Origin of the sequence: Shimia sp. (genome assembly GCF_049116215.1) — a bacterium.
Taxonomy (GTDB): Bacteria; Pseudomonadota; Alphaproteobacteria; order Rhodobacterales; family Rhodobacteraceae; genus Shimia.
In genome coordinates this window covers 370,877-591,698 of record NZ_JAGDZB010000002.1, presented here as the reverse complement: position 1 = coordinate 591,698, position 220,822 = coordinate 370,877, and the positions used below count along the sequence as shown (strand labels likewise).

Sequence of the window (220,822 nt, the reverse complement as noted above, 5' to 3'; positions counted from 1 at the left end):
CCAGCACAATCAGGTCGCCGTGGGCGATGTTGACTAGCCGCATCACACCAAAGATCAGCGAGAGACCTGCGGCGAAGAGGGCGTAAAGGCCGCCAAGCAGGGTGCCCTGCACAATTGCGTTCAGCAAATCCATGTTATTCGATCCCGAAATAGGCGCGGGATATTTCCTCGCGCGAAACTTGGTCTGAGCCGCCTTCGAGTGAGACGCGGCCCTCTTGCAGGCAGTAGACGCGGGAGGACACAGACAATGCCTTTGTGATGTCCTGTTCCACGATGATGGCGCTCATGCCCTCGCCGATGATGCCGGGCAGGGCGGTGTAGATGTCCTTGATGATCACCGGCGCGAGGCCGAGGCTGATCTCGTCAAACAGGATCAGATCCGGGTTGGACATGAGTGCGCGACCGATGGCGACCATCTGTTGCTGACCACCGGACAGCGACGTGGATTGTTGGTCCTTACGCTCATCCAAAATGGGGAAGAGTTTGTAGACGGCATCCAGGTTCCATGGCCCCTTGCGACCCACCTGCGCGCCGATCATCAAGTTCTCTTTGACGGAGAGCGACGGGAACAGCTGGCGACCCTCAGGCACCATGGCAATGCCGCGCATGGCAATTTCATCCGCTCGCAGCCCACCGATGTCCGCACCCTCGTGGGAGATCTGACCGGGGCCGTTTTTGAGAAGACCAGTGATGGAGCGCATAAGCGTGGTTTTACCAGCGCCGTTGGCGCCGATGATGGCCAGCACTTCGCCTGCGTCCATATGCATGTCGACGCCGTAGAGAGCTTGAAAGTCGCCGTAGTGGGCATCAAGCCCGTTCATGGAAAGAATGGCATCAGGCATCGGCTTCGATCCCCAGATAGATTTCTTTGACTTGCGGGCTGTCCATGATCGCCTGTGGTTCGCCATCGGCAATCAGTTTACCGAAGTCGACCACGATCAGCCGGTCCACGACGGAGAGCAGCGCATGCACGACATGCTCAATCCAGATGATGGTGGTGCCGCCGGCGTGGATGTCTTTGATGGTTTTGATGAGTGAATGGCATTCCGCCTCGGTCAGGCCGCCAGCAATTTCATCGAGCAGCAGGAGTTCAGGTTGGGTGCAAAGCGCGCGAGTCAACTCCAGACGTTTGCGCTCCAGCAGGGTCAGGCTGTCTGCGAGCACGTTGGCTTTGCCCATCAATTCGGTTTGCTCCAGAACATCCACGCAGAGTTTTTCAGCGGCTTGGCCATGCAGGCCAGCGGATTGCGTGGCGGCGATCATCGCGTTTTCAAACACAGTCATTCTGGAGAACGGCTGTGGCACCTGAAAGCTGCGCGCGATGCCTGCATGACTTCGGCGTGCGGCGCTCCAGCCGGTGATGTCTTTACCCGCGAACTCGATGCGCCCTGCGTTCGGCTTGAGCGTGCCGGTGATCAGATTGAACATCGAGGTTTTGCCCGCACCGTTGGGACCGAGAACCCCTAGCGCCTCGCCTCGCTGCACCTCATAGCTCTGGTTGTCGGCCACAGTCACCGCGCCAAACGCTTTCTTGAGGTTCTGCAATTTCAAGATCGTTGTCATCCGGTCCTCTTTCATGATTGAGGAGCGCGGCGCCGGTAAAAAGGCGCCGCGCGGGAGATTAGCTGAGCAGTTTCAGGTCGGATGTGAGGGCGATTTCCGGCGCGGCGGAATTGGCCACAACTTCCAGCTCAAAACTGTCGCCGGTTTTCTGCCATTGGCCTGCAACCAGCGGCGTTTTGGTGACGTTGTTGATCGGGCCTTTGGACCAATCGACCGGCCCCACAATTGTGTTCAGGCTTGTGCCAGCAATGGCTGCGGTAATGGCCTCTGGATCTTCCAGATCCTCAGCGCGTTTCACCACATCCGCGACCACCTCAAATAAAGCGTGTTTGAAGCCAATCGGTTGCGTCCACGCACGTCCGCTTGCGGTAGTATAACCCGTCGCCAAATCCTTGGCTGAAGCACCGGTCAAAGATGAGGCAAATGGGTGGTTTGGGGACCACCAGACTTCGGAGCTCAGACCGTCGCCCCGATCACCAAGACTTTCAATGACGGATGGGAACAATAGCGCTTTGCCGATGGTTACAATCTTTGGATTGAAACCTTGCTGCGCGGCTTGCGACCAGAAGGTTGCAAAATCAGGTGCGATCATATTGCCCGTGACAATTTCACAGCCGGCTTCCTTGAAAGCGGCGATGTAGTTGGAGAAATCATCCGACAAAGGCTGAAACCGGCCCGGGTCAATCAGGTCATAGCCTGCAGCGGCCAACGGTGTCGGCAGGCCAAGTTCCGGATGGCCCCATGCATTGCCGTCTGCGTCGTTTGGAAACAGGCCACCGACTTTTTTGGCGACACCAGACTGCCCCCACATATCAAGGAAAGCCCCGATGACGTCTTCAAGACCCCAAAAGAAGTGGTAAGTGGAGGCGAAACCTTCACCCGGAACGCCGTTACGACCAAAGAAGTACGGCTGCCATGGGCAGTCGGTGGTGATACACGGCACCTCGTTGATCTCGGCCTGATCGGCGACCGGATTCACGGTGTCGGGCGTGGAGGCGGCGACAATAATGTCGACCTCATCGCGCAGGATCAGGTCGGCTGCGACCTCGGCGGCGCGGTTTGGGTTAGATTGGCTGTCTTTAGAGATGATCTCCACGTTCCAGCTTTTGCCGTTGTTCTCAAGGCCAGAGGACAGCGCCGCCTCAATACCTTTGAGCACAAAATCATCAGCTTCGGCAAAGCCCGCCAAAGGCCCAGTTCGCGGGCTGACATGGCCCACTTTGAGCGTCGGCGTGGCTGCATAGGCGCGTGACGATTTCAGGATAGCGGGCGTGGCGAATGCCGCCGTGGCCCCGGCCAGAAACGCGCGGCGCGTCGGTGTTTTGAAAGTCTTGGTCATTGTAGTCCTCCCTTATCCCCAGCCTCCCCGCCAGGGTTCTGTTTTAGTTTTCCAGAATGGTCTCAAGTTTGGTCAAATGGTTGGCGACACGAGCCCGCACCGCGTTGGCTTCGTCCTCGGTCCAAGTACGGAAGCCCCGGCCGGACTTCATGCCCAGATTGCCGCGCGAAACGAGATCTTGTAGGTAGGGCGACGGTCCCCGGCGCGCCTCAAGGTCAAAGAGCACGTTTTCGTGGATGTCGAGCGTGAGGTCGGTGCCCACAAGGTCGGCGTTCTCCAGTGGTCCCAGCACGGCCAAGCGACGCCCAAAACTGGATTTGATCACCGTGTCGACAGCCTCTGCGTCACAGATACCGTTCTCCACAAGGCTCACGGCCTCGCGCCATAGGGCGTGTTGTAGACGATTTCCAATAAAGCCCGGTACGTCTTTGGCGACCATGACCGGGGTTTTGCCCGCGTGCGCCAAAAGGCCGAACACCGATTGCGCCACGTCGTCGTCGGTCCACTCGGTTTTGACCACTTCAACCAATGGGATCATGTGGGGAGGGTTCCACCAATGCGTACCAACCGCGCGGTTTTTCAGCCGCAGCTCGGACATGATCTGGGTGATTGGCATCACGGAAGTGTTGGAAGCCAGAATGCAGTGATCAGGCGCATGTTTTTCGACGTCGGCAAAGATCGCCTGTTTGAGGGCCATTTTCTCGGGCGCCGCCTCAAAAACCACGTCAGCAGTTTTGACAGCACCGGCGTTGCAGCCAAACACTTCGATACGTTTTAGCGACTGGCAGATGTCTTGGTCGGAAACACCCATGGCCTGCATGCTGTGCGCGATGCGTTTGCGTACGGATTGGCGGGCGTCTTCGATTGGATCGGTGATCGCCACAGTGTGCCCTGCACGCGCCATGGTCAGTGCGATGCCGTGTCCCATCAATCCCGCGCCAATGACGGCGATATGTTTTTGGTTCGCCATCGCTCAGCCCGCCGTATATCCGCCGTCGGCATAAAGAATATGCCCGGTGTAAAAGTCGGATGCTTTGGACGCGAGGAACAGCAGTGGACCTGCAAGATCTTCAGGTTCGCCCAAGCGACCCTTTGGCACGCGGGTCAAAAAGCCGTTGCGCACCTTGGTGGCTTCTTCGTTGTCTTCAAACATCCACGCTGTCAGCGGAGAGCGAAAAACAGTTGGCGCAATCGCGTTAACGGTGATGCCCGTCGGGCCAAGTTCACAGCCCAGCGATTTGGTGATGCCGTCAACCGCCGCCTTGGAGGCGCAATAGGCGGTATAGCCAGCAGGGTGACCAAGCAGGCCGCGCGCCGAAGATACCAAGACGATCTTGCCGCCTGTGCCTTGGGCCGTCATTTGCGCGGCTGCTGCGCGGGCGAGAAGCCAGCTTTGCGTGACATTGGCGTCCATAACATTAGTGAAGGTCTCCGGTGACAATTCATTGATCGGCGCAACCTTGTTCATACCGGAGGCAACGACCAGAATATCGAGCTGGCCAAAGTTGGACACCGCCTCTTGAATCAACGCCTCACACGCGCCTTCGTTACTGGGCCGGGTGTTCACGGCAACCACTGAGGCGCCCATGTCGCGACATTCCCTAGCGATGTCATCCAATGCAGACTGATTGCCTGCGGCGAGTACAAGATTGCAGCCGGCACCGGCCAGAATGCGTGCGGCGACCATGCCGAAGGCGCCAGAGGCGCCGGTGATCAAGGCGACCTGACCGGTTACCTCAAACATCGAAAGGGGATTGCTCATCGCGTTCATCAGTTTATCTCCGTCTTTGCTTCGGGCGGATAAGGGATCACCACGAGCATCTTGCAGACGTCATTGCGGCGGTTTTCGATGGTGCGCACTTCGTTAGGGGCGATGGTGCAGCTGTCATATTGGCTCAGCACAGTTTCTTGGCCGTCTACGATGACAGTCATTTCGCCTTCGAGCACAACATAGACTTTCTCAAACGGGGTGAAGTCCGGGCCAGCGCCACCGCCGGGAAGGAACTGGCTAAAACCAATCCATTGATTTTTGGGGCCACCTTCTTCGAAGCCCTGTAGACGCAGGCCATGGCAGCCATAGTGGTTGGGTGCCTCATAGGGTTGGGCGTCCCGAAAGCGTTTGAGATGCATGGTTTTACTCCGTTGCGAAAGGAGGCCACCACCGCAGCGGCGGCCAGTTTGCTTGGATAGATTTAGAAGTCTTCGCCCGGCTCGATGCGGTACTGCTGACCCTTGTCGATCATCGCCACGAGACGAATGATGCAGCCGTCGCCTCGGTCCCAGTTCCAAGGGAAGAAGGCGAAGGTGCAGCGCTTGCCGGTAATGGCGTCGAGATCGCCGCCGACATTCTCGATGCCGAGAATGCCTTTGGAGAAGAGCGCCTGGTGGACGGGTTCCCACTCCGGGAAGTCGTCTTTCCAATCACGGCCGCCAGACCATTCTTTGTACTCTTCCTCGAGATGCGGCAGGATCGGGCCATTACGCTGCGGACCGATGGCCGTGGCCAGAGGATGGTCGTTGGCCTGTGTGTCGTGGCCGACAACTTTCACACCTTTCTCGATCATCCATTCTGCGGCAGAGGGAACGAGGCCGGGGCAATAGGCAAAGTAGTCGCCATCTTCATACTGTTTGTGCCAACCGGTATTGATGATCAAAACGTCGCCTTTACGGATCGCATGGCCGCAGGCCTTTTCCAGATCCTCTCCGGTGATCGGTTCCCATTTCTTTTTCGGGATGGACACCACCAGTCCCGAGCCGAAGAAGTGCGGCAGGGGCACTTCGTCAATGAATGGTGTGCCCTGCACCACATGCGCCGGGGCGTCGATGTGCGTGGTGACGTGCATGGTTGTGGTGATCGTCTGGCTCAGCACACCGGACTTCGCCATGTAGTGCTTCCGATCGATCTGCACGTCTTTGAAATAGGGCCAGTTTGGGCACTGGAACCCGTAGCGGTGGCTGAGATTGTAGAACTCCAGCCCCATGTCGTTGTCTGTGTTTGCCTGAAACTCGATACCGCGAATTTCTACCATTGGGCACACCTCCTCTGTTCGCCGAATCCGGCGTTTTTGCTGTCCAAAATGTCCGGGTGGCTCCTCCCACCTGTCTCGCATAGTGATGCATATGCACCGCAATGCGGTCAACCAAAAAAATCACAATGCGGTTGACATGAACCGCATTGCGGTACAGTAATGAGCGAGAGATCGCCGACAGCGATGCAAATAGATTTGGCACTGAGGGAATTTCAAGTGGCTGAAGTTGAAGATAAAAATTCGAGATCCGGCATTCAGGTCATTGCCCGCGCAGCAGCCATTTTGCGCGTTCTGAAAAAAACACAAACTGGTTTGAGCCTCGGCCAAATCGCAGAGCAAGTGGGCTTGCCCCGCTCAACGGTACAGAGAATCGCAAGTGCGCTGGTCGAGGAAAACCTCGTGATCAGCGCACCTCAAGGGCGCGGGCTTATACTGGGGCCTGAGTTTTCCTCGCTTGCAAGCAGCGCGCAATACAACATTGTAGAGCATTGTCGTCTTTTGTTGACGGAACTGACGCAAAAGACCGGTGAAACCACGGACCTTGCGGTGATGCGTGGGATTGGCATGGTGTTTCTGGATCAGGTTCCCGGGACCCATCGTTTGACAACCGTGTCTCAAGTGGGAGAAGTCTTTCCGCTGACGACCACGGCAAATGGAAAGGCGTGTTTGGCAGCCTTACCCAATGATGAAGCTTTGAAGTTGGCCCGGAATGAATGGGATCGAAACGGTGTGACCGTGGAGGTCTCACGTTTCTTGTCGGAGTTGGATGGCGTGCGCGAAACCGGGTTGGCATACGACCTGGATGAGCATTCTGGAGGGGTGTCCGCGATAGGTTTCGCGTTTCGGGACTGGGTCGGCGATTTGCACGCTATTTCCGTGCCGGTGCCGTCTTCCAGATTTGAGATGCAAAAAGATCCTATTGAGCGTGCGCTGCGAGAGACGGCTGACCATATCCAAGCAACATTCGACTAGCGGGGCGGCTCGCTACTGCCCGCCGCCCTTCCTCTGTAACGCTGTCTAGGTTGAAAAACGGTCGCGTAGCAGGTTCTTTTGCACTTTGCCCATGGTGTTGCGCGGCAGTTCAGGAAGCAATTCATAGCGCCGTGGATGTTTGAAGCGTGCGAGCTTTTTGGCGACGGTGTCGGCAAAGACACTCTCGGGAACCTCAGCGCCACTTTCCAAAACGACTGCGGCCACAACCGACTCTCCAAAGTCAGCGTGGGGCACGCCAAACGCGGCAGTTTCCTGAACGCCCTCTATGTCGTTGAGTACGGCCTCGATCTCTTTGGGGTAGATATTGTAACCGCCTGAGATAATAAGATCTTTTTGACGCCCGACGATATGCACGTAGCCGTCAGTATCGACCAAACCCAGATCACCGGTGATGAAGAACCCGTCTTCGCGCAGCTCTTCGGCGGTCTTCTCCGGCATTCTCCAATAGCCGGCAAAAACATTGGGCCCGCTAACTTCGATCATGCCCACTTCGCCGCCCAGCACAGTCTCGGTGCTGTTCGGCGCGGTTATGCGGATGTCTGTGCCGGGCAAGGGGAAGCCAACGGTGCCGGCGCGGCGTTCACCACTATAAGGGTTAGACGTGTTCATATTGGTTTCTGTCATGCCGTAGCGCTCCAGAATGCGATGGCCTGTGCGCTGTTCAAACTCAATGTGTGTTTCAGCAAGCAGGGGGGCAGAGCCGGACGTGAATAGGCGCATGTTGGTGCAGGCCTGCTTGGTAAACCGCGGGTCAGACAGCAGGCGGGTATAGAAGGTAGGCACCCCCATCATCAAGGTGGCTTCTGGCAGGTTTGAAAGGACGGTGTCCACGTCAAATTTTTGCATCAGCCGCACCTGAGCGCCTGCGATCATCGCCGTATTCATCGCCACAAAGAGGCCGTGGGTGTGGAAGATTGGCAAGGCGTGGATCAGGCGATCTTGATTGGCGATCTGCCAAAGGTCGGTCAATACCTCTGCATTGGACAAGATGTTGCCATGGGTGAGCATGGCGCCTTTGCTGCGTCCTGTTGTGCCTGAGGTGTAGAGCAGGGCCGCCAAGTCTTCCGGTCCGCGCGGCACGGTTTGGAAGGTGTCAGGCGCGTTGGCAATTTGTTCTGTCAGGCTGCCCCGGTCATTAGCGTCCAGGGTCAAGATGCGCGCGCCGCAGGTTTCGGCCACTGTCGAGAGCGCGTCCACTGATGCGGTTTCGCAAACGATCACAGATGGAGTGGCGTCGCCAATGAAATACTGCATCTCATCTGCGGTGTAGGCGGTGTTGAGGGGAAGGTAGACGCCGCCCGCCTGAAGGGTCGCGCCATAAAGTGCCAGGGTTTGTGCGAGTTTGGGCGCTTGAACCACAACCCGATCCCCCGGCTTCAAACCCGCAGCAACCAGAACGTTTGCTGTTTTGGCCACCAGCGTCACAAATTCAGCGTAAGTGAGGATCGCCCCGTCGTCGGTTTCGAGGAAAGGTGCGGGATTGGCAGAGTGCCCCCTCAGCAGGGCGTCAAAAAGGATGTTGGTCATTTTGAAGTCTCGGTTTTTTGAGTGTTCAGCCGTTGCGCCATGGAGCGGGCTTTTTGTTGCAAGGCGCGCGATGCGGAGATGGTGTGATTGAGGGCGAAGCTTTCGTGGTTCCGCTCTGTCTGGCTAAGGTCATAGAGGTAGTTCACCATGACCCCGCCGGATTGTGCTTTGCCTTTCTCGGTGGTGTCTGCTTCCACGTGTACCGCGTGGATCAACGCACCATTGCCAAGGTGAAAGCGGGCGACGGGATCATAGGGGAAGCCGTCCTTGCGTTTGGCGTTGAGCAGGTAGTGGGCTGCCAAATCAGCGTCGACTGGCAATGCGTCCAGCGATTGCTGAGCTTGCCATTTGCGCAGCAGAGGGATCGGAGACAAGGTCACAAAGGTTGTGAGGTGAGGGAGCTGAGTGCTGAGTTCTGAGGCCACTTGTTTGATCAGCAGATTGCCAAAGCTGATGCCTGCGAGCCCCTGTTGGCAATTGGAAATGGAGTAGAAAACAGCGGTCCGCGCGGCATCGATGTGTAGCGTCTCACGGTCTTCTGCCAGCACGTTTTGGATCGAGCCGGGAATGTCTTTGGTCAGCGCGACTTCGACAAAAATCAGGGGGTCCTCCGGCATGGCCGGGTGAAAAAACGCGAAGCAGCGCCGGTCTTCCGGATGTAGACGGCGACGCAAATCGTCCCAATCCTTGATTTCATGCACGGCCTCATAGGCCACAATTTTCTCAAGGATGTTGGCTGGCGTGGACCAAGTGATTTGCCGTAAAACCAGAAAACCTCGGTTGAACCAGCTGGTTAGCAAGTGCACCAGGTCCAGGTCCGTGCGCTTCAGGTTCGGGTCGTCTCTTACATAGTCTAATAAGTCGACGCGCATTTGCACCAATGCGGCGGTCGCGCCTTCGGCCTGATTGAGACGGCGAAACAGTTCTTGGCGGCGAGGTTCCGCGGCTTTCACCAAGGCGGCAAAATTTTTCGGAGTGGGGCCCTCATCATACTGTGCGGCGAGTTCTTTGATTTGCGCTGGGTCCACGTCCCAAGCGTCATTCAGGTGGGTGAAGAAGGCGTGTTTGCCCGCCTTGTCCATGATTTGATACCGCGCCAGTAGGGCTGCTGCGATACGGCGGCCTGAGACCTGTCCCTCGGTGGACAGCAGGGCTTCGCAGAGTTCCGCAATGGAACGGTCGTCCAGATCGTTGCTGCTTTTGCGGAGGTCGAGCAGCCCAGCGAGAAAGTCCGAAACGCTTGTTGGTTTGGCCACGGGGCTACCTCAGCGTCACAGACTTTGTGGATAGGCCAACGGACAGCGACAGGCTGCCTTCATTGATGAGCCAGCGCCGGATCGTGTAGGTGCGTGCGCCGGTTTTGTGCATGGGGTCGCCATCGGCCATGGCACGCGCTTCGTCCAGCGACTCAGCGCGGTAAACGATCATGCCGGTGCCTTCCATGAGGTCTCCGCTGAGATCGGAAAGCGGGCCTGCGAAGGCCAGGTTACCCGCGATTTCCATGTCCCGTTGATAGGCTAGATGATCAGGCAAAACGTCCGGAACCGGCGGGCCGTCGGCGGAAGGTGTTGATTCAACGACAAATAATTCCAGTGCGAGCGCCCCTCGCTCGCGGGCGTGTGCTTTGTACTCTTCCCATTTTGGCATGTTTTGCCCTTTCTAACAAAAATATCGATATTTATTGACACTAACATAAATAATCGGCAATGGTGGAAAAAAGCTAGGGGAAAACGATGAGATTCATTGTTGGTAAAACGGCCGGCGCGGCTGGCGTATTTGCGGTTCAAGGCGACGCAGCCAAAAAGCTTCCGGGTGTGGATGGCGACTTGATGCAGTTGATTGAAGACGGGGGCACAGCGCCAGCCTTTGATGCAATCGATGTAGCACCAGTGTCGGTAGATACGATTGAGCCGGCGTTGCCTATCGCTGAGCCTGGCAAGATCATCTGCCTTGGGCTCAACTATGTCGATCACATCAAAGAAGGTGGGTATGACGTCCCGGAGTATCCGGCGCTGTTCATGCGTGGCCGCAATTCCATCATACCAGCCGGGGCGCCGATGGTGCGTCCGTCCTGTTCCGAGAAGCTCGACTATGAGGTGGAACTGATGCTGATTGTTGGCAAGGGTGGGCGGCATATTCGTGAAGAAGATGCGCTCAACCATGTGTTTGGCTACACGTTGTTCAATGATGGGTCTGTACGGGATTATCAGCGCAAAACCCATCAGTGGACGCCGGGCAAAAACTTTGATGACACGGGTGCAATTGGACCGGTGGTTGTGACACCGGATGAGTTGCCGGAAGGCGCGGTGGGTCTGAAGATCGAGAGCCGTGTCGGTGATGAGATCCTACAGAGCGCGACCACTTCTGACATGATGTGGTCCGTGGCCAGGACCATCGCGACCATTTCTGAATACACCACGCTGGAGCCAGGTGATTACATCGCGATGGGCACTCCGCCAGGTGTTGGGCACGCCAAGACGCCGCCACGCTGGTTGCGGCCCGGGGAAACAGTAGAGGTTGAAATTGAAGGCATTGGTATTTGCGCCAATCCGATTGTGGATGAAGCTGACGTGGTGGCGAGGGCCGCTCAATGACCGCTCTTATTGGGGATGACTTGGAGCGCGCGCGGGCGGAGGCCCAGGCCTCTGTCCGCGCCCTTAGAGGTCGAAAATCAGAACTGGATGGCGACAGTATTGATGTGATCCTTGCCGATGCCCGATCTCATTATGCCTGGCAAAACAAGCTGGTGCCGGACGCGCTACTGCATCGTCTCTATGAGATCACGGCAGCTGGCCCAACCAGCATGAATACCTGCCCGGCGCGTTTTGTGTTTGTCAAAAGCCAAGAAGGCAAGGAGCGGCTTGCCAAGTCGTTAAAGGACAAAAACATCGACAAGATGATGGCTGCGCCGGTGACAGCGATCATCGCCCATGATCTGGAATTCTGGCGTCATCTGCCATTCCTGTTTCCACACGAAGATCGCCGTCCACATTTTGAAGGTAAGCCCGAGCACAGTGAAACCACAGCGTTTCGCAATGGCACGTTACAAGGTGCCTACTTCATGATCGCCGCACGGGCGCTTGGACTGGACGTTGGCGCCATGAGCGGGTTTTCAAATGCGGTTGTGGATGAAGAGTTTTTTGCGGGAACCACACTGCGGTCAAATTTTCTGTGTAACCTTGGATATGCGGACGAAGCCGCGCTGTTCCAGAAGCTGCCGCGGTTTCCTTTCGAACAAGCCTGCAACTACGCGTGAGGATTTAACACTATGGCCATTCGTCAAAAAACTGTTGTGACGATCAAGATGTCTGGTTTTGCCAGCAGTCATAGCCATTGCGTGGTGCATACACGCGACCTGTCGCTCACCATTGACGAGCCGGCGGAGCGGGGTGGGACCAATCTTGGGTTTTCGCCAACCGAAACAGCCTATGCTGCCTTGGTAGGTTGCACCAACACCATCGGGCACAAATGTGCGGCCAAGTTGGGTGTCGACGTTGGGCATCTCGAATTCGAGATGGAAATCGATTTCGACCGACGGGGTGTGTTGTTGCAGGAAGAGATCGAGGTGCCGTTCAAAGCCATCCGTCTGGACGTGACGTCAGACGGAGCTGCCAGCGTGGAGGAGTTGGCGCAGGTGGCGGCGGAAACTGAGAAATACTGTGCCGTTTCAAAGATGTACAAAAATTCAGGCACAGATGTGGAGGTCAATTGGATCAAGAAATGACCTCGTAAATTTGAACCATCTAGGGAGGAGACGATGGGAATGATGAACAAAGGACTGGCGCTGGGCGCATTGATGGCCGGATTGGCCGCGGCCCCGGCATTTGCACAGGAAACCATCAAAGCGGTTGTGATCGACGGGTATCCGGCGCGCGCGCTTTGGGTCAAGGAATTCACCAATTTCTTCATCCCGGAGGTCGACAAGAAGTTGGCCAAAACCGGCAACTACCAGATGGATTGGCAAGAGAGCTATGGCGGCTCGATTGTGAAGCCTAAAGGTGTGTTGGAAGGGGTCAAGCTTGGTCTTGGTGACATTGGCATTGTGACCACCATCTTCCACAGCTCGAAACTGCCCTCTCAGGCGATTTCTGCGGTGACACCTTTTGTGGCGGCGGATGCGCGTGCGGTGGCCAAGGCGGTGGATGAGATCGCCAAAGAGTATCCGACCATGCAGAACGAGTTTGCCAAGCAAAATCAAGTTTACTTGGCGACTGGCGTGGTTCTCGACACCTATCAGGTGTTCTCCAAGGAGCCGGTGAATTCGGTGAGTGACATGGAGGGTGCCAAGGTTGCCGGCGCCGGTATGAACCTGCGCTATCTGGAGGGTATTGAGGGGGCCGCTGGCGTTCGTGGGGGGCTTACCGACTTTTACAACATGCTCGACACGGGGCTGGTGGATAAAGCCATGCTGTGGCCAGAAGCGGCCAAGACCTTCAAGATCGCGGAAGTGGCCCCTTACATGCTGCGGGCGGATCTGGGGGCGGTGAACTCCAAAACCATCACAGTGAACAAAAACTACTGGGAAGGTTTGCCGGATGAAGTCAAAACTGCCTTGGAAGAGGTCGCGGTGATGTATCGGGATCACGTGGCGGGCATTGCCATGGATCGTGCTGCAGAAAGCCGGGATGCTTACGCAGCGGCAGGCGGTACTATTGTTGACGTGACCACCGAAGACCGCGCCAAATGGGCGGCAGCGATGCCAAACATTGCGGCGGAGTGGGCCAAGACATTGGACGACAAGGGGGAGCCAGGCAGCGAGATGCTCAGCGCTTACCTCGGCAAGCTCGAAGCCGCTGGCTACACCGGCGTGCGCAACTGGGCCGAGTGATCGGCTGATCCAAAATACTGAAAGGGCCTGACTGTGACGACCTCTGTTTTTGGCAAGACACTCCGGGCCCTTTCCGGAATTGCCAGCACCACCGCAATTGGCGCCAATGCTGTTGGTACGCTGGTGGTGCTGGGCCTTGTCCTGATCGTGAACTTTGATGTGGTGGCGCGGGGTGTGTTCAACGCGCCGTTCCGTGGGGCTTATGAAGTGGTGCAATTTGCCATGGTGCTGATTGTGTTCCTTCAGCTACCGGATGTGGTACGGGTGAACCGCCTGACGCGATCTGACGGCTTTCTTGTGGTGATCGGCCATCGGTTTCCGCGTTTTGCCAATATGCTGCGCCACGTCATCGACACGATCAGCGCGATCTTCATGACCTTGGTGGCGATCACCATCTGGCCCGAGTTCCTGGAGATGTTGGACACACGTGACTATTTTGGCGTGCCGGGCATTTTCACGGCACCGTGGTGGCCGATCAAGCTCACCATTTTTGCCAGCGCGACCCTTTGTGCGCTGCTCTTTGCCTTCAAAGTTCTTTCCCCTGCTGAAAAACCAGAGCTGATCCGCGCTCCCGAACATGAGGACAAAGAATGAGTCCGCTAGAAATTGGCATGGCCTCTGTCGTTGCCATTGTCGTCCTGATTTACCTTGGAATGTATATCCCGATTGCGCTGGGCGTGGTGTCTTTTGTCTCTATCTGGCTGATGCGCGACAATTTCGACCTGGCTATGAACCTGCTTAAGATCGCGGTTGGTGACAGTGTGATGGAATACACGTTTGCCACGGTGCCGCTGTTTACCTTCATGGGGCTTGTGGTGTCCAAAGCCGGGCTCGGCGCGGACGTTTACGACGTCATGAGCACAGGCTTCCGGCGGGTCAAAGGCGGCATTGGCATGGCCACGGTTGGGGCAAATGCTGTGTTTGCCGCCGTGACCGGCAGCTCTATTGCCTCCGCTTCCGTGTTCTCCAAAGTGTCTGTGCCGCAGATGCTCAAGTACGACTACAACCCGCGCTTTGCAGTTGGGGTGGTCGCCGGATCTTCTGTTTTGGGTATGATCATTCCGCCGTCGGCAATGCTGATCATCTATTCCTTCGTGGCTGAGCAATCGGTTGGCGAGATGTTCCTAGCCGGTGTGGTGCCGGGCCTCATGTTGGCGGTGGCCTATGTAGGCGCGATTTTCTTCATGGGGCGGTTCTTTCCGAACTTTGTTGGCGGACGTCCGGCAGAAGATTTTGAGGCGATGCCCTGGGGTGAGATTGCCTCAAAGACATTGCCAACAGTGGGGCTGATCATTGTTGTGCTGGGCGGGATTTACACCGGGTGGCTTACGCCTGTGGAGGCCGGAGCAACCGGAGCGCTTGTGGCGCTGCTGATTGCGGTTGTGCGTCGCCGTATGACCGCCAAAGGGTTCTGGGAGGCGCTGCTAGAGACCGGGCACATCACCGCTTCGATCCTCTTCCTGATCACAGCCGCGTCGATCTATAGCCGTATGCTCGGTCTTGCGGGCTTGCCAAACGAGTTGGGCGATATGCTCGCCAACAGTCAGGCCAGCTTTTTCACTGTCATGCTGTTGTATGTCTTGCTCATGTTGTTTCTCGGCACGCTTCTGGACACGGCATCGATCATTTTGATTGTGGTGCCGCTGTTCCTGCCGCTGGTCGAGCCCATGGGCCTGAGCCTTGTGTGGTTTGGCATCATCACCGTGGTGGGCGCCGAAATCGGCCTGCTGACACCACCGCTTGGTATCTCCTGCTTTGTGATCAAAGCCACGCTGAACGACGACCGCATCTCCCTCAAAGACGTGTTCCTTGGCGCGCTGCCTTTTGCGGGCGTGATGCTGATCGTTCTTATCCTGCTGATCCGCTATCCGGCGCTCAGCCTCGCCATTCTGAACTAGGAGGCGCCCATGCGCTCTGTCACCAAAGACAACATCACCGACGTTTTCACATCCTATTTTGGCGATGACACGGACCCGCGAGTCAAAGAAGTGCTTTCAGGTTTAGCACGTCACATCCATGATTTTGCTCGTGAGGTGAACTTGACCCACGACGAGTGGCGGGTAGGGATCGACTTTCTGACGCGGGCAGGGGAGATCACCAGCCCTGAGCGACAGGAGTTTGTGTTGCTGTCCGATGTCATGGGCCTGTCCTCGCTGGTGGACATGTTGCACTCCACACCGGAGGCCACCAGTTCCTCCGTGCTTGGCCCGTTCCATGTGTCCAATCCGCCGCCGCTTGCAGTTGGGGGGGATATGAAACGGGACTATGAAGGCGAGACCGTGCTTGTTGAGGGAATCGTGCGCGATACGGAGGGTAATGCGATTCCGGGTGCCCAGATTGACATCTGGCAGACTGCACCCAACGGGATGTATTCCAGTCAAGACCCGGAGCAGGATATCCATTCGTTCCATGGATTGATGACTGCTGATGAAAATGGACGCTATGCTTTCACCACGGTGCGACCTGTGGAGTACACCGTGCCCTCAGATGGGCCGGTTGGCGATATTCTCAATGCGGCGGGGCGGCATCCTTGGCGTCCGTCGCACTTGCATTACATCGTAACCGCCGAGGGGTTCCGCTCTCTGGTGACCGAGGTGTTTCCGGACGATGATCCGTATCTGGATCAGGACACGGTGTTTGGCGTGCGCGGGGATTTGGTCATGACCTATGTCCCGCAGCCTGCGGGCAGCTTCCCAGATGGATTTGAGCTGTCCGGCAAGGTCGATGGGCCTTACGCGCGGGTCGATTTTGATCTGGTATTGGCAAAAGCATGAGTGGTGTTGGCCTGTCCTTATGGGCAGGCCAACTGCCTACTCTGGGGTGTCAAACTGCGCCGTTAGGAAGTCGCCGGTTTGCCGATAATGTGAAATCAAGCGTTCCACCGCTAGATCGGCGTTGCGTTCGACTGTTGCTGCCAAAATGTCTGCGTGTTCATTGCTGACGTCCCGCTTTTGATAACCCGATGCGCGGCCCGCGAGGTAGCGGTAGCGCACATTCAGATCATACAGTTGATTGCAGAACCTGAGCAAAATTGGGGAGTCACAGGCGGATAGCAGTGCCATGTGAAAGGCTTTGTGGCGCTCCTCAAAGGCTTCCACGTCATCCCGGTCTTGCCGCACCATACGGTGGTGGGCAAGCACAAGGCTTTCCTCCCAGGTTTGATTGCCGTATGTGATGCCGCGCCGCAGGGCCATCTCTTCGAGGTGGCAGCGCAACATGAGGATCTCTTCGAAATTGCCGCGGCTTGCCGAGGCTGTCCGAAACCCGCGCTGGTCTAGGCGTTCAACCAGTTGATCACTGACCAAAAGGCTCAGTGCTTCGCGGACTGGAGAGGCTCCGGTGTCCAGCGTCTTTCGCAGCGTGTCGATTTTGAGTTTCTCGCCAGGGGACAGCTCCCCAACGACGATCATTCGACGCAACGCCGCATAAGCTTGCTGCGTGGCGGACCCGGTTTCGCCGGTCGGCCTGACTGGCGGTGTTTCGACTGGATTAAACATAAGTTCAAAATATCGAAATTATGAGTTTTTGCAATGAAAAATCGCAAATTCACAGTGCTGTCTTCGCCTTGAGAGGGGGGGAATCCCATCGCGGGCTTCCGAACAATCAATGCTGTCTAAACCAACTTCTGCCTTAAGGGAATGGTGCGCGGGGCGTGTTCGTCAATGGCTCGCTTGAGGAGTGTAGTAACTTTTCGGGCGTTAAGTTTCAGATTTCTTTGACCGGCATTTTGCATTAGCTTTGGAAGCGAACGCGCCAATTGGCGCCAGAAGGACAGGCAATGAGTGAGCCCAAAATCAAAAACATGGAAGATTTCGCGGCGATTAGTGGGATCTCCCGGCCAACCATCTCGAAGTACTTCAACGATCCGGAGAGCGTGCGGAAAACCACGCGTGCGCGCATCGAAGCGGCGTTGGAGCAATACAATTATCGACCCAACATTTACGCGATCAACCAAAACCGGCGACAGACAAAAAACATCGGCCTGGTGGTACCCAATCTGACCGACCCGTTTTTTGCCGGCATTGCACGGACAATTGAAGGCATGATTTTAAAGGTGGGATTTAATCCGCTGTTGCTGAGTTCTCATGCCGGGACAGAGCAGGAAATCGCTAACCTGGACAGTTTGCGCGCGATCAAGCCTGCAGGGGTGCTTCTGGCCCCATTGGGACGCGCGTCTGACACGGCACGAGTGGCCGAGTTCGCCGAAGAAGTTCCGACGGTTCTTTTTGATGCCAATCTAGACGGGATCGGGGAGGCTTTCTTTGGTTCGGACAACGATCAGAGTATTGAATTGATTGTCGAATACTTATGTCGGACTGGGGAACCTCCGGTGTTTTTTGAGTTGAAAACCCCCATCAACCCCAACGCTTACAAGCGGCGAATAGCCTATATCGCGGCGATGGAGCGTTTGGATCAAGAGCCACATTTAATCCAGGCAGATGGCGAGGGCTGGGACTTTGAAGAGATTGGATTTCGGGAAGGCAAACGGCTGATCACAAAGCGTCTTTTGCCGACCAACACCGTGCTTTGTTCCAATGACCGTTTGGCCATCGGCTTTCTGTCGGCGGCCTATGAAAATGGTCTGCGTGTTGGGCTGGGGGCGGGCAGTGCACTGCGCGTAGCGGGACACGACAACCATCCATTTTCGCAATACACCTGCCCGTCTTTGACCACGGTTTCTCAGGATTACGATTCCATTGGGGCGCGGAGTGTGGAGACGCTTTTGGGGCTTATTGAGTCGGGGCAGCGTGCAAAAACACGGGATGTTACGTTGTTTGAGGGGCGATTGATTATGCGCGGTTCTGCGTAAGGTGTTGATTTTACATACGTAACTTTAAAAATTTACGCGCGTAAAATTTTAAATTGACGCAGTGCGATCTTTAGCGCTACGCTGTGAATGCAACATCCAGAGACAGGGAGGATCGGATGTCCTATAGAAACGCGCTTGGTGCGGTTAGTGCCATGACCTTGATGGCCGGTGCAGCTGCTGCTGACACCAGCCTGACAATTGCGATCGTGAACAACGGTCACATGATCAACATGCAAAAGGTTGCTGAAGCCTACACAGCAGAGACCGGAGTGGAACTGAATTGGGTTTCGCTGGAGGAAGGTGTTCTGCGGGAGCAAGTGACCTCTGATACGGCCACCGGTGGCGGTCAGTATGACATCATCAACATTGGCATGCAGGAAGCCCCTATCTGGGGTGCAGCAGGCTGGATTGAGCCGCTCAAGTTCGGCGCGACATATGATGAAGGGGACATCTTGCCAGCGATCCGTGCGGGTCTGAGCCACGAGGGCCAGATGTATGCGGCGCCGTTCTATGGCGAGAGCTCCATGGTAATGTATCGCAAAGACCTCACAGACGCCGCGGGTGTTAAAATTGCCGACAACGACAGTTGGGATAATGTGAAAGCCGCAGCTGCCGCAATCCACAACCCAGATGATGGTGTTTACGGCGCATGCCTGCGCGGAAAACCCGGCTGGGGCGACAACATGGCCTTTATCACGACAGTGGTGAACTCCTTTGGCGGCGCTTGGTTTGACAAAGACTACCGCCCAACCATCGACAGCGACGAGTGGCGCGCTGCAATCAACTTCTACGTTGATCTGCTTGGAAATTACGGCCCTCCAGGCTCAGAAGGCAACTCGTTCAACGAAATTCTAGCTCTCTACAACGAAGGCAAATGCGGGATGTGGATCGACGCCACCATTGCGGCGTCCTTCCTGGAAGTAGACGGCGTTGCTTACGCGCAATCGCCAAATGCGGGTAACCCGGTTGGCGCCAACTGGCTCTGGGCATGGGCTATGGCCATCCCGGCAGGCTCTCCAAATGCGGAAGCTGCGGGCGACTTCATTGAGTGGGCGACCTCGAAAGAGTATGTGCAAGCAGTAGGCAACCACCCAGAGTTTGGTTGGGGTTCAGTTCCGACAGGACAGCGTGCTTCGACTTATGCGCTGCCAGAGTTCCAGGCTGCGGCAGGCTTTGCCAAAGCTGAGATGATGGCGATTGAAAGCGCCGCGCCACAGGCGACGGATCTGAAGCCATACGTGGGCGTCCAATTCGCTGCAATTCCTGAGTTCCCGGAAGTGGGCTCTGCTGTGGCGCAAGAAATGGCGGCTGCATTGTCCGGTGCCAAGTCAGTGGATGAAGCTCTTGCCGCATCTCAGGCAGCAGCCGATGCGATCATGAAAGAGGCAGGCTACTACTAAGCCTCTTCTCCCCGGGAGGGTCACGGTCCCCAGCGTGGCCCTCTTTTTAGTTAGTCGCTGACTTGCTCATTCAACGCAGCGACACGTACCCTTCACCCAATTGCAACCTATGAACAACGCGCTGAACGAATTTGTCGTTTTGCGAGGAGGAAAGCCTCATGTCTAAGAGAACGCTTCCTAGGCTCCTTCAAACACCAGCGGTCTTATTGCTTTTGGTTTGGATGCTGGTCCCGCTTGGAATGACCCTTTATTTTTCCTTCATTCGCTATGTGCTTAACAGCCTACGGCGACCTGAATGGACCAGCCCCAGTTTGAGCAACTGGCGGGGTTTGGGGAACTACGAATTTGTCCTCAAGTCCAAAGACTTTTTGCTCGCGATCCAAAACAGCCTCGTCATTGTTTGCAGCATCCTTTTTTTGACCGTGATCCTCGGTGTGCTGATCGCCGTGTTGATCAACCGTGCCTTTCCGGGCCGTGGGATCGTTCGCGTGCTGCTGATTTCACCTTTCTTTGTCATGCCTGCCGTAAACGCCGTTCTGTGGATCAACATGATCCTCGATCCTGTGCTTGGTCTACAGGGCATCGCGGTGGGCAGCATCAACGACATGGTTGAGGGGCTGCGCGATGCGCCGCTTGTGGGCTGGTTTTTCTCACTTTGGCCGGAACTCACACCGATCTCTTTCCGCGCCACTCAAACTTCCGCCCTTGCGGTCATCATTATGGTGACATGGCAGTGGACACCTTTTGCGGTGCTGATTTTTATGACCTCGCTGCAATCTGAAGACCAGCAACAGAAAGAGGCCGCCGTGCTGGACGGAGCAGGGCCATGGTCACAATTCCGCTTTCTCACCTTGCCGCACTTGGGACGCCCAATAGCCATCGTTGTGATGATCCAGGCGATTTTCCACCTGTCGCTTTACGCCGAGATCGAAATCGTCAGCCGCGGCAACGGCAACAAAAACCTGCCGTACCTGATCGGCGAATTTGCCAACAATAACATCGGAGCTGCCAGCGCTACCGGCATCTTCGCAGTCATCCTTGCCAACATCGTCGCAATTTTCCTGCTGCGCATGATTGGCAGGACCTTGATGGAGTAACCGACCATGGCGATCGTTGCACAAAGCTCGAAACTTTCGAATGTCCTCTGGCCAGTGCTGGCCTGGATCGTGGGCCTACTGTTCTTCTTTCCAATCTTCTGGATGGTGCTGACCAGCTTCAAAACAGATGCTGATGCAGTGAAACCAGAGTATCTGCTCTGGTTCACGCCGACGCTCGAAAACTATCTCAATATGACCGAAAACTACGACTACTGGCGCTTTGCGCGCAACTCGGTCATTACCTCGGTCTTCGCCACTATCTTCACGCTTGTGGTGGGTATTCCGGCGGCCTACGCCATGGCGTTCAACCCGACCAAACGTACCAAAGATGTGCTGATGTGGATGTTGTCGACCAAGATGCTGCCCGCTGCCGCAGTGCTGTACCCGATGACGTTTTTGACCAAGAGCCTTGGTTTGTTTGACACCCACTTTATGATCATTTTTGTGCTCAGCCTGATCAACCTGCCGATCGTGGTCTGGATGCTCTTCACCTACTTCAAAGAGATCCCCAAGGACATCATAGAAGCTGGCAAAATGGACGGCGTCGATACGCTTGGGGAGATCAAGGAAATCCTGATCCCGCTGGCTTGGGGTGGCATCGCCTCAACCGCTCTGCTGTGTTTCATCTTCTGCTGGAACGAGGCGTATTGGACGGTGCGTCTGACCACCACCGACGCTGCCACGCTCTCCAAACTCATCGAAGGCAACCGCGCACCCGAAGGCCTATTCTTTGGCCGCCTGTCGGCTGTCTCCACCGCCGCTGTCGGCCCCATCGTGGTGCTTGGCTGGTTCTGTCAAAAACAATTGGTCCAAGGCCTGACCTTTGGCGCCGTGAAGTAAGGAAACATCATGGGACGCATTCAACTTGAAAACGTGACCAAGTCGTTTGGCGATGTGGAAGTTATTCCACCGTTGAACCTGACCATTGAAGACGGTGAGTTCGCGGTTTTCGTAGGGCCGTCAGGCTGCGGTAAATCCACATTGCTCAGGCTGATTGCCGGGCTAGAGGAAACAACCTCCGGCAACGTCGTCATTGACGGAGAAGACATGACAGAGGTGCCGCCCTCCAAGCGTGGGTTGGCAATGGTTTTTCAGTCCTATGCGCTTTATCCGCATATGACGGTGCGCAAGAACATTGCCTTTCCAATGCGCATGGCCGGTGTTGGTGAGAACGAGCAGGAAAAGCGCATAGCCGCGGCGGCCAAGGCGTTGAACCTCACAGATTATCTGGACCGCAAGCCAGGGCAGCTCTCCGGTGGACAGCGACAGAGGGTCGCCATCGGTCGTGCCATTGTGCGCGATCCCTCGGCCTTCCTTTTTGATGAGCCGTTGTCGAATCTGGATGCTGCCTTGCGCGTGGGGATGCGTCTTGAGATCAGCGAGATGCATAACCGGATGCAAACCACGATGATCTATGTGACCCACGATCAGGTCGAAGCCATGACCATGGCTGACAAGATTGTGGTGCTGCAGGCCGGCGTCATCGAACAAGTTGGCTCTCCGCTGGAGCTTTATCACAAACCACGAAACAAGTTTGTGGCCGGCTTTATTGGATCCCCCAAGATGAATTTCATCGTCGGTGAGGAGGCTGCCAAACACGGCGCGCATACCATTGGTATTCGCCCTGAACACACCGAGGTCAGCACGACCGAAGGTATGTGGAAAGGGGTGGTTGGCGTGGCGGAACATCTTGGATCCGACACTTTTATCCACGTGCATGACACGGGGCTCGCAGAGACGTTCACGGTGCGCATCACCGGCGACATTGCTGTGCGCCATGGCGACACCGTTTATTTGACGCCGCAGGCTGATCAGATCCACAAATTTGACACAGACGGACTCCGCATCGCGTGAGGCCGCCCTATGCCCTTTAACCCAGCCGCAAAGAAAGAAGAGCTGATGGGATATCCCGCGAGGAGATCGGAAACGATGAAACTCAGCAACGCGACACTTCAGGACATGCCGGACGGTGTTCTTGTGCCGACTTACGATCGCGCGGCGCTCGCCCCGGGGATCGTGCATATTGGCGTCGGCAACTTCCACCGCGCGCATCAGGCGTGGTATTTGCACCGCCTTATGCAACAAGGCAAAGCGCTGGATTGGGCCATCATCGGCGCAGGAGTGCGGGATTATGACAGCGGGCAACGCGATAAGCTGGCGGCTCAGGATTACCTCACAACCCTGATCGAACTGGACCCGGCTGGCACCTCTGCAGAGGTGGTTGGCGCAATGGTGGATTATGTGCCGATCGAGGAGGGCAATCGGGCCTTGATCCGCCAACTTTCCGACCCGCAAATCCGGATTGTATCCCTGACCGTGACTGAAGGGGGCTATTTCCTCGACCCAGCCGACAAACGGTTCTCGCCCACGCACCTCGACATTCAGCATGACGCGGTCCACGGTGACACCCCTCGCACCGCTTTTGGCGTCATTGTCGCAGCGTTGAAGGCGCGGCGGGCCGCGGCCATTGGTCCTTTCACTTGCATGAGCTGTGACAACTTGCCAGGCAATGGGCGCATTCTCAAAGAGGTTGTGATCGGCCTAGCCAAGCTAAGTGACTCTGATCTGGCACAATGGATTGCAGAGACTGTTAGTTTTCCGAATTCCATGGTGGATTGTATCGTACCCGCCACCGGACCTGGAGAAGTGGCCATGGTGCAAAGCATTGGCGTTGACGATGCAGCGCCCGTGACACATGAGAACTTTCGTCAATGGGTGATCGAAGATGATTTTTGCGCGGGTCGCCCGCCCCTGGAGGAGGTTGGCGTAACGGTTTCAGATCGTGTGCACGACTATGAGGCGATGAAACTGCAGTTACTTAACGGCGGTCATCAGGTGATTGCGGCTCCAGCCGAAGTATTGGGGCTTCACACAATCGCAGACGCGATGCGCGCACCTATGATCAAGGCGCTGCTTCGAAAAGTGGCGCTTGAAGAAGTTCTGCCCCATATCACGCCCGTGCCAGAGATCACACCAGAAGCCTATGTGGATCTTATCGACGCGCGCTTCTCCAATCCCGCGATGGTCGACACCGTCAGACGGGTGGCGTTTGATGGATCCAGTCGTCACTCAGGGGCCGTTCTGCCGATCATTCGAACTGCGTTGGCCGCTCGGACGCCTACCGATGGTCTGGCCCTGTCTCAGGCGTTGTGGGCGCGCATGTGTTTGGGCGTGCGGGAAGATGGCAGCAAAATCGAGGCCAATGACCCGGATTGGGCGCGTCTCTCTAAGGCTGCCATTGCCGCCAAGCAGACGCCGCAAGCATGGTTGGAGCAACGGCATATTTACGGCGACATCGCCGACCATTCAGGATTCTCAGCGGCATTTTCGCGGTTTCTTGCGCAGCTTTATTGCGACGGTGTTGACGCCACCATTGCGGGCTACGTTGCCAGTTGAGATCATGCGCCCTCATTACTCAAAGTAGGATTTGAGCGTGGGGCGTTGATCATGGTTGCTTAGTAAGAAGCTTCCTTGAATTGGCTTTACCGGAAAAATCAGCCTATTGCGCAAAAGGTAAACCGCCTGAAGACTGAGGGCCCGGAATTGGTTGATCTGACCAAAAGGGCAGCAAGGTGCGATCGCATGAACCAAGGTCGGCGCCATGGTCGATGAGCCCAGCCAAATTGTTAGACCTTTAGAAACAAAGGGGGCTGGACACACATTCAGAACCGGCCTTATAGCTAATTTGGTAGAAGATTTTTTATTCACCAAATTTGCCTCTTCCACCATCGATAAATCCAAGATGGATGATGCATTGCTCATTCAAAGCAAAGGTTGGCAGATTTGGGACACTTTTCGAAATCCATCTGCACCACTGCAACTCGGCAATTTACTGAACTTGACCGGCATCTTTGGGCCGTTCCTGACGCTCGACACCGTCTGACTTCAGCGCTTAAGGGTCCAAATAGGGCAATTTGATAAGAGAGGGTTTCTGGCTCATCGTAACCACCAAGGAGCAGAGATGAGACGGAAATCCGAAGCGGATTTAATGAAGGCTGAATTGCAGGAGTGATCAACGAGCGGCGGCGAGGTAGAGCTGCGTGAGACTGGGGAAGCCCGCCATCAACCGGCTCCGGCAATGTGTCGCTCCTTGTTGTCGTTACAATTGCACCCAATCGGCTGGTGGTTTGCCTTTGCCCGGATGCACCTCTCCACACGACGGACAGGTGCGATTTTCGATGCTGTTGTGAAACCGGTCGTAGATTTTTGGCAGGGCGGTCACGATGCCTTCTGGGCCGTCCAGGGCCACTTCTTCCCGATGCACCAGCCCTTCGCAGTTGAAGCAGAACCATTCAAAGCCTTCTTTCATACCGAGCTGTCGTGGGGCTTCAACCACAATGCCAATCGAACCTTCTTGCGGCCGTTGCGGGGCGTGGCGCACATGTGGGGGGAGCATAAAGACTTCGCCTTCGCGCACCGGCACATCATAGATTTTGCCGCCATCCGCAATCTTGAGCATCATGTCGCCCTTTTGCTGGAAAAACCACTCCTCCACCGGATCGTCATGGAAATCGACGCGGGTGTTGGGGCCGCCCACCACCATCACAATCATGTCGCCTTCTTTGTGCAAAAGCTGATTGCCAACCGGCGGGCGCAGTTTGTCCGCATTTTCCGCAACCCATTTTTTGAAGTTGAACGGTTTCAAGGTTGGATGTGTGGCCATGTGACCCTCCCTAAATGTCCGCGCGATGCCTGCGCCGCGCGCGTGTTGGCATCAGGCTAAGGGATTTTGCGGCAAGGAAATATGAAATTTGGGGAAAGTGGCTATCCGCTTTTGGAATATGCCTCAGGGCGCGAGCAGTAAGGCGGTGCCAATCATCGCCAGCACCATGGCGAGCAACAACCGTGCAAGCGCCACGTTTTCTTGAGTAGGGCGCCACCGCATCAGCACAGCGGCAAACAACACATCCATGGCGCCCAGCACGGCCACGGCGGCCACCGTGGTGTGTTTGAGCGCAAAGAACTGCAGTATCTGCCCGGCACTGAGCGCAAAGGCGGTGATCCAATGCGCCGCTGTCCGGTCGACCGTGATGTGATGCCAGCCGGACAAACGGCCTTGCCGCAACACTGTTCCAGAAGCGACCCAGACAGCGGCCACCGACGCGCCGATGGCGGTGCCCAATGCTGCGTCTGGCAGATACAACAATCCAAGGCCGCGCAGGGTATAGGCCATTGCATAGGCAAAGGCGGACAATGCCCCAAGCACCACCCAGCCACCCAACGGCGTTTTATTGGGGGTGAGATAGAATAGCACCCCTGCAAGGACAAACGCGCCGCCGACCAAAACCTGTGGGCCGGGCGTTTGTCCGAGCACAACAAAGGCACAGGGCAGGGCAAAGACCGGCACCAACCGACGCAACAGTCCTGCGTTGACTGCCCCCGCGTCCTCGGTCACGCGATACATGGTCTGACGGCCCAACACATTGGCGCAGAGCCCGGCGCAGGCAAAAATCAGCAGCGCCATTCCACCCGCGCCAGACACGAGCACGTCGCGAGAGGCGTCTGCGGTGAATAGCCAAAGCCCCCAAGAACAGACTGCCGTCACCACAATGGACAGAAAAACGCCGTTGTCGCCTCGCGCCTGTGGTTTCGCTTGGATAATGGACATCCCGGCCACGCCGTAGGCGGCAGCCGCAAGCAGGGCCAGCGCTTCGCCTATCATCGCCGGATCAGAGCTGTAGCCCGCAATCTTCAAAAGCGGCACTGGTGGCGGCTTTTTCGGCTTCGGTTAGGTCCAGCATCGGGTGACGCACCCGACCGCCGACCTGTCCCAGCAACTCTTGCCAGTATTTGCCGTGGGCGGTGGGTTTGCCAGCGGGTTTGCTATTGCGGATCGCTGCTCGTACTGGCTCAAGGCTGTCGCGCACCCGGCGGGCCTGATCGAACTTTCCGGCAAAGGCCAGCTCGGTGTATTCGTGCATCCGGCGGTCATTTTTGGTTTGCAGCTGGTAGGGAGGGGACGAGCAAAGGTACAGCTGCCAGCCCAGCTCTTCGATGTTGGCAAGCCAGTCGTCTTCCTGCGAGGTTGAAACCAGAATTTTGTCGCCTACCATCTTGGTCAACCGGGCATACATCTCGCGCGGCACCGAATATTTGATCGCCATGATGTTGGGCAGGTCCGCAATCCGGGCGCAGGTTTCCGGTGTCATCAGGTAACCGCTGTCCGGATGGCTCCACATGGCGATGCCAATGTCGAGCCGGTCACAGAGGCACTTGTAATAGTTATACAAAACCTCGTCGCGGTCTTGGCAAAAGCTCAGCATCGGGGCATGGACAACCACATAGTCCGCACCGCAGTCCTGGGCGTGTTGGCCAAGTTCCAGAACGGTCTGCACGCTCTGATCAGAGATCGACATAATGGTGCCAGCCTTGTCGCCACATTCTTCCACCGCAATCGTCATGTTGCGCTTGCGCTCATCCAGCGACATAGACCAGAACTCACCCTGCTTCCCGGCAATGAACAGCCCCTGAATGCCAAGATCATCGATCCAGTGGCGGATGTTGCGGCGCAAACCGGCTTCGTTCAGCTCCAATGTCTCGTCAAACGGATTGAGCGCAGCCGCCCAAATGCCGCGCATGGTTTCACGGGAATAGGCTTTGGCTTCATGTTTGGCGTATTTCATGGCGACACTCCGATCCGGCAGAGAGGGGGAGCCGGTTTCTTGGCTCTTTGCAGACCTGATAGGCCACGGATGCGGCCCCGCACTAGCCGCATCTCGAGAAACTGGTTATCCAAAATTTTGATAACAGAGAGCGCTCTCTTCCACTATATTGATGGGGTACTTGGAGAGACACATGAAAATCGGCATCATCGGGGAAGGCGCAATCGCTCGCTACGTGGCAGAGGCTTTGCAGCAACGCGGCTGGGGACCCCATGCGGTTCTGGCGCGGACGGCACAGGCCAAGGATACGTCGCTAACGGATGTTGTACGCGTCACATCGGTGCCGGAGTTGCCTGCCGAGATTGTTTTGGTGTTGGACTGCGGCGGTCACGCGGCATTGACACAGCACGGGTCCGCGCTTCTGGCGAGGGGCACCGATGTGATCACCCTGTCCTTGGGGGCGTTGGCTGATGCCACTTTGGAAGAAACACTCACGCAGGCCGCGCAATCCGGCGGCGCGCAGCTGCATCTGGCCAGTGGTGCTATCGGCGCCTTGGACAGTTTGCGGGCCGCCAAGGTCGGGGGGCTAAAAGAGGTCACCTACATTGGCCGAAAGCCGCCACTTGGATGGCAAGGCTCACCGGCGGGGGCCCAACTGGATCTTGGCAGCCTGTCCGCGCCCACCGTGCACTTTGAGGGCACCGCACGTCAGGCGGCGCTGTCGTATCCCAAAAACGCCAATGTTGCGGCTGCCGTGGCGTTGGCGGGCACAGGCTTTGACGAGACACGCGTCAAACTGGTGGCGGACCCGATGATCACGGCCAACATTCACGAGGTGCAAGCCGCAGGGGCCTTTGGGCAGTTCTCGTTCCGCATCGAAGGCAGCACCTTGCCCGACAATCCCCGCAGTTCGGCTCTGGCCGCGATGAGCATGGTCGCCACTGCCGAGCGCCTTCTTTCTCCTATGTCGATGTGAGGACCTGCCATGGCCGCCCGTCACACCCGGATTGTAGAGCGTGCTTTGACCCGCCTGAAGCTGCGGCAATTGCGACTGTTGGTCGCCGTTGGTCAGCATGGCAGCATTCAAAGCGCCGCGCGGGATCTGAGCATCTCGCAACCGGCTGCCACCAAGATGATCCAGGATCTGGAGCTCGATTTTGAGGTGAAGCTGTTTGAGCGCACCAATCGGGGCGTGGTGCCCACGGTGTTTGGCGACTCCCTCATTCGGCATGGCAAGCTGATCTTTGCGCAGGTTTCGAATGCGGCGCAGGAACTGGACGACTTGAACGAGGGCAATGCCGGTCGGGTGGTCGTTGGCACCTTATTGGCAGCGTCACCGTCTCTGCTGCCGCTGGCGGTGGAGCAGTTGTTAAAAGACCGTCCCAAAGTGGCGATCAAGATTGTCGAAGGCACCAATGAAGTCCTGATGCCGGCGCTGCTGTCCGGCGAAATCGACATGGTGGTGGGGCGGTTGCCAGACCATCGGCACCGTCAGCACACCAGTCAGGAGAAGTTCTTTGACGAACGGATTGTGGCTGTGGTGGGCACCCAGCATCCGCTGGCGGCGCGGGCCAACGTCAGCTTTGACCAACTTAAGCCCTATGGCTGGATCCTGCCGCCCATCGAAACCACCCTGCGTCGGCAATGTGACCAGTTTTTTGTGCGCCAAGATCAATACGCACCAGAGACGGCCATTGAATCCGTGTCTTATCTGGCCAACCGGTCTTTGCTGCGATCTCACAACTTTATTGGGTTGATGCCGGCCCATGTGGCCGCGCTCGACATTCAGAATGGTCTGCTGGCAGCGCTGGATTGGGTGGCCCCGTTTGGGGCAGGGCCGGTTGGGGTGTCTTATCGCGGCAGCCAAAGCCTGTCTCCGGCCAGTGCGGCCTTTCTGGAGGCGCTGCGCGGCGCCGCAGAGGAGATGCATGGGCGCATTGAGGCGCTCTGATATTCGTCATTGTTATAGCTGGATTTGCTCAATTCTGTTGCGGCAAGGCGCTGGGCGCAGGACTTATGGGGGCAAGTCAAGGACGACAGCGAGGGCGGCATGCACACCTATCCAGACCTGCAACTTTTCATCAACGGACAGTGGCGCGACAGCACAAAGACCCTTCCAGTTGTGAACCCCGCGACAGAAGCGGTGCTGGGCCAGTTGCCCTGTGCCAGCTATGCCGACCTGGAAGACGCCTTGCGGGCGGCCAAGGCAGGGTTTGAGGTCTGGCGCAAGACATCGCCCCGCGCGCGGGCGGACCTGATCGTGAGGGCCGCTGCCATCATGCGGGACCGTCAGGAAGAGATTGCGCAGAGCATCACAGCCGAACACGGCAAGCCCTTGTTACAAGCCCGGCTGGAAGTCATCCGCGGCGCCGAGTTTTTTGAATGGGACGCTGGCGAAGCCATGCGCACCTATGGCCGGGTGATCCCCTCCGCCGCGGGAGGCAAAATTTCGGTGCATCACAGCCCCATTGGGGTGGTCGCGGCGTTTTCGCCTTGGAACTTCCCGATGAGTCAACCCGCCCGCAAAATTGCCGGAGCGCTGGCCTCCGGCTGTTCCGTCATTCTCAAAGCTGCCGAAGAAACTCCCGCCGGGGCGATCCACATCGTGCGGGCGTTTGAGGAGGCCGGACTGCCTCCGGGCGTGCTGAACCTTGTGTTTGGTGTGCCCTCCGAGATTTCCGAGTACCTGATCCCGCAGCCCTCCGTGCGCCTTGTTGCCCTCACCGGCTCCACACAGGTCGGGCGGCATTTGACCGGTCTCGCCGCGCAGAGTGACACGCGGGTTCTGATGGAGCTGGGCGGCCATGCGCCGGTGATCGTTTGTGAAGACACCGACGTGGAACAGGCCGCAATCAGCGGTGCGGTGCGGAAAATGCGCAACGCCGGGCAGGTCTGTACCTCACCCACGCGGTTTTTCATCCACGAGAGCATTTTTGACCACTTTGTAGACACCTTTGTGGCCCGCGCCGCCGCCACGATTGTGGGCAACGGGATCACCGACGGTGTGGAAATGGGTCCAACCGCAAACAAACGGCGCATCCCCGTACTGAGCGCTTTGGTCGAAGACGCCGTGGCCCAGGGCGCAAAATTGCGCACAGGCGGCGGACAGCACGGCGACACCGGCTATTTCTTCCATCCCACGGTGCTCACAGATGTGCCAAGTTCCGCCCGGATCATGCAGGAAGAGCCGTTTGGCCCGATTGCGGTGCTCAATCCGGTCGGCAACCTGGATGAAGCAATTGCACAGGCCAATGCGGTGCCATACGGGCTCGCGGGCTATGCCTTTACCAACCGCGCCGACTACATTGATCGTCTGATCGACGAGATCGAAGTGGGCAACTTCTCAATCAACACGCTGGAGGCGTCCCTGCCTGAAACCCCGTTTGGGGGCGTGAAGTCCAGCGGCTACGGCCGCGAAGGCGGCATCGAAGGGCTGGAGAGTTATCTGACTGTGAAAAACGTCTGGCACTCCGCTGTCATCGCTTGAGCCTACAACCTCCCTACGCACTCTTTCGCCCAAATGAGCAAGCAACACCATGACTGACTTCTCCAAAACCCGCGCCATGTTCGACATCCCCGAAGGCATGATCTACCTCAACGGCAACTCGCTTGGTCCGATGCCGAAAGCGGCACCGGAGCGCATGCAGCGTTTCCTGATGGATGAGTGGCGCACGGACCTGATCCGGGGGTGGAATACCCGCAACTGGTTCATGCAGACCAACACATTGGGCGATCGGGTGGGGCGACTGATCGGCGCGTCCGACGGCAGCACCGTCGTGGGCGACACGCTCTCGATCCGCGTGTTTCAGGCGGTGGCAGCGGGGCTGGCCTTGGTGCCTGAGCGCAAGGTGATCCTGTCAGACAACGGCAATTTCCCCACCGACCTTTATATGGTTGAAGGGCTAATGAAGCTCAAAGACGCGGGGTACGAGCTGCGCATCCCTGATCCAGAAAACGTGCTCGACAACATCACCGAGGAAGTTGCAGTGGTGATGGTCACGGAGGTGGACTACCGGACCGGACGGCGTCACGACATGAGTGCCATCATTGAAAAGGCCCATGCGCGGGGCGCGGTGGTGGTTTGGGATCTGGCCCATTCCGCTGGCGCCATTCCGGTGGATGTGGTGGGGCTGGACGTGGATTTTGCTGTGGGCTGTACCTACAAATACCTCAACGCTGGCCCGGGTGCGCCAGCCTTCATCCACGTGGCACCACGCTTGTTGAGTGTGGTCGAAAGTGCGCTGTCGGGGTGGTATGCCCATGAGGCTCCGTTTGCCTTTGACACCGATTTCCGTCCGATGCCGGATGCGATTGAACGTATGCGCATTGGCACGCCTTCCATCGCATCCTTTGCCCTTTTGGATGCTGCGCTGGACGTGTGGGACGCGGTGGACATGGAAGACCTGCACCGAAAGTCCATCGACCTGAGTGAGCTGTTTATCCGTGAAGTGGAAGCCCGTTGTCCGGGCGTGACGTTTGCCGGTCCAAGAGACCCGCAGGCGCGCGGCAGCCATGTGTCATTCCGTTTTGAGCATGGCTACGCCTGTATGCAGGCGCTGATTGCCAATCAGGTCATTGGCGATTTCCGCGCGCCGGATGTGATGCGTTTCGGGATCACGCCTTTGTTCATCGATCAGGCTGACATCCTGAAGGCCGTAAACACATTGGAAAGTATTCTGAAAAACGAAACCTGGCGCGAAGAGCGGTTCCAGGTGAGGGGCAAAGTGACATAGCCTTCTAGGCTGAAGACCAAAATCGCGGCACTCTTGGATACAGGAGTGTTGGCACCCCAACGCGGGTCGCTTGTGCTGGGAGGCATAATCGCGCGGTGAGGGGGGCTTGACCAGGGCGCAGCCGAGTAGAGTTTGGCTCGGCATTCTCCGAAAACCTCCCATGTTCAAAAAAGCTTCAAGAAATCGACATGATTTCTTTGAGAGGCACTCGTAATTCCGGTTTAAGCAAGCTGGGGAATTACAGTGCTGAAAATTGAGAAACTGACCAAAGCCTTTGGGCCCAATGTGGCTGTTGATGCGGCCAGTGTTGCGGTGGATAGGCCCGCGATGATTGGCATTATTGGCCGATCCGGTGCAGGCAAATCCACGCTGTTGCGCATGTTGAACTGCCTGACCGAGGCGACCTCAGGACGGATCGTGTTTGATGGCCGTGACATTACCTCGCTTAAGGGGCGGGCTAAGCGCCATTGGCAAAGCGAATGCGCGATGATTTTTCAGCAATTCAATCTTGTGCCGCGTATGGATGTGGTGAGCAACGTGTTGCATGGCACGCTGAACCAGCGCAGCACGCTGGCGACGCTGTTCAACCTCTTCCCAAATGAGGACATCCACCACGCCATCGATATTCTCGACCGGCTTGGCATTGCCGAGCACGCCGCGAAGAGAGCCGAGGCGCTCTCAGGGGGGCAGCAGCAGCGTGTCGCCATTGCGCGTGCGTTGATGCAGGATCCCAAGATCATTCTTGCAGATGAACCCATTGCTTCGCTGGACCCAATGAACGCGCAGGTGGTGATGCAATCATTGCGTCAAATTCACGAAGAAGATGGCCGCATGGTCATCGCCAATCTGCACACGTTGGACACCGCCCGCCGCTACTGCGACCGGGTGATTGGGATGCGTGACGGACGGATCGTTTTTGACGGCACTCCGGCGCAACTGACCACCGGCGTGGCGCGCGACATCTATGGCGCAGATGCCTCCTTTAGCGAAGCAGCCACCTCGACCGAGATCGAGACGCTGGACCGCACCGCCGAAGAACGCGCCAATCTCGAACTTGCCTGACTTTCATCATGCTTCACGCAAGCGAACTGCGTGGGGATTTTACCAACTGGAGAGAAGACGATGAAAAAACTGCTAGCTGCCGTACTGGCAACCACCGCCCTGACCACACCTGTTGTGGCAGAAGAAATCAGCGAATTCCGCATTGGCCTGTTGGGCGGCGAAAACGCTCAGGACCGTCTGAACAACAACGAGTGCCTGCGTGCAAAGACTGAAGAAGTGTTGGGTGTTCCAACCAAACTCTTCGCGCCGGCAGACTACAACGGTGTGATCCAGGGCTTGCTGGGCGGTACCATCGACATGGCATGGCTGGGTGCATCCGGCTACGCCAAAACTTATTTGTCCGACCCGGAAGCGGTTGAGCCGATCCTGGTGAAAGTAAACGTAGACGGCGGCTACGGCTACTACTCCATCGGTTTTGCCCGCAAAGACAGCGGCATCACCTCGCTGGAAGACATGAAGGGCAAGACCTTTGGCTTTGGTGATCCAAACTCCACCTCCGGCTTCCTGATTCCGTCCATCGAAATTCCTGAAGCGACCGGCGCGACCATGACCTCTGGCGATTACTTCGGCGAAGTAAAGTTCTCCGGCGGCCACGAGCAGACAATTGTTGGTGTGAACAACGGTGACTTCGATGGCGGTGTGACCTGGGCTGACGGTCTGGGCGAATGGGAAGACGGCTACAATTCCGGCGCGCTGCGTCGCGCGGTTGATGCGGGTCTCGTGGACATGAATGAACTGGTTAGAATCTGGCAGTCCAAACCGATCCCAGAAGGTCCGATTGTGCTGCGCAAAGCGCTGCCTGAGGATGTGAAGGTGAAGTTCACGGCCTTGATGGCGTCCTTGCCGTCCATTGATCCGGACTGTGCCTACGGCGTGCTGTCCGGCGAGGCCAAAGGTGTGATGCCAATTGGCCATGATGCCTACGAAGTGATCATCGAAGCGCGCAAGCTGAAGTCCAACTAAGCGTCGCGACAAAAGACGTGACAGGCCCTGCCACTTCTCGCGGGGCCTGTTTTCTTGAATGAAAGGGCGGTCATGACAGATCAGGCTTCAAGCGCTTTGGACATCCGCGCCGATTATATGGCGCAGGTGCGACGCAAACGAATGATGGATGGCATCATCCTTGTGGTGTTCATCGCGTTGATGGTGACAGGGTTCATGATAGCGGATGACCGCAACGCGGGTGGTTTCTGGGACGGTCTGCATCGTCTCTTTGACTTCCCCAAAGAGGTACTGAGCGAGGCCATTGAGAAAATCAATGAGCTACCTGCCAACCTCTGGACATTTTTGCCTTCGTTGACCGAGACCATCAACATCGCCGCCGCCTCCACACTCTTGGGCGCAATGCTGGGCATGTTGCTGTCGCTGCTTTCCACGCGCGGCATGGCGAAGTGGCCGCGTCTGATCCCGGTGTTTCGTCGAGTGATGGACGTCATGCGCGCCATGCCGGAGATCGTGATTGCGCTGGTGCTGATTTTTGTGATGGGCGGCGGGCCGGTGCCTGCGATGATTGCCATTGCGTTCCATACAGCGGGCGCGCTGGGCAAGCTGTTCTCTGAGGTCAACGAGAATGCCTCCCTTAAGCCGGTCGAGGGGTTGCAATCGGTTGGCGCTTCCTGGTCACAGCGGATGTGGCTTGGCGTGATCCCGCAGGTGGCCCCGAACTATTTCAGCTACGCGCTGCTGCGTTTTGAAATCAACATCCGCGCCTCTGCCATCCTTGGCTTCGTTGGAGCCGGCGGTATTGGCTACGAACTGCGCAACGCCATGAGCTGGGGCAAAGGTCAGTATGACGACGCTATGGCAATTTTCCTCTTGTTGTTCCTGACCATCGTTGCAGTCGATCAACTTTCCTCCGTGGTGCGCGAGCGCTTGACCCACGGCAAAACTCAGAAAGTGGCGTCATGACCATCACAGCCAATGATACCGATCTGCTGAAGGTCGAGGCCGACCGCCTGTTCAGTCGTAAGAAGCTGATGAGCTTCAGCGCGCCCGCCGTTGTACTTGCTTATCTGACCTACATTTTCTTTGCTTTTGACATTCCGGGACTGGCGCAGCGGTTTGAAGTGGATAACGCCCGCGCCTTGGTGGCGGACAGCTACAGCTACAAGACACACGTCACGCGTGACAATCGCACCGAAGAGATCAGTGCCGCCATAGAAGGTGAGCGCAAGGGTACTTATCCAGCGGGCACCGCGCCTGAGTGGGTGACCCGTGGCGAGACCGAGACGGTCATTGATTTGGGAGACGGTCACGTTGTGACCTTTGGGGCGGACAATTTTGTCAGTTACGCCATTCCTGAATATGGGACTGTAACGGCGCAGCCGAGCCGCGCGAAAGGTGTGCAGGCGGTGTTGCCAACTGACGAAACTCCAGAGTGGATCAACGCGTCAAAAAATCGGATGACCATCACCACAGAGGCCGGGCGTCTGACCATCACGCGCAACCGGACAGAAGTGTTCCGCTACTTTACCGGATGGGAGCTGTTCTTCTTCACGCTGGACAGCCCTTACTCCGGCCTCAGCATTGGCGAAGTGATGTCGCGCGCTCTGGGCGGCGAACATGCCCAGATCTGGCAAGACTTCTGGACCAACAAGATGTGGCGGCATCAGGATGTGGCATGGGCGATCTTTGAAACCATCTTAATGGCCTTTCTTGGTACAATGGGCGCCGCGATGGTGGCATTGCCACTGGCGTTTATGGCGGCGAAGAACTTCTCGCCATTTATGGTAGTGCGCCAGGTCACACGTCGGTTCTTTGACTTTTTCCGCGGCGTGGATGCGCTTATCTGGACCATTGTTTTGTCCCGCGCGTTTGGACCTGGACCCCTGACCGGCGCTTTGGCGATCTTGATCACAGACACTGGCAGCTTTGGCAAAATGTTCTCGGAAGCGCTCGAAAACGTGGACAAGAAGCAGATCGAAGGCATTCAGTCGACAGGGGCGAAGCCAGTGCAGCGCTACCGTTTTGGCGTGATCCCGCAGATCACTCCGGTCCTGCTCAGCCAGGTTCTCTATTATCTGGAATCAAATACGCGCAGCGCTACTATCATTGGCGCCATTACCGGGGGCGGCATTGGCTTGATGCTCACCCAGGCGATGATCACGCAGAAAGACTGGGAAGAGGTAACCTACTACATCGTGCTGATCATCCTGATGGTGATGGTGATGGATTGGTTCTCCGGCTGGCTGCGCCGCAAGCTCATCAGCGGCGACGACAGGGGTCATTGAAGGGGCGCGTCCGGCGGTAGTTTTTGCGGGATCGCCGCCGCCGGATGTCCAAAATCAATTCGAACGGGAGCCAAAAAAATGCCCAAACTCTCAGCCGACACACCGCTGATCCATGACAATTGTATTCTGCATGACGCTACCTTTGGACGCTATGTGGAGATCGGGCGGAGCAGCCGGATTATCTCTGCACATTTTGATGATTACTCCTACTGTGACCGGATGGCTGAGGTGGCCAATGCCCAGATCGGCAAATTTGCCAACATTGCTGCCTTTAGTCGGATTGGGGCGACAGACCATCCGATGGAAAACGCCTCTTTGCACCACTTTCTCTATCGGTCTGACGACTATTTTGACGATGCAGAGCCGGATGAGGCGTTTTTTGCGCATCGCCGCAGCCGGGTTGCCAAAATTGGGCATGACACCTGGATTGGGCATGGCGCTATGATCAAACCAGAGGTCACGCTGGGGCATGGTTGCATCGTGGCCAGCGGGGCCGTGGTGACCAAAGATGTGCCGCCCTACATGATTGTGGCGGGCATGCCGGCCACGCCTATGCGGCGGCGGTTCAGTGAGCCCGTTGCAGACCGTCTGCTTGATCTGGCGTGGTGGGATTGGGAGTATGCGCGACTGCGCGCGGCGCTTGCCGATTTCCGCGCGTTGAAGGCAGAAGCCTTCCTAGAAAAATATGAGTCCTGAGGGTGGCTCAGGACTCTGACAAGGTAAGTGTGACCCGGTCACCGGCGAACCATGTGGTGCCGAACTCGATTGGAGACTGATTGGCATCCACGTTGACGCCGATAGACCGCAAGATCGGATCACCCTCGTTCAGGCGCAGGTGGAGTGCCTGTGTCGCGGTTGCGCGCTTGGCCGTGAGACGTGTCCAAGCGCGGGTGTAATCCGGCACACTGTTGGCTTTGAGGGCTGCTGTGACCGACTGCAGGTCTGCCAATTGGTCTGTGAGCATCGGAAAGCGCGCGGCAGGGAAGACGCTGCGGAACACGGCGATGGGTTGGTCGTCCGCAAGCGAAAGTCCGTCATAGACATGCACGCGGGCATTGTCTGAGAGCTGCAACGCTTCTTTTTCCGATGTATCAGCCGCGCGGGTTTCCAGGTGCAGGACCTCCTTGCCGGGCAGTCGCCCCGCTTGCTCAAGATTGCGGTGGAAGCGGACGCGTTTGCCAATGGCATAGTCCGTGGGCACTTGCGCCACAAAGACGCCAGCGCCACGCCGCGCATGCACCAAGCCATTTTCGGACATCGATTTTATCGCGTGCCGCACGGTGTGGCGGTTGACGCCAAATCGCGCCGAAAGTTCTGCTTCGGTAGGTAGTTTTTCTCCGGGGGCGTAGCGGCCTTCGGTGATGTCTTCCGTCAGAGAAGAGGCAATCGATTGCCAGATTGGGGTGCGTTTGGTGGTCATGGGGTGGTCAGGGTCTGCACAGTGTCATGAAAATTTCATGGGCCTCAGGATTGCGCGACTCGCATCGCACGGCTAGGATTTGTCTAGTTGTATAGTAAGGTAGACAAATTCACAAGGTGTCTAGATGACCGCAGAAAATAACAGACGCGCCTGGATGTCGCTGCTCGCCAAAGCGCCCGCAGATCGACTGAGCGCGCTTTGGCAGGCATATGGCGCTGCCCCGAAGTTCCACTGGCTACGCGCGCCAGAAATTGGCGCGAGCATGGTGCGCGGGCGCCTTGGAGGCACTGGCGCGCCATTCAATCTTGGCGAGATGACGCTGACGCGCTGTGCCTTGCAGCTAGAGAGTGGCGAGGTGGGGCACGGCTATGTGCAGGGGCGTGACAAGCAGAAGGCAGAGATTGCCGCGCTGGTGGATGCGTTGATGCAGGGGCCGGAAGCGGCGGCAGTGGAAGCCGCTGTTCTAGAGCCGTTGGGCGCAGAGATGGCGGAAGTCAAAACCGCGCGTGCGGAGAAGGCTGCGGCCACTAAGGTGGATTTCTTCACCATGGTGCGGGGAGAGGACTGATGAAGGCAGATGTTCTGAAAGGCGGATTTGCCAATGCGCCGGTGGATGCCGCGCATGCGTTTCGCGCAGCGATGAATGTGATGGCACGGCCAGGCACGATCGAAACCATGGAAGGCGCTGAGCCGCCTGCACCGATGTCGGCGGCCGCTGGGACGTTGATCCTGACGCTGTGTGATCCAGACACACCGCTGCATTTGGCTGGCGACTGGGATTGCCAGGAAGTGCGAGACTGGGTCGCTTTCCACATTGGGGCGCCCATCGTAGGGGCCACACATGCGATGTTTGCGGTTGGCGACTGGGACGCTCTTGCGCCGCTCAACCGCTTTGCGATTGGCACACCGGAATATCCGGATCGTTCAGCGACATTGATTGTGGAGCGCGAGACACTTGGGGCCGCGGGCGCAAATTTGCGCGGACCTGGCATCAAGGAAACCGCCGTGATGGCTTTGCCTGAGACAGAAGCGTTTCAGATGAATGCGCTGCTCTTCCCACTGGGGCTCGATTTCTTCTTTGCCAGCGGAGATCAGGTATCTGCGCTGCCGAGAACAACAAAAGTGGAGGCAGCCTGATGTATGTTGCAGTGAAAGGCGGCGAGCGCGCGATTGACAATGCGCATGCGTGGCTGGCCGAAGAACGCCGTGGAGATCTGAATGTCGCGGAACTGTCCGTTGCACAGATCCGCGAACAGCTGAGCCTTGCGGTGAACCGGGTGATGGCCGAGGGATCGCTCTATGATCCGGATCTGGCGGCGCTCGCAATCAAGCAGGCGCGGGGCGATATGATCGAGGCGATTTTCTTGATCCGCGCCTATCGCACCACCTTGCCGCGGTTTGGGGCATCTGCGCCGGTTGAAACCGCTGACATGGCCTGTGATCGTCGGATTTCGGCGACCTTCAAAGACGCGCCGGGCGGGCAAGTTTTGGGGCCAACGTTTGACTACACCCACCGTTTGCTGGATTTTGCGCTGGCCGCTGAAGGCGAGGCTCCCGCGGTTGAGCGCGGTGAAGCACGCGCAGAGCCGACGCCGCATATCACCGAGTTTCTCAACAAAGAGGGGCTGATTCAGACGGAAGTGGACTCGGAAGACGTCCCTGGGGATTTGACACGCGAGCCGCTTGAATTACCTGCCAATCGCCCGCTGCGGCTGCAAGCGCTGACACGCGGCGATGAGGGCTTTGTGCTGTCGATGGCCTATTCCACGCAACGTGGATATGCGCGCAACCACGCTTTTGTGGGCGAGTTGCGTATCGGCAAGATCCCTGTCGAGATGGAGATTCCTGAACTGGGGTTTGCCATTGAGGTTGGCGAGATCGAGCTGACCGAATGTGAGACGGTGAACCAGTTTCAGGGCAGCAAAACTGAGCCCCCCCAGTTCACGCGCGGCTATGGCTTGGTCTTTGGGCAATCCGAGCGCAAAGCAATCTCCATGGCTCTAGTGGACCGCGCGTTGCGTTGGGAAGAGTTGGGTGAAGACAATCTTGGTGCACCGGCACAGGACGAGGAGTTTGTCCTTTATCATTCCGACAACATTCAGGCGACGGGCTTTTTGGAGCACATCAAACTGCCACACTACGTGGACTTCCAATCTGAACTGGAACTGATCCGCAAGCTGCGGCGTGAAGCGATGGAAAACGTGGCGCCGGTGCAGGAGGCAGCGGAATGAGCCTAGTCCATGCCCCCGCTAGAACCCCCGCTGTTGTCGGCGCGAACTTCTACGTCAAAGGCGGCCATCTGTCCCAAATTGGAGCGCTCGACTGTGTCCGAGTTGGGTTTGGCGCGTGCCGGTATGCCCGATTTTGGCGGGCGGTTGGACAGTTTGACTGCGCCCCAGACCATTGCGGTGAACAGCAGGATTGTAATGACTTCGCCCAACATGAGCCTCTCCCAAGCCAACTTCAGAAAGTTGTATGGTTCTACAAAGGCCTTGGTGGCGTCAATCACGGCGTAGCTCGAGGCGGGTGCAAAACTGTTTCAAATGCAAGCTTTTGGTCAGTAATTTGCGCCGGCGGTTCAGAAGGTGTCCGGCGGCACGTTCCGGTCATTGTTACGGCGCGCATCAATGCGCTTTTGCACCGGGTGCTTGCGCTTACTGCTTGGATTGCGCAGCGAGAGCCACAACACACCGCCGACGAGTACTGCACCAAACACAATCGAGGCGAGGGTTACAAAAGAGTCTTCGCTCATATCCCATCTTTCGTCATTCAAATGCCAACGCCGGAAGGGGCGCGTCATGTCTGACTATAACTTTGCTTATCTGGATGAACAGACCAAGCGCATGATCCGGCGCGCGATCCTCAAAGGACTCGCCATTCCGGGCTATCAAGTGCCGTTTGCGAGCCGGGAAATGCCGATGCCCTATGGCTGGGGCACCGGCGGGGTTCAGGTGTCTGCGGCAACGCTGACGCCGGACGACACGCTGAAGGTCATCGACCAAGGCGCGGATGACACCACAAACGCGGTCTCGATCCGCAAGTTTTTTGAGAAAACTGCCGGTGTGGACACCACCGAAGAAACGGCGCAAGCGAGCGTCATTCAGACCCGCCACCGCATTCCGGAGGAAGACCTGCGTGAGGATCAAATCCTTGTCTATCAGGTGCCAATTCCAGAGCCGCTGCGGTTTTTGGAGCCTTCGGAGATTGAAACCCGGAAGATGCACAGCCTTGAGGAATATGGCCTCATGCATGTGAAGCTCTATGAGGACATCGCCAAGCACGGCGCCATTGCCACGTCTTACGCCTATCCGGTGAAGGTCGAAGGCCGGTACGTGATGGACCCAAGCCCAATCCCGAAGTTTGACAACCCAAAGATGGAAATGGCCGCGATCCAGTTGTTTGGCGCTGGCCGGGAGCAGCGGATCTACGCGCTGCCGCCTTATTGCCAAGTGGTGAGCCTCGATTTTGAGGACTTCCCGTTTGAGGCCAGCAAGGCTGACCATACTTGTGACATGTGCGGTGCCACAGACAGCTATTTGGATGAGGTCATCATGGATGACGCGGGCAACCGGATGTTTGTGTGCTCGGACACAGATTATTGCGCCAGCCGCCGAAAGGCCGGCCACGTCGGCGCGCAAGCCGCAGCCGCAAGTGCTGCGCTGAAGGAGACAGCCGCATGACGCCGCTTCTTAAAGTTGAGAATATCAGCAAGTTCTACGGCCATCGCATTGGCTGCAAGGACGTGAATTTTGATCTCTACCCAGGAGAGGTCATGGGAATTGTTGGGGAGAGTGGGTCAGGCAAGTCGACTCTGCTCAACTGCCTCGCCGGGCATCTTGATCCAGATACTGGCGAGGTTCTGTTTGAAATGCGCGATGGCGCCATGCGTGACACAGTCACGATGAGTGAACCGGAGCGCCGGATGCTGAGCCGCACGGACTGGGCCTTTGTGCATCAGCACGCCCGGGACGGGCTGCGCATGAATGTGAGTGCAGGCGGTAACGTGGGCGAGCGACTGATGGCAGTGGGCGCGCGTCACTATGGCAACATCCGCGAAGAGGCTGTGGATTGGCTTGGCCGTGTGGAGATCAGCGAGATCCGTGTGGATGACCGGCCAACGCAGTTTTCCGGCGGTATGCAGCAGCGATTGCAGATTGCGCGCAATCTGGTGACTGGTCCGCGGCTGGTGTTCATGGATGAACCCACAGGAGGTTTGGACGTCTCCGTGCAAGCGCGGCTTTTGGATCTGCTGCGCGGGTTGGTGCGCGAGATGGGGTTGAGCGCGATCATTGTGACCCATGACCTCGCCGTGGTTCGGCTTCTGGCCGATCGCTTGATGGTGATGAAAGACGGTCATGTGGTGGAAACCGGCTTGACCGATCAGGTCCTGGACGACCCACAACATGCTTATACGCAGCTACTGGTCAGCTCGGTTCTACAAGTATGACCCTTAGGTTTTGAGAAAGACAAACTGATGATTGAGATCAAAAATCTGAGCAAGACCTTCACTCTGCACAATCAGGGCGGAGTTGTTATTCCGGTGATGGACGCAGCCGAGCTTTCGGTGGCACGTGGCGAATGTGTGGCTCTGACGGGGGCTTCGGGCGCAGGGAAATCCACCTTGATGCGGATGATTTACGGCAACTACCTCGCCGCTGGTGGCTCCATTTTGGTAGACGGTGTGGATGTGGTCACAGCAGAGCCGCGCGAGATTTTGGCGCTGCGGCGCGAGGTGCTCGGCTATGTGAGCCAGTTCTTGCGCGTCGTGCCAAGGGTGCCGACCTTGGACGTGGTGGCCGAACCGCTGTTGGCGGTTGGCGTTGAGACTGAAGCGGCCCGGGATCGGGCGCGAGACCTGTTGGCGCGGCTCAACATTCCAGAGCGGTTGTGGTCTTTGTCCCCAACTTCCTTCTCTGGCGGTGAACAGCAACGGGTGAACATCGCGCGCGGCTTTGCGCATAGTTATCCGGCAATGCTGTTGGACGAGCCAACCGCCAGTTTGGATGCAGCTAATCGCGAGACCGTGCTGAGCCTAATTGAAGAGGTAAAGGCACGCGGTGCTGCCATTGTGGGGATTTTCCACGATGAGGCGGCGCGGGAGCGGGTTTGTGACCGTGAAATCGATGTGTCTGTGTTCACACCGGGGATGGCGGCGTGATGGCAAAGGTGATTGGCGTTGTTGGTCCCTCTGGTGTTGGAAAGGACTCTGTGATGGAGGCCATGGCTGCGCTGCGCAAAGACATCCAGCTGGTGAGGCGGGTGGTCACCCGTCCGGCTGGTGCTGGCGGTGAAAGGTCAATCAGTGCCACTGAAGACGAATTTGATGATCACATTGCGCAGGACCAGTTTCAATTGTGGTGGGCGGCGCATGGTCTGCGGTACGGCGTGCCGCGCGCCGCTGTGGCCTCGCCGGACGCCTCTATTGTTCTGGTCAACCTGTCACGTGGCATTCTGGATCAGGCGCGCACGGCTTTTGATGACTTTGCGGTCTTGTCTCTTAGGGCCAAAACCGAAACCTTGGCCGCGCGTTTGGCAGCACGCGGCCGGGAAACATCGGCGGAGATCGTGTCGCGCTTGGAGCGTGCAGGCAGCCTGCGTCCGCAAGGGCATGACGTGATCGAAATTTACAATGACGGACCGTTGGGTGAAACCGTGCAGCACGCTTTGGCAGCGCTTCAGCCCGTGAGAGCTTGACGATGGATCTCGTGAAACTTCCCATCCAGGTCCTCGCCAACCAGTGTCAGGCTATCGACCTCAAAAGGACGCGGCAGCAGCGGCGTGATATGGGGGGCAAGCGCTTCCATCGTGGCTTCAACATCACGCCCAAGGCGGCCGGACAAAGTGATGTGAAAGCGGAATTCCTCCATCACATAAGGGTATCCCCATTGCGTGAGCAGCGCGTCTTGTCTCGCGGACAAGTTGGCTTTGCGTCGCCGCATAAGTTCGGCGTCAGTCGGTGGGGCACGAAAGGCGTCCAGCTCACGGACCACAGCGCCAGCCAGGTCGGCCAAAGGGGCTTGGTCGCCGTCGATTTTCAGGGCGATGAAGCCCCCGAGGCGAGCCAGAACCAGACCTTCCAAAGTGATCGGCGTCAGGGTGGCACACAAGGTGTCAAGTTGCGCCGCCAGCCCGTCGACATCGGTGCCGTCTGCCAAAACAAACGGCGGCTTTATCGTACCGTGAAGTCCGTATTTGCGCGGCGTTGCGGTAATTTCTGCGATCAAACGCGGCAGGCCGTCGATCTCGGGATGGGCAACGGTTTTACCCGACACAGGATCCCAGCCCAGCCAAGACTTTCCGAAATCCGCCAGTGCGCCAGGGTGCGGAGTGTAGTATACGCCGTATCTTTGAAACTGCATGGTGCCTCTTCCAACCTTTTGACAGCGAATGCCAACAATGCGTGACAACCACATGACACAAGAGATGATCCTTGCAAATGCCACCCTTGTTTTGCCTGAGGAAACCCTGACCGGTTCGATCGTGGTGCGAGACGGGAAAATTGTGGATATGGCTCAAGGCAAGTCTGTCCCCGCCGGCGCCGAAGACTGTGAAGGCGATTTTGTGTCGCCGGGTCTGATTGAGCTACACACCGATAATCTGGAGCGGCATATGAAACCGCGTCCAAAAGTAGATTGGCCCCATCAGGCAGCGATTGTGGCGCATGATGCCGAACTTGCGAGTGTCGGTATCACAACAGTGTTTGACGCGTTGCGGGTTGGCTCGATCCTCTCGGATGAGCGGCGCAATTACGGCAAATACGCGCGCTCAGTGGCGGATGAAATTCTGTCAATGCGGGACAGCGGTGGTTTGCGGATCAGCCATCATATTCATTTGAGAGCCGAAACCTGTTCTGAGACATTGGTGGAAGAGTTGGCCGAATTTGGACCTGAGGATCGGATTGGCATCGTCAGTTTGATGGATCACACGCCGGGCCAGCGTCAGTTCACCGATGTGTCCAAGTTTGAAGCCTATGTACGCGGCAAATATGCCATGGATGCAGACGGTTTTGATGACTACGTCCAGTTTCTATACGGGCTTCACGATCAGTTTGGGACAGCACATGAAGAGGCGACTGTTGCGGCCGCCAAGCGTTTTGGCGCAGTACTGGCAAGCCATGATGACACCACAGTAGAGCAAGTGGCGACGTCGGCGGCCTATGGGATTCATCTGGCCGAATTCCCGACCACCGTTGCGGCAGCCGAAGCGAACCATGCCCATGGTATCGCCAATATTATGGGTGGGCCTAATCTTGTGCGTGGCGGCAGCCATTCCGGAAATGTCGCGGCGATAGACCTGGCCGAGCGTGGGTTGCTAGATATTATTTCGTCGGACTATGTGCCGTCGTCGCTTTTGTTGGGGGCGGTGATGCTGGGGCGCCAGTGGGGCAATTTGGCTAAAGGAATACACGCTGTGACTGCTGCTCCTGCAAAATACACTAACCTTGAGGACCGCGGGCGCTTGGAAGTTGGTTTGCAGGCGGATTTGATCCGTTTTCGTTTGACGGAAGGTGTACCTGCCTTACGTGCGGTATGGCACAAAGGCATTCGGGCGGCTTAGACTTTGCCACGTGTCAATCGCGAGACGGTATCGGCCTCGGTTCCGGAGAGAACAAGGAGAGTTTTGCTCGGGAATGCTCACAAAGGGGCGCTTAGTGTTAGAGCAAGGACTTGTCATCCAACTCGGCGCGCAAAGCGCGGATGCGCGCACGTTGACCGGCTGTGATGTGGGCGCGCATGGCCATTTCGGCAGCGTCTCCATCTCTGGCGGATAGAGCGTTTAAGATTGCAGCATGTTCGGCGATTGCACTTTCATAGCGCTCTTCGTCGGCAAGTGTGGTGCGCCCCAAAATCAACATGGCCTTTTGGAGCGCCAACATAGATTTGATCAAGAAGCGATTTTTGGCAGCTTCCAGGAGTGCACGATGAAATTGGCGGTTGAGGCGGGAGGCTTCCGTGCCTTTCCCGACTTTGGCCAGATCGTCGCAGATCACGGCAAGCTCAGCTATTTCCACATCTGACGCAGCGCGCGCCGCCATGCGTGCGGCTGTACATTCAAGAACGCTGCGCATCTCGTAAAGCTCCATCACTTCGGAGTAGTCCAGTTTGCGCACAGTTGCGCCGACTCGCGGAAGGTGCGTGACGAGACCGTCAGCCTCCAACTGGCGTATGGCCTCCCGTACCGGCGTGCGGCTGACCCCTAGTTGGGAAGCGATGTCTGTTTCACGCAAGCGGTCACCTGGCGAAATGTGACCATTTTGGATGTCTGACAAAAGCGCCCTGTAGGCGGCATTGCCTTGTAGGTTTTCCGGGGAAGTTAGCTCGTCAGTCATCCAGGGGCAGCCGCGTGTTGAAATATTGCATCCAAATGTATACAGGTGGATGCAATCAGTCAATCAAGATTGGAATCACCCGTGTCTATTTTGCGACTTCGGGCCTTCACCTTTGCAGTGGCGGCGCTTGGGGCTCTTGTGTTTGTTGCGGTGGGTTTGCCGTTGCCGTTCTTGTTTGGACCAATGCTGGCCTGTCTTATTGCGGCTCTAAGTGGTGCCAGGTTCGCGGGCTTTGGCGAGGTCACGGCGGCGGCCCGAACCATTCTGGGTGTGGCCGTGGGGACGTCGATAACACCAGAAGTGGCGGCTCAACTGCCCAGCATGGCAGGCTCTATTGCGCTGATGCCGGTCTATATATTTCTGATCGCGCTGATTGGCGTGCCGTTCTTTCACAAAATCTGCAAATTTGACCCTGTTACGTCTTACTATGCGGCGATGCCTGGTGGATTGCAGGACATGATTTTGTTTGGCCAAGAGGCAGGGGGCAACGCACGGGTGCTGTCGTTGATCCATGCCACGCGGGTGCTGGTGATTGTGTCAGTAGCACCAATCATGTTGATTTCGGTTTATGACGTGAGCCTGTCCAATCCAATGGGACAACCTGCGTCGGAACTGCCGCTTCACGAGATGGCAATTATGGTCGCTGCAGCCTTGGTTGGTTGGAAAGGCGGTGAGCGTTTTGGGCTGTTTGGGGCGTCAATATTGGGACCCATGATTGTGTCGGCGGCATTGACAATGGGAGGCGTGTTACACTCGCGCCCGCCACAGGAAGCGATCTGGGTTGCGCAGTTCTTTATTGGGGTAGTGATCGGGGTGCACTACGTCGGTGTCACCATGCGTGAATTGCGCAGTGTGGTTCTGTCTGGGTTGGCGTTTATGGTTGTTCTGGCGGTGTTGGCAGCATGTTTTGCTGAAATTGTCAGACGGCTTGGTCTCGCGCCTGCAATGGAGGCATTCTTGGCCTTTGCCCCAGGCGGGCAGGCGGAAATGACGGTTTTGGCGATTGTGGTTGGCGCTGATCTCGGGTTTGTCATCGCGCACCATCTGACGCGAATAGTCTTGGTGATTTTAGGCGCGCCGATCGCGGCGCGCCTGTTGAAGCCAAAGGCCTCAAGTTAGCCTTTCTTTTGAAAGGCGATCATGACGAGAGCCAGCAGCGATGATCCTAGCATCAAAAGCAAGCTGACTGCGTTCAGAAGCGGGGTGGACCCTTCTTTGAGGCGGTCGAACATCGCGATGGTCAAAGGTGCATCGGAGCCGACGAGCATCAGAGTGGTGTTGAAGTTCTCAAAACTCATCAAGAAAGCCACCACAAATGCGCCGATCATGGCGGGTGCCAGATAGGGCAGGGTGACTGTACGGATTGCCGTCAAACGTCCAGCGCCGAGATTGAGAGCTGCCTCTTCCAAAGTCTTGTCAAATTTTTGCAGACGCGCGCCAATCACCAAAGTTGCGATTGTCGTAATGAAAGAGAATTGCCCCAGGATCACCAACCAAAGGCCGGGGCGCAGAGCTTCAACGTCCCATTGGAAGCCATCCCATAGGCCATTTGCCAGGCGGCTGGAGGCGACGAGGATGGAGATACCCAGCACGATGCCAGGAATGACCAGAGGCAACAGCATAAAGACGTAGAGGATGCTTTGGCCGCGGAACTTGTAGCGATTGAACAAAAAGGCATTGGACAGGCCTACGACCATGGAGAGCGCTGAAACGCAGAAAGCCACAAACACGGACGTGCCAATGGCGCGCAAAATCGAGCGTTCATGGAATGCCCCAATCATGGGGCGTTCTGAGCCAAAAAACCAGTTCCAGGTGAACCCTTCCCAAGGCAGGGAAGGGAACTGGCTGTCATTAAAGGCAAAGGCTGCGACAACGATCAGCGGCAACGCAAGGAAGATGAAAAACAACACCACGTAAGCTGTGTAGGCGGTGGTGACAAAGCGGGATTGTGGGATCGAAGGGATCATATTACTCTCCTTAACCCATTGTCTTTTCAAGCGATTGACCTGTGAGGCGCAACATGCCCCAGACAATCACGGAAGACAGAATAAGGAGCAGAAAGCCAAAGGCGGCACCGAGCTCCCAGTTGAAGCGAACGATGAACTGGGAATAGATCAATTCGGTGAACCATAGGCTTTCTTTGCCGCCCAACATGGTTGGTGTCAGATAGTTTCCGAGGCAGAGCATGAAGACAACGATGGAGCCAGACACGATGCCCGGCATCGCGTGGGGAATGATAATCTCACGCAAAACGCTGAAACCATTGCCTCCGAGATCATAGCCCGCTTCGACCACTTCGTCAGAAAGGCTTTCGAGTGTGGTGATCAGCGGCACAACCATAAACAGCATGGAAGTATAGACTAGACCCACCATAATGGCGGCATCGTTGTAGAGCATTTCAACAGGGCCGCTGGCGAGGCCGACAGATTGTAGCAAGTTGGAGATGATGCCGGTTTCGCGCAGCAGGATCATCCAACCAAAGGTGCGAACCAATTCGGAGACCCAAAACGGCACCAGGCAGAGCAGGAAAAGCGCGGATTGTGTGCGCCCTTTGGCCATTTTGGCAATATAGTACGCGACTGGAAAACCAATCAGCAGGGTCAAAATTGTCGCAAAGATCGACATCACAGCAGTGCGCAGGAACGTTACCATGTAGAGTGGTTCGGTGAAGAAGGTGAAGTAGTTTCCAAGGCTGATTTCATATTGGCCGACGCCGACGCGCTCACGCAGGGAAACCAACAAAAGGTCGATGTGCGGGATCACGATCAGCAGGCTTAGCCAGAGAAGAAACGGCGTCAGCAAAAGGATGAGTCCAAGTTTGGCTTCGCGGTGCATCAGGACGCTCCCGAAGCGAAACAATTGGCTTGATCGCTGGCCCAACCGATGTGCACCGGCGCGCCTTTGGTGAGATTTGTAAATTCACCGGATTGCGGCAGGTTTACCGCTACTTCTTCGTGTCCGGCCACATCACGCACCATGACCCGTGAGGCTGCGCCGTTAAACAGGATTGAAGTAACAGTGCCAGAAATCTGGTTGTCAAAGCTTGCAAGGTCTTCGGCATTGTGGGCAATGCGAATGGCCTCTGGGCGGACAAAGGCGTCAATGGTGTCGCCTTCGCTCAGAGCCCGGCCTTGGGTTGCGCCGCGTAGCGTTAGACCGCTTGTGGTTTGCACAAGTGTGTTGCTGCCATCCTGCTTGATGACTTTGCCGGACCAGCGGTTGCTGTCCCCCACAAAGCCCGCAACAAAAGCGGTGTCGGGGCGGTAGTACAGGTCTTGCGCACTGCCAACTTGCTCAAAGCGCCCCGCGTTCATTACTGCGATATTGTCAGACATCACCAACGCCTCTGATTGGTCGTGGGTGATATAGACAAAGGTGGTGTCAAAGGCGGCCTGAAGGGTCTTTAGCTCCACCTTCATGTGCTCGCGCAGTTTGAGGTCAAGCGCGCCGAGGGGTTCGTCGAGCAAAAGGACGTCAGGCTCAAGAACCATACAGCGGGCAATGGCCACACGCTGTTTTTGACCGCCAGAGAGTTCATCCACACGGCGGTGCCCAATTCCAGGTAGGCCGATGCGCTCTAAGGCTTCGTCAACTTTGAAGCCAATGTCTTTCTTGTGCATGCCCGCGCGGCGCAGGCCATAGCCGATGTTGTCCGCGATGTTCATCATCGGGAAGAGGGCGAGGTGCTGGAACACCATGTTCACGTGGCGTTTGTTGGGCGGCACGTTCAAAACCGAATTGCCTTTGATCTGGATGTCGCCGCTGCTTGGCTCCAAGAAACCAGCGATCATACGCATGATGGTGGTCTTGCCGCAGCCAGATGGGCCGAGGATCGAGAAGAAGGACCCCGCTGGTACAGAGAAGGAGACATTGTCCACCGCTGTTGTCTCGCCAAATTTTTTGGTGAGGTTGGTGCACTGCAGATCGGGCGTCATTGGAAGGTCCTTTAAAGTCGTAAAAGCGTGCGCCCGCGAGGACACACGCTGTTTTTAGTAGTTGAAAAGCGCTGGTTTATTTAGCGGCTTTTACGCGATCCAGAACGCCACCTTCGATGGCTTCAAGACCGGCTGGTACTGGTGGGTACCACTTGATGTTGTCGATGGCTTCCGCTGGGAAAGATTCCTGGTAACGGGCTTTCAGGTCCGCGGAGGCAAATTCATCTGCACCCTTGGATGCGGTGAAGTTGCCGGCAGCTGCGGTGATCATGGCGGCCACTTCAGGCTGCATCACAAAGTTGATCCAAGCGTAGGCTGCGTCATCTGCTTTGCCTTTGGCTGGCAGAACAAAGGTGTCAACCCAACCCAGAGCACCAGCCGCTGGCGCCACAAAGGTGATGTCCGCGTTGTCGGCGTTCAGTTTCCAACCGCCGGTGTCCCACGCCATGGAGGCCACAACTTCGCCGGAGCGCATCAGGCCCATCAACTCGTCGCCACCACCCCAGTAGGTTTTTACGCCAGCTTTACATTCGATCAGCTTGGCTTCGACCTGAGACATGATGTCAGCATAAGCCGCTTCGTCACCGTATGCGGCGAACGGGTCCAGCCCCATGGAGAACGCGAAGCCAATCAGAGTTGGGCGTTTCAGACGATAGGATACTTTGCCGGCAACGTCAGAGGCACAAAGGTCAGTGTAGTCTTGAACCATGGAGGCTTTGGCCGTGTCGACCACGAGGCCAGATGTGCCCCACACGTGCGGCACGCCATAAACATCGCTGCCAACAGTGGTGTTGCCCTGTGTGGCTTCCAGCATGGAGGGGATGAAGAGCGATGCATCGATTTTGGACAGGTCAATTGGCTTGTAGATGCCAAACTCGGCTTGCGGGCCTGCGATGCGGTCTTGGCTTGGCTGCGCCAGGTCAAAACCACCACCGCCGGTGGCGCGCAGCTTGGCGATCATTTCTTCGTTGTTGGATTTGGTCACTTCAACTGTGTGGCCGGTCTCTGCTTCAAATTTGGCAACTACTTCTTCCGGTGCGTAGCCACCCCAAGTCAAAAGGCGCAGTGTGTCTGCAGATGCTGCGCCGGCACCAAGCGTGGCGGCCATTGCAATCGTCGCAGACAGCTTAAATGATTGATTTTTCATGGAACATATCCCCCTGGGATCTTTTCTTTTGGTGTTTGGTGCCGCTACCATGGGGGGAATGTATCATTTGGTCAAATATTTTCGTGTCGCGTTACGAAAGTTTTAAAAACCGCAATTTGGGGCAGTGTGTTGGCGGTGTTGAGCTTCGCTGAAAGTTGGAAATCTGAACAGATAGGCTGGTGCTGTGTGCGATTTTTGTCCATGTTTATGGCTGATTTTGACATGTACATTGCGCTTGGTAAAAGTATTGTCCAGCTTCGATATGCGCGAGGAAAAAATGACAATAGACCCAGCTGCCGAGATAGTTTTAGCACCGCATAGCGCAGCCTTTGCAGTGAACCCCTACGCCACTTACGCAGCCATGCGTGCGTTGGAAACACCGTACTATTGGGAAGACGCCAATACGTGGATGCTGACAAATATAGCGGATGTTGAGGCTGTGGCGCTCAATAAGACCATGCTGCGCAACAACGATGAATTTATCAGCGTAGAAGATCGCAAGGTGCAACAACGTGCGATTAATTTCCATGACATGCCGTTCCATGAGCGCTACGTGCAGGTGAACTTGCTGGAAAGTGAGGGTGCGACACACGACCGTTTGCGCAAAGTGGTGTTTCGCGAGTTCACGCCGGCGATGATTGCGCGGCAGCGGGACGCGATTCAGACTTTTGTTGATGGGCTGCTTGATGAGCTGTCCGAACAAGGCGAAATTGATTTTGTCAGCGATTTTGCAGCCCACGTGCCGGGCCACATTATCGGGCGGGTATTGGGCGTCCCGGACGAAGACGCGCCAAAACTACGGCATTGGTCTGAGGAAGTTGTTCGATACTTTGACCCAGGGCGGGGAGATGCGGACAAGGCAAGGGCTGAGGTCGCAACAAAGGAGTTTTACGAGTACCTGTTAGACCTTTTGGCAGAGCGTGAGGCCGCGCCGCAGGACGACTTGTTAAGTCGCCTGATTGCGCACCGCGACGCGGGGCAATTGAGCCAGGACGAGCTGATCTCCACAGCCATGCTGATTTTGATGGCAGGCCATGGATCAACCATCGACGTCTTGGGGAGTGGCTTGCATGCCCTTTTGAATTTTCCGGACCAGCACCAGCGGTTGCGCGACGATCCTACATTAATGAAAACTGCCGTGCAGGAGATGTTTCGATTTGAATCTCCGCTGCCGTACTTTCACCGGTTCGCCACAGAAGAGACGGAGGTCGGCGGCATGATGTTTCCGGCAGGAACACGATTTGGGTTGCTATACGGTGCGGCGAACCGTGACCCGGTTAGGTTCGAAAATCCGGATAGTTTTGATGTGGGACGGACACCAAACCGACACATGGCCTTTGGCGGAGGAGGACATTTTTGTCTGGGCAACCATCTCGCACGTCTGGACATGGACGTGATCTTCTCGACTATCAACGCGCGTTTCTCCAGCGTCGAGCTCGCCGAAGCATCGCCGGAATACAAACGTGGCCTTTCTGTGCGCGGGCCCAAAGCGCTGCGCATTAGTTGGCGACGGGCATAAGGGCAGGGCAAGAAAATGATAAAACTGACATTTGTGCAGGCCGATGGGACACAAGTTGAAACGGATGCGTCACCGGGTATGTCTGTGATGCAAGCAGCGGTAAACGCCGGTGTTGATGCCATTGCGGCGGAATGCGGTGGGGCCTGTGCTTGCGGCACCTGCCATTGCGTGCTTTCGCAGGACTGGTTTGGTAGAGTGGCCGCGCCGGAAGCTGACGAGGTCGACATGCTTGAATTTGTGATTGATCCGCAGCTCACCAGCCGTTTGAGCTGTCAGGTAGTTGTCACTGAGGACATGCATGGCATCACAATCAGAGTTCCGGCGTCGCAGGTGTGAAGGCGCATGCCCGCACATGCATTTGACGGCTCTGCCATAGTTTTCAATGAGACACCCGTTGATCTCAACCTGTGGCCATATGATGTGCCGGCTGCTGGCCGGACGCTTGTCCAGGCCGACCAGGGAATGGTGCGGCAGAACTATCATGAGCATGTCCTGATCCTAACACTTCAAGGATTAGGGCGCATTGAAGTGGGGCAGACGCAATTTGAGACGCGCCCTGGAGACCTCGCTTGGATTGATACGGCGCTTGCATATGCGCATGGCGCAGGTTTTGAGACCGATTGGGGTTATCTCTGGATGGCCATTTCGGGGCATGGATTGCACGTCTTGCATCATCAGTTGGGCTTTGATGAGGTTCCGGTGGTGAGAGACTGTGGTGATCTGGAGTCAGTTTTCGAGTCTGTGTTTGCGCAGTTGTTGAGGTCTGACAAGGGCAAAGCCGCTCTTCTGAATTCTCTTGTTCCAAGAGTGCTGGAGAAAGCGTTCTTGGTGCGTGGGGAGGGGCAACCTGTGAACCAAACGACAGCCGTTCGGCGCGTCACTCAAAGGGTTCGGGCGGACCTGCATCGTCCATGGGACATTGCTGAACTGACGGACATTTCAGGATTAAGTCAGTCTCAGTTTTTTCGACGGTTTAAGGCAGAAACAGGAAAAAGTCCTATGGGATGGTTGCGAAAGGAACGGATCGTCCTGGCGTGCTACCTGCTGCGCACAACGGCTTTGCCGGTCGCCCAGATTGCGCTTCAATGCGGTTACCCGGATCCATTCCATTTTAGCCGGGACTTTAAGCGTTTGCAGGGGCACGCTCCTCGCGCGTTTCGAGCTCAGTTTCGGAAGGAAGAGTGATTGGGTTCAGTGGTGGCAGGCGGATCGCAGACCTCTTGTGACGACCGCTTAGCTTGATGGAAAGCATACTTTCGAGTGTAAAATAGGCGCGCATCATTCTAAATACCGTGTACTCGGGCAGGCAGAGAATGGCGCGGGGCGTTTTGTTGATCAAAAATGCGCCAAGGGCCACCAAAGTCGGCGCGCCGAGGATCACGGCGGCAACGGCCGTCCAGAGTGGACGTGGCCCGGTGTCGAAGGGCTCCAATAATTCAATTAAGCCAAAAATCACCAGCGGGATACCCATGGTGCGCACAGCTGTGTTCAGCAACATGATAGGAAGGACGAGCCAGCCGCGCAGGGAAGGATTGCGAAGCTCGGTTGCCTCACGACAACGGGACGTGATGTGAAACGCAGAGCGGAACCATCGCATGCGTTGCTCGCGCATATGCGCGTAGGTGGCCGGTACTTCTGACTCGTAGCGCACGTGTTGGTCGACTTGGACACGATACCCAAGCTCACCAATGCGCATGGACATGTCGCTGTCCTCTCCATTGAGACCAAAGGCAAACCCGCCAAGTTTGCGCACTAGATCGGTATGATACACCGCAAACATGCCTGGGATGGCGACTTGACCGTCAATCGATGTGTTGGCGATGGCGTAGTACCCGTGATTGATTAGCACTTCGGCCAATCGAGCACGCTCAAAAAAGGAGCGGCCTCGGGTGTTAGGCACGCCGCCCAAGCATCCTAGGTGCGGATCGGTGAAGTGCCGCAGAGCCAGTCGCAAAGAATCTTTGTCAATTTGTGTGTCTGCATCGATCCGGATGACCAAATCAGTTTTTACAGCGGCAAAGCCGGTGTTGAGGGCATGCGCTTTGCCGGGACGCGGCTCGTTGATGACCCGGCCTTTGGCGTGCTGAAAGCTGTCAAATGTTGCGTTGGCCACGTCAAAGGTGTGGTCGATTGAGTTGTTGTTGACAACGTAAACCATGACGTGGCCCAAGTAGTTTTCGGCGGCCTTGTCGATGGCCTGAAGTGTCGCCGCAATGATGTATTCCTCGTTGTGGGCTGGAATGACAATTGTGACATCTGGCGCGAAGTCTTTCGCGTATTTTTCTTTCCGACGGTCCCAGACCGCAAGCAGGTACATCATGAAGAAAAGCGATGGCAGGAACAGGAATACGCCGGGGCCAAGGCCACCTAGCAATGCGCGGGCTCTGAGCCAAAAGACTGTTTGCAAATCCAACTGATTAACCCACCAGGACAAAACGCCAGCGAGGGTCACCAGTACCCAAAACCGTCCAAACGAGCGGATTGGATGGGCCGGTGTCACGGCCATATACACGGGTGCCGGCATTTCACCCCAAGTGTAGAGGCGGGCGGAAAAGATTGCGAAACCGATCAGACCCGTCGCGATTTGAAGGTTTCGCAGAGAAATCGGGACATTAAAGGTTTGCCAAAGAAAGACTGAAAAAAGATCGATGACGAGGCAAATCGCAAGAAACGAAACGACGAGATCGGCAATGAACTTTAGGCGCACAATTGCGGGGCCATTGGCGAACAAACCAAAGCTCACAAAGAACGCCAGAAGAAAGTGCCGAATGGCGATGAAATGTTGCCCGGGCACTGGTGCAAAGACCCAGTCATTGGCCGTAAAAAAGCTTCCGAGCAGCGCGTCATTTTGCAAGACGATTAGTGATAGGGCTCCGAGCACAGTAAACGCGACCAAAACCGCTGGTGCTTTCCAAAGCGGCACACGGCCAGACAGTTTTGCGGGTTGGCTGTCTACCGACCAATATTCGTTTTGAGAAGCTTTGGGGGGATCGCTCACCTTGTTTCCTGATAAATGGACAAAAAATACCGGCCCGATTGTTGTATCGGACCGGGATGGCGTTTGGGAAGTGTTTATGCGGCGGGTTGGGTTTGACCGGCAAGTAGGGCCGCTTCTGTCACAACACCGGCCTGTTGGTCTTTGGTCCAGATTGAGGCCGCGGCGACGGTAGTGCTGTCAAAGCGATCGGCATAGCGTTCTGCAATCTCGACGGTTTCTTCCAGAAGGCCTTCTTCGAGAGTTGTGGGCTCAAGTCCCAGCGAGATGAAGCTTGCGTTGCTGACCCGAAGGTCGTTTTCCGCCGCTTCTTTGCGGGGATTCTCAACCATGGCCACCTGTGCACCGCTGATAGACGCTACCAGCCGGGCGAGATCGCGAACACGGTGGGTCTCGGTCATCTGGTTGCGGATCACAACGCGGTCGCCTTTGGCGGGCGGGTTTTCGATTGCCAAGCGAATGCAGCGCACAGTGTCGCGAATGTGGATGAACGCGCGGGTTTGACCGCCGGTGCCGTGCACCGTCAGGGGGTGGCCGACAGCGGCCTGAACCAGGAAGCGGTTCAAAACCGTGCCGTAGTCACCGTCGTAGTCAAACCGGTTGATCAGGCGCTCGTCCAGTTTGGTTTCAGGAGTTTGCGTGCCCCAAACAATGCCTTGGTGCAGGTCGGTCACTCGGATCTGGTCGTTCTTCGCGTAGAATTGGAAGAGCAGTTGGTCCATCGATTTTGTCATGTGGTAGACGCTGCCCGGGTTGGTTGGGTAGAGGATCTCCCGCTGGTAGATGACGTTGTCATCGCCTGAGACCATGACTTTTTGGTAGCCTTCCGGGATTTCCAGGCCGTCGCCATCGTAGCCGTAAACGCCCATGGTTCCGAGGTGCACAACATGTGTGTCCAGCCTCAGTGCTGCAATCGCGGCAAGCAGGTTGTGGGTGGCGTTGATGTTGTTGTCTACGGTGTAGCGTTTTTCGGTCAATCCGCGCATGGAGTATGGTGCGGCACGTTGTTCGCCAAAGTGCACAACAGCTTCCGGCTTCAATTCCTCCAACAGGGAGTGCAGGGCGTCGAATTGCTGAGCCGCGTCGATGTTTTCGAAACGGATGGTGTGGCCGGACGCCTCTTCCCAAGCTGTCAGGCGCTCTTTGATGGATGCGATTGGCGTTAGGCTTTGTGCGCCAAGGTCATCGTCGATGCGACGGCGGGACAGGTTGTCCACGATGGTCACGTTGTAGCCGCTGCGCGACAGATGAAGCGAGGTTGGCCAGCCGCAGAAGCCGTCGCCGCCGATGACAATGATGTTCTTTTCCATGGTAGTCCCCTCCAAAATTCTGTTTCGGTGTTGGAGAGATTTCGCGTTTCCCTTTTGGTTCTGTCGAAGTTCGCGCTTCATCTCTTGAACCAAAGATGGGGTATGTGAATGAGTTTCACTTATGAATTTGAGACAGGGTTATCAGCAGATGTGCCAAAGTGGCACGACGCTTCAAATAGTGTCTCAGGGGAATGCATGTTGGCTAAAACGTCCAGCGGACGCCTGCGAGAAACGCCAGGCTGTCTTCGTATTGGGCCGCAGAGTCAGCGTATTCGTATCTGCGAAGCAGTGCGTAAAGATCGACCTTGGGCGATTTTACTTTTTGCACCACCGCGATCCCGTAGGAGCGGCTGGAACTGAAAGACACGGGAGATGAGCGGCTTTGATAGATGCTGTCGCCGTCGTAAATGTCGACGGAGATGGCTGTCTGTCCTAGGTCGAACCAGCGGCCGATGTAGCCGAGTTTGCCGTAGTAATAATGTGCGCCGCTGCTCTCGTGTCCGGTGGCCATGGTGATGTTCCAGCCGCTGGGTCGGTGCAGGATGGAACCGGAGGCTATGAACACGTTTGGACGCTCTTCTATCCAGCGCAGCGCGCCGCCCGCTCGGACACGAAAATCGCCGTGATCTCCATCGTAACGCAGGGACGTGTCTGCATAGAGTCGATCGTCGTTATAGGAGAGGACCTCCTGTCCTGCCGCAGCGACAAAGCGCCAGCCGTTGGTGATTGGCGCGTCGTATCTCAGCCGAAGACGGCGAGAGCTGCCCATGGAGCGAAAAGCCTGTTTTATCCGTTTGTTGTCGGGGGTGTGTGCGCCTAGTGGAACTAGCAGTTGCCCTCCGGCAGCATCTTGCACCGGGGTTCCTGCAACTACGGTTGTGAGCGACAGGTCCAGGCCGGTGATGCCGTCCGCGGACATGGCGCCTTGTCCGATGGTAATGCGGCCGTACGTGTCGTGTACAAAGCCGACTTCGAGTTTGCGAAGCTGCGTGCGATCAAACTCGTAGTTGTCGTCGTGTGGGTCGTCGCGGTTGACGACATTGGTTTCTTTCCATTTTAGCGCAATTTCCCCTCGCGCGTGCAATCGCCAGCCGTCGCTGAGGGGCGTGTCATAGGTGGCGCCGATCCTGGAAACGGATTTTGAATTGTCGACAAACCAATAAGTGTTTTTGGTTGGGCCATCATCATAGCTCAGGACGCCGCGGTTGATTTGGCCATAGAACGAGACGCCCTGTGGAGGCGTGTCACTCTGTTGTGACGCCGCAGATGTGCCGCTGCTGAGCAGAACCGCTAGTCCAAGAGCTGTGGTGGTTTTGTGCACGGGCTGCCCTCCTGAAAGTATCAGAAGGGATTGGGGGCTGCGTTTCAAGTATTTGCTGGACCAACTGGGTGCGAGCGCGTTGGTCCAGCAACAGAATACTGAAGTCTTGTCGCTAAAGTGCTTGCCATGCGGCGTTGTTTTTTGACGACTGTTGGCAGGCGTGAATGAAGCGCATCCCCGCGAGGCCATCCTGAAGTCCCGGAACATCTTGAGCCGCTCCATGCTCGCCTGACAATTCGCGGGCGATGTCTCGGTAGAGCGTGCCAAAGGCTTCCAAATAGCCCTCCGGGTGACCTCCCGGCGTACGCGACACCGCGTTTGCAGCGTCATTTGCGCTGGCACCTGCACGGGTGATGCGTTGTTCGACACCGCCAATGGGGGTGAAGATCAACTGATTAGGATTTTCCTGCTCCCAGGACAGCCCGCCTTTGGTTCCGTGAATGCGCAGTTTCAGCCCGTTCTCGGTGCCAGTTGCTACCTGGCTGGCAAATATGGATCCACGGGCGCCGGACGCGAAACGGAGCATGATATTGGCGTTGTCGTCGACTTGCCGCCCATCGACAAAGCTGCTGAGGTCCGCGGCAATATGGCTGGCCTGCATGCGAACCACAAAGGTTGCCAAGTGATACGCGTGGGTGCCAATGTCGCCAATCGCACCTGCGCCACCGGTGCGTTCGGGGTCCGTGCGCCAGGCTGCCTGAACGTTATCGGGATCGGCGGGGCGGGAGAGCCAGTCTTGCAGGTATTCTGCATGAACCAGGCGAATATCGCCCAAATCACCGTTGGCCACCATCGCTTTGGCTTGTCGGATGAGGGGGGATGCACTGTAGTTGTGGGTCAGGAAAAAGCGTGCGCCAAAATTTTCGCATTCCTGTGCAAAGGTTTTTGCCTGCGCCAGATCGGTGGTGAGTGGTTTGTCACAAATAACGTGAATGCCGGCAGCCAAAAAGGCGCGTGCGATTGGCAGGTGCATATGGTTGGGGGTGACAATGGACACCGCGTCGATGCCATCTTCGCGAGCGCTCTCAGCAGTTGCCATGTCTTCAAACGCGCTATAGCTGCGTTCCAGTCCCAAAGAGTCTGCGCTCCGCTGGGCTTTCTCGGGTGTTGAGGATAGGCATCCAGCCACCAAGTCCCAATGCCCGTCCAGTCGGGCGGCCATGCGGTGCACGGCGCCAATAAACGCGCCTTCGCCGCCACCGACCATGCCAAGTTTCAGTTTTCGCATTTCACCTCCTACAAACCAAGCAGCGCGCGGGTGTCATCGCGGCTCAATCCGCTGTCGGCGAAGTCATCAAACGCCTTTTCGGTCACGTTGATGATATGATCTGCGATGAAGGGCGCACCTTCTGCGGCGCCTGTGGTGGCATCCTTCAGACAGCATTCCCATTCCAGAACAGCCCAGCTGTCGTAGCCGTATTGCGCCAGTTTGGAGAAGATCGCACCAAAGTTGACTTGGCCGTCGCCTAGCGACCGGAAGCGACCTGCACGTTGAAGCCATGGTTGGTAACCCGAGTAAACGCCCTGACGGCCATCTGGGCGGAACTCGGCGTCTTTCACATGATAGGCGGTGATACGCTCGTGATAGATGTCGATGAAGGCCAGATAGTCGAGCTGTTGCAGCAGGAAGTGACTTGGATCGTAGTTGATGGTGCAGCGCTTGTGACCGTCTAAACGATCCAGCAGCATTTCAAACGTCGCGCCGTCAAAAAGGTCTTCGCCGGGATGCAATTCAAACGCGATGTCTACACCGGCCTCGTCATATGCGTTCATGATGGGCAGCCAACGCTTCGCGAGCTCATCAAAGGCTTCCTCAATCAATCCTGCCGGTCGTTGCGGCCAAGGATAGAGATAGGGAAAGGCCAAAGACCCGGAGAAGCTGACAGACGCGGCCAATCCTAATTTCTGGGAGGCCTTCGCAGCCTTGAGTAATTGGTCATGCGCCCACTCTTGGCGCGCTTTGCCGTTGCCGTGAACCGCAGTGGGTGCAAAGCCGTCAAACTGCTTGTCGTACGCAGGATGCACCGCAAGCAATTGACCCTGGATGTGGGTGGAGAGTTCGGTCACTTCCATCCCGCGATCCGCCAACATACCTGCCAGCTCGTCGCAATATGTTTGCGACGACGCGGCTTTGTCGAGATCAAAGAGCCGCTCGTCCCCGGAGGGGATTTGAAGCCCTTTGTAGCCCAACTCCGCTGCCCAATCCGCAATGGCTTCAAGTGAGTTAAATGGTGACTCATCCGAGGCAAATTGCGCGAGAAACAGTCCTGGGCCTTTGAGATTTGTTGGCATCAGGTCTCCTCCAACTCCATGATTGCAAAGGCATCGTCCGCGCCAAAGGGCGCTGGGCGGTCACAGGTGCTTTGGAGTGATACAGTTTCTCTTGTGTCGCCAGATTCAAGGATCGCGCCCATAACTTCGACGACATGCAAAGCCAGTTCGTTGTTACAGCGATGTTGGCGCCCATCGCGGATGGCGGCGGCCATGTCTGCCAAGCCCGCGCCGCGGTAGTTGGCATTGTCTCCGTCGTTGGGTTTGGAGAATGGGTGGCCGGTGGAAATCAGCGCTTCGTCATTGTCGCTTCGGACAAGCCGGAGCTGGCCGCCAAAGAAGTTGGGGTCAGGGACATAGAGCGTCCCTTCTAGGCCGTAGAGCTCCATGTTGTTGTGTTCATGGGATTTAACATCCCAGCTGGTGCCATAGCTGATAATCGCTCCATTTGCGAACTTCAGAATTGAGTGCACGGTTGTGGGTGTTTCAACCGGGATTTGCTCGCCGTTGCGTGGGCCACAGGCAATTGTCCTGTGGCTGCGCGGTGTGCTGCTCATGGCGGTCACACTTTCGACCGGCCCGAGCAATTGCACCAGATTGGTCACATAGTAGGGGGCAAGGTCGAATATTGGTCCCGCGCCCGGTAGGAAGAAGAAATCCGGGTTTGGATGCCAATGTTCCATGCCGCTGCTCATCACATGGATGGTGCCCGAGGTCACTTGGCCAATCTCACCGTTGTCCAATATCTCGCGCGCTTTCTGATGGCTGCCGCCCATAAAAGTGTCGGGGGCGGAGCCGATACGAAGGTTTCGGGCCGTCGCCAATTCCGACAGCTTTGCGCCTTCCTCAGCAGTCAGTACAAACGGCTTTTCCGAATAAACGTGTTTGCCGGCTTTCAGGATCTCGCTCGACACCTCAAAGTGCGCTGCGGGAATGGTCAGGTTGACCACAATTTCAATTTCTGGATCGGCCAAGAGTTCTTCAATGCTCAAAGCACGCAAACCAAATTCGGTTGCCCGTGTTTCGGCGGCATCTGAGTTCAAATCGGCGCAGGCTACAACTTTGTAGTCTTTGAAAAACTGCCCCATTCGCATGTAGGTGGTGGAGATGTTGCCGCATCCGATGATGCCAACTTTCACTGCAGTTCCCATGATCAAATCTCCTTCAGGTTGGCCATAGAGACGGACGCAAAACGCACGGCGTCGCTTGGATTGTCCTGTTCCGCGACCAGAATAGCGTTGGGGGCCTGTTGGCGGATTTGACGGATCAATCCGGGCCAGTCCATCACTCCATCACCGATGTCGGACCATCCGTCCTCATCGAGACCTTCGCCTTCTTTAGCGATGTCTTTGACGTGTACGGCGACAATGCGGTTGGCGTATTTGGCAACGATCGGAGCCGGGTCAAGACCCGCGCGGGCTACCCAGCCCAGATCGGCTTCCCAACCGATGTCTGGGGCGTTTTCAAGGATGATATCCATTGGATAGCTTCCGTCCTCCAACGCTTCATATTCGAAGTCGTGGTTGTGCCAAGAGAAGGTTTTGCCGGTTGCGCCGACTTTTGAGCCGATCTCGGACAGCTCTTCGGCAAACGCTTGCCAACCGGCTTTGTCAGCTGGGCGAGCTTCGGCCACGAGGTAAGGTACGATGACATGTTTGATGCCAAAGGTATCCGCAAGCATCATTACGCCGTCAAAGTTGTCACGAAGCTCGTCGATGCCAAAGTGACCACTTGGCATGGTTAATCCATTCGCAGACATGGCTTCAGAAAACGAGTCCGGATCGCCGTAAACGCCACCGTAGCCTTCCACGCTGGTGTAACCGAGTTCGGCCAAGTTTGAGAGAAACGCTTCTTGGCTCGCGACATTGCGCGAGGAGTACAATTGAAATGAAAAGCTCATGAAAGCCTCCAGAAATGAGCGTCAAAGACGGTTTTCAGTTGATTTGTCAAAGAGGGATCCCTGAGCGGGATCAAAGCCGATTTTGAGTGCGTCGCCTGCTGCCACACTGGCTTTGCCACTCATGCGGAAGCGGAATGGGATTCCGGCAAGCGTGGTGTAGATTAGAGTGTCCGATCCCATGGGCTCTACCAGTTCCACCACGATTTCGGCGGTGAAAGGCTGTTGATGGACGTCTGTGCCAGTGATTACTGCTTCCGGACGGATACCGAGCCACGCCGGACGCGCCGTCAGCGCGCCCGGCGTGGCTTCATATCCCGTGAGTGGGAAATGCATGTCTGCCGAAAGGAACTCGCTGCCGCCATCGGTGATGGAACCCTCAAAGAAGTTGATCGTGGGGGAGCCGATGAAGCCCGCAACATATTTGTTGGCCGGGCGGTTGTAGACCTCTGATGGACTGGCGATTTGCTGCACCACACCGCTGCGCATGATGGCGATGCGATCTGCAAGTGTCATGGCTTCGACTTGATCGTGGGTCACGTAGATCATCGTGTTGTCGAGTTTTTGGTGCAGCAGTTTGAGTTCCACCCGCAGGTCAGCGCGCAGCTTTGCGTCAAGGTTAGAAAGAGGCTCGTCAAACAAGAAGACATCGACGTCTCGTACCAGAGCGCGGCCAATCGCGACCCGCTGACGTTGGCCGCCTGAGAGGGCGGCAGGTTTGCGTTTTAACAGCGGTTCAATTTGCAGGATCTCGGCAGCACGGGCGACGCGTTTTGCGATTTCAGATTTCGGTACCTTGGCGTTTTTCAATCCAAATGACAGATTCCCTTCCACCGACATCTGCGGATAGAGAGCGTAGGATTGGAATACCATGCCGATGCCGCGTTCTGACGGCTCCTCCCAGGTGACATTGCGGCCGCCGATGTGGATTTCACCATCGGTGATGTCGAGCAGCCCTGCAATGCAGTTGAGCAAGGTGGATTTTCCACACCCAGAAGCGCCGAGAAGCACAAGGAACTCGCCTTCTTGGACGTCGATGTTGAGCTGGTCCAGCACGCGCACGGCACCAAATTCAAGAGTGAGGTCTTTTACAGTTACATTGGTCATAGTCAGCCCTTTACAGCGCCGGCTGCGATGCCGCGCACGAAGAGTTTGCCGGAAGCAAAATAGATGATGAGGGGAACAAGGCCGGTGAGCATGGTTGCGGCCATGTTGACGTTGTATTCTTTCACGCCCTGCACCGAGTTGACGATGTTGTTAAGCTGCACCGTCATGGGATAGGTGTCGGGCTTGGTGAAGATCACGCCAAAGAGGAAGTCATTCCAGATCCCGGTGACTTGCAAGATGATCGCCACAACAAAGATCGGTAGCGCCATAGGCAACATGATCTGGAAGTAGATTTGCCAGAAGCCCGCGCCATCGACCCGCGCCGCTTTGAAAAGTTCTTCTGGCACCGAGGCGAAGTAGTTGCGGAAAAGTAGGGTCAGGATCGGCATGCCAAAGACTGTGTGTACGATCACCAAGCCCCAGATGCTGCCCATCAAACGCACCTTGGTGCCGGTTAAGAACGAAAGCCCTTCGCCTGCTTCACGCAGGAGGATCACCATGGGGTAGATCATCACTTGGTAGGGGATGAACGCGCCAAAAATCAGAATGGTGAAGAACACCTCAGAGCCTTTGAACTTCCACAACGACAAGGCGTAGCCGTTCACCGATGCGATGGCGATAGAGATCACCACGGACGGAACGAGGATTTGAACTGAGTTCCAGAAGCCACGTGAGAGACCGTCACAGTTGATACCGGTGCAGGCCTCGGCCCAGGCTTTGACCCATGGCTCAAATGTGATTTCCACCGGTGGAGCGAAGACGTTCCCAAGGCGGATTTCCGGCATTCCCTTGAGCGACGTCACCATCATCACATAGAGAGGTAGCAGGTAGTACAGTGCAGCCACAAAAAGCGTGCCATAAAGCATAATGTTTGTTGGGGTGAGGCGTTTGCGGGGTTTGGTTCCGCGCGGAACTGCGCCACGGGCAACGGGTGCATCAGTCACGGCTTTTGCCTCCAAATTCGAGATAGGCCCATGGGATCAACACCACGAGGACCGAAAGCAGCATCATGGTGGAGGCCGCGAAGCCTTGGCCAAGATTCTGAGCTTGGAACATTTTTTCGATGACGTATTTGGCGGGCACTTCAGACGCGATGCCAGGACCACCTGAGGTTTGTGCCACCACGAGGTCGTAGACCTTGATGATGCCTGCGGCGATCAGAACCAGAGCCGTTACGAAGATCGGACGCATCATCGGAATGACGATGAAGATGTAGGTTTTCCACACTGGAATGCCTTCAACGCGTGAGGCTTTCCAGATGTCCTCGTCGATGCCGCGCAAGCCTGCCAGCAGGATCACCATGATAAAGCCTGAGCCTTGCCAGATACCCGCGATCAGAATGCCGTAGATCACGATATTGGGGTTGTTCAACGGGTCAAACGCGAAGCTTTCCCAGCCCCAGCGCTGTACAACGCCTTGGACGCCGAATTGAGGGTTCAGAATCCACTGCCAGACGAGGCCGGTTACAACAAAGCTAAGCGCGAACGGGTAGAGGAAGATGGTGCGGAACACACCTTCGCCGCGGATTTTGCGATCCAGAAGTGCGGCCAAAACAAAGCCGATCACAAGGCTCAGCACCAATGAGCAAATGCCATAAATTGCGAGGTTCTCGATTGAGACAAGCCAGCGGCGTGTGCTCCAAAGCCGCTCATATTGGTCCAGACCTACCCATTTGTCGGGAGCTGGCAGCAGTTTGGATTTGGTGAACGAATGATAGATCGTCCAAAGAGTACAACCGATGAACACCACCAACGCGGTAAAGATCATGGGTATCGCGGCAAGTTTCGCCGTCATGTTTTTGAAAAGGCGGTTGGGCCGCTTTGTGGCTGTCCGAGGGGACTCCACATGTGCGCCGTCTGTCACAGCCATGGCTTGGGTCTCCAGCCTGATGGGTCTGAGTTTGACCTCCATCAGGTCCGATAGGGGAAATTAGGGGCAGCAGGAAAACGGAGCCTGCCCTGAGGGCGGGCTCCGTACTATGGATTAGTCCGCGTCTGCGATGATCTCGGCGTATTTTGCCTGAGCATCCGCAGCTGAGTAGGACGGATCGTTCCAAAACTCGACCATCAGGTCTTCGATCTGAGTAGAGGTGTCTGCTGACAGAACCTGGTCGCCGGATTGCAGAATGTTGCCGGAAGCCAAGATCTCCAGACCTTTCTTCATGCAGTCATTTGCGGCGGTGAGGTCGATGTCGCCGCGCACTGGCAATGAGCCTTTTTTCAGGTTGAAGTTCACCTGTACTTCTGGGCTCAGGAGCAGTTTGGCCAACTCTTTCTGAGCCTCTTCGATTTCAGGATCATCTTGTTTCGGGAAGTAGAAGGCGTCACCACCGGTAGAGATGATTTCGTTCACACCCAGACCTGGCAAGCATGTGTAATCCTGACCCGCAACTTGACCCGCAACCTGGAATTCACCCTGTGCCCAGTCCCCCATAACCTGGCCGCCTGCTTGGCCGGTGATCACGAGGTTGGTTGCTTGGTTCCAATCCTGTACCTTGGAGTTTGCGGCCATTGCGCGGGCTGCCGCGGCGGCTTCAAAAACTTTGGCCATCTCAGGGCCTGCTGCGGCTTCGGCGTCTTTGTTGACGTTGATTTTGTTCCATAGGTCAGGACCACCCACCGCCACGTTAATCACGCCAAAGGCGCCCGAGGACTGCCAAGCTTGCTGACCCATCGCGAGCGGGATTTTGCCAGCGGCTTCTAGCGCAGGGGCAGAAGCTACAAACTCGTCCCAATTGGACGGTACGTCGACGCCCGCGTCGGCATAAGCTTGATGGCTCAGCCAAATCCATTGCCAGGAGTGAATGTTGACCGGTGCGCAATAGATTTTGCCGTCAACTGTGCAGCTGTCGAGCAGAGATGTCGGATTGACAGTGTCAGCCCAGCCTTCGGCGGTCGCGACGTCGGTCAAATCAAGCATCAAGCCAGCTTCGATAAGCTCTTCCGCCTGACGACCGTGGTTTAGTTGTGTCGCATGCATTGGATCGCCGCCAATGATCCGGCTGACAATGATCGGGCGGGCGGTTCCACCGGAACCGGCAATGGCGCCGTCTACCCAATTGTTGCCAGTTGCATCAAAGGCTTTAGCAAATTCCGCGACCGCAGCGGCTTCACCGCCAGACGTCCACCAGTGAGTGACTTCAAGATCTGCCGCGGACACGGCGCCGGCCGCACTAAACGCTATCGCGGCAGTGGTTGCTTTGTAAAAGTTCATCATATCCTCCCAATGTCGGCCAATGCGGCCATGTAATCGATTACATTTCCTCCCAGACACACCCGTCACATTCCGAAGCCGTAAACATTTGCGCTATTTTTTGGATCGGTTGACAGATGTGTGTAATCGATTACATAGCGGTATCTCGACGAGGTGAGTTGAGTCAATGTATAATTTGAGGTTCAAAAATAATAATGAGAATTACCAAGCCTAAAGTTATTGATGTTGCCCGTTTGGCAGGGGTTTCAACTGCGACGGTAAGCCGGGTCTTGAATGACCCCTCCATGGTATCTGAGGCCACGAGGGAGGCCGTTCAAAAAGCGGTTCAGGAGACGGGATATCGCGTCAATAAGGCGGCTCGAAATCTTCGGACAAACAAGTCTCGAACAGTTCTTGCCTTGGTGCCAAACTTGTCCAACCCATTCTTTTCAAATATCCTTTCTGGGTTGGAACGGGAATTAAATGCGTCTGATTACAGCTTGCTTGTGACCGACAGCAGCGACGTCACCCTAACCAGCGACCAACTTCAGCGATACATCTCTGCAGGGCAGGCCGATGGGTTGATCATTCTGGATGGAGAGATCGATCAGCGGGAGCTTGCGGCGCTGCAATCGGTGCCAGCCACAGTTCCGGTGGTTTTTGCATGTGAGTGGGTGGAGGGATTTGCCTGCCCATCCGTGCGGGCGGATAATTCAGAAGGGATTCGCATGCTTGTGGATCACCTCTGGGAGCTAGGGCACCGGCGGTTTGGCCATGTCGCCGGGCCAAGCACCAATGTCCTGTCCCAGAAAAGGCAAGAGGCGTTTGCAAAGTTTGTGCAAATTCGGGGAGGGGAGCTGCAGTCAGCGTGGATGTTGCCGGGGGACTTCTCAATAGAGGCAGGTAAAATAGCGGCCAAGAAAGTGGCGACGCTTCAAAATGGTCCAACGGCTTGGATTTGCGCAAGTGATCAGATCGCGTTCGGATTGATCGCGGGCCTAACAGATATCGGGGTGAAGGTGCCCGATGATCTGTCCGTAACAGGGTTTGACAATATCGAAATGACGGAAGTGTTTAACCCGCCACTGACAACGATCCATCAGCATCGCAACAAAATGGGCAACGAGGCTGCACGACAGCTGTTGCATCAATTGAGAGGTGTCAAAAACATCGTCAACGAACCCACCGTGATGCCGGTCTACCTGGTGGCCCGAAAAAGCGCCGGGCCTGTTACACAGGGGCGTGTTTAACCGCCTGTGTGGCTCATGTGGCGCGACATTTGACCGTCAACCTTCTGGCGGGAGTAATCAAAATCATGTCCCTTAGGTTTGAGTGCAATGGCTGCGCGGATGGCATCTTCCAGCGCAGCGTCGCCTTCACTGCCGCGCAAAGCACCGCGGAGGTCGGCCATGTCTTCTTGCCCCAAGCACATAAACAGCTGACCGGTACACGTGAGGCGTACACGGTTGCAGCTTTCACAGAAGTTATGGGTCATAGGAGTGATGAACCCAATCTTTTGCCCAGTTTCCTCTAGCTTTACGTACCGTGCGGGTCCGCCAGTGCGCTCGGCCAAGTCGGTTAAGGTATAGCGTTCCGCCAGCTTTCCACGAAGTTCGTCGAGTGACCAATACTGGCCTATGCGGTCCTCATTGCCCAAATCCCCCATGGGCATGACTTCAATCCAGGTCATATCCATATCGCGATCTGCGCACCACTCTGCGAGGGTAAAGAGTTCGTCCTCGTTGAACCCCTTGAGGGCGACGGCATTGATTTTAATGCGTAGGCCAGCTGCCTGTGCGGCGTCAATTCCACGCATCACTTGCTCCAGGCGGCCCCATCGCGTGATATCGGCAAATTTTTGATCGTCGATGGTATCAAGAGAAATGTTCACCCGGCGCACGCCGTACGCATAGAGCTCTTCCGCAAAGCGCTCGAGTTGTGAGCCATTTGTTGTCAGGGTGAGCTCCTTGAGCGCGCCGCTGTCGAGGTGGCGCTTCATGCCTTTGAAAAAGGTCATGATGTCGCGACGCACAAGAGGCTCCCCGCCGGTGATGCGCAGCTTTTCCACACCGAGCCGGATGAAGGTTGAGCACATGCGGTCCAATTCCTCGAGTGTCAGAAGCTCCTTTTTGGGGAGGAACGTCATATTCTCGGCCATGCAATACACGCAGCGGAAATCACATCTGTCTGTGACGGATACACGCAAGTAGGACACGGCGCGGTGGAACGGATCAATCAATGGTGTGGTCATGGCATATTGGTAAAGGCACAAGCGGCGATGAGCAAGAGCGGCTAAAGTGGTAGGTGGACTTGCTGTGAATTGACGATCTGCTGGTGGATGTCCCCTCGGCGCTGGTTAGACACGTTGGGTTAAGCTAGCGCATGTTTCGAGAAGCTTCTTTGACGGCAAAAGGCTTCATTTCAGAGCCGTGGCGCTCCAAGAATGCGGTCACGCGCTCAGGATCATGTTTGGACAGGTCGCGAAGCCACCAGCCAATTGCCTTCTGAATAAACCAGGTGTGATCTGTCACGTAGCCAGCCGCCCAGCCTAAAACCCGATCCCTTGCTTCAAGTTCAGGCGGTTTCGGAAAATTCTGTTTGGTCCAGGGGAGGGTGATCACCAATGCTGCCCGTCGCGTCCACATGTGCTCAGACGTGGTCCATGTTTCAACCAAATCCAGCCGAGATGGATCTGCGACGAGTCGTTTTTGACCAGCCATGCACGCGTGATCCGCGATGGCCCAGCTGTCAAACTCAGGCATCCAACTGGCTATCAATTGCCAAGCTTCCTCGTCCGGGCGCAGGCGGGCTTGTGTCAGGACTTTTGCGGCGGCAAGGCGTGCTTCAAAAATGTCTGTCTGCCAGAGATCAGAGGCAAGTGCGACACGTTGATCAACCGATAGGTTTTGGCGCCATGATTTTGTGATATCATTCAGAGCCGGATTAGCGATGCCTAACACCGGCCTGGATTGTTTATGGTATTTGGCCATCCCCTCGGCGCGGCCAGGTTCAATTAGGGCTTCCAGCGCGTTTAGCGCCTCCTGAATCTGCATCATTCCACCGTCACTGATTTTGCGAGGTTGCGGGGTTGGTCGACATCCGTGCCCTTGGCAATTGCGGTGTGATAAGCCAACAACTGTGCGGGGATGGCGTAGAGGATTGGTGACAGAATGTCAGAAACTTGTGGCATTTGGATAGACGCCCAGGTGCCTTCCGACCCTTGCGAAAGGCCCGTGGAATCTGTGATCAGCAAGACTTTGCCAGCCCGCGCCATGACCTCTTGCATGTTGGAGATAGACTTGTCGTAAAGCTCGTCGCGCGGTGCCAGAACGACAACAGGAACGTGTTGATCAACCAGCGCGATTGGGCCGTGCTTCAATTCTCCGGATGCGTAGGCTTCGGCATGAATGTAGCTGATTTCTTTGAGCTTTAACGCGCCTTCCAAGGCAAGGGGGAACATGCGCCCCCGTCCGAGAAATAGAATGTCACGCGCTTCGGCCAGTTTGGTTGCGATCTGGGCGATTTGGCCTTCAGATCCCAAGGCTTGGTTAACCAAGCCAGGCAACGCTCGTAAATCTGACAGGTGGCTGTCCAAAGCTTCGGTGGTGAGTCTTTTGCGGTCACTTGCCGCCTTCAGTGCCAAGATCAAAAGAACACTCAATTGGCACGTAAAAGCTTTGGTCGACGCCACGCCAATTTCTGCCCCTGCCAAAATGGGCAGGGCAAGGTCACTTTCCCGGGCAATTGAGCTTTCCGGCACGTTTACGACAGAGACGATCTTTTCTGCTTTTCCCGCACAATAGCGCAGCGCGGCAAGAGTATCGGCGGTTTCGCCGGATTGAGAAACAAACAGCGCAACTGTACCGTCTGTGATGGGCGGTTCGCGGTAACGAAACTCGGAGGCAACATCCACTTCCACGGGAATGCCGGCGATTTGTTCAAACCAGTATTTTGCAGTTAGGCAGGCGTAAGATGCGGTGCCACAAGCCACCATCACCAGGCGCTTTACCTCGGCGAAGTTGAGGTCACCGCCTGGAAGGGCAATCTCGGTGCCGTCATTTGGCAGGTAGTGGCGAATGGCCTCCCCCAGAACCGTAGGCTGCTCTGCGATTTCCTTCGCCATGAAGTGCTTGTGCCCACCTTTGTCGACCTGTGTCTGGTCGATGTTGATGGTTTTGCGCTCACGTTGAACCTCATTGCCGGCCAGGTCGCGAATGGTGAGGCTTTGTCGCGTTACAACCGCGCTGTCACCTTCTTCGAGATAGGTGATTTGATCTGTAAGCGGGGACAAGGCAATGGCGTCTGAACCCACGAACATTTCTCCTTCACCATGCCCGATGGCTAAGGGTGAGCCTTTGCGCGCAGCGACAATCAAGTCTTCCTCGCCTTCAAACAGGAAGGCCAAAGCAAAGGCACCTTCAAGCTGGGAGAGGGTTTTGAGTGCTGCGTCAACAGGTTGGAGGCCGGACTGGATGTGAGATTGCGCCAACAAGGCGATGGTTTCCGTATCGGTTTCCGTAACAAAGGAAATGCCTTGGTTGGCGAGGTCTGAACGCAGTTCACGGTAGTTTTCCACAATACCGTTGTGAACCACAGCCACCGAGCCGGCCTGGTGCGGGTGTGCGTTGGTCACACTGGGCGCGCCATGTGTTGCCCAGCGAGTGTGGCCGATGCCAGACTTTCCGAGCAACGGCTCATGTACCAGCAAGTCGGATAAGTTGACCAATTTGCCCACCGCGCGGCGGCGCTCCAACACGCCGCCATTGATGGTTGCGATACCGGCGCTGTCGTACCCGCGATATTCAAGCCGTTTAAGCGCTTCAACGAGAATTGGTGCCACTTCGTGGTTGCCAAGAACCCCAACAATTCCACACATTATTTGGTCTCCAAGGCGCGTTTTTGTTTTTTCTTTTTCAACATTTCGAACAACTTTCGCGCGACGCCAGGTTTTGTCTGTTGTTCCGCGCGTGAGATCGCCAAAGCAGCCTCAGGGACGTCTTTGGTGATTACCGAGCCGGAACCGGTCATCGCTTCGTTGCCCACACTCACCGGCGCTACCAACATGGTGTTGGACCCGATGAAGGCGTTGTCGCCGATGTTTGTGTGATGTTTCATCACACCATCGTAGTTGCAGGTGATGGTGCCCGCGCCAATATTTGTGCCCGCACCCAGGGTCGCGTCGCCAATATAGGACAAGTGGTTGACCTTAGTGCCTTCACCAACTTCTGCGTTTTTGATTTCGACAAAATTGCCAACATGCACATTCTCGGACAGCTCTGCTCCTGGGCGCAGGCGGGCATAGGGCCCAACCACTGCACCGCGCGATACATGGCAACCTTCGAGATGCGAAAAGGCGCGGATGCGCGTGCCCGATTCAACGGTCACTCCAGGGCCAAAATAGACATTTGGTTCAATCAGTGTGTCGCGGCCAACGACGGTATCAAACGACAGCATTACTGTGTCTGGTTGCTGAAGTGTCACCCCCAAGTCCATTAGCGCTTGGCGTTCACGCGCCTGAAAGACAGCCTCCGCAGCGGCCAAATGGGTCCGGGAATTGATCCCCAGAGTTTCACTTTCTTCACATGCCACTGCTGTGACACCTAGGCCACGTGCTCGGGCCAGTCCGGCCACGTCAGTCAGGTAGTACTCGCTCTGTGCATTGTTTGGCGTGATGTCATCGATCAGGGAGAAAAGCGTTTCACGATCTGCCAGCATAACGCCTGAGTTGCAGAAGGTTACCGCGCGTTCTTCATCAGTGGCATCGGCAAACTCGACGATCTGATCCAGTTGATCGCCTGACATGATCAGGCGACCGTACTTACCCGGATCCGCCGCTTCAAAGCCCAAAACAACCACTGCGTTTTGGGCCTTGGCGGCCACCATGGATTCAAGTGTTTCCGCCCTGACAAATGGCGTGTCTCCAAACAGCACAATCACGTCGCCGTCAAAGTCTTGCAACGCGTCACGGCAAACGTCCACTGCATGGGCGGTGCCGTTTTGCTCTTTTTGCTCGACGACAATAGCGTCCTCGTCGAAATCCTTGGCAGCGGACTGCACCGCGTCAAACCCGTGCCCGGCCACAACCACGACGCGCTCCGGCGCTAAAGCGGCGCCAGCCTGCATGGCGTGGGCCAACATCGGCGCGTTGGCGATAGGGTGCAAAACCTTCGGTAGGTCTGAATTCATCCGTGTGCCTTTGCCTGCGGCCAGGATGACAAGTGCAATGCTCATCTGATTTCTCTTTTATTTCGAGTGTCCCCGTTTTATCCGAGTGCAGGAAGGGTGCAAGGCCTAGGGCCATCAATTCAGGTTGCGCCCTGTAACAGCCGTGCGCGGGAAGTTGCACAGGGGGGCAGGGAGCAGGCAATGAAAACCGTGGTTTTTGATTTGGACGGCACACTAGCGGACACAAGTGGTGATTTGATTGCCGCAGCCAATGTGTGTTTCCGCGCGATGGGGCATGGCGACGTTTTGTCTGTCGACACAGATGCAGGTGTGGCGCTGCGCGGTGGGCGGCGTATGTTGACAGAGGGCCTAACCCGATTGGGTGCAATGGATGAGACCATTGTGTCCAAGTACTATCCGGTCCTGCTCGAAGCTTACGGCGAGGCGATTGCGACCCACACGGTTTTGTACGAAGGCGCAATGGAGGCCGTGAAGACCCTCAAGGTGCGCGGTTACGAAGTGGGCATCTGCACCAACAAACCGGAAGCCCTGGCAGAGCAACTTCTACAGGCGCTTGGTGTCCGGGAGGCGTTTGGAGCGTTGGTTGGTGCTGACACACTGCCAGTGCGTAAGCCAGATCCTTTGCCTCTGCAGGAAACCGTGCGGCGGTTGAACGGCGATCCTGCGCAGACATTGCTGGTTGGCGACAGCGACACAGATAGGAACACAGCACGTGCAGCAGGGGTGCCGAGCGTTTTGGTCACGTTCGGCCCAAGCGGGGAGGACATGGCCGCACTGGAGCCTGAGGCTTTGCTGCATGATTACGCGGCGTTGCCGCAAGTTGTTGCCGCGTTGATCGGTCAAAACACCCTCTGATTTCTAAAGTAGATCACCTGCCAATCTCTGATGTGGTCACCTAACTGCGAGTGTCAAAAATGAGCGAGACTTTCACAGGAAATTTCACCCAACAACAGCCGATCTCGGAGGAGGCGATTGAGGCTGCAGTTGCCGTGATGCGGGGGGGGCGGTTGCACCGCTACAACCTTGCAGGCGGAGAGATTGGTGAGGTTTCCCTCCTGGAGCAGGAGTTTGCAGCCTATGTTGGGAGCCAATTTTGTTTGGCGGTGGCCTCGGGAGGCTATGCCCTTGCCTGCGCCTTACGCGCGATGGATGTGATACCGGGTGACCGGGTTTTAACCAACGCGTTCACTTTGGCGCCGGTGCCAGGCGCAATTGCGAGTATTGGCGCGGTGCCAGTCTTTGTGGGTGTCACCGAGGGGCTGGTGATTGACTTGGTCGACTTAGAAGCCAAGGCGGATCAAGCGGATGTCCTCATGTTATCCCATATGCGAGGACATATCTGCGACATGTCGGCGCTTATGGAGATCTGCGACGCACATGGTGTCAAAGTGATCGAGGACTGTGCGCATACGATGGGCGGCGGCTGGGACGGTGTTCCTTCCGGGCGCCATGGTGCCATGGCTTGTTATTCCACACAGACCTACAAACATCTCAATTCCGGGGAAGGTGGCTTTTTGATCAGTGATGACGAAGAGCTTATGGCCCGTGCTGTTATGCTATCTGGAAGCTACATGCTTTATGAGCGGCATGGCGCGGCCCCGTCTCCTGAAATTTTTGAGCGTATAAAATACCACACGCCTAATGTGTCCGGACGGATGGATCACTTGCGTGCAGCCATTCTGCGGCCGCAGTTGCGCGAGTTAGATGCGCAAGTGGCTGCCTGGAATGCGCGCCATGACATCTTGCTGTCGGGGTTGCGGGGGACGCCTGGCCTCACGGTTGTTGAAAGGCCGAGCGATGAATCTTACGTCGGCAGTTCGTTTCAGTTCATTTTGCTGGACTGGTCGGACGAAGAAATTCACGAGGTGCTGACCCGTTGTCGTATGCGGGGCGTCGAACTCAAATGGTTTGGTGGTGCTGAACCAGTGGCCTTCACATCGCGCTACGACAGTTGGCGTTACGCGCCTTCTGAGGCGATGCCAAAGACGGACCGCATATTGAAAGGGATTGTAGACATGCGCATCCCACTCACGTTTTCAGAGGCGGACTGCGCGTTGATCGCACGCATTATTCGAGCTGAAGTCAGCGCGGTGTATCAGGCAGGTTCACGCCCCTAGAGGATGTCGAGAACCGCTTCGGGCGGGCGGCCTAGAGCGGCTTTGCCATTGGCGAGTACAATTGGGCGTTCGATCAGTTTTGGGTGTTCAGCCATCGCCGTAAGCAAGGTTGCCTCGTCATCGGTCTTGGAAAGGCCAAGCTCTTTGAACAACGCGTCCTTGGGGCGCATCATGTCAATTGCTGAAACACCCAAAAGCGCTTGTACGTCTGTCAACTCTTGTAGGTTGGGAGCATTCTCAAGGTAGCGCCGTACCGTGACGTCTCCTTTTCCTTCAGCAAGCGCGAGAGTTTGGCGTGATTTGGAACAGCGTGGGTTGTGCCAAATTGTGATCATAACCAGTCCTCTCGTTTGCTTCCGACGGCGTCCGCTACGTTGATGAATCCGTCTTTTTGCAGCAGGTTATCCAGGTCGCGAATGATGGTTTCAGCCAAAGAGAAACCGCCGAAGACCAATGCCGTATAAAGCTGCACCGCGCTCGCACCGGCACAGATTTTTGCGTAGGCCTGCTCGGCAGAGCTAACTCCGCCAACACCGATCAGCGGGATTGAGCCGTCTGTCAGTTTGGACAGCTGTGCCAAAACTCGTGTGGATTTCTCAAATAGCGGCGCGCCGGACAGGCCGCCCGCTTGATCTTTGTGGGTGCTCTGAAGGCCCTCTCGGGATAGAGTTGTGTTGGTTGCGATGATCGCGTCCAAGCCGCTTTCGGCTGCCACTTCGGCAATTTCCGCCAACTCTTCGGTTGTCAGATCGGGTGCGATCTTCAGGAAAATTGGAATTTTGCGATCAAGACCGTTTCGTGTCTTCATGACACCGGCCAAAAGCGCGGAAAGCGCTGCTTTGCCTTGCAGGTCTCGGAGTTTCTCGGTGTTGGGGGAGCTGACGTTGACGGTCGCAAACTCCAGGTTTTCGCCGCAATGTGCCAGAACCCGGGTAAAATCTTCAGCGCGGTTTTCACTGTCCTTGTTGGCGCCAAGGTTAAGACCGATAACTGCGTTGGTTGGCCGGTTGGCAAGGCGCGCGCCGATGGCTTCCATACCGTCGTTGTTAAAGCCAAACCGATTGATCGCGGCCTTGTCTTCGGACAAGCGGAACAGGCGGGGCTTCGGGTTGCCCGGTTGCGGGCGAGGGGTCGCTGCTCCGACTTCGACAAAGCCAAAGCCTGATTTTGACAGCGCCTCAAGCGCGGTGGCGTTTTTGTCAAAACCTGCGGCCAAGCCAATTGGATTTGGCAGTTTTAGTCCTGCCAGGGAGGTCTTCAGGCGCGATGAGGTGATATCGCCGGGGGCGTTGCCCATACCCATCTCTAAAGCCTTCAGAGCCAAGCCGTGGGATTTTTCCGGGTCCATACTGCGCAGGACATTCATGCCCGCGGCTTCGAGGTTGCGTTTCAGACTCATGACAACACTCCGGCTGGGAATTCATGTTTGCCGTCGACGAGCGGCAGGGGCTGCGCCCAAGTGACATCACTTAGGCGAAGTTCGCGGTACAGGTGCGGGAACTCCGCGCCTCCACGGGAGACTTCCCACTTTAGGTCATCGCCCATCGGGTCGCCTTCACACGCCAGCAAGAAAAGGTTTTTCTCGCCGGCAAAGTGTTTTGCGGCGGTCTCGGCTGCTTGCGCAGCGGTGGAGAAATGCACGTAGCCATCGGCCACATCAATAGGCGCGCCCGCGGATTGCCCTTCGGCCCGCAGCGCCGCCCATTCATCGGAGCGGAATATCTTGAAGATCAGCATGGGCTGCTCATGCAACGGACGGGGCGTGAGGTCAAGCGTGGCGCGAATTGTTAAATCTTTGACATTTGAGCCGATTAAACGGCACGATATTGACTGAACAATAAAAAGAGAGGGGATTCTCCATGATTGCTCGACTGATGACAGGGGCGGCAGCTTTGGCCGTAACAGCCGGAATGGCTGCAGCGGACTACACGCTGACCATTTTGCACACCAATGATTTTCACGCCCGTTTTGAGCCGATTTCGAAGTACGATTCCGGTTGTAGCGAAGACTCCAATGCTGAGGGTAAGTGCTTTGGCGGATCTGCTCGCCTTGTGACCGCGCTGGCGGATGCACGTGCACGTTCCAACAACTCGATCCTCGTGGATGGCGGTGACCAATTCCAGGGCACGCTGTTTTATACATATTACAAAGGCAAGCTTGCCGCTGAGATGATGAACAAGCTTGGCTATGACGGCATGACCGTGGGCAATCACGAGTTTGACGACGGCCCGGAAGTTTTGCGTGGCTTTATGGATGCGGTGGAATTCCCAGTGCTGATGTCCAACGCGGATTTCTCCGGTGAAGAGCTGCTGGCCGACAAGTTGTTGAAGTCCACCGTGATTGAGCGCGGCGGCGAGAAGATCGGCCTGATCGGACTGACCCCACAGGACACCGATGAATTGGCGAGCCCAGGCCCAAACATCATCTTCACGGATCCGTCCGAAGCGGTTCAGGGTGAAGTCGACAAGCTCTCCGAAATGGGTGTGAACAAAATCATCGTGCTGAGCCACTCTGGTTATGGTGTGGATCAAAAGGTTGCGGCCAACACCACCGGTGTTGACGTAATTGTTGGAGGTCACTCCAACACTTATTTGTCCAATACTTCCGATCGCGCGGAAGGTCCGTATCCAACTATGGTTGGCAACACCGCGATTGTTTCTGCTTACGCCTACGGCAAGTTCCTTGGCGAGCTGAATGTGACTTTCAACGACGCAGGCGAGATTGTTGAAGCGGCCGGTGAGCCGATCATCATGGATGCGGCTGTTGCAGAAGACGAAGCCACCAAGGCACGTATCGCAGAAGCGGCAGCGCCATTGGATGAAATCCGCAACCGCATTGTGGCTGAGGCTGCAGAGGCAATTGACGGTGAGCGTGGCTCTTGCCGTGCTGGTGAATGCACCATGGGCAACCTAATCGCCGATGCGATGCTGGATCGCGTGAAAGACCAGGGCGTACAGATCGCTATCCAAAACGGTGGCGGCATCCGCGCATCCATCGACGCGGGCGAAGTAACCATGGGCGAGGTGCTGACCGTGCTGCCGTTCCAGAACACCCTGTCCACCTTCCAGGTGACAGGCGAAACCATTGTTGCTGCGCTGGAAAATGGCGTGAGCCAGCATGAGGAAGGCGCTGGTCGCTTCCCTCAGGTTGCGGGCATGTCGTATGCCTTTGATGCGAGCAAAGAGGCCGGTAGCCGCGTGAGCGACGTGATGGTTGGCGGCGAGCCAATTGATGCTGGCAAGCTCTACAGCGTGGTGTCCAACAACTATGTGCGCAATGGCGGTGACGGTTACAAAATGTTCCGTGACGCACAGAACGCCTATGACTTTGGTCCAGATCTGGCGGATGTGACCGCCGAATATCTGGCAGCCAAAGGCCCATTCAAGCCCTACCTGGATGGTCGTATCACCATGAAGTAAATCGTCAGACTTGACGATCGTTGCCCCCGCTAGGAAACTGGCGGGGGTTTTCTTTTGAGGCAGTCATGGACCATCCCCTAATCGACCTGATCAATCAGAAAATCCGGGACGCGGAAAAGGCCGGTGAATTTGACAACCTGGAAGGGGCGGGGAAACCGCTGCCTAAGGAAGATGATCCTGAAAATGCGTTGCTCAATCGGCTGGTAAAGGAATCTGGCGGCGTGCCGGAGTTTGTGTCGCTTTCGCGCGAGTTGGCTAAATTGCGGGAAGAGTTGCGAGAAACCGGGGATCGCACCCGGCTGCAAGAGATCATGAAAGAGATATCGATGTTGGACGCCAAAATTGAGTTGGCGCGAAAGGCCCATCGCTGATGTGTGGACGGTTCGCGATCACCTTGCCGACCGATGCCATGGCGCAGCTGTTTTCGGCAACGCCAGCAAACAACCTGCCAGAGGTGCCCAACTACAATGTGTGCCCCACCAATCAGGTCTATGTGGTATTGGGGGAAGGTGAGGCGACGCGGCGCCTGGTCTCGATGCGCTGGGGCTTCATCCCGCATTGGCATAAAACGGCCACGGACGGGCCATTGCTGATCAATGCGCGGGCGGAAACTTTGGCTGAAAAGCCTGCGTTTCGAAACGCCTGTCGAGAGCGGCGGTGCTTGATCCCGGTTACAGGGTTTTACGAATGGACCAAGGACAGCGAAGGCCTGCGCTGGCCATGGTACATCTCCGCAGGTGCGCCCTTGGCCTTGGCCGGGGTATGGCAGGAGTGGTCTCAGGGCGACGAGGCCATGAGCACCTGCGCGATTGTAACCACTACAGCCAATGAAACCATGTCCCTAGTCCATCACCGGATGCCCGTGGTGATTGACGAAGAAGATTGGGGATTGTGGCTTGGCGAGCAGGGGCACGGGGCAGCCACTCTGATGAAGGCGGCGGATGAGGATCTCCTGTCTTTTCATCAGGTTGATCGTGCGGTGAACTCCAATCGTGCAGCAGGTCCTGCGTTGATCGATCCGATCTAGTATTCGATTTTTGGCGAAGGTCCGAGGTGGATTTTCAAGAAAACTGCGACAATCCTTCAGCTTCAGAGGGGCCGGTAGTGCCTTGGCGTCACGCGGTAGGCCTGAGATGATGGGATGAACTTTTTGGAGGGTCCCATGTCCCGGTCTTCGTATTATGCACCGCAAGGCGGTCTGCCGCCACAAACCCAATTGCTCACCGATAGAGCGATGTTCACCGAGAGCTTTGCTGTCATTCCGAAAGGCACGCTCACCGACATCGTGACGTCCAATTTGCCATTTTGGACAGGCACTCGTGTTTGGGTGATCGCTCGGCCAATGAGCGGTTTTTCGGAGACGTTTTCGCATTACATCGCTGAAGTGTCTCCGGGAGGAGGCAGCGACAAGCCGGAACTTAATCCTGAAGCGCAGGGTGTGCTGTTTGTGGTTGAGGGCAGTATCGTTGTCACGATTGAGGGCGCCCAGCACGAACTTGGCGATGGCGGCTATGCTTATCTGCCCGCTGGCAGTAACTGGACGCTAAAGAACACAAGTGATGCACCAGCAAAATTTCACTGGATTCGCAAGAAATATGAAGCGGTTACAGGTATCGACCTGCCTGAAGCCTTCGTGACGTCAGATGCGGACACGCCGATCAACTTTATGCCGGACACGGATGGCAAATGGGGCACCACGCGCTTTGTGGAACCAGACGATCTGCGCCATGACATGCATGTGAACATTGTGACTTTTGAACCGGGCGGCGTGATCCCGTTCCTGGAGACACATGTGATGGAACATGGTCTCTACGTGTTGGAGGGTAAGGCGGTCTACAAGCTCAACCAAGATTGGGTTGAGGTTGAAGCGGGCGATTACATGTGGCTGCGTGCCTTCTGCCCGCAGGCCTGTTACGCAGGTGGGCCGGGCAAGTTCCGGTATTTGCTGTACAAAGATGTGAACCGTCACATGGCGCTTTGAGGCGACTTAGCGGACGTTTTCCCTGCATCTTCTGAGGTTGTGGCAAAATGCCCGCGCTTGATAGCGATAACAAGTGCCGAGGGGCGGATTTTCCGCTCCTTTTGGGGTGGCAATTGCACGTCAAACCCTATCAATTGACCTTTCAGAGCGAACTGGGACGCGTGCTATGACCGAGCGCAAGATCAAGATATTCATCAACGGGTTTGGGCGGATTGGCCGGACGGTCTTGCGTATTCTGGCCAAAGGCCAGCATCCCGAGTTTGAGATCGTTGGCATCAACGACATCGAGCCGCTGGAAACATGCGCCTATCTGTTTGAATTTGATAGCGTTTTTGGGGCATATCCTGGCGTGGTCGACACCAATGGGCAGACGCTCAATGTGGATGACCTGACCATTCCGTTTTCCGCCAAACGAGACCTGAGCACCTTGGATCTTCGTGATGTCGACGTGGTGCTGGAATGTACCGGCATGGCGGGCACACGGGCGATCGCTGAACGTGGATTGGCAGCTGGTGCCTCTAAGGTGTTGATTTCAGGTCCTTCTGATGAGGCTGATGACACCATTGTGTTGGGTGCCAACGACGCGCTTTTGAAGGATCAAAAGATCCTGTCCAATGCGTCCTGTACCACCAACGCACTTGCGCCGCTGATGCGGGTTTTGGATGCGGAATTTGGCCTGATCAGCGGGCATATGACGACGGTGCATTGCTATACGGGCAGTCAGCCAACCGTTGACCAGCCACGTGCAGATTTGGTGCGGAGTCGGGCGGCGGCGCTGTCGATGGTGCCAACCACCACCTCGGCGCAGCGGATGATTGATAAGGTTCTGCCGCATCTGAAAGGGCGTGTAGAAGCGCGCGCCATTCGAGTGCCAACGGCAAGCGTGTCTGCCATTGATTTGACAATTCAGACAGAAAAAGATGTGACAGTTGAGACGGTTAACGCCTGTTTGAAAGCAGCGGCGGAGAGAGATGGCATCTTGGGTTGGAGCACCAAGCCGCTTGTCTCAACCGACCTGCGGGCGCGGCCGGAATCGCTGATTGTGAGTGAGAGAGAAACCAGCGTTTCTGTGGGCGGGCTGCTGCGCGTCTTTGGCTGGTATGACAATGAATGGGGCTTTTCCAACCGGATGTTGGATATGGCCAGAGCAATGGGGCGGCGCTGAGCTGCGCGAGGGGAATTGGGAGAATAGAAGAGATGACAAACACCAAGGATCAGGACCGCGCCCGTCAGGCCGCACTTAACTACCACGAGTTTCCCAAGCCCGGTAAGCTGGAAATCCGCGCGACCAAGCCGATGGCAACAGGCCGTGACCTGAGCCGGGCCTATAGCCCCGGCGTGGCCGAGGCTTGTCTGGAGATCGAAAAGAACCCAGCGGATGCAACGCGTTACACCGCGAAAGGCAATCTGGTTGCGGTGATTTCCAATGGTACTGCCGTACTTGGTCTCGGCGATATTGGCGCGCAAGCGTCCAAGCCGGTGATGGAAGGCAAAGCGGTTCTGTTCAAAAAATTTGCCGGGATCGATTGTTTTGACATCGAAGTGAACGAGCCAGATCCGGAAAAACTCGCCGATTTGGTCTGTCGTCTGGAACCCACTTTCGGGGCAATCAATTTAGAAGATATTAAAGCGCCGGACTGCTTCCTTGTGGAGCGGATCTGCAAAGAGCGCATGAACATTCCGGTGTTCCATGATGACCAGCACGGTACCGCGATTGTGGCGGCGGCAGCGGCGTATAACGCGTTGATCGTGGCGAAGAAGAACGTCGAAGACATCAAGGTTGTGGCGCTGGGAGCGGGGGCGGCGGGGATTGCCTGCCTCAAGATGCTGATGACCATGGGTGTTCAACACGAGAACATCCTGATGCTGGACAGCAAAGGCGTGGTGCATAAGCAGCGCAACGACTTGACCGCGGAGAAGGCGGAATTCGCGCAAGACACTGATAAACGGACCACAATGGAGGCCATGGAAGGCGCGGACCTGTTCCTTGGAGTGTCCGGTCCAGGCCTGCTGACCAAAGAAATGGTTGAGCAGATGGCAGATGATCCGATCATCTTTGCGCTGGCTAACCCAACGCCTGAGATCATGCCTGAACTGGCTCGTGAGGCCGCACCTGGCGCGTTGATAGCGACCGGGCGGTCGGACTACCCGAACCAAGTGAACAACGTGTTGTGTTTCCCGTTCATCTTCCGCGGAGCGCTGGATGCTGGCGCAACCGAAATCAACGACGCGATGAAGCTGGCCTGTGTGGAGGCGATTGCCTCTCTGGCCCGGGAAACGACCTCTGCGGAAGTGGGCGCGGCTTATAAAGGCGAGACTCTGACATTTGGGCCTAACTACTTGATCCCAAAGCCGTTTGATCCGCGCCTTCTACCGACCATTGCGGTGGCTGTGGCCAAGGCGGCTATGGAGTCTGGTGTGGCCACCAAAGAGTTGGATCTGCACGCCTATGAGAACAAGCTGCAGGCGCAGGTGTTCCGCTCTTCGATGATCATGCGGCCGGTGTATGAAGCCTCCAGCATGAGCCGACGCCGGATCGCATTTGCGGAAGGCGAGGACGAGCGCGTGCTGCGGACGGCGCAGGCGATGCTGGAAGAGACCGTGGACACGCCAGTGTTGATTGGCCGTCCAGAGGTTGTGGCGCATCGTCTTGAAAAGGCTGGATTGAAAATCAAGCCGGGGGTGGATTTCGAACTGATCAACCCGGAACAGGACGAGCGCTATCGCGACTACTGGACCCACTATCACAACAAGCTGCGGCGTCAGGGGGTGAGCCCGGACAGCGCGCGGGCGATTCTGCGCACCAACAACACCGCGATTGCGGCGATTGCGGTGGATCGTGGCGACGCGGACAGCATGATCTGCGGCACCTTTGGCGAGTATCGTTGGCATCTGCGCTATGTGACGGAAGTGTTGGAAAACAAAGTGTTGCATCCGGTTGGGTCGCTGTCTTTGATCATTCTGGACAAAGGCCCGCTGTTCCTGGCGGACACGCATATTCACATCGAGCCGACCTCTGAGCAGGTGGCCGAAACGGTGATTGCCGCCGCCCGTCACGTGCGCCGCTTTGGGGTGGATCCGAAGATTGCGCTCTGTTCGGGAAGTCAGTTTGGCAACTTGGATTCACACTCTGGTCGGGTGATGCGCGGGGCGTTGGATCTGCTGGATCAGAACGACTATGACTTTGAATATGAAGGGGAAATGCACACCGACGCGGCCCTTGATCCAGAGTTGCGCGAGCGGTTGTTCCCGGGTGGTCGTCTGACCGGCAAGGCAAACGTGCTGGTGTACTCCAACACAGATGCGGCGGGTGCGACCCGTAACATCTTGAAATCAGTGTCAGATGGGCTGGAAGTTGGCCCGATCCTGATGGGCATGGGCAACCGAGCACACATCGTGACGCCGTCGATCACGGTACGTGGTCTGCTCAACATTGCGGCGCTGGCAGGCACCGAGGTGTCTACCTACGGCTAAGCCAAATTTCACGCGATGCAACAGGCCCCGTTAACCATGGTTTTCGGGGTCTGTTTTTTGTCTGTTTCACGTCGGTATTGCGTCGGTGGCGGGCTTGTGCTGCGGGACGCAGGTAAACACTACGTGCGTTGCGCAGGCGTTGCGCGACGCAACGCTTAAAGCGGCCAGAACACGAGAATCGCCGGGATCGAGACGGCGACCACGAGCACCTCTAGAGGTAGGCCGATGCGCCAGTAATCGCCAAACTGGTAACCGCCGGGGCCAAGGATCAGCGTGTTGTTCTTGTGTCCGATGGGCGTGAGGAAAGCCGAGGAGGCGGCGACAGCCACGGCCATCAGGAACGGGTCTGCGGATACCTCAAGCGCATTGGCCATCTGAATGCCAACCGGGGCGGCGACGATGGTGGTGGCGGTGTTGTTGAGCACGTCACTGAGCGTCATGGTCACGAGCATCAGCACGGTGAGCACGGCCCAGGCGGGCAGGCCGGAAGTGAGGCCAACGAGGCCGTTGGCGATCAATGCGGTGCCGCCGGAGCTGTCCAGCGCCGCGCCAAGTGGGATCATCGAGCCGAGCAGGACCACCACCGGCCATTCGACATGGTCGTAAAGCTCGGAGAGCGGGACAATTTTGGCGAGCACATAGGCGATCACCACAAGGCCCAAAGCGATGGGTAGATAGATCAGGCCAAAGGACGCGGCGGCGACAGCGCCGACAAACAGGCCAATGGCCAGCCACATTTTGCTGTTGGCGGTCACTGTCAGGCCGCGATCTGCGAGCGGCAAACAGCCAAGCCATTTGGTGACGTCCGGGCCGCGGTCTTTGTGCACAAGGATCAGGAGGATATCGCCGGGCTGGACCACGGTCTTGCGGATTTGGCTGCGGATGCGGCGGCCTTCGCGGGAGATGCCCATGAGCACCGCGCCTTGTCGCCATGCGAGACCGAGGGCGGCGGCGGTTTTGCCAGCGATGCGGGCGGTTTCGGGCACAACCACTTCGACAATGTCGAGGCCGTCGCCAGCGGCTTTGAGTTGTTCTTCGCGTTTTTCGTCGGAGAAGTTGAGGGACAGAGCAGTGCGGAACTCATCCAACGCGTCGGGTGTGGCTTCGAGCACCAAGGCGTCACCTTCGCGCAGGATGTTGGTGCGGGCGGAGCCGTAGAGCCGTTTGCCGCCGCGCATCAGGCCAAGGATTTGCACATCGGCCTCTTCGGCGTCCGGTTCCAACTCACCCAAGCGTTTGCCAATCAGCTTGCTTTCGGCTGGGACGGTTAGTTCGGCGATGTATTGACCGAGGTCAGCGACCTTTTTGCCTGCGTCTTCGCGATCCGGGATCAAGCGCCAGCCAATCAGCGCAACAAACAGAAGTCCTGCAATGGCGGTGAGGCCGCCCACGGGGGCAAAGTCGAACATCTTGAAGGGTTCGCCAAGGCTTTCCTCGCGGATGGAGGCGATGATGATGTTGGGCGGCGTGCCGATGAGCGTGGCCATGCCGCCAAGGATGGTGGCGAAGGATAGCGGCATGAGGGATCTGGAGGGACTGCGGCCTGCCTTGCGGGCGGTCTGGATGTCCACCGGCATAAGCAGGGCCAGTGCTGCAACGTTGTTCATAAAGGCAGAAAGCACGGCACCCACGGCGCCGATGATGGTGATGTGATTGCCCAAGGAGCGGGCGCTGTCGACCAAAGTGCGGGTGATCAGGCCGACTGCACCGGAGCGCACAAGACCGGCGGAGACGATCAGCACCAAGGCAACTATCAGCGTGGCAGGGTGACCAAAGCCGGAAAACGCGTCTTTGGTCGGGACGACGCCCGCGACCACCGCGATCATAAGCGCGGCGAAGGCCACCATATCATAGCGAAAACGCCCCCAGAGTAGCATGACAAAGACGCCGCCAAAGAGGCTGAACAAAATTATCTGATCGGGTGTCATCAAAAGGCCTGTGCACAAATTTAGTTGCGCCAGAGTCAATCGCAGAGGCAGAGGAAACGCAAGTCGCTTGCGGCCTTTGGTTGCCTTGACGTATAGAGAGCCCTGAAAAAGCGATACTGCCAATAGATAACCGGAGGCGAACCATGGCCGGCCACAGTAAATGGGCAAACATTCAGCACCGCAAAGGGCGTCAGGACGCCGCGCGTTCCAAGCTGTTTTCCAAACTTTCCAAAGAGATCACCGTAGCCGCCAAAATGGGCGACCCGGATCCTGAGAAGAACCCGCGCCTGCGTTTGGCTGTCAAAGAAGCCAAAAGCCAGTCTGTGCCAAAAGACGTGATTGAGCGTGCGATCAAGAAATCGGTTGCGGGTGAAGGCGACGATTATGAAGAAATCCGCTATGAGGGCTACGGCCCCAATGGTGTGGCGGTGATTGTCGAAACCATGACCGACAACCGCAACCGCACAGCCTCCACGGTGCGCTCGACCTTTACCAAGAGTGGCGGCAACCTTGGTGAGACCGGCTCTGTTGGGTTCATGTTTGATCGCAAAGGCGAAGTGACCTACGGCGCGGATGCGGGCGATGCGGACTCTGTGTTTGAAGCGGCGATTGAAGCTGGTGCCGAGGACGTGGAAAGCTCTGAGGACGGCCACATCATCTGGTGTGAAGACACCGACCTGAACGAAGTTTCCAACGCTTTGGAAGCAGCTCTGGGTGAATCTGTCAGCACCAAGCTGGTGTGGAAGCCAACCACCACAACTGAGTTGGACCTGGAAGGCATGCAGAAGCTGATGCGCCTGATTGATGCATTGGAAGATGACGATGACGTGCAACGCGTGACCGCCAACTTTGAAGCCTCGGATGAGGTGATGGAACAGCTGTAAGCGGCAGTTCTGTTAAGGATTTGAAGGGTGCGCTCTGGACGGGGCGCGCTCTTTTTCTTTGCGCAACACGTCGCGGACCTTGTTGGCGGGCAGGCCGAGGAAAGTTTGTGCGGCAAAGGGGCTGCGCAGAATCAGGCGTTGCAGCAGAATGGGGCCTGCCATGCCGAGAACCACGCCCAATGTGGTGACCGACAAGAGGTTTCCGGGCGTGTCCAGCTGCCACCAGAGCAACGTGACGGCAGCGGTGAAGAAGACGTGGAACAGGTAGATGGCGTAGGCTTTGGTGCCGATGTCTGCCAGGCGGGCCTGATGGGGGCGCAACATCAGCAGGCCAAAACAGGCGGAAAATCCCAGCGCGATTGCCAGAAGGCGGCGTGGCGTGCCGGTGAGGATCAGGTCCTGTGTGGCGAGGCGGAACCCGATGAAAAGGCCAGCCGCGAGCAGCAGCGCGCCAATTGGACGGGCCCAAGATGCGTTGCGCAGGGTTTGGCGGAGGCTGGGTGTTTGTGTGGTCAGGTAGCCGGACATGAAAAACGGCAGCAGGAAGGTGGCGTTGGTGATTGAGAACCAGTTTGTGGCGGGCAGTGTGATTAGGCCAAGGCCCCACCAGGCAGTGCCCAGCAGGCCAAGCGCGGCTGCAATGTGACGGTGCCAGCGGCCACCCGCGAGGCAAGTGAGCAGTACGGCGGCGGTCATGATCAGGAAGCTGGCTTGTAGGAACCAGAAATGCGCAAAGCTGGTGACAAAGGTCAGCGGAAGCGGCGGCTGGGTGGTGCCAGCCATATGGCGGGCGAGCCAGAACAGCGTGCCAACCGAGAGCATGGGCAGCAGCAGGCGGCGGGCTTTTTTGCGGATGGTGGTGCGGGCGTCGGGCCAGAGGCCGGTGGCGCGGGCAAAGACCATGCCGGAGACAAAGCTGAAGATCGGCATGCGCATGTCCTCAGTGGTGTGGCTGAGGATGCTGATGGGATGGTTCAGGGGCAGTTCTAGGCCGTAGGCGGGGGAAATGCCAACCATGTGGTGCAAGACAAGGATGAGGCAGACGATGGCGCGCAGCGTGTCGATTTCTGCGCGCATGCTTGCCGCTTGAGGCATTTGTGACGTTGTGGCTGGCATGATCTATGCCTCATCTGCGCCCTTTGTGGGCGGTTGTGTCTAGTTTAGCTGGATCGTCCTGTGGTGTCTTGCTTTGCTTGGTGTAGCTGCGGTTCCGGGAGAGAGCGCGGCCAGAGTTGGTCAATATTTTGGCAAATTGGCCGAAGTGTGCGGCGCCAGGTTTTGGCGCGCAACTTGGCGCACGGCTTTGGTGAGTGGAGCGAGGGCGGGGGCCAAGAGGCGGCTGGATTGCCAAAAAAGCGGCGTGTCGAAAGTCGTGTTAGGGATGAGCGGCACCAAGGTGCCGGTCTCCAGATGAGGCCGCACCAGGGGTTCCGGGTTCATGCCCCAGCCTAGGCCCAGCAGACAGGCCTCGACAAAACCGGAGGAGGACGGAAGGCGATGGCTTGGCGGCGAAGGCGTGACGCCCAGGTTTTGCGTCATCCATGTTTCTTGCAGGCGGTCTTTGGCATCAAAAATTAGGATCGGAGCGGTGGCGACGGCCTCTGCGGTGACTCCGTTGGGGAAGTGTTTGGTCATATAGGCCGGGCTGGCGGACGGCACATAGTGCATGGGGCCAAGCGGCGTGCTGTCGCAGCCAGCAATCGGGGCTTCATGCGCGGTCACTGCGGCGACCACTTCGCCACGCCGGAGCCAGTCGGCGGAGAAATCCTGATCGTCGACCACCAGATCAAACAGCAGGTCGGGCACCTGTGCGGCGGCTTTGAGGAACCATGTGGCAAGGCTGTCGGCAGTGACGGCGATGCGCAGGCGGGCGGTGCGCGGGGAGAGCTTTGCCAGATCGCGGGAGAGCGCGCCTTCGAGCATGCCCACTTGATCGAGATGGGCAGCGAGGCGGCGGCCGGTTTCGGTGCCTTCACACGGGGTGCCGCGCAACACCAAAGGCATACCGACGCGCTCTTCCAGCGTTTTTAGGCGTTGCGAGATGGCGGATTGGGTGATGCCCAGTTCCTGTGCGGCCCCATCAAAACTGCCGGTGCGCAGGATCGCCGCAAGGGCAGCGAGATGGGCGTAGTCGAGTTTCATTGTAGCTTGGCTGCGGTGCCATGCGTGGGGCTGATCCGGTATTGGTGCGGGCTTAGCATCGAACTGTCATGGGCGAGTGCCCAGTCCTTGGCCTCATTAAGTGACATGCCAAGGTTCACCGCCAGCTTGTCCGCGAGCGCATAGGCGGAGCGGGTGGGGTGCAGTTTGGTCAGCAATTCGACGTGTCGTAGGCGCGCTTCCGGGAATTGGTCCAGACAGTGCTTGATATCGTCTTGCGGCAGTTGGAAATGAAAGGCCAGCGCATTTCGCAAAAACAGAGCGTCGTGACCTGCGGCCTCCAGACGGCGGCAGTAGTCTACGTTGTCTTCCCCTTTGGCGGGCGGCAGGGTTTTGTAGCTCGGAAGCGACATAAGCTGTCCTAATGTGGTCTCAGATGTTTTAATTTGAGTAATTCACGGGTGGGCCGTAGTCAAACCCCAACACAAAAGTGCAATGGATAACCGCTGGGGGCAAGACGATATGGGCGAGACAGGTATTTTGGGACCGGCATTGGCCGGGTTTGCGTTGGGGTTTTCGCTCATTATGGCCATTGGTGCGCAAAACGCCTTTGTGCTGCGCCAAGGCTTGCGGGGCGAATTTGTGCTGCCACTGGTGCTGACCTGCGCGGTGAGTGATGCCATCCTGATCACGCTCGGCGTGGCGGGGTTTGGCGCATTGATTGCGGCCAATCCCACCATGATTGACTGGGTACGCTATGGCGGTGCGGCGTTCCTGTTTGTCTATGGTGCTATGAACTTTAAGGCGGCGGCTGCTGGCGGAGATGCTCTGCAAGACAAAGGGCGCACGGCAGGCAGTTTGGGCGCGGCGGTGATGACTTGTGTGTTGCTGACCTGGGCCAACCCGCATGTGTATCTGGACACGGTTGTGCTGTTGGGCGGGATTTCCGCGCAATATGCGCCGGGCTGGGCCTTTGGGGCTGGTGCGGTGACCGCAAGTTTTGTGTTTTTCTTCTCTCTGGGGTTTGGCGCCAAACTGTTGCGACCTTTCTTTGTCAATCCACGCTCCTGGCAGATTTTGGATGTGTTGGTCGGTGTAACCATGTGGGCGATTGCCGCGAAACTGATCTGGGGCATGTGAGGGGGCGCTGCCCCCGCCGGCGCAAGCGCCGACTCCCCAGGGATATTTGGGGGCGGAGAAGGCTGAGGTGTTGTGTGAGGTTGCGCACATGAGATGTGAGGTTTCTTGGGTTTTGTGCGGAAAGGAAATGGCCATATCCTGCGGATAGCAAGTCAGGAGAACGCTATGAGTTGGAACCCAGCCTTAGAGCCAACATTGCCAGATGCCACCGCTCTGGAGGCGATTGAGACGGTCATTGTGCCACGCTCACGCGACCTGGGCGGCTTTTCGGTGCGGCGGGCCTTACCTGCACCCAAGCGGCAGATGGTGGGGCCGTTTATCTTCTTCGATCAGGCGGGACCGGCAGAGTTTTTGACCGGGCAAGGCATTGATGTGCGACCCCATCCGCATATCGGGTTGGGGACGGTGACCTACCTGTATCGCGGTGAGTTTGAGCATCGCGACAGTCTGGGCACGCATCAGATGATTTATCCTGGTGAAGTGAACTGGATGGTGGCGGGCAATGGCGTGACCCATTCGGAGCGCACATCGGAGGCGACGCGCAAGGCGCCGAGTTCGCTGTTTGGCATTCAGACCTGGATTGCCTTGCCAGAGGCGCGTGAGGATGATCCGGCGGCGTTTGAACATCACGGCAAAGACGCGCTTCCGTTTTTGGAAGGCGAAGGCAAAGAGGTGCGGTTGATCCTTGGGGACGCCTGGGGGGAGCGCGCGCCGGTGAACATGATGTCAGAGACGTTTTATGCGGATGTAGCCTTGCAGGCCGGGGCAAAGCTGCCAATGCCGGACAACCATGAAGATCGCGGATTGTATGTGGTGGATGGTGCCGTGGAGATTGCTGGCGATGTGTTTGAGCCGGGGCGTATGGTGGTGTTTCGGCCCGGAGATGCGATCACAGTGACGGCAGGACCGCAGGGTGCACGGTTGATGGCGCTGGGTGGGGAGACCATGAATGGGCCGCGCTATATTTCGTGGAACTTTGTCAGCTCCAGCAAGGAGAAGATCCAAGCCGCCAAAGCCGATTGGGCGGCGGGGGATTGGGCGCATGGGCGGTTTCAATTGCCGCCGGGGGACGATGAGGAGTTTATTCCTTTGCCGGACAGGATGCTGTGACGCCGCGACAAAATTTTGCTTAACAGGTTTCCTACCTCGACACTGCCGCCAGGTCATGGCTATGTGGCGGCATGACGGATGAAAGTGCCAGTTCCCCTGTGATGGGCGTGTTTTGGATGCTGGTCACGGGCTTGTGCTTTGTGGCGGTGACCGCGCTTGTGAAAATGGTAGGCACGCGGCTGCCTGCGTCAGAAACAGCGTTTTTGCGGTATGCGCTGGGCATTGTGTTCCTGATCCCGATGATCAAGCCCATTCTGGAGGCCAAGCTCACCAAGCGGCAAGTTGGCCTGTTCAGCCTGCGCGGTGTCTTGCACACCGGCGCGGTGGTGGCGTGGTTCTTTGCCATGGCGCGCATCCCCATCGCCGAGGTTACGGCGATGAACTATCTGTCACCAGTTTACGTGACCATTGGCGCGGCGTTGTTTCTGGGCGAAAAGCTGGCGTTTCGGCGGATTGCGGCGGTGGTTGTGGCGCTGATTGGTGTGACGATCATTTTGCGCCCGGGCTTTCGTGAGTTGAGCCCGGGGCATTTTGCCATGCTGTTCACGGCGCTGGGCTTTGCTGGTGGATATCTCATTGCCAAACGGTTGAGCGAAGAGGTGAGCCCCACGGTAGTTGTGGGGATGTTGTCCGTGACGGTGACCATTGGTTTGGCGCCCTTGGCGCTTTCGGTGTGGGTCACTCCGACGTTGGAGGAGTTGGTGATCTTGTTTGGCGTGGCCTGTTTTGCCACCGCTGGGCACTACACGATGACCTTGGCGTTCAAGGCCGCGCCGGTGACGGTGACGCAGCCGGTGAGCTTTTTGCAGATGGTCTGGGCGGTATTGCTTGGCTGGATTGGATTTGGCGAGCAGCCGGATGTCTGGGTGCTGGTCGGCGCACTGATCATCATTGGTGCGATCAGCTTTATCACCTGGCGTGAGGCGATGTTGAAACGACGTCAGATCACGCCGCTGGTGGGGCAGACCAAACTCTGAGGTTTGCCTCAGCGCCCTAAGTGCGCCTATCCTGAGGGAAATCGGGAGGGGGACACTATGAAATCAACTTTCTGGATGGTCGGGATTGCGGCGGCGGTGACGCTGCCGGTGGCCGCGTGGGCGGGGCTGGAGATTTGCAACGAGGCTGGGTTCTCGCAAAGTGTGGCGGTGGCGTACAAAGATGGCGATGCTTATCGATCCCGCGGGTGGTGGAACCTTGATCCGGGCGAGTGCGAAACGCCGGTCACAGGTGATCTGAAGCGGCGGTTTTACTACGTTTTTGCCACCGCGCGCGGCTATGAGTTTGATCCGGCGGAGCAGTATAGTTTTTGCACCGAGCTCTCTGGTTTCTCGATTGTCGGGGACGAGGATTGCGCGGCGCGTGGGTACGAAAAGTCCATGTTTGCCAAGATCGACACCGGCAAGACAGCCAAAGACTATCGGTTGAATATCAAGGCCGGGATTTTCACGGCGTTGGAGACGGGGGGCGCAGGTGGTGCGACCACAACGCCGCCTGCTGAGATTGTGTACACGACGGAGTTCGAAGCACAGCGAATTTTGCCGCTCTATATGCCGATGGAGAACTCCGGTTTTTTTGGGGAGCCGTTTTCGCAGGTCGGGATTTTTCAGGGCTGCGCCTATGAGTATGAGGACGCGTTTTGCAGTTTTCATGCGGAAGGCTGGAAGTACTACGTGAACTACGGCAACGGTACAGAGGATGCCTTGCTGGATGCATTGGAGTATTTGCCGGTGGGCACGCCGGTGGCTTTTGGCGGGGACATGATCAGCTATGGTGACATTACCGTGGATACGGTGATCCGCGAGGTGAGTTATTTTCCGGAGCTTGATCCCTATCAGCACATCCGTGAAGCGATGATGGGGATGTGGGTGGATCAGGGAGACCGGAATTCGCAAATCATGATCGAGGGAGCCGAGTGGACAGACATTTACGGTGGCGAGCAAATGGCGACATACTTTCTTCAAATCGCTGCGGGCTGTGATGCGGGGCCGGGCGGGCCGGTGTTGTTGCAGACCAACCCGGAGGATCGCGAGCCTTACTGCTATATGATCGACAGCGTCACCGATGAGGAGATGGTGCTCTTTTATTTCGGTAATCCGGAGCCCTTCGTTTATCGGCGATGATTTGTCGCGAAACGTCTTGAGCTTTTCTGGGTGGTGTTCCTAGGGTGTGGAAAACCGTCCAAGGAGCTTATGCATGTCCCGTCCCAACATCCTGATTTTTATGGTGGATCAGCTTAACGGGACGTTATTCCCGGACGGGCCTGCAGACTGGCTGCACGCGCCGAACCTGAAAAAGTTGGCCGCGCGGTCGACGCGGTTTCAAAACGCCTATACCGCCAGCCCGTTGTGTGCGCCGGGGCGGGCGGCGTTTATGTCGGGGCAGTTGCCCAGTGGGACAGGGGTTTATGACAATGCGGCGGAGTTTGCCTCCTCCATTCCAACTTACGCGCACCATCTGCGGCGGGCGGGGTATCAGACTTGCTTGTCCGGCAAGATGCATTTTGTTGGGCCAGATCAGTTGCATGGCTTTGAGGAGCGGCTAACAACGGACATCTACCCGCCGGATTTTGGTTGGACGCCGGATTACCGCAAACCGGGCGAGCGCATTGAGTGGTGGTATCACAATATGGGCAGCGTGACCGGTGCAGGCGTGGCCGAGATTTCCAACCAGATGGAGTATGATGACGAGGTGGCCTATCACGCCACGCGCAAGGTCTATGACTTGGGGCGCGGCAATGATGACCGGCCTTGGTGTCTGACCGTGAGTTTCACCCACCCGCATGATCCCTATGTGGCGCGCAAGAAGTACTGGGATTTGTATGAGGAGTGTGAGCACCTGCTGCCGGAGGTGGGGGCCATTCCGTATGAAGAGCAGGATGCGCATTCCAAACGCATTTTTGACGCCAATGACTGGCGCAGCTTTGACATCACCGAAGAGGACATTCGCCGCTCCCGCCGCGCCTATTTTGCCAACATCAGCTATCTGGATGACAAGATCGGCGAGGTGATGGAGGCGCTGGAATCCACGCGGCAAGAGGCCGTTATCCTGTTTGTGAGTGACCATGGCGATATGCTGGGTGAGCGCGGGTTATGGTTCAAGATGAGCTTCTATGAGGGCTCCAGCCGCGTGCCGATGATGGTGGCGGCTCCGAATATGGAACCCGGTTTGGTGACTACACCGGTGAGCAACATCGATGTGTGTCCAACGCTGTGCGAATTGGCAGGCGTGAGCATGGAGGAAGTCATGCCCTGGACCACCGGCGAGAGCCTTGTGCATCTGGGGCAAGGTGGAGAGCGCGACACGCCGGTGGCGATGGAATATGCGGCGGAGGCGTCTTATGCGCCGATGGTGTCGCTGCGCTATGGCAAGTGGAAGTACAACCGCTGTGCGCTGGACCCGGATCAGTTGTTTGATTTGGAGGCCGATCCGCATGAGTTGACCAATCTGGCGGAGGAACCCGCGCATCAGGGGACGGTGCAAAGCTTGCGGGCCAAGTCCGAGGCACGCTGGGATTTGGCGGCGTTTGACGCGGCGGTGCGGGAAAGTCAGGCACGGCGCTGGGTAGTCTACGAGGCGTTGCGCGAGGGCGGGTATTTCCCGTGGGATTACCAGCCGCTGCAAAAGGCTTCTGAACGCTATATGCGCAACCACATGGATCTGAATGTGGTGGAGGAAAACCAGCGCTTTCCGCGTGGGGAGTAGATCGCCACACGTGGGAGTAGATTGTTAAGGCTTCTCCGCTTAGGCTGCGCGATGTCTAAGGGGATAGAGATATGACATTGAAAACATTGATTTTGGTCAGTGCCGCAGGACTTTTGGGCACAGCGGCGGCGGCGCAGATGCTTGTAGACACCGGCATTGAGAGCGGCACCTTTGGCGAGCCGTTTGAAGGTATGGCGTTGGTGCAGGAATGCATTTTTGAGGAAGAAGTGCCGTATTGTCAGCTGTCCAGCAACGGCTTTGGCTATTGGATGAACTGGGGCGATCCGACACCCGGTTATGTGCTGGAGGCCATTGGCTCATTGAATGTGAATGATCCGGTGTGGATCCGCGCGGATGTGGTGAACATGGGTGATATGTCCGCCGAGGTGGCAGTGCTGTCCGTGCGGCATGACCCAGCGCTGGATCCTTTCGCTGAGATACGGGCGAATTTGCAGGGGCAATGGGTGTTTGCTGCGGACCCGGCGTATACTTCCTATGTGTCCGGTACCCATGTCACCGAGTATGTGAATAGCGATTTTTCTTCAGAGTATACCATGCAATTGGCGGACAGCTGTGAGAAATCCAACGGGCAAGGGCCGGTGATGGTTGCGCATATTGATCCTTGGAGCGAACCGCCCTGCATGATTATTGAAGCCGTCACCGCGGATAAGATGATCATGCAGTTGGCTGGAGGCGACGGCACGCTTTTCAAATACGTGCGACCTTAACGGGATCAGCTTTCAGTTTTCAACATGAGGTCCGCCACTTCGCGGGCCTCTTTACGTGCCTGGGCCGGGTTGAGGGGCGCGTCGGATTGTGCTGCTTCAAGCCACACGCCGTCCATATAGCATTGCAACGCTTCGCGCAGCGTTTCGCGTCGATCGTCAGAGACAAGTGCGCGCAACTCGGCGCGGAAGTGCGCGGTGACGCGCGCACGGTTGATGCGGTGCAGGCGTTGCAGGCTTTCCGCATAGGGCGCGTTGGCCCAAAATTGCATCCAGATCGAGCATTGTTCGTTGGTGAAGAGCCGGTCTGAAAAGTTGGCGTCTATCACCGCCATCAGCCGTTCGTGCGGGGTTTTGGCAGTGGCATAGCGTTCCAACATCGCTTGTTTGAGCAAGGTCAGCAGGCGGCGCATGGTCGCCTCCATCAGCTTTTCCTTGGAGCCAAAATAGTAGTTGATTGAGGCTGCGGAGGCGCCGGCTTCAGCGGCGATTTCTGCCATAGTGACAACGGCATAGCCTCGTTTGTGAACCGCCGTGATGGTGGCGTTGATCAACTCTTCATGTCGGATATCGCGGATACGTGTACGGCCCATGGCGCCACTTTAGCGAGATCGCAGGGAGGGGCAATGTTGTTGTATCAATAAAATTTTTAAATGGTCATTTAAAAAATAGGCGCGTGATGTTAGTTTGGTCGCCAGATTGAGAATCCGCGGCCCTTTGAGCGTGGCCGACACAGAGAAGGAACGCGCGATGCAGCTGCAACCAACGGCCAGCCACTTCATTAACGGGGCCTATGTGGAGGACACATCCGGCGCGCCGATTGAGATCGTCTATCCGGCGACCGGTGAGGTGATCGGCAAAGTGCATGCGGCGACGCCGGCGATCATCGATCAGGCGCTGGAGAGTGCGAAAGTAGGGCAGAAAGTCTGGGCGGCGATGACGGGGCGCGAACGTGGTCGCATCATGAGCCGGGCGGCGGCGATGATCATGGAACGCAATCATGAGCTTTCGGTGTTGGAGACCTATGACACCGGTAAGCCCTATCAGGAGACCATCGCGGTGGATGCGACTTCTGGCGCGGATGCATTGGAGTATTTTGGCGGCTTGGCGGGTAGCCTGACGGGAGAGCATATCCCGCTGGGCGAGGACTGGGTCTACACCGTGCGCGAGCCACTGGGTGTCTGTGTGGGCATCGGGGCGTGGAACTATCCGACCCAGATCGCCTGCTGGAAAGGGGCCCCAGCGCTGGCATGCGGCAATGCGATGGTGTTCAAGCCATCAGAAACGACACCGATGTGCGCCTTGAAAGTGGCCGAAATCCTGCATGAGGCCGGTGTGCCTGCGGGTGTCTACAACGTGATCCAAGGCTTGGGCGACGTCGGTGCGGCGCTGGTCAATGACCCGCGTGTGGACAAAGTGAGCCTGACTGGGTCGGTCCCGACCGGCAAGAAAGTCTACGCGGCGGCGGCCAGCCACATGAAACATGTGACCATGGAGTTGGGCGGGAAATCCCCGCTGATCATTTTTGACGATGCGGATGTCGAAAACGCTGTGGGCGGGGCCATTTTGGGCAACTTCTACAGTTCCGGTCAGGTGTGTTCCAACGGCACCCGGGTGTTTGTGCAGAAGGGCATCAAGGAGAAGTTCCTGGCCCGTCTGGCGGAACGTTTGGCCACAGCGGTGATTGGGGATCCACTGGATGAGGCAACCAGCTTTGGGCCGATGGTGTCTGAGCGCCAGATGGACATCGTGCTGGGATATATGGCCAAAGGCCAAGAGGAAGGCGCGCGACTGGTTTGCGGTGGCAAGCGCATGGACCGCGAGGGGTTCTTTCTGGAGCCAACGGTCTTTGCCGATGTGACCGATGACATGACCATCGCGCGGGAAGAGATTTTTGGCCCCGTGATGTCGGTGTTGGATTTTGACACCGAAGAAGAAGTGATCGCGCGGGCCAATGACACCGAATATGGCTTGTCGGCTGGCGTGTTTACGTCCGATTTGTCTCGTGGGCACCGTGTGATTGGCCAGCTGGAAGCGGGTAGTTGTTTCATCAACTCCTACAATGATGCGCCGGTAGAGGCACCGTTTGGCGGGGTGAAAAACTCTGGTGTGGGGCGTGAAAACTCCAAAGAAGCGATCAACCACTACAGTCAGGTGAAGTCGGTCTATGTGCGCATGGGCGACGTGGAAGCGCCTTACTAACCCTCCTTTTGGCGGCTCTGTCAGGAAGAACAAGATGCAGGCAGATTATGTGATTGTTGGCGCGGGCTCCGCTGGGTGCGCGATGGCGTACCGGCTGAGCGAGGCTGGTAAATCCGTGCTGGTGATTGAGCACGGCGGCTCTGATGCGGGACCGTTTATTCAGATGCCGGCGGCGCTGAGTTATCCGATGAATATGAGCCTGTATGACTGGGGCTACAAGACTTTGCCGGAGCCACATTTGGGTGGGCGGACGTTGGTGTGTCCGCGTGGCAAGGTGATTGGCGGGTCCAGCTCGATCAATGGCATGGTCTATGTGCGCGGGCACGCGGGAGATTATGACCATTGGGCCGAGAGCGGCGCTGAGGGTTGGTCTTATGCGGATGTGCTGCCGTATTTCAAACGTATGGAGAACTGGCACGAAAGCGGGCAGGGCGGTGATGCGGAATGGCGTGGCTCTGATGGACCGCTTCACATCAGTCGTGGCCCGCGCAACAACCCGCTCCATGGCGCCTTTGTCGAGGCGGGGCGGCAGGCAGGCTATCCGGTAACCGATGATTACAACGGACAGCAGCAAGAGGGCTTTGGCCCAATGGATATGACTGTCTACAAAGGTCAGCGTTGGTCGGCGGCAAATGCTTATCTGAAGCCCGCATTGAAGCGCGACAATTGTGACCTTGTGCGCGGGCTCGCGCGTAAAGTTATCATGGAAAACGGCCGCGCTGTCGGCGTGGAAATCGAGCGAGGCGGGCAGGTTCAAGTGATCCGTGCCAATGCTGAGGTGATCCTCGCCGCCAGCTCTCTGAATTCGCCGAAGTTGCTGATGTTGTCCGGCATTGGGCCGGGCGCACATCTGGCGGAGCATGGCATTGAGGTGGTCGCGGATCGTGCGGGTGTAGGGCAGAACCTGCAGGACCACCTTGAGGTCTATATGCAGATGGCCAGTAAGCAGCCGATCACACTCTACAAATACTGGAACTTGCTTGGCAAAGGCCTGATAGGAGCGCAGTGGCTGTTCACCAAAACCGGGCTTGGTGCCTCTAACCAGTTTGAAACTGCTGGGTTTATTCGCTCTCGCGAGGGGATTTCCTACCCCGATATTCAGTATCATTTCCTACCGATTGCCGTGCGTTATGACGGACAAGCGGCAGCCGAAGGGCATGGTTTTCAGGCGCATGTGGGGCCGATGCGGTCACCCTCGCGCGGCGAGGTGACCCTGCAATCAGCCGATCCGCAGGCCGCGCCCAACATTTTCTTCAATTACATGTCGACAGAGCAGGACTGGGAAGACTTCCGCGCCTGTATCCGCCTGACACGGGAGATTTTTGCGCAAGAGGCAATGCAGCCGTTTGTGAAAAGTGAGATCCAGCCCGGGGCGGATTTGCAGACCGATGACGAGATCGACAGCTTCATTCGCGAGCACGCGGAGAGCGCCTATCATCCCTGTGGCACCTGTAAGATGGGCAGCGTGAATGATCCCAATGCCGTTGTGGATAGCGAGTGCCGTGTGATTGGGGTTGATGGTTTGCGCGTAGCGGACAGTTCGATTTTCCCGCGCATCACCAATGGCAACCTCAATGGGCCGTCGATCATGACCGGCGAGAAGGCGTCCGATCACATTTTGGGGCGGCGGCTGGCGTCGTCTAATGCGGAACCGTGGTTTGCGACCGATTGGGAAAATACACAGCGCTGATGCGTGTTTTTGAATGTGACTTGATCCGCGTCAAAGTGGGGAGGCATGTGGCTGACGTAGGGTGTGTGCGACCTTAAAAGCAGGAGCGTAAACATGGCGAACACCCCACACGAGCTGGCCGCAGAATTCCCTGAATTTGTTGAGAAAATGCATGAGCTGAAGGTCAGCGATAAGCATTTCTCAAAGCTGGCGGCAGACTATCACGAACTGAACCGCAAGGTGCATGCGGCCGAGACCAATGTGGCACCGCGTGAGGAACTGGCGGAAGTGGATCTGCGCAAGCGTCGCGGGGCGCTGAAAGATGAGATCTACGCTTATCTCAAAGCAAACTGATTGATGAATCTGGTCAGTTTTGGCCAGGTGTCGGTGCGCCACAGGCCGGTGTGACCTGCGCCGGGGGCTTCGACAAATTCTTTCTGATTGGTTGGGGCGGCAGCGAAAATCTGTCGCCCCATGTCTATAGGAATGAGCGCGTCTTCGGTGCCATGCAGGATCAGAAGCGGCAGGATGACGGCCTCGGCGCGAGACAGGCTGTCCCATTGATTTGACAGGTGTTTTGTGAAGCCGCCGTTGCCAGGGTAGTGGTGCGCGGCCATGGCCTTAAGCGAGGTGTAGGGCGCTTCCAGTAGGATAGCGTCGGGTGTGATGCCCGCCTCCAGAGCGCCCAAGGTAACGGCGGCGCCGATACTCTCGCCGTAGATTACCACAGGGGCCTGTAAGGGGTGCACAATGCTGTCGTAGATTGCCACTGTGTCGTGGACGATTGCGGCCTCTTGCGGGGTGCCTGTGCTGCCGGAATAACCGCGATAGGCGGGGGCGACGAGGCCGTAGCCGCGTTGAAGCAGCAGGTCGAACCGCGACGCACGGTTGGCGAGATTTCCTGCGTTTCCATGCAGATAGAAGATCACCGGCTTGCCGGGCGCGGGTGGCGCGGTCCAGACGATCAGCTCTTGGCCGTCGTGATGGGCAACCTCTTCGGTCACGGCTGGGAGGTTGGCGTCGGCGGGGGAGACGCGGGTGTCGTCCAGCGGGTAGATCATCAACCGCTCCAGCAGCGGCGCGGCGGCGATCAGCACAAAGGCAAAGACCACGCTAAAGGCGCCGAGCCGGAACAGGAATTGCGCCAGTCTAACCCACATCGTAGGGCAACACGCCACGGGCGTTTTCATTGATGGTCAGGCGGCGTTCCAGCGGCGGCACGGAGCGCTGATGGCAGTGGGTGCGTTCACAGATTCGGCAGGAAATGCCAATTGGTTCAAAGGCCTGCGGGTTGTCGAGTTCCATGTGGTCCGCGTAAACCAGTGCGTCGGCGTGGCGGATTTCGCAACCCAAAGCGATGGCGTAGCGGCGCACGGGGGCGCCAAAGTGGCCGCCGGATTTGGAGACGTCGCGGGCCAAGGAGATGTAGCGGACGCCGTCCGGGGTTTCGGCCAATTGGCGCAGGAAGCGGCCCGGTGTTTCAAACGCACGGTGTACGTTCCAGAGCGGGCAGGCACCGCCGAAACGGGCAAATTGCAGGCGTGTGGCGGAGTGGCGTTTGGTGATTGTTCCAGCCTGATCAACGCGCACAAAGAAGAAGGGAATCCCTTTGTTTCCAGGGCGTTGTAGGGTTGAGAGCCGGTGTGCGACTTGCTCGATGGAGGCGCCAAAACGGTTGGAGAGCAGTTCCAAGTCGTGGCGGGTTTCGCGGGCGGTTTGCAGGAAAGTGCCGTATGGCATGAGCGCCGCGCCGGCGTAGTAGTTGGCGAGGCCGATTTTTGCGATGGAGCGGGCCGCGTCTGATTGGAAGCGAGCGAAGTCCAATGTGGCCTCCAAAAGCTTCCCATTTTGCAGCAAGGCAACCTGCAGAAGGAGTTGAAATGTTTGAGTTTCTGGCTGGGCGTAGCGGGAGATTTGCAGGCGTTGGTGTTCGGCATCGTAGTGGCGCAGCTGATCGATGTCGGTGAAGGCGACGGTGATCCCGGACTCCTTGAGAGTTGCGAGGGCTGCGGCGCGGATTCCGCCGTGCTCAACAGCGCCTTGGGCGAAGCGTTCGGCGGCGTGGTCGACGGCGTCTATGTAGTTGTCACAGTAGTGAAAAAAGTCCCTGACCTCGTCCCAGGGGCTGGCCTGCATTTGCACATCCTGGCGACCCAAAGCCTCGTCCAGCGAGGCGAGGCGTTCGTGGGTTTGGCGGTAGGCGCGGTGCAGTTCCAGAAAGGCACGGGCCAAGGCAGGTGCGTTGGAGGCGGTGAGGCGGAGATCTGCCAGTGGGGCAGAGGTTTCAGCAAGGACCGGATCGGCCAGGGCTTCGCGCATGTCAGAGACCAGACGCTCGCTGTCTCCTGTGCTTAACTCTGTGACATCTAAGCCAAATTCTTGTGCCAGAGCCAAAACAACCGTGGTGGACACCGGGCGGTTGTTGTTCTCCATCTGGTTCAAATAGGGCAGGGAGACCCCAAGTTTTTGGGCAAAATCCTTCTGCGTCAGCGTGAGCCGTGTGCGGATTTCGCGTAATTTGGCGCCTGCGTAGAGCTTCTGCGTGGGCATGCGACTCCTCCCGATTGCATAGCTGCAAAGATAGCTTTGCAAAGTCGCGGGCGCCAGAGGGCAAAATGGGCTGCGGCGTTTGGTCGTTAACCGGGCAAAATGCCGGCAATTTTCACGTCGGTATATTGTCTGTATTGCGGCTGTTTTGCGGAGGTGGGGTTTGGTGTCGCGCAAGTGTTAACTGCGCGACATTAGATCAGACGCCGATGTACTTCTCGCGACGCACCACCATAACGATCGATGTCACGCCAAGAACAGACGTGGCAAGCATCAGCCACAGCAGTGGGAAGGCCCCAGTTTCCGGTGTGAGCAGGGCGCCTGCGAGGGCAGATAGCGCTGCGCCGCCGCCAATCATGATGGCGCCCGACAGGCCGGAAGCGGTCCCTGCGAGGTGGGGGCGTACGGACAAGGCGCCAGCGGTGGCGTTGGGGATGGCGAGGCCGTTGCCGATGCCAACAAAGGTCATAAAGCCAAAGAAGATTTCGGCGGAGCCAAAGCCCATGGCGAAGAGTGATAGGGAGGCGGCAACCCCAAGCCCACAGATGGTACAGCCCATGGTGACCATGCGGTTGATGCCGACGCGGGCGGAGTAGCGGCCAGAAAGGAAGTTGCCGATGAAGTAACCGACAGCAGGCGCGCCGAAATAGATGCCCATTTGAGCTGCGCTCATGCCGAAGAGTTCGGTGGCCACAAAGGGCGCACCGCCGAGATAGGCAAAGAAGGCACCGGAGGTAAAACAATTGGCCAAGGAGTAGCCCCAGAACCGCGGGCTGGTCAGAAGCTCGGGGTATTCGCGGAATTGCTGACCAAGTGTCAGGCCGCTGCTGGATTTGGTTTCACCCAGATCGCGGTAGGTCAGCCAGAAGATGGCAACGCCGGTGGCAAACAGCAGCCAGAAACTGGCCTGCCAGCCAAAGGCGCTGTCCAGCAGGCCGCCCAGGGCAGGGCCAAGCATTGGCACCACGGTCATACCCATGGTGACGTAGCCAATCATCGAGGCGGCCTCGTCCGCGGAGACCATGTCGCGCACCACGGCGCGGGACAGCACCATGGCGACAACCACAGCGGCTTGCAGCATGCGGAAAGTTAGGAAGATGGCGGCGTTTGGGGCGTAAATGCAGCCAAGCGTGGCGAGAAGGAAAATCAGAAGTCCCGCGAGGATCACCGGACGACGTCCCAGTTTATCGCTGATCGGGCCAACCACAATTTGCAGCACTGCGTTGACACCCAGGTAGACCGCAATGGAGAGTTGCATCACGCCATAGTCGGTGTCGAAATACTCGGTCATCGAGGGCAGGCTGGGCAAGAAGATGTTCATGCACAACGCAGAGACCCCGGCCAGCAGGATCAATGTGAAGATGTTTGGCGGTGTGGTTCGGTCGAGAAATTGACCACGGGCTAAGCTGCTCATGCGCTAAGAGGTAGGAGCGCGGTGTGCAAATGTCCATGGATGAATTTCAATTGTGAAGTATTTGCACATTTGCAATTCGCACCACATTGATTTTCTGGGGTTTGCAAATTTGCGGGAAAATTCTTTTGCGGGTGCAGCAATATGCGTATGCTCTCTCGCAAAGCTTTTGGGGGCAGTGTGTTTTGTACCTGCCCAAACCGACGAATGAGGGCCCCGCCATGAAAGACATTCTGCAACAGTTGGAAGAGCGCCGTGAAGTTGCCCGCTTGGGTGGTGGACAGCGCCGCATCGATAGCCAACACGCCAAAGGCAAGCTGACCGCGCGTGAGCGGATCGAACTGCTGCTGGACGAAGGCAGCTTTGAAGAGTTTGACATGTTCAAGACTCACCGCTGCACCGAGTTTGGCATGGAAGAGCAGAAACCGGCGGGTGATGGTGTGATCACCGGTTGGGGCACAATTAATGGCCGTATGGTCTATGTGTTTTCCCAGGACTTCACCGTGTTTGGCGGCTCGCTGTCGGAAACCCACGCGCAGAAGATTTGCAAGATTCAAGACATGGCGATTCAAAACGGTGCCCCAATCATCGGTCTGAATGACTCTGGTGGCGCGCGTATTCAGGAAGGCGTCGACTCGCTGGCGGGCTATGCCGAGGTGTTCCAGCGCAACATTATGGCCTCCGGCGTGGTGCCGCAGATTTCGGTGATCATGGGCCCATGTGCCGGTGGCGCGGTGTATTCACCAGCGATGACTGACTTCATCTTTATGGTGAAAGACACCTCTTATATGTTTGTGACCGGTCCGGATGTTGTGAAAACCGTGACCAATGAGGTTGTGACCGCTGAGGAGCTAGGCGGGGCGTCGACCCACACCAAGAAGTCCTCGGTGGCCGATGGCGCGTTTGAGAATGACGTTGAAGCGCTGACCGAAGTGCGCCGTCTGGTGGATTTCCTACCGCTCAACAACCGCGAGAAACCGCCGGTGCGTCCGTTCTTTGATGAGCCGGGGCGGGTTGAGACCTCTCTGGACACATTGGTGCCGGAAAACGCCAACACCCCATACGATATGAAAGAGCTGATCGCCAAAGTGGCGGATGAGGGCGATTTCTACGAAATTCAGGAAGACTACGCCAAGAATATCCTGACCGGCTTTATCCGTTTGGAAGGCCAGACCGTGGGTGTGGTTGCGAACCAACCGATGGTGCTGGCGGGGTGTCTTGATATCGACAGCTCTCGCAAAGCGGCACGGTTTGTGCGCTTTTGTGACTGTTTTGAAATTCCAATTCTGACGCTGGTCGACGTGCCGGGCTTCTTGCCGGGCACCTCGCAGGAATACGGCGGCGTGATCAAACATGGCGCAAAACTGCTGTTTGCTTATGGCGAAGCCACGGTGCCAAAAGTGACCGTGATCACGCGGAAAGCTTATGGCGGCGCCTATGACGTGATGGCATCCAAGCACCTGCGTGGTGATTTCAACTACGCCTGGCCCACAGCGGAGATCGCGGTGATGGGGGCCAAAGGTGCGACTGAGATTATTCACCGGGCGGACCTTGGGGATGCGGAAAAAATTGCGGCCCATGCGCAGGACTATGAGGAGCGGTTTGCAACGCCATTTGTGGCGGCCGAACGTGGCTTTATTGATGAGGTGATCCAGCCAAAATCCACCCGTAAACGGGTGAGCCGGGCCTTTGCGAGCCTGCGCAACAAGAAGCTCGAGAACCCGTGGAAAAAGCACGACAACATTCCGCTGTGATGACCTATAGGTGGTTTCACTACCAATCCACCACAAGGAAGAATTGAATATGCGTACCCTTACCTTAGCCTCTTGCGTTTTGCTTGCGTTGCCCTTGGCGGCGCAGGCGCAGAGCTGTCGTGGTGTCCAGTCGCTTGATCTGGGCAACGGCACACAGGCTTGCGTTGTTAAGATCGAAGAAGGCGCGATCACGACAACTAAAACGCGGGATGATTATGCGAGTTCGCAAAAACACACGCGGGCGCAGCCGATGGTTGGCGCAACGATGACCGGACCGGTGCCGGCCAAGCGGGCCACGGTCAAAAAACAAATGCTGGCGATGTGCAAAGCGACGCAAGCCAAGGTGGCTGGGCAGTTTGCGGGCCGAAAATACAATCGTGTCATCTTGATCCAGGATTGGACCAAGGCGGGTGGCAAGGTTCAGTCTGGCTTTTCCTCTGACAAGTGCAAAGGGTTCCGGTTCTTTGCTGGTTAAAGCGACATATCACGTTGCTATTGGGGCTGCCGCAGGTGTGGCAGTCCTGGTACGGTGCGGCGGAGTTCCCAGCGGACGCTGGGCCACATGACCCGCGCTGGCCCGAATATTGCGGTGTACCCGCCCGTCGTTTCGGTGATCGCCCCTGTGGCGGCGATTGCGTTGGAGTGGCTGGTGCCGTTGGCGGTGTTGCCTGAAGCGGGTCGTTTGCTTCTTGTGGTGCCAGGCGTTGCGTTGCTGGGAGGCGCCGGATGGCTGGCGATGTCCGGCACGCGGGCCTTTCAAGAGGCGGGGACAAATGTCGATCCCAAGCAGCCTACTTTGAAGTTGGTGGGTACTGGACCGTATCGTTTCACACGCAACCCGATGTACCTTGGTATGGTGCTGTTGCAATTGGGGCTGGCGTTGACGTTTTCGCTGGATTGGGCGGTGCTTGGCGCGGTCGCGGTGCTTGTGCTGCTGCACTATGGCGTTGTGTTGCGGGAAGAGGCCTATCTGACGGATCTGTTTGGGCAGGACTATCAGGCGTTTCTTGCGCAAACCCGGAGGTGGCTATGAGCCGGAGCCGCTGGCATATCCAACGCGAGGGTGATGCACTGACCATGAGCCGCCGCTTGCCGGTGCGCTGGGACGTGGTGGCGGAGACGTCGCTGCCGGATGCGGGTTTGCTGCGCACGGCGCAACAGGTGCGGCAGGATATGTGGCGGGCGTTGCAGGATCTGCGCGGTTTTGCGCCCACCGTTGAGGTGCGGCGCGAGGCTGGGCGGCTTTACGTGAAAGCCGGCGGCGCGGTGGAAGGAGCCGTGGCGAAATCCCATGCGCAGGCCATCATTGCCGAGATTTTGGACTGTCCCGAGCGGCGGGCGCGGTGGCGGCAGTTTGCGCAACATCGGGTGGCGTCAGTATGAAATTTATGACGTCACGTAAGGCCTTGGCGCAAAAAACTTTCGCGTCTCGCACATTTTTTGCAGCTTTTAGAAAAGAACTGTGCAAGCGTGCGACTCAAGTTACGATATCCGCCGCGTTTGGAGGGGCCCTCTTGGGCGCGGCCACGGCCGGGGTTTTGGAGGAGACCCCGGTCGTGCCCTCAGGCAACGATCTCCATCTTCAGGAAATTCTGTACGAAACCCGCGTGGACGAGAGCCGCGTGGCGCGGTTTCGCTATGTCATGCCGCTGATCCGGCAGGGCGTGGAGTTCGCGGAGATCGAGCAAGACTTCTTTCACCTGTGCATTGGCGTCGCGGTGCCGTATCTCGCCATACAGGATGAAACAGTCGATCAGGTGATCATTTCCATGGCGGACAGAGAGACCACATTTGGCGAGGCCACACAGCTGGCCACGCAGTTTTTTGAAGCATTCAGCGTGCAGGACGGCACCTGTATCTGGGAGGGCTTTTGATGACACCACTAGATATTGTTAACACTCAGGCCAATGCGCATGACATTGCGACTTTGCGGTCACAGCGGATGAGCTTGGCCTCGTATCTGTATCTTTTTGCAGAGCATTTGCGTAATCTCCGCCCGTGTCCCCAACGTGGGGCACTGAGGCAGGCAGGGCAAATCCGCCCTGTTTGGACGTTAAACAATGAGTGGAGAACAAGATGTCCAAGAGCATCAAGACATTCCTCGCGATCGGCCTCGTGGCCATCGTGGCAGCCTGTGGTCAAGACGAGCCGCTGGAAGAATATGTTGTGGTCGACCCAGAGCCGATCTCTTCTGAGCCAACTTACACTGGCAAATACAAGTAAGGCTTCGCGCCTGACAGGTGGACAGGCCGCACGGCCTGTTCACACCCGCGCCACCCCCTCTCAGATCCGGAGGGCCGTGGCATGATCAAGCATCGCGGGTTCCCCGGACGTCTTCCGGGATCGGATTTCCAATTCACCATTCGTCGCGCCAACCCCAAAGGGGTCACGCCGATCACCCGCCGTGAGCGGTTCAAGGACCGCCGGCCAGCGGATCGACGCGCGGACGCGGGCTTTATGGCGGCGTTGTGGGAATGCTTCGGCGACCAGCCGTTTGAGCGGGGCAATCTGGATGCCGGCCGGTTGAGCTGGCTGTTTGGCCGTGAAGTTGTGGCAGTTGAAGAGGATTTTGATCCGGAGGACTATGAGGCGCTGCTGGTCATTGACGAAGCTGTGGCGCGGATTTCCTTCCCCGACGCATTTGAGGATGACTGGGCGTAATGTTGCCGATGCCACGACATAATGGGCAAGCCATTGCCCAAAGCGGAGCAGAGGCAAAATTGTCCCTGTTTTCCGTGGTTTGCCGTGGCAAGGTCACTGTGATGGAGTGGGGCGTTGTCGCGCATCGCTCCTGTAACAGTGTATTCCGTTACCCTTCCCCTTTCGGGTGGTCCTGTGTTGTCCCTTCAGGATCACCCGTTTTTTCTGCGGCGCTTGCGCGTCCGGTGAAAACGGGTGAGATTGTGGGCACACTCACAGCACAGGTGGACATAAGATCCGCCAACAGACCCGTCACGGGAAGAGGCACAGACACATGCGTATCACAGCAGCAGTTTCCATCATTGCGCTCCTTGGGCTCTCGGCATGCGGCCGGACCATGGGCGAGCAGGCGCTTATTGGCGCGGGCGCAGGCACCGTTGCGGCAGCGGCCGTTGGTGGCAGCCTGGCAGCCGGCGCAATTGTCGGCGGCGCGGCCAACACGATCTATTGTCAAGAATTCGCCACCAGCTGCTGAGCGTCATTTCGCGCCGCAGGGTGATTTGAATTGTCCGGCTGAACTTCAGCCGGTTCCGAACCCAAAGCCATCGACGTGCGCAAGCGCGGCGGTGGCTTTTTTGTTGCCTATGCCAGCTGCTGTCGCGGCTCGCGAAGACCAAGAAGGACGATAAGATGTTCGACAAGATCCTGATTGCCAACCGGGGCGAGATTGCCTGCCGTGTGATCAAGTCTGCCCAGAAAATGGGTATCAAGACTGTGGCGATTTACTCTGACGCCGACAAGCAGGCGCTGCATGTGCAGATGGCAGATGAAGCCATTCACATCGGCCCGCCGCCAGCGAACCAGTCCTACATCGTGATCGACAAGGTTATGGACGCCATCAAACAGTCCGGCGCACAGGCCGTGCACCCGGGCTATGGCTTCCTCTCGGAGAACGCCAAGTTTGCCGAGGCGCTTGAGGCGGCTGGGGTGGCCTTTGTTGGCCCGCCTAAAGGCGCGATTGAAAGCATGGGGGACAAGATCACCTCCAAGAAGATTGCGCAGGAGGCCAATGTCTCCACCGTGCCGGGCTATATGGGGCTGATCGAAGATGCGGATGAAGCCGTGAAGATCTCCAACGAGGTTGGCTATCCGGTGATGATCAAAGCCTCCGCCGGTGGCGGTGGTAAAGGCATGCGCATTGCCTGGAACGATCAGGAAGCGCGCGAAGGGTTCCAATCCTCCAAGAACGAAGCGGCCAACAGCTTTGGTGATGACCGCATCTTCATCGAGAAATTTGTAACCCAGCCACGTCACATTGAAATTCAGGTGCTGTGTGACGCCCATGGCAATGGCGTGTATCTGGGTGAGCGGGAATGTTCGATCCAGCGCCGGAACCAGAAAGTTGTCGAGGAAGCGCCAAGCCCGTTTTTGGATGAAGCCACCCGCAAAGCGATGGGCGAGCAGTCTGTCGCGCTGGCCAAAGCGGTGGGTTATGCCTCTGCTGGGACCGTGGAATTCATCGTTGATGGCGACAAGAACTTCTATTTCCTGGAGATGAACACCCGTTTGCAGGTGGAACACCCTGTGACCGAGCTGATCACCGGTGTCGATCTTGTGGAGCAGATGATCCGTGTGGCCAATGGTGAGCCGCTGAGCATCACGCAGGATGACGTGAAGTTGCAGGGCTGGGCGATTGAAAACCGTCTTTATGCGGAAGACCCTTACCGGAACTTCCTGCCGTCGATTGGCCGTCTGACGCGTTACCGTCCACCAGCCGAGACCAAAGCCTACACCCCAGGCACCGCGCCGGGTGATGCGGGTGATGTGGTCGTGCGCAACGACACCGGCGTCTATGAAGGCGGCGAGATCAGCATGTACTATGACCCGATGATCGCAAAGCTCTGCACCTGGGCGCCAACCCGTGACAAAGCGATTGAGGCGATGCGTGTGGCGCTGGACAGCTTTGAGGTTGAGGGTATTGGCCACAACCTGCCGTTCCTGAGCGCGGTGATGGATCACCCGATTTTTGCGAAAGGTGACATGACCACTGCCTTTATCGAAGAGCAGTATCCGGATGGGTTTGAAGGTGTGGATCTGCCGGAAGACCAATTGAAGCGTGTGGCGGCAGCGGCGGCAGCGATGTACCGCGTGGCGGAAATCCGTCGTACCCGCGTATCGGGCCGGATGGACAACCACGAGCGCCGTGTGGGCAAGAAGTGGGTTGTGAGCGCACAGGGTCAGGATTTCGCCGTGAAGGTGAAGGCTGACAAAAAAGGCTCCACCATCAAGTTTGAGGACGGCAGCAAGCTGCGCGTGTCCTCGGATTGGACACCGGGGGATCAGCTCGCAACTTTGAAAGTTGGCGGTGAGAAGCTTGTCCTGAAGGTGGGCAAGGTGCCAAGCGGCTTCCGGTTGCGCACGCGTGGTGCGGATATGGTCGTCAATGTGCGTACGCCACGTCAGGCGGAATTGGCCAAGCTGATGCCGGAGAAGATTGCGCCCGATACCTCCAAGCTGTTGCTCTGCCCAATGCCGGGTCTGATCGTGAAGGTCGACGTGGAAGTGGGCGATGAGGTGCAGGAAGGCCAAGCGCTCTGCACCGTGGAAGCCATGAAGATGGAAAACATCTTGCGCGCAGAGAAAACCACTGTGGTCACAAAGATCAACGCGGCGGCGGGTGACAGCCTCGCGGTGGACGATGTGATCATGGAGTTTGAATAACGCCTGAGACCTTGTGGCCCGGTCATTGACCGGGCAGCCCCCGACTTCCCGAATGGTCGGGGGCATTATTCCCACCTGCGGCCGTGGGCTGCCCCGAATTGGTATTTGCCATGCCTGATAGCAAGCTAGCCATCTCCAAAACGACAAACATCGGCCCGTTTGGGGTTGGCCGTCTGGCGTATGGCTGTTGGCGTTTCTCCGGCAGCACGGTTGCGGATGCGACAGCAAAGATTGAGGCGGCGCTGGAGATTGGGGCCAACCTGGTCGACACAGCTGCGATCTATGGTTTTGGCGCAGAAGGGTTTGGCGGGGCTGAAGCGGTTTTGGGGGAGGTTTATGCGGCCAATGCGGGATTGCGCGACAAGACCGTGCTGGTCACCAAAGGTGGGATTCATCCGCCGGTGCCGTATGACAGCCGCGCGTCCAACCTGATTGCGAGTTGCGAGGGTTCACTCGCGCGGCTCAAGAGCGACGTGATCGACGTATTCCTGATCCATCGGCCAGATCTTTTGGCCTCTTATGACGAGGTCGCTGACGCGTTGACGCAGCTTCGGGCGGCCGGGAAGATCCGGGAAGCCGGTGTGAGCAACTTTAGCCACACCCAAATCCGGGCGTTGCAGAGCAAGTTAGATTTCCCGCTGGTGGCCAATCAGCCAGAGTTTTCACCGCTGGCCATCGCGCCGTTAGAAGATGGCACATTGGATATTGCGCAGGAGTTGAACCTTGCCACTATGGCCTGGTCACCTCTGGGAGGCGGGCGTTTGACCGCGACCCATCAGCCGGAAGCCGGTACGCAGGAAGCGCGGGTGTTGTCTGTGCTCGACAGCATTGCCACGCGGGAAGACGTGGGGGTGGATCATGTCGCGCTGGCTTGGGTTCTGGCGCATCCGGCGGTGAGCATGGCGCTGATTGGCACGCAGAATGTGGATCGGATCACAGACAGTGCCAAAGCCTATAACGTGACGTTGAGCCGTCAGGATTGGTACGACGTATTGGTGGCAGCACGTGGGGTGCCGATGCCGTGAGGCAGCGCGGGCGACATATCACGGCTTGTGTCGGCGCCTATGGTTGGCGACGGTCGCGGATTTCCTGCTGCCGCAGCGGGTTTTTGTCGATCGAGGCCGAGAGCTCGCGCACTGTCCAGGGCTCCGGTTTGCGCAGGTACACAATGCCGTCTTTGCCCACCAAGGCCATCATGAAGCCGCGCGGGCGCAGCCGTTTGCGCAGCGCGGATTTGGCCGCCGGGTCGGTGTCCGTGAGCACCACCACGTCGCGTTCGATCAGTTCTTCGGGCAAGGCCTCGATCAGCTCGATCTGTCTGATAAACCGCGGGTCACGGTCGGTGTCGGCAAAGACCACAACCAAGCGGTTTAACCAGAGGTATTCCTCCAAGGTGGCATTGAGGCCAGATTGTATTAATTCCGGTGCATTTTCTGCCACGGTTTCTACAGTGGTTGGGGCGTCTTCTGAGGTGGATTCAGTGGCTTGTGCGGCGGCGCCGGAGGCAGCCAGAAAACCTGTCAGAACAAAGGCTAAGCGGTGTGTCATCGTCTCTCCTGTTCTGACCAATATAGGGGGTGTTTCTGGCAATACGAACCCCTTTGGTAAAGTCGGTCAAATTTTAACGCCGATTAACAGCATTTGCACGGGTGGTGGGGCATGATGACGGCCCTTGTATATCCGGCCAGCCTTGAGGGTGTGGCCCTCAAAAAGGTGCGCAAAGCCATGGACGTCATCCTACATGTCGGGGCCCATCTGAGTGGGGTTTCCACGCTCGCCAGCTATCTCAACCGCAACCGCCGTCCACTAGAGGCGCACGGCCTTAAGGTCTGGACACCAGAGATCACCCGCAAAGGGCTGTTTGACGGGCTGACGCTAAAGTCTGGCCTGGACGGCGTGGCGCGACGTCGGGCGCGTGGGGCAGGGCGGGTGCAGCTGCGCTGTGCCATGTTGGAGCGCGAGAGTGTGCGCGAGTTGTTGGTGCTGGAACCCAATATGCTCGGCGCCATGGAGAGCAACATCGCCAGCGAGCGGCTTTATCCGGCGGCGGGAGAGCGGGTGGCGCGTATGGTGCATGCCTTTGGCGGGCGAGTGAAGCGGGTTGTACTGGGGATGCGGGCGTTGGAAGATTACTGGGGCGGGGCGATGGCGCATGCGTTGCAGATGGGCGCGGATGTGCCGAATGAGGCGACAATGGATCGCTTGGTCACGCAGCCCCGCAGTTGGCGCAAGGTGGTGCAGGACGTGGCCTGTGCGGCGCCGGATGCGGAAATCCTGGTGCTGCCATACGAGCGGCTGGGCGAACAGCCGGCGCGGGTTGTGGAATATGCGGTCAGCGGGCGGTTTGGCGCGCCAACCAATTTCCGCGTCAGCGGCCTGTCGCATGTGCCGGAGCTGCCGGAGTTGCGTGACGTTCTGACGGATCGCGGGTTGGACCACAGAAGCCTGCCCGATGGCACCGAGCGCTGGCATCCGTTCAGCGCCTTTCAAGTTGATATTTTACGCGAGATTTACGTTGAGGATTTGGCCTGGCTGCGCGCCGGGGCGGATGGTTTGGCGTTTCTCATCGAAGAAAACGGGACCAGCACGGCGCAACACGCCGGGCGTTTTGGCTCCTAACGAACACAGACGAGGATGACACCAATGACGGACACCAAGAAATGGGCCGAACTGGCAGAGAAAGAGCTGCGCGGGAAGCCGCTTGAGGATCTGACCTGGAAGACGCTGGAAGGCATCGACGTCAAGCCGCTCTACACGGCGGAGGACACCGAGGGGCTGGGCCACATGGGCGGCGTACCCGGTGTGGGGCCGTTCACCCGGGGCCCAAAAGCCACCATGTATGCGGGCCGTCCCTGGACCATCCGTCAGTATGCGGGGTTCTCCACCGCAGAAGAATCCAACGCGTTTTACCGCCGCAACTTGGCCGCAGGTCAGCAAGGTGTCTCGGTGGCCTTCGATTTGGCGACGCACCGGGGCTATGACAGCGACCACGACCGTGTTGTGGGTGACGTTGGCAAAGCCGGGGTGGCGATCGACAGCGTTGAAGACATGAAAATCCTGTTTGATGGCATTCCGCTCGACAAAGTGTCGGTGTCGATGACCATGAACGGCGCGGTGATCCCGATTTTGGCAAACTTCATTGTGGCCGGCGAAGAGCAGGGCCATGACAAGAGCCTGCTGGCGGGCACCATTCAGAACGACATTCTGAAAGAGTTCATGGTGCGCAACACCTATATTTATCCGCCAGAGCCGTCGATGCGGATCATTTCCGACATCATTGAGTACACTTCCAATGAGATGCCGAAGTTCAACTCGATCTCGATTTCCGGCTATCACATGCAGGAAGCGGGCGCCAATTTGGTTCAGGAGCTGGCCTATACGTTGGCGGACGGGCGCGAGTATGTGCGGGCTGCGATGAACGCGGGCATGGATGTGGACAAGTTTGCCGGGCGCCTGAGCTTCTTCTTTGCGATTGGCATGAACTTCTTCATGGAAGCAGCCAAGCTGCGTGCAGCGCGGACGCTGTGGCACCGGGTGATGACCGAGTTTGGCGCCAAGAACGAGCGTTCCAAAATGCTGCGCACCCACTGTCAGACCTCTGGCGTGAGTTTGCAGGAGCAGGACCCGTACAACAACGTGATCCGCACCGCTTATGAGGCGATGTCTGCTGTTCTGGGCGGCACGCAGTCGCTGCACACCAACGCGCTGGACGAGGCGATTGCCTTGCCTACAGATTTCTCGGCCCGGATTGCGCGCAACACGCAGTTGATCCTGCAGGAAGAGACCGGCGTGACCAACGTGGTCGACCCATTGGCGGGCTCTTACTATGTGGAAGCGCTGACCGACGACTTGATCCAGAAGGCATGGGCGCTGATGGAAGAGGTTGAGGAGATGGGTGGCATGACCAAGGCGGTGGCCTCTGGCATGCCAAAGCTGCGCATTGAGGAAAGTGCTGCGACCCGTCAGGCGATGATCGACAAAGGCGACGAAGTCATTGTTGGCGTGAACAAATACCGCAAGGACAACGAAGACCCGATCGACATTCTGGACGTGGACAACGTGGCGGTGCGCGAAAGCCAGGTGGCGCGTTTGGCGCAGATCCGCGCGGATCGGGACAGCGAGGCCTGTGAGGCGGCATTGGCGAACCTGACCAAAGTGGCGAAGGAAGGCGGCAACCTGTTGGCGGCGGCTGTGGAAGCGGCGCGGGCGCGTGCCTCGGTAGGAGAAATCAGCATGGCAATGGAGAAGGAATTCGGCCGCCATCGGGCCGAGGTGAAGACATTGGCGGGCGTCTATGGCGCCGCGTATGAAGGCGACGAAGGCTTTGCGGCGATTCAGAAGTCCATCGAGGAGTTTGCCGAAGAAGAAGGCCGTCGTCCGCGTTTGCTGGTGGTGAAAATGGGCCAGGACGGGCATGATCGCGGCGCGAAGGTGATCGCGACAGCCTTTGCGGACATTGGGTTTGACGTCGATGTCGGCCCGCTGTTCCAGACCCCGGAAGAGGCGGCGCAGGACGCGGTGGACAACGACGTGCATGTCGTGGGGATTTCCTCACAAGCCGCGGGTCACAAGACCTTGGCGCCTCAGCTGATCGAAGCCCTGAAAGGCAAAGACGCGGAAGACATCATCGTGATCTGTGGCGGGGTGATCCCGCAGCAGGATTATGAATTCCTACAAAACGCTGGTGTGAAGGCGATCTTTGGGCCAGGCACCAATATTCCGGACGCGGCTCAGAACATTCTGCAGCTGATCCGCGACGCGCGGGCGTAAGGCATTGGGGGCTGTCTGCCCCCAAACCCCCGAGGATATTTTGGGACTGAGAAAGCGGGGCGTTGCGGGAAACCGCAGCGCTATTTTTGTCGCTTAGTGGCGTTGGATTTTCAGGCAGGCGCGCATGCCGGCGGTGCCCGCTTCAAAATAAAGTGTGCCGCCGTGTTGCTCCGCCACAGTGGCCACAATCGTCAGGCCTAAACCGTAGCCGTCAATCGCCTGGGTGTTGTCGCCGCGGGTGAAGGGGGCCACGGCGGCTTCGATTTCGGCGGCGGTCATGCCGGAGCCTTCGTCCTCAACGGTGAGTGTGGCGTGTTCGGCGGTGGCGACCAGTTCCACTTTTGCTTTGCGCCCGTATTTCAGGGCGTTTTCGATCAGGTTGGAAATCGCGCGTTTGAGAGAGATTGGGCGGGCAGAGACTAGGATGCGCTGCTCGGACGGGAGCGAGCCACGTCCGGCGTTGGACATGAACACCGAGCCGCCGCCTTGGAATGACGGGGTTTCCAGAGCGGCCAGGGTGACGGGTTGGCCGGTGTCCTGATAATCGTCCACCAGGGCCTCCACCAAAGAGGTCAGGGATAACTCGCGCGGGGCTTCTTCGTTGAGTTCGGCGCGGGTGTAGGTCAGCACGCTTTCGATCATGCCGGTCATGCTGTCGATGTCAGCCTCAAACTTCTCGCGCAGGTCCGCATCCTGTACCAGAGCGGCGCGCAGGCGCAGGCGGGTGGCGGGGGTGCCAAGGTCGTGGCTGACGCCGGAGAGCACGGTGGCGCGCTTGGCAATTTGATCCCGTTCGCGCCCGAGATATTGGTTTACGGCCTGTACGATGTCGCGCAGTTCTTCAGGGCCCTGCACCGGGTAGCGTTGCGGGCCGCCAAGACGGCGGTGGTTGCGTAGGGTGCGGGCGAAGCGTTCGAAGTGAGCGGAGGTGTCGCGCACAATCGAGGTGAATATGGTGATCGAGACAATGGCGAGCAAAACTGCCAACAGACGGAAATCGGTGGGCGCGGCATCACAGCCCCAAACCGGTCGGCCGTCCACGCGTTTCCAGTCCTGCGCGCCCAGGCGGGCGTATAAAATGGGTTCGCTGCAATAGGTGGCCAGAAGCTGGGTGACCCGGCCGAGTTTTTGCGCCGCAGACTGGCGCTCATTGGAGACCAGTTCAGAGACGTTGTACCGCAGGCTGTCTGAGACGATCACCAGAGCGAGGGTTTCGCCTGACATGGGGTCATGACCTTGGCCCCGGATGGAGACATGGGTCACAAAGGCCGGTTTTGGCACGCCGCGGAGCTGTAGAAATTCACGCTGGGAGACCAGCTCCTGAGAGCTTTGGCTTAGGGTTTGAATCTCGACATCAACCGGTGGGTCGGCGCGGGTGCGCAGGCTGTCGTAAAGCGAGACGCCTGTGACGTAGCTACGGGTCAGGTGGTCCCGCCAGCCGGTGCTGGAGGCGGTCCAGAGCCAGGCGGTGCCGTATGCGGCGGCAAAGCAGGAAAACACCAGAAACAGGCCCAGCGATTGCAGGCGAAGACCATGTGACTTTGAGGTCATTGATCGTCCTCAACCACAACGTCCACGGCCAGAACATAACCAACGCCACGTTGTGTGCGCAGCAGCTCCGGGATTTTGGGATCTGCTTCGATTTTGCCGCGTAGGCGTCCAACCAAAACGTCGATGGCGCGGCCCGGGTTACCGGATCCCGCGTCTTGCCCGTCGCCGGTCACGTCCAGGGCGGTGTTGATCTCTTCGCGCGTCAGGGGGATGTGAGGATTGCCCAAGAAGACCTTGAGCAGGGCGGTTTCCTTGCGCGACAGGCTGACTTGGTAGTTCTGCGGCGAGGTGATCTCGTCGCGTTTGGCGTCATAACACCAGCCGCCAAAGCGGAAGGTGGAGATGCTGCGCCGGTAGGTGAGAGAGCTGCTGCGTTTGGCACGGTGCAGGACGGCTTTTACGCGCGCCAGAAGCAAGTTGGGATTAAACGGCTTGGCGATGTAGTCGTCCGCGCCGACTTCATACCCCGCCATGCGGTGATGATCGGCGGAGAGGGCAGAAACAAGGATCACGGGCACGTCCTGTTCGTGGCGCAGGCGTTTACAGATGTCGACGCCGTATTCGTCCCCTAGCATCACATCCAGCAAGATGAGGTCCACGCGGCCACTGTCCAGTTGTTCGCGAATGGTGACCTCGCTGTCACAGGGCAAAGCGATGAAACCATTCTGGCGCAGGAACTGTGTGAGCATTCCGCGCGTTTCCGCATCATCATCTACCACCAACAAACGTGGAATCGTCATCTCTGCCTCCCCGTGCTCTCCCGCTGCTCCCCACAGCGGGCTGACATGTCGCTTGCTTTGTAACACCGTGCAACAAAATCAAGGCCTAGGTAACAGCGTGTAACAGAACACCGGATTTTGTGACATGGCAAAGCGCAAACTGGTATTTGGTGGATTGTGACATCCCCCTGCGGTTTGGCAGGAATGGGGCAGCACTGCTCAAACGGGCGGTGAAATTGGGAGGAAATTATGAAAAAATCCGTATTCGCGGCCGCTGTGGTTGCGTCGCTTGTTGCATCCAACGTTGCAAAGGCTGAGCCTCAGGCAGAAGTTCTGCACTGGTGGACATCTGGTGGCGAAGCCAAGTCTGTGGCTGTGCTGCAAAAAGAATTTGCAGACAACGGCGGCACCTGGACTGACATGCCGGTTGCTGGTGGTGGCGGTGACGCCGCGATGACTGCGTTGCGTGCGCGCGTGCTGTCCGGCAATGCGCCAACCGCCGTGCAGCTGAAAGGCCCAGCCATTGCCGAATGGTATGAAGAAGGTGTGCTGGCAGATATATCCGATGTTGCTGAGGCGCAGGGTTGGGCTGACGTTTTGCCAGCCTCAATCGCAGGCCATATGAAATGTGAAGGCACCTGGTGTGCTGCACCGGTAAACGTACACCGGATCGACTGGATCTGGGCCAATGCCGACATCCTTAAAGCCAACGACATTGCGATGCCCAACACTTGGGCGGAATTCAACGCCGCGGCGGACAAGTTGATGGCGGCTGGCGTTATCCCACTGGCTCACGGTGGTCAGGCCTGGCAGGACGCAACTGTTTTTGAAGCTGTGGCTCTTGGCCTTGGTGGCGCAGAGTTCTTCCAGAAAGCATTTGTTGATCTGGATATGGACACGCTGAAGTCCGATCAAATGGTCGAAGTTTTTGATCAGATGCGCAAGCTACGCGGTTATGTGGACGGAAACTTCTCCGGTCGCGATTGGAACCTAGCCACCGCAATGGTCATGAACGGCGAAGCGGCGTTCCAGATCATGGGTGACTGGGCCAAAGGTGAATTCCTGGCTGCCGGCAAAGTTCCTGGCGAAGATTTCCTCTGTGTGTCGACACCGGGTGACGGTTTCCTCTACAGCGTGGACAGCTTTGCGATGTTCAATGTGGACGGTGATGACAAGCAAAACGGTCAGAAACTGTTGGCTGAGCTGATTGTTGGCAAGAGCTTCCAGAAAGTGTTCAACCTGAACAAAGGCTCCATTCCAGCACGCACCGACGTTGCATTGGATGAGTTTGACTCCTGTGCGCACACCTCTGCGGCAGATATGGCCGCCAGCAACACCGGTGGCTCCCTGCTGCCAAGCTATGCCCACGGCATGGCGCTGCGTGGTGCCCAGGCCGGTGCGATCACCGATGTTGTGACAGCGCACTTCAACTCGGACATGTCTTCGGCTGAAGCTGTTCAGATGCTGGCCGACGCGGTTGCCAACTCGCTGTAACCTCCTCCCACGCCCTGTCCCGAGATTGCTTCGGGGCGGGGCACTTAAATAAAGGGTCGTTGTGATGACCGAATGGCTTGAACGCCACGTGCCAAAAATGGTGCTAGCACCGTCTTTTGTGGCCGTCCTCATCTTTGTCTATGGCTTTATCATCTGGACCGGCTGGGTGTCTCTCACCCGTTCCAAGTTGATGCCGAAATACGAAATCAAAGGCTTCATTCAGTACGATCGCCTGTTTGCCTCCCCACGTTGGGACACGGCGATGGACAACTTGTTCATCTTTGGCGGGCTGTTTATCGGGATCTCGCTGATCCTCGGTCTGTTTCTGGCCATTTTGCTGGATCAAAAAATCCGCGCTGAAGGGGCGCTTCGTACGATCTATCTCTACCCGATGGCGCTCTCGATGATTGTGACCGGGACCGCGTGGAAGTGGATCATGAACCCCGGCCTTGGCATTGAGGCAACGGTGCGCAGCTGGGGATTTGAGAGCTTCACCTTCAACTGGATCACCGATCCCAAGATGGCAATCTATGCGGTGGTGATTGCGGCCGTTTGGCAGGCCAGCGGCTTTGTGATGGCGCTGTTTTTGGCTGGGTTGCGCTCCGTGGATGAGGAAATCATCAAGGCCGCGCAAGTTGATGGAATTCCCACTTGGCGGATTTATTCAGCGATTATCATCCCGTCGATGGCGCCGATCTTTTTGTCCGCATTTATCGTTTTGGCACACTTGGCCATCAAGAGCTTTGACCTTGTGATTGCGCTGACGGGTGGTGGTCCTGGATATGCCACCGATCTGCCAGCGACCTACATGTATGCCATGGCGTTTTCGCGCGGCGACATTGGGCAAGCGGCCAGCTCTGCCATGGTCATGATGGGTGTCGTGTTCACCATTGTCGTGCCTTACCTGTACTCTGAATTGAGGGCGAAACATGACTGATTTCACCCAATCTTACGACGCACCGCGTCGCAACTACAGTCAGCTGGCGCTGCGGTGGTTGTTGTTTTCTCTGCTGGGCTTGTTTGCGCTCTTCTACCTGATGCCGCTGTTTGTCATGGTGACCACCTCGCTGAAAAGCTTGGAGGAAATCCGGACTGGCTCTTTGGTGGCCCTGCCACGTGAAGTGACATTCGATGCATGGCGCACAGCTTGGTCTGAAACATGTACCGGCGTGAAATGTGAAGGTCTGAAGCCTTACTTCTGGAACTCGGTCTTGATGACTGTGCCAGCGGTGTTCATTGCCACGCTGCTGGGTGCTGTGAACGGCTATGTGATTGCGCAGTGGCGCTTTAAAGGTGCGAACCTGATCTTCTCGCTGATGCTGTTTGGTTGCTTCATCCCGTTTCAGGTGGTGCTGCTGCCAATGGCGCGCAGTCTGGGCATTTTGGGATTGGCGGGCTCGATCCCTGGATTGATCTTCGTGCACGTGATCTATGGGATTGGCTTCACCACGCTGTTCTTCCGCAACTACTATGTCACAATTCCGTCTGAGTTGACCAAAGCGGCCAAAGTGGACGGGGCAGGGTTTTTCCGAATTTTTTGGTCAATCTTCCTGCCGCTGTCGCTCCCCATCGTGGTGGTGACCGTGATCTGGCAGTTCACCAACATCTGGAACGACTTCCTCTTCGGGGTCAGCTTTAGTCAGGCCGGTACGCAGCCAGTGACCGTGGCCCTTAACAACATCGTCAACTCCACCACAGGGGTGAAGGAATACAACGTCGATATGGCCGCTGCCATCATCGCCGCCCTTCCCACGCTGCTTGTCTATGTGGTGGCAGGCAAATACTTCATCCGCGGCCTGACCGCAGGCTCCGTGAAAGGTTAACCTCATGGCACCCATTCTGGATATCAAAAACCTCTACAAGAACTATGGTTCTGTCGAGATCCTCAAAGACATCAATGTGGCGATTGAGCCAGGTGATTTTCTGGTGCTGGTCGGCCCGTCGGGCTGTGGTAAGTCCACGCTGCTGAATTGCATCGCTGGGCTGGAGCCAATCACCGGCGGCACGCTGTCGATTGGTGGCAAGGACATGACCCATGTCAGCCCCAAGGATCGCGACATCGCGATGGTGTTCCAATCGTATGCGCTGTACCCGACCATGTCGGTGGCCAAGAACATCACCTTTGGCATGAAAGTGCGTGGTGTGGATGCGGCGACGCAGGAGCGGAAGCTCAATGAGGTGGCCAGCCAGTTGCAGATTGAACAGCTGTTGCACCGCCGTCCGGGCCAACTCTCCGGTGGTCAGCGTCAACGTGTGGCCATGGGGCGGGCGTTGGTGCGCGATCCAAAGCTGTTCCTGTTTGACGAGCCGCTGTCCAACCTCGACGCCAAGTTGCGGGTTGAGATGCGCTCTGAGATCAAGAAGCTGCACCAGAACCTTGGCGCGACCATGGTCTATGTGACCCACGATCAGATCGAGGCGATGACGCTTGCGACCAAGATTGTGGTTCTGAAAGGCGGTGTGGTGCAGCAGATTGGCACCCCGGCGGAGATCTACAACCGTCCGGCCAACCTGTTTGTGGCGGACTTCATGGGCAGCCCGGCAATGAACCTGATCCCTGCTAAGGCTACCAAAAACGGCACAGGCACGCAGATTGAGATTGCCCGTCAGGGCGCGGCACCGCTGATGCTGACCGACACCCATGCGGAGAATCTGCCGCAGGATGTGATCCTTGGATTGCGGCCTGAAGACATTGCCGAAGCGGGGTTCCGCGCTGGTGAAGATGTGCAGGTGGCCGAGTGCCATATCGACATGGTTGAGCCTGCGGGCGCGGATACGTTTGTGGTCTCTGAGCTGGGCGGCAAACAGGTCACGGCGCGCTTGCACGCCGAAACCGGCGCCGAGTCGGGCAAAGCGCTGCCATTGGCGTTTGACTTGAGCAAAGTGTCCTACTTTGCGCCAGGGACCGGTGAGCGGCTGAACTAAGTCGGTATCGATGAATTAAAAAGGCCCGCTTGGTTTTGCCAAGCGGGCCTTTTTTGTAAACGCGTTGCTTTAAGCGCTTAGGCGCTCCTCATCATCGAAGTCGTCAGCCACTTCAGGTTGTTCTGCACCCTCCATGTCAAAACGGGCGACAATACCAGAGAGGCCTTGCGCCTCTGCCAGCAGCATCTGGCTCGATGCGGCAGCCTCTTCGGCCATGGCGGTGTTTTGCTGAGTCATGGAGTCGAGTTCACTCATGGAGGTGTTGATGCTGTCCAAGCCAGAGGATTGCGTGCGCACGCCTTCGGAAATCTCGGTCACCAGATCGGAGACAGATGTCACCTGTGTGATGATTTTGGAGAGGGCTTCGCCAGCGCGGCCCACCATTTCCACACCGTTGGAAACATGGTCCTCGCTGGCGCTGGTGAGACCCTGAATTTGACCGGCGGCTTCGGAGGCACGTTGTGCCAAGGCGCGCACCTCGGAGGCGACCACAGCAAAGCCACTGCCAGCGCTGCCGGCGCGAGCGGCTTCGACCCCAGCATTCAATGCAAGCAAATTGGTTTGGAACGCGATGTCGTCGATCACGCCGATGATTTGCGAAATCTCGCTGGAAGCGGTTTGGATTTGGTCCATGGCTTCCACTGCGGAGGACACAACATCACGGCTGTTCTCGGCTTCCTGACGCGCGGTTTGCATAACGCCGTCCACACGGGTCGCACGGTCGGCGGTGGCTTTTACGCCATCGGAAAGCGAATTGACCGCGTTCGCCGTGTCTTCGAGTGTGGCCGCGGCGCTTTCAGTGCGTTTCTCCATCACGGTGGCGGCGGACTTCTGTTCGTCAGAATACTGTCCCACGTGCTGGGAGGCTTCGACGATGTCAGACATCAGGTCGCGCAGGTTGGCCAGGCTGCGGTTGAAGTTCTCCCGCAAAATTTCATAGTCGGCCACAAACGGCTCGTTGATGTCACAGGCCAGGTTGCCGCGCTCAAGTTCGGACAAAGCCTCACTCATAGTTTCCACGACGTCAGAGGTTTTGCGGGCGTTTTCAGCTTCGCGCTCCGACGCCTCATCTGCGCGTTGCAGTTTATTGCGGAAGTCGCCCATGGTGCGGGCCAGATCGCCCAGCTCGTCGCCGCGCTCTTCGCCGGAAATCTCAATGTTGTAGTCGCCTTTGGCCAAAGCATCCGTTACACCACGCAGGGCTTGGATGGGTTTGGTGACGCGGCTAGCGGCAATCCACGAGACAATGATCGCAATGACCACAGAGGCGGCGATCATGGCGATGGCCACCATGCGGATTTGATGCACTACGGTGAAGGCGGCGTCATGGTCGGTTTCCATGACCAAGGACCAATCAAAGCCGGGCACCTCCATGGGTTTGACAAGGCTGATGGCGTCTATGCCACTTACTGAATCTACCGATTCAAAGAACGCCTCTTCGTGTGCTTGGGCGGCTGCAATGTGCGATGTGGCAGGCAGTTGTGTGGAAACGTCAAACAAGCCTTCGATCAGAGATGGGCTGCGCGCGGTGCCGTCTGCGCCCACCAGGAATAGGTTTTGGTGGCCGCTGTCGTCCAGGTTGGTGGAGAGGGCGCTCACGATGCGGTCGCTTGAAAGCTGCACCGCGAGTACGCCTGCGATGGTTTTCTTTTTGCTGAGGATCGGGATCGCAAGGAAGGCGCCAGCGTCGCCGCCTGTGATCTCATAAGCGCTAAAGTCTGAGGTGCTGATCTCGCCCGGCTTGGAGTTTATCGCTGCTTTGAAAACTTGACCCAATCCGGACTCAGCATAAGCGCCTTTGGAGAAGTCTTGCGCAAAGTCGTCCTGCTTCATCACGGTGTAGAGCAGGCGGCCCTCGGTGTTGAACAGGTAGATGTCTTCATACCCATTGAGGTTCAAAGAGCGCAGGAAGGTGGGGTGATAGCTGTTGTGCGATTGGCTGTAGTATTGTCCGTCCCCTGGATCCACCAGTTTGGCACGCTCACCCACAGGGTTTGGGTTTTTGGCAATATAGGTGTCGGTCAGGTATTTGATTGGGTCATCAGCCTCAATCATGCCAATCACGCGGTCAAAATTGCTGATGGCGCGGAAGGTGGTCGGCTGATCTGCATTCATCACCAGGTCGCGCTGGACCGCATCAACCAGCGCGGCAATTGCCTGTTTGCCCGCGTTGGCAGTGGTTTCGTGAGAGGCGTACACATTCTGTCGAATGTTTTGCTCCGCCATGCGATAAACAAGAAAAGACACTGTTACCAGAAACGTGGCTGTCAACGCCACCATCACCAATGGCAGCTTTAGCGAAAGCGACAGCTTTTTGGCTCTGAACATTTTTTGCTCCTCACAAAATGTCTCATCGCCCGAGGAATTACGGGGTCCCCCATCGGTACCCAGAAAAACCCTTCGAAGTGTTTAAGAGTAAATTTGAGCTGGAAAATAAGGCCCGTCAGACTGGTTTTGGCGGGCAATTGAGAGTGGTTGTCTTGTTAAGTTATTGGTGCTGTGCGCTTTTTGCGGTTTGTATGCTACGGTATGCGTACCCGCTCTACGAATTTCTTGAGCGCAAAACGGGAGCGGATCGCGCGAATGCCGGGCAGGCGCATGAGCTTGGATTGTAGAAAACTCTCAAACTCTTCAAGGCTTTCCACCCAAATCTCGAGCTGAAAGTCCATTGCGCCGGTCATCAAGGTGCCGGTGACAACTTCATCAAAGCGGGCCACTTCTTTCTGAAAATTTGAAATAGCGTCCGCATCCTGCCGTTCCAGCTCGACGTTTACATAGGCGGTGATGCCAAAACCGGCGGTCATGCGGTCGATGCGCAGGGTGTAGCCAGCAATCAGCCCGCTGTCTTGCAACTGCTTCAGGCGGCGTTTGCAGGGGGTGGCGGAGAGGCCGACGCGGTCGGCAATTTGCACCACAGACATGCGGCCATCCTCACACAATGCGCGGATGATTTTGCGGTCAATTTCGTCTATAGTGATTTTCGCCACAGTTCCCTCCTTGGCCGACTTTTTCGGCTAACATTTCGCAAATACGATAGGAGAACGCCGTTTTTCAACCCGGGATGTGGGCTAAACTTAACAGGTTGAATAATTCTCGCTGACTGGCGGGGGTATCGGTTCCATTGTCCGCCCCTGATCCCTTTGCGTGGGTCAACATGACGGAGCAACCGTGCCTTCCGGCGTCAGTCCCACTTCAGAAAGGTGACGCATGGGCTCTGATACCGCTCCGCTCTCCCTCAATGTCCCGGAACCGGGATGCCGTCCGGGCGACACGCCGGACTTCTCCGATTTTGAAATCCCCCGTGCTGGCGAAGTTGGCCGTCCCGATGTGGATACGGACCCGGATGCCATCCGGGATATGGCGTTTTCGATTGTGCGTGTGCTCAACAAAGAGGGCGAGGCGGTTGGCGATTGGGCCGGTGCATTGAGCGTTGACGAATTGCGCGATGGCTTGCGCCACATGATGACCCTGCGGACCTTTGATGCGCGCATGCAGATTGCGCAGCGTCAGGGTAAGACTAGTTTTTACATGCAGCATTTGGGTGAAGAGGCGGTGTCTTGCGCCTTTGCCCGCGCGTTGCAGCCGGGGGATATGAACTTCCCGACCTACCGTCAGGCAGGTCTGTTGATTGCGTCAGGCTATCCAATGCTGACGATGATGAACCAGATCTACTCCAACGCCGAAGACCCGTTGGCTGGGCGTCAGCTGCCGATCATGTATTCGTCGAAGGAACACGGGTTCTTCTCGATTTCAGGCAACCTGGGCACGCAGTTTGTGCAATCCGTTGGCTGGGCGATGGGCTCTGCGATTTCCGGTGACACCAAGATTTCAACCGGCTGGATTGGCGACGGTTCTACGGCGGAGAATGATTTCCACGCGGCGATGGTGTTTGCCTCGACCTATAAGGCGCCGGTGGTGCTGAACATCGTCAACAACCAGTGGGCCATTTCCACGTTCCAAGGTATTGCGCGCGGCGGTGTGGGTACCTTTGCGGCGCGGGGCCATGGATTTGGTATTGCTTCCTTGCGTGTGGATGGCAACGACTATCTGGCGGTACATGCGGTGGCAAAATGGGCCGCTGAGCGGGCGCGTTTGGGCCATGGCCCGACGTTGATTGAGCATGTGACATATCGTGCAGGTGGGCATTCGACCTCGGATGATCCATCAGCCTATCGCTCCAAGAGCGAGGCGGCGGCCTGGCCGTTGGGGGACCCAATTGAGCGGCTGAAGCAACACCTGATCAAGATTGGCGAGTGGAGCGAAGACCGCCACGCGCAGGCGGAGGCGGAAATCCTCGATTCAGTGATTTCGGTACAAAAAGAGGCCGAAGCGGTGGGCACTTTGGCAGGCGGCAAGGCGCCGAGCCCGCGCGATATGTTTGAAGGGGTGTATGAAACCATGCCAGCGCACCTAATCCGTCAACGTCAAGAAGCGGGGTTCTGATCATGGCTCAAATGACAATGATTGAAGCCATCCGCGAGGCCCACGATGTGGCCATGGCGGCGGATGACAAAGTGGTGGTGTTTGGCGAGGACGTTGGGTTCTTTGGCGGCGTGTTCCGTTGTACAGCGGGTCTGCAAGAGAAATACGGCAAGTCCCGGTGTTTTGACGCGCCGATCAACGAGAGCGGCATTGTTGGCACGGCGATTGGCATGGCAGCTTATGGCCTAAAGCCGGTGATTGAGATCCAGTTCGCGGACTATGTGTACCCGGCCTATGATCAGATCGTGTCGGAAGCGGCGCGTCTGCGGCACCGCTCCAATGGTGATTTCACCTGTCCTTTGGTGATCCGTATGCCCACCGGTGGCGGTATCTTTGGCGGGCAGACCCACAGTCAGAGCCCGGAGGCGATTTTCACCCACGTATCTGGCTTGAAGGTGGTGATCCCGTCCAATCCACGCGATGCTAAAGGTCTGTTGCTGGCGGCGATAGCGGACCCGGATCCGGTGATCTTTTTGGAGCCGAAGCGACTGTATAATGGGCCGTTTGACGGGCATCATGACAAGCCAATTGAAAGCTGGAAGAAGCACCCACAAGGCGACGTGCCGGAAGGCGACGAAATTGTCCCTCTGGGCAAAGCGCATATTCAGCGTGAAGGCGCGGATGTGACGGTTCTGACTTATGGCACAATGGTTTACGTGGCCGAGGCGGCTGCGGCAGAGACCGGTGTGGATGCGGAGGTGATTGACCTGCGCACGCTGATGCCGCTGGATCTGGAGACCATTGTTGAGAGTGTGAAAAAGACCGGGCGCTGTGTGATTGTGCATGAGGCAACCCGCACCTCTGGCTTTGGGGCCGAGCTGATGAGCCTCGTGCAGGAAGCCTGTTTCTATCATCTTGAAGCGCCGATGATCCGGGTGACCGGATGGGACACGCCGTATCCGCATGCGCAGGAGTGGGAGTATTTCCCGGGACCTGCACGGGTTGGCGAAGCGCTGCGCAAAGTCATGGAGGACTGATCCCATGGGAGTATTTGCAATCCGTTTGCCCGACGTCGGAGAGGGCATTGCCGAGGCCGAGCTGGTCGAATGGCACGTGAAAGTTGGCGACGTGGTGCGCGAAGATGACGTGCTGGCCGCCGTGATGACCGACAAAGCCGCTGTGGAAGTGCCGTCGTCTGTGGACGGTAAAGTGCTCGCGCTTGGCGGTGAGATTGGCGACATGATCGCAATTGGCGCCGTGTTGATCCGCATTGAAGTGGACGGCGAAGGCAACGAGAGTGGTGACGTTGAAGCGCCGGTGCAGGAAAAGCCGGCTGTTGTAGAGGTCGAGGATAAGCCCGTGCCAAAACCAGCGGCGAAGCCTACGGTGGCGCCTGTTGCCGCAGCGCCTGTGAAACGGGCCGCGGGCACCAAACCATTGGCCTCGCCATCTGTCCGTGCGCGTGCGCGGGAAGAGGGCGTTGATCTGCGGCAGGTGCCGGGGTCCGGCGCGGCGGGACGGATCAGCCACGGTGATCTGGACAACTGGATTGCCTCCGGTGGCATTCAGCAAGGTGCTGTGGTGCGCGGTCAGAACACCGGTGTGGAAGAGGTGCGTGTGATCGGCATGCGCCGCAAGATCGCCGAGAAGATGGCGATCTCCAAACGGCAAATTCCGCATATCACCATTGTGGAAGAGGTGGAGATGTCGGCGCTGGAAGACCTGCGCGCGGCGCTTAATGCCAAACACAAAGGCGAGCGGACAAAGCTGACGCTGTTGCCGTTCCTGATGCGGGCGATTGTCGAGGCGGTGCGCGAGCAGCCTGAGTTGAACGCGCGCTATGATGATGAGGCAGGTGTGATCCACCGTCATGGCGGCGTGCATGTGGGCATTGCCACCCAGACGCCAAACGGGTTGAACGTGCCGGTGGTGAAACACGCCGAGGCGGGCAGCCTGTGGGACAATGCCGAAACCGTGTCGCGGTTGGCGCAAGAAGCACGGGATGGCACCATCAAGCGCGATGAGCTGTCCGGTGGCACAATCACCATCACGTCGTTGGGTCCGCTGGGCGCGATTGCCACAACGCCGATCATCAACCACCCGGAGGTGGCTATTGTCGGCGTGAACAAGATGCAGATCCGCCCCGTTTGGGATGGGCAGCAATTCCAGCCACGCAAGATGATGAACATCTCATGCAGCTTTGATCACCGGGTGATTGATGGCTGGGATGCGGCTGTTTTTGTGCAAAAATTGAAAACCCTGCTGGAAACGCCAGCCATGCTGTTTGTTGAGGGCTAAATGACTGATCTATCTTGTAAACTGCTGATCATTGGCGCTGGGCCGGGGGGCTACGTCTGTGCCATTCGCGCCGGGCAACTGGGCATTGATACCATTGTTGTGGATGCCGGTAAGCCGGGGGGCACCTGTCTGAACGTGGGCTGCATCCCGTCCAAAGCGATGATCCACGCGGCGGATGAATTCCACAAGATTGCGCATGTGAACGATGGGCCGTTGGGGATTTCCGCAGGCGCGCCAAGCATCGATCTGGCCCAAACCGTGGCGTGGAAAGACGGCATTGTGCAGCGTCTGAACACTGGCGTGTCGGCGTTGATGAAAAAAGCCAAAGCGCGGTTTGTCACCGGACAAGCGCGGTTTCTGGATGGCAAAACCGTGGAAGTCACTAATGGGGACGAGGTGCAGCAAATCCGCGCGGAACACGTGGTGATCGCCACGGGCTCTGCGCCGGTGGAACTGCCGTTCCTGCCGTTTGGCGGACCGATCTTGTCCTCCACCGAGGCGCTGGACCTGACTGAAGTACCAGAGACATTGGCGGTTGTTGGTGGCGGCTACATCGGGTTGGAGCTGGGCACGGTATTTGCCAAGCTGGGCAGCAAGGTCACGGTTGTGGAGGCGGAAGACCGCATTCTATCGCTCTATGACAAAGCATTGACCAAGCCGGTGGCTAAGCGGCTAGAAGCGCTGGGCGTGAGAGTGATGACCGGCACCAAGGCGCAAGGGTACGCCGATGGCGCGTTGCAAACCGATCAGGGCGATGTCGTTGCGGAGAAGGTGCTGGTCACTGTCGGGCGGCGTCCGCGCACGGCGGGCATTGGCATCGAAGAGCTGGCGCTGACCCAAGACGGGCCGTTTGTGAAGATCGACAGCTTTTGCCAGACCTCGATGCGAGGAATTTACGCGATTGGGGATGTGACCGGCGAGCCGATGTTGGCACACCGGGCGATGGCGCAGGGCGAGATGGTGGCGGAGCACATCGCGGGCCATGCGGTGGAGTGGGACAAACGTGCCATTCCGGCGGTGTGTTTTACAGATCCGGAGGTGGTCACCTGTGGCGCACTGCCGGGCGAGATCGACGGCACCAAGTCCAGTGAGTTTCCGTTTATGGCCAACGGCCGTGCCATGACCACGGAGCGCGACGACGGCTTTGTGCGGGTTGTGTACCGCGAAGAAGACCACGCAGTTGTGGGCCTGCAAGCGGTTGGCGCGGGGATCTCGGAATTGTCAGCGGCGTTTTCGCTGGCCATTGAGATGGGGGCTTGCCTTGAAGACATTGCAGCCACGATCCACGCGCATCCCACGCAATCAGAAGGATTGCAGGAAGCCTGTCTCAAGGCTTTGGGGCACGCGCTGCACATCTAAACCAAAAAAGGCCCGCAGAGATCTGCGGGCCTTTTTGATTGCAGGGAATTGGAGGGACCTGCGTCTTAAAACAATTGCACGTCGCCCAGGTTGTCGTCGGCCTTGGGCTTGGGCTTGCGCCGCGGTGCTTCTTCTTCGGTGAGAAGGCGGGTGTCTTTCATAAACCGGCGCTGAATGCGACCTCCTACGGGCCAGAAACGGATGTTGCGGCCACGCTGTCCACCCAGGCAGCAGTCCATCAGCTCAAAGCCTTCATTGCGCACAAACCACATGGCAAATTCAGCGTTTTTGGACCCGATGTCGATGCGGCTGTTGAACATCTTGCCACCGCCCAACAGCTTCACCTTGAGATTGTCGCGGCGGGCGCCCGCCTGGATCAAGCCGTTCACCAGCAGTTCCATTGCGTGCACACCGTGGCTCATGGAACCGGCAGAACCGTCTTCGGTGCCAGGCAAGAGGAAATGGTTCATGCCCCCGATACCGGCAGTTTCATCCCACATGCAAGCTGCCACACATGACCCCAGGATCGTGGTCATCACGATGTCTTGGTCACTGGACACCTGCACGTCGCCCTGCAACAGGGGCTGGACCTGGTATCCTTTTATGGCTTCTGCTTCACTAAGACTCATTGGCTGTTCCATTCACCGAGGGTTACACGCCAGCCGGGTTCGCGCACCAGCTGGCAAGGCGCAGTTTTTGCGCAGTTCTTAGAAGTCTTCCCAGTCTTCACTGGCGGTGTCTTGCACCTGTGTTGATTGGTTTACGGCTGCTTTTGCCGGCTTCGGTCGCGGTTTGGCTGCTTGAACGGCCTTGGGGCTGGGCTTGGCGGTCGCAGTTTTCTTGACCTTGGCTTTGTTCACCTTGGCATCTTTGGCCGCGTCATCGTCCCATTCTTTGGTTTTAGCAACGTCTGCAACTGGTTTGGCGGGGGCTGGCTTCGCAGATTTTGGCGCCGGTTTGGCCGCCGCTGGTGCCTTTTTTGGCGCCGGTTTTGGTGCCGCAGGGGTCGAGGCAGCGACGACGTCCGCTTCGCTCAACTTAAAGGCTTTTAGGGCCTGAGACATATTGGCAGCCTCGTCCGACAAGCTGCGGCTGGCGGCTGAAGACTCTTCGATCATGGCTGCGTTGCGCTGTGTCACTCGGTCCAGTTCGGTCACGCTCTCTTTGATTTCGCGCAGGTTGTCCGCTTGGTCGCGGGACCCTGTGGCAATTTGCGAAACCAGATCAGAGGCGTGATTCACACCGGTTATGATTTCCTGAAGCGCGTCGCCGGCCTTGTTGACCAACTCGCTGCCTTTGGTGACCTGTTCACCGGAGGTCATGATCAGCTCTTTGATTTCGTTGGCGGATTCAGATGCGCGTTGCGCAAGGGCGCGGACCTCGGAGGCGACAACCGCAAACCCACGACCTGCTTCGCCGGCACGGGCGGCTTCGACACCGGCGTTAAGAGCCAGCAGGTTGGTTTGGAAGGCGATGTCATCAATCACACCGATGATGGCGGTGATCTTGTCAGAGCTCTGCTCAATGTTGCGCATGGCTTCAACGGTCAGTTCCACCACTTCGCCACCGGACTGCGCCTGTTGACGGTTCTGGGTGATACGCTTGTTGGCCTCAGCAGCGTGATCTGCCGTCTGTTCAACAGAGGTGCTCAGGGTTTCGATGGCCGCTGCGGACTCTTCGAGGGTCACAGCCTGTGCCTCAGACCGCTTGGATTGATCCACAACGCTTTCGGAAATTTCCTGGGCACTGGAGCGCACGGTTTCGGCGGTGCGGGTCACTGTGGAGAGGACAGATTTGAGATTGGTGAGGACCTCGTTGAAGTCTTTGCAGATCTGCTGGGAGTTTTCGCCCAGATTAGAGAACTCGGTCACGTCGATGGGACGATCCACACGGCCATCGGCAATTTCGGACAGACCTTCGGCAAGGCGGGCAAACAGGCGCTGGCGTTGTTTGTCCTGCTCGGCACGCACTGCGCGGTCACGTTCTTCCTGATCCAGTTGGGTGCGGAATTTCTCCAGACGTTTGGCCATGGCGCCAATTTCATCGTCCCGATCCAGACAGGGCACTTGGTGGTCAAAATCATGGTCGGCAATGGCGTCCATGGCTTTGCCAAGGCTCAATACCGGGCGCGTTACGACGCGGCCAACCAGCATCACAATCAGGCCCAGGGCCATCGCGGCTGCGAGAGAGGAGCCAATCGCGCCTTTGACAAATTCCTGGAGGGCTTCCTGGCGAATGGAGGACACATCGGCGGCCACTTGCAGCGAGCCAACAGGGGCACGACCCGCCTGTGCGATAGGCATATGCGCGGCATAAATGGCCCCGTCGATCGCATGGGCGCTGGGTTTGTCTTCGGTCACGGCAGCTGCAACAGTACCCAGTGCTTGGGTGATGCCGTCTGCGCGGGCTTCGGCCGTGTCATAGGAGTAGATCACTGTTCCGTCTGAGGAATGTACGCTTACGGCGGTGATATTCGCATCTTGCTCCAAGAAACGGTCAGTCGTGGCTTTCAGGCGGTCCACGTCTTGAAACTGGGCAGCGGCGACCAATTGCGTGCTGAACAATTCTGTAAGCAGGTCGTAGCGCTCCATTGCTTGCGCTTCAGCTTCGGCGGTGCGGGCGTTGTATTGGGAAAATTGTGAGAGACCAACGGCCAGGAGAGCGCAGGCGGCAATGGCAACTGCCAATTTGGTTTTGATGCTCATCCGCGAGAAGCGGGCTTTCATTTTTGGGAAAACTGGCATGGTGTTTCCTGTTGTTTTTATAGAGCTAATGGGAGCGGCAAAATGTTTGGGAGGGAAGCAGCTCCTTAAAGGGAGCTGCCTTTTTGAGTGACTTGCGACGCCTTGGCGGATAGGTCGGCCAGGTGGCGATCGGTGTTGTCATGGAAGTTTTCCAGACGAGCGATGATGCCGTCCAAACCACTGTCCACGTCACGCATACGGCCGCTTTCGACCTTGCAAAGCAGTTTCACAACGTCGAGACCGTTGATCCGGCGCCGCAGGCTGCGGCAGATGTCCGGGATGGATTTGCCGATGGAGGAAATCTCGATCAAGCGGGAACGGCTGCGCTGTTGCATGCGTTCGTGGTGCTCTTTGAGAAGATTGGCGCCATCGGTTTCCTTGTCTTCTGGCTGGACGTTATCGTAGGCTTCGCCAAGCAACTGTGCAATCTGCATGGACCAGCGCCCGTGGGATACGGCACTGTACATTTGCACCAGCGAGCCGTTTTCCGGATCGTGCAGGCGTCCAACAAGCCCGTGCATTTCTTTGGCCATCGCATCATAGTTTTGCGAGATGGTGCCAAGAGCGGCCCCGGCCCCTTCGAGGCGGCCTGCCAAAATGCGCAGGTTTACAGGTTCGCCACGGACGCGCTCAAAGCCTTGCTCGATGCTGTTCACCAAGTCCTGCATGTCGGAGATGATTTCCGCGAGCTCATCCATCAAGGAGAAACTGTTTACCAAATTGGGCTCGATGATGTTGCGGTTTTTGAATTCGAGGTTCAGTGCCTCGATGCCGTAAGCTTCCAGCGTTGGGTAGCCGGCCTCTTTGATCATCTCGAGCAAACGGGCGCCGCTTTGTTCCGGCGTCAGGTTTTTGTCTTTCTCTTCCTGCAGAAGGGAGACGTACATTTCTTTGGTGGTTTCAAACAACTCCGTACCGGGGCGGATACGCGCCGACAAAAAACCGTTTTCGGTCTGAGTGACCACTGCCAATACCCAGTAGTAACCGCCGGATTTGGTTTTGTTTTTCACATAGGTGCAAATTGGTTGCCCAGCCTTCAGGCACTCCCACATCAGATAGAAAACCCCTTTCGGCATGTCCGGATGGCGCATGATTTTATGCGGGGCATTGATGAGCTCTTCCAGAGAGTAGCCGCCAACTTCGACAAATTTGTCGTTGGCAAATTGGATCACGCCACGCGGATCGGTTGCCGACGTGATGATACTCTCGTTGGCAAACCGCACCTCAGTTGCGGAGCTGTCTGCGCTGGCGCTGCTGATCTTGGTCATGGCATTCATGGGTCTATTCCAGTGTCACTGTGGCTGAGCGAGTGTGGCTCAGAAGAGGTTTACGTTGCCTGCATCAGGCGAGATTGCGCGGGCTTTTTCCGCATCGGAGAGGCGAGATTTCAAGTAGTCCAAACGGACGCTGTTGGAGAGATCCTGCACATTGAGATCCGGACCAGCGCCAATCATGGACGACATATTTCCAAGCAATACCGCGATGTCATCCAGATGCTGGAACAGCGCGTCTACGCGCTGTAGATCCCTTATTTTGTTGTGATCGACGCCTTCCAGATCCAGTTCACTGGTCAACCCGTCCAGCGCATGTGCGATGGAGGCCAGGTCAGCCACGTCCTCGGAAATGGTTGTTAGTACGTCTGCGGTTGAGCGCGTTGTCATATGTAGTCCCCCATGGGAGCCTCCCTTACAGAGGCCCCACCACCTTCTCGATGCAGGCTTTCAGCTGTGCGGTTTCGAACGGCTTCTTAATGAAGTTGTTCATGCCCAGCTTGACGCCCTTGTTGATTGTGTCCGGATCTGCGCGTCCTGTGATCAGGATAAAGCCGGTGCGTGCCGTCGCTTTATTGCCGCGGATGCCTTCCAGAAGCTGGAGGCCGTCCATGCCGGGCATGTTGAAATCGGACAGGATCAAGTGCACCGGTTTCGCCGCCAGGCTACGCCAGGCTTGAGCACCGTCGTTTTCGGTGCGGTAATTGACGATCCCGATCTCATCGAGTGCCTGTGTGATGAGTCCTCGGCTGGTGGACATGTCGTCCACAACCAGAATGTGCAGCTTATCTTTCAAGCTCATTTTGAATTCCCCATGTGCAAGGTTGCATCAGCGCTTCTGCGGCCAATGCTGGAGGTGTCTATTGAGAAAACGCCCCGTCCGGCTGTGTGAAACAGGTCGGCGTGTTCCGGACCAATTCCTTCGGAATGACCCAAGAATAGAAGGCCGTCCGGGCAGAGCTGCTCGCCAAATCTGCGCCAGAGGCGGCTTTGTGTTGGTGCATCAAAGTAGATGGCGACGTTGCGACACATGATGATGTCGAACTGGCCTTTGAATGGCCAGTCGCCATGAAGATTGAGGCGCCGGAAGCTGATCAGTTCGCGGGCTTTGTCGCAAACAGACTTCCGATCGTTGGACCCTTCAAAATCCTCAAAATACTTGGTTCCCTGTCCATTGGGCAGGGTGTTGACTGAGGATGCGGGGTAGATGCCGCGCTTGGCAGACGCCAAGATTTCAGGGTCGATGTCTGATGCCAGGATTTTTACATCCAGGGAAGGGGCCTCCGGGCAGGCATCCAATACGTGGAACGCCAGGCCATAAGGTTCTTCCCCGCTGGAACAGCCAGCTGACCAAATCCGAACCCGCTTGCCGCGACGTGCCTGGGCCATAAGGTCCGGCAGCACATCATTAGCCAACTGTTCGAAGTGATGCCCTTCGCGGTTGAAGCGCGTCATGTTGGTTGTGTAGGCGCTGATAAAGCGGGTTTGTTCATCCCGCCCTTGAGGCGAGTGCATATAGTCAATGTAGTCGTTGACTGTCTCATAGCCTGTGGCACGGAGGCGCTTGGAGAGGCGGGAGGCGACCATCGTCCGCTTGTGCGGCTGAAGATCGATTCCCATCCACTCGCGCACCAGACCAGCAATGGCGGCAAAGTCCGCATCACTGATTGTGCCTTCTTCAAGGGATTTTTGCGCCATCTGGGTCATGCTGCTGACAATGCTTCCTGTGGCATAATCTGGTGAACATCGATTGCACGCACGATAGTGTCGTCCAGAGTGTAGACCCCGCGAATGAACGCAGCAGTCTTGGAGGAGGACACTTCCGGTGTGGCTTTTATCTCGTCGGTGTTCACCGTGATGATGTTGGACACGGCGTCCACCAGGAAGCCAACGCTCTTCTCATCGATGTGTGCGATGATGATGACGTGGCGGCTTTCCGGGATGGTTTTGCCCAGGCCAAGGCGCATCGACAAATCGATCACCGGCAGCACAGCGCCACGCAGGTTCATCATGCCAACCACATAATCCGGCGCATGTGGCAGGGTGGTGGTGTTGGTCCAGCCGCGAATTTCGAGCACGTGGCCGATGTCCAGGCAGAAGGCCTGTTCGCCAATGGCGAAGGACACGATTTCAATGCGTTCGTCGGTCTGTTCTTGAGTTGCTTGTTCAGACATAAGAGTTCACCTCTGCCAAATCGGACCCCTTAAGCAGTCCTGGGTTGCCGTTACCCGGCGATGGGATCATTTGATCCGTGTCGACGATCAGGGCGATCTTGCCGTTGCCAAGGATGGTTGCGGCGGCGATGCCCGGAATGGATTGATAGTTTTGCTCCAGACCTTTGATCACCACTTCGCGTTGCTCGACGATGCCGTCCACCGCTAGGGCGGAGCGCCGACCGGATTCCCCTTCGATCAGAAGGAGCGACTGATTGCTGAAGTCCGGCAGTGGCGAGCGGAAGCCAAGCGCTTCGCCCAGATCCACAATCGGGAGCATCGAGTCGTTTACCGAAAGCCCACGGTCACCATCACAGAAGTCGTGAATGTTGGCCTGACCAGGCTGAAGCGTTTCGCGCAGCGCAACGGTTGGAACCACCAGGCTTTCGCCGGCCACTTCGATCAACATACCTTCCATCACCGCAAGTGTGAGTGGCAGGGAGATGGTGATCGTCGTGCCTTTGCCTGGCTCAGACATCAGGTTGATCCGTCCGCCAAGCGCCTGAATTTCGGAGCGCACAACGTCCATACCAACACCGCGACCGGAGAGTTGAGAGATCTCATCTGCGGTTGAGAAACCTGGACGGAACAACAAGTTGTCGATGTCGCTGTCGGTCAGATCATCCTCAGGACGGATTAGACCTTTTTCCTCAGCCTTTTGACGCACTTTGGGACGGTTTACACCAGCACCATCGTCCGACAAAGAGATCACAACACGGCCGGAGCGGTGTGCCGCTTCGAGCTTGATTGTGCCCATCTCAGGTTTGCCCGCGGCCACGCGATCCTCAGGTTTTTCAAGGCCGTGATCGACCGAGTTCCGGATCATGTGGGTCAGAGGTTCCACCAGACGTTCGGTCACAGTTTTGTCGACCTCGGTGGCCTCCCCAACCATCACCAAACGAGAAGATTTACCAGCCTGACGAGAAGATTCCCGTACAATCCGGCTCATCCGCTGGAACAGGCCGCGCACAGGCTGTGCGCGAATGGCCATCACGCTCTCTTGCAGAACGCCGGATAGGGTTTTCAGCTGACCAATGGCTTCGCTGACGGCGCTGTTGGCCGACACGGGGAGCTCATTCATCGACTGGCGCAACATGGCTTCACTGATCACAAGCTCACCAACCAAGTTGATCAGGCGGTCTACGCGGTTCAGGTCGACACGAATGGTGCTGTTGCGCGGTTCAGAGGACTTTTTTCCGCCGTCTCCGCCTTTGGCCTCCTGCTTTTCAGCTTTGGGAGCTTTGGCAGGTGTTGGCTTGGCTGGTGCTTTGGCCGCAGGAGCAGCAGCAACCGGCGCGGCTTCTTCGGCGGGCGCAGGAGCTTCCGCGATGGGAGTGGCGTTCTCTTCCGCTGCGGTTTCCACAACAGTTTCAGAGATGTGTAGGGTGCATTGTCCTTCCACGAACTCAAAGATTTCGCGGATGGCGCTTTCGTCGATGCCGTCGTCCGGGCGCAAGGTTAGCGTCCAGGAGATTGCCGCGGGCGCATCCTTAAGGCTTTCCAGAGCGGCCACTTCGGAGCGGTCAGCTTCGATCGACAATTCACCCATTTCACCCAGGGCACGGAACAGCAGGGCTGGATCGTGGCCTCGTGTGTAGAGCACTGGATCGGCTTTGAACTTCACCACAAAGTGCGTCGCACCTTCGGGCGCGTCATCGCCACCACCAAGAGAGGGCAGGCCCGGCAGATCGCCAATGCCGCCGTCGTCGTCGCCACCCAGATCGAGGCTGAAGTCCATGGCCTGAACTTCAAAGTCGTCTGAACTGACTTCGTTGGCGTCTTCGTCATCGTCACCACCAACGCCGCCATTGGCATTTTGTGTGGTCTGTTTCAGCTCTGCCAAAACAGCCGCGCCGTCAGAGTCGGGCAGGTCGTTGTCGTCACGGGCCGCGTCCACAAGATCACTCAGGTGGTCAAAACCGGAGAACATCAGAGCGGTTATGGTGCCGTCTACTTCCAGCTTGTTGGAACGCAGGTCATCCAGCACGTTTTCGAATGCGTGGGCAAATTTAATAAGGCGATCAAGGCCAAAAGCCCCGGCGCCGCCTTTGATGGAATGCACGGAGCGGAACATCGCGTTGATGGTTTCCGCATCCGAGGTCTCGTTCTGGAGATCTTCCAGACCGGTGGACAACACTTCAAGAAGGTCGTCGCATTCCTCAAAGAACATGTCACGAAGATCGGACATAATTCAATTCCTTTCAGACAACCAGACGATTGATGACTGCAACCAGTTTTTCGGCGTCAAATGGTTTGACGATCCAGCCGGTTGCGCCAGCTGTACGGGCACGTTGTTTCAGTTCTTCACCGCTTTCCGTGGTCAGCACGAGAATTGGTAGAGAGGCGCATTCCGGGCGTTCGCGGACGCCTTCGATCATGCCAAAGCCATCTAGGCGCGGCATGTTGATGTCGGTGATGACCAGATCGGGGTCGGACCCACCAAGTTTGTCCAGCCCGTCGATGCCGTCCTCGGCCAGATCAACATCAAAGCCTGCATCGGTCAGTGCGGTTTGAATCATCGCGCGCATGGTGCGGGAGTCATCAACTGCAAGAATCTTCGTCGTCATGCGGAGCCCCTTTCAAGAAGACAGTCATGGGGCAGGCCGAGCCGCTCCATACCTTTAAGAAAATCGTCAGATGGTTGTTTCAGTTCAAATGGCAGTTCACGTGCGGCCCATTCGGCGCGCGTGGCCAAAAGCAGTTCCGCGCCAGCGCCCCCAAGGAACTCAACATGATGCGCATCCAGCGCCAGCGGTTGACCACGGGAGGCCTCGATAGCGAGGCGCAACTCTGTGCAATGTGCGTAATCCAACTGCTGCGGCAGCGCGATGCAGTCGGCCTGTGATGATGTGTTTTGTGTGTTCATGGGTCTGGTTCAATACCGTTTTCGGACTGGCTGATTGAAGGCAACGTAAGCTGGCAGCTCTTAACACCGCGTTACTCTGAAAATTCTTCTGGTATTGGTGCCCGGTTGGGCGGCGTGAGGCAGGGTTTCGGGGGGGAGGTGGTCGCGAAGACAGGCTTCTAAGTGGTTGGAGATAGGCCATTTTGCCGTGAAAAGGGTTTCTGTGGAGAAGGCATTGCTACGCTGCTGCCATAGGTTGTGTGGGATGTTGTGGCGTGGTTTGGGCGCGCGCGTAGTGGGGACTGGCGCGCTGCAAAAAGCCCTCGGAATCGGCGATTCCAAGGGCCTACAAGAACCAGATTGTCGCAGCGCGCGGCTGGAACGGCTTTATTGGGACGTCAGTTGTTTGAGCAGTCTGGCGAAGGTGTCGACGCCCTGCGCACCGGAGGTAGCTTGTTTACCACCAAAGACCATCGTTGGCACACCGGTCACGCCCCGTGAGGTCCAGAACTGTTCTTTCTGTCGCACCATCTCGGCATGGCGTTGGTCTTTCAAAACCTCTCGCGCCTCTTCAGGGGGCAAGCCAATCGAAGTGGCAACATCAACCAGAACCTCCGGATCACTCACGTCCTTCCCTTGGGTGAAATAAGCGTCAAACAGTGCCAGTTTTAACGCCTGCGCTTGTCCGGTTTCTGAGGCCCAATGCAGGAGCTGATGTGCCGCGAAGGTGTTGTAGATGCGACTGTCGTCGGTCCAATGAAAATCAAAGTCCAGATCCGCGCCCACCTTCATGAGCCGGTCACGTGCATCTTTGGATTGCTCCGCCGTGCTGCCATATTTGCGCATGATGTGGTCGCGCAGGTTCTCACCTTCCGCTTCCATGTCTGGGTTGAGTTCGAAAGGGTGCCAATAAGTTTCGATGGCAACGCCGGTTTCTTCTGCGGCCTGTTTGAGTTGACGGTAGCCAACGATGCACCAGGGGCAGACGACGTCAGAAACGATATCTACGCGGATTGGATCTTGGGCCATTTAGGCGCTCCTGTGAAAGGTCAGGTTGCCAAAATGGGGGGAGGTGGGCGCAGGTGCAAGCGGCTGTGCCGTACGGTCACGGCAATGTGCCCAGCCAAAGCCAAACTGTGAGCACAGAGAGCGCGGTGCCAATCAGTACGGTGGAGGCGGCCACCCGCATGGCGCGGCCATACATATTGGCGAAGAGGTAGGCGTTGATGCCGGGGGCCATGGAGGCCGTCACAATGGCGGAGCGCATGTTTTCGGCGGAAATGGCGCTTAGTGTGCCAAAGGCAAAGGTTAGGGCCGGGTGCAGGCCCAGAGAGACGGCACAACAAAAGAGGATGGTGCGCATGTCGCCTTCGGGGCGGTAGCGGTAGAGCACGCCACCGATGCCAAACAGCGCGGCAGGCAGGGCTGAGCCAGCCAGAAGATTGACCGCGTGCATCGCCGGTTCGGGCACCGAAATGTTGCCGAGGTTGACCACAAAGCCAAGACCGATGCCGATGATCAACGCGTTGGAGAACATCGCCTTGAGCACGGTGGGTACAATTTTGGCTTTGGAACTGTGCCGTGCGCGCATGATCTCCATGGTGGCAATGCCAAGGCCATAGCAGAACGGCGCGTGGATTGAGATTATGGCGTAGTTGCCGGTCAGGCTGTCGGCTCCGTAGGCGCGCTCCATGATGGCGAGACCCAGCAAGAGCGAGTTGGAAAACAGGCAGACAAAGCCAATGGCCGTGGCGTCTTCCCAATCGCGGCCAAACAGGAATTTGGCGCCCAACATGCCGGTGAGAAAGCAAAGGAAGGCGGCACCGTAGAAGCTGCCCAGCAGGATGAGATTGTATTCTGCGGCCAAATCCAGGTTGGAGATGGCGCGGAAGAGCAGGACTGGCACGGCAAAGTTGGTGGCGTAACGCATCAACCCGTCGACGTTTTGTTGGCTGAACAACCCGCGCCATGCGGCTAGATAGCCAAAACCGATGATGAAAAAGACCGGCAGGATCACAGAAATAAGAGTTTGCATCTGTGTCGTGTCCTGCTGTGTGACCTGTGCTTACAGGTCGTAGGTGATTTTCATCCCGTCAAACGCGGGGGTGATATGGTCTGGTGTCTCGCCATCCACCACAGTGTGATCGAGGTCGATGTGCATATTGGTCAGCACGGCGCGCTTTGGTTTGAGCTTGGCAATCCACTCCAGCGCTTGATCGAGATGTGCGTGGGTGGGGTGCGGAGACCGGCGCAGCGCGTCGATGATAAAGCACTTCATATCCGCAAGTTGTGGCCAGGCGGCGTCATAGATTTCTGCCACATCCGGCATATACACGACGTCGTTCACGCGGAAGGCCAACGCGTCGATGCTGCCGTGGTTCACTTTGATCGGTGTGAAGGTGATATCGCCACCAGCGCCGGAGATGGTGAAATCTTTGTCGTCAATGGTGTGCAGGTCCAGGATCGGCGGGTAAGGGCTGTCTTTGGGCTGTACAAAGGCGTAGCCAAAGCGGCTGAGCAGATCGTTTTGGGTGGCACCATCGGCCCAGACCGGGATGCGATTGCGCATGTTGTAGACCACCATGCGCAGGTCATCGATGCCATGTACGTGATCCGCGTGGCTGTGGGTGTAAACAACCGCATTCAGCGCACCGGTGTTGGAGGACAACAGTTGATCGCGCATGTCCGGCGAGGTGTCGACCAGCACCGTGGTTTTGCCGTCAGCGGTTTCGCGTTCAATCAGCAAAGAGCAACGGCGGCGGCGGTTTTTGGGATTGGTGGGATCACAATCCCCCCAATGGCCGCCAATGCGTGGCACGCCACCTGAACTGCCGCAGCCCAGAATGGTGAAGGTCAGCTTGGCGCTCATGCAGCGGCCGCCGTGCTGGCCGCTTTGGAAAACAGACGCTCAAAATTCAGTTGGGTCTGAGCGGCGAAGTCGGCGTAGTCCATACCAAAGACCTCAGCGCCCACACGGGCGGTTTTTTCAACGTAAGATGGCTCGTTGCGTTTGCCGCGGTAGGGCGGGGGCGCAAGGTAAGGCGCGTCGGTTTCTACCAGCACGCGGTCTACCGGTGCGGCGGCAAAGATGTCGCGCACTTCTTGGGACCGTGGGAAGGCGGCGATGCCGGACATGGACAGGTAAAACCCCAAATCCAGCATTTTCTTGGCCAGTTCTGCTCCGGAGCTGTAGCAGTGCATGACACAGCCATAGGCGCCTTTGTCGAATTCTTCCGTCAGGATCTGCGCCATGTCTTCATCTGCGTCACGGCTGTGAATGATCAGCGGCAGACCGGTTTCCCGGGCGGCTTCACAATGGATACGTAGAGATGTCTGCTGCACTTCTTTGCTGTCGGCGGTGTAGTGGTAATCCAACCCGGTTTCGCCAATGCCAACAAACTTGGGGTGCTGCGCTAAGGCGATCAGTTCATCCACGGTGGCCAGCGGCTCTTCGGCGGCGCTCATCGGGTGGGTGCCAGCGGCGTAGAACACAGGCGCGTGAGCCTCGGCAATCGCGCGCACAGAGGGCTCATTGCGCAGGCGGGTGCAGATGGTCACCATGCGGGTCACTCCCACCTCCGCCGCGCGGGAGATGAACTCATCCAGCTTGCCGTCAAAATCCGGGAAATCGAGGTGGCAATGGCTGTCGGTGATCTGTGGATAGTCAGTCATGAGGCGCTCAGGCGGTTGAGGTTTGATGGATCTTGAAAACCGTATCCAGCACAAGCGCGGCAGGGTCAAGGTTCACCGCCTTGCCGTGGTGGGTGCGATCGGAAATTTCCTGTGCAGCGGCAGCCCAGGCGCGGGCCTTTTGGGCGTGGGGTGCAAGCCGTGTCAGCACCTGCGTCTCATTGGGGGCCACCTCGACGGCGGGCGGTTGGCCCAAGGCACCGGTGCGGGCCAGACGCATGAGGAAAAGGTCGATCAGTGTGAGCAACAGCTCAAAACGATCCGCATTTGCGGGGCCAACGGCCGCGTTGGAGAGGTTGATGGCGCGTTGCCGGTCAAAGCCTTGATCGGTGGCAAAAAGAGAGATCAGTTCGGCATAGAGCGCCAGGCCGTCGCTTTGCAGAATGCGCAGGGCTTCCCCCACAGATCCAGCCGCCAGTTCGGCGAGGGCAGGGGACTCGGCGGCTTCAAACCCCGCTTGAGTGAGGGCGTTGTGCATGTCGTCCGGTGTCAGCGGATGTAGGCGCAGCTCGCGGCAGCGCGAGCGGATGGTGGGCAACAGGCGCGATGGCTGATGTGAGATCAGCATCATCGTGGTGCGCTCCGGTGGTTCCTCAAGCATTTTTAGGAGCGCGTTGGCGGCGTTCACGTTCATCTCATCCGCGCTGTCGACAATCACCACGCGGCGGCCGCCATCGGCAGAGGACATGGTCAGGAAGTGGGTCAAGCCACGCACGTCATCCACCACAATCTTGTCGCGCAGCTTGCCGGTTTTTTCGTTCACGGAACGCGTGATGCTGAACATGCCCGGCTCAGAGCGTGCCAAGAGGCGGTGGGCCACGGGATGATCGGGCGCAACATCAAGGCTGGTGTGGGGCACGGGGTCGCCAAACAGGCCAGCCCCATCGTCCAGCGGTGTGGCCAGCAAAAAACGGGCCATGCGCCAGGCCAGCGTGGCTTTGCCTACGCCTATCGGGCCGGTGATCAGCCAGCCGTGGTGCAGACGGTGCGAGTTGACTGCGGTGAGAAAATCCTGTTCGGCAGAAGCTTGACCAAACAGCACTTCGGTTTCCCGAGGATGCGGAGCGCCGGTGACGCGGTCTGCCTCTGGGACTGTGTCGTCGCTCACGCGCTGGCCTCGATGTGTTGCGTGACTGTCGCGTAAACTGCATCAGACACGCTGTCCATGTCCTGTGCACCGTCGATCACGCGGAAGCGGTCCGCAAATTCGCGGGACAGGTCCAGGAATCCTTTGCGCATTTGGTCCTGAAGCGCTTGACCAAAGTCTTCAAACCGCTCTTCAGCGGTTTGGCGGGATTTGGCACGGGACAGGCCGGTGGCCGGGTCCATGTCGATCAGCACTGTCAGGTCAGGCTCGCGGCCAATCATCAGACTGTGCAATTGGTCGACAATCCCACGGAGATCGCCACGCGAAAGTCCCTGGTACATGCGGGTGCTGTCAGCAAAGCGGTCACAGATGACAATTTTGCCCGCGGCCACAGCAGGCAGAATGGTGCGTTCCAGATGGTCACGCCGCGCCGCCGTGAACAGTAGGATTTCGGTTTCTGCCGACCAGCGGTCTGGGTCCCCTTCGAGCACAAGCGCCCTGATTTCCTCTGCGCCAACAGAGCCACCGGGTTCGCGGGTCAACACCACGTCACGCCCATCGGCGCGCAGGCGTTCTGCGAGGCGTTTTGCTTGGGTGGATTTTCCGGAACCGTCGATGCCTTCAAACGTGATGAAGTGTCCGCTCACGATGCACCTGCGAGATTGAGGCCAAATTGCTGCATCAGAATGCCAGTGGCAGTGCGCAGGCGAATGCCAAAGCCACCTTCAGGCACGTCCGCTTCCGCCACCAGCGGAATGCGCATTTCAGGCAGGTCTTCCGGCATTAATACAAGTTCGGCCAGCGATTGGCCCTTGGTGATCGGAGCCTCAATGGGGCCGTTGTAAATCACCTCAGCTTTGACTTTGTTTTTGGCCAGAACCGGCAACAGCACTTCGATGTCGCTTTCCGGGACCAAGCCCACACGGGCGGTTTTGCCCATCCAGACGTCCGCCTCGGCCACGCGCTCGCCTTCGCGGGCCAATGTGGCCTCAGAGAATTGGCGGAACGACCAGTTTACGATTTGCTCAGACACTTCCGCGCGTTCAGCGGCGGTTTGCAGCCCGGAAAAAGCAAAGATCACACGGCGGTTTCCTTGTTTAGCAGAGCCAACAAGACCGTAGCCTGCCTCAGACGTATGGCCGGTTTTCAGTCCATCCGCGCCAATGTTCAGTTTGAGAAGTGGGTTGCGGTTTTGCGTGTTCTGCGGTGCGCGCCCGTCAAATTGAAACTCCCGTTCTGCAAACATCGGATAAAACTCGGGGAAGTCAGAGATCAGGTGGTTTGCCAAGAGTGCCAGGTCCCGCATGCTCATGCGATGGCCCGGTGCGGGCCAGCCGTTGGAGTTGGCAAATGTCGAATTGGTCATGCCCATTTGTCGTGCGCGACGGGTCATCAGGCGGGCGAAGCCAGCCTCAGTCCCGTCGGGGCTCAGGGTCTCGGCAATCACCGCGCAGGCGTCATTGCCCGACAGGACAATGATGCCACGCAGCAGGTCTTGCACTGCCACGCGGTCCGTGGTGTCCAAAAACATGGTGGAGCCGCCGTAGTTCATCGCATGTTGCGACACTGGCAGCTTTTCGGTCATTTGGAGGCGCCCATCGCGCACGGCTTCAAACGCCATATAAAGCGTCATCAGCTTGGACATGGAAGCCGGCGGCAAGGCTTCGTCGGCATTTTTTGCCAACAGCACCGTGCCAGTGGATTGGTCCATCACAAAGGCGGCGCGGGCTTTGGTTTCAAAGGCGCTGGCAGAGCTGGCCGCGACCGTCAATCCAATCGCTGCCACACAGGCGTGGAACATGGATTTGAACATGGCAGAAGCCTCCGTCAGTTGGTCACCGCATAGGCATCAGTGAAGCCAATGCCATGCACTTTCTTGGTCATTGATTTGAGAGCCGACTTGCTGGAGGCCGGGCCAACCAGCACGCGGTAGAAGGTTTTATCACCCGAGGTGGTTTTCTTGGTCAAGGCTGGCAGACCCGCGCTCTTCATCTGTGCGGCGGCGCCGTCAGCGTTGGACTTCACCGAGAAAATCCCGATCTGCACATAAGGCTTGGACAGCGAGGACGACTGCGGCTTGGGTGCCACTTCGGATTGCGCGGCTGGTGCCGGTGCCGGGGCGGTTTGCTTGGATTCGGCGGCGGCGATGGCAGCGGTGGCAGCGGCGATTGGCTCCAGCGGGGTCTCTTCGACCTGCGCGGTTTCGGTCACTTCCACGGTCGCCTCGCCATCTGTCGGGGCCTCTTCCGCAACTTCTTCGCGACGCAGGGCGGTGATGTTCAGCTCCACTGGCGCACCGGCCAACATGCCGAGGGCTGCGGCCGCGTCAGAGGATACCTGAATGCGCGGGCCGGGAATGTCGCGTTCGCGCCGGAACAGCGCCCCGATCACAAATTTGCCGTTGGCCTGGTTGCGGATGATCACGCGTTCTGGATCCCCAACATCAGGGTGGGCGGCCCAGACGCCACCCAACGACGGACGCCCGTCCCAGAGGCCCGCTTCGGAGGTGGAGAATACTTCTGGTGCTTCGACGTCACGTTCAACAAGTTTAGTGGTCTGTCCGGCCACCGGTGCCGTGGCTTCGGTGGCCGCGGGTTTGTTCAGAAAGTTGTAGTCTTCGCTATCAGTGCAGCCTGTGAGGGCCATGCCACACATCACAAAAACAATGGGCGCCGCGCGGCGCGGAAAATGAAAGTTTGCGCCTGAAAATAAGGTCATACTGTGCCCTTTGCCTGCTCGTATTCTGTCGCACCAAGTGCCGCTGTTTTCTGTCCCCAAAGAGGCGCAGCAGCGGTCAATTGCGCGGAGTGTAACCCGCGTTGGGTTTTAAGGAAAGTGCGGCGGACAAGAAGTGTCGGAATTCCGCCACTCTTTCTGCTTGAACCACGCTTAGAGTGGTATTAGGGATGGCGCGTCGGAGAAGTGGCAGAGTGGTCGAATGCACCGGTCTTGAAAACCGACGAGGGTTAACGCCCTCCGTGGGTTCGAATCCCACCTTCTCCGCCATCTTGCGTTTTTGTTCGGTTTGAATTGGCTGCTTTGAGCGGCCATTTTTATTTGTTTTCGAGGTTTTAAGTGTCTTTGCCGTTTTGGTTGAATTTCTTTCGATGATACCCGTATCGTTTCTTTGGGTGGTATGAAATGTGGTATATTAGATGACACTTTCAGGAAAGTTGACGAAAAAAACTGGTCGAGAATCTCGGCGCTGGGCGGCATGGCGATGGCAACGGCTTGTACCTGGTCGTTGACCCCTCGGGCGCGAGACGCTGGATCGTACGAGTGGTGGTCAAAGGGCAAAAGAACAAGAAGGGAGCGCCACTTAGGACTGACTTTGGATTGGGTGGCGCGGATATTGTCACGCTGAACCAAGCACGAGCGCGCGCGTTGGAATATCGACGCATGGCTAAACAGGGGCTTAACCCACGTTTCAATGGACGACAGGAAGTGCCGACTTTTGAAGAGGTGGCGGAGCAGGTCCATATTGATAGCATGCCGACCTGGAAGAACGCCAAACATGGGGCGCAGTGGATTAACACGCTACGCGACTATGCCTTTCCAAAAATTGGGCGCATGCCTGTCGACAGCATTGATCAGCCCGAAGTGATGATGTGCCTATCACCGATTTGGACCGACAAGCATGAAACGGCACGACGTTTGTCGCAGCGGATAAAGATCGTATTGGATGTGGCAAAGTCGAGAGGGTTTCGGTCTGGTGAGAACCCCGTGACTGCCATCAAGGATGCGCAAGTGTTGCCTAAGGTGAAAGCTAAACCAAAGCACCATATGGCAATGCGCTGGCAAGACGTGCCTGACTTCTATGCCATTCTAAAGACTAAGAATGCTATGTCTGCCAAGGCCTTAATGTTTACTTGCCTAACAGGATCAAGAACCGGTGAAGTTTTGGGGCTACGGTGGGCTGAGTTGGATTTTGAACAGCGCCTTTGGACCTGCCCCGCAGAGCGGATGAAAACAGGAGAGGAACACCGCGTCCCGCTGACAGTTGCGACCCTGGCCATCATAGAGCCGCTGAAGGCCATGCAATCCGAATTTGTATTTGAGGGGCAGAAACGCCATCAACCGCTTTCTAATATGTCGATGCTCATGCTTTTGCGTCGCATGAAGGTCGAGGGGGTAACCGTGCATGGGTTTCGGCCCACATTCCGCGACTGGGCAGCAGAGGAAGCCAATGCGCCGCGAGAAGTGGCCGAAAAGAGCCTCGCCCATTCAGTAGGCTCAGAAGTTGAACGGGTTTATGCACGTTCCGATCTCTTGGAGAAGCGCCGTGCGTTAATGCAAATGTGGTCTCAATACGTAACATCCCGGTGAAAATACGCAATTGGCTCAATGCGGTCATGGAACCCAATGTGGAAAACTGAGGTATGAAAATTTAAACACTCATCCGAAGCGCATGTCATGTGCCAGTTCGACACGGTTTTTGAGGGTGTAGCTGGCGAGTGTTGCGGGCAGTCATGGGGTTGTTACGGTGGTTTCGCCGCCTTTTGAATTGTTCCCCAAGGTGTCCCAGTTGGTATGACGATCACAAAAAAAAACGATCACGATGCAAGACACCTGCAGCGTGACTTAAGTAGATGTATCAGCCGTTGAACAGGTGTGGATTGCGGAATCTCCCAAATCGCAAAATCCGCGCTTAAAACCACTCCACTTCACTGAAATCGACCAGGGCAGTGTGATCTCTGCCAAAAGCCACAATCGCAACGGAGGTAACGGTATCCGCCCGCGGGGTCTTTCGGAGGAAACTGCCGGATGGTTTGAAGGCGCTGAAGGGCAGTTGGACGTCGGTCCAATCCAGGGAGGTGGCGAACTGCGCCTGATAGTATTGCCAAGGCAAACGCGTGCCTTTGGTGCGCAGGTGTATAAAATAGGCGCCTCCGTTGCCGCGTACTTTTAGCTGCACACCTTTGGCATTGTCGGGCAATCGGTTGGACAGTGTGCGGCGCACTTGGATGAAGCCGCCATTATTGTCGGTACTCACTTCGCCCGACAGCCGCACAAAGGCGCCTGAGGCATCGCGCTCAAACGTGGCGTCGCCGGTTGACACGCCCCCCATGACGTTGTCAGCAAAATACGTCCAACGCGTGGAAGGATTGGCGTCGAAGGTTTCAAACATCTCCTCTGCCTTTGTTGCCTCAGTGCCCAGGGCGACAAGCAAGCCAGTGACGATCAGAGTACGCCATTTCATCTTGTGTCACTCCTTCAGTTCAATACCGCTATCGACAGGTTCAGCAGTGTGGCAAAACTCACCCAAGCGAGATAAGGGATGAACGCAACCGCAGAGAGACGATCCCAGCCCCAGGTGCCGCGGATGAAAAACACAATGGTGATCCATAGCGCAGCGATCACAGCAAGCGCCAACCAGGGCACTTTCAGCACAAAGAAAGCCGGGGACCAGAGGAAGTTCAAGATCAATTGCGTCCACCAAAGGGACATCTGTGAGCCGTGCGCACGCGCTTCAAATTGACGCCAGCCTGCCATCGCAATGAGCACGTAAGGGACTGTCCATACCGGCGCAAAAATCCAATTGGGAGGATTGAACGGAGGTTTGTTCAAACCCGCATACCACGCCCCCGGCGCGGTCAACGTGCCGATCAGAATGCCGCCCCCCATTACAAGGAACAGAAAAGCGAGGCGGATGGTCCATTTGGTCACGTGCTGTTGCTTCCTTCGGTGATTGTTTGCGACCCGCTCAACAAGAAAGACCGGATACAGATGCTGTTGCGTCTGAGCCAAACAGGGCGGTTTGTGGGCCTGCATCCCCCACCAACCGCACCATCGCGCCAGAGATTTCGGAGCCGGTCACCGTTATCTCACGCGCACCAAGAGTGTCGTCCACATCGATTGTAAACGCGATGCTTGCACCAGGGCTTAGTGACGACACGGTCAAGTCCACTGTGTTCTGGCCGTCGACAATTGTTGGCATGGAGGTGAACGCACCCTGTCCGGCGACGATCTCAAAGGGTTGAAACACCTCTACGCCGGCACCGCGATCGGTCACGTCAAAAATGAGGGCGCCTTGCGATGTGGACAGATCCAGCGTGATGGTGCTGGCGGGCAGTGCGCAGGCCCCTTGGTTTTTGATTTCGAAGCGGTCTTTGGGGGCGCCCTCGATGAAGCGCACACTGAGCTCCGCGTGACCGGCAGCCACAAGCAAAGGCAGGGCAAGTGCGGCATGAGCTAGGTGCTTTAGGCGAAACATATTGTGGTCCTCTCTGTCTACGGTTTGCTTTGGTTACGCCCTGTGGCTGGGAGGAGATCAGTTTTACAGCCAGGGAAGTCGTCTGACCGGCGTAATCTTACGTATTTCCAACAAACCGATGTTTTGGAGATTATGGTGCAAATCGTTTGGTTCAAGCGTGATTTACGGGTGCAGGATCATCGGGTGTTGACCAATGCGGCGCAACGCGGGCCTGTTTTGCCGTTGTTTGTGGTGGAACCTGACTTCTGGCGGCAAGACGACGCGTCCTCCCGGCAATGGGGCTTTGCCGCCTAGACCTTAAAGGAATTGCGCGCGGACCTTGCAGATTTGGGCCAGCCATTGGTTGTGCGCATAGGCACTGCGGTGGAGGTGCTCAAGGGCCTGCATAAAACCGTGGGCGTGGACGCCCTTTGGTCGCATGAGGAAACGGGCAACGGCTGGACCTATGCGCGGGACAAAATGGTGGGCGATTGGTGTGCGCGGCAGGGTGTGCCTTGGCACGAGTACCCACAGCACGGGGTGCAAAGACGTATGGCTTCGCGCAACGGATGGGCTGGGAAATGGGATGCGTTTATGGCGGAGCCAATTGCCCAAGCGCCTGCTCTGGCACCGGTCGACATTAATCTGGGCCCGATACCAACAGCGGCGGACCTCTCGCTTGTGCCCGATAGTATCCAGCGCCGACAGGTGGGAGGTCGCACAAAGGCACAGGGCTTGCTGTCGTCCTTTTTAACACACCGAGGCCAAACCTACCGCCGAGACATGTCTTCGCCGCTCACGGGCGCGAAAGCCTGCTCCCGCCTGTCGCCCCACCTGGCTTGGGGGAGCTTGTCCATGCGGGAGGTCGCCCAAGCCACTTGGGCACGTCAAAGGGAAAGGAAAAAGCAAGGTGGACGCGACGGGTGGGGCGGCGCGTTGTCGTCCTTTTCCGGTCGGTTGCATTGGCATTGTCACTTTATCCAAAAACTCGAGGACGCGCCGCGCATTGAGTTTGTAAACCTGCATCGCGGCTATGATGGCATTCGCCCCTCCGCCCCAGATGCGGAGCGATTGGCGGCATGGGCGCGGGGCGAAACGGGTTTGCCGTTTGTCGATGCCTGTATGCGGTCGTTGCGCGCGACGGGCTGGTTGAATTTCCGCATGCGCGCCATGGTCATGGCGGTGGCGAGCTATCACCTGTGGCTGCATTGGAGGGCGCCGGGATTGGTATTGGCACGGCTGTTCACGGACTATGAGCCGGGCATTCATTGGAGCCAGGTGCAAATGCAATCCGGCACAACGGGCATCAATACTGTGCGCATCTACAATCCGGTGAAGCAGGGCATGGATCAGGACCCGACGGGCGCGTTTACCCGGCGTTGGGTGCCGGAACTGGCCAAGATCGACGATCGCTTTCTGCACGAGCCGTGGAAGGCTGAGAACGCGCGCGATGTGTTGGGACGGGCCTATCCTTTGCCTATTGTGGACCACCTGAGCGCGGCGCGCGACGCGCGGGAGCGTATCTGGGCGGTGCGCAAAGGAGACGCGTTTCGCCAAGAGGCGCAGGGGATAGTGGCCAAACACGCAAGCCGGAAAACCTCACGCAAGCGTTCGCGCAAAGAGGGGACGTCCAAACAACTTGATTTGCCGCTGTAACAGGACCTCCCAATGAAGATGCGCAAAAAATCTGATCTGCCGAGCAAGATCTGTGTGCGATGTCAGCGGCCATTCAGCTGGCGTAAGAAATGGGCCAAGGTGTGGGATGAGGTACGCTATTGCTCCGAACGCTGTCGGCGTGGGGGCTAAGACAACCCGTCAAGCACCGCTGCTGCGCTGCTGCGGTAGGCGTGCTGCTTTTCCTCGCTCATGCGGTCCCACGTGCGATAGGCATGGCCAAGCCGCGGATTGCCGCGAAGTTTGTCTTCGTTGCGGATCAGGAAGTCCCAATACAGCGGGTTGAACGGGCAAGCGTCGGGGCCGGTTTTTTGCTTCACGTCATAGCGGCAGGTCTGACAGTGATCAGACATTTTGTTGATATAGTTGCCGCTCGCCGCGTAGGGCTTGGAGGCCAGCAAGCCGCCATCGGCAAATTGGCTCATGCCAATCACATTGGGCGCTTCGACCCATTCATATGCATCGGCATAGACCGCCAAATACCACTCATGCACCTCATGTGGATCAATGCCCGCCAGCATGGCAAAGTTGCCGGTGACCATAAGCCGTTGGATGTGATGCGCATAGGCATGGTCGCGGGTTTGGGAGATTGCAGCGGCTATGCAAGCCATGTCCGTCTGCGCGGTCCAGTAGAAGGCAGGCAGTGGGCGTTTTGCGTCGAAAAAATTGGAGTGTGTGTAGCCCGGCATCTTCAGCCAGTAGATGCCGCGCACATATTCACGCCAGCCGATGATCTGGCGTATGTAGCCTTCGACCGCGTTGAGGGGCGCATCACCATCGTAATAGGCGCGCTCTACACGTCGGCAGATTTCCAACGGATCAAGCAATCCAGCGTTCAGGTATTGGGCCAAAACTGAGTGATAGAGGAACGGTTCGTTGGTCAACATGGCGTCCTGGTAGTCGCCAAAGTGGGGCAGGGCGGATTGCACAAAATGCTCCAGCGCCAGGAGGGCGTCCTCTCGCGTGACCGCCAGCCAGAACGGCTCAAGTGATCCAAAGTTATTGGCAAACCGCGTTGCGACAAGTTCCAAAACGTCTTCGGTGATCGCGTCACATGCGACTTGCCGTGGCTGCGGCATAAACAAATCGCCTTTGGCCGGCTTGCGGTTCTCCGCGTCATAATTCCATTTGCCGCCTTCCGGCGCGTCCCCGTTCATCAGCAGGCCAGTTTTGCGGCGCATCTCGCGGTAGAAATACTCCATGCGCAGCTGCTTGCGCCCCTGCGCCCAAGTTTGAAACTCCGCGTGGGAGCAGACAAACCGCGTGTCCTCCCGCATGTCCAAAGCGACGCCATTTTGCGCGACCCAGTCCAGCAAGGCGTGTTTTAGGCAATACTCTCCGGGCTCTGTCATCACCACTTGCGAGAGGCCGAATGTGGCCAGTTCCTGGCTCAGCTGGTCGGGGAGGGTGCCCTTGTTGTCTCTATCGTCCAGTTGCACAAAACGGACAGTCCACCCCTCACGTCGAAGAAGATCTACATGGTGCCGCATGGCGGAAAACAAAAATGCGATTTTCTTTTTGTGGTGGGGCACATAGCTGGCTTCCGCCGCCACCTCCGCCATCAGGATCACATCGCGGTCTTTTCTGGCGTCGCGTAGTGCGGAAAGGGTCAGGGACAGTTGATCGCCCAACACAAGGATAAGCCGCCCTGACGCGTGCGCGGGTGTTTGGATCGTCATAAGTAAAAACCAGCGCTCAGTTCAAAAGGGCTTCGATTTTCGAGGTCACCGCTTCAGACATCGGTTTGGTCTGGGAAGAAAATTTCGCAACCACTGCGCCGTCAGGGCCAATCAGGACCTTGCTGAAATTCCAGCGCGGCGCATAGCCGGCTTCCTCACGCAGCGACACAAATAGGGGGTGCGCGGTTTTACCTTTGACCGAGGTGATCCCCGTCATCGGCATGTCGATGCCATATTGCAGCTCGCAAAACTCTTTGACCTCTGCGTTTGTGCCCAGCTCCTGTTTGAAGTCATCCGAGGGCACCGCGAGCACCACCAACCCTTGATCACGGAAGGTGTTATAAAGGTTCTGCAGTCCGCGGTATTGTTTGGTGAAGGCGCATTGCGAAGCCGTGTTCACCACCAAAACCGGCTGGCCTGCCCACTCAGAAACCGCAAGTGTGCCGCCGTCTATCGAGACAAACTTGGCTGACAAATCCAACGCGAAAGCGGCCCCTGCCGTGGACAGCGTACAAATCAAAGCAGTTAGGAACTTCATTTCGACCCTCCGTTTCTCCGAATACGGTACAGTGGGCGTCTTGGATGTCCTTTTGATGCTACGCGAGACGTGCCTAACGGATCACGCTTTTAAGCCATAAAACCTTGCGGCGTTGTCCCCAAACACGGCGGCGTGCCAATCGTTGGGGACCAGCGTCTCCATGGCTGCGAACAACGTGGTATAGTTGGAATAGAGGCTGTCGACCGGGAAGTTTGAGCCAAACATCACGCGGTCCTGGCCAAATTGGTTCAGGCAGGCTTGTACAATCGGCGCGATGCTTTGCTGCGTCCACTGATGGTCAAACATGCCAAGGCCTGAGAGCTTGCAGGATACGTTGGGCAGGGCGGAAAGAAGCTCCAACTCTTTCGCCCAATCTTCCAAGCCGCGGGCACTGCGATCGTGCGGGGACCCGGCATGACAGAGAGCAACCTGTAGGTTAGGCACTTGCGCCAACACACGGGCGGTGTCTTCCATCAGCTCCGGGATCAGTTGCAAGTCAAAGCGCCCGCCACGCCCTGCAACCTCCTTCAAGCCAGCTAAAAAACGCGGGTTTTCAAGCAAAGCGTTGGTGCCGGTCACAGCATCTTCGCCCGGAGCGCGGCCAACAATCTGGCGCACGCCGCGCAAAGTGGAGAGGTTTTGCAGCCGGTCGAGGTCCCTTGCTAGCGTGGCTGCAGTGAGGTCGCAAAACGCGACTTGAACCAAAGGCCAATGCGGGTTTGCCTCTGCCACCTCCTGCACCCAGAGCGCCTCTTGCAGCGGATCTTCCGCACCCACTTGAATGTGAACAGACCCTGAAATGCCATGCTGCTTCGCTTCACCGCTGAATTCTTCCAGCAGGTAGTTGCGCTGAATCGGGGCTGGGTCACCAAAGAACCGTGCAACCCCTTGCGCCATTAGCCAGGGGTAATGTACCGCGGAGAGATCCCAGAGGTGGTGATGTGCGTCGATCCTCATGTGCGGGGCACCTCCGCCATGCGGGCCAGAATATCGACGCCCTGCTGTTTCCAGAAGTGCAGTAGGTCAATGAAGATCCAGTTTTCGGCCAACTTGTCTCCGTCGCGGCGATAGATGTCGATCACGCGGAACTCACCAGGCTTGCCGGTCGCGGGCATGCCCATGAAGCCGCCAGTTGGGGTAGCGGTAAAGTTGGGCCAGCCAAAGAAGCCGCCGAAGTGCCCTTCGGCCATGCGGCAGATGTGGGTGGTTTTGGAGCGATCGGTGAAGCCGGCGCGGAAGGGGCCGGAGTGCTGCTTGGCGTAGCGCGGGATGGTGTAGGTTGCGCCAATGCCGGCCGGACCCCACCAGATCATATCCTCATGCCAGGTGCGGCGCAGTTCGTCCTCTAGGCTCAACCCGCTGTTCCATTGGCCGAGGTCGGTGATCATCGCGTTGATCGCTGCGAGGGTTTTTTCACCGGTCTCGGGCGGCTGCGGTGTGAACATCAGGCCGTCATGCGTTATCGGGCCTGGTTGCACTAGGTGTGCGGCTGTCTGTGGTGGAAACGGTTGTAGCCCCGCTTGCATCATCAGATGCGGAATATCGAAATACATCGCGGTTTCTGTCACTTGGCCGTTCTCAACCTTGTTGAACTCACAATAGCGTAGGAAGGCCATTTTGCCCGTGGGCGCGATGCGAAGCCAGGGCGCGTCAAACAGGCCCATCAGATGGCCCATGGACACCACCCATGTGGAGTCAAAGCCGTCCATCTCGTTTTTGCCCGCCATAAACACATCCTGGCGGCGTTGCAGGTGGGTGAGGGAAGTTTTGAGCGGTGTCCAAAACCGGTCCGCCACAGCCTCGGGCCCATGGATTTCATCAAACGGATGGTAGCCGCGCCAGATATGATTCGGCGCATAGTGATGTTTGAGGGCCGCTTTCGCTGCCCCAGGTGAGGCAGTATCCAGATCTCTATAGAGCTCTGTTATTATACGTTTTTCGTCTGTGAGGTCAGTCATGGTTTGGGTCGCTTTGCATACGTTTGCAAAAAAGTCTTGCCGAATTCCTAATCTCAAGTCTACCCTTTATGCATACGTATGCAAAATGCATGTGACATCGGACGGGGGACCACATGGCCGAAATTCAGCTGCGCAATGTAGGCAAGCGCTGGGGCAGTTTTGTCGGGGTCGACAATTTTGATCTGACGATTGCGGATCAGGAGTTTCTGGTACTGCTTGGCCCCTCAGGCTGCGGCAAGACCACAACCATGCGCATGATTGCCGGCTTGGAAGACGCCAGCGAAGGCGACATCCTGATTGATGGTAAAAAGGTCAACGATCTTGAGCCCAAAGATCGCGATGTGGCGATGGTGTTCCAGTCTTACGCGCTCTACCCGAATATGAATGTTTATGAGAACATCCGCTTCCCGCTGAAGGTGCGGGGGATTGATCCGGCGACACATGACGAAAAGGTGCGCCGCGCCTCTGCGATGGTTGAATTGGACGAATTCCTGCACCGCAAACCTGCGGAACTCTCCGGTGGACAGCGGCAGCGTGTGGCTTTGGCCCGTGCAATCGTGCGCGAACCCAATGTGTTCCTGATGGACGAGCCGCTTTCTAACCTTGACGCCAAGCTGCGGGTTTCCACCCGTGCCCAGATCAAAAACCTGAGCCACGAGCTTTCGGTCACCACCATCTACGTGACCCACGATCAGATCGAGGCCATGACATTGGCGGATCGGGTTGTGGTGATGAAAAAAGGCGTGGTGCAGCAGGTTGGTAGTCCGACAGAGATTTACGACGCGCCGGCCAACACATTTGTGGCGAGCTTCATTGGCAACCCGGCAATGAACCTGATGAGCGGCCGGATGGAAGGCGGCACATTTGTTGCCGAGAACGTGCGGGTCGAAGGACTGTCCGCGCCGGACGGTCCTGTGACCTTGGGCTTCCGCGCTGAGGATGCGGGCCTTGGGGACGCAGGCCACCATGAAATCACCGCACCGATCTACACACTCGAGCTGCTTGGGGACGCCACCATGGTGACAGTCCGCATTGGCGGCGAGTTGGTCGCTGTGCGCGCACCCAAAGATTATCGCTCACAGATTGGCGACACGGTGTCTTTGTCCGTGCCGGCCGACATCTGCCACCTGTTTGACGCCGAAACCGGCGCGAGAATTGAGGCCTGACGGCTTCACACCAACAACCGGCGATCAACGCCGGGGGCGAGAGGGTGCGCGATTGCAAGGCGCACCTGCAAACACAGAAACGCAACAGGGAGAAAAGTTATGTTTCTAAAGAAAGTAACCGCCGCCGGTGCCTTTGCCGGTCTCATGGGAACCGCAGCCTTTGCTGCCGATTGCGGGCCAGAAGGCCAGTCGATCCGCATTCTTGCGTCTGACTTCCCCGCCATCCACGCGGTGGCCGGAGCTGCGGAAGCCAACTGCGGCGGCGCTGCTGCCGAGTTTAACCGCAACCACACCACAGAAGCGCGTCAGATCATGAACGCGGCGCTGACACCAAATCCGGCAGAGTACACCTCTGTGATTGTGGCCAATGCCACGTTGACCCAACTGATGAACGACGGCCTTGTGCGTCCGCTCAACGACCTTGTGGAAAAATACGGTCAGAACATTCCGAAAAACCTGCTGATCAGCATCGATGGCAACATCATGGCTGTGGCCTTCATGGCAAACTCTCAGCACCTGTTCTCGCGTCAGGACCTTCTGGAGAAGGCGGGCGTTGCCGAAGTGCCATCCACCTATGCGGAAATGATCGACGCGGCCAAATCCATCCGCGATGCGGGCATCATGGAATATCCGGTGGTCATGAACATGAAAACCGGTTGGAACGTCGGCGAAAGCTTCAACCTTGCGTTCATGGCGCATGGCGGCGAGTTCTTCAAACCAGGCACTGCAGAGCCATCCGTGAACAGCCCTGCCGGTGTGGCCGCATTGGAAACACTCAAAGGTTTGGTGGAGTATGCGCATCCAGATCACCTGACCCAAGCCTCAAACGAGACCCAAGGTCTGTGGGAAGCCGGGCAGGCGGCGCTGGGCATCATGTGGGGGTCGCGCGGCGCGCCGATCCTGGATGATGAAGGCTCCTCCGCTGAAGTGACGTCCAACACCGTTCTATCCGCCGCACCGTCGGTGGAAGAAGGCGGCGTTCCGGGCGCGACCCTGTGGTGGGATGGCTTCACCATCGCGTCCAATGTGTCTGACGAAGAGGCCGAAGCAACCTTTGCCGCGCTCGCAAGTGCGCTGAACAAAGAGATGGTCATGGCCAACAACGACGACGCGGTCTGGCTGCTGGATGGCTTTATGCCGGGCGCGGCGGCCGAAGGTGTCTCCGCCACAGCAAAGGCGGGCGCGAAGCCTTACCCTATGATCCCGCAGATTGGCCTGATGCATAACGCGCTGGGCGCGGAGCTGGCGGACTTCCTCAAAGGCGACGAAAGCGCAGAACAGGCGCTGGCGGACGTTGAGGCGGCCTACATTACCGCCGCCAAAGAAGCGGGTTTCCTCCAGTAATCCTCTCTTGAGGGGCCCCTCGGGGCCTCTCCACCCTCACTCTGATTTTCTCCACCGGGACGTAGGCTATGAAGCATCGCACCTTTTTCTGGTTCATCTTACCGACGCTCTCCGCGATGATCCTGTTCATCGCCCTGCCCATTGTTTCGGTGTTCGTTCAGTCGCTTTTTGTTGCGCATGAGCAAGTGCTTGTGGTGTCTGAAAGCTGCGGCCCGTTTGGCTGTACCCCCACCACATCCGTCGACCTGGAAGCCACTGAGAAGCTCCGCGAAGAGGCGCCTTTGGGTCGGTTCAACGGATTAGGCACCTATTTCAACCGCTCCCATCTTGCGATTGCGGAAATTGGAGAAGCCTGGGCGAATTCTGACAGTCTGTGGGCGTTCTGGAGCCAGATTTACAACCTGCCATTCTACAACGCGTTGATCTTCACGCTGACCTACACCTTTGTGGTCACACCGGCGGTGCTGGTCCTTGGCCTTGCCATCGCAGTTGGGGTGAACAACCTGCCGCGCGCGCTCAAAGGCCCGTCGATCTTTGTCTCTCTCCTGCCGTTCCTTGTAACACCTCTGGTGGGGTCTCTGATCTTGTTTTGGATGGTGGATGGAGATGGCGTGATTGGCGCGACCATTCAAAAGATCTTCAACGATCCGTCGCTCAGTCTAAAGGCCTCCACCGCGCTCACTTGGATCATGCTGATCGTCTACGGCATCTGGCACACGCTGCCCTTTAGCTTCATCACCTTTTATGCCGGATTGCAGACCGTGCCTTACGACACGCTTGAAGCGGCGCAAATTGATGGAGCGTCCAAGTGGCAAACCATGATCCACGTGGTGGTGCCGCACCTGATGCCTTTGGTGTCCTTTGTGACGCTGATGCTGATCATGGACAACCTGCGCGTCTTTGAACCCATCGTCAGCTTCTCTGCGGAGGCCCATGCCCGCTCGCTCAGCTGGGTGATCTTCAACGACCTGCGCGAAAGCGGCAACCCGCTCTACGCCTCTGCCGGAGCCACCTCCTTGCTGACCATCATCATCGTGATCTTCCTGATGATGCCAGTCCTGGTGCGCACCTGGCGCGACTTCACCCGCAAATCCCACTGAGGACAGAGATATGGCGACCAAAGCACAAAACCGCATGACCCCGCTGAAGCTGTTCTCCTACATCTTCGTAGCGCTCTGGCTCATCATCGCTGCCTTCCCCTTCTTCTGGACCTTCTGGGGCAGCTTCAAAGTACAGGCTGACTTCCTTTCGAAGGCCGACTGGCGCAATGCACTGTATGGGGCCAACACCATTGCACAGACCGGCAGCGCATTTACGGCAGAGGCCTATCGTGGGGCCTGGATTGACGAGCAATTCTGGTTCAACTTCAAAAACACCACCATCGTCGTTTTCTTCACCGTGGTGATCTCGCTGACTTTTGGCACGCTTGGCGGCTACGCGCTTGCGCGGTCAGGCTTCCGCTATGCCTTCTGGATCCTGATGGCGGCGTTGGTGTTCCGCGCCATGCCGCACATCACGCTGATCTCCGGATACATGCTGCCGTTCTTTGAGTGGAACGTCTGGGGCATTCTGCCCACCACAATCATCGTGCTTGTGGCCATCAACCAGCCGTTCACACTCTGGATGCTGCACAGTTTTTTCAAAAACATTCCCAAAGACATGGACGAAAGCGCCATGGTGGATGGCTGCACCCGGTTCCAAGCGTTCCGTTATGTGATCGTGCCTGTCATGTGGCCCGGCGTGATCACCACGGGACTGTTCAGTTTCCTCTTGGCCTACAATGACTTCACCGTCGGCGCGATGCTGCTGAGCGAGGAAAATGAGACTATCATTCCGGCGATCAACAGCTTCATGGGCACCACGCAGGTCGAAGGCAAAGTCATGTATGCCGTGGCCGCTGTGGTCTCCACCGTCGCGCCGCTCTTTGTGCTGATCCTGTTCTTCCAGCGCCAGATTGTCTCCGGGCTGACCGCTGGGGCGGTAAAAGGATGAGTTCCTCCGCCCGCCATAGCGCCATAGCGCGTCATCCGGCGCTCAACAGAATGCCACGGGATTTCATAAAGCAGGGGCCATCTAGTCCCCTCGAAATCCCCAACACCATTCTGAAAGGAGGCGCCCCATGAAAGGCTCCCGTCCCGAACAAGCCGTGCTGACACGCGACACCGACATGTCCAAAACCGAAAAAACCCGTGCTGTGATCGAAGGCATGGTGGATGGTCTGAACGACCACCGCATTGATGACATCGGCGAGTTCTTCGCCCAAGGCTTTCGTTGGATGGGCAACCAAGGCTGCGGCACCAAAACCGGTCTGCAGGAGTTTCAAGACAACTGGCAGCGCCCGTTTCAGGCGGCGTTTTCCGACAAGACCTGTATCGATGAGGCACGCCTCTACATGGGCGAATGGGCCGCTGCCTTTGGGCGACAGGAAGCCACGCATTCAGGGGAGTTCCTTGGCATCGCGCCCACCGGCAAGCGGGTCGAAATCCGCTACATGGACTTCTGGAAAGTTGTAGACGGCAAGATCGTCGACAATTGGGTGAACGTCGATTTCGCCCATGTCGCCGCTCAATTGGGCGTCGACCTGTTTAACGGCGAAGGCTGGGAAGCTTTTGATCGCGGCGAAAAAGAAGCGCCGCGCCCCCACAACTGATCCTGTCAATTGAGGATAAGACAATGACAATCGAGTATCTGAAACGCGGCAAAGACCAAGCGGAGCGTGCTGAGGATGACGCAAAAACGCGCGCCGTTGTTGAGGCCACGCTGAAGGACATCGAAACCCGTGGCGACGCGGCAGTGCGCGAGCTGTCGGAGAAGTTCGACAACTACTCGCCGGCTTCCTTCAAGCTGAGCCAGCAAGAGATTGACGATCTGATGTCGCAACTGAGCGACCGTGAGTTGGCGGACATTAAGTTTGCCCAAGAGCAGGTGCGCAATTTTGCCCAGGCTCAGCGTGACACGATGCTGGATCTGGAAGTGGAAACGCTCCCCGGCGTTGTCCTCGGGCACAAGAACATCCCGGTCCAATCTGTGGGATGCTATGTGCCCGGGGGCAAGTTCCCGATGGTCGCCTCGGCGCATATGTCCGTGGCCACGGCCTCTGTGGCTGGCGTGCCGCGCATCATCGCCTGCACCCCGCCATTCCAAGGTAAGCCCAACGCCGCCGTAATCGCGGCGATGCACCTTGGCGGCGCGCATGAGATTTATGTGATGGGCGGCATTCAGGCGATTGGCGCCATGGCGCTGGGCACCGAAACCATCGATCCCGTGCACATGCTGGTCGGCCCCGGCAACGCCTTTGTGGCCGAAGCCAAACGTCAACTGTTTGGCCGCGTCGGCATCGACCTCTTTGCCGGTCCCACCGAAACCATGGTGATTGCGGACGAAACGGTGGATGCGGAAATCTGCGCCACCGACCTCTTAGGGCAGGCGGAACACGGCTACAACAGCCCCTGCGTGATGGTGACCAATTCCCGCCAGTTGGCCGAAGACACGCTGTCGGAAATCGATCGCATTTTGAAAATCCTGCCCACAGCGGACACTGCCTCGGTGAGCTGGGAAGAATATGGCGAAGTCATTGTTTGTGACTCCTACGAGGAAATGCTCGAAGTCGCGGACGACATCGCGTCCGAGCACGTGCAGGTCATGACCGATCGCGATGATTGGTTCCTGGAAAACATGACCTGTTACGGCGCGTTGTTCCTGGGGCCGCGCACGAATGTGTCCAACGGCGACAAGGTGATTGGCACCAACCACACGCTGCCGACCAAAAAGGCCGGGCGTTACACCGGTGGTCTCTGGGTGGGTAAGTTCCTGAAAACCCACAGCTATCAGAGAGTTCTGACTGACGAGGCGGCCACGATGATTGGCGAATACGGCTCGCGCCTGTGCATGCTCGAAGGCTTTGTCGGCCATGCGGAGCAGTGCAACGTTCGGGTGCGCCGTTACGGCGGCATCAACGTGCCGTATGGCGAAGGTGCACCCTATCGGGAGGCGGCTGAGTAAGATGGCTGTCGACAAACACACACAACACAAAGAGCTGATCCAAGCCTTTCGAGACGCGACCTATAACTTTAGCGAAGAGGGCGTCCGCAAGGCGCTCACTGATCTCGCCACACCAGATGCGCTCTTCCGGCTGTGCCATCCTTTTGGGGACATGACGGGGCCGAATGGCTTCTACGACGGCGCCTATAAGGGGCTGTTTGACGCTTGGCCGGATTTGGAGCGTCGTGACTATATCGTCATGGCCGGACCAGATGAATTTGGCAACGACTGGGTCGGCTGCGGTGGTTACTACACCGGCGTTTTCACCGGGCCGTGGTTGGACATTCCGCCCACCGGCCATCAGGTGTCGATGCGCTATCACGAGTTCTTCCGTTTTGTAGATGGCAAAGTGGTTGAGTATCAGGCGCTGTGGGACATTCCCGAGGTGATGATGCAGGCAGACGCATGGCCGATGGCGCCGTCGCTGGGGCGCGAATGGCATGTGCCTGGCCCCGCAACCGCAGACGGTTTGGTGCCGGGCCCCTATGATGAAGTTAAAGGCAACGAGACCTGCCAGCACATCATCGACATGCTGGAGCATCTGAAGAAGCACCCGCGTGATCCGGATCCACGCTCAATGAAGATGGATCACTACTGGCACGAGCGTATGAGTTGGTATGGCCCAGCCGGTATTGGCACGGGACGTGGCGTGGCAGGGTTTCGTAACTGGCATCAGATTTCGTTTCTCAATGGCATGCCGGATCGAGGCCAATATGTGGACGAGATCACCTATCATTTCTTTGGCGATGGCGAATATGCCGCCGTCACGGGCTGGCCCAATATGATCCAGACCGTCACCCACGATGGGTGGATGGGCATCGCGCCTACCGGCAAAAAGATCACCATGCGCAGCCTGGATTTCTGGCGTTTGGAGAACGGAAAAATCCGCGAAAACTGGGTGCTGGTCGATCTTTTGGATGCCTATCGCCAATTGGGCGTAGACGTCTTTGCCCGGTTGCGGGAATTCAACAAGGTGCGCAGTATGGCGCGCCTGAATATCCCGGATGGAATGAGTAAATGACTAACCTGCCCCGCACCCCTTCCTTTTCACTGAGCGGCAAAACCGCCCTTGTCACCGGTGCGTCCTCCGGCATCGGGCAGGGCTGTGCCGTGGCGCTGGCCGAGGCCGGCGCCCTTGTGATTTGCGCAGCGCGCGGGGCAGAAAAACTTGAGGACACCGTCGCCGCCATGACGGCTGCGGGCATGAGTGCCGAGGCGCTGGTGTTGGACCAAGCCGACCTCGCGGCGCTGGCGCAGGTATTTACAACGCGCGACATCGACGTTGTGGTGAACTCTGCCGGTCTGGCGCGGCACGGTCCGGCTGTTGAGACCACGCCAGAGGATTATGACGCGGCCATGGGGCTCAACCTGCGGTCTGCCTATTTCCTTTCCGCCTACGCGGCTAAGGCATTGATCGCGGAGGGCAAACCTGGTTCCATCATCCACATCTCCAGCCAAATGGGCCATGTTGGTGGTGTGGACCGCGCGGTCTACTGCGCCTCCAAACATGGATTGGAAGGCATGGTCAAAGCCATGGCGATTGAGTGGGGGGCGTCGCAAATCCGCATCAACACGGTCTGCCCGACCTTCATCAAAACGCCTCTTACGGCGCAGACCTTTGAGCTGCCCGAACGCAAAGCCTGGGTTGAGGAGAAAATCAAACTTGGCCGCATTGGCGAGGTCGAGGACATCATGGGGGCAGTGCTTTACCTCGCTTCTGATGCCAGCGCTTTGGTCACCGGCACTTCCATGTTGATTGACGGCGGGTGGACGGCAGACTGATGGCTGACAAAGTTACTTCCCTCCAAGTTGCTGAGCGTGCCGGTGTCAGCCAATCCGCTGTGAGCCGCGTGTTCACACCCGGCGCTTCCGCCTCCAAAGCCACCGTAGAGAAAGTGCGCAAAGCCGCTGAAGAACTTGGGTACCGGCCCAATGTACTCGCCCGCGCCATGGTGTCCGGCAAAAGCCGCATCATCGGCCTCGTTGTGGCCTATCTGGACAACTATTTTTATCCGGAAGCGCTGGAAATCCTGTCCAATGCCTTACAGGAAAAGGGCTACCACGTGCTGGTTTTCATGGCGTCTCAAACCGCCGGAAACATCGACGGCGTGGTCGAAGAAATCATGGACTATCAGGTGGATGGCATTGTCACAGCCTCCGTGGCCATGTCTTCGGATCTCTCTGCCAGATGTCTGCAAGCCGGCGTGCCTGTGGTGCATTTCAACCGTTTTGAAGATGCCAAAGGCGTCAGCTGTGTCACTTCTGACAACTTCGAAGGCGGACGCCAGTTGGCGCGGTTCCTCGTCGCGGGCGGGCACAGCAAAATCGGCCACATCGCCGGTTGGGAAGGGGCCTCCACCCAACGGGATCGCGAAGCTGGTTTCCGCGCGGGACTTGAAGAAGCGGGGCAGGACCTATTTGCCCGCGAGATTGGCGATTTTGACGTGGACCGCGCCCGCGCCGCGGCCAGCGCCATGTTCGATGTGCCAGAAGACAAGCGTCCGGATGCGGTCTTTGTGGCGAACGATCACATGGCTTTTGCTGTCATGGACGAGCTCCGTTTTGGCCTTGGGCTCAAGATCCCTGAAGACGTTTCCGTTGTGGGCTTTGACGACGTGCCGCCCTCGGCATGGCGCGCCTATGACCTCACCACCATGCGCCAGCGCGCCAATCTGATGGTGGAAGAAACCGTCGATGCGCTGCTGGAGCACATTGAAAAGCCGGCATCTGCCACCCCAAGGCAGGTTGCCATTCCGACCCCGCTGATTGTGCGCGGTTCTGCGCGCGTCCCAGACACCTGGCCTCCAAAAGAAGGATAGACCCCCATGCAAGGCTTCGATGCGAAATTTCAGGATTTCCCCGATTATATTATCGGCATCACCAAAGAGATTTGGGAAGATCGGGGCATTGCCACGCTGCACCATTACTATAGCGATGACATCGTTGTGCGTTCTCCGGCGTCTGTGGTGCTGGGCAATCAAAATGTCATCGGCGCAACCATGGCCACCTTGGCCGAATTTCCGGATCGGCAGTTGCTTGGTGAAGACGTGATCTGGTCTGGTACGCCGGAGGAAGGCATGCTCAGCTCTCACCGGATTATCTCCACCGCCACCCACATGGCGGACGGCGTTTATGGCAAAGCCACCGGTAAGCAATTGCGTTATCGCATCCTGGCGGACTGTCACGCGATCAACAATCAGATCAATGATGAATGGCTGATCCGCGATCAAGGTGCCATCGTGCGTCAAATGGGGTGGGACCCCAAGGAATACGCCGCGAACCTGATCGAGGCCGAAGGTGGCCCGGCCAAATCCGTGAAGCCTTTGACGCCGCACACAGACCAGCCTGGCCCTTACAAAGGGACTGGCAATGACAATGCATGGGGCGCACGTTACGCCGAGCTCCTCAACCGCATCATGGGTGCCGACATTGCGGCGATTGAGGCCGAGTACGACCGCGCGGTACAATCCGAATACGTGGGTGGTGTGACCGGTCATGGCTGGGATGCCGTGGACCGCTTCTGGATGGGATTGCGCGCCAGCTTCCCAAATGCTGAGTTCAAAATCGAGCACCAGATTGGTCGTGATGACCCAATGATGCCACCACGTGCCGCGATCCGGTGGAGCCTCTGGGGCAAACACGAAGGCTGGGGTACCTTTGGGGTGCCAACCGGCGCAGAAGTCTATGTGCTGGGCATCAGCCATGCCGACTTCGGTGCACTGATCACCGATCAGCCTAAAGTGCGCCGCGAATACACATTGTTTGATGAAACATCGGTCTGGAAACAGATCCTGCTTCAAACAGGTCAGGCGTGAATTCCAACCTGACATATCCTCGGCTGTGCAACACACAGGCGGCGCGGCGCTTTCATGCGCATCGTGCCGCTTTGCGCGCACGCCGTCTCAACAACCGTCCTCCTGGGGCGGGGTCGACTTTGACCCCAATCCCCCCCAAAAAGGTGACAAAAGATGAGTTCTATCCAATCCCGCATCGTACGCTACGGCGGCTTGAAACCCTGCAAAACTGCCTTCATCGACGCCCACTCACCGGGCAGCGACCAGAAAGAAAACTTCACCATTGTCGGCGGCGGTGTGTCCGAGTCTCCAGATCAGCATGTGCACATCACCGACAAAATCGGTTTTAACATTGGCGCGGCGGGACAGCCGCCCAAATGCTGCAACTCGCTGCACAGCCACACCACCGCTGAAGTGTTCTTCGTGGCTAAAGGCCGCTGGCGCTTTTTCTGGGGTTTGCACGGTGACGCCGGTGAATTCATCGCCGAGGAAGGCGATATCTTCAACATTCCTACCGGCATCTTCCGAGGCTTTGAAAACGTTGGTCAGGACTACGGGATGATCATGGCGATCCTAGGCGGCGATGACGCAGGTGGCGGCGTCACTTGGGCGCCGCATGTGATCGAAGATGCGCAGGCGCATGGTTTGATGCTGGGCGACAACGGCGTGCTTTATGACAGCAAGAAGGGCGAAGAGCTGCCACACAACGTGCGCCCGATGCCGTTGTTGACCGAAGAGGAGTTAAAAGCGTTCCCCGAAGTGCCGGTTGAAGAGGTGATGCCTTATGTGGCCCGCTATTGGGATTTGATAGCCTTGGCGGCAAAAACGCCAGCCAAAGTGATTGGTGAGGACGCGATCATCAAAGACAAGCCCGGGTTTGAAGTCGATTTCCTCACACGCGGTTCCGCCGTGACAGAGCCCGTGGCAACTGCGCAGCCCGTGGTGCTGATGCCCGCCACTGGCCATTGGCGCATCACTATCAACGACGTGGAGGTCACCTTGTCCGCAGGCGACACGGCCGTGGCATTGTCCGGCGAAAGCTACAGCGTGGCCCCTTCGATGACGGGGGAAGCGGGGCTTTACCGCATCACCGCGACAGACGATGCCGCAGGGGACACCTGGACCGGCTAAAACCTTAGGCCTCGCGCGGCGGCACTTCCTGCCGCGCCAGGCGCTCAAACGTTAACGGTGATGGTTGGCGGAGCGCACCTCCGCAGTACCGACGCAATACCGACGGGAAACAGACAGGGAAAACGGCGCGATGAGCAAAATCTTAACAACCCATGTGGGCAGCCTGCCACGCACCCAGAAGGTGGTGGATTTTATCTTCGCGCGTGAGCACGAAAACCCCTACGATCCTGCGGCGTTTGATGCAGCGATGACTGCGGCCGTGGACGAGACGGTACGCAAGCAGGTCGCGGCCGGTGTTGATATTGTAAGTGACGGGGAAACCAGTAAAATTTCCTACGCCACCTATGTCAAAGACCGCTACACGGGGTTCTCGGGAGACAGCGAGCGCAACGCACCAGCAGACCTCAAGATGTTCCCGTCTTTCCTGAAGCGTTTGGCCGATGATGGCGGCACACCGCAATACGCCCGCCCCAAGTGCACCGGAGAGGTGCACAGCAAAGGGCAGGGGGAATTGATGAAAGATATCAATAATCTGAAGGCCACCATGGCGGATCACGACGTTGAGCGTGGGTTTATGAATGCCGCCTCGCCAGGGGTGATCTCGCTGTTTTTGCAGAACGATCATTATGCCAGTCGTGAAGCCTATTTGGCGGCGCTCGCGGATGCCATGAAGGACGAGTATGAAACCATTGTTTCCAATGGCTTAGATCTGCAATTGGATTGCCCCGATTTGGCCCTGTCCCGCCATATGTTGTTTAACGATCTAAGTGATGCGGAGTTCCTCAAGATCGCGAACTTGCATGTGGAGGCGCTCAATCACGCCCTGCAAAACGTGCCGCAAGACCGTGTAAGGGTTCATATTTGCTGGGGAAATTACGAGGGGCCGCATTGTTGCGACATTCCGATGGACAAGGTGTTTAGCACATTGATGGCAACAAAGTCGCGCTACGTGCTGTTTGAAACGTCAAATCCACGCCATGCCCATGAATGGACAGTGTTTAGAGATCGAAAATCCGAGATCCCTGATGACAAGATACTGGTGCCCGGAGTGGTCGACACCACGACCAATTTTGTCGAGCATCCTGATCTGGTTTCTCAGCGAATCCAACGCTTTAGTGACATTGTTGGCGCGGACCGTGTAATCGCCGGAAGCGACTGCGGCTTTGGGACTTTCGCAGGATTTGGCGCGGTCGATCCCGATATTGCCTATGCCAAACTCGCAGCTCTCAGCGAAGGAGCCGCAGCGCTGTCATGACACCATTGGTTTTGCTCCCCGGTATGATGTGTGATGCGCGCCTTTTTGGCCCGCAAATCAATGCTTTGTCTGGTCGCTATCCGATCATGGCGGCTCCGCTGGGCGGGAAGAAAACCATTGAGAAACTCGCCACAGAAGTGTTGCAGACCGCGCCTCCAAAATTCGCTCTGGCGGGGTTGTCGATGGGCGGAATTGTCGCCATGGAGATGTTGCGACAAGCGCGAGACCGCATTGTGGGGCTAGCCTTGATGGACACCAACCCACTTGCGGAATCGGAGGCGATAAAAGATCGCCGAGCGCTTCAAATAGCCGCCACTTTGGCAGGAGATATGCGGCGTGTGATGCGCGAGGAGATGAAGCCCAATTACCTGGCGGATGGGCCCAATCAAGGCAAGATCTTGGATCTTTGTATGGCTATGGCCACCGACCTTGGGCCTGAAGTTTTTGTTCGACAGTCCAAAGCGTTACGGGATCGGCGAGACCAAACGGAAACGCTACGCGGATACGCAGGTCAAACTCTGATCCTGTGCGGTCGTGAGGACAGCTTGTGCCCGGTGGAGCGCCACCGTTTGATGCAAAACCTGATCCCCGGAAGCACAATGCAGATTGTTGAAAACGCAGGACATTTGCCCACTTTGGAACAACCTGGAGTTACCAACGCGGCAGTGACCCGCTGGCTGGAGAGCTTATGAACGACACACTATTAAAATTGCTACAATCCGTGGACACCCCAACCGTCTGTAACGCCATTGAAGTGGCCCAGGGCCAACGTGGCTTTGACCAATTCACCCGTGGCACGATGTTGTGTTCGGATCCTGAGGGCGGAGCGATTGTCGGCTATGCCCGAACCGCAAAAATCGCGGCGCTTGAACCACCATCGGAAGCGCCTGATGTGATTAAGGCGCGGCGGATGGCCTATTACAAATATATGTCCGAAGGCCCGCGTCCCGCGATAACAGCGGTGCAGGATCTGGATTATCCCCATTGCGTTGGCGCCTTTTGGGGGGAGATCAACACCACCGTTCACAAAGGGCTCGGCACAAATGGGGCCCTAACCAATGGGGTGATGCGCGATCTTGGGGATCTGCCGAAGGGGTTTCCGGTTGTGGCGGGCTCAATCGGGCCAAGCCACGGGTTTGTACATGTCCGTGAAATTGACACGGAAGTTCAAATCTTTGGCCTGCGCATCCGTAACGGAGACTTGGTGCACGCCGATCAGCATGGTGCCTTGGTGATCCCTCCGGAAGTGGTTGATCAACTCGCAGACGCAATCCACAAACTGCTGGACACTGAGCAGCTGATCTTGGAACCGGCACGACAAACGGGGTTCGATTTTGCAGCTTTTGAGACAGCTTGGGCCGCATTTGAAGCTTCGCGAACATAAGCTAGAGACGTAAGTTCTGGTTCGACTGGAGTCATTGTGCTGATCCAAGATCAGCCTCAAGATGGCTGTGGTGCAAACAGGGAGAGCGTTGAACGATTGTGACCTCTCTACTTTTTGCACTTGGCCACGCGAACCCGCCGCGGGAAAGCTGGCGACTAATTCCAAACTCGTCAGCTAGTCAGCTGGGTGGAAAGTGTAAGGAGCTGGCGGGTTGGTGTGGATCCATTGGATCTGCGCATAGAAGACTTTCACACTGGCTGCTGCGAATGTCTGGAAACCGGCCTTCCCTATAGAAAGGTCATGTTCGCTTTGGGCTGGAAGCCGTCGTTAGGCGGGTGTTGTTCCTACGGCAGCAAAGGGCCGGTAGCTGACCTAATCATTTTGGGCGGGAAGCGGACCTTCGCTGCGCCGAACGCCAAGATCAGGATTGCGGCCAAAGCTGCCGTTCATCTCAATCAGACCAACGACCGTAAGCAGCCTGAAGTCGAGAATTTCCACAGGTGTAGGGATCGTACTATGAGCATTTACCGCCCTCTGGAGCAGCGACCGCTTTGGTCCTTGTAACAATGGTTTAAATGCAAAAATCAGACCGCAAAACCGGACGAAATGGAGGTGATCCACTCACCTGTCACACCAGCTGTTCAGTGGCGTACCGTGGCCCGAACGGGCTAATTCGCAATTCACCTGTTAAAGATTGATCCTCAGCCTGAACCCAAAAACCAACGGGTCGTTCGCGTTTGCGCCGGGATTGCTCAGATATTGAACGTCGGCGGTCAAAGCCAAATTATCAGCCAAATCCCATCGATAGAATGCTTCGACGGTTGTTTGATGGAGCAACCCCGGTGTCGTCAGATCTGCAACTGTCACAGCCAAACCCAAAAGGTCGTCATAGGTTCCCGGTCGCCACAACAAGCCTGCGTTTACGGCCTTTTTCGCCAGCGCCCCACCACCGTTGGACCAACCGAGACGCCCAAAAATCATCAACTCATTTTCAAAGGTGTGGTTTGCAGCCAGAGTCACGCCGTATGTTTCTGGCACACCTGCATCTTGGCGCTCATCAATGTGGAACATTCCCAGATGAACATTTGTCAAAAACCGCTTTGAACGTTCAGGCGTCCAACCGACTTCTGCATATTTATAGAACTCGCTGCCGCTGGGAAACCATTCCACATCGGTCAATGATCCGTTTGCATCACTAACCACACCCAGGGCATAGACCTGATCGGTCAGATACCCGCCTGCGACCGCGCCGAACCCCGGATCGGGGATTGGCAAAACCGGGCTGAACATGATTGAGAAGTTCGAAAATGTCGTTCTGGGGTTCACGTAACCAAGAATGTCCGAATAGTCGCCGGGATCGATACGGCCAACAACATAGCCACCTCGCCCATTTCCAAACCCCTGCTGCCAATATGCGACAGACAGATTTGTGTCTGTGTCTCCAAAGGTCACGCCTGTGGCGCCCTGATAACCGATTTGACCGGCCAATGCCGACGGCGCAATGGGCTGGCCCAACCGGTGCCGGTTCTCCAGAATAAAGACAAGGCTACCTGGGTTAGCGCCGCCCCGGTTTGCCAACTCCCATGTACCAATCATCCTGAGTTGGCCCGATGCAGACTCGCCCTGACCAGTCAGATCATGGGAACTGCGCTAATACAGAGCCTGATAATCAAAGCTCAACGCCAAGCCTGTGTTTTCCCGGAAGCGACCCAAAGACTGTTCTATAGGATCAAGGGCGCGGTCCAGACCCGGCCAACGGGACTCTTCCAGCCGTCGCAGCCTGTCCTGTTCCTGCTGTGCGCTGGCCGATCCCGGACCACCTAATGACACCTGCGCAGCGGCCTCTAAACTCGCCTGAGCGTCACTTTCCTGAGCCACAGCAGAACCACCAATTAGAGTAAGCCCGCACATGAGTGCGGCGTAAAGGGCATGCCGTGGTGGGAGGTGCGATTTCTGGCGGAACAGGCTGCCCATCATTTCATGTCATCTGCCGCTTTGACATCGGAAACACGCTCTAGCGCCGTGCCCATATCCGCACTGCTCATCAACTCAATCATTTGGTAATCATCCAACACCCCGTCTCCCAGACGCGTGAGATAAAATGCTTGGATAAAGGTGGGGTCGTCAGGAAGGGATACGGTTATGTAATTCTTACCGTTCCCAAATCCCCAATAGTAGCTGAGAAGTTTACCGCCAAGCGCCTCGATTCCGCCCTTGACCGTAGCAGCGCGGTCGCCCGGGTTCGCTATCTGCATTTCCCACGCCGCACTGTTTGGCGTGCCTATGAATAGGAATGTGCGCATGTTTTTCGCGTCCTCAGCGAAAGCGAATGAACCACAGAGTGTTATCAATGAGCCAAGTACGAGATGTTTCATAGACTGCCCCACAAGTTTTGATAGAAGAGTTAAGGAGAACTTGGGGCGGAGATTGACCCGCCCCAAGCGCTGATCATTCCAGCGTGTTCTTGTAGATCACACCATCTTTCATGATGATGCGCATTGTTGGGATTTCCTCGCGGTCAGGAGCGCCAAGCCAATCGGAACTCGCTCCGATCACGGTAATGTCTTCGAGCGGGTTTCCGTCAACGATCAGAATATCGGCATAAGCACCTTCCTCGATCACACCGAGCTTTCCGGGGTAAGGGTTCTGCTTGCCACTGAGGGCCATCAACTCACCCGCGGTCGAGGTCATGGCCCGTAGCGCCCGCAGGTTTCCAAGATAGTCGGTCAATACCCACTTCTCAAAGTCGATCCCGCGGCGCAAGTCGTGCCCAAGGGTGAACACCAGATCGGTCTGGAAAACCATCTTGAGATCGGGGTTGTCGTTTACCACCTTCTTGTAATTGGAAACCCCCGAAAGAAATTGCTTGGTCTTCGCGAGGACGGGCGAGCCTTCCACAGAATATGCGGGATGCTGGAGGATCCCATCTGTCGATCCGGCGAGGTTGGAGACGATGAACGCTCCCTTTTCGATGGCGAGTTTTGCGGTCTCGTCAGTCATGAACTGCCCGTGTTCAATAGATTTGACCCCAAACTCCAGTGCCCGCTTGATGTCGGAATCGTTGTATACATGAGACATAACATAGGTGTCCCACGCCGCCGCCGCATCGACTGCCGCGCGGACCTCTGCCTCGGACATCTGTGAGGAATGAAGTGGATCCTTCACGGATGATACCCCTCCCGAGATCATAATCTTGATCTGAGACGCACCAAGTGACAGGTTCTTGCGCACCGCTGCGGTGACCTCATCCGCACCATCAGCATTGATTGAAAAACCTAACCGATAAAGATTGCTTTCGGTTTGATCGAACTGGCCGTAGGTAACAAAATCTTGGTGACCGGATGTCTGCCCAATCCAAGCTGCTGACGGGTATATTCTCGGCCCCTCCATGTAGCCTTCGTCAATCGCCTGTTTCAGGCCAGGTCCGACCGCGCCGCCACCGGCCTCGCGCACGGTCGTGAAACCGTTGTGGAGGTGTTCTTTGGCAGCATAAGCACCCATTGCACCGAGATACTGCCAATGCATCTGCTCAGCAGCGCCGACCCCGCCGTTCACGGCAAAAAAGAAATGGGTGTGACCGTCGATCAGGCCGGGCATCAATGTGCGCCCGCCACCGTCGATTACGGTGGCGTCCGGAGCGTCAATGGTCTCTGTAGTGACGGTCTTGATCAAATTTCCTTCGATCAGAACGTAGGCGTTCTCGATGCGGTTTTCGCTGTTCCCGTCGAAAACATGCACATTGGTGAACAGGGTTTGAACAGGGCCATCCTGCGCAAAGGATGCGGATGCCGAGAAGGCAACCACACTTGCGGCTGCTAGCAATCGTTTTGATACATTCATATTTTCCTCTCCCTTTGACAAATTGGTTTGTGCGCGGGGTGTCGAGGTAAAATCACCCCGCGCGACACTCAGTCGAGTGTATTATTGAAGGTCGCACCATATTCGACCTGGTTTCTCTGCAAAGTCAGAACGCTGGCATTCTCAATTCGCCCTTCGTTCAGTCCGGCGAAGCCATGAACATTGGTGAATACGGTTGGAAAGCCCACTTCTTGTACAGCAGCGCTGGTTGAGAGTAGCAAACCTAAACCAGCCGCCAGGACCACGGACGTCATTGTACTGGTTCGCTTTTGAATCCGGTCGTCCCTCCCAAAAAGACGAATCACAGATGTTCCTTTTCTATTGCGATTGTAGGGAGTACGGGAGAAATTGCCTGACACCTTGACCAGTGCCCGGGATTAGTTTTGGCAATCTGCAAGATTTGAAGATTTCTTGTAGGAATCCTCTTCACCTCGGCTCCAACCTCGCGAAGTAGGAGGCGGAATGACGGACGAAAGTAGCAAAATACGGGATCAGTCCTTACCCCTTGTCAGAGCTTCAGTTGCTGCTCCGGTTGTCGGCGCTCTTCGTAATGTCGGCATTGAACCGGCATTTGTGCTCGGCCCGCTTAGCCTGAACGAAGCCCAGATAATGGACCCTCTGAACTTCCTGCCGCACGATACAATCTACCAAGTCTATCTCGCTGTCGCCGAGGCCACATCTCCGGATTTCTGTGCCCAGGTCGGGCAATCTGTCGATCTTGTCCAGTTCCTGCCTCTGGGCGACGCGCTTGCGGAAGCGCTTACCCTTGGGGACTTCTTCACGAGGTTCACACAGGTGGTTTCGAAGGAGTCCAACGCTGTGACTCAGTCCCTTTTTGTGGAAGGTGAAAACGCTTATTTCAGCGCCAAAAGGAATTTTCAGGTCTCGACTTCTCCCGGTCAAACCGATGCGTTTCTGACCAGCATATGGATTTCTCTGCTGCATAGAGTGCTGGATTTCAGGTGGGACCCCACTCAGATTATTCTTCGTGTCAGCGACCCGGACGCATTGCCCAAGCAGTTTCATGGCGTGCAAGCCGTCAAATGCGGACCACAAGGGTTTTCGATCAGGTTTCCGTCGAACTGGTTGAGCTACCGGTTGTTTCCGGAGGCTTTGGAAAACCCACCAAACCTCAGAATTCTGGACAGGGATCTCGCGGCTCCGCAGGATTTTCTGGCCGGGCTGGAAGGTTTGATACGGGTTCATCTGGCGGAGCCGGGGTTTGGTGTGGATGAACTGGCCAACCTGTGCGGGTTCCATCGGGAGACGCTGAACAACCGATTGGAACCTTACGGTCAGACGGCCTCGCAGGTGATCGTGCGTCTCAAACAGGAAGCAGCCGAAAGCCTACTCATCAAAGGTTGGAAATCCGTTGGTGAAACAGCACAAAGGCTCGGATATCGCGATCCCACCGCGTTCTCTCGGGCGTTTCGTAAATGGACCGGTATGTCACCGGCAGCCTTCAAGAAATCAAACAAGGAGGACTGACAATGGTCCTAAACATAATCTTAGGCCTGCTGTCGGCATTTTTTCTATTCGCGTCATCCATCAAGATTTTTGGCTGGCAGAGAAAGGTCTTTGAGATCCAGCTGGACATGATTGAAAGCTACGGCCTAAACCGGCAAATCATGTTCCTGGTCGGATGCGCCGAGTTGTTCGGGGCTACCGCTATCTGGTTCCAGTCTTCCTGGATTGGACCGCTTGGAGCGTTGGCTCTGCTTGGCACTTCGATTGGCGCGATTTTCTGTCACCTAGTATTTGACACCTGGAAACAGGGCGTTCCGGCGATGATGACAGGAACGATGTCCGCTTTTGTTTTGAGCACCGGGTACTCAAAGCTTTTGGATCTTCTATAAAATCGATTACCGTAGTGGGACCGGACATTCGCAATAATGGCGACGGAACAACCTCAGCGATCCTCTGTTTTTCACTTTGCAAGACCCGTTTTCCGCGCAACGCCGCCTTTCGTACCCGATGCAGCATCGGTTGGATTTAGGCTCGGAGCGGTCATTGGCTGCGGTTTGATCGAATGTCGGCTTTGGGCCGTTCGCGTTGCTCGACACAAAAGGCGGGAAACAGCCATTCGCCGGGTTCATGCAAACGTCTACAGCTACTCGCATACCAGATGCCGCCTAAAAGGCAGAACTTGCATATGCAGCGAACGGCGTCATTGATGCGCCGCCGTATAGCTCCAATGTCTATAGTTGGGAACCCGCGAAAGATTGAGTAGGGCGGCTCGTGTGTTCATCATGCGAGAATGTGAACGGGTGTCTGAGTGATGGAAGTAGATCCGTATGTGTGTTTTGTGTGGTATGAATTGATTTTAGCTCGCAAAAATCAATTATATGTAGTTGTTTGAGTAATTATTTAGTCGGACAGCTTCTCCGCCATCACATTCCCGAACATTTTGGCACGCGACTGTGCTTTTTCAGGTCTCAGACGCCGCCAACCGCTGGTAGGATTGCCATCCGCTGCTTTGCGTTGTGGTGGTTTGTGCTTTGCGCTTTGATAGTGGCAAACAAGGAGGGAGCTTTGATGCTGACGTTGGATCACTTGGCTGTAGCAGGCGAAACGCTTGAGGCAGCCGTGGCGCATGTGGAAGCTGCGCTGGGCGTTAAGATGGGGCCTGGTGGAGAGCATGAGCATTTTGGCACACACAATCGGCTGATTGGCCTTGCCGACGGGCTGTATCTGGAGGCTATTGCAGCCAATCCGGCGGCCGGGGCTCTGCCGTTTCCGCGCTGGTTTGACCTGGACCGGTTGCAGGGCGCGCCGCGTTTGGGGAATTGGATTTGCCGCACGGATGATATGGACAAAGAACTGGCGCGGTTTGATGTGGATGCGGGCAATGTGATGCATTTGACGCGCGGGGATCTGCGCTGGCGAATGGCGGTGCCGGACAGCGGTGTTCTGCCATTTGACAACCGATTTCCCGCGCTTATTCAGTGGGATGTAGTGGTGACACCGGCAGAAATTCTGACACCCTCTGGTGTGGCACTCACACGGCTGGAAGTGGCGCACCCTGATGCGGAGGCGCTGAGAGTCTGTGTTGGACTGACCGACTCTCGGGTGGAGTTTGTGGCCGGTGATCCTGCATTGCAGGCCACCTTTGACACCCCAATTGGCACACGGGTGTTGCGGTGATCCTACGTGACGCAACGGGGGCCGATGCCAGGGCGATTGCCGACATCTGGAACCGCGAAATCCGCGACGGGGTCAGCACGTTTAACACTGTCGAAAAAGAGCTGGGGGCGATGAAGACCGCGATTGCGTCAGAGGCCGTGTTCAAGGTTGCAGAGGATGACGGTGTGGTACAGGGGTTTTCCACCTTTGGGCCGTTTCGGAGCGGCCCCGGCTATGTGCGTACCATGGAACACACAATTTATCTGGCAGAGCGTGCGCGGGGAAAAGGCGTTGGGCGTGCCCTGATGGATGCCTTAGAGGCTGAGGCCAAAGCGCGTGACGTTCATGTTTTGGTGGCTGGCGTAGGCGGAGAGAATGCCGGCGGCATTGCGTTCCATAAACAGCTTGGCTTTGTTGAGGTTGGGCGGATGCCTCAGGTTGGGCAAAAATTTGATCGCTGGATGGACTTGGTGCTGTTGCAAAAAATGCTGTGACGCAGCACTGGCCATTTGGTTAAGAAGCGCTAAGGTGGCGGCATGTCAATTTGGTCCCGCATATCGCAGGCGTTGTCTGCTCTGAGTCAGGGGGAGTCGCTCTCCTCTGTGTTTGATCATCTGCGTGCGCCGCCGGAGCGGTCCGTTGCCTTCACCATCGCGGTGATCGCGCTGGGTGCAAAGATGGCCAAGGCGGATGGCTTGGTGACGCGCGATGAGGTCACGGCATTCCGAGAAGTTTTCCAAATCGCGCAAAAGGACGAAGCTAACGCCGCCAAGGTGTTCAATATGGCGCGTCAGGATGTGGCTGGTTTTGAAGAATACGCCACGCGTATCAAAGGCATGTTTGGTGCGGTGCATGGGCGGCCGGATGATTTGATGGAAGGTCTGTTTCACATTGCGGTGGCCGATGGGGAATATCATCCAAATGAAGATGTTTTCCTGCAGCGCGTCGCCGAGATCCTTGGAGTCGAAGATCATGCGTTCAAAGCTATGCGCGCGCGATTTGTGCCTGACGCCGAAGCGGATCCCTTTACGGTTTTGGGCGTGACGCCGGAAATGTCGATGGAAGATATCCGCAAAGAGTGGCGCCGCCTGGTGCGGGAAACCCACCCAGATGCGATGATTGCGCGCGGCGTGCCGGAAGAGGCGGTCAAGATTGCCGAGAAACGCATGATTGATATCAACCGTGCCTGGGACCAGATCAACGAGGCGGCGTGATGCGTATTGCCACGTATAACGTGGAATGGTTTTCCAGCCTGTTTGATGATCAAAATCAGTTGCTTATGGATGACGGCTGGTCTGGTCGTAAAGGTGTCACACGCGCGCAGCAGATTGAGGCCGTGGGGACTGTGTTCACTGCGTTGGATGCGGATGCGGTGATGGTGGTTGAGGCGCCGGATCAGGGCAGCAAGCGTGATACGGTTTTGGCGCTGGAGCGGTTTGCAGCGACGTTTGAATTGCGAGCCGACAAGGCTGTATTGGGGTTTGCCAACACGACCCAGCAAGAGATTGCGCTGTTGTATGATCCGGCGACGTTGACGCCTACGCATGATCCGCGCGGGGAGATCACGGGAAAGCACGGGGCCACGGGCGCGCCGCGGTTTGATGGCGTGTTGCGGCTGGATCTAGACGTGGATGCCAAAGAGGATTTGGTGGTGTTTTCCAAGCCGCCACTGGAATTGGACGTGACAACAGCGGAAGGGCGCAAGCTGCGTGTGATTGGCGCACATTTGAAGTCCAAAGCGCCGCATGGCGCGCGCAATCGCGATGAGGTGATGAAAATATCCATCGCCAACCGGCGCAAGCAATTGGCGCAGGCGATCTGGCTGCGACGCCGGATTGAGGAGGAACTGACGGCGGGGGAGGATGTGATCCTTCTCGGGGATTTGAACGACGGCCCTGGGCTGGATGCGTTTGAGGACCTTTTTGGCCGCTCGTCTGTGGAAATTTTGTTGGGCAGCAACGATGGCGCGCGCATGTATGATCCGCATGCGGCGATGGCGTTGCGTCACAAGTTGGTGGCACAACCGACCACAGCACGGTTTCATCTCGAGCGTGAGGGGCGTTATTTGAACGCGCTTCTGGATTACATCATGGTGTCAGAGAGGTTGCGATCGGCGAACCCACGCTGGCGGATTTGGCATCCGTTTGAAGATCATACATGCTGGGACATGCCAGAGCTGCGTGACGCGCTGTTGATGGCATCGGACCATTTTCCAGTGGTGTTGGATATCGATGTTTGAGTTGAGTTGGGAAAAGCTGTCATGAAAACCTTGAAAGCTTGTGTGGTGTGTGTTGGCCTTTGTGCTCCTGCGGGGCTTGCGACAGCAGAAGAGACTGACAATGGTCGCAGCCTGATAGAACAGGGTATGGAGCTGTTTCTCAAAGGGTTGCAGGACGAAATTGCGCCAACCCTTGATGGGTTCTCTGCTTTGGTGGAAGAGATTGGTCCGGGCTTGCAGGGCTTCCTAGAGGAAATGGGGCCAAAGCTTGGCGCGGTGTTTTCCAAGGTGGAAGATTGGAGCAGCTATCACGCGCCGGAAATGCTGCCCAATGGCGACATCATCATGCGCAAAAAGACACCGGAAGAGATGGGGCAGCCTCCGGAGGATGAGGCCTCAGGTGGTGTCGAGCTGTGAGAGGGCCAAGGGGGGCTTTGCCCCCGTCACACAGGTGTGATTCCCCCAGGATACTTGGGGCAAGAAGAAGCCATCCAAGCCGGCGCTTGAGCGTTAATCTTTCAGGCGCACGCTGCTGGTTGCGCCGAGGGCATTGGCCAGCGCGTTGAATCGGGCTTCGGCCACTTCGCCATAAAGGGGACCCGTGCTGGCGGGCAATTTGAGGTGCAGCTCGGCCTTTTTGGGGTGGTACTTCAGCGTGCCCATATTGTCGCGGTCTTGTTGCCACAGCATGGCGCCAAAACGCATGGCTTTGCCAATCACCTCAGCTTGGTGCTGCTCTTTGTCACTCAAAATCTGGGCAAGATCCTCAAAGCGGGTGCCTTCGGATTTGTTGCGGTAACGATGCAGCAGGGACAGGCCGAGAAACACACGTTCCTCATGTTTGAGGCCGCCAAGATTGGCGCGGGTGGTGCTGTCAAACACGGTTTCGGCTCGATAATCGGGATGCGCGCGCCAGCTGACATCGTGCAGGTAGCAGGCCGCTTTGATCAGTCGTAACTGTTCCGGCTTGGCGGATTTGAAGATCGGGAAGATGAATTTGTAGAGCGATTTGCCAAAGCCGGGGATGCGGGCGTCCTTGGCTTCCATAAAGCGGCAGGCTTCGATCAGCGGGTCGCGTTCGCGGATGCGGTCGGGCATTTGCTCATAAAGCACGCCTTCGCGAATGCCATAGGAGCTGATCGCGATGTCATGCGGTTTGAAGCGGCGCAGTACGCCTTTTAGAACTTCGATGGCCAGCGGCACCAGCGCCATACGGGAGCTGGACACACCGCAGCGGCCGCGTAGTTCTTCTGGATCGTGTTCCTGAATGTAGCGGGCGGTGTCGCGCACCGAGGTGGCGGTCATGCGGTATTCGTGCAGCACCTTGAGCGGGTAGCCGCGGCGCTCCATGTCGATGCGGGCAATGGCCCGCCAGGAGCCGCCCACCAGGAACAGGCGGTTTCGCTGATTGCCCATCTGTTGATAAAGGTCATCCAAGGTGCTGTTGATGAAGTCGCGGCGGCCTTTTTTGCCACCTTTCAAGTCGCGAAGTTTCAGCGGGCCAAGCGAGGAGGTGACACGTTTGCCAACCTGACCGTCGTTGATTTCGGCCAGCTCCATCGATGCGCCGCCAATGTCACAGATCAGACCATAGGCACCCGGCCATCCAGTGAGCACGCCTTGGGCGGATAGTCGCGCCTCTTCGGCGCCGTCGATGACATGGATGTGCACGCCGGTCGTGGCCAGTACTTCGGCGCAGAAATCCGGGCCATCAGAGGCTTCGCGCACGGCGGCTGTGGCGACTGCGGTGAGACCGTTGAGGCGCATGGAATCCGCCAATCGCGCAAAGCGAGCGATGGCTGCCAATGCCCGTTCACGCCCTTTGGGGTTGAGTTTACCGGTGTCGGCGATGCCAGCGCCAAGGGCACACATGATTTTCTCGTTGTAGAAATAGGCCGGGCTACGCGCCGCGCCGTCAAAAACCACAAGGCGCACCGAGTTCGAGCCGACGTCGACCACGCCAACCCGCGAGAGGGCGCGTGCCTCGAGGTCTTCAAAAATAGGGCGTTCAAACAGGCTATGGTCCTGCTGCGGATCGTGGGGCATGGCGGTCGTCTTACGTCAGGTGCAGAGTTGTTTGGTGGCGCAACATTGCGCCACCCTTGAAGTGGGGTCAATCATCCGTATGGGTCAATTGAGGCACATCTGATGCCCCTGCAGAGCCGCGTCCAGAGAGTGACGGGTTTTCCATGAAGAAGCGGTGGCAGTTGAAGGCAAATTCGCCTTCCGGAACCGGGGTGCGGTCAAAGCTGCCGTCTGGCTTCATCACCCAACTTTGGGCCACGTCAGCCATGTTGGCGGCCATGACCTGGGACATCATCTGGGCTTTGACCGTGGCGTTTTTGACTTCGACTAGGGTTTCGACGCGACGATTGAGGTTGCGGCCCATCCAATCGGCAGAGGACATGAAGACCCGCGCTTTTTTGGTGGGTAGCTCGTGGCCATTGGCAAAGCAGACAATACGGGAATGCTCCAGGAAGCGGCCAACCACGGATTTTACGCGGATGTTGTCAGACAGGCCTTCGATGCCGGGGCGCAGGCAACAAATTCCCCGCACGATAAGCGAAATTTTCACGCCAGCCTGTGAGGCTGCATAAAGCGCGTCGATGACCTCCGCCTCCACCAAAGAGTTCATTTTCGCCCAGATCGCCGCTGGTTTGCCTGCGCGGGCGTTTTCTGCCTCCTGCGCGATCAGCTCAAGCAACTTGGGTTTCAGGCTGATTGGGGAGATGGCGAGATTTTCCAAAGTGTCAGGCTCGACGTAGCCGGAGAGGTAGTTGAAGACGCGGTTTGCGTCTCGTCCCAGCGCCGCGTCGCAGGTGAACAGGCTTACGTCGGTGTAAATTTTTGCGGTGATCGGGTGGTAGTTGCCGGTGCCGTAGTGGGTGTAGGTCACCAGTTTCTCGCCTTCACGGCGCACCACTGTGGAGATCTTGGCGTGGGTTTTTAGATCGAGGAAACCATACACGACATGGGCGCCCGCCCGTTCCAGACGGCGGGATTGGCGGATGTTTGCAGCTTCGTCAAAGCGGGCTTTGAGTTCGACCAACGCTGTTACGGACTTGCCGTCCTCGGCTGCTTCGCAGAGCGCTTCGACAATTGGAGAGTCCTTGGAGGTGCGGTACAGCGTTTGCTTAATGGCCACAACATTGGGGTCGCGCGCGGCCTGTTGCAAGAAGCGCACCACCATGTCGAAGGTCTCATACGGGTGGTGCAGTAGCATGTCTTTTTGTTGAATGGCGGCAAACATGTTGCCGTCAAAGTCCTGCACCCGTTCGGGCACGCGAGGGGTGAAAGAAGGCCACAACAGGTCCGGGCGATCATCGATCACCATTTCCTTGAGATCCGCGAGGCCAATCATGCCGTCAATGTCGACGACCTCGTCGCCGGTGACTTCAAGCTCCTGCATGATGAGCTTTTTGAGGCCTGCAGGGGCGTCGGACGTGATCTTCAGGCGCACAACTTCGCCGCGGCGGCGGCGTTTGAGCGCCACTTCAAATTCGCGCACCAGGTCTTCGGCTTCATCTTCAACTTCGAGGTCGCTGTCGCGCAGAACGCGGAATGCACAGTGGCCTTTGGCCTTGTAGCCGGGAAAAACACTGTCCAGATGCAGGATCAGAAGTTCCTCAAGTGGCAAGGCGCGGATGGTGCCTTCAGCGGACGGTAGAAAAACAAACCGGTCAATCTGATTGGGAATTGGCAGCAACGCCTTGAGGCTGCGTTTGTTTTTCTTGCGTTCAAGCTGCAAGGCCAGCGTGAAGCCGGTGTTGGGAATGAAGGGGAACGGGTGTGCCGGGTCGATGGCCAGCGGCGAGAGCATTGGGAAAACGCGGTTCATAAAGACATCCGCGAGGAACGTGAGATCGTCGTCGGTCAGGGCATCGCGTTGCAGGATGTGGATGTTTTGCGTTTCCAGCTCGCTGCGCAGGCTGTTGAACATCCGCTGTTGCTCTTGCAGCAGGTTGCGGGCGTCGGCGTTGATCAGCACAAGCTGTTCGGCGGGGGACAGGCCGTCTTGGGCTGGATTGTTGTGGCCTTCGCGGACCAATTCCCGCAGGCCTGCAACGCGGACGGTGTAAAACTCATCCAGGTTGGTGGCGGAGATGGACAGAAAACGCAGGCGTTCCAACAGCGGCACCCGTGGATTTTCGCTTTCTTCAAGCACACGCCAGTTGAAGCTGAGCCAGCTTAATTCACGGTTGAAGAAACGGTCCGGTCCGTTGCGGTCCAAATCGGGCAACGCAACAGGGGCGGGGAAGTCGGATTTTAGAAAGTCAGCTTGGGTCATGTCACTCTCATGCCATTGGCAGGTAACGAGAAGATGACTTTAGGCGGGAAAATGCGAAGGGTCCAGAGAGCTGCGCAAGGCAGGGTGTCGCGGGGGGTCAGTTTTGCTCCAACACCCGCTTAGCCAGCGCCTTGGTGATGGGGCGTTTTTCGCTTAGGGACAGCTGGTCCAGCGCTTCGACAATACGGGCGACATTGGCAAAGCTGCGGTCCATATGTTTCGCAATGTAGCTCAGCACGTCTGGAGTGGGCATCAGTTGGCGGTCGCCAAATTGCTTGGCCATAACCGCCATAAGCAACATGTCGTCCGGTTGGTCCAGCGTGGCCACCGTGGTGCCTTGCATGCGACTGAGCAGGTCTGGCAGGGTTAATCCCCATTGCAGAGGGGCGCCGTTGCCGGTGAGCAGAAGGGTGTTGCCTTCAGCCAAGGTCAGGTTGTGCAAGTGAAAGAGCGCGGTTTGTACCATGGGCAAGTCCGCGATTAAATGCACGTCTTCGACCGCAACCGGGGTCTTGGCCAAAGCCGGAACCGCCTCTTTGGTAAGTGTGGTTGCTGCCACGATCTGTGCGCCTGACAACACCGCCCAAACGTGGGTCAGATGGGTTTTTCCGGCACCTGCTGGGCCCGCAAGCACCAGTTTGCCACCCGCCCAGTTGGGCCACAGGTCGACAAGCCCAAGCGCCATGGCGTTGGCCGGGCTGACAAAGAAGTCATCACGCCCCAGGGCTGCCCGGACGGGCAGGTCGAAGTTCAGCTGCTCAGCCATGTGGATTTAGTCGACGTCCTGTGCGCTTGCTTGATCTATCTCACTGCGCCCTTTGTAGAGCGTGGAGGACATGTATTGGCCGGTGACAAAACGTGCAAGCACTCCAAGTGCCGCGGCGACGGGCACCGCAACCAGCATGCCGACAAAGCCAAACAGCGCGCCAAAAACCGACAAGGCCAAAAGCAGCCAGACCGGATGCAGGCCGACGGATTTTCCAACCAGTTTAGGGGTGAGGACATTGCCTTCGATCATCTGGCCGGTGGCAAAAATTGCGGCAACGAGGCCAATCTGCAGCCAATCGCCCCAGAATTGGAAAAGTGCAAGGCCAATGGCCAGTGCGCCACCGATGAGGGCGCCGAGGTAGGGTATGAAGGTTACAAGACCGGCGATGAAGCCCACCACAAGGCCGAAATTTAGCCCCACAATGATCAAGGCGACGGCGTAGTAAGTGCCAAGGATCAGGCAGACGGTGCCCATGCCGCGCACAAAGCTGGCCAGAGTTTTGTCGATGTCTTTTGCCAGGCGGCGGATGGTAGGGGCGTGGTCGCGGGGCAGGAGCGAGTCAACTTCGGCCACCATGCGGTCCCAATCCAAAAGGAGGTAGAACGCCACGACGGGTACAATCACCAGGAGGACTACCACATTAATGAGTGAAGCCGCCGAGCTGAGCGCGGACTGCAGGAAGTCTCCGCCGCGATCCTGTAGGAAGTCGCCGACTTTCTGCAGGGATTGATGCATCATCGAATCCGGCTGCAACAGGCTTGGGAAGCGTTCAGCCACAAAGGCTCGGAGCTGCGCAAAGGCCTCTGGCAGGGTTTTCACCAGTTCTTCAGTCTGCTGGATCAAAGACGGGATGATGGCAAGGATGCCGACCACAAAGATGAGGACGCCAAATAGCGTGATAACAGTTGTCGAGGCCGCACGGGACAGGCCTTTTGCCTCCAGTTTGTCGGCCAGCGGATCGAGGAAGTAGGCAATGGCGCCGCCCAATACAAAGGGCAGCAAGACATCGCCAAGCGCCCAAAGCACCACGGCAAAGACAACTACAAAAATTCCCCAGAACTGGAACTGTTTGTGGGCGGGAAGGGCCATAAGCGCTGAACTCCGGTCTGTCGCGTTGGCCACAGTGATTGCGCATGGCGGCAAGGGTTGCAAGCCTTTGAAGGAAAAGCCCGGTTAGCGTTCCGTCAACGCGCAAAGATCCGCCCGCCGGATTGGCTTGGCGAGGCAGTGGTCAAACCCCGCATCCATGTAGCTGGCAATGTGCTCCGGGAAGACATTGGCGGTGACCGCAACCAGTTTGGGAACCGTCGCGAGACGGCCTCTTTTTTCGTGTGACTTGAGTGTGCGGGCGATCTGATCGCCGGTTATGTCTGGCATGCGGATGTCGATAAACAGTGTGTCAAAGGTGTTTGAGAGGGCCTGGCGGAGGGCGGTTTTGCCATTGTGTGCGCTGATCACTTCGGCGCCCATGCTTTCGAGCATACGGGACAACACCATCCGGTTGACCGGGCTGTCATCTGCAACGAGGGCGCGCTTGCCAGCAAATGCGGTGGCCATATTGGATCCCTGAAGGTCTTTGCTGTCGACGTCTTTGGCGACAGGCATGGGCACCCAGGTTGTGAAGGTGCTGCCTTTGCCGGGGGTACTGTGGACCGTGATTTGGCCGTCCATCAAGGCGATCAGTCGTTTGACAATTGGCAGCCCGAGACCGGTGCCGCCTTTGCGGCGTGTAACCGAGCGATCTGCTTGGGAATAAGCTGAGAACACCTCTGGCAATTGTTCGGGAGGCATGCCGCAGCCGGAATCCGTAACTGTTGCGCTGATGGTATTGGGCCTAGCCTCCAGGCGAACGTGGATGGTGCCTGTTTCGGTGAACTTCACCGCATTGCTGAGCAGATTTCCAAGAACCTGGCGTAAGCGGTACTCATCCCCCATACGCAGCGCGCCGTTTTCCGTGTCGCTGGCTTCAACCATCAGTTTTACGCCTTTGCATTCAGCGGAGGCGCGATGCAGAGCAATAACGTCCACCACAGCGGCGCGCAGGTCAAAGGGGCGGTGTTCCAGATAAAGTTTGCCGGCGTCGATCTTGCTGAGGTCGAGTGAATCGTTGAGCGTGCGCAGCAGGCCTTGGGTGGAGCTGTCCATGGTGCGCAGCAACTCTGGCACCAGCGTGCTCTGATCACCTTTATCCAGTTCGGCTGACAAAAGGTCCATAGATCCAATAATGCCATTGAGCGGAGTGCGGATTTCGTGGGCCATATGTGCCAGGAAATCTTCACGGGCATGAGCGGCATCTTCCGCTTCGGTTTTGGCAACTTCGGCGGCGCACAGCGCAACTTTCAAAGCAATTTGTTCATTCACACACAGAGCCAGTTGGTACAGTTTTTTTTGCTCATCCTCTGTCCAAACGCGAGGGGCATCGTCATTAGCGCATAAGGCGCCGATGCACGTGCCATCTGGCAGGTTGATTGGCATGCCTAGATAGGCAATCACGTTAAGTGTTTTGATAGCACCGTTGTGTTTTAAAACAGGGTGTTGGCGGGCATCAGATACAATCAGTGGACGACCCTGGGCGCGTACATGTTGGCAAAAGGAATGGCTGAGGGGTGTTTGGCGGGCTTGAGCCCATGGAACGGGCAGGCCGACATGGCTTTTGAAATATTGGCGGTCCAAGCCCGGTTGCACAATGGAGATCAAGGCGACGGGCACATCCAGAATCGAGCGGGTCAGCGTTGTCAAATTGTCGAAGGCGGATTCCATCTCCGCGTCGACAAGACCGAGGTCCGCCAACAGCGTGTCGTTTGCGGGCTTGGGATCAATTCTTGATGCCACCGAGGTGTTCATTATCTGGCTCACTTATCAACATATCGGAAGAGGGGTGTTGAATTCCCTTGAGTGTTTGCGCTGCAGTGCGGTCTGCTTTCTGACCGGTCCATGCAGAGCAAATGACCCAAACGAACGCATGAAGCGCCCCTCCCGTGTTTGATCAAAAGCGAAAAGCGTTAACAGTTGCCTAAAATTTAGGCGGCAATTGTAAATTTATTTTCGAATTTGCGGTGGCGCTGTAAAGGGGCGCGCTTTGTTGTCCGGTGTGCAACCATGCCGTCGCACGGCTTGCCTCGACTGTCTGATTGGGCTAGCCCAAGGCAAATGTTTAGAGATGGTCGTTCCATTTGTGTTCGGCCCAAGCCGAGAGAGTGAGTGCCGATGCGCCTGTCCCGCTATTTCCTGCCTGTGCTGAAGGAAACCCCTTCCGAGGCCCAGATTGTCAGCCACCGCTTGATGTTGCGTGCTGGCATGATCAAACAGTCCAGTGCGGGGATTTATTCCTGGTTGCCGCTGGGGTTCAAAGTGCTGCGCAAGATCGAGAATATTGTGCACGAAGAGCAAGTGCGGGCGGGCCACATTCCGATGCAGATGCCGACCTTGCAGTCAGCTGATCTTTGGAAAGAAAGCGGGCGCTATGACGCTTACGGCGAGGAGATGCTGCGCATCAAAGACCGCCATGATCGTGACATGCTCTATACACCAACCGCGGAAGAGCTGATCACCGATATTTTTCGCAGCAATGTAAGCTCTTACAAAGATTTGCCGCTGACCATGTATCAGATTCAGTGGAAGTTCCGCGATGAGATCCGTCCCCGTTTTGGCGTGATGCGCGGCCGCGAGTTTTACATGAAAGACGGCTATAACTTTGACTTGAGCAAAGAAGACGCTCTGCACGCGTACAACCGCCACCTGGTGAGCTATCTGCGCACCTATGAGCGTATGGGACTTCAGGCGATCCCAATGCGGGCGGATGGTGGGCCGATTGGGGGCGACTATACCCACGAGTTCCTGGTGCTGGCTGAAACTGGCGAATCCGAAGTGTTCTACGATTCCGCGGTAACAGACCTGTCTTTTGGTGATCGCGAGATTGATTACGACAGCGTCGCACAGTGTCAGGGCGTGTTGGAGGAGTTCACCACCAAATACGCGCGCACCGATGAGACCCATGATGAGGCGCTGTTTAACGAAGTGCCGGAAGAGCGTCGTCGCACGGCGCGTGGCATCGAAGTGGGGCAGATCTTTTACTTTGGCACCAAGTATTCTGACGCGCTGGGTGCGCAAGTGCAGACCGCAGAAGGCGAAAAAGTGTCCGTGCACATGGGTAGCCACGGCATTGGTGTGAGCCGTCTGTTGGGGGCGATCATTGAAGCCAGCCATGACGACAATGGCATCATCTGGCCTGAAGGTGTGACACCATTCCACGCGGGCATTGTGAACCTGAAGCAAGGTGACGCAGAAGCCGATGCGGCCTGTGAGGCGCTGGAGAAAGCGCTGGAAGCGGCCGGTCTTGAGCCGCTGTACGATGACCGCAAAGAGCGTGCTGGCGGCAAGTTTGCCACTATGGATCTGATTGGTCTGCCATGGCGCATCACGGTTGGGCCACGTGGCCTGAAAAACGGCGTGGTGGAGCTGACTTCACGGCGGACTGGTGAAAGCGAAGAGCTGGCGCCGGAAGCAGCGGTGGCCAAGTTGATCGAGATCTATGCGGATCACCGTGTGACCGGTATCTGATCCAGACGCTTTGTGAACTTTGAACATTGGGAGGTCCTCGCGATTTGCGAGGGCCTTTTTTGTTATGTCGCGGGGACTTGTGCCGGTTCCCGGACAGGAAGGGATTGTGAAACCGCGAAGGTCAATTCGATGACGATAAAGCCCCAGATCATAGGGCTTGCGCCGTTCAAGACGGCGTTGAGCATCCAGGCAGAGAACAGCCAGCGGCCAACTGCGTCGTAGCGGGCGAGTTGGGGATTATTCAGGCGCAGGCGTACGATCGACCAGATGATCACCACGCTGCCAAAAAAGTTGGCAAAGAGAACAGCATAGGCGTTCAGTTCGGGTAAGAGCGGCAGGCCGGTGATGGCATGGGCGCCGTTCATGCCGCTCCAGAACAGGCCAAGCGTCAGCGGCGTCATATAGGGCCAGGTGATCAGCAAATCGTACCAGGCGGAGACGCGGTACAGGCGGTGAAAAGCGGTGGGTGACATGATGCATCCTTTGTCAGTTGCGTTGGATGCGGGGAGGTGTAAACCTTGGAGTAGAGTCTAAGGTCAAGGAGAAAAATGATGCGGATCGGGGCGTTGGCCACGGCAAGCGGCGTGAGCCGAGACACGTTGCGGTATTATGAAAAACAAGGGCTTATCCGCGCCGACCGGTGGCCGAACGGCTATCGCGATTACCCGGAGGGCATGGTGGAGATGGTGCGGTTGATCCGTCAGGGGCAGGCCTTGGGGTTTTCGCTTAAGGAGATTGGCGCGTTGGTGCAGGGGCTTGGCGGTGGGCTGTCGCAGGGGGAGGTCGAGACTTTGCTGCGCGGCAAGTTGGCGGAGATTGATGCGCGTATGCAGGAGCTTAGCAACCTGCGAGAGGTGGTGGCGCGGCGGCTGGCAGAGGCGTGCCCGTTGGGATTGGATGCGCCGGGATCGCTTGACCCTAAGCGGGTGGCCTCATAGGGTCACGCCAACCAAGAACCGGAGCAGTTATGGCAGGTCGCACAGCCCCTTTTTCCCGATTTGAATGGATGATCGCCTGGCGCTATTTGCGCGCGCGCAAAGCTGAGGGCGGGGTCAGTACAATGACCTGGATCAGCCTGATTGGCATCACCTTGGCGGTGTTTGCCTTGATCGCCACCTTGGCTGTGCGAGCCGGATTTCGGTCTGAATTTGTTGGGACCATCCTGGGCGCCAATGCGCATGTAAGTGTTTATCAAAGCGGCGAAATTTCCGAGACCGGAGCAATTGACCGCACCATCAAAGACTTTGACACGGTGGCGGCAAAGTTGCGTGACGTGCCCGGCGTGACCCGGGCGGCACCGTTGGTGAAAGGGCAGGTCATGGGCAACCTGCGCAACCGGAATGCGGGGGTCGAAGTCTTTGGCATGCGGGCGGACGATTTGGCGGAGTTGCCACGGATTGCCGACCCGACCAGCAGTAATGGCGATATTGGGCGCTACAACGAAGGCATCGCGATTGGCTCCGGCGTGGCGCGGGAACTGGGCGCGCGGGTGGGGGATCGCATTAAGTTGATCTCGCCCAATGGTGTAAAAACCGCCTTTGGCACCTCGCCACGGATCAGCAGCTATGAGGTGGTCTACATCTTCAGTGCCGGGCGCTATGACATTGATCGCACACGGGTCTATCTGCCGTTCAGCGAGGCGCAGCTGTTCTTTGATCGTGATGGTGTGGCCGATGAAATCGAGGTGATGGTGGCGGAGCCGGAGAAGGTGGAAGCCTTGGCGGTGCCGTTGATGATGGCTGCTGGTGACCGAGCGCTGGTGTGGACCTGGAAGCAGGCGTCGGGCGGGTTTCTCAATGCGTTGGAAGTGGAGGACAATGTGATGTTTGTGATCCTCTCCATTCTGGTGCTGATCGCGACAATGAACATCGTTAGTGGTTTGATTATGCTGGTGAAAAACAAGGGGCGTGACATTGGTATTCTGCGCACTATGGGGCTGACCGAAGGCTCGGTGCTTCGGGTGTTTTTCATATGTGGGGCGTTTACCGGCGTGTTGGGCACGGTGTTTGGTGTGGCGCTGGGGTGCCTGTTTGCACTTTATATCGATCCGATTTTTTCTTTTGTAAACGTGCTCTTAGGCGGCGAGGCTTGGGACCCATCGATCCGGGGTATTTACCGGTTGCCTGCGAAGCTGGAGTTTGGGGATGTGATGTCGGCAATGAGCCTGTCGCTTGGTTTGGCTTTTGTGGTGACGATCTTTCCGGCGCGTCGGGCGGCGCGGATGAACCCAGTGGAGGCTCTGCGCTATGAATGATGTTGTGCTGACCCTTGAGGGCGTAGAGAAGTTTTATAACAAAGGCTTAGCCAATGAAATCTGCGTGTTGAGTGGCGCGGAACTGGCCCTGAAACCGGGCGAGTTGGTGGCGCTTGTGGCGCCGTCCGGGGCTGGCAAATCGACGCTTTTGCACATCGCGGGATTGTTGGATGAAGCGGACAGCGGCTCCGTTGAAATTGGCGGTCAAACCTTGAGCGGGAAGTCGGATCGTCGGCGCACCAGAGCGCGGCGGGAGGATATTGGCTTTGTCTATCAGTTCCATCATTTGTTGCCGGAATTCAGTGCGTTAGAGAATATTGCCCTGCCGCAGATGGCCAATGGCGTGAGCAAGGCGGATGCCGAGAAACGCGGCAGAGAGCTTCTGGAAACCGTTGGTGTGGCGCATCGGGCAAAACACAGGCCAGCGGAGCTGTCTGGCGGCGAGCAACAGCGGGTGGCGTTTTGTCGGGCTTTGGCCAATAAGCCACGGATTTTGTTGGCAGATGAGCCAACAGGCAACCTTGACCCGGCGACCAGCGATCAGGTGTTTGACGCACTGATGACGCTCGTGCGGGAGACCGGATTGGCGGCTTTGGTGGCGACCCACAATATGGAGTTGGCGGCGCGGATGGACCGTGTGGTGCGACTGGAAAACGGGGTTTTGGTGGACGGCTAAAGCTGTCTTGTTGCGTAAGGTGTTAACGCCGTAATGCGCGCCAAATTCACGTCGGTATTCTGTCGGTATCGCGACTGTTTTGCGGAGGTGACTGTTTTGTGGTGTGGCCAGAAGTAACAACAAAGTGCACAGGCGTTGCGGGGTGGCAAAGCGGTTGCATCTGTTGGTCAGTCCGGCAAGGTGTCCCCATGACAAAAGAGACATCTGTTCAAGAAGACCAGAGCCGCGCCGCGGAGCGCCGCGCCAAGGGTGAGTTTGTGCGCGGGGTGAGCGGGTTCCGCCATGCGATTGGCGATCCCGACTTCCCACCGGAAGCGGGGCGCTATCATCTGTTTGTGGCGTTAAACTGCCCGTGGTGCCACCGGGTGAGTTTGGCGCGGGCTGCGCTTGGCCTAGAGAGCAGCATTACCATGGATGTGGCTTTTCCCAACCGTACCGGCGAGGAAGATCCGGTGGGGCCAAATCTTTGGGAATTTGATCCAAGCCGGGTTGCGACGCTTACAGGCGAAACTTTGGCAGAGTGTACGGATGAGACCGGGACAGGGTTGGGCCTGCGTTTGGCCAAGCAGATTTATCAGCGGGAAGGGTCAGACGAGCAATCGGTGCCGATCCTCTACGACAAATTGGCTGGGCGGATTGTGAACAACGAGAGCGCCGAGATCCTGCGCATGTTGGACCGGCACGCCGCGGCGTTGGGAAGCACGATAAGCGAGGAGGCCCGGGTGCAGCTGGTGCCGCAGGACGCGGATGTGCTGTCCCTTGTTGAGGCGCTCAACGAGCGGATTTACGTGGCGATCAACAATGGCGCTTACAAGGCCGGGTTTTCATCTGACCAAAGCGTCTATGCGCAGGCTTTTGAGGCGTATTTCACGGCATTGGACGAGCTTGAGACCTTGCTGTCGGATGGGCGGCCGTTTCTCAGCGGCGCGGTGTTTAGCGAGGCTGACTTGCGGTTGTTCCCGACGCTTTATCGGCACGATCCGGTGTACTATGTGCGCATGAAGTTGAATGGTGCGCGGATTTTGGACTACCCACATCTGTGGCGCTGGCTATGCCGCGTTTATGCAATCGAGGGCGTGGCGACGGCCGGGTCGTTGGTGCATTGCCGGCAAGGGTATTTTGGCCGGTCCTGGAATGGGGTTGTGCCGTTGGGGCCGGTGCGGCCGATGGGCTACCCTGAGGCGTACCTGCATCCGGAACTGGCGGATCAAGGCCCTTCATAAAGCAGTGCGCAGGCAACCGGCAGCCCTATCAACGCAAAACGCGGCCCCAAAAGGAGCCGCGTTTCAAAAGTCTTACTCGGAGTGGCTTATGCCAGTGCGAGGTTGATCGCGGATTCACGACCGTCGCGACCTGCTTCGATGTCGAAGGTCACTTTTTGGTTGTCAGCCAGGCCTGTCAGGCCGGAGCGCTCAACTGCGGAAATGTGTACAAACACATCTTTGCTGCCGCCGTCAGGTGCGATGAAGCCGAAGCCTTTAGTTGTGTTGAACCATTTTACGGTGCCAGTAGCCATGCCGTAGTCTCCTTAAAAAATCTGCCCGCATGATTGCGACAGTGTGGCGAGGTCGGTCTGTATCGAGAGACTGAGCGCCGTTTGAAGGGAGACAGTGGTCGAAATAGAAAAACGTTTGCGAGCGCTACATAGGAGTGCGCGAGCGGCTATACAAGAGAAAGCTTCAAAACAATTGTTAAGATGTCCCGCCTTGCGCCCCGTGGAGCAAGTGGGCGGTTGCCCCCTTTCTTGGGGGCACGTGGCCGAGCAAGCCTACCAGACCTCGGGATTGTTCAAGGCCTCGATGCAGCTTGGCCGACCTTGCAGTGGCGTAAATGGCGCCTCGGTCAGGGATTGTCCAATCCAGCCATGTGGAAAGCTGAGCGGGAGCGGGGCGGCAGCGATGTCCTCGGTGATGGGTTGGAAGCCGGTTTTGCCGTAGAACACTGGGCTGCCGTAGGTGATGGCGATGTCTACGCCTGAGGCGCGCAGCGCCTCCAATGCGTGGGTGATGAGGGCTTGACCGATGCCTTGCCCGTGGTGCGCGGTGGCAACAGCCATCGGGGAGAGGAGAAAGACGCTGCGGGCATCGTTTACGTAGGTCAGGGGGGAAAAGATTACCGCGCCAGCCAACACGCCATTGTCGGTGGCGGTAAAGATGCGGGAGCCGTCGGTTTGGCGGTCTTGAAGCATCTGATCCACCATCGCGCCGATGAGCGCGCCTTCGGTCTCGCCTTCGGAGGCGGTGAAGGTGTCGGCAAAGAGCTTGGTGATCGCTTCAGCATTTGGTGTGAGGTCTTCAGCATAGATCATGGTGGGCTCTCCTTGAGGCACGGCTTGGTTGTGTCACGCGGTCTGATCGGGATCAAGGCGGGCAGGGGGGAACTGTGGCAGACTTGGGGACGTGGGGGCGAGCAACGCGGGCCAAAGGTCCGCTGTAGCAAAGGAGGACGTTGCGATGAAAACGGGTCTGTGGGCGCTGGCGATCACTGTGATGGCGGGGGCCGGTTTTGCAGAGGATGTGGAGGAAGGCGCGGCGCTTTATAAGAAGCACTGCGCAACCTGCCATGGCATTGATATGGATGGCAATGGGCCAATGGCGGGGGTGCTGGTTATCAAGCCGGACAACCTGTTGACCCTCAGCCAGGAGAATGGGGGGCCGTTCCCTTTGGTGCGGGTGATCAAGCGCATTGACGGGCGGGATCCGCTGGTGAGCCATGGCAGCCCGATGCCGGTGTATGGCGACTTCTTTGAAGGTGTGGATGTGGCGCTTAAGGCGCCGACTGGTCAGCCGATTATGACCTCGCAGCCGGTGGTGGAACTGGTGACCTTTTTGCAGAGCGTGCAGCAGTAGCGCCTAGACGCTCATGGCGAGCACGCGGCTGATTTCGGTGAGGCTGCGGCCGGATTGGTCCATCCAGATGTTAAACGCCTCCTGGACTTTTTTCATCGCGCCTTTGGAGGTGGGTTGCTTGTCGATCACGCCTTCAGCAACCAGGCGGGCAACCACGTCGCGGGACAGGATGAAGCTGTCTTTGCCCAGAAAGCGCAGCGCGTATTGTCCGGTGGCACCGCCGATGCGGGAGCCGCCTTTTTTCATGAACTCCAATTGATTGACGTAGTCGGTGTTGGCCCAGCCGCCGAGTACTTTGCCTGCGCCGCCATCGTCGCGCAGGGATTGGATGAAGTGGGCGTTTTCCAGCACGGTGCGGATTTTGGGGCCGTTGCGCACGATGTCGGTGTTGGACATCAGGCGGTCCATATCCTCGTCATGCATAAACGCGCAACGGTCGACGTCAAAACCATGAAAGGCCGCCTCAAAGCCGTCCCATTTGGTTTCGATGACCTTCCAGTTGAAGCCTGCCTGAAACACACCTTTGGTGAATTGCGCGAGCCAGCGGTCTTCGGGGATTTGCGCGAGGTCTTCGGCGGATTTGGGTTTGCTGAGCAAAGCTTCGAGGGCGTTAGAGCCGCCCTTGCGCTCGGCGGAGATGGCGAAGAGGTCGTCGAAGCTGCGCATGTTGGAGGGTCCTTTGGGTGCGGTGGCGATGGTAGCATTGTTGCGATTTCTTGGGGGAACGCCAGAGGTTGCAGTGTGCAATTTCTCGCAAGGTACGGGCAAAAATGCTCACGTTGAAGCTAGAGCTTCCCGCAGAGGTCGTTGTAAAACACTACTGCGGGCTCAAATTCTTTGTTCAAAGATCGCGTGAAAGGTGAAGTCTTATGGAGTGGGACGACTGCAGGGACGTTTTTCATGCCGATGGATCGCTGCGCGATATTTATGTTCTCAACACAACAACAGAGGATTGGAGACGCCTGTTTGACGCCTTTTTGCAGTATGAAAGGACGCTCTATTGCGACGGTGATCCGACGACGATGATCGAAGATCCGGCGACGATATTTGAGGGATGCAGTAAGCATCACTATCTACTCAAGGTGTTGGTGAGAGGCGTGGCTCTGCATTGCCATTTTTTCACTATTGAAGAGATTGAGATCGATGTTGATCCCAAGGAAATCAACTCGCAGCGGGATTTGGATGCTGTTCTAGATGCGATGGGTTCTATCGGGCGCGCCTTGGCGAGGCCGGTCCTCCTGACTGAGGAAACGACTCAAGATTTTGTGTGGATCGCGTTTGATCCTGCAATGAATGCGTTTGAGTATTTTGAACACTGACGAATTTTGGCGCCCTTCAGATTTGGCGCCGCGAACGAACCGAGGGGCTAGGACGCGAAGCGCTCGCCCCGTGGGGGCGGATCGGGAGATGCTAAATCGGAGATTTGGCATAGGCGAGTCCCGCAGTTTTGATCCTTCCAAGTCCCCCATCTTTACCTCCCCTTAACTCAAAAAACCTTAGGTGGCCTTGCAGCCCCTCAAACCCATGACTAAGACTCTCTTGGTAGGGTCCGACGGGCGGGCCGCAGAGCGATCAACAGGCAGGCGATATGAACGACCCTTTTGAAACCTATATGAATACCCTTGTGCCCATGGTTGTCGAACAGACCAGCCGCGGCGAACGCGCGTATGATATTTTCTCGCGCCTGCTCAAAGAGCGCATCATTTTCCTCAACGGTCCAGTGCATGACGGCATGTCGTCTCTGATCGTGGCGCAGCTTCTGCACCTTGAGGCGGAAAACCCGTCCAAAGAAATCAGCATGTACATCAACAGCCCTGGCGGTGTGGTGACCTCCGGTCTGTCGATCTATGACACCATGCAGTACATCAAACCCAAAGTGAGCACGCTGGTGATTGGCCAGGCGGCCTCGATGGGTTCGCTGCTGCTGACTGCCGGTGAAGCGGGTATGCGCTTCTCCCTGCCAAACAGCCGCGTGATGGTGCACCAGCCCTCCGGTGGCTATCAGGGTCAGGCAACCGACATCATGATCCACGCCGAAGAGACGCTGAAGCTGAAGCGGCGGTTGAACGAGATTTACGTCAAGCACACTGGCCGCACCTATGAAGAGGTGGAGCAGGGGCTTGAGCGCGACAACTTTATGTCTGCAGAAGACGCCAAAGAGTGGGGTTTGATCGACGAGATTGTCGAAAACCGCGCCAAAGGTGACGACGAGGACAGCTAACTATTGGGTGCCCGGTGGCGCAAACACGCCACCGGGCACTTTCGCATTGTGCCCACTTTGACGCTGGCCTAAGCTGGCTGAAACGTGGGTAGCCCTCTCCAAATGGGGGCAAGATTTGGCCTGAAAGGTACGACATGTCGAACACGTCCGGTGGTGACAGCAAGAACACGCTTTACTGCAGCTTTTGCGGAAAGAGCCAGCACGAGGTGCGCAAGCTGATTGCGGGCCCAACGGTATTTATCTGTGATGAATGCGTTGAGTTGTGCATGGACATCATCCGTGAAGAGACCAAAGCCAGCGGGCTGAAGTCCAGCGAAGGCGTGCCAACACCACGTGAGATTTGTGATGTGCTGGACGACTATGTGATTGGTCAGGCCACGGCGAAACGCGTGCTGTCTGTGGCGGTGCACAACCACTACAAACGTCTGAACCACGCGGCCAAAACCGGCGACATTGAGCTGGCGAAATCCAACATTCTGCTCATCGGCCCAACCGGCTGCGGTAAGACCTTGCTGGCGCAGACGCTGGCGCGGATTTTGGATGTGCCGTTCACCATGGCGGATGCAACCACACTGACCGAGGCTGGCTATGTGGGTGAGGATGTGGAGAACATCATTCTCAAGCTGTTGCAGGCGTCTGAGTACAATGTGGAACGCGCGCAGCGCGGCATCGTTTACATCGACGAAGTGGATAAGATCACCCGCAAGTCCGAGAACCCGTCCATCACCCGTGACGTGTCCGGCGAAGGTGTGCAGCAGGCGCTTCTGAAGCTAATGGAAGGCACCGTGGCCTCTGTGCCGCCGCAGGGTGGCCGGAAACATCCGCAGCAGGAATTCCTGCAAGTTGACACCACCAACATCCTGTTTGTCTGTGGCGGTGCGTTTGCCGGTCTGGACAAGATCATTGCGCAGCGTGGCAAAGGCTCTGCGATGGGCTTTGGCGCGGATGTGCGTGACAATGATGAGCGTGGCGTGGGTGAGATCTTCCAGGACCTGGAGCCAGAAGATCTGCTGAAATTTGGCTTGATCCCGGAATTTGTTGGCCGTTTGCCGGTTCTGGCAACGCTGGAAGATCTGGACGCGGATGCCTTGGTTATCATCCTGACACAGCCGAAAAACGCGCTGGTGAAACAGTATCAGCGTCTGTTTGAGCTGGAAGACACGCAGCTGACGTTTACGGATGATGCGCTGAAGGCGATTGCCAACCGGGCGATCGAACGCAAAACCGGTGCACGCGGTCTGCGCTCTATCCTCGAAGAGATCCTGCTCAACACCATGTTTGAGCTGCCAGGTCAGGACAGCGTGACCGAGGTTGTGGTCAACGAAGAGGCGGCCACCGGTCAGGCGGCGCCACTGATGATCCACGGCGAAAGCGAGAAAGAGCCGGCTGAAGCGGGCTGAGGTCTGGCAACAGGCTGAGAGAGATTGGAAAGGCGTCCCGGTGGGGCGCCTTCTGCTTTTGGAAAAACTACGAGCGGTTTGCTGGCTTTGTTAACTACATTGAGCATTTCAGCATAGAGAATAGCTCCCATTCAGGCATGATCAACACTTTGGGATTTGAGAGCTTAGTATGAAAGATGACAAAATCGTCCTCGCACACAAGCAATCCATGCGGCACCGCATGCAAATTGAGGTCAGCACAATTTGTGGCTGTTTCTTTTGTCTTTCGGTGTTCAGACCTTCCGAGATTTCGGAATGGTGTGATGATGATCAAACCGCCTTGTGCCCAAATTGCGGGGTAGATTCTGTGATTGGTGCGGCGTCAGGGTATCCAGTTGAAGAGAAATTTTTGGCAGAAATGAACCAACATTGGTTTTGAAAACCGTCGGTCATTATAGGGTGATAGCTGACCGTCACCCCAGTTCATGTTGCTAGATCCTGAGATTGAGACCACCGCGCACGAACTGAGGGGCAGGAAGCGGAGCGCCCGCCCCGTGGGGGCGGTTCGAGCGCTGCCAAAGCCTTGTTTTGGCATGATCACATCTCACCACATCAATGTGAACGCGCGTCTCTTGCGCCTCCGTGGCGCGGCTTTCATATCCCTTTGGAAAATGAGGAGATCTGTGATGCCCAAAGCCACGCTCTATCGGATGGATTTGCCAAACTACACCTGTGGCTACGGCACGGCTGCGTTGGAGTTGTTGCAGAGCCATGGGTTTGAGATTGACGAGCATGTGCTGCGCACGCGGCATGAGACGGATGTCTTCAAAGACAAACATCATGTGACCACCACGCCGCTTGTGTTTATTGATGGTGTGAAAATCGGTGGTTTCACCGAGCTGCGAAAGCATCTGAAGGGGCAGAAGAAGCCGTCTAAACGGTTCTGGAAACGCTAAGCCGCATTGACTCCGCCGCACCACCAGAGGATGTCTTGGACAACCTAATTCAAGGAGCCTCCCTATGTCTGTACGTCACATCTCCACCGGATCGCCGTTTGAAGAAAAAATCGGGTATTCCCGCGCGGTCGTGGCCGATGGCTGGGTCTTTGTGGCGGGCACCACGGGTTATGATTACGAGACCATGACCATGCCTGAGGATGTGGCGGACCAGTGTCGCAATACGCTCAATACCATTGGCAAGGCTTTGGAAGAAGCGGGCAGTTCGCTCGATGATGTGGTGCGAGTAAATTACATTCTGCCCAATGGCGCGGACTTTGAGAAATGCTGGCCAGTGACCAGTGAGGTGTTTGCCAAGGCCAAACCTGCTGCAACGATGATCATTGCCAATCTGATGGAAGAGGCGATGAAAATTGAGATTGAAGTGACTGCGCGGGTGTCCGCGTCCTAATTTGGTCAGAGCAACGGTCAAGGGCTTGATGTCAACATCAGTCAACCCCAATTACACGCTATGGTATATCGATGGACGTCTGTGATTGGGGCAGCTTTGCTGGGATTTTGGCCATATTGGGGGATGGCGCAAGACGCCTCCGCGTCTGATGTGTTTGCGCGCACGGCGCAGGTGGCCCCGAAGCAAGCGTTTGGGGTGGCGTATGCGTTTGGCAATGACACGCCAACCGTGATGGTTGCGGGGCCGCGCAGTCGGGGTGATGGCCGTAGCGTGGCGCCTGATGCACCGTTTCATATAGGCTCTATCAGCAAGAGTTTTACCGCGACGCTGTTGATGCAGTTGGCGCAAGAGGGACGTGTATCGCTTTCCGCGCCCATTGGCACATATCTGAGCGGGCCCAAATACCCCCTGCATTCGACATGGGCGGCGCTGACTCTGGAACAGCTGTTGAGCCATACAGCTGGCTTGCAGGTCAATGTGCCATTGCGCCTGCTGGCAAAACGCTTTGCGGAAACCCCAATGGCGGGACGTCAGCGGGTGCTGTCAGAGCTTTGGCAGAAGCCTGTGCCAAAGCCGGCAGGAAAGATGCGATATTCCAACGTCGGGTATGTTCTGGCCGGTGTGGTGGCGGAAGAGGTCATGGGGCAATCCTGGGAAGATCAGGTGCAGGCGCGGTTTGGCCGCGGGTTGGGGCTGACGTCGTTGGGATTTGGCGCGCCGGACGCTCCCGGGGCGCCATTGGGGCATGTCAGCATCGTTGGCGTGAAAAAGCCGTTGGCAGCCGATGTGCCAGAGGCGGACAACCCGGCCTGGATGGGGCCTGCGGGCACAATTCATCTTAATATGGCGGATTTGGCCCGATGGGGTCAGGTTCATTTGCAGGCTTGCAAGGGGGAAGCTCCCCGTTTTCTGAGGGCCGAAAATTGCCGGCGACTCTGGACGCCGGTGTCCAGAAATTACGGGCTGGGATGGATCATTGAGCAGCCAAAAGAGTTCGGCTCAAAGCGCTGGCACAATGGATCAAACAACCGGTGGTTTGCGGTCCTTGCGGTTTATCCGGAACAGGATCTTGTGGTTGCGACGGCCTCTAACCATGCGACGGCACAACGTGTGACCAAGCTGGAAGACAAGATGGCGCGCGCCTTGGTCGCAGGTGCGCGCTAACGCTTGTATCGCTGATGGGCCTCGCCCATACCTGCTGTCAGCGACAGGAGCAGGAGAGCGGGCCTCATGACATCCCATATTGCCACCGACCGCGCCGCCAATCGGCTGGGCGCGCTGTTCATGGTTGCGGCCATGGCAGGGTTTGCCGTGGAGGACGCCTTTCTGAAGGCGGCGGCGAAAAGCTTGCCAATTGCGCAGGTGATGGTGCTGTTTGGGGCCGGGGGCGCGATGGTGTTTGCGCTTTGGTTGCGGGCCAAGTCGCAGCCTTTGGCGCCCAAAGAGGTGGTGTCACGCCCGATGCAAGTGCGTGTGGTCTTTGAGATTGTTGGACGCCTGTTTTTCACCCTGTCGCTGGCATTGACGCCGCTCAGTTCAACCACGGTGATCTTGCAAGCTACACCTTTGGTGGTGGTGGCCTTTGCTGCGTTGGTGTTAGGTGAGCAGGTGGGCTGGCGGCGCTGGTTGGCAATTGTGATTGGTCTGATCGGTGTTGTGTTGATTGTGCGGCCGGGGGGTGAGAGTTTTAGCTGGCTCTCGCTGTTGGCCGTGGCGGGCATGCTGGGCTTTGCTGGGCGGGATTTGGCCAGTCGGGCGGCACCGGCAAGCCTGAGCACCGCGGTCTTGGGCCTCTATGGATTTCTCGCAATTGTGGTGGCCGGGGCGGCCTACGGTGCGATTTGGGAGCAGGTGCCGTTTCATACGCCGCCACCAATGGCGCTGTTGTCGGTGGTGGGCGCGGTGGCCTGTGGTGTGTTTGCCTATAGCGCCTTGATGCGCGCGATGCGCACCGGAGAGGTCTCGGCTGTGACGCCGTTCCGCTACTCGCGTCTGTTGTTTGGCGTGGCGCTTGGCGTGGTTGTGTTTGGCGAGCGCCTGGACAGCTGGATGCTGATTGGCAGCGCGTTGATTGTGCTTTCGGGACTGGTGATCATGGTGCGTGGGCGGGCCGCCGCCAAAGGGTGATATCATTCAAGCCATGTGCGCCGTTCCACCACTGGACCTTTGTGGCCAAATAGTCCATATGGGGGAAGAATTTGCGGAGACTCCCATGGGCATTTTGAGCACAATCAACAATGTTTTGACCTGGTGGAACGGCGGTACGCTGAACACCAAGCTGTTTACGGCGCGCAAAGGCGTGAAAATGGGCGAAGACGAGCAAGGCAACGTCTACTACCGCACCGAAAATGATTCCAAGCGTTGGGTGATGTTCAACGGTGAAGTGGAAGCAAGCCGCGTGAGTGCCGACTGGCATGGCTGGCTGCACCGGACATTTGATGAGGTGCCAAGCCAGAAGCCGCTGAAGCACAAAGAATGGGAAATCCCGCATCAGGAAAACGTGACCGGCACCGCATTGGCCTACGCGCCTGCGGGCACCATCCGTGCCCATGGTAAGGCGCCGGTGGAGCGGTCTGACTATGAGGCCTGGAGCCCCGAGTAAGCCTGATGTCTGCGGTTCGTACAGAGACTTTTGTTGGCGCTGCTGTGGTTGCCGCAGCTGCCGGTTTCCTGCTTTATAGCGCGCAGTTTGCCAGTGTTGGGCAAAGCAGTGGCGGCTATGGGCTAAATGCGTCTTTCCGCTCGATTGAGGGCGTGAGCGTGGGCACGGATGTGCGGCTGGCCGGTGTGAAAATTGGCACCGTGACCGACATTCAACTTGATCCGCAGACCTTTCGTGCCCTGACCACGTTCAGCGTGCTAGACGGCATTGCGCTACCGGATGACAGTGCAGTTGTGGTGTCTTCTGAGGGGCTGCTGGGTGGGAATTTTGTGGAAATTCTGCCGGGTGGATCGCCGTTTAACTTTGAAGCCGGTGATGAAATCGAAGACACGCAAAGCTCCGTGAGCCTGATTTCACTGCTTCTGAAGTTTGTGAGCGGTGGCGACGATGAATAAGTTTGGTGTGACAGCTGCGGCGCTGCTGCCGATGATGGTGCAGGCGCAAGAGATTCAGATCGAGATGCTGGAGATTGAGCCGCTCAAATACGAGACGCTGAATATCCCGCTGGGCGATGTGAAAAGCGAAAGTGTTGTGGCCGCGACGGTGGGCAAGGGCGCGTTGTTGCGGGGGCTGGATAAGCTGACCGGGCAGGTGGCCGACTTTGAGCTCGACAACGGCTATTCGGTGAAGTTTGGCACGCTGCGTGTGGATATGGCGCAATGCCGTCACCCAAGCGAAAACCCAAATGGCGACGCTTTTGCATTTATTTCGGTCTATGAGGATCAAGGCGAGGGGGCCAATGTGTTCCAGGGCTGGATGGTGGCTTCGTCGCCGGCGTTGAGTGCCTTGGATCACGCGCGCTATGACGTTTGGGTGCTGCGCTGCACCGGCCTGGCTCAGGCGGGCGACGAGAGCAATTCCGAGGGCGACGGCAACGAGTGAGCCGTGATGTCGGCGTCATGCCGCAACGCCCATGTCAGCATCTTGTGATAATCCGCACGTGGAACTTCGATCGCCCCCAATGAGATGAGGTGATCGGTCACAAACTGTGTGTCAAACAGGGTAAAGCCACAGCGCCGCAGATGTTCGATCAGATAGGCTAGGGCCACCTTTGAGGCGTCTGTTTGGGTGGAGAACATGCTTTCGCCAAAGAAGGCCCCACCCAGGGCGACACCGTAGACGCCTCCCACCAGCTCATCACGATCCCAGACTTCGAGAGAATGCGCCTCTCCGCGCTTGTGCAGGGCCATGTAGAGGGTGTGGATCTGATCGTTGATCCAGGTTTCTTCGCGGTTGGCACAGCCGTTCAGCACGCCTTCAAAATCGGCGTTGAGCGAAATGGCATACCGGCCACGGCGAATGCGTTTGGCGAGGCTGCGGGAGATGTGGAAGCTGTCGAGGGGGAAGATGCCGCGGCGGATCGGGTCCACCCAGAAAATGTCCGGGTCATCGCGGTTTTCGGACATGGGGAAAACACCCATGCCATAGGCGCGCATCAAAAGGTCCGGTGTGACCTCACTCATGATGCGCGCCCATTAGGTATCAGCCTTCGGCCATGTTGGCGTCGAGCCATTTCTCCAGCCAGTGAATGTTGTACTCACCGGTGTGGATGTCTTTTTCCTGAAGCAGAGCGTGGAACAGTGGCGTGGTGGTGTCGATGCCATCCACAATCATCTCTCCCAGAGCGCGATTCAGACGCGCCAGTGCTTCGGGGCGATCACGGCCGTGCACAATCAGCTTGCCAATCAGGCTGTCGTAGTAAGGCGGGATTGAATAGCCTTGATACAGCGCTGAATCCATCCGGACCCCAAGGCCACCAGGCGCATGATACGCGGTGATCTTACCGGGGCAGGGCGCGAAGTTTGGCAGACGTTCGGCGTTGATGCGGACCTCAATGGAGTGGCCATTGATCTCCAGGTCATCCTGACCAAAGGTCATGGCTTCGCCGGCCGCCACGAGGATCTGCTCACGCACAAGATCGACGCCAAAGATGGCTTCAGTCACCGGGTGTTCCACCTGAAGACGGGTGTTCATTTCGATGAAATAGAACTCGCCGTTTTCATAGAGGAACTCGATGGTGCCCGCACCGATGTAGTTGATTTTGGCAACCGCATCCGCACAGGTTTTACCGATGGTTGCGCGCTCTTCTGGCGTGATAGACGGACCGGGGGCCTCCTCAAACACCTTCTGGTGACGGCGCTGCAAGGAACAATCCCGCTCGCCGAGGTGCACAGCTTTGCCCTTGCCATCCCCAAAGACCTGGATCTCGATGTGACGTGGGGTGGTGAGGTACTTCTCGATGTAGACTTCATCGTTGCCAAAGTTGGCTTTGCCCTCAGCCCGCGCGGTTTGGAAGGCAGATTTCATCTCTTCGGCGTTGTTGGCAACTTTCATGCCTTTGCCGCCGCCACCGGCGGTGGCTTTGATGATCACCGGATAGCCAAACTCTTCGCCGATTTTCAGCGCAGCGTCGACATCTGGCACACCACCTTCAGAGCCGGGCACACATGGCACGCCAAGCGCCTTCATGGTGTCTTTGGCGGTGATCTTGTCACCCATCGTGCGAATGTGTTCCGCAGTGGGGCCGATGAAGGTCAAGCCGTGGTCTTCGATGATCTGCACGAAGTTGGCGTTTTCTGACAGAAAGCCATAGCCCGGGTGGATCGCTTGCGCGCCGGTGACTTCGCAGGCTGCGATGATCGCCGCCATGTTCAGATAGCTTTCGGTGCCCGGAGCCGGGCCGATGCAGATGGCCTCATCTGCCATGCGCACGTGCATCGCGTCAGCATCCGCGGTGGAATGCACCGCAACCGACTTGATGCCCATTTCGCGGCACGCACGGATCACGCGCAGGGCGATCTCTCCGCGGTTTGCGATCAGGATTTTATCAAACATGTGAACGCCTTATTCGATGATTGCCAGCGGTGCGCCGTATTCTACAGTGTCGCCGTCACCCACCAGAATACGTTTCACGGTGCCGGATTTTGGTGCCGGAATGTGGTTCATGGTTTTCATGGCTTCCACGATCAGCAGGGTGTCGCCTTCGGACACGGTCTGGCCCACGGCGGCAAATGCTGGCGCGCCTGGCTCTGGTGCGAGATACACGGTGCCCACCATAGGAGAGGTCACGGCGCCCGGGTGGCTCGCAGGATCGTCTTCAGATGCAGCTGGCGCGGCAGAAGGAGCAGCGGCCGGTGCAGCAGCGACTGCTGCGGCGGCTGGAGCAGCCACGGCCACCGGTGCGGCTGCAGCAACCACTTGAGTCTGGCGGCTAACCCGCACGTTCAGGCTGTCATCTTCGCCATATTCGCGCATCACTTCCAGCTCTGTCAGGTCATTTTCACGCAGCAGCTCTGCCAAAGCAGAGATGAAGGCCACATCAGAATCGTGATTTTGTTTGCTCATTTTACGTTTCTATCCCCTACGCGCTTAAGCGCTGTTGAGTCTTATTGGTTTCCCCTGCGGCGCTTATAGAGAAAAAGCTGCCCCTAGGAAAGCTGAACTGGGGTTCAGATGTGGGGAAATGGACGCAGTTTCCAGCCCTAAATGGGGCTTAGAGCGGCATTCCGGAGAGTTTGGCCACCAATTCCGCCAATTTGCGGGCGCCAAACTTGCGCAGCAGACGGGCGCGGTATTCTTCGACCGTGCGGTAAGACAGCTCCAGTTCGAGGCCAATTTCTTTGGAGGTCATGCCGCGACAGGTCAAGATCGCCACTTCGCGTTCCCGTTGTGTAAGTTCCACTACGGGCCGGTCTTCTGAGAGGTCGGCAAAGGACCAGACGCTTTTTTGAAATGGGTGGTCCGGAGAGGTCGATTGGCCGCGCACCCGGCACCAAAACAGCGTGCCATCGCGGCGTTGCATCACCCGTTCGTCGCTATAGCGCCCGGTGCCTCCAAGTGTGGAATAGACTTTCTCGCCGAGTTTCTGGAAATCTTCGTCTGAGGCGTAGAAGTCGGCAATGGAGCGGTTGGCACAGGCCTCGGCTGGGGTGGCAAACATCTCGCCAAAGCGCAGGTTCACCCGTTGGATGATCCGGTTTTCAAGGATGCAGAGTCCGACGGGGGCGTGATCAAATGCGAGTGCGTTTAGTTCCATGGGGTGCAGTGATGGCACAGGTCGGCGCGAAGGGGAAGGGGCGGCGGCAAACGACGCGCCACTGGGACGCGCCGTTTTGAGTCTACTCCTGCGGCTTAAAGGCCGGAATTGAAGCGGTCGCGGGCGGCTCGGCCTGCGTCGGAGTTTTCAAAGCAGACCAGCAGGTTGTGGTTGGCCAATGGGGTTTCGTGGAACACCAGTGCGTCGGCGTGTTTGGCCAGGCGTGGCTCTGTGTCGAGCATGTGTTCAAACACGTTGCGGTCAATCACAGCGGCGTCCATGCGACCTGCGGCGACCTTTTCGACATTGGACACGTCGGTTGGACCTGCGTCTACCTTGAGGGAGCCGTCCGCGATCATGGCGTCAAAGCGAGCTTCGTTGATGTAGCCTTCGACCACGCCGATGCGGTAGTTGCCCAGATCGTTGTGCGAGGACCATGTGAAGGCGTTGTCTTTGCGGTGGATAAAGCCCACCGGAGAGGTGCCAAATGGGGCGGAGTACACGCAGCGGTCACCGTCTTTCTCAGCATCAGCACCGGCGTCATAGTATTCCGGATAAAGGCCGAGGTAGTTTGGGTCTTTGGCGGCGAGGTTCACAGCGCGGTTCCACGGGAAGACCTCCGCAACCACTGCGTCTCCCGCGGCAGCAAAGGCTGCGGTGACGGCATCAGTAGAGGTGCCGGAAGCGTCGGCGTTCACATAGGGGGGCCATTCAAGCGTGGTCAGCTTGACGGTTTCAGCAGAGGCAGAGGTGGCGAGGGCCGCAAGGGCGGCGGCAAAAAGCGTGGATTTTTGCATGGTGACTCCAAAAATTGAATGGGCATTTAAGTTCTGACGTCACATGAGCATGAGAGTGCTAAGAAGGCGTTACCAATTGCGGGATTTGGCAAGGCTTCCTCTCCTCAGTTGCCTGCAGAGGAAATAGTGCTTTTTGCAGCGCTTTCGCCTGGTCGTGGTCCCCGGTAAAAATGAGCACAGCCCCCCAGAAACAAGAAAGCCCCGCCAAAACAGGCGGGGCTTTGCAAATTTAACAGTTTATCGCGCTTAGTTGACGATGGTCGCCTCAGTTGCGGCGCGCAGCTCGTCTTCGCTCACACCGTCGGCGCATTCGACGATTTTCAGGCCGCCTTCAACCACGTCCAGCACACCCAGGTTGGTGATGATGCGGTCGACCACACCTTTGCCGGTTAGCGGAAGGGTGCAGTCTTTCAGCACTTTGGAGACGCCGTGTTTGTTGGCGTGATCCATCACAACCACCACGCGGCCCACACCAGCTACCAGATCCATTGCGCCACCCATGCCTTTCACAAGCTTGCCGGGGATCATCCAGTTTGCGAGGTCGCCGTTCTCGGCCACCTCCATGGCGCCCAAGATGGCCATGGCGATTTTGCCGCCACGGATCATCGCGAAAGACTGCGCAGAGTCAAAATACGCGGTCTGTGGCAGCTCGGTGATGGTCTGTTTACCTGCGTTGATCAGGTCGGCGTCTTCTTCGCCCTCAATGGGGAAGGGGCCCATGCCCAGCATGCCGTTTTCCGATTGCAGCGTCACCTCGACGCCCTCGGGGATGTGGTTGGAGACCAGCGTCGGGATGCCGATGCCGAGGTTCACATACCAGCCGTCTTGCAGTTCCTGTGCGGCGCGTGCCGCCATTTGATTGCGATCCCAAGCCATGATTATGCCTCCTCACGCGGGCGCACGGTGCGCTGTTCGATACGTTTTTCGTGATCACCCTGAATGATGCGGTGTACGTAGATGCCGGGCAGGTGGATGCTGTCGGGCTCTAGGCTGCCGGTGGGCACGATTTCCTCAACTTCCACGATGCAGATCTTGCCGCAGGTGGCCGCAGGAGCGTTGAAGTTGCGTGCTGTTTTGCGGAACACGAGGTTACCGGTTTCATCGGCCTTCCAAGCTTTCACAATGGCCAGATCGGCAAACATGCCTTCTTCCATGATGTAGTCTTCCATGGCGCCATCCGGGCCGGTGGGGAACTGCTTCTCCAGCTTGCCCTCGGCAATCACGGTGCCCACGCCGGTCTTGGTGAAGAAGCCCGGAATACCCGCGCCGCCAGCGCGCATGCGCTCCGCCAGAGTGCCTTGTGGGTTGAATTCCAACTCCAGCTCGCCAGACAGGTACTGGCGCATGAACTCTGCGTTTTCTCCCACATAGGAGCTGATCATCTTTTTGACCTGTTTGGTCTGCAACAGGATGCCGATGCCGAAGTCATCGACGCCCGCGTTGTTGGAGGCAAACGTCAGGTCCTTGACGCCGCTGTCTTTGATTGCGTCGAGCAGAAGCTCGGGAATGCCGCAGAGGCCAAAGCCGCCTGAGGCAATGAACATGCCGTCGCTCAGAACGCCGTCCAGCGCCTCAGCGGCATTTGCATATACCTTTTTCATGGATGTCTCCCCTTATCCGGAAATTGGGGAGAGTAGTGACGGCGGGGCGGAGATGAGTCAACGCCAGCTGGGGGTGCCCGGTATTACTACGGGCGTTTGTGGGTAGTGGCGCGGGCGCAGCGGGGCGCCCGCGAAGTTGCTTGTGTGTCAGACCGGCAGAGCATCGGCGCTGTATTGCGCGGCAAAGGCGGCGCTGGGCGGGATCGGGGTGATCACATCGATCAGCACGCCATTGGGGTCACGCAAGATGAAGTGGCGCTGGCCGAAGTCCTCATCGATCAGCGGTTTGACCACTTCGAGGCCGAGTTTGGTCAGGCGATCGTATTCCGCCGCGGCGTCTTCTACCTCGAAATTGAGCAACATGCTGGTGGTGAGACCGCGTCCGACGTCAGGGATAGTTTCGTGGGTGCCGTCCAGAATGGCGAGGTTCACAGACGGATCGGCGTTGCTTTGCAAATGAACGTACCAATCGGAGGTGAAGGCTTGGGAAAAACCAAAATGGGTTTCGTAGAAGGCTGCGGTGCCAGCGACATCATTGGTTTGCAGGACGGGGTAAAACTGGGTGGGTTTCATTGTCAGCGATTCCTTGGTAAAAACATACAGTGTGTATGCAATAAACAAACAGGCTGTATGTATGCAAGAAAAATCGACCCGGACTCCAAATGCCGAAAGGCGGGCGCAGATGCGTGCGCGTTTGATCGAAGCCGCGCGGGCGGTGTTTGTGGAGAAGGGATACGCGGAGGCCAGCACGCCGGAGATTGTGCGCGCGGCTGGGGCGACGCGCGGGGCGCTTTACCATCACTTTGAGGACAAACAGGCCTTGTTTCGGGCGGTGGTGGAAGCAGAAGCGCAGGCCGTAACCGGTTTCATTGAAACGGCTAGCACCCGGGTGGAGGCGCAGGATGCGCTCGCGGAAGGCAGCCGCGCATTTTTTGACGCGATGAGCGATGCGGCGCGGGCGCAGTTGTTGCTTGTCGATGGGCCAGCGGTGCTCGGTGCGTCGGAGATGGATCAGATAGACGCAGGCGGTGGGCGGCAATCTCTCTTGGTGGGGCTGAAGGCCGCGCATCCCGATTACGATGACGAAACGCTTTACGCAATGGCGGTGGTGCTGTCCGCTGCTTTTGATCGCGCAGCACTGGAGGTTGCGCAATCGGGAGCGGACCCAACTGTGTTCGAAGGTGTTCTTAATCGGCTGATGGGGGCGGCGCTTGCTCCGATATAGGACAGTTGCTTGGCGCGAAAAAAAGGCCCCTTAGCGGGGCCTTTTGTTATTTCTTGGCAGCGGTTTTTTTGGCGGGTGCCTTTTTCTTTGCTGCCGGTTTTTTCTTGGCGGCGGCTTTCTTCTTCGCCGGTTTCTTACCCGCCTTTTCGGTGATCCACTCCATGGCCTGCTCCATGGTCACGTCTTTCACATCGATCTCTTTTGGGATCGTGGCATTGACTTTTTCCCATTTCACGTAAGGCCCATAGCGGCCGTCCATGATGTTGACAGGACCGCCGGCGTCCGGATGTTCGCCCAGCTCTCGCAGTGCTTTGGCGGCGGCGCGGCGGCCACGGCCCGGGTTGTTGCGCTTTTCGGTGATCATCTCCATGGCGCGGTTCATACCGATCTCAAACACATCGAGCGTTTCTTTGAGGTTGGCGTAGACCGGTTTTTCTTCATCCGGCAGCTGGTGCATGATGTAGGGGCCAAAGCGCCCCAAGTTGGAGGCAATCACGCCGCCTTCCGGGTGATTGCCAATTTCACGCGGCAGGGTCAGCAGGGTGACTGCCTGCTCCAAGGTCACCTCTTCAGGCCCCCAGCCAGGAAGGAACTCTTTGCCCTGTTTTGGCAGGGAGGAGCGAGGCGGCTTTTTGTTTTCTGGTGTGGCTTCGCCGCGTTGTACGTATGGGCCAAAGCGGCCGGATTTGAGGTGAATTTCGTCACCATCGTCCTCGCCGAGCACCTTTTCGTAGCCTTCCGCACCCTCGCCGGAGATTGGGCGGGTGTAGTTACATTCCGGGTAGTTGCCGCAGCCAACAAAGCCGCCGGTGCGCGAGGTTTTCAGGTGCAGCTGCCCTGCGCCGCATTTCGGGCAGACGCGCGGGTCGGTGCCGTCTTCTCGCGCTGGGTAGAGTTGTGGCGCCAGCGCGTCATCGAGGATGTCGAGCACCTCGGAAATGCGCAAGTCGCTGGTTTCGGCGATGGCCGCATGGAAGTCTTTCCAAAAGCGCGACAGCACGTTTTTGTAGTTGCGGTCACCGGCGGAGACGTCATCGAGCTCTTCTTCGAGGTTCGCGGTGAACTCATAGCCGACGTATTTGCGGAAGAAGTTCACCAGGAAGATCGTCACGATCCGGCCTTTGTCCTCTGGGAAGAGGCGGTTTTTCTCTTTGCGGACGTAATCGCGGTCCTGGATGGTGGTGATCACTGACGCGTAGGTGGACGGGCGGCCGATGCCTAGCTCTTCCATGCGTTTGACCAAGGTAGCCTCGGTGTAGCGCGGCGGCGGTTGGGTGAAATGCTGCTCTGGCGAGACGGCGTTTTTGGCCATGGCTTCGCCTTGCATGATCTGTGGCAGGCGCTTGCTGTCCTCATCATCCACAACCTGATCGTCCCGGCCCTCTTCGTAGACGCGCATAAAGCCGTCAAACATCACAACCTGACCGGTGGCGCGCAGCTCGATCTGCTGATCAGCGGAGGCGATATCAACCGTGGTGCGCTCCATGCGGGCGCCTTCCATCTGACAGGCCAAGGTGCGTTTCCAGATCAGGTCATAGAGTTTGCGCTGATCGTCCTCCGACACCTTCAGATCGGACGGTTTGCGCATCATATCCGTCGGGCGGATACATTCGTGCGCTTCCTGAGCATTTTTGGCTTTGTTCTTATAAATCCGTGGCTTGGAAGGCACATAGTCCTTGCCGTAGAGCGCCTCGATGGCGTCGCGTGCGCCATCAACAGCTTCCGGTGCCATGTCGATACCGTCGGTCCGCATATAGGTGATGTACCCGGCCTCATAGAGGCGCTGCGCCGTGCTCATGCAGTGTTTCGCACCCATGCCAAATTTGCGGCTGGCTTCCTGCTGCAGGGTCGAAGTCATAAATGGCGCGGACGGATTGCGGGAGGCGGGTTTGGCCTCGACACGGGCCACCGACAAATCGCGGCTTTGGATCGCTTGTACGGCCAGTTCCGCGGCGGTGGAAGTTTCCAGCGAAAACTTGTCGAGCTTCTCGCCGCCCAGAACGGTGAGGCGGGCTTCAAACTGTTGATTGCGCGGGGTGGAGAGCTGCGCCTTTACCGACCAGTATTCACGGGCGTTGAACGCCTCGATTTCGGTTTCACGCTCAACGATTAGGCGCAGGCATACGGATTGCACACGGCCTGCAGAGCGGGCGCCGGGCAGTTTGCGCCATAGCACCGGAGAGAGGTTGAAGCCGACAAGGTAGTCGAGCGCGCGGCGGGCCAGGTAGGCGTCCACCAGCGGCTGATCCACTTGGCGTGGGTTTTGCATTGCCTCGGTGATGGCCGCTTTGGTGATGGCGTTGAACACCACGCGGGACACGTTGGTGTCTTTTTTGATGGCACGGCGTTTGCGCAGGGCTTCTTCGAGGTGCCAGCTGATCGCTTCTCCTTCGCGATCGGGGTCGGTTGCGAGGATCAGTTCGTTGTCGTCTTTCAGCGCATCTGCAATGGCTTTGACGTGAGGGCGAGAGGAATTGCCGATCTCCCAAGTCATTGCAAAATCTTCGTCCGGATCAACTGAGCCGTTTTTGGCCGGCAGGTCCCGGATGTGGCCGTAGGAGGCTAATACTGTGTAGTCCGAGCCAAGGTATTTATTAATGGTTTTGGCTTTGGCTGGGGATTCTACGACAACTACTGGCATTCATTTTCCTCTCGACTCGGCGCGAGCCTTATGGCGGCGAAAAATGTGGGGCGAAAGGGGGGATTGTCAATGCATAGCGGAATTTCACGTGTAAGAGTGCGTGACATAGAGGGAGTAATTAACGAATGAAGCATTTGATTTTGGCCGGAGTTTTGATGGTGACAGCGGCAAGTGGCGCGATTGCGCAGAGCTGGAAAGAGCCGGCGCGGGGCACGCAGGTGCGCAAAGATTTGATGAGCGCGATCCGTCCAATTGCGGAATGGCGGCTGGGCGCGCCGGTGCAGTTTGTGGTCAAAGACCTGCGGGTTGCGGGGGACGTGGGCTATGGTCGGCTTTACGCGCAACGCCCAGGGGGCGCAAAGATTGAGCTGAACGCCACGCCGATTTCGATGCGCATGGGCGGCGAGTACTTCGAAGAGTGGGAAGAGCCTTACATTGACGTGATGTATCAGAAATCCGGCAACGTCTGGGTGGCGGTGGAATACACGCTGTCCTCCAGCGAAGCCTGGTGGGCGGCGCCGGAATATTGTGCCGCGTTTGGGCCCGCTCTGACCGAGTGGTGCCACTAAATATCCTGCATTTTAGGTTTTTGAGAGCAGCCCGCCTGCCAGGCGGGTGATCTTGCCGTCCATTTCGAGATCCAAAAGCACAGGCGAGACCTCAGAGGAGGACATCACCATGTCGCGCACCAGTTGGTCTTCGCTGACCGGCGAAGGCCCGAGGCGTTGCAGGATCTCACTGTGCAAGGCGGCGGTGTCGCGCAGGCTGCGTTTGACGCGGCGTGGTAGAGGCTCTTTCGGCGGCTCTGACTGGCGCGGCCTGCGCAAAGGGAGTGTGTTGAGCACTTCCAACACATCTTCGGCGCCGCGCACCAGGCTTGCCCCATCACGGATCAGGATGTTGGCGCCAGCGGCGCGGGCGTCAAACGGGTGACCGGGCACGGCGAGCACATCGCGCCCTTGATCGAGCGCCATGCGGGCGGTGAGCAGGCTGCCGGACTTGGAGGCCGCCTCAACCACCACCACAGCCCGTACAAGGCCGGAGATGATCCGATTGCGGGCCGGGAAGTGGCGGGCGCGGGGCTCCATGTCTGGACGTTGTTCGGAGAGGCACAGGCCTTGGATGGCGATCTGTTCCGCGAGATCGATGTTTTTGGACGGGTAGGGTCGGTTGAGGCCACCTGCGTAGACCGCGATGGTGCCGGTGTCCAAAGAGGCCTCATGTGCGGTGGCGTCAATGCCACGGGCGAGGCCGGAGACCACGGTGAGACCCGCATCGCCCAGATCCGCGGCGAGGCGTTTGGCCATGCGCATCCCCAAAGAGGAGGCATTGCGGGCGCCGATGATGGCCACTGTTGGCGTGTTGAGAAAGCGCGTGTCGCCGAGGCACCACAGCATTGGCGGCGCGTCGGGTATCTCTTTGAGAAGAGCCGGGTAGTCGGCGTCTTCAAAGAAAAGAGGCCGTGCTCCAAGAGCACGGCCGTCATTCAGTTCGCGTTTTGCGTCGTCGATTGATGTTGGGGTGTACCGGGGCACGCCAGCAATTCTTGCTATCTCGGGCAGGGCGTTTAGGGCCGCCTCCGCCGATCCATGCTCCCGCATCAATCTATGATATGTAGTTGGCCCGACACGTCGGGATCGCAAGAGGCGAAGCCGCGTCAATCGCGCTTCCTCCGTGGTGGGTGGGATTTGGGGGTGAGTGGAAGAAATTCGATCTTCGGTCATCCGCAACTCCGCCTGCTTGCAAGACAAGTATTAATCTTTCAGTGGTTAACAGCACGTAAACCAAACAGGAAAAAATTGAGAATTGACCAAATAAAACGAATTCCCCTCACATTTTATGCAGCTTTGCCTTAAGTGGCTGCGCCACCAACCGTCAAACCGTCCATTAAAACAGTGGGTTGTCCAACCCCAACTGGCACCCATTGACCAGCTTTGCCGCAATTTCCCATGCCCGGATCAAGCGCCATATCATTACCCAGACCTTTAATTTGGGTCATGGCGGTGGCGCCGTCGCCTATCAATGTGGCGCCTTTAACGGGAGCGCCAACTTTGCCATTCTCCACTCGGTAGGCTTCGGTGCAAGAAAACACAAACTTACCATTGGTAATATCAACCTGTCCGCCGCCAAAGCCGACGGCATAGATGCCATCTTTCAGAGACGCGACCAGATCGGCGGGATCCGCGTCGCCGCCTTCCATGTAAGTGTTGGTCATGCGTGGCATCGGGGCGTGGGCGTAGCTTTCGCGGCGGCCGTTGCCGGTGGGGGCCACTCCCATCAGGCGGGCGTTTTGACGGTCTTGCATGTAGCCCACCAGAATGCCGTCTTCGATCAGTGTTGTTTTTCCGGACGGCGTGCCCTCGTCATCCACCGTGATGGAGCCGCGACGATCCGCAATGGTGCCATCGTCGATCACAGTGACACCTTTGGAGGCGACCTGCTGACCAACCATGCCGGCAAACTTGGAGCTGCCTTTGCGGTTGAAGTCGCCCTCGAGACCGTGGCCCACCGCTTCGTGTAACAGGATGCCCGGCCAGCCGGGGCCAAGCACCACTTCCATCGGACCCGCCGGGGCAGGCACGGCGGAAAGGTTCACAGTGGCGACACGCAGGGCTTCACGGGTCTTGGCTTGCCAGTCTGCTGGATCCAGCAATCCGTCAAGGCCAACGCGGCCGCCACCACCGGCAGAGCCGCTTTCTCGGCGGCCGTTTTCCTCGACAATCACCGAGACGTTCACACGGGTCATCGGGCGGGTGTCGGTGATGATCTGCCCATCGGGGCGCAGGATCACCACCTCTTGGTGAGAGGCGGCCAATGTGGCGGAAACCTGTACCACGCGGGGATCAAGGTCGCGGGCAAAGGTGTCGATGTCGCGCAGGGTTTCGATTTTCACCGGGAAGTCGATGCCACCAATCGGGTCGGCGTCTGTGTAGAGCTTGCGGTTGGTGGGGGTGGGGCCGTCTGCCAGGGTGCCACCACCGTTGCCCACGGCGAGGCGTGCGGTGTCTACGGCGCGTTTGATTGCGGCCTCGCTGATCTCGGAAGAATGGGCGTATCCGGCGACCTCGCCATTCACCGCGCGCAGGCCGAATCCTTCGGCCGCGTCATAGCTGGCGGTCTTGATCCGGCCGTCATCAAACACCAAAGCTTCCGAACTGCGGCGTTCAAAAAACAACTCGCCATCATCTGCACCCGTGGTCGCAGCGCGCAAATGCCGCAGCGCGGTGCCCTCATCTAGTGTGTTTTCAAAGGGTTGGAAACGGGTTTGGGTCATGTGCAGTCAGCCTCTAAATTTGATCTAAATCAAAAAAGCGTCCGTTTGACGCAAGCTTCGATCTTTATCTACGGGAGAGAATATGGTTTTTAGGCGCGAAACAACAGCGGGATTCCGCCGAAAGGCACCAGGGATTCTGTTCCACCGATAAGAACAACACCGCAACCGATCAGGGTGACATATGCGAATTCTCTCGACATTCCTGGGCCTTATGGCAGCAACACTTGCAGCGCCTGCCATCGCGCAGACCGCCGAAACCATCGGCAAGCCGGTTCCAAATGCGACAGGCTTCCAGCCTGCGGCAACCGAACTTGCCCGTCAGATTCACTCTTTGGACAACTTGCTCCTGTGGATCATCACCATCATCACGCTTTTTGTGACCGGTTTGATGGTCTACTGCATCGTGCGCTTCAACCGCCGTGCAAACCCAACCCCAAGCACATTCACCCACAACACCCCGTTGGAGATTGCTTGGACCCTGGGCCCAATCCTGGTTCTGGTTTTGATTGGCTCGTTTTCGCTGCCAGTGCTGTTCAACCAACAGGAAATTCCTGAGGGTGAAGTGCACATCAAAGTGACCGGTTACCAGTGGTACTGGGGCTATGAGTACACCGACCACGAGTTTGCCTTTGACAGCTTCATGCTGCCGAAAGAAGAGCTGGCGGCAAACGGCTACAATGAAGACGAGTACCTGCTGGCAACCGACACCAAAGTGGTTGTGCCAATCGGCAAAACTGTTGTGATGAACGTGACCGGCGCGGACGTGATCCACAGCTGGACCATCCCATCCTTCGGCGTGAAGCAGGATGCGGTTCCTGGCCGTATTGCGCAGCTTTGGTTCAAAGCTGAGAAAGAAGGCATCTTCTTTGGTCAGTGTTCCGAGCTGTGCGGCAAGGACCACGCCTACATGCCAATCACCGTCGAAGTTGTGTCCCAAGAGGCCTACGACGCCTGGCTGAAAGGCGCGATCGAAGAATATGCGGGCGACATGTCCACCCTGCCGGGGGTGGCACTGGCTTCCGCTGACTAAACAGATCAGGACGGGTTCGCCCGTCTGACGACTTCAAGGCGGGCAGGGTGCCCGTCTTTCACGAACAGGACAGAGCATGAGCGACGCAAGCATCAATACGCAAGCCAGAGCCAGCCATGGTGACGCAGAGTTTGGCGATTATTTCGCCCTGCTGAAGCCACGGGTGATGTCGCTTGTGGTGTTCACAGCTGCCGTGGGCCTTTTGGCCGCGCCGGGCTCTGTGCATCCGTTTGTGGCGTTTTGCGCCATTCTGTTCATTGCTGTGGGTGGCGGTGCCTCCGGCGCGTTGAACATGTGGTATGACGCGGACATCGACCGGTTGATGAAGCGCACCCAAAGCCGCCCGATCCCCGCTGGCAAAGTCACCGAAGGCGAAGCGCTGGCGGTTGGCGTGGCGCTGTCTGGCTTTGCTGTCGTGATGTTGGGCCTTGCGGCCAACTGGGTCGCTGCAGCGCTGTTGGCCTTCACAATTTTCTTCTACGTGGTGATCTACACCATGTGGCTTAAGCGCTGGACGCCGCAGAACATCGTGATTGGTGGTGCGGCCGGTGCTTTCCCTCCGATGATCGGCTGGGCGGTTGTGACCGGCGGCATTTCGATTGAAAGCGTGTTGATGTTCACGCTGACCTTCATGTGGACCCCGCCGCATTTCTGGGCGCTGTGTCTGTTCATGAAGTCCGATTACAAAGACGCTGGCGTGCCCATGTTGCATGTAACTCATGGCCGTCGCGTGACCCGCAACCACATTCTGGTCTACACGCTGTTGCTTGCTGTTGTGGCGATTGGCATGGCGTTCACCGGTGTGGGCGGTCCGATTTACCTGACCACGGCTTTGTTCCTGAACGGCCTGTTTGTGGCTGGGGCGATTGCGATCTGGCGTCGTGATGAAGAGATTTCCGAAGCAGACGGCTATAAGCGCGAGAAAGCGTTCTTTGGCCTGTCGCTGATTTACCTGTTCCTGCATTTTGGTGCGATTTTGGCAGAGGCCACGTTGGCCCCTTATGGCATCGGAGGATGGTAAGCAGATGAGCTTTCACGAACAACACGAACTGCACAAGCGCCGCTTTGGCCGCAACCTTGGGGTTGCGTTGGTCTTGGTGAGCTTCATTGTGATTGTTTTTGGCCTGACCGTGGTGAAAGTCACCCGCGGCGACTATGAGCCAGAAAACGCCAGCATCCAAAGGGATCAGTAATGGCGATGGACCCGAAGAATAAAACATTGGTGCAAACCGTCAGCGTTGTCCTTGTGATGGGCGCTCTGGCGTGGGCATCGGTGCCGTTTTATGACTGGTTCTGCCGGGTGACGGGCTTTGGCGGTGTAACCGACGTTGCCGAGTCCGGCAGCGATGTGATCCTGGATAAAACCATCAAGGTCCGGTTTGACGCCTCCATTGAGCGCGACATGGCGTGGGAATTCAAACCGTTGCAGCGCGAGATGGAAGTGCGCATCGGCGAAACTGGTCTGGCGTTCTACGAAGCCTACAACCCAACCGACCGTCCGATTGCCGGTACCGCGAGCTACAACGTGGCGCCCTATGATGCGGGTGGGTTTTTCACCAAGATCGACTGTTTCTGCTTTGAAGAGCAGGTGCTGCAACCCGGCGAGCGGGTGACGATGCCGGTGAGCTTTTATGTGGACCCGGAAATCGTGGATGACCGGGACGCAAAATATATCAAGGTGATCACATTGGGATACACCTTCTATGAAACCGACTTGCCTGAAGAACTGGCGTCCTTGACGACAGTGGGCGAGTAAGAGCAAAACCAAAGGTAAGCCTTCCAACGAGGGAAATGGACAACATGGCGCACGTAAAAGATCACGATTATCATATTTTGAACCCCTCTTGGTGGCCGTTTCTCGGCGCTGTAGCGGGCTTCATCATGCTGTTTGGCGCGGTTGTGTGGATGCACGACAGTGGCCCTTGGATGTTCCTTATTGGCCTGATTGGCGTTTTGTACGTCATGTTTGGCTGGTGGGCTGACGTGATTGCGGAAAGCAAAGTGGGCGACCACACCCCGGTGGTGCAAATTGGCCTGCGCTATGGCTTCATCCTGTTCATCATGTCCGAAGTGATGTTCTTTGCCGCATGGTTCTGGACCTTCTTCAAGCACCGCATGTATCCGATGGATCCAAACGGCAACAGCCCAGCAGTAGACGGTCCTTGGCCACCTGTTGGCATCGAGACGTTTGACCCTTGGCACCTGCCACTGATCAACACGCTGATCCTGCTGTGCTCTGGTTGTGCGGCGACGTGGGCGCACCACGCGCTGGCGCATGAAGACAACCGCAAGGACATGAAAAACGGTCTGATCATCGCGGTTCTGTTGGGCCTGATCTTCACCGGCTTCCAGGCTTATGAATATAGCCACGCGGCGTTTGGTTTCTCTGGCAACATCTATGGCGCGTCGTTCTTCATGGCGACCGGCTTCCACGGCTTCCACGTGATCATCGGCACCATCTTCCTGTTTGTGTGCTTGCTGCGTCTGAACGCGGGTCACTTCACCAAAGAAAAGCACGTCGGTTTTGAGGCGGCTGCCTGGTACTGGCACTTTGTGGATGTGGTCTGGCTGTTCCTGTTTGCCGCCGTGTACATCTGGGGCCAATAAGCCTGACTGCTAAAGGTTGATCCTTGAGAGCGGATACGATTAAAGCAAAGCGCGGCAGCATCTGCCGCGCTTTTTCTTTCAGAGAAGGATCCCTGCCTTGCGTCGACTGTTCTTGCCTCTGTTCTTTGGCATTCTGGGCACGGTGGTGTTGGTGTCGCTGGGCACATGGCAGTTGCAGCGACTGACCTGGAAAGAAGGCGTGATAGCCGAGATCAATTTGCGGATTGCGAGCGCCCCTGTGGCGCTGCCTGACTCAATTGACGTAGAGCAGGACAAGTACCTGCCGGTGGCCGTGTCTGGCACCATCACCGAGGATGAAATCCACCTGCTGGCCAGTACGCGCGATGCTGGCGCGGTCTATCGTTTGGTGTCCGCGTTTGAAACCGACGGTGGCCGTCGGATCATGATTGATCGCGGTTGGATCAAGACTGAGGACAAAGAAAGCCCACGGCCGGCACATGTCGTCGAAGTGACTGGCAACCTGCATTGGCCGGACGAGCGCGACAGTTACACGCCAGCCAACGATGTGGACGGCAATATCTGGTTTGCCCGTGACGTGAAACAGATGGCGGAAGTTCTGGGCACCGAGCCGGTGCTGGTGATTGTGCGGGAAGACAGTGACCAGGGCGCGATTGCCACGCCATTGCCGGTGGATACCGCCGCTTTGCCCAACAATCACCTTGAATATGTCCTGACATGGTACGGACTGGCAATTGTCTGGGTGGCGATGACCCTGTATTACCTGCGCCGGATGCGCAAAACCAAAAAGGCCTGAGAGACGTGAAATATATTTCTACCCGTGGAAATGCCCCGGAGCTGAGCTTTGAAGAGGCCATGTTGACCGGTCTGGCACGTGATGGCGGTCTGTATGTGCCGGAGAGCATTCCAACGCTGTCTGCTGAGGAGATCGCAGGTCTGGCGGGCAAGTCTTATGAAGAGGCCGCGTTCGTCGTGATGCGCCCGTTTGTGGGCGACGCCTTCACGGATGAGGAGTTCAAAGGCATCATTGCGCGGGCCTATGCGAACTTCCGTCATGAGGCGCGGGCCCCCTTGGTGCAGCTGGCACCCAATCACCACCTGCTGGAGCTGTTCCACGGCCCAACGCTGGCGTTTAAGGACTTTGCGATGCAGCTGATTGGTCAGCTGTTCCAGTTTTCGCTGGCGCGTCGCAATGAACGTGTGACCATTGTTGGCGCGACCTCCGGCGACACGGGCTCTGCGGCGATTGAAGCCTTCCGTGGCTTGGACAATGTGGATGTGTTTATCCTGTTCCCACATGGCCGCGTGTCTGACATTCAGCGCAAACAGATGACCACGCCTGAGGATGCCAACGTGCATGCGCTGGCGCTGGATGGTGATTTTGACGATTGCCAAGCCAAGCTCAAAGACATGTTCAATGACTTTGACTTCCGCGATGGTGTGAAGCTGGCGGGTGT

Annotated in this window: 230 protein-coding genes, 1 tRNA gene and 1 pseudogene (2 of these 232 cut by a window edge); 127 read left to right on the top strand and 105 right to left on the bottom strand. The window is 57.3% G+C overall.

Annotation, left to right across the window (positions count from 1 at the left end):
- The 8 genes from JXR15_RS08545 to JXR15_RS08510 all read right to left on the bottom strand — a co-directional run.
- On the bottom strand, positions 1–133 hold the 5' end (the start) of the coding sequence (locus JXR15_RS08545; protein WP_422052808.1) for a branched-chain amino acid ABC transporter permease. 731 nt of this gene lie to the left of the window's left edge; the window shows 133 of its 864 coding nt (coding positions 1–133); it begins with the start codon at positions 131–133; its stop codon lies off the left edge, out of view.
- A 1-nt stretch (position 134) separates the two neighbouring features.
- On the bottom strand, positions 135–842 hold the full coding sequence (locus tag JXR15_RS08540) for an ABC transporter ATP-binding protein (protein ID WP_422052807.1): 708 nt from the start codon (positions 840–842) through the stop codon (positions 135–137).
- Positions 835–1,563 (bottom strand): ABC transporter ATP-binding protein, encoded by a 729-nt coding sequence (locus JXR15_RS08535; protein ID WP_422052806.1) that lies wholly within the window; start codon positions 1,561–1,563, stop codon positions 835–837. Before JXR15_RS08535 ends, JXR15_RS08540 begins: the two co-directional genes overlap by 8 nt.
- 58 nt (positions 1,564–1,621) lie before the next feature.
- Positions 1,622–2,902, bottom strand: a complete 1,281-nt coding sequence (locus JXR15_RS08530; protein ID WP_422052805.1) for an ABC transporter substrate-binding protein — start codon at positions 2,900–2,902, stop codon at positions 1,622–1,624.
- A gap of 43 nt (positions 2,903–2,945) precedes the next feature.
- Positions 2,946–3,872 (bottom strand): 3-hydroxyacyl-CoA dehydrogenase family protein, encoded by a 927-nt coding sequence (locus JXR15_RS08525; RefSeq protein ID WP_422052804.1) that lies wholly within the window; start codon positions 3,870–3,872, stop codon positions 2,946–2,948.
- 3 nt (positions 3,873–3,875) lie between these two features.
- Positions 3,876–4,664 carry an SDR family NAD(P)-dependent oxidoreductase gene (locus JXR15_RS08520; protein WP_422052803.1) on the bottom strand — a complete coding sequence of 263 codons (789 nt, stop codon included), beginning with the start codon at positions 4,662–4,664 and terminating at the stop codon, positions 3,876–3,878.
- Positions 4,665–4,672: 8 nt separating this feature from the next.
- Entirely contained in the window at positions 4,673–5,032 is a 360-nt protein-coding gene (locus tag JXR15_RS08515) for a cupin domain-containing protein (RefSeq protein ID WP_422052802.1), read from the bottom strand.
- A 62-nt stretch (positions 5,033–5,094) separates the two neighbouring features.
- Positions 5,095–5,931, bottom strand: coding sequence for a cyclase family protein (locus JXR15_RS08510; RefSeq protein ID WP_422052801.1), 837 nt, complete (start codon positions 5,929–5,931; stop codon positions 5,095–5,097).
- A 216-nt stretch (positions 5,932–6,147) separates the two neighbouring features.
- On the opposite strand from JXR15_RS08510, the gene JXR15_RS08505 reads away from it, so the two are divergent.
- Positions 6,148–6,903: an IclR family transcriptional regulator gene (locus tag JXR15_RS08505; RefSeq protein WP_422052800.1), complete on the top strand. Its 756-nt coding sequence runs from the start codon at positions 6,148–6,150 to the stop codon at positions 6,901–6,903.
- Positions 6,904–6,948: 45 nt separating this feature from the next.
- Here JXR15_RS08505 and JXR15_RS08500 read toward each other — a convergent pair whose 3' ends face one another.
- From JXR15_RS08500 to JXR15_RS08490, 3 genes are read right to left on the bottom strand one after another with little or no spacing between them, the layout of a single operon-like run.
- On the bottom strand, positions 6,949–8,451 hold the full coding sequence (locus JXR15_RS08500) for a malonate--CoA ligase (RefSeq protein ID WP_422052799.1): 1,503 nt from the start codon (positions 8,449–8,451) through the stop codon (positions 6,949–6,951).
- The gene (locus tag JXR15_RS08495; protein ID WP_422052798.1) at positions 8,448–9,707 is read right to left on the bottom strand and encodes a malonyl-CoA decarboxylase; all 1,260 of its coding nucleotides are present in this window, start codon (positions 9,705–9,707) and stop codon (positions 8,448–8,450) included. The genes JXR15_RS08500 and JXR15_RS08495 overlap by 4 nt, the downstream gene beginning before the upstream one ends.
- 4 nt (positions 9,708–9,711) lie before the next feature.
- Positions 9,712–10,098: a YciI family protein gene (locus JXR15_RS08490; protein WP_422052797.1), complete on the bottom strand. Its 387-nt coding sequence runs from the start codon at positions 10,096–10,098 to the stop codon at positions 9,712–9,714.
- A gap of 86 nt (positions 10,099–10,184) precedes the next feature.
- On the opposite strand from JXR15_RS08490, the gene JXR15_RS08485 reads away from it, so the two are divergent.
- The 7 genes from JXR15_RS08485 to JXR15_RS08455 are packed head-to-tail and all read left to right on the top strand — an operon-like array spanning position 10,185 to position 16,053.
- Complete coding sequence (locus JXR15_RS08485) at positions 10,185–11,045, top strand: fumarylacetoacetate hydrolase family protein (protein WP_422052796.1); 861 nt, start codon at positions 10,185–10,187, stop codon at positions 11,043–11,045.
- A complete protein-coding gene (locus JXR15_RS08480) occupies positions 11,042–11,707 on the top strand; it encodes a malonic semialdehyde reductase (protein WP_422052795.1) in 666 nt (221 codons plus the stop codon). Before JXR15_RS08485 ends, JXR15_RS08480 begins: the two co-directional genes overlap by 4 nt.
- 12 nt (positions 11,708–11,719) lie before the next feature.
- Positions 11,720–12,175: an OsmC family protein gene (locus tag JXR15_RS08475; RefSeq protein ID WP_422052794.1), complete on the top strand. Its 456-nt coding sequence runs from the start codon at positions 11,720–11,722 to the stop codon at positions 12,173–12,175.
- 33 nt (positions 12,176–12,208) lie between these two features.
- Positions 12,209–13,279: a C4-dicarboxylate TRAP transporter substrate-binding protein gene (locus JXR15_RS08470; protein ID WP_422052793.1), complete on the top strand. Its 1,071-nt coding sequence runs from the start codon at positions 12,209–12,211 to the stop codon at positions 13,277–13,279.
- 33 nt (positions 13,280–13,312) lie between these two features.
- On the top strand, positions 13,313–13,873 hold the full coding sequence (locus JXR15_RS08465; protein WP_422052792.1) for a TRAP transporter small permease subunit: 561 nt from the start codon (positions 13,313–13,315) through the stop codon (positions 13,871–13,873).
- A complete protein-coding gene (locus JXR15_RS08460; RefSeq protein WP_422052791.1) occupies positions 13,870–15,177 on the top strand; it encodes a TRAP transporter large permease in 1,308 nt (435 codons plus the stop codon). The genes JXR15_RS08465 and JXR15_RS08460 overlap by 4 nt, the downstream gene beginning before the upstream one ends.
- 9 nt (positions 15,178–15,186) lie before the next feature.
- The gene (locus tag JXR15_RS08455) at positions 15,187–16,053 is read left to right on the top strand and encodes a dioxygenase (protein WP_422052790.1); all 867 of its coding nucleotides are present in this window, start codon (positions 15,187–15,189) and stop codon (positions 16,051–16,053) included.
- A 36-nt stretch (positions 16,054–16,089) separates the two neighbouring features.
- On the opposite strand, the gene JXR15_RS08450 is transcribed toward JXR15_RS08455, so the two are convergent.
- The gene (locus JXR15_RS08450) at positions 16,090–16,776 is read right to left on the bottom strand and encodes a GntR family transcriptional regulator (RefSeq protein ID WP_422052789.1); all 687 of its coding nucleotides are present in this window, start codon (positions 16,774–16,776) and stop codon (positions 16,090–16,092) included.
- Positions 16,777–17,057: 281 nt separating this feature from the next.
- On the opposite strand from JXR15_RS08450, the gene JXR15_RS08445 reads away from it, so the two are divergent.
- The 7 genes from JXR15_RS08445 (at position 17,058) to JXR15_RS08415 (ending at position 24,469) form a co-directional block, all read left to right on the top strand.
- On the top strand, positions 17,058–18,089 hold the full coding sequence (locus tag JXR15_RS08445; protein ID WP_422052788.1) for a LacI family DNA-binding transcriptional regulator: 1,032 nt from the start codon (positions 17,058–17,060) through the stop codon (positions 18,087–18,089).
- 116 nt (positions 18,090–18,205) lie between these two features.
- On the top strand, positions 18,206–19,489 hold the full coding sequence (locus tag JXR15_RS08440) for an ABC transporter substrate-binding protein (protein WP_422052787.1): 1,284 nt from the start codon (positions 18,206–18,208) through the stop codon (positions 19,487–19,489).
- A gap of 239 nt (positions 19,490–19,728) precedes the next feature.
- Positions 19,729–20,586, top strand: a complete 858-nt coding sequence (locus JXR15_RS08435; RefSeq protein ID WP_422052786.1) for a carbohydrate ABC transporter permease — start codon at positions 19,729–19,731, stop codon at positions 20,584–20,586.
- A gap of 6 nt (positions 20,587–20,592) precedes the next feature.
- The gene (locus JXR15_RS08430; RefSeq protein WP_422052785.1) at positions 20,593–21,426 is read left to right on the top strand and encodes a carbohydrate ABC transporter permease; all 834 of its coding nucleotides are present in this window, start codon (positions 20,593–20,595) and stop codon (positions 21,424–21,426) included.
- Between the two features lie 9 nt (positions 21,427–21,435).
- Positions 21,436–22,440 (top strand): ABC transporter ATP-binding protein, encoded by a 1,005-nt coding sequence (locus JXR15_RS08425; protein ID WP_422052784.1) that lies wholly within the window; start codon positions 21,436–21,438, stop codon positions 22,438–22,440.
- Between the two features lie 75 nt (positions 22,441–22,515).
- Positions 22,516–23,982 carry a mannitol dehydrogenase family protein gene (locus JXR15_RS08420; protein ID WP_422052783.1) on the top strand — a complete coding sequence of 489 codons (1,467 nt, stop codon included), beginning with the start codon at positions 22,516–22,518 and terminating at the stop codon, positions 23,980–23,982.
- Between the two features lie 205 nt (positions 23,983–24,187).
- Complete coding sequence (locus JXR15_RS08415; RefSeq protein ID WP_422052782.1) at positions 24,188–24,469, top strand: hypothetical protein; 282 nt, start codon at positions 24,188–24,190, stop codon at positions 24,467–24,469.
- 216 nt (positions 24,470–24,685) lie between these two features.
- On the opposite strand, the gene JXR15_RS08410 is transcribed toward JXR15_RS08415, so the two are convergent.
- The 3 genes from JXR15_RS08410 to JXR15_RS08400 all read right to left on the bottom strand — a co-directional run bounded on the left by JXR15_RS08410 (position 24,686) and on the right by JXR15_RS08400 (position 27,209).
- Positions 24,686–25,249, bottom strand: a complete 564-nt coding sequence (locus JXR15_RS08410) for a 3-hydroxyanthranilate 3,4-dioxygenase (RefSeq protein WP_422052781.1) — start codon at positions 25,247–25,249, stop codon at positions 24,686–24,688.
- A 123-nt stretch (positions 25,250–25,372) separates the two neighbouring features.
- Positions 25,373–26,290, bottom strand: coding sequence for an EamA family transporter (locus JXR15_RS08405; RefSeq protein ID WP_422052780.1), 918 nt, complete (start codon positions 26,288–26,290; stop codon positions 25,373–25,375).
- Positions 26,256–27,209, bottom strand: a complete 954-nt coding sequence (locus tag JXR15_RS08400) for a dihydrodipicolinate synthase family protein (protein ID WP_422052779.1) — start codon at positions 27,207–27,209, stop codon at positions 26,256–26,258. The genes JXR15_RS08405 and JXR15_RS08400 overlap by 35 nt, the downstream gene beginning before the upstream one ends.
- Positions 27,210–27,381: 172 nt before the next feature.
- Between JXR15_RS08400 and JXR15_RS08395 the strand changes: the two genes are divergently transcribed.
- The 9 genes from JXR15_RS08395 (at position 27,382) to JXR15_RS08355 (ending at position 36,909) form a co-directional block, all read left to right on the top strand.
- Positions 27,382–28,164, top strand: a complete 783-nt coding sequence (locus JXR15_RS08395) for an aspartate dehydrogenase (protein WP_422052778.1) — start codon at positions 27,382–27,384, stop codon at positions 28,162–28,164.
- A gap of 9 nt (positions 28,165–28,173) precedes the next feature.
- A complete protein-coding gene (locus JXR15_RS08390) occupies positions 28,174–29,139 on the top strand; it encodes a LysR substrate-binding domain-containing protein (RefSeq protein ID WP_422052777.1) in 966 nt (321 codons plus the stop codon).
- 99 nt (positions 29,140–29,238) lie between these two features.
- Positions 29,239–30,675 carry an NAD-dependent succinate-semialdehyde dehydrogenase gene (locus JXR15_RS08385; RefSeq protein WP_422052776.1) on the top strand — a complete coding sequence of 479 codons (1,437 nt, stop codon included), beginning with the start codon at positions 29,239–29,241 and terminating at the stop codon, positions 30,673–30,675.
- A 49-nt stretch (positions 30,676–30,724) separates the two neighbouring features.
- Positions 30,725–31,921, top strand: a complete 1,197-nt coding sequence (gene kynU / locus JXR15_RS08380) for a kynureninase (protein ID WP_422052775.1) — start codon at positions 30,725–30,727, stop codon at positions 31,919–31,921.
- Positions 31,922–32,164: 243 nt separating this feature from the next.
- Complete coding sequence (gene phnC, locus JXR15_RS08375; RefSeq protein WP_422052774.1) at positions 32,165–32,983, top strand: phosphonate ABC transporter ATP-binding protein; 819 nt, start codon at positions 32,165–32,167, stop codon at positions 32,981–32,983.
- A 60-nt stretch (positions 32,984–33,043) separates the two neighbouring features.
- Positions 33,044–33,946, top strand: a complete 903-nt coding sequence (gene phnD / locus JXR15_RS08370) for a phosphonate ABC transporter substrate-binding protein (protein WP_422052773.1) — start codon at positions 33,044–33,046, stop codon at positions 33,944–33,946.
- A gap of 72 nt (positions 33,947–34,018) precedes the next feature.
- Positions 34,019–34,891 (top strand): phosphonate ABC transporter, permease protein PhnE, encoded by an 873-nt coding sequence (gene phnE, locus JXR15_RS08365; RefSeq protein ID WP_422052772.1) that lies wholly within the window; start codon positions 34,019–34,021, stop codon positions 34,889–34,891.
- Entirely contained in the window at positions 34,888–36,213 is a 1,326-nt protein-coding gene (phnE, locus tag JXR15_RS08360) for a phosphonate ABC transporter, permease protein PhnE (RefSeq protein ID WP_422052771.1), read from the top strand. Before phnE (JXR15_RS08365) ends, phnE (JXR15_RS08360) begins: the two co-directional genes overlap by 4 nt.
- A 78-nt stretch (positions 36,214–36,291) precedes the next feature.
- Entirely contained in the window at positions 36,292–36,909 is a 618-nt protein-coding gene (locus JXR15_RS08355) for a chloramphenicol acetyltransferase (RefSeq protein WP_422052770.1), read from the top strand.
- Positions 36,910–36,916: 7 nt separating this feature from the next.
- On the opposite strand, the gene phnF is transcribed toward JXR15_RS08355, so the two are convergent.
- Positions 36,917–37,633 carry a phosphonate metabolism transcriptional regulator PhnF gene (gene phnF, locus JXR15_RS08350; RefSeq protein WP_422052769.1) on the bottom strand — a complete coding sequence of 239 codons (717 nt, stop codon included), beginning with the start codon at positions 37,631–37,633 and terminating at the stop codon, positions 36,917–36,919.
- A gap of 124 nt (positions 37,634–37,757) precedes the next feature.
- Here phnF and phnG point away from each other — a divergent pair, with 124 nt between their 5' ends.
- The 3 genes from phnG to JXR15_RS08335 are packed head-to-tail and all read left to right on the top strand — an operon-like array spanning position 37,758 to position 39,864.
- Positions 37,758–38,201, top strand: coding sequence for a phosphonate C-P lyase system protein PhnG (gene phnG, locus JXR15_RS08345; RefSeq protein ID WP_422052768.1), 444 nt, complete (start codon positions 37,758–37,760; stop codon positions 38,199–38,201).
- Positions 38,201–38,770, top strand: a complete 570-nt coding sequence (gene phnH, locus JXR15_RS08340) for a phosphonate C-P lyase system protein PhnH (RefSeq protein WP_422052767.1) — start codon at positions 38,201–38,203, stop codon at positions 38,768–38,770. Before phnG ends, phnH begins: the two co-directional genes overlap by 1 nt.
- The gene (locus JXR15_RS08335) at positions 38,770–39,864 is read left to right on the top strand and encodes a carbon-phosphorus lyase complex subunit PhnI (protein ID WP_422052766.1); all 1,095 of its coding nucleotides are present in this window, start codon (positions 38,770–38,772) and stop codon (positions 39,862–39,864) included. The genes phnH and JXR15_RS08335 overlap by 1 nt, the downstream gene beginning before the upstream one ends.
- Before the next feature lie 2 nt (positions 39,865–39,866).
- Here the strand turns inward: JXR15_RS08335 and JXR15_RS08330 are convergent, their stop codons facing one another.
- On the bottom strand, positions 39,867–40,076 hold the full coding sequence (locus tag JXR15_RS08330) for a hypothetical protein (RefSeq protein ID WP_422052765.1): 210 nt from the start codon (positions 40,074–40,076) through the stop codon (positions 39,867–39,869).
- A 135-nt stretch (positions 40,077–40,211) separates the two neighbouring features.
- On the bottom strand, positions 40,212–40,385 hold the full coding sequence (locus JXR15_RS08325) for a hypothetical protein (RefSeq protein ID WP_422052764.1): 174 nt from the start codon (positions 40,383–40,385) through the stop codon (positions 40,212–40,214).
- A 46-nt stretch (positions 40,386–40,431) separates the two neighbouring features.
- On the opposite strand from JXR15_RS08325, the gene JXR15_RS08320 reads away from it, so the two are divergent.
- From JXR15_RS08320 to JXR15_RS08305, 4 genes are read left to right on the top strand one after another with little or no spacing between them, the layout of a single operon-like run.
- Positions 40,432–41,313: an alpha-D-ribose 1-methylphosphonate 5-phosphate C-P-lyase PhnJ gene (locus JXR15_RS08320; RefSeq protein WP_422052763.1), complete on the top strand. Its 882-nt coding sequence runs from the start codon at positions 40,432–40,434 to the stop codon at positions 41,311–41,313.
- Entirely contained in the window at positions 41,310–42,080 is a 771-nt protein-coding gene (phnK, locus tag JXR15_RS08315) for a phosphonate C-P lyase system protein PhnK (RefSeq protein ID WP_422052762.1), read from the top strand. The genes JXR15_RS08320 and phnK overlap by 4 nt, the downstream gene beginning before the upstream one ends.
- A 27-nt stretch (positions 42,081–42,107) precedes the next feature.
- The gene (gene phnL, locus JXR15_RS08310; protein ID WP_422052761.1) at positions 42,108–42,791 is read left to right on the top strand and encodes a phosphonate C-P lyase system protein PhnL; all 684 of its coding nucleotides are present in this window, start codon (positions 42,108–42,110) and stop codon (positions 42,789–42,791) included.
- Positions 42,791–43,327 carry a phosphonate metabolism protein/1,5-bisphosphokinase (PRPP-forming) PhnN gene (locus tag JXR15_RS08305; protein WP_422052760.1) on the top strand — a complete coding sequence of 179 codons (537 nt, stop codon included), beginning with the start codon at positions 42,791–42,793 and terminating at the stop codon, positions 43,325–43,327. Before phnL ends, JXR15_RS08305 begins: the two co-directional genes overlap by 1 nt.
- Here the strand turns inward: JXR15_RS08305 and JXR15_RS08300 are convergent.
- Positions 43,309–43,992 carry a DUF1045 domain-containing protein gene (locus tag JXR15_RS08300; RefSeq protein ID WP_422052759.1) on the bottom strand — a complete coding sequence of 228 codons (684 nt, stop codon included), beginning with the start codon at positions 43,990–43,992 and terminating at the stop codon, positions 43,309–43,311. The genes JXR15_RS08305 and JXR15_RS08300 overlap by 19 nt on opposite strands.
- Positions 43,993–44,044: 52 nt before the next feature.
- Between JXR15_RS08300 and JXR15_RS08295 the strand changes: the two genes are divergently transcribed.
- Positions 44,045–45,190 carry an alpha-D-ribose 1-methylphosphonate 5-triphosphate diphosphatase gene (locus JXR15_RS08295; protein ID WP_422052758.1) on the top strand — a complete coding sequence of 382 codons (1,146 nt, stop codon included), beginning with the start codon at positions 44,045–44,047 and terminating at the stop codon, positions 45,188–45,190.
- Positions 45,191–45,287: 97 nt separating this feature from the next.
- Here the strand turns inward: JXR15_RS08295 and JXR15_RS08290 are convergent, their stop codons facing one another.
- Positions 45,288–45,962: a GntR family transcriptional regulator gene (locus JXR15_RS08290; protein ID WP_422052757.1), complete on the bottom strand. Its 675-nt coding sequence runs from the start codon at positions 45,960–45,962 to the stop codon at positions 45,288–45,290.
- A gap of 81 nt (positions 45,963–46,043) precedes the next feature.
- Here JXR15_RS08290 and JXR15_RS08285 point away from each other — a divergent pair, with 81 nt between their 5' ends.
- Positions 46,044–47,081, top strand: a complete 1,038-nt coding sequence (locus JXR15_RS08285) for an AbrB family transcriptional regulator (protein ID WP_422052756.1) — start codon at positions 46,044–46,046, stop codon at positions 47,079–47,081.
- Here the strand turns inward: JXR15_RS08285 and JXR15_RS08280 are convergent.
- The 4 genes from JXR15_RS08280 to JXR15_RS08265 form a co-directional block, all read right to left on the bottom strand.
- Positions 47,078–47,929, bottom strand: coding sequence for an ABC transporter permease (locus JXR15_RS08280; RefSeq protein WP_299426116.1), 852 nt, complete (start codon positions 47,927–47,929; stop codon positions 47,078–47,080). The genes JXR15_RS08285 and JXR15_RS08280 overlap by 4 nt on opposite strands.
- A 10-nt stretch (positions 47,930–47,939) precedes the next feature.
- The gene (locus JXR15_RS08275; protein ID WP_422052755.1) at positions 47,940–48,797 is read right to left on the bottom strand and encodes an ABC transporter permease; all 858 of its coding nucleotides are present in this window, start codon (positions 48,795–48,797) and stop codon (positions 47,940–47,942) included.
- Entirely contained in the window at positions 48,797–49,897 is a 1,101-nt protein-coding gene (locus JXR15_RS08270) for an ABC transporter ATP-binding protein (protein ID WP_422052754.1), read from the bottom strand. Before JXR15_RS08270 ends, JXR15_RS08275 begins: the two co-directional genes overlap by 1 nt.
- 76 nt (positions 49,898–49,973) lie before the next feature.
- A complete protein-coding gene (locus tag JXR15_RS08265; protein WP_422052753.1) occupies positions 49,974–51,044 on the bottom strand; it encodes an extracellular solute-binding protein in 1,071 nt (356 codons plus the stop codon).
- Positions 51,045–51,321: 277 nt separating this feature from the next.
- Between JXR15_RS08265 and JXR15_RS08260 the strand changes: the two genes are divergently transcribed.
- Genes JXR15_RS08260 through JXR15_RS08250 form a run of 3 tightly spaced genes read left to right on the top strand, consistent with a single transcriptional unit; the run spans position 51,322 to position 53,748 of the window.
- Positions 51,322–52,563 carry a cytochrome P450 gene (locus JXR15_RS08260; protein ID WP_422052752.1) on the top strand — a complete coding sequence of 414 codons (1,242 nt, stop codon included), beginning with the start codon at positions 51,322–51,324 and terminating at the stop codon, positions 52,561–52,563.
- 15 nt (positions 52,564–52,578) lie between these two features.
- Complete coding sequence (locus JXR15_RS08255; protein WP_422052751.1) at positions 52,579–52,899, top strand: 2Fe-2S iron-sulfur cluster-binding protein; 321 nt, start codon at positions 52,579–52,581, stop codon at positions 52,897–52,899.
- A 6-nt stretch (positions 52,900–52,905) separates the two neighbouring features.
- Positions 52,906–53,748: a helix-turn-helix domain-containing protein gene (locus JXR15_RS08250; protein ID WP_422052750.1), complete on the top strand. Its 843-nt coding sequence runs from the start codon at positions 52,906–52,908 to the stop codon at positions 53,746–53,748.
- On the opposite strand, the gene JXR15_RS08245 is transcribed toward JXR15_RS08250, so the two are convergent.
- The 11 genes from JXR15_RS08245 to JXR15_RS08195 form a co-directional block, all read right to left on the bottom strand.
- Complete coding sequence (locus tag JXR15_RS08245; protein ID WP_422052749.1) at positions 53,687–55,561, bottom strand: glycosyltransferase; 1,875 nt, start codon at positions 55,559–55,561, stop codon at positions 53,687–53,689. The genes JXR15_RS08250 and JXR15_RS08245 overlap by 62 nt on opposite strands.
- Positions 55,562–55,635: 74 nt before the next feature.
- Complete coding sequence (locus tag JXR15_RS08240; RefSeq protein ID WP_422052748.1) at positions 55,636–56,868, bottom strand: NAD-dependent epimerase/dehydratase family protein; 1,233 nt, start codon at positions 56,866–56,868, stop codon at positions 55,636–55,638.
- Between the two features lie 202 nt (positions 56,869–57,070).
- Complete coding sequence (locus JXR15_RS08235; protein WP_422052747.1) at positions 57,071–58,189, bottom strand: porin; 1,119 nt, start codon at positions 58,187–58,189, stop codon at positions 57,071–57,073.
- A 112-nt stretch (positions 58,190–58,301) separates the two neighbouring features.
- Positions 58,302–59,417, bottom strand: coding sequence for a Gfo/Idh/MocA family protein (locus tag JXR15_RS08230; RefSeq protein WP_422052746.1), 1,116 nt, complete (start codon positions 59,415–59,417; stop codon positions 58,302–58,304).
- Between the two features lie 8 nt (positions 59,418–59,425).
- Positions 59,426–60,481 (bottom strand): sugar phosphate isomerase/epimerase family protein, encoded by a 1,056-nt coding sequence (locus JXR15_RS08225; RefSeq protein ID WP_422052745.1) that lies wholly within the window; start codon positions 60,479–60,481, stop codon positions 59,426–59,428.
- Positions 60,481–61,611, bottom strand: coding sequence for a Gfo/Idh/MocA family protein (locus JXR15_RS08220; RefSeq protein WP_422052744.1), 1,131 nt, complete (start codon positions 61,609–61,611; stop codon positions 60,481–60,483). The genes JXR15_RS08225 and JXR15_RS08220 overlap by 1 nt, the downstream gene beginning before the upstream one ends.
- A 2-nt stretch (positions 61,612–61,613) precedes the next feature.
- Positions 61,614–62,360 (bottom strand): sugar phosphate isomerase/epimerase family protein, encoded by a 747-nt coding sequence (locus JXR15_RS08215; protein ID WP_422052743.1) that lies wholly within the window; start codon positions 62,358–62,360, stop codon positions 61,614–61,616.
- A gap of 21 nt (positions 62,361–62,381) precedes the next feature.
- Complete coding sequence (locus tag JXR15_RS08210; RefSeq protein ID WP_422052742.1) at positions 62,382–63,464, bottom strand: ABC transporter ATP-binding protein; 1,083 nt, start codon at positions 63,462–63,464, stop codon at positions 62,382–62,384.
- Positions 63,465–63,466: 2 nt separating this feature from the next.
- Positions 63,467–64,408: a carbohydrate ABC transporter permease gene (locus JXR15_RS08205; protein ID WP_422052741.1), complete on the bottom strand. Its 942-nt coding sequence runs from the start codon at positions 64,406–64,408 to the stop codon at positions 63,467–63,469.
- The gene (locus JXR15_RS08200; RefSeq protein WP_422052740.1) at positions 64,401–65,333 is read right to left on the bottom strand and encodes a carbohydrate ABC transporter permease; all 933 of its coding nucleotides are present in this window, start codon (positions 65,331–65,333) and stop codon (positions 64,401–64,403) included. The genes JXR15_RS08205 and JXR15_RS08200 overlap by 8 nt, the downstream gene beginning before the upstream one ends.
- Before the next feature lie 114 nt (positions 65,334–65,447).
- Positions 65,448–66,677: an ABC transporter substrate-binding protein gene (locus JXR15_RS08195; protein WP_422052739.1), complete on the bottom strand. Its 1,230-nt coding sequence runs from the start codon at positions 66,675–66,677 to the stop codon at positions 65,448–65,450.
- Positions 66,678–66,871: 194 nt separating this feature from the next.
- On the opposite strand from JXR15_RS08195, the gene JXR15_RS08190 reads away from it, so the two are divergent.
- The gene (locus tag JXR15_RS08190) at positions 66,872–67,906 is read left to right on the top strand and encodes a LacI family DNA-binding transcriptional regulator (RefSeq protein ID WP_422052738.1); all 1,035 of its coding nucleotides are present in this window, start codon (positions 66,872–66,874) and stop codon (positions 67,904–67,906) included.
- Here the strand turns inward: JXR15_RS08190 and moaA are convergent.
- The 4 genes from moaA to glmU all read right to left on the bottom strand — a co-directional run bounded on the left by moaA (position 67,903) and on the right by glmU (position 72,887).
- Positions 67,903–68,907, bottom strand: a complete 1,005-nt coding sequence (gene moaA / locus JXR15_RS08185; RefSeq protein WP_422052737.1) for a GTP 3',8-cyclase MoaA — start codon at positions 68,905–68,907, stop codon at positions 67,903–67,905. The two genes, JXR15_RS08190 and moaA, sit on opposite strands and share 4 nt — an antisense overlap.
- Positions 68,908–69,031: 124 nt before the next feature.
- Positions 69,032–69,709 carry a DNA alkylation repair protein gene (locus tag JXR15_RS08180; protein ID WP_422052820.1) on the bottom strand — a complete coding sequence of 226 codons (678 nt, stop codon included), beginning with the start codon at positions 69,707–69,709 and terminating at the stop codon, positions 69,032–69,034.
- Positions 69,709–71,532 (bottom strand): glutamine--fructose-6-phosphate transaminase (isomerizing), encoded by a 1,824-nt coding sequence (gene glmS, locus JXR15_RS08175; protein ID WP_422052736.1) that lies wholly within the window; start codon positions 71,530–71,532, stop codon positions 69,709–69,711. The genes JXR15_RS08180 and glmS overlap by 1 nt, the downstream gene beginning before the upstream one ends.
- Positions 71,532–72,887 carry a bifunctional UDP-N-acetylglucosamine diphosphorylase/glucosamine-1-phosphate N-acetyltransferase GlmU gene (glmU, locus tag JXR15_RS08170; protein WP_422052735.1) on the bottom strand — a complete coding sequence of 452 codons (1,356 nt, stop codon included), beginning with the start codon at positions 72,885–72,887 and terminating at the stop codon, positions 71,532–71,534. Before glmU ends, glmS begins: the two co-directional genes overlap by 1 nt.
- 135 nt (positions 72,888–73,022) lie before the next feature.
- Here glmU and JXR15_RS08165 point away from each other — a divergent pair, with 135 nt between their 5' ends.
- Together JXR15_RS08165 and JXR15_RS08160 are read left to right on the top strand one after the other, a co-directional pair.
- On the top strand, positions 73,023–73,697 hold the full coding sequence (locus JXR15_RS08165; protein WP_422052734.1) for an HAD-IA family hydrolase: 675 nt from the start codon (positions 73,023–73,025) through the stop codon (positions 73,695–73,697).
- 59 nt (positions 73,698–73,756) lie between these two features.
- A complete protein-coding gene (locus JXR15_RS08160; protein ID WP_422052733.1) occupies positions 73,757–74,959 on the top strand; it encodes a DegT/DnrJ/EryC1/StrS family aminotransferase in 1,203 nt (400 codons plus the stop codon).
- On the opposite strand, the gene arsC is transcribed toward JXR15_RS08160, so the two are convergent.
- From arsC to JXR15_RS08145, 3 genes are read right to left on the bottom strand one after another with little or no spacing between them, the layout of a single operon-like run.
- Positions 74,956–75,294: an arsenate reductase (glutaredoxin) gene (gene arsC / locus JXR15_RS08155; RefSeq protein WP_422052732.1), complete on the bottom strand. Its 339-nt coding sequence runs from the start codon at positions 75,292–75,294 to the stop codon at positions 74,956–74,958. The genes JXR15_RS08160 and arsC overlap by 4 nt on opposite strands.
- Positions 75,291–76,358, bottom strand: coding sequence for a quinone-dependent dihydroorotate dehydrogenase (locus JXR15_RS08150; RefSeq protein ID WP_422052731.1), 1,068 nt, complete (start codon positions 76,356–76,358; stop codon positions 75,291–75,293). The genes arsC and JXR15_RS08150 overlap by 4 nt, the downstream gene beginning before the upstream one ends.
- On the bottom strand, positions 76,355–76,696 hold the full coding sequence (locus JXR15_RS08145) for a DUF952 domain-containing protein (protein ID WP_422052730.1): 342 nt from the start codon (positions 76,694–76,696) through the stop codon (positions 76,355–76,357). Before JXR15_RS08145 ends, JXR15_RS08150 begins: the two co-directional genes overlap by 4 nt.
- A 122-nt stretch (positions 76,697–76,818) precedes the next feature.
- Between JXR15_RS08145 and JXR15_RS08140 the strand changes: the two genes are divergently transcribed.
- The 6 genes from JXR15_RS08140 (at position 76,819) to JXR15_RS08115 (ending at position 83,833) form a co-directional block, all read left to right on the top strand.
- Entirely contained in the window at positions 76,819–78,378 is a 1,560-nt protein-coding gene (locus JXR15_RS08140) for a bifunctional metallophosphatase/5'-nucleotidase (RefSeq protein ID WP_422052729.1), read from the top strand.
- A 65-nt stretch (positions 78,379–78,443) separates the two neighbouring features.
- Positions 78,444–78,749, top strand: a complete 306-nt coding sequence (locus JXR15_RS08135; RefSeq protein ID WP_422052728.1) for a DUF1992 domain-containing protein — start codon at positions 78,444–78,446, stop codon at positions 78,747–78,749.
- Positions 78,749–79,405 carry an SOS response-associated peptidase gene (locus JXR15_RS08130; protein ID WP_422052727.1) on the top strand — a complete coding sequence of 219 codons (657 nt, stop codon included), beginning with the start codon at positions 78,749–78,751 and terminating at the stop codon, positions 79,403–79,405. Before JXR15_RS08135 ends, JXR15_RS08130 begins: the two co-directional genes overlap by 1 nt.
- A gap of 135 nt (positions 79,406–79,540) precedes the next feature.
- Positions 79,541–80,359 carry a bifunctional allantoicase/(S)-ureidoglycine aminohydrolase gene (locus tag JXR15_RS08125; RefSeq protein WP_422052726.1) on the top strand — a complete coding sequence of 273 codons (819 nt, stop codon included), beginning with the start codon at positions 79,541–79,543 and terminating at the stop codon, positions 80,357–80,359.
- A 166-nt stretch (positions 80,360–80,525) separates the two neighbouring features.
- Positions 80,526–81,524, top strand: coding sequence for a type I glyceraldehyde-3-phosphate dehydrogenase (locus JXR15_RS08120; protein ID WP_422052725.1), 999 nt, complete (start codon positions 80,526–80,528; stop codon positions 81,522–81,524).
- Positions 81,525–81,556: 32 nt separating this feature from the next.
- Positions 81,557–83,833 carry an NADP-dependent malic enzyme gene (locus JXR15_RS08115; RefSeq protein WP_422052724.1) on the top strand — a complete coding sequence of 759 codons (2,277 nt, stop codon included), beginning with the start codon at positions 81,557–81,559 and terminating at the stop codon, positions 83,831–83,833.
- Positions 83,834–83,988: 155 nt separating this feature from the next.
- On the opposite strand, the gene JXR15_RS08110 is transcribed toward JXR15_RS08115, so the two are convergent.
- A complete protein-coding gene (locus JXR15_RS08110; protein ID WP_422052723.1) occupies positions 83,989–85,761 on the bottom strand; it encodes an SLC13 family permease in 1,773 nt (590 codons plus the stop codon).
- A gap of 143 nt (positions 85,762–85,904) precedes the next feature.
- On the opposite strand from JXR15_RS08110, the gene JXR15_RS08105 reads away from it, so the two are divergent.
- Complete coding sequence (locus JXR15_RS08105; RefSeq protein ID WP_299426209.1) at positions 85,905–86,645, top strand: YebC/PmpR family DNA-binding transcriptional regulator; 741 nt, start codon at positions 85,905–85,907, stop codon at positions 86,643–86,645.
- A gap of 12 nt (positions 86,646–86,657) precedes the next feature.
- Here JXR15_RS08105 and JXR15_RS08100 read toward each other — a convergent pair whose 3' ends face one another.
- From JXR15_RS08100 to JXR15_RS08090, 3 genes are all read right to left on the bottom strand, one after another.
- Entirely contained in the window at positions 86,658–87,722 is a 1,065-nt protein-coding gene (locus tag JXR15_RS08100) for an acyltransferase family protein (RefSeq protein ID WP_422052722.1), read from the bottom strand.
- 159 nt (positions 87,723–87,881) lie between these two features.
- Positions 87,882–88,787 carry a LysR family transcriptional regulator ArgP gene (locus JXR15_RS08095; RefSeq protein ID WP_422052721.1) on the bottom strand — a complete coding sequence of 302 codons (906 nt, stop codon included), beginning with the start codon at positions 88,785–88,787 and terminating at the stop codon, positions 87,882–87,884.
- Positions 88,784–89,158, bottom strand: a complete 375-nt coding sequence (locus JXR15_RS08090; RefSeq protein WP_422052720.1) for a hypothetical protein — start codon at positions 89,156–89,158, stop codon at positions 88,784–88,786. The genes JXR15_RS08095 and JXR15_RS08090 overlap by 4 nt, the downstream gene beginning before the upstream one ends.
- 82 nt (positions 89,159–89,240) lie before the next feature.
- Here JXR15_RS08090 and JXR15_RS08085 point away from each other — a divergent pair, with 82 nt between their 5' ends.
- From JXR15_RS08085 to JXR15_RS08060, 6 genes are all read left to right on the top strand, one after another.
- Entirely contained in the window at positions 89,241–89,885 is a 645-nt protein-coding gene (locus tag JXR15_RS08085) for a LysE/ArgO family amino acid transporter (RefSeq protein WP_422052719.1), read from the top strand.
- A 165-nt stretch (positions 89,886–90,050) separates the two neighbouring features.
- Entirely contained in the window at positions 90,051–90,995 is a 945-nt protein-coding gene (locus JXR15_RS08080; RefSeq protein WP_422052718.1) for a pirin family protein, read from the top strand.
- 71 nt (positions 90,996–91,066) lie between these two features.
- Positions 91,067–91,972, top strand: a complete 906-nt coding sequence (locus tag JXR15_RS08075) for a DMT family transporter (RefSeq protein WP_422052717.1) — start codon at positions 91,067–91,069, stop codon at positions 91,970–91,972.
- Between the two features lie 57 nt (positions 91,973–92,029).
- Complete coding sequence (locus tag JXR15_RS08070; protein WP_422052716.1) at positions 92,030–93,115, top strand: DUF1036 domain-containing protein; 1,086 nt, start codon at positions 92,030–92,032, stop codon at positions 93,113–93,115.
- A gap of 73 nt (positions 93,116–93,188) precedes the next feature.
- Positions 93,189–94,697 carry a choline-sulfatase gene (gene betC / locus JXR15_RS08065; RefSeq protein WP_422052715.1) on the top strand — a complete coding sequence of 503 codons (1,509 nt, stop codon included), beginning with the start codon at positions 93,189–93,191 and terminating at the stop codon, positions 94,695–94,697.
- Between the two features lie 71 nt (positions 94,698–94,768).
- A complete protein-coding gene (locus JXR15_RS08060) occupies positions 94,769–95,425 on the top strand; it encodes a hypothetical protein (protein ID WP_422052714.1) in 657 nt (218 codons plus the stop codon).
- A 5-nt stretch (positions 95,426–95,430) separates the two neighbouring features.
- On the opposite strand, the gene betI is transcribed toward JXR15_RS08060, so the two are convergent.
- A complete protein-coding gene (gene betI / locus JXR15_RS08055; protein WP_422052713.1) occupies positions 95,431–96,015 on the bottom strand; it encodes a choline-responsive transcriptional repressor BetI in 585 nt (194 codons plus the stop codon).
- A gap of 157 nt (positions 96,016–96,172) precedes the next feature.
- Between betI and betB the strand changes: the two genes are divergently transcribed.
- The 3 genes from betB (at position 96,173) to JXR15_RS08040 (ending at position 99,647) form a co-directional block, all read left to right on the top strand.
- Positions 96,173–97,624: a betaine-aldehyde dehydrogenase gene (gene betB / locus JXR15_RS08050; protein ID WP_422052712.1), complete on the top strand. Its 1,452-nt coding sequence runs from the start codon at positions 96,173–96,175 to the stop codon at positions 97,622–97,624.
- A gap of 34 nt (positions 97,625–97,658) precedes the next feature.
- Complete coding sequence (gene betA / locus JXR15_RS08045) at positions 97,659–99,314, top strand: choline dehydrogenase (RefSeq protein ID WP_422052711.1); 1,656 nt, start codon at positions 97,659–97,661, stop codon at positions 99,312–99,314.
- Between the two features lie 93 nt (positions 99,315–99,407).
- A complete protein-coding gene (locus JXR15_RS08040) occupies positions 99,408–99,647 on the top strand; it encodes a YdcH family protein (protein WP_422052710.1) in 240 nt (79 codons plus the stop codon).
- Here the strand turns inward: JXR15_RS08040 and JXR15_RS08035 are convergent.
- The 3 genes from JXR15_RS08035 to JXR15_RS08025 all read right to left on the bottom strand — a co-directional run bounded on the left by JXR15_RS08035 (position 99,629) and on the right by JXR15_RS08025 (position 103,254).
- Positions 99,629–100,453, bottom strand: a complete 825-nt coding sequence (locus tag JXR15_RS08035; RefSeq protein ID WP_422052709.1) for an alpha/beta hydrolase — start codon at positions 100,451–100,453, stop codon at positions 99,629–99,631. The genes JXR15_RS08040 and JXR15_RS08035 overlap by 19 nt on opposite strands.
- Complete coding sequence (locus tag JXR15_RS08030; RefSeq protein ID WP_422052708.1) at positions 100,443–101,843, bottom strand: helix-turn-helix domain-containing protein; 1,401 nt, start codon at positions 101,841–101,843, stop codon at positions 100,443–100,445. Before JXR15_RS08030 ends, JXR15_RS08035 begins: the two co-directional genes overlap by 11 nt.
- A 196-nt stretch (positions 101,844–102,039) precedes the next feature.
- Positions 102,040–103,254, bottom strand: coding sequence for a multidrug effflux MFS transporter (locus JXR15_RS08025; RefSeq protein WP_422052707.1), 1,215 nt, complete (start codon positions 103,252–103,254; stop codon positions 102,040–102,042).
- Positions 103,255–103,472: 218 nt separating this feature from the next.
- Between JXR15_RS08025 and JXR15_RS08020 the strand changes: the two genes are divergently transcribed.
- The 10 genes from JXR15_RS08020 to JXR15_RS07975 all read left to right on the top strand — a co-directional run bounded on the left by JXR15_RS08020 (position 103,473) and on the right by JXR15_RS07975 (position 111,391).
- Complete coding sequence (locus JXR15_RS08020; protein WP_422052706.1) at positions 103,473–105,005, top strand: acyl-CoA carboxylase subunit beta; 1,533 nt, start codon at positions 103,473–103,475, stop codon at positions 105,003–105,005.
- A 49-nt stretch (positions 105,006–105,054) separates the two neighbouring features.
- A complete protein-coding gene (locus JXR15_RS08015) occupies positions 105,055–105,480 on the top strand; it encodes a hypothetical protein (protein WP_422052705.1) in 426 nt (141 codons plus the stop codon).
- Between the two features lie 87 nt (positions 105,481–105,567).
- Positions 105,568–106,038 carry a methyltransferase family protein gene (locus JXR15_RS08010; protein ID WP_422052704.1) on the top strand — a complete coding sequence of 157 codons (471 nt, stop codon included), beginning with the start codon at positions 105,568–105,570 and terminating at the stop codon, positions 106,036–106,038.
- The gene (locus JXR15_RS08005) at positions 106,035–106,388 is read left to right on the top strand and encodes a hypothetical protein (protein WP_422052703.1); all 354 of its coding nucleotides are present in this window, start codon (positions 106,035–106,037) and stop codon (positions 106,386–106,388) included. The genes JXR15_RS08010 and JXR15_RS08005 overlap by 4 nt, the downstream gene beginning before the upstream one ends.
- Complete coding sequence (locus JXR15_RS08000) at positions 106,385–106,879, top strand: DUF6497 family protein (protein ID WP_422052702.1); 495 nt, start codon at positions 106,385–106,387, stop codon at positions 106,877–106,879. Before JXR15_RS08005 ends, JXR15_RS08000 begins: the two co-directional genes overlap by 4 nt.
- Positions 106,880–107,081: 202 nt before the next feature.
- Complete coding sequence (locus JXR15_RS07995) at positions 107,082–107,228, top strand: hypothetical protein (RefSeq protein ID WP_283427643.1); 147 nt, start codon at positions 107,082–107,084, stop codon at positions 107,226–107,228.
- Between the two features lie 81 nt (positions 107,229–107,309).
- Positions 107,310–107,666, top strand: a complete 357-nt coding sequence (locus JXR15_RS07990) for a hypothetical protein (protein ID WP_422052701.1) — start codon at positions 107,310–107,312, stop codon at positions 107,664–107,666.
- 313 nt (positions 107,667–107,979) lie between these two features.
- Positions 107,980–108,180, top strand: a complete 201-nt coding sequence (locus tag JXR15_RS07985) for a hypothetical protein (protein WP_299426274.1) — start codon at positions 107,980–107,982, stop codon at positions 108,178–108,180.
- Between the two features lie 155 nt (positions 108,181–108,335).
- Positions 108,336–110,366, top strand: coding sequence for an acetyl-CoA carboxylase biotin carboxylase subunit (locus JXR15_RS07980; protein WP_422052700.1), 2,031 nt, complete (start codon positions 108,336–108,338; stop codon positions 110,364–110,366).
- A gap of 110 nt (positions 110,367–110,476) precedes the next feature.
- The gene (locus tag JXR15_RS07975) at positions 110,477–111,391 is read left to right on the top strand and encodes an aldo/keto reductase (protein WP_422052699.1); all 915 of its coding nucleotides are present in this window, start codon (positions 110,477–110,479) and stop codon (positions 111,389–111,391) included.
- 37 nt (positions 111,392–111,428) lie between these two features.
- Here JXR15_RS07975 and JXR15_RS07970 read toward each other — a convergent pair whose 3' ends face one another.
- Positions 111,429–111,914, bottom strand: a complete 486-nt coding sequence (locus JXR15_RS07970) for a DUF4174 domain-containing protein (protein WP_422052698.1) — start codon at positions 111,912–111,914, stop codon at positions 111,429–111,431.
- A gap of 111 nt (positions 111,915–112,025) precedes the next feature.
- On the opposite strand from JXR15_RS07970, the gene JXR15_RS07965 reads away from it, so the two are divergent.
- Complete coding sequence (locus JXR15_RS07965; protein WP_422052697.1) at positions 112,026–112,985, top strand: hypothetical protein; 960 nt, start codon at positions 112,026–112,028, stop codon at positions 112,983–112,985.
- Positions 112,986–113,009: 24 nt separating this feature from the next.
- A complete protein-coding gene (scpA, locus tag JXR15_RS07960) occupies positions 113,010–115,136 on the top strand; it encodes a methylmalonyl-CoA mutase (RefSeq protein WP_422052696.1) in 2,127 nt (708 codons plus the stop codon).
- A 93-nt stretch (positions 115,137–115,229) separates the two neighbouring features.
- Here the strand turns inward: scpA and JXR15_RS07955 are convergent, their stop codons facing one another.
- Positions 115,230–116,687 carry a sensor histidine kinase gene (locus JXR15_RS07955; protein ID WP_422052695.1) on the bottom strand — a complete coding sequence of 486 codons (1,458 nt, stop codon included), beginning with the start codon at positions 116,685–116,687 and terminating at the stop codon, positions 115,230–115,232.
- The gene (locus tag JXR15_RS07950) at positions 116,684–117,427 is read right to left on the bottom strand and encodes a response regulator transcription factor (protein WP_422052694.1); all 744 of its coding nucleotides are present in this window, start codon (positions 117,425–117,427) and stop codon (positions 116,684–116,686) included. Before JXR15_RS07950 ends, JXR15_RS07955 begins: the two co-directional genes overlap by 4 nt.
- Before the next feature lie 228 nt (positions 117,428–117,655).
- Between JXR15_RS07950 and JXR15_RS07945 the strand changes: the two genes are divergently transcribed.
- From JXR15_RS07945 to JXR15_RS07930, 4 genes are all read left to right on the top strand, one after another.
- Positions 117,656–118,900 (top strand): ABC transporter substrate-binding protein, encoded by a 1,245-nt coding sequence (locus JXR15_RS07945; protein ID WP_422052693.1) that lies wholly within the window; start codon positions 117,656–117,658, stop codon positions 118,898–118,900.
- A 64-nt stretch (positions 118,901–118,964) separates the two neighbouring features.
- On the top strand, positions 118,965–119,837 hold the full coding sequence (locus JXR15_RS07940) for a carbohydrate ABC transporter permease (protein WP_422052692.1): 873 nt from the start codon (positions 118,965–118,967) through the stop codon (positions 119,835–119,837).
- A complete protein-coding gene (locus tag JXR15_RS07935) occupies positions 119,830–120,723 on the top strand; it encodes a carbohydrate ABC transporter permease (protein ID WP_422052691.1) in 894 nt (297 codons plus the stop codon). Before JXR15_RS07940 ends, JXR15_RS07935 begins: the two co-directional genes overlap by 8 nt.
- Before the next feature lie 4 nt (positions 120,724–120,727).
- Positions 120,728–121,825, top strand: a complete 1,098-nt coding sequence (locus tag JXR15_RS07930) for an ABC transporter ATP-binding protein (protein ID WP_422052690.1) — start codon at positions 120,728–120,730, stop codon at positions 121,823–121,825.
- Positions 121,826–121,894: 69 nt separating this feature from the next.
- Here JXR15_RS07930 and JXR15_RS07925 read toward each other — a convergent pair whose 3' ends face one another.
- Both JXR15_RS07925 and JXR15_RS07920 read right to left on the bottom strand, forming a co-directional pair.
- Positions 121,895–124,153: a methyl-accepting chemotaxis protein gene (locus JXR15_RS07925; RefSeq protein ID WP_422052689.1), complete on the bottom strand. Its 2,259-nt coding sequence runs from the start codon at positions 124,151–124,153 to the stop codon at positions 121,895–121,897.
- A 194-nt stretch (positions 124,154–124,347) separates the two neighbouring features.
- On the bottom strand, positions 124,348–124,812 hold the full coding sequence (locus JXR15_RS07920) for an Lrp/AsnC family transcriptional regulator (RefSeq protein WP_422052688.1): 465 nt from the start codon (positions 124,810–124,812) through the stop codon (positions 124,348–124,350).
- Between the two features lie 220 nt (positions 124,813–125,032).
- Here JXR15_RS07920 and JXR15_RS07915 point away from each other — a divergent pair, with 220 nt between their 5' ends.
- The 4 genes from JXR15_RS07915 to lpdA are packed head-to-tail and all read left to right on the top strand — an operon-like array spanning position 125,033 to position 129,904.
- Positions 125,033–126,268 carry a 3-methyl-2-oxobutanoate dehydrogenase (2-methylpropanoyl-transferring) subunit alpha gene (locus JXR15_RS07915; protein ID WP_422052687.1) on the top strand — a complete coding sequence of 412 codons (1,236 nt, stop codon included), beginning with the start codon at positions 125,033–125,035 and terminating at the stop codon, positions 126,266–126,268.
- A gap of 2 nt (positions 126,269–126,270) precedes the next feature.
- Positions 126,271–127,284 carry an alpha-ketoacid dehydrogenase subunit beta gene (locus JXR15_RS07910; protein WP_422052686.1) on the top strand — a complete coding sequence of 338 codons (1,014 nt, stop codon included), beginning with the start codon at positions 126,271–126,273 and terminating at the stop codon, positions 127,282–127,284.
- Positions 127,285–127,288: 4 nt separating this feature from the next.
- A complete protein-coding gene (locus JXR15_RS07905) occupies positions 127,289–128,545 on the top strand; it encodes a dihydrolipoamide acetyltransferase family protein (protein ID WP_422052685.1) in 1,257 nt (418 codons plus the stop codon).
- Positions 128,546–129,904 (top strand): dihydrolipoyl dehydrogenase, encoded by a 1,359-nt coding sequence (gene lpdA, locus JXR15_RS07900; protein ID WP_422052684.1) that lies wholly within the window; start codon positions 128,546–128,548, stop codon positions 129,902–129,904.
- Between the two features lie 65 nt (positions 129,905–129,969).
- On the opposite strand, the gene JXR15_RS07895 is transcribed toward lpdA, so the two are convergent.
- The 18 genes from JXR15_RS07895 to JXR15_RS07810 all read right to left on the bottom strand — a co-directional run bounded on the left by JXR15_RS07895 (position 129,970) and on the right by JXR15_RS07810 (position 146,472).
- Positions 129,970–130,533: a chemotaxis protein CheD gene (locus JXR15_RS07895; protein ID WP_422052683.1), complete on the bottom strand. Its 564-nt coding sequence runs from the start codon at positions 130,531–130,533 to the stop codon at positions 129,970–129,972.
- 78 nt (positions 130,534–130,611) lie between these two features.
- Entirely contained in the window at positions 130,612–132,648 is a 2,037-nt protein-coding gene (locus JXR15_RS07890) for a methyl-accepting chemotaxis protein (RefSeq protein ID WP_422052682.1), read from the bottom strand.
- 65 nt (positions 132,649–132,713) lie between these two features.
- Positions 132,714–133,925 (bottom strand): PAS domain-containing protein, encoded by a 1,212-nt coding sequence (locus tag JXR15_RS07885; RefSeq protein WP_422052681.1) that lies wholly within the window; start codon positions 133,923–133,925, stop codon positions 132,714–132,716.
- 39 nt (positions 133,926–133,964) lie between these two features.
- The gene (locus JXR15_RS07880; RefSeq protein WP_422052680.1) at positions 133,965–134,309 is read right to left on the bottom strand and encodes a hypothetical protein; all 345 of its coding nucleotides are present in this window, start codon (positions 134,307–134,309) and stop codon (positions 133,965–133,967) included.
- A 25-nt stretch (positions 134,310–134,334) separates the two neighbouring features.
- Positions 134,335–134,721 carry a response regulator gene (locus JXR15_RS07875; protein ID WP_299426332.1) on the bottom strand — a complete coding sequence of 129 codons (387 nt, stop codon included), beginning with the start codon at positions 134,719–134,721 and terminating at the stop codon, positions 134,335–134,337.
- Positions 134,718–135,626, bottom strand: coding sequence for a CheR family methyltransferase (locus JXR15_RS07870; protein ID WP_422052679.1), 909 nt, complete (start codon positions 135,624–135,626; stop codon positions 134,718–134,720). The genes JXR15_RS07875 and JXR15_RS07870 overlap by 4 nt, the downstream gene beginning before the upstream one ends.
- Positions 135,623–136,093, bottom strand: coding sequence for a chemotaxis protein CheW (locus JXR15_RS07865; RefSeq protein ID WP_299426337.1), 471 nt, complete (start codon positions 136,091–136,093; stop codon positions 135,623–135,625). The genes JXR15_RS07870 and JXR15_RS07865 overlap by 4 nt, the downstream gene beginning before the upstream one ends.
- The gene (locus JXR15_RS07860) at positions 136,086–138,320 is read right to left on the bottom strand and encodes a chemotaxis protein CheA (RefSeq protein WP_422052678.1); all 2,235 of its coding nucleotides are present in this window, start codon (positions 138,318–138,320) and stop codon (positions 136,086–136,088) included. Before JXR15_RS07860 ends, JXR15_RS07865 begins: the two co-directional genes overlap by 8 nt.
- A 13-nt stretch (positions 138,321–138,333) precedes the next feature.
- Positions 138,334–138,699 (bottom strand): response regulator, encoded by a 366-nt coding sequence (locus tag JXR15_RS07855; protein ID WP_164646190.1) that lies wholly within the window; start codon positions 138,697–138,699, stop codon positions 138,334–138,336.
- Positions 138,696–138,998 (bottom strand): STAS domain-containing protein, encoded by a 303-nt coding sequence (locus tag JXR15_RS07850; RefSeq protein WP_422052677.1) that lies wholly within the window; start codon positions 138,996–138,998, stop codon positions 138,696–138,698. The genes JXR15_RS07855 and JXR15_RS07850 overlap by 4 nt, the downstream gene beginning before the upstream one ends.
- A 366-nt stretch (positions 138,999–139,364) precedes the next feature.
- The gene (locus tag JXR15_RS07845) at positions 139,365–140,006 is read right to left on the bottom strand and encodes a DsbA family oxidoreductase (RefSeq protein WP_422052676.1); all 642 of its coding nucleotides are present in this window, start codon (positions 140,004–140,006) and stop codon (positions 139,365–139,367) included.
- Between the two features lie 76 nt (positions 140,007–140,082).
- Positions 140,083–141,012 (bottom strand): AEC family transporter, encoded by a 930-nt coding sequence (locus tag JXR15_RS07840; RefSeq protein WP_422052675.1) that lies wholly within the window; start codon positions 141,010–141,012, stop codon positions 140,083–140,085.
- 30 nt (positions 141,013–141,042) lie between these two features.
- Entirely contained in the window at positions 141,043–141,846 is an 804-nt protein-coding gene (locus JXR15_RS07835) for an MBL fold metallo-hydrolase (protein WP_422052674.1), read from the bottom strand.
- Positions 141,843–142,649 carry a TatD family hydrolase gene (locus JXR15_RS07830; RefSeq protein ID WP_422052673.1) on the bottom strand — a complete coding sequence of 269 codons (807 nt, stop codon included), beginning with the start codon at positions 142,647–142,649 and terminating at the stop codon, positions 141,843–141,845. Before JXR15_RS07830 ends, JXR15_RS07835 begins: the two co-directional genes overlap by 4 nt.
- A gap of 7 nt (positions 142,650–142,656) precedes the next feature.
- Complete coding sequence (locus JXR15_RS07825; RefSeq protein ID WP_422052672.1) at positions 142,657–143,775, bottom strand: DNA polymerase III subunit delta'; 1,119 nt, start codon at positions 143,773–143,775, stop codon at positions 142,657–142,659.
- A complete protein-coding gene (gene tmk / locus JXR15_RS07820) occupies positions 143,772–144,401 on the bottom strand; it encodes a dTMP kinase (protein WP_422052671.1) in 630 nt (209 codons plus the stop codon). The genes JXR15_RS07825 and tmk overlap by 4 nt, the downstream gene beginning before the upstream one ends.
- Entirely contained in the window at positions 144,398–145,567 is a 1,170-nt protein-coding gene (locus JXR15_RS07815; RefSeq protein ID WP_422052670.1) for a D-alanyl-D-alanine carboxypeptidase family protein, read from the bottom strand. Before JXR15_RS07815 ends, tmk begins: the two co-directional genes overlap by 4 nt.
- A 14-nt stretch (positions 145,568–145,581) precedes the next feature.
- Positions 145,582–146,472, bottom strand: a complete 891-nt coding sequence (locus JXR15_RS07810) for an SPOR domain-containing protein (RefSeq protein ID WP_422052669.1) — start codon at positions 146,470–146,472, stop codon at positions 145,582–145,584.
- Between the two features lie 198 nt (positions 146,473–146,670).
- Here JXR15_RS07810 and JXR15_RS07805 point away from each other — a divergent pair.
- Positions 146,671–146,760, top strand: a tRNA-Ser gene (locus JXR15_RS07805).
- A 225-nt stretch (positions 146,761–146,985) separates the two neighbouring features.
- Positions 146,986–148,080, top strand: a complete 1,095-nt coding sequence (locus JXR15_RS07800) for a tyrosine-type recombinase/integrase (RefSeq protein WP_422052668.1) — start codon at positions 146,986–146,988, stop codon at positions 148,078–148,080.
- 322 nt (positions 148,081–148,402) lie between these two features.
- On the opposite strand, the gene JXR15_RS07795 is transcribed toward JXR15_RS07800, so the two are convergent.
- From JXR15_RS07795 to JXR15_RS07785, 3 genes are read right to left on the bottom strand one after another with little or no spacing between them, the layout of a single operon-like run.
- Positions 148,403–148,954 (bottom strand): CIA30 family protein, encoded by a 552-nt coding sequence (locus JXR15_RS07795; RefSeq protein WP_422052667.1) that lies wholly within the window; start codon positions 148,952–148,954, stop codon positions 148,403–148,405.
- Between the two features lie 14 nt (positions 148,955–148,968).
- Positions 148,969–149,421 (bottom strand): TspO/MBR family protein, encoded by a 453-nt coding sequence (locus JXR15_RS07790; RefSeq protein WP_422052666.1) that lies wholly within the window; start codon positions 149,419–149,421, stop codon positions 148,969–148,971.
- Between the two features lie 37 nt (positions 149,422–149,458).
- A complete protein-coding gene (locus JXR15_RS07785) occupies positions 149,459–149,968 on the bottom strand; it encodes an aggregation factor core (protein ID WP_422052665.1) in 510 nt (169 codons plus the stop codon).
- A gap of 132 nt (positions 149,969–150,100) precedes the next feature.
- Between JXR15_RS07785 and JXR15_RS07780 the strand changes: the two are divergent.
- From JXR15_RS07780 to JXR15_RS07770, 3 genes and pseudogenes are all read left to right on the top strand, one after another.
- Positions 150,101–150,472 (top strand): annotated as a pseudogene (locus tag JXR15_RS07780) (deoxyribodipyrimidine photo-lyase); the annotation flags it as partial.
- 27 nt (positions 150,473–150,499) lie between these two features.
- On the top strand, positions 150,500–151,603 hold the full coding sequence (locus tag JXR15_RS07775; RefSeq protein ID WP_422052819.1) for an FAD-binding domain-containing protein: 1,104 nt from the start codon (positions 150,500–150,502) through the stop codon (positions 151,601–151,603).
- Positions 151,604–151,615: 12 nt separating this feature from the next.
- Positions 151,616–151,753: a DUF2256 domain-containing protein gene (locus tag JXR15_RS07770; protein ID WP_422052664.1), complete on the top strand. Its 138-nt coding sequence runs from the start codon at positions 151,616–151,618 to the stop codon at positions 151,751–151,753.
- Here the strand turns inward: JXR15_RS07770 and JXR15_RS07765 are convergent.
- The 4 genes from JXR15_RS07765 to JXR15_RS07750 form a co-directional block, all read right to left on the bottom strand.
- On the bottom strand, positions 151,750–153,300 hold the full coding sequence (locus tag JXR15_RS07765) for a cryptochrome/photolyase family protein (RefSeq protein WP_422052663.1): 1,551 nt from the start codon (positions 153,298–153,300) through the stop codon (positions 151,750–151,752). The genes JXR15_RS07770 and JXR15_RS07765 overlap by 4 nt on opposite strands.
- A gap of 16 nt (positions 153,301–153,316) precedes the next feature.
- Positions 153,317–153,838 (bottom strand): glutathione peroxidase, encoded by a 522-nt coding sequence (locus JXR15_RS07760; RefSeq protein ID WP_422052662.1) that lies wholly within the window; start codon positions 153,836–153,838, stop codon positions 153,317–153,319.
- An 81-nt stretch (positions 153,839–153,919) separates the two neighbouring features.
- Complete coding sequence (locus tag JXR15_RS07755) at positions 153,920–154,795, bottom strand: amidohydrolase family protein (RefSeq protein WP_422052661.1); 876 nt, start codon at positions 154,793–154,795, stop codon at positions 153,920–153,922.
- Positions 154,792–155,796, bottom strand: coding sequence for an ester cyclase (locus tag JXR15_RS07750; protein ID WP_422052660.1), 1,005 nt, complete (start codon positions 155,794–155,796; stop codon positions 154,792–154,794). The genes JXR15_RS07755 and JXR15_RS07750 overlap by 4 nt, the downstream gene beginning before the upstream one ends.
- Before the next feature lie 113 nt (positions 155,797–155,909).
- Between JXR15_RS07750 and JXR15_RS07745 the strand changes: the two genes are divergently transcribed.
- The 14 genes from JXR15_RS07745 (at position 155,910) to JXR15_RS07680 (ending at position 169,911) form a co-directional block, all read left to right on the top strand.
- Positions 155,910–156,962: an ABC transporter ATP-binding protein gene (locus JXR15_RS07745; RefSeq protein WP_422052659.1), complete on the top strand. Its 1,053-nt coding sequence runs from the start codon at positions 155,910–155,912 to the stop codon at positions 156,960–156,962.
- A gap of 99 nt (positions 156,963–157,061) precedes the next feature.
- Positions 157,062–158,306, top strand: coding sequence for an ABC transporter substrate-binding protein (locus tag JXR15_RS07740; protein WP_422052658.1), 1,245 nt, complete (start codon positions 157,062–157,064; stop codon positions 158,304–158,306).
- A 68-nt stretch (positions 158,307–158,374) separates the two neighbouring features.
- Complete coding sequence (locus JXR15_RS07735) at positions 158,375–159,406, top strand: carbohydrate ABC transporter permease (RefSeq protein ID WP_422052657.1); 1,032 nt, start codon at positions 158,375–158,377, stop codon at positions 159,404–159,406.
- Positions 159,407–159,416: 10 nt separating this feature from the next.
- Positions 159,417–160,298: a carbohydrate ABC transporter permease gene (locus JXR15_RS07730; protein ID WP_422052656.1), complete on the top strand. Its 882-nt coding sequence runs from the start codon at positions 159,417–159,419 to the stop codon at positions 160,296–160,298.
- 127 nt (positions 160,299–160,425) lie between these two features.
- Complete coding sequence (locus JXR15_RS07725) at positions 160,426–160,956, top strand: ester cyclase (RefSeq protein ID WP_422052655.1); 531 nt, start codon at positions 160,426–160,428, stop codon at positions 160,954–160,956.
- 23 nt (positions 160,957–160,979) lie between these two features.
- Complete coding sequence (hisD, locus tag JXR15_RS07720; protein ID WP_422052654.1) at positions 160,980–162,308, top strand: histidinol dehydrogenase; 1,329 nt, start codon at positions 160,980–160,982, stop codon at positions 162,306–162,308.
- Position 162,309: 1 nt separating this feature from the next.
- Positions 162,310–163,368, top strand: a complete 1,059-nt coding sequence (locus tag JXR15_RS07715; protein WP_422052653.1) for an ester cyclase — start codon at positions 162,310–162,312, stop codon at positions 163,366–163,368.
- Positions 163,365–164,129, top strand: coding sequence for an SDR family NAD(P)-dependent oxidoreductase (locus JXR15_RS07710; RefSeq protein ID WP_422052652.1), 765 nt, complete (start codon positions 163,365–163,367; stop codon positions 164,127–164,129). Before JXR15_RS07715 ends, JXR15_RS07710 begins: the two co-directional genes overlap by 4 nt.
- Positions 164,129–165,166, top strand: a complete 1,038-nt coding sequence (locus tag JXR15_RS07705; RefSeq protein WP_422052651.1) for a LacI family DNA-binding transcriptional regulator — start codon at positions 164,129–164,131, stop codon at positions 165,164–165,166. The genes JXR15_RS07710 and JXR15_RS07705 overlap by 1 nt, the downstream gene beginning before the upstream one ends.
- Before the next feature lie 6 nt (positions 165,167–165,172).
- The gene (locus JXR15_RS07700; RefSeq protein ID WP_422052650.1) at positions 165,173–166,162 is read left to right on the top strand and encodes a nuclear transport factor 2 family protein; all 990 of its coding nucleotides are present in this window, start codon (positions 165,173–165,175) and stop codon (positions 166,160–166,162) included.
- 153 nt (positions 166,163–166,315) lie between these two features.
- Entirely contained in the window at positions 166,316–167,272 is a 957-nt protein-coding gene (locus tag JXR15_RS07695) for a cupin (RefSeq protein ID WP_422052649.1), read from the top strand.
- A gap of 130 nt (positions 167,273–167,402) precedes the next feature.
- Entirely contained in the window at positions 167,403–168,527 is a 1,125-nt protein-coding gene (locus JXR15_RS07690; RefSeq protein WP_422052648.1) for a cobalamin-independent methionine synthase II family protein, read from the top strand.
- Complete coding sequence (locus JXR15_RS07685) at positions 168,524–169,219, top strand: alpha/beta fold hydrolase (RefSeq protein ID WP_422052646.1); 696 nt, start codon at positions 168,524–168,526, stop codon at positions 169,217–169,219. The genes JXR15_RS07690 and JXR15_RS07685 overlap by 4 nt, the downstream gene beginning before the upstream one ends.
- On the top strand, positions 169,216–169,911 hold the full coding sequence (locus tag JXR15_RS07680; RefSeq protein WP_422052645.1) for an RraA family protein: 696 nt from the start codon (positions 169,216–169,218) through the stop codon (positions 169,909–169,911). The genes JXR15_RS07685 and JXR15_RS07680 overlap by 4 nt, the downstream gene beginning before the upstream one ends.
- Before the next feature lie 687 nt (positions 169,912–170,598).
- On the opposite strand, the gene JXR15_RS07675 is transcribed toward JXR15_RS07680, so the two are convergent.
- From JXR15_RS07675 to JXR15_RS07655, 5 genes are all read right to left on the bottom strand, one after another.
- A complete protein-coding gene (locus JXR15_RS07675; RefSeq protein WP_422052644.1) occupies positions 170,599–171,363 on the bottom strand; it encodes a carbohydrate porin in 765 nt (254 codons plus the stop codon).
- Positions 171,364–171,561: 198 nt separating this feature from the next.
- Complete coding sequence (locus tag JXR15_RS07670) at positions 171,562–171,789, bottom strand: hypothetical protein (protein WP_422052643.1); 228 nt, start codon at positions 171,787–171,789, stop codon at positions 171,562–171,564.
- A 95-nt stretch (positions 171,790–171,884) separates the two neighbouring features.
- On the bottom strand, positions 171,885–172,286 hold the full coding sequence (locus JXR15_RS07665; protein ID WP_422052642.1) for a hypothetical protein: 402 nt from the start codon (positions 172,284–172,286) through the stop codon (positions 171,885–171,887).
- 73 nt (positions 172,287–172,359) lie between these two features.
- On the bottom strand, positions 172,360–173,751 hold the full coding sequence (locus tag JXR15_RS07660) for an amidohydrolase family protein (protein WP_422052641.1): 1,392 nt from the start codon (positions 173,749–173,751) through the stop codon (positions 172,360–172,362).
- A gap of 68 nt (positions 173,752–173,819) precedes the next feature.
- Positions 173,820–174,074 (bottom strand): hypothetical protein, encoded by a 255-nt coding sequence (locus JXR15_RS07655; protein WP_422052640.1) that lies wholly within the window; start codon positions 174,072–174,074, stop codon positions 173,820–173,822.
- A gap of 157 nt (positions 174,075–174,231) precedes the next feature.
- Between JXR15_RS07655 and JXR15_RS07650 the strand changes: the two genes are divergently transcribed.
- From JXR15_RS07650 to JXR15_RS07620, 7 genes are all read left to right on the top strand, one after another.
- Complete coding sequence (locus JXR15_RS07650; RefSeq protein ID WP_422052639.1) at positions 174,232–175,257, top strand: helix-turn-helix domain-containing protein; 1,026 nt, start codon at positions 174,232–174,234, stop codon at positions 175,255–175,257.
- Positions 175,206–175,625: a DoxX family protein gene (locus tag JXR15_RS07645; RefSeq protein ID WP_422052638.1), complete on the top strand. Its 420-nt coding sequence runs from the start codon at positions 175,206–175,208 to the stop codon at positions 175,623–175,625. The genes JXR15_RS07650 and JXR15_RS07645 overlap by 52 nt, the downstream gene beginning before the upstream one ends.
- A gap of 682 nt (positions 175,626–176,307) precedes the next feature.
- Positions 176,308–176,913, top strand: a complete 606-nt coding sequence (locus JXR15_RS07640) for a VOC family protein (protein WP_422052818.1) — start codon at positions 176,308–176,310, stop codon at positions 176,911–176,913.
- Positions 176,910–177,386, top strand: a complete 477-nt coding sequence (locus tag JXR15_RS07635; protein ID WP_422052637.1) for a GNAT family N-acetyltransferase — start codon at positions 176,910–176,912, stop codon at positions 177,384–177,386. Before JXR15_RS07640 ends, JXR15_RS07635 begins: the two co-directional genes overlap by 4 nt.
- A gap of 42 nt (positions 177,387–177,428) precedes the next feature.
- Positions 177,429–178,106: a TerB family tellurite resistance protein gene (locus JXR15_RS07630; RefSeq protein ID WP_422052636.1), complete on the top strand. Its 678-nt coding sequence runs from the start codon at positions 177,429–177,431 to the stop codon at positions 178,104–178,106.
- Positions 178,106–179,131 carry an endonuclease/exonuclease/phosphatase family protein gene (locus JXR15_RS07625; RefSeq protein WP_422052635.1) on the top strand — a complete coding sequence of 342 codons (1,026 nt, stop codon included), beginning with the start codon at positions 178,106–178,108 and terminating at the stop codon, positions 179,129–179,131. Before JXR15_RS07630 ends, JXR15_RS07625 begins: the two co-directional genes overlap by 1 nt.
- Before the next feature lie 21 nt (positions 179,132–179,152).
- Positions 179,153–179,527 carry a hypothetical protein gene (locus tag JXR15_RS07620; RefSeq protein WP_422052634.1) on the top strand — a complete coding sequence of 125 codons (375 nt, stop codon included), beginning with the start codon at positions 179,153–179,155 and terminating at the stop codon, positions 179,525–179,527.
- 93 nt (positions 179,528–179,620) lie between these two features.
- Here the strand turns inward: JXR15_RS07620 and JXR15_RS07615 are convergent, their stop codons facing one another.
- From JXR15_RS07615 to JXR15_RS07595, 5 genes are all read right to left on the bottom strand, one after another.
- On the bottom strand, positions 179,621–181,156 hold the full coding sequence (locus tag JXR15_RS07615) for a Ppx/GppA family phosphatase (RefSeq protein ID WP_422052633.1): 1,536 nt from the start codon (positions 181,154–181,156) through the stop codon (positions 179,621–179,623).
- A 67-nt stretch (positions 181,157–181,223) separates the two neighbouring features.
- Positions 181,224–183,398, bottom strand: coding sequence for an RNA degradosome polyphosphate kinase (locus JXR15_RS07610; RefSeq protein WP_422052632.1), 2,175 nt, complete (start codon positions 183,396–183,398; stop codon positions 181,224–181,226).
- Between the two features lie 97 nt (positions 183,399–183,495).
- Positions 183,496–184,164, bottom strand: a complete 669-nt coding sequence (locus JXR15_RS07605; protein WP_422052631.1) for an HdaA/DnaA family protein — start codon at positions 184,162–184,164, stop codon at positions 183,496–183,498.
- 6 nt (positions 184,165–184,170) lie between these two features.
- On the bottom strand, positions 184,171–185,256 hold the full coding sequence (locus tag JXR15_RS07600; protein ID WP_422052630.1) for an AI-2E family transporter: 1,086 nt from the start codon (positions 185,254–185,256) through the stop codon (positions 184,171–184,173).
- A gap of 84 nt (positions 185,257–185,340) precedes the next feature.
- Positions 185,341–187,011: an ATP-binding protein gene (locus JXR15_RS07595; protein ID WP_422052629.1), complete on the bottom strand. Its 1,671-nt coding sequence runs from the start codon at positions 187,009–187,011 to the stop codon at positions 185,341–185,343.
- Between the two features lie 363 nt (positions 187,012–187,374).
- Between JXR15_RS07595 and proS the strand changes: the two genes are divergently transcribed.
- Entirely contained in the window at positions 187,375–188,727 is a 1,353-nt protein-coding gene (proS, locus tag JXR15_RS07590; protein ID WP_422052628.1) for a proline--tRNA ligase, read from the top strand.
- Positions 188,728–188,789: 62 nt separating this feature from the next.
- On the opposite strand, the gene JXR15_RS07585 is transcribed toward proS, so the two are convergent.
- A complete protein-coding gene (locus JXR15_RS07585) occupies positions 188,790–189,200 on the bottom strand; it encodes a hypothetical protein (RefSeq protein ID WP_422052627.1) in 411 nt (136 codons plus the stop codon).
- A 78-nt stretch (positions 189,201–189,278) separates the two neighbouring features.
- On the opposite strand from JXR15_RS07585, the gene JXR15_RS07580 reads away from it, so the two are divergent.
- From JXR15_RS07580 to JXR15_RS07565, 4 genes are all read left to right on the top strand, one after another.
- Complete coding sequence (locus JXR15_RS07580; RefSeq protein ID WP_422052626.1) at positions 189,279–189,665, top strand: MerR family transcriptional regulator; 387 nt, start codon at positions 189,279–189,281, stop codon at positions 189,663–189,665.
- A gap of 29 nt (positions 189,666–189,694) precedes the next feature.
- The gene (locus tag JXR15_RS07575) at positions 189,695–190,981 is read left to right on the top strand and encodes a lipoprotein-releasing ABC transporter permease subunit (RefSeq protein ID WP_422052625.1); all 1,287 of its coding nucleotides are present in this window, start codon (positions 189,695–189,697) and stop codon (positions 190,979–190,981) included.
- Positions 190,974–191,657: an ABC transporter ATP-binding protein gene (locus tag JXR15_RS07570; RefSeq protein ID WP_422052624.1), complete on the top strand. Its 684-nt coding sequence runs from the start codon at positions 190,974–190,976 to the stop codon at positions 191,655–191,657. The genes JXR15_RS07575 and JXR15_RS07570 overlap by 8 nt, the downstream gene beginning before the upstream one ends.
- 188 nt (positions 191,658–191,845) lie before the next feature.
- Complete coding sequence (locus JXR15_RS07565; protein WP_422052623.1) at positions 191,846–192,880, top strand: glutathione S-transferase C-terminal domain-containing protein; 1,035 nt, start codon at positions 191,846–191,848, stop codon at positions 192,878–192,880.
- Between the two features lie 86 nt (positions 192,881–192,966).
- Here the strand turns inward: JXR15_RS07565 and JXR15_RS07560 are convergent, their stop codons facing one another.
- Both JXR15_RS07560 and JXR15_RS07555 read right to left on the bottom strand, forming a co-directional pair.
- Positions 192,967–193,173, bottom strand: coding sequence for a cold-shock protein (locus JXR15_RS07560; protein WP_299427704.1), 207 nt, complete (start codon positions 193,171–193,173; stop codon positions 192,967–192,969).
- Positions 193,174–193,425: 252 nt separating this feature from the next.
- Positions 193,426–193,965, bottom strand: coding sequence for a GNAT family N-acetyltransferase (locus JXR15_RS07555; RefSeq protein ID WP_422052622.1), 540 nt, complete (start codon positions 193,963–193,965; stop codon positions 193,426–193,428).
- A 145-nt stretch (positions 193,966–194,110) separates the two neighbouring features.
- Between JXR15_RS07555 and JXR15_RS07550 the strand changes: the two genes are divergently transcribed.
- Complete coding sequence (locus JXR15_RS07550; protein WP_422052621.1) at positions 194,111–194,506, top strand: c-type cytochrome; 396 nt, start codon at positions 194,111–194,113, stop codon at positions 194,504–194,506.
- Between the two features lie 3 nt (positions 194,507–194,509).
- On the opposite strand, the gene JXR15_RS07545 is transcribed toward JXR15_RS07550, so the two are convergent.
- The gene (locus tag JXR15_RS07545) at positions 194,510–195,172 is read right to left on the bottom strand and encodes a DNA-3-methyladenine glycosylase I (protein ID WP_422052620.1); all 663 of its coding nucleotides are present in this window, start codon (positions 195,170–195,172) and stop codon (positions 194,510–194,512) included.
- Between the two features lie 203 nt (positions 195,173–195,375).
- Here JXR15_RS07545 and JXR15_RS07540 point away from each other — a divergent pair, with 203 nt between their 5' ends.
- The 11 genes from JXR15_RS07540 to JXR15_RS07490 all read left to right on the top strand — a co-directional run bounded on the left by JXR15_RS07540 (position 195,376) and on the right by JXR15_RS07490 (position 203,057).
- Positions 195,376–195,825, top strand: a complete 450-nt coding sequence (locus tag JXR15_RS07540) for a hypothetical protein (RefSeq protein WP_422052619.1) — start codon at positions 195,376–195,378, stop codon at positions 195,823–195,825.
- A gap of 269 nt (positions 195,826–196,094) precedes the next feature.
- On the top strand, positions 196,095–196,727 hold the full coding sequence (locus JXR15_RS07535; protein ID WP_422052618.1) for an ATP-dependent Clp protease proteolytic subunit: 633 nt from the start codon (positions 196,095–196,097) through the stop codon (positions 196,725–196,727).
- 134 nt (positions 196,728–196,861) lie between these two features.
- Positions 196,862–198,127, top strand: coding sequence for an ATP-dependent Clp protease ATP-binding subunit ClpX (gene clpX / locus JXR15_RS07530; RefSeq protein WP_422052617.1), 1,266 nt, complete (start codon positions 196,862–196,864; stop codon positions 198,125–198,127).
- A gap of 169 nt (positions 198,128–198,296) precedes the next feature.
- Entirely contained in the window at positions 198,297–198,545 is a 249-nt protein-coding gene (locus JXR15_RS07525) for a cytoplasmic protein (RefSeq protein WP_422052616.1), read from the top strand.
- Positions 198,546–198,792: 247 nt separating this feature from the next.
- Entirely contained in the window at positions 198,793–199,062 is a 270-nt protein-coding gene (locus JXR15_RS07520; protein ID WP_422052615.1) for a glutaredoxin family protein, read from the top strand.
- A gap of 64 nt (positions 199,063–199,126) precedes the next feature.
- Positions 199,127–199,513 (top strand): RidA family protein, encoded by a 387-nt coding sequence (locus JXR15_RS07515; protein WP_422052614.1) that lies wholly within the window; start codon positions 199,127–199,129, stop codon positions 199,511–199,513.
- A 96-nt stretch (positions 199,514–199,609) separates the two neighbouring features.
- A complete protein-coding gene (locus JXR15_RS07510; RefSeq protein WP_422052613.1) occupies positions 199,610–200,677 on the top strand; it encodes a serine hydrolase domain-containing protein in 1,068 nt (355 codons plus the stop codon).
- A gap of 66 nt (positions 200,678–200,743) precedes the next feature.
- Positions 200,744–201,640: a DMT family transporter gene (locus JXR15_RS07505; RefSeq protein WP_422052612.1), complete on the top strand. Its 897-nt coding sequence runs from the start codon at positions 200,744–200,746 to the stop codon at positions 201,638–201,640.
- 85 nt (positions 201,641–201,725) lie between these two features.
- On the top strand, positions 201,726–202,115 hold the full coding sequence (locus JXR15_RS07500; protein ID WP_299427743.1) for an NADH:ubiquinone oxidoreductase subunit NDUFA12: 390 nt from the start codon (positions 201,726–201,728) through the stop codon (positions 202,113–202,115).
- A gap of 5 nt (positions 202,116–202,120) precedes the next feature.
- Positions 202,121–202,570, top strand: a complete 450-nt coding sequence (mlaD, locus tag JXR15_RS07495; protein ID WP_422052611.1) for an outer membrane lipid asymmetry maintenance protein MlaD — start codon at positions 202,121–202,123, stop codon at positions 202,568–202,570.
- Complete coding sequence (locus JXR15_RS07490) at positions 202,563–203,057, top strand: DUF2155 domain-containing protein (RefSeq protein ID WP_422052610.1); 495 nt, start codon at positions 202,563–202,565, stop codon at positions 203,055–203,057. Before mlaD ends, JXR15_RS07490 begins: the two co-directional genes overlap by 8 nt.
- On the opposite strand, the gene aat is transcribed toward JXR15_RS07490, so the two are convergent.
- The 8 genes from aat to JXR15_RS07450 form a co-directional block, all read right to left on the bottom strand.
- A complete protein-coding gene (gene aat, locus JXR15_RS07485) occupies positions 203,012–203,638 on the bottom strand; it encodes a leucyl/phenylalanyl-tRNA--protein transferase (protein ID WP_422052609.1) in 627 nt (208 codons plus the stop codon). The genes JXR15_RS07490 and aat overlap by 46 nt on opposite strands.
- A 19-nt stretch (positions 203,639–203,657) precedes the next feature.
- The gene (gene accC / locus JXR15_RS07480) at positions 203,658–205,010 is read right to left on the bottom strand and encodes an acetyl-CoA carboxylase biotin carboxylase subunit (RefSeq protein ID WP_422052608.1); all 1,353 of its coding nucleotides are present in this window, start codon (positions 205,008–205,010) and stop codon (positions 203,658–203,660) included.
- Between the two features lie 9 nt (positions 205,011–205,019).
- Positions 205,020–205,520: an acetyl-CoA carboxylase biotin carboxyl carrier protein gene (gene accB, locus JXR15_RS07475; protein WP_422052606.1), complete on the bottom strand. Its 501-nt coding sequence runs from the start codon at positions 205,518–205,520 to the stop codon at positions 205,020–205,022.
- A gap of 148 nt (positions 205,521–205,668) precedes the next feature.
- Entirely contained in the window at positions 205,669–206,211 is a 543-nt protein-coding gene (locus tag JXR15_RS07470; RefSeq protein ID WP_422052605.1) for a LuxR C-terminal-related transcriptional regulator, read from the bottom strand.
- 95 nt (positions 206,212–206,306) lie between these two features.
- Positions 206,307–207,008 (bottom strand): substrate-binding periplasmic protein, encoded by a 702-nt coding sequence (locus JXR15_RS07465; protein WP_422052604.1) that lies wholly within the window; start codon positions 207,006–207,008, stop codon positions 206,307–206,309.
- A 246-nt stretch (positions 207,009–207,254) separates the two neighbouring features.
- Positions 207,255–207,884 (bottom strand): 3-oxoacid CoA-transferase subunit B, encoded by a 630-nt coding sequence (locus JXR15_RS07460; protein ID WP_422052603.1) that lies wholly within the window; start codon positions 207,882–207,884, stop codon positions 207,255–207,257.
- A gap of 2 nt (positions 207,885–207,886) precedes the next feature.
- The gene (locus JXR15_RS07455; RefSeq protein ID WP_422052602.1) at positions 207,887–208,609 is read right to left on the bottom strand and encodes a CoA transferase subunit A; all 723 of its coding nucleotides are present in this window, start codon (positions 208,607–208,609) and stop codon (positions 207,887–207,889) included.
- Between the two features lie 147 nt (positions 208,610–208,756).
- Complete coding sequence (locus JXR15_RS07450) at positions 208,757–209,182, bottom strand: VOC family protein (RefSeq protein ID WP_422052601.1); 426 nt, start codon at positions 209,180–209,182, stop codon at positions 208,757–208,759.
- A gap of 109 nt (positions 209,183–209,291) precedes the next feature.
- Here JXR15_RS07450 and JXR15_RS07445 point away from each other — a divergent pair, with 109 nt between their 5' ends.
- Positions 209,292–209,834, top strand: a complete 543-nt coding sequence (locus tag JXR15_RS07445; RefSeq protein ID WP_422052600.1) for a TetR/AcrR family transcriptional regulator — start codon at positions 209,292–209,294, stop codon at positions 209,832–209,834.
- Between the two features lie 46 nt (positions 209,835–209,880).
- Here the strand turns inward: JXR15_RS07445 and topA are convergent, their stop codons facing one another.
- Positions 209,881–212,475, bottom strand: coding sequence for a type I DNA topoisomerase (gene topA / locus JXR15_RS07440; protein ID WP_422052599.1), 2,595 nt, complete (start codon positions 212,473–212,475; stop codon positions 209,881–209,883).
- A gap of 125 nt (positions 212,476–212,600) precedes the next feature.
- Between topA and JXR15_RS07435 the strand changes: the two genes are divergently transcribed.
- A complete protein-coding gene (locus JXR15_RS07435; RefSeq protein WP_422052598.1) occupies positions 212,601–213,044 on the top strand; it encodes a hypothetical protein in 444 nt (147 codons plus the stop codon).
- Positions 213,045–213,056: 12 nt separating this feature from the next.
- Here the strand turns inward: JXR15_RS07435 and dprA are convergent, their stop codons facing one another.
- Positions 213,057–214,199 (bottom strand): DNA-processing protein DprA, encoded by a 1,143-nt coding sequence (dprA, locus tag JXR15_RS07430; protein ID WP_422052597.1) that lies wholly within the window; start codon positions 214,197–214,199, stop codon positions 213,057–213,059.
- A 128-nt stretch (positions 214,200–214,327) separates the two neighbouring features.
- On the bottom strand, positions 214,328–215,749 hold the full coding sequence (gene tldD, locus JXR15_RS07425) for a metalloprotease TldD (protein ID WP_422052596.1): 1,422 nt from the start codon (positions 215,747–215,749) through the stop codon (positions 214,328–214,330).
- A 181-nt stretch (positions 215,750–215,930) separates the two neighbouring features.
- On the opposite strand from tldD, the gene coxB reads away from it, so the two are divergent.
- The 7 genes from coxB to thrC form a co-directional block, all read left to right on the top strand.
- Entirely contained in the window at positions 215,931–216,779 is an 849-nt protein-coding gene (coxB, locus tag JXR15_RS07420) for a cytochrome c oxidase subunit II (protein WP_422052595.1), read from the top strand.
- A gap of 76 nt (positions 216,780–216,855) precedes the next feature.
- Positions 216,856–217,800, top strand: a complete 945-nt coding sequence (gene cyoE / locus JXR15_RS07415; protein ID WP_422052594.1) for a heme o synthase — start codon at positions 216,856–216,858, stop codon at positions 217,798–217,800.
- A gap of 4 nt (positions 217,801–217,804) precedes the next feature.
- Positions 217,805–217,972 carry a hypothetical protein gene (locus JXR15_RS07410; protein ID WP_299427797.1) on the top strand — a complete coding sequence of 56 codons (168 nt, stop codon included), beginning with the start codon at positions 217,805–217,807 and terminating at the stop codon, positions 217,970–217,972.
- A complete protein-coding gene (locus JXR15_RS07405; RefSeq protein WP_422052593.1) occupies positions 217,972–218,535 on the top strand; it encodes a cytochrome c oxidase assembly protein in 564 nt (187 codons plus the stop codon). Before JXR15_RS07410 ends, JXR15_RS07405 begins: the two co-directional genes overlap by 1 nt.
- A gap of 44 nt (positions 218,536–218,579) precedes the next feature.
- Positions 218,580–219,386 carry a cytochrome c oxidase subunit 3 gene (locus JXR15_RS07400; RefSeq protein ID WP_422052592.1) on the top strand — a complete coding sequence of 269 codons (807 nt, stop codon included), beginning with the start codon at positions 218,580–218,582 and terminating at the stop codon, positions 219,384–219,386.
- A 97-nt stretch (positions 219,387–219,483) separates the two neighbouring features.
- Positions 219,484–220,161: an SURF1 family protein gene (locus JXR15_RS07395; protein WP_422052591.1), complete on the top strand. Its 678-nt coding sequence runs from the start codon at positions 219,484–219,486 to the stop codon at positions 220,159–220,161.
- Between the two features lie 5 nt (positions 220,162–220,166).
- Positions 220,167–220,822: the beginning of a threonine synthase gene (gene thrC, locus JXR15_RS07390; protein WP_422052590.1), read on the top strand. It continues 733 nt past the right edge of the window; only the first 656 of its 1,389 coding nucleotides appear in the window; its start codon is at positions 220,167–220,169; its stop codon lies off the right edge, out of view.

What these genes read in the sequence shown, in the direction of transcription:
- JXR15_RS07940 (WP_422052692.1), top strand. Translation starts at nt 118,965, where the DNA reads ATGACCGAATGGCTTGAACGCCACGTGCCAAAAATGGTGCTAGCACCG.
- JXR15_RS08500 (WP_422052799.1), bottom strand. Translation starts at nt 8,451, where the DNA reads ATGACCAACATCCTTTTTGACGCCCTGCTGAGGGGGCACTCTGCCAAT.
- JXR15_RS08470 (WP_422052793.1), top strand. Translation starts at nt 12,209, where the DNA reads ATGGGAATGATGAACAAAGGACTGGCGCTGGGCGCATTGATGGCCGGA.
- JXR15_RS07515 (WP_422052614.1), top strand. Translation starts at nt 199,127, where the DNA reads ATGTCTGTACGTCACATCTCCACCGGATCGCCGTTTGAAGAAAAAATC.
- betC (WP_422052715.1), top strand. Translation starts at nt 93,189, where the DNA reads ATGTCCCGTCCCAACATCCTGATTTTTATGGTGGATCAGCTTAACGGG.
- mlaD (WP_422052611.1), top strand. Translation starts at nt 202,121, where the DNA reads ATGTCTGCGGTTCGTACAGAGACTTTTGTTGGCGCTGCTGTGGTTGCC.
- JXR15_RS07455 (WP_422052602.1), bottom strand. Translation starts at nt 208,609, where the DNA reads ATGAAAAAGGTATATGCAAATGCCGCTGAGGCGCTGGACGGCGTTCTG.
- JXR15_RS08020 (WP_422052706.1), top strand. Translation starts at nt 103,473, where the DNA reads ATGAAAGACATTCTGCAACAGTTGGAAGAGCGCCGTGAAGTTGCCCGC.
- JXR15_RS08335 (WP_422052766.1), top strand. Translation starts at nt 38,770, where the DNA reads ATGTATGTTGCAGTGAAAGGCGGCGAGCGCGCGATTGACAATGCGCAT.
- phnH (WP_422052767.1), top strand. Translation starts at nt 38,201, where the DNA reads ATGAAGGCAGATGTTCTGAAAGGCGGATTTGCCAATGCGCCGGTGGAT.
- betI (WP_422052713.1), bottom strand. Translation starts at nt 96,015, where the DNA reads ATGGGCCGTACACGTATCCGCGATATCCGACATGAAGAGTTGATCAAC.
- JXR15_RS07835 (WP_422052674.1), bottom strand. Translation starts at nt 141,846, where the DNA reads ATGAGCGCCAAGCTGACCTTCACCATTCTGGGCTGCGGCAGTTCAGGT.
- JXR15_RS08290 (WP_422052757.1), bottom strand. Translation starts at nt 45,962, where the DNA reads ATGACTGACGAGCTAACTTCCCCGGAAAACCTACAAGGCAATGCCGCC.
- JXR15_RS08220 (WP_422052744.1), bottom strand. Translation starts at nt 61,611, where the DNA reads ATGGGAACTGCAGTGAAAGTTGGCATCATCGGATGCGGCAACATCTCC.
- JXR15_RS08490 (WP_422052797.1), bottom strand. Translation starts at nt 10,098, where the DNA reads ATGCCAAAATGGGAAGAGTACAAAGCACACGCCCGCGAGCGAGGGGCG.
- JXR15_RS07600 (WP_422052630.1), bottom strand. Translation starts at nt 185,256, where the DNA reads ATGGCCCTTCCCGCCCACAAACAGTTCCAGTTCTGGGGAATTTTTGTA.
- JXR15_RS07665 (WP_422052642.1), bottom strand. Translation starts at nt 172,286, where the DNA reads ATGAAACATCTCGTACTTGGCTCATTGATAACACTCTGTGGTTCATTC.
- JXR15_RS08165 (WP_422052734.1), top strand. Translation starts at nt 73,023, where the DNA reads ATGAAAACCGTGGTTTTTGATTTGGACGGCACACTAGCGGACACAAGT.
- JXR15_RS07865 (WP_299426337.1), bottom strand. Translation starts at nt 136,093, where the DNA reads ATGTCTGAACAAGCAACTCAAGAACAGACCGACGAACGCATTGAAATC.
- lpdA (WP_422052684.1), top strand. Translation starts at nt 128,546, where the DNA reads ATGACTGATCTATCTTGTAAACTGCTGATCATTGGCGCTGGGCCGGGG.
- JXR15_RS07730 (WP_422052656.1), top strand. Translation starts at nt 159,417, where the DNA reads ATGGCGACCAAAGCACAAAACCGCATGACCCCGCTGAAGCTGTTCTCC.
- JXR15_RS07700 (WP_422052650.1), top strand. Translation starts at nt 165,173, where the DNA reads ATGCAAGGCTTCGATGCGAAATTTCAGGATTTCCCCGATTATATTATC.
- JXR15_RS07540 (WP_422052619.1), top strand. Translation starts at nt 195,376, where the DNA reads ATGGAGTGGGACGACTGCAGGGACGTTTTTCATGCCGATGGATCGCTG.
- JXR15_RS07560 (WP_299427704.1), bottom strand. Translation starts at nt 193,173, where the DNA reads ATGGCTACTGGCACCGTAAAATGGTTCAACACAACTAAAGGCTTCGGC.
- JXR15_RS07690 (WP_422052648.1), top strand. Translation starts at nt 167,403, where the DNA reads ATGAGCAAAATCTTAACAACCCATGTGGGCAGCCTGCCACGCACCCAG.
- JXR15_RS07400 (WP_422052592.1), top strand. Translation starts at nt 218,580, where the DNA reads ATGGCGCACGTAAAAGATCACGATTATCATATTTTGAACCCCTCTTGG.
- JXR15_RS07815 (WP_422052670.1), bottom strand. Translation starts at nt 145,567, where the DNA reads ATGTTCAAATCCATGTTCCACGCCTGTGTGGCAGCGATTGGATTGACG.
- JXR15_RS08475 (WP_422052794.1), top strand. Translation starts at nt 11,720, where the DNA reads ATGGCCATTCGTCAAAAAACTGTTGTGACGATCAAGATGTCTGGTTTT.
- JXR15_RS07470 (WP_422052605.1), bottom strand. Translation starts at nt 206,211, where the DNA reads ATGGAACTAAACGCACTCGCATTTGATCACGCCCCCGTCGGACTCTGC.
- JXR15_RS08425 (WP_422052784.1), top strand. Translation starts at nt 21,436, where the DNA reads ATGGGACGCATTCAACTTGAAAACGTGACCAAGTCGTTTGGCGATGTG.
- arsC (WP_422052732.1), bottom strand. Translation starts at nt 75,294, where the DNA reads ATGATCACAATTTGGCACAACCCACGCTGTTCCAAATCACGCCAAACT.
- JXR15_RS07650 (WP_422052639.1), top strand. Translation starts at nt 174,232, where the DNA reads ATGACGGACGAAAGTAGCAAAATACGGGATCAGTCCTTACCCCTTGTC.
- JXR15_RS08355 (WP_422052770.1), top strand. Translation starts at nt 36,292, where the DNA reads ATGCCCAAACTCTCAGCCGACACACCGCTGATCCATGACAATTGTATT.
- JXR15_RS08485 (WP_422052796.1), top strand. Translation starts at nt 10,185, where the DNA reads ATGAGATTCATTGTTGGTAAAACGGCCGGCGCGGCTGGCGTATTTGCG.
- JXR15_RS08085 (WP_422052719.1), top strand. Translation starts at nt 89,241, where the DNA reads ATGGATAACCGCTGGGGGCAAGACGATATGGGCGAGACAGGTATTTTG.
- JXR15_RS08135 (WP_422052728.1), top strand. Translation starts at nt 78,444, where the DNA reads ATGGACCATCCCCTAATCGACCTGATCAATCAGAAAATCCGGGACGCG.
- JXR15_RS08130 (WP_422052727.1), top strand. Translation starts at nt 78,749, where the DNA reads ATGTGTGGACGGTTCGCGATCACCTTGCCGACCGATGCCATGGCGCAG.
- dprA (WP_422052597.1), bottom strand. Translation starts at nt 214,199, where the DNA reads ATGACCGAAGATCGAATTTCTTCCACTCACCCCCAAATCCCACCCACC.
- JXR15_RS07905 (WP_422052685.1), top strand. Translation starts at nt 127,289, where the DNA reads ATGGGAGTATTTGCAATCCGTTTGCCCGACGTCGGAGAGGGCATTGCC.
- JXR15_RS08295 (WP_422052758.1), top strand. Translation starts at nt 44,045, where the DNA reads ATGACACAAGAGATGATCCTTGCAAATGCCACCCTTGTTTTGCCTGAG.
- JXR15_RS08520 (WP_422052803.1), bottom strand. Translation starts at nt 4,664, where the DNA reads ATGAGCAATCCCCTTTCGATGTTTGAGGTAACCGGTCAGGTCGCCTTG.
- JXR15_RS07760 (WP_422052662.1), bottom strand. Translation starts at nt 153,838, where the DNA reads ATGAAGTTCCTAACTGCTTTGATTTGTACGCTGTCCACGGCAGGGGCC.
- JXR15_RS07575 (WP_422052625.1), top strand. Translation starts at nt 189,695, where the DNA reads ATGGCAGGTCGCACAGCCCCTTTTTCCCGATTTGAATGGATGATCGCC.
- JXR15_RS07695 (WP_422052649.1), top strand. Translation starts at nt 166,316, where the DNA reads ATGAGTTCTATCCAATCCCGCATCGTACGCTACGGCGGCTTGAAACCC.
- JXR15_RS08395 (WP_422052778.1), top strand. Translation starts at nt 27,382, where the DNA reads ATGAAAATCGGCATCATCGGGGAAGGCGCAATCGCTCGCTACGTGGCA.
- JXR15_RS07970 (WP_422052698.1), bottom strand. Translation starts at nt 111,914, where the DNA reads ATGACACACCGCTTAGCCTTTGTTCTGACAGGTTTTCTGGCTGCCTCC.
- JXR15_RS07445 (WP_422052600.1), top strand. Translation starts at nt 209,292, where the DNA reads ATGCGTGCGCGTTTGATCGAAGCCGCGCGGGCGGTGTTTGTGGAGAAG.
- JXR15_RS08510 (WP_422052801.1), bottom strand. Translation starts at nt 5,931, where the DNA reads ATGGTAGAAATTCGCGGTATCGAGTTTCAGGCAAACACAGACAACGAC.
- JXR15_RS08330 (WP_422052765.1), bottom strand. Translation starts at nt 40,076, where the DNA reads ATGTTGGGCGAAGTCATTACAATCCTGCTGTTCACCGCAATGGTCTGG.
- JXR15_RS07585 (WP_422052627.1), bottom strand. Translation starts at nt 189,200, where the DNA reads ATGTCACCCACCGCTTTTCACCGCCTGTACCGCGTCTCCGCCTGGTAC.
- JXR15_RS07985 (WP_299426274.1), top strand. Translation starts at nt 107,980, where the DNA reads ATGCGTATCACAGCAGCAGTTTCCATCATTGCGCTCCTTGGGCTCTCG.
- JXR15_RS08280 (WP_299426116.1), bottom strand. Translation starts at nt 47,929, where the DNA reads ATGATCCCTTCGATCCCACAATCCCGCTTTGTCACCACCGCCTACACA.
- JXR15_RS08450 (WP_422052789.1), bottom strand. Translation starts at nt 16,776, where the DNA reads ATGTTTAATCCAGTCGAAACACCGCCAGTCAGGCCGACCGGCGAAACC.
- JXR15_RS07615 (WP_422052633.1), bottom strand. Translation starts at nt 181,156, where the DNA reads ATGCCCCACGATCCGCAGCAGGACCATAGCCTGTTTGAACGCCCTATT.
- JXR15_RS07840 (WP_422052675.1), bottom strand. Translation starts at nt 141,012, where the DNA reads ATGCAAACTCTTATTTCTGTGATCCTGCCGGTCTTTTTCATCATCGGT.
- JXR15_RS08125 (WP_422052726.1), top strand. Translation starts at nt 79,541, where the DNA reads ATGTCCCGGTCTTCGTATTATGCACCGCAAGGCGGTCTGCCGCCACAA.
- JXR15_RS07930 (WP_422052690.1), top strand. Translation starts at nt 120,728, where the DNA reads ATGGCACCCATTCTGGATATCAAAAACCTCTACAAGAACTATGGTTCT.
- JXR15_RS07410 (WP_299427797.1), top strand. Translation starts at nt 217,805, where the DNA reads ATGAGCTTTCACGAACAACACGAACTGCACAAGCGCCGCTTTGGCCGC.
- JXR15_RS08200 (WP_422052740.1), bottom strand. Translation starts at nt 65,333, where the DNA reads ATGGCTGTGACAGACGGCGCACATGTGGAGTCCCCTCGGACAGCCACA.
- JXR15_RS07500 (WP_299427743.1), top strand. Translation starts at nt 201,726, where the DNA reads ATGGGCATTTTGAGCACAATCAACAATGTTTTGACCTGGTGGAACGGC.
- JXR15_RS08480 (WP_422052795.1), top strand. Translation starts at nt 11,042, where the DNA reads ATGACCGCTCTTATTGGGGATGACTTGGAGCGCGCGCGGGCGGAGGCC.
- cyoE (WP_422052594.1), top strand. Translation starts at nt 216,856, where the DNA reads ATGAGCGACGCAAGCATCAATACGCAAGCCAGAGCCAGCCATGGTGAC.
- JXR15_RS08460 (WP_422052791.1), top strand. Translation starts at nt 13,870, where the DNA reads ATGAGTCCGCTAGAAATTGGCATGGCCTCTGTCGTTGCCATTGTCGTC.
- JXR15_RS08015 (WP_422052705.1), top strand. Translation starts at nt 105,055, where the DNA reads ATGCGTACCCTTACCTTAGCCTCTTGCGTTTTGCTTGCGTTGCCCTTG.
- JXR15_RS07770 (WP_422052664.1), top strand. Translation starts at nt 151,616, where the DNA reads ATGAAGATGCGCAAAAAATCTGATCTGCCGAGCAAGATCTGTGTGCGA.
- JXR15_RS08270 (WP_422052754.1), bottom strand. Translation starts at nt 49,897, where the DNA reads ATGACGCCCGATCTGCAGTGCACCAACCTCACCAAAAAATTTGGCGAG.
- JXR15_RS07605 (WP_422052631.1), bottom strand. Translation starts at nt 184,164, where the DNA reads ATGGCTGAGCAGCTGAACTTCGACCTGCCCGTCCGGGCAGCCCTGGGG.
- JXR15_RS07405 (WP_422052593.1), top strand. Translation starts at nt 217,972, where the DNA reads ATGGCGATGGACCCGAAGAATAAAACATTGGTGCAAACCGTCAGCGTT.
- JXR15_RS08100 (WP_422052722.1), bottom strand. Translation starts at nt 87,722, where the DNA reads ATGCGCGCAGAAATCGACACGCTGCGCGCCATCGTCTGCCTCATCCTT.
- JXR15_RS08040 (WP_422052710.1), top strand. Translation starts at nt 99,408, where the DNA reads ATGGCGAACACCCCACACGAGCTGGCCGCAGAATTCCCTGAATTTGTT.
- JXR15_RS07795 (WP_422052667.1), bottom strand. Translation starts at nt 148,954, where the DNA reads ATGAAATGGCGTACTCTGATCGTCACTGGCTTGCTTGTCGCCCTGGGC.
- JXR15_RS07505 (WP_422052612.1), top strand. Translation starts at nt 200,744, where the DNA reads ATGACATCCCATATTGCCACCGACCGCGCCGCCAATCGGCTGGGCGCG.
- JXR15_RS07740 (WP_422052658.1), top strand. Translation starts at nt 157,062, where the DNA reads ATGTTTCTAAAGAAAGTAACCGCCGCCGGTGCCTTTGCCGGTCTCATG.
- phnD (WP_422052773.1), top strand. Translation starts at nt 33,044, where the DNA reads ATGAAAAAACTGCTAGCTGCCGTACTGGCAACCACCGCCCTGACCACA.
- JXR15_RS08525 (WP_422052804.1), bottom strand. Translation starts at nt 3,872, where the DNA reads ATGGCGAACCAAAAACATATCGCCGTCATTGGCGCGGGATTGATGGGA.
- moaA (WP_422052737.1), bottom strand. Translation starts at nt 68,907, where the DNA reads ATGACCACACCATTGATTGATCCGTTCCACCGCGCCGTGTCCTACTTG.
- JXR15_RS07755 (WP_422052661.1), bottom strand. Translation starts at nt 154,795, where the DNA reads ATGAGGATCGACGCACATCACCACCTCTGGGATCTCTCCGCGGTACAT.
- JXR15_RS07990 (WP_422052701.1), top strand. Translation starts at nt 107,310, where the DNA reads ATGATCAAGCATCGCGGGTTCCCCGGACGTCTTCCGGGATCGGATTTC.
- JXR15_RS08250 (WP_422052750.1), top strand. Translation starts at nt 52,906, where the DNA reads ATGCCCGCACATGCATTTGACGGCTCTGCCATAGTTTTCAATGAGACA.
- hisD (WP_422052654.1), top strand. Translation starts at nt 160,980, where the DNA reads ATGACAATCGAGTATCTGAAACGCGGCAAAGACCAAGCGGAGCGTGCT.
- JXR15_RS07945 (WP_422052693.1), top strand. Translation starts at nt 117,656, where the DNA reads ATGAAAAAATCCGTATTCGCGGCCGCTGTGGTTGCGTCGCTTGTTGCA.
- JXR15_RS08530 (WP_422052805.1), bottom strand. Translation starts at nt 2,902, where the DNA reads ATGACCAAGACTTTCAAAACACCGACGCGCCGCGCGTTTCTGGCCGGG.
- glmS (WP_422052736.1), bottom strand. Translation starts at nt 71,532, where the DNA reads ATGTGTGGAATTGTTGGGGTTCTTGGCAACCACGAAGTGGCACCAATT.
- JXR15_RS08070 (WP_422052716.1), top strand. Translation starts at nt 92,030, where the DNA reads ATGAAATCAACTTTCTGGATGGTCGGGATTGCGGCGGCGGTGACGCTG.
- JXR15_RS07725 (WP_422052655.1), top strand. Translation starts at nt 160,426, where the DNA reads ATGAAAGGCTCCCGTCCCGAACAAGCCGTGCTGACACGCGACACCGAC.
- JXR15_RS07830 (WP_422052673.1), bottom strand. Translation starts at nt 142,649, where the DNA reads ATGACTGACTATCCACAGATCACCGACAGCCATTGCCACCTCGATTTC.
- JXR15_RS08025 (WP_422052707.1), bottom strand. Translation starts at nt 103,254, where the DNA reads ATGAGCAGCTTAGCCCGTGGTCAATTTCTCGACCGAACCACACCGCCA.
- JXR15_RS07870 (WP_422052679.1), bottom strand. Translation starts at nt 135,626, where the DNA reads ATGACCCAGATGGCGCAAAAATCCCTTGAAGAAGGCACAATCAGTGAT.
- JXR15_RS08325 (WP_422052764.1), bottom strand. Translation starts at nt 40,385, where the DNA reads ATGAGCGAAGACTCTTTTGTAACCCTCGCCTCGATTGTGTTTGGTGCA.
- JXR15_RS07860 (WP_422052678.1), bottom strand. Translation starts at nt 138,320, where the DNA reads ATGTCCGATCTTCGTGACATGTTCTTTGAGGAATGCGACGACCTTCTT.
- JXR15_RS08540 (WP_422052807.1), bottom strand. Translation starts at nt 842, where the DNA reads ATGCCTGATGCCATTCTTTCCATGAACGGGCTTGATGCCCACTACGGC.
- JXR15_RS08225 (WP_422052745.1), bottom strand. Translation starts at nt 60,481, where the DNA reads ATGCCAACAAATCTCAAAGGCCCAGGACTGTTTCTCGCGCAATTTGCC.
- JXR15_RS08440 (WP_422052787.1), top strand. Translation starts at nt 18,206, where the DNA reads ATGTCCTATAGAAACGCGCTTGGTGCGGTTAGTGCCATGACCTTGATG.
- JXR15_RS07850 (WP_422052677.1), bottom strand. Translation starts at nt 138,998, where the DNA reads ATGAACACACAAAACACATCATCACAGGCCGACTGCATCGCGCTGCCG.
- JXR15_RS07995 (WP_283427643.1), top strand. Translation starts at nt 107,082, where the DNA reads ATGTCCAAGAGCATCAAGACATTCCTCGCGATCGGCCTCGTGGCCATC.
- JXR15_RS07810 (WP_422052669.1), bottom strand. Translation starts at nt 146,472, where the DNA reads ATGACCTTATTTTCAGGCGCAAACTTTCATTTTCCGCGCCGCGCGGCG.
- JXR15_RS07745 (WP_422052659.1), top strand. Translation starts at nt 155,910, where the DNA reads ATGGCCGAAATTCAGCTGCGCAATGTAGGCAAGCGCTGGGGCAGTTTT.
- JXR15_RS07890 (WP_422052682.1), bottom strand. Translation starts at nt 132,648, where the DNA reads ATGCCAGTTTTCCCAAAAATGAAAGCCCGCTTCTCGCGGATGAGCATC.
- JXR15_RS08420 (WP_422052783.1), top strand. Translation starts at nt 22,516, where the DNA reads ATGAAACTCAGCAACGCGACACTTCAGGACATGCCGGACGGTGTTCTT.
- JXR15_RS08240 (WP_422052748.1), bottom strand. Translation starts at nt 56,868, where the DNA reads ATGGAAAAGAACATCATTGTCATCGGCGGCGACGGCTTCTGCGGCTGG.
- betB (WP_422052712.1), top strand. Translation starts at nt 96,173, where the DNA reads ATGCAGCTGCAACCAACGGCCAGCCACTTCATTAACGGGGCCTATGTG.
- JXR15_RS08435 (WP_422052786.1), top strand. Translation starts at nt 19,729, where the DNA reads ATGACCCTTTATTTTTCCTTCATTCGCTATGTGCTTAACAGCCTACGG.
- JXR15_RS07975 (WP_422052699.1), top strand. Translation starts at nt 110,477, where the DNA reads ATGCCTGATAGCAAGCTAGCCATCTCCAAAACGACAAACATCGGCCCG.
- JXR15_RS08140 (WP_422052729.1), top strand. Translation starts at nt 76,819, where the DNA reads ATGATTGCTCGACTGATGACAGGGGCGGCAGCTTTGGCCGTAACAGCC.
- JXR15_RS08150 (WP_422052731.1), bottom strand. Translation starts at nt 76,358, where the DNA reads ATGAGTCTGAAACGCAACCTCGAAGCCGCGGGCATGAATGTCCTGCGC.
- JXR15_RS08090 (WP_422052720.1), bottom strand. Translation starts at nt 89,158, where the DNA reads ATGTCGCTTCCGAGCTACAAAACCCTGCCGCCCGCCAAAGGGGAAGAC.
- JXR15_RS07955 (WP_422052695.1), bottom strand. Translation starts at nt 116,687, where the DNA reads ATGACCTCAAAGTCACATGGTCTTCGCCTGCAATCGCTGGGCCTGTTT.
- JXR15_RS07535 (WP_422052618.1), top strand. Translation starts at nt 196,095, where the DNA reads ATGAACGACCCTTTTGAAACCTATATGAATACCCTTGTGCCCATGGTT.
- JXR15_RS07660 (WP_422052641.1), bottom strand. Translation starts at nt 173,751, where the DNA reads ATGAATGTATCAAAACGATTGCTAGCAGCCGCAAGTGTGGTTGCCTTC.
- JXR15_RS08180 (WP_422052820.1), bottom strand. Translation starts at nt 69,709, where the DNA reads ATGCAGATTCAGGAGGCGCTAAACGCGCTGGAAGCCCTAATTGAACCT.
- JXR15_RS07910 (WP_422052686.1), top strand. Translation starts at nt 126,271, where the DNA reads ATGGCTCAAATGACAATGATTGAAGCCATCCGCGAGGCCCACGATGTG.
- JXR15_RS08195 (WP_422052739.1), bottom strand. Translation starts at nt 66,677, where the DNA reads ATGAACTTTTACAAAGCAACCACTGCCGCGATAGCGTTTAGTGCGGCC.
- JXR15_RS07915 (WP_422052687.1), top strand. Translation starts at nt 125,033, where the DNA reads ATGGGCTCTGATACCGCTCCGCTCTCCCTCAATGTCCCGGAACCGGGA.
- JXR15_RS08030 (WP_422052708.1), bottom strand. Translation starts at nt 101,843, where the DNA reads ATGCCCACGCAGAAGCTCTACGCAGGCGCCAAATTACGCGAAATCCGC.
- JXR15_RS08445 (WP_422052788.1), top strand. Translation starts at nt 17,058, where the DNA reads ATGAGTGAGCCCAAAATCAAAAACATGGAAGATTTCGCGGCGATTAGT.
- proS (WP_422052628.1), top strand. Translation starts at nt 187,375, where the DNA reads ATGCGCCTGTCCCGCTATTTCCTGCCTGTGCTGAAGGAAACCCCTTCC.
- phnF (WP_422052769.1), bottom strand. Translation starts at nt 37,633, where the DNA reads ATGACCACCAAACGCACCCCAATCTGGCAATCGATTGCCTCTTCTCTG.
- JXR15_RS08515 (WP_422052802.1), bottom strand. Translation starts at nt 5,032, where the DNA reads ATGCATCTCAAACGCTTTCGGGACGCCCAACCCTATGAGGCACCCAAC.
- JXR15_RS07550 (WP_422052621.1), top strand. Translation starts at nt 194,111, where the DNA reads ATGAAAACGGGTCTGTGGGCGCTGGCGATCACTGTGATGGCGGGGGCC.
- JXR15_RS08275 (WP_422052755.1), bottom strand. Translation starts at nt 48,797, where the DNA reads ATGCACCGCGAAGCCAAACTTGGACTCATCCTTTTGCTGACGCCGTTT.
- JXR15_RS07545 (WP_422052620.1), bottom strand. Translation starts at nt 195,172, where the DNA reads ATGCGCAGCTTCGACGACCTCTTCGCCATCTCCGCCGAGCGCAAGGGC.
- JXR15_RS08005 (WP_422052703.1), top strand. Translation starts at nt 106,035, where the DNA reads ATGAGCCGGAGCCGCTGGCATATCCAACGCGAGGGTGATGCACTGACC.
- JXR15_RS08400 (WP_422052779.1), bottom strand. Translation starts at nt 27,209, where the DNA reads ATGAAATACGCCAAACATGAAGCCAAAGCCTATTCCCGTGAAACCATG.
- JXR15_RS07855 (WP_164646190.1), bottom strand. Translation starts at nt 138,699, where the DNA reads ATGACGACGAAGATTCTTGCAGTTGATGACTCCCGCACCATGCGCGCG.
- JXR15_RS07880 (WP_422052680.1), bottom strand. Translation starts at nt 134,309, where the DNA reads ATGACAACGCGCTCAACCGCAGACGTACTAACAACCATTTCCGAGGAC.
- JXR15_RS07610 (WP_422052632.1), bottom strand. Translation starts at nt 183,398, where the DNA reads ATGACCCAAGCTGACTTTCTAAAATCCGACTTCCCCGCCCCTGTTGCG.
- JXR15_RS08080 (WP_422052718.1), top strand. Translation starts at nt 90,051, where the DNA reads ATGAGTTGGAACCCAGCCTTAGAGCCAACATTGCCAGATGCCACCGCT.
- betA (WP_422052711.1), top strand. Translation starts at nt 97,659, where the DNA reads ATGCAGGCAGATTATGTGATTGTTGGCGCGGGCTCCGCTGGGTGCGCG.
- JXR15_RS08145 (WP_422052730.1), bottom strand. Translation starts at nt 76,696, where the DNA reads ATGCTGATCTTCAAGATATTCCGCTCCGATGAATGGGCGGCGCTGCGG.
- JXR15_RS07950 (WP_422052694.1), bottom strand. Translation starts at nt 117,427, where the DNA reads ATGACGATTCCACGTTTGTTGGTGGTAGATGATGATGCGGAAACGCGC.
- JXR15_RS07490 (WP_422052610.1), top strand. Translation starts at nt 202,563, where the DNA reads ATGAATAAGTTTGGTGTGACAGCTGCGGCGCTGCTGCCGATGATGGTG.
- JXR15_RS08385 (WP_422052776.1), top strand. Translation starts at nt 29,239, where the DNA reads ATGCACACCTATCCAGACCTGCAACTTTTCATCAACGGACAGTGGCGC.
- JXR15_RS08035 (WP_422052709.1), bottom strand. Translation starts at nt 100,453, where the DNA reads ATGTGGGTTAGACTGGCGCAATTCCTGTTCCGGCTCGGCGCCTTTAGC.
- JXR15_RS08430 (WP_422052785.1), top strand. Translation starts at nt 20,593, where the DNA reads ATGGCGATCGTTGCACAAAGCTCGAAACTTTCGAATGTCCTCTGGCCA.
- topA (WP_422052599.1), bottom strand. Translation starts at nt 212,475, where the DNA reads ATGCCAGTAGTTGTCGTAGAATCCCCAGCCAAAGCCAAAACCATTAAT.
- JXR15_RS08120 (WP_422052725.1), top strand. Translation starts at nt 80,526, where the DNA reads ATGACCGAGCGCAAGATCAAGATATTCATCAACGGGTTTGGGCGGATT.
- JXR15_RS07520 (WP_422052615.1), top strand. Translation starts at nt 198,793, where the DNA reads ATGCCCAAAGCCACGCTCTATCGGATGGATTTGCCAAACTACACCTGT.
- JXR15_RS07580 (WP_422052626.1), top strand. Translation starts at nt 189,279, where the DNA reads ATGCGGATCGGGGCGTTGGCCACGGCAAGCGGCGTGAGCCGAGACACG.
- JXR15_RS07465 (WP_422052604.1), bottom strand. Translation starts at nt 207,008, where the DNA reads ATGCAAAAATCCACGCTTTTTGCCGCCGCCCTTGCGGCCCTCGCCACC.
- JXR15_RS07895 (WP_422052683.1), bottom strand. Translation starts at nt 130,533, where the DNA reads ATGAGTCTTAGTGAAGCAGAAGCCATAAAAGGATACCAGGTCCAGCCC.
- JXR15_RS07595 (WP_422052629.1), bottom strand. Translation starts at nt 187,011, where the DNA reads ATGAACACCTCGGTGGCATCAAGAATTGATCCCAAGCCCGCAAACGAC.
- JXR15_RS07565 (WP_422052623.1), top strand. Translation starts at nt 191,846, where the DNA reads ATGACAAAAGAGACATCTGTTCAAGAAGACCAGAGCCGCGCCGCGGAG.
- JXR15_RS07525 (WP_422052616.1), top strand. Translation starts at nt 198,297, where the DNA reads ATGAAAGATGACAAAATCGTCCTCGCACACAAGCAATCCATGCGGCAC.
- JXR15_RS08010 (WP_422052704.1), top strand. Translation starts at nt 105,568, where the DNA reads ATGACCCGCGCTGGCCCGAATATTGCGGTGTACCCGCCCGTCGTTTCG.
- JXR15_RS08415 (WP_422052782.1), top strand. Translation starts at nt 24,188, where the DNA reads ATGGTCGATGAGCCCAGCCAAATTGTTAGACCTTTAGAAACAAAGGGG.
- JXR15_RS08265 (WP_422052753.1), bottom strand. Translation starts at nt 51,044, where the DNA reads ATGAAAAATCAATCATTTAAGCTGTCTGCGACGATTGCAATGGCCGCC.
- JXR15_RS07450 (WP_422052601.1), bottom strand. Translation starts at nt 209,182, where the DNA reads ATGAAACCCACCCAGTTTTACCCCGTCCTGCAAACCAATGATGTCGCT.
- JXR15_RS07460 (WP_422052603.1), bottom strand. Translation starts at nt 207,884, where the DNA reads ATGGCTTGGGATCGCAATCAAATGGCGGCACGCGCCGCACAGGAACTG.
- JXR15_RS08260 (WP_422052752.1), top strand. Translation starts at nt 51,322, where the DNA reads ATGACAATAGACCCAGCTGCCGAGATAGTTTTAGCACCGCATAGCGCA.
- phnE (WP_422052772.1), top strand. Translation starts at nt 34,019, where the DNA reads ATGACAGATCAGGCTTCAAGCGCTTTGGACATCCGCGCCGATTATATG.
- JXR15_RS07555 (WP_422052622.1), bottom strand. Translation starts at nt 193,965, where the DNA reads ATGATCTATGCTGAAGACCTCACACCAAATGCTGAAGCGATCACCAAG.
- JXR15_RS07715 (WP_422052653.1), top strand. Translation starts at nt 162,310, where the DNA reads ATGGCTGTCGACAAACACACACAACACAAAGAGCTGATCCAAGCCTTT.
- JXR15_RS07885 (WP_422052681.1), bottom strand. Translation starts at nt 133,925, where the DNA reads ATGAATGCCATGACCAAGATCAGCAGCGCCAGCGCAGACAGCTCCGCA.
- JXR15_RS08455 (WP_422052790.1), top strand. Translation starts at nt 15,187, where the DNA reads ATGCGCTCTGTCACCAAAGACAACATCACCGACGTTTTCACATCCTAT.
- JXR15_RS07875 (WP_299426332.1), bottom strand. Translation starts at nt 134,721, where the DNA reads ATGAGCTTGAAAGATAAGCTGCACATTCTGGTTGTGGACGACATGTCC.
- JXR15_RS07775 (WP_422052819.1), top strand. Translation starts at nt 150,500, where the DNA reads ATGGCTTCGCGCAACGGATGGGCTGGGAAATGGGATGCGTTTATGGCG.
- JXR15_RS07710 (WP_422052652.1), top strand. Translation starts at nt 163,365, where the DNA reads ATGACTAACCTGCCCCGCACCCCTTCCTTTTCACTGAGCGGCAAAACC.
- JXR15_RS07925 (WP_422052689.1), bottom strand. Translation starts at nt 124,153, where the DNA reads ATGTTCAGAGCCAAAAAGCTGTCGCTTTCGCTAAAGCTGCCATTGGTG.
- JXR15_RS08410 (WP_422052781.1), bottom strand. Translation starts at nt 25,249, where the DNA reads ATGGCCACACATCCAACCTTGAAACCGTTCAACTTCAAAAAATGGGTT.
- JXR15_RS07845 (WP_422052676.1), bottom strand. Translation starts at nt 140,006, where the DNA reads ATGGCCCAAGATCCAATCCGCGTAGATATCGTTTCTGACGTCGTCTGC.
- clpX (WP_422052617.1), top strand. Translation starts at nt 196,862, where the DNA reads ATGTCGAACACGTCCGGTGGTGACAGCAAGAACACGCTTTACTGCAGC.
- JXR15_RS08075 (WP_422052717.1), top strand. Translation starts at nt 91,067, where the DNA reads ATGACGGATGAAAGTGCCAGTTCCCCTGTGATGGGCGTGTTTTGGATG.
- JXR15_RS08305 (WP_422052760.1), top strand. Translation starts at nt 42,791, where the DNA reads ATGGCAAAGGTGATTGGCGTTGTTGGTCCCTCTGGTGTTGGAAAGGAC.
- JXR15_RS07980 (WP_422052700.1), top strand. Translation starts at nt 108,336, where the DNA reads ATGTTCGACAAGATCCTGATTGCCAACCGGGGCGAGATTGCCTGCCGT.
- JXR15_RS08105 (WP_299426209.1), top strand. Translation starts at nt 85,905, where the DNA reads ATGGCCGGCCACAGTAAATGGGCAAACATTCAGCACCGCAAAGGGCGT.
- JXR15_RS08320 (WP_422052763.1), top strand. Translation starts at nt 40,432, where the DNA reads ATGTCTGACTATAACTTTGCTTATCTGGATGAACAGACCAAGCGCATG.
- JXR15_RS08190 (WP_422052738.1), top strand. Translation starts at nt 66,872, where the DNA reads ATGAGAATTACCAAGCCTAAAGTTATTGATGTTGCCCGTTTGGCAGGG.
- JXR15_RS07570 (WP_422052624.1), top strand. Translation starts at nt 190,974, where the DNA reads ATGAATGATGTTGTGCTGACCCTTGAGGGCGTAGAGAAGTTTTATAAC.
- phnE (WP_422052771.1), top strand. Translation starts at nt 34,888, where the DNA reads ATGACCATCACAGCCAATGATACCGATCTGCTGAAGGTCGAGGCCGAC.
- accB (WP_422052606.1), bottom strand. Translation starts at nt 205,520, where the DNA reads ATGAGCAAACAAAATCACGATTCTGATGTGGCCTTCATCTCTGCTTTG.
- tldD (WP_422052596.1), bottom strand. Translation starts at nt 215,749, where the DNA reads ATGACCCAAACCCGTTTCCAACCCTTTGAAAACACACTAGATGAGGGC.
- phnL (WP_422052761.1), top strand. Translation starts at nt 42,108, where the DNA reads ATGATTGAGATCAAAAATCTGAGCAAGACCTTCACTCTGCACAATCAG.
- JXR15_RS08255 (WP_422052751.1), top strand. Translation starts at nt 52,579, where the DNA reads ATGATAAAACTGACATTTGTGCAGGCCGATGGGACACAAGTTGAAACG.
- JXR15_RS07685 (WP_422052646.1), top strand. Translation starts at nt 168,524, where the DNA reads ATGACACCATTGGTTTTGCTCCCCGGTATGATGTGTGATGCGCGCCTT.
- JXR15_RS08535 (WP_422052806.1), bottom strand. Translation starts at nt 1,563, where the DNA reads ATGACAACGATCTTGAAATTGCAGAACCTCAAGAAAGCGTTTGGCGCG.
- JXR15_RS08230 (WP_422052746.1), bottom strand. Translation starts at nt 59,417, where the DNA reads ATGCGAAAACTGAAACTTGGCATGGTCGGTGGCGGCGAAGGCGCGTTT.
- JXR15_RS07620 (WP_422052634.1), top strand. Translation starts at nt 179,153, where the DNA reads ATGAAAACCTTGAAAGCTTGTGTGGTGTGTGTTGGCCTTTGTGCTCCT.
- JXR15_RS07625 (WP_422052635.1), top strand. Translation starts at nt 178,106, where the DNA reads ATGCGTATTGCCACGTATAACGTGGAATGGTTTTCCAGCCTGTTTGAT.
- JXR15_RS08210 (WP_422052742.1), bottom strand. Translation starts at nt 63,464, where the DNA reads ATGACCAATGTAACTGTAAAAGACCTCACTCTTGAATTTGGTGCCGTG.
- JXR15_RS07965 (WP_422052697.1), top strand. Translation starts at nt 112,026, where the DNA reads ATGATGACGGCCCTTGTATATCCGGCCAGCCTTGAGGGTGTGGCCCTC.
- glmU (WP_422052735.1), bottom strand. Translation starts at nt 72,887, where the DNA reads ATGAGCATTGCACTTGTCATCCTGGCCGCAGGCAAAGGCACACGGATG.
- JXR15_RS08300 (WP_422052759.1), bottom strand. Translation starts at nt 43,992, where the DNA reads ATGCAGTTTCAAAGATACGGCGTATACTACACTCCGCACCCTGGCGCA.
- JXR15_RS07435 (WP_422052598.1), top strand. Translation starts at nt 212,601, where the DNA reads ATGAAGCATTTGATTTTGGCCGGAGTTTTGATGGTGACAGCGGCAAGT.
- aat (WP_422052609.1), bottom strand. Translation starts at nt 203,638, where the DNA reads ATGAGTGAGGTCACACCGGACCTTTTGATGCGCGCCTATGGCATGGGT.
- phnG (WP_422052768.1), top strand. Translation starts at nt 37,758, where the DNA reads ATGACCGCAGAAAATAACAGACGCGCCTGGATGTCGCTGCTCGCCAAA.
- JXR15_RS08115 (WP_422052724.1), top strand. Translation starts at nt 81,557, where the DNA reads ATGACAAACACCAAGGATCAGGACCGCGCCCGTCAGGCCGCACTTAAC.
- kynU (WP_422052775.1), top strand. Translation starts at nt 30,725, where the DNA reads ATGACTGACTTCTCCAAAACCCGCGCCATGTTCGACATCCCCGAAGGC.
- JXR15_RS08095 (WP_422052721.1), bottom strand. Translation starts at nt 88,787, where the DNA reads ATGAAACTCGACTACGCCCATCTCGCTGCCCTTGCGGCGATCCTGCGC.
- JXR15_RS07785 (WP_422052665.1), bottom strand. Translation starts at nt 149,968, where the DNA reads ATGTTTCGCCTAAAGCACCTAGCTCATGCCGCACTTGCCCTGCCTTTG.
- JXR15_RS07630 (WP_422052636.1), top strand. Translation starts at nt 177,429, where the DNA reads ATGTCAATTTGGTCCCGCATATCGCAGGCGTTGTCTGCTCTGAGTCAG.
- coxB (WP_422052595.1), top strand. Translation starts at nt 215,931, where the DNA reads ATGCGAATTCTCTCGACATTCCTGGGCCTTATGGCAGCAACACTTGCA.
- JXR15_RS07645 (WP_422052638.1), top strand. Translation starts at nt 175,206, where the DNA reads ATGGACCGGTATGTCACCGGCAGCCTTCAAGAAATCAAACAAGGAGGA.
- JXR15_RS07680 (WP_422052645.1), top strand. Translation starts at nt 169,216, where the DNA reads ATGAACGACACACTATTAAAATTGCTACAATCCGTGGACACCCCAACC.
- JXR15_RS08110 (WP_422052723.1), bottom strand. Translation starts at nt 85,761, where the DNA reads ATGACACCCGATCAGATAATTTTGTTCAGCCTCTTTGGCGGCGTCTTT.
- JXR15_RS07765 (WP_422052663.1), bottom strand. Translation starts at nt 153,300, where the DNA reads ATGACGATCCAAACACCCGCGCACGCGTCAGGGCGGCTTATCCTTGTG.
- JXR15_RS07735 (WP_422052657.1), top strand. Translation starts at nt 158,375, where the DNA reads ATGAAGCATCGCACCTTTTTCTGGTTCATCTTACCGACGCTCTCCGCG.
- JXR15_RS08215 (WP_422052743.1), bottom strand. Translation starts at nt 62,360, where the DNA reads ATGAGCTTTTCATTTCAATTGTACTCCTCGCGCAATGTCGCGAGCCAA.
- JXR15_RS08160 (WP_422052733.1), top strand. Translation starts at nt 73,757, where the DNA reads ATGAGCGAGACTTTCACAGGAAATTTCACCCAACAACAGCCGATCTCG.
- JXR15_RS08060 (WP_422052714.1), top strand. Translation starts at nt 94,769, where the DNA reads ATGACATTGAAAACATTGATTTTGGTCAGTGCCGCAGGACTTTTGGGC.
- JXR15_RS08390 (WP_422052777.1), top strand. Translation starts at nt 28,174, where the DNA reads ATGGCCGCCCGTCACACCCGGATTGTAGAGCGTGCTTTGACCCGCCTG.
- JXR15_RS07705 (WP_422052651.1), top strand. Translation starts at nt 164,129, where the DNA reads ATGGCTGACAAAGTTACTTCCCTCCAAGTTGCTGAGCGTGCCGGTGTC.
- scpA (WP_422052696.1), top strand. Translation starts at nt 113,010, where the DNA reads ATGACGGACACCAAGAAATGGGCCGAACTGGCAGAGAAAGAGCTGCGC.
- JXR15_RS07935 (WP_422052691.1), top strand. Translation starts at nt 119,830, where the DNA reads ATGACTGATTTCACCCAATCTTACGACGCACCGCGTCGCAACTACAGT.
- accC (WP_422052608.1), bottom strand. Translation starts at nt 205,010, where the DNA reads ATGTTTGATAAAATCCTGATCGCAAACCGCGGAGAGATCGCCCTGCGC.
- JXR15_RS08000 (WP_422052702.1), top strand. Translation starts at nt 106,385, where the DNA reads ATGAAATTTATGACGTCACGTAAGGCCTTGGCGCAAAAAACTTTCGCG.
- phnK (WP_422052762.1), top strand. Translation starts at nt 41,310, where the DNA reads ATGACGCCGCTTCTTAAAGTTGAGAATATCAGCAAGTTCTACGGCCAT.
- JXR15_RS07750 (WP_422052660.1), bottom strand. Translation starts at nt 155,796, where the DNA reads ATGACTGACCTCACAGACGAAAAACGTATAATAACAGAGCTCTATAGA.